General features: G+C 65.2%; 201 protein-coding genes and 10 tRNA genes (2 of these 211 only partly in view). 99 read left to right on the forward strand and 112 right to left on the reverse strand.

The window, feature by feature from the left end:
* Nucleotides 1-299 carry the beginning of a formyl-CoA transferase gene (gene frc / locus ASD15_RS13230; protein ID WP_057155456.1) on the reverse strand. The gene continues 949 nt to the left of window position 1, outside the view, so 299 of the gene's 1248 nt are visible here — the first part of the coding sequence; its start codon is at nt 297-299; the stop codon falls past the left edge of the window.
* 216 nt (nt 300-515) lie between these two features.
* Here frc and ASD15_RS13235 point away from each other — a divergent pair, with 216 nt between their 5' ends.
* Nucleotides 516-1496 (forward strand): NAD(P)H-quinone oxidoreductase, encoded by a 981-nt coding sequence (locus tag ASD15_RS13235; RefSeq protein WP_057156055.1) that lies wholly within the window; start codon nt 516-518, stop codon nt 1494-1496.
* A 175-nt stretch (nt 1497-1671) separates the two neighbouring features.
* Here the strand turns inward: ASD15_RS13235 and ASD15_RS13240 are convergent, their stop codons facing one another.
* From ASD15_RS13240 to ASD15_RS13255, 4 genes are read right to left on the reverse strand one after another with little or no spacing between them, the layout of a single operon-like run.
* Nucleotides 1672-1935 (reverse strand): formate dehydrogenase subunit delta, encoded by a 264-nt coding sequence (locus ASD15_RS13240; protein ID WP_057155457.1) that lies wholly within the window; start codon nt 1933-1935, stop codon nt 1672-1674.
* Nucleotides 1936-1948: 13 nt separating this feature from the next.
* A complete protein-coding gene (gene fdhF / locus ASD15_RS13245) occupies nt 1949-4801 on the reverse strand; it encodes a formate dehydrogenase subunit alpha (protein WP_057155458.1) in 2853 nt (950 codons plus the stop codon).
* Nucleotides 4802-4810: 9 nt separating this feature from the next.
* The gene (locus ASD15_RS13250) at nt 4811-6370 is read right to left on the reverse strand and encodes an NADH-quinone oxidoreductase subunit NuoF (protein WP_057155459.1); all 1560 of its coding nucleotides are present in this window, start codon (nt 6368-6370) and stop codon (nt 4811-4813) included.
* Entirely contained in the window at nt 6367-6834 is a 468-nt protein-coding gene (locus ASD15_RS13255; RefSeq protein WP_057155460.1) for a formate dehydrogenase subunit gamma, read from the reverse strand. Before ASD15_RS13255 ends, ASD15_RS13250 begins: the two co-directional genes overlap by 4 nt.
* A 147-nt stretch (nt 6835-6981) precedes the next feature.
* Between ASD15_RS13255 and ASD15_RS13260 the strand changes: the two genes are divergently transcribed.
* Both ASD15_RS13260 and ASD15_RS13265 read left to right on the forward strand, forming a co-directional pair.
* Entirely contained in the window at nt 6982-8046 is a 1065-nt protein-coding gene (locus ASD15_RS13260; protein WP_057155461.1) for a substrate-binding domain-containing protein, read from the forward strand.
* A gap of 207 nt (nt 8047-8253) precedes the next feature.
* Complete coding sequence (locus ASD15_RS13265; protein WP_229418176.1) at nt 8254-11136, forward strand: glycosyl hydrolase 115 family protein; 2883 nt, start codon at nt 8254-8256, stop codon at nt 11134-11136.
* 4 nt (nt 11137-11140) lie between these two features.
* On the opposite strand, the gene ASD15_RS13270 is transcribed toward ASD15_RS13265, so the two are convergent.
* Nucleotides 11141-14668, reverse strand: coding sequence for an indolepyruvate ferredoxin oxidoreductase family protein (locus ASD15_RS13270; RefSeq protein ID WP_082551880.1), 3528 nt, complete (start codon nt 14666-14668; stop codon nt 11141-11143).
* 135 nt (nt 14669-14803) lie between these two features.
* Here ASD15_RS13270 and ASD15_RS13275 point away from each other — a divergent pair, with 135 nt between their 5' ends.
* From ASD15_RS13275 to ASD15_RS13285, 3 genes are all read left to right on the forward strand, one after another.
* Entirely contained in the window at nt 14804-15271 is a 468-nt protein-coding gene (locus tag ASD15_RS13275; RefSeq protein WP_057155464.1) for an Lrp/AsnC family transcriptional regulator, read from the forward strand.
* Between the two features lie 139 nt (nt 15272-15410).
* On the forward strand, nt 15411-16577 hold the full coding sequence (locus ASD15_RS13280) for a two-component system response regulator (RefSeq protein ID WP_057155465.1): 1167 nt from the start codon (nt 15411-15413) through the stop codon (nt 16575-16577).
* Complete coding sequence (locus tag ASD15_RS13285) at nt 16574-20725, forward strand: response regulator (protein ID WP_057155466.1); 4152 nt, start codon at nt 16574-16576, stop codon at nt 20723-20725. Before ASD15_RS13280 ends, ASD15_RS13285 begins: the two co-directional genes overlap by 4 nt.
* 199 nt (nt 20726-20924) lie before the next feature.
* Here ASD15_RS13285 and ASD15_RS13290 read toward each other — a convergent pair whose 3' ends face one another.
* From ASD15_RS13290 to ASD15_RS13330, 9 genes are all read right to left on the reverse strand, one after another.
* Nucleotides 20925-22592: a response regulator gene (locus ASD15_RS13290; RefSeq protein ID WP_057155467.1), complete on the reverse strand. Its 1668-nt coding sequence runs from the start codon at nt 22590-22592 to the stop codon at nt 20925-20927.
* 84 nt (nt 22593-22676) lie between these two features.
* Complete coding sequence (locus ASD15_RS13295; protein WP_057155468.1) at nt 22677-23129, reverse strand: thioesterase family protein; 453 nt, start codon at nt 23127-23129, stop codon at nt 22677-22679.
* Between the two features lie 69 nt (nt 23130-23198).
* Nucleotides 23199-24329 (reverse strand): acyltransferase family protein, encoded by a 1131-nt coding sequence (locus tag ASD15_RS13300; protein ID WP_373888177.1) that lies wholly within the window; start codon nt 24327-24329, stop codon nt 23199-23201.
* 118 nt (nt 24330-24447) lie between these two features.
* Nucleotides 24448-26346, reverse strand: a complete 1899-nt coding sequence (gene ftsH, locus ASD15_RS13305; protein ID WP_082551822.1) for an ATP-dependent zinc metalloprotease FtsH — start codon at nt 26344-26346, stop codon at nt 24448-24450.
* 311 nt (nt 26347-26657) lie between these two features.
* Nucleotides 26658-26750, reverse strand: a tRNA-Ser gene (locus tag ASD15_RS13310).
* A gap of 10 nt (nt 26751-26760) precedes the next feature.
* Nucleotides 26761-26850 (reverse strand) — tRNA-Ser (locus ASD15_RS13315).
* Nucleotides 26851-26926: 76 nt separating this feature from the next.
* Nucleotides 26927-28129, reverse strand: coding sequence for an amino acid aminotransferase (locus ASD15_RS13320; RefSeq protein ID WP_057156057.1), 1203 nt, complete (start codon nt 28127-28129; stop codon nt 26927-26929).
* A gap of 11 nt (nt 28130-28140) precedes the next feature.
* Nucleotides 28141-29214: a 4-hydroxyphenylpyruvate dioxygenase gene (hppD, locus tag ASD15_RS13325; RefSeq protein ID WP_057156058.1), complete on the reverse strand. Its 1074-nt coding sequence runs from the start codon at nt 29212-29214 to the stop codon at nt 28141-28143.
* Between the two features lie 137 nt (nt 29215-29351).
* Nucleotides 29352-33254: a beta-galactosidase gene (locus tag ASD15_RS13330; RefSeq protein ID WP_229418177.1), complete on the reverse strand. Its 3903-nt coding sequence runs from the start codon at nt 33252-33254 to the stop codon at nt 29352-29354.
* Nucleotides 33255-33397: 143 nt separating this feature from the next.
* On the opposite strand from ASD15_RS13330, the gene ASD15_RS13335 reads away from it, so the two are divergent.
* Nucleotides 33398-34045, forward strand: a complete 648-nt coding sequence (locus ASD15_RS13335) for a hypothetical protein (protein WP_057155470.1) — start codon at nt 33398-33400, stop codon at nt 34043-34045.
* Nucleotides 34046-34096: 51 nt separating this feature from the next.
* Here ASD15_RS13335 and ASD15_RS13340 read toward each other — a convergent pair whose 3' ends face one another.
* The 8 genes from ASD15_RS13340 to cysS all read right to left on the reverse strand — a co-directional run bounded on the left by ASD15_RS13340 (nt 34097) and on the right by cysS (nt 43129).
* Complete coding sequence (locus tag ASD15_RS13340) at nt 34097-34360, reverse strand: hypothetical protein (protein ID WP_057155471.1); 264 nt, start codon at nt 34358-34360, stop codon at nt 34097-34099.
* Between the two features lie 84 nt (nt 34361-34444).
* The gene (locus tag ASD15_RS13345; RefSeq protein WP_057155472.1) at nt 34445-35146 is read right to left on the reverse strand and encodes a hypothetical protein; all 702 of its coding nucleotides are present in this window, start codon (nt 35144-35146) and stop codon (nt 34445-34447) included.
* Between the two features lie 296 nt (nt 35147-35442).
* A complete protein-coding gene (locus ASD15_RS13350; protein WP_157200935.1) occupies nt 35443-36705 on the reverse strand; it encodes a hypothetical protein in 1263 nt (420 codons plus the stop codon).
* A 394-nt stretch (nt 36706-37099) separates the two neighbouring features.
* The gene (locus ASD15_RS13360; RefSeq protein ID WP_057155474.1) at nt 37100-38347 is read right to left on the reverse strand and encodes an aspartate kinase; all 1248 of its coding nucleotides are present in this window, start codon (nt 38345-38347) and stop codon (nt 37100-37102) included.
* Nucleotides 38348-38489: 142 nt separating this feature from the next.
* Nucleotides 38490-39878, reverse strand: coding sequence for a tRNA lysidine(34) synthetase TilS (gene tilS / locus ASD15_RS13365; protein WP_057155475.1), 1389 nt, complete (start codon nt 39876-39878; stop codon nt 38490-38492).
* 159 nt (nt 39879-40037) lie between these two features.
* A complete protein-coding gene (locus ASD15_RS13370) occupies nt 40038-41012 on the reverse strand; it encodes an acetyl-CoA carboxylase carboxyltransferase subunit alpha (protein ID WP_057155476.1) in 975 nt (324 codons plus the stop codon).
* 69 nt (nt 41013-41081) lie between these two features.
* Nucleotides 41082-41741: a DNA-3-methyladenine glycosylase gene (locus ASD15_RS13375; RefSeq protein ID WP_057155477.1), complete on the reverse strand. Its 660-nt coding sequence runs from the start codon at nt 41739-41741 to the stop codon at nt 41082-41084.
* The gene (cysS, locus tag ASD15_RS13380; RefSeq protein ID WP_057155478.1) at nt 41741-43129 is read right to left on the reverse strand and encodes a cysteine--tRNA ligase; all 1389 of its coding nucleotides are present in this window, start codon (nt 43127-43129) and stop codon (nt 41741-41743) included. The genes ASD15_RS13375 and cysS overlap by 1 nt, the downstream gene beginning before the upstream one ends.
* Nucleotides 43130-43367: 238 nt before the next feature.
* Here cysS and ASD15_RS13385 point away from each other — a divergent pair, with 238 nt between their 5' ends.
* From ASD15_RS13385 to ASD15_RS13405, 5 genes are all read left to right on the forward strand, one after another.
* A complete protein-coding gene (locus tag ASD15_RS13385) occupies nt 43368-43982 on the forward strand; it encodes a peptidylprolyl isomerase (RefSeq protein WP_057155479.1) in 615 nt (204 codons plus the stop codon).
* A gap of 100 nt (nt 43983-44082) precedes the next feature.
* On the forward strand, nt 44083-44574 hold the full coding sequence (locus ASD15_RS13390; RefSeq protein WP_057155480.1) for a peptidylprolyl isomerase: 492 nt from the start codon (nt 44083-44085) through the stop codon (nt 44572-44574).
* A gap of 25 nt (nt 44575-44599) precedes the next feature.
* The gene (locus ASD15_RS13395) at nt 44600-45367 is read left to right on the forward strand and encodes a UDP-2,3-diacylglucosamine diphosphatase (RefSeq protein WP_057155481.1); all 768 of its coding nucleotides are present in this window, start codon (nt 44600-44602) and stop codon (nt 45365-45367) included.
* Between the two features lie 128 nt (nt 45368-45495).
* Entirely contained in the window at nt 45496-46233 is a 738-nt protein-coding gene (locus tag ASD15_RS13400; RefSeq protein WP_057155482.1) for an ABC transporter substrate-binding protein, read from the forward strand.
* Nucleotides 46230-47000, forward strand: coding sequence for a transporter substrate-binding domain-containing protein (locus tag ASD15_RS13405; protein ID WP_157200936.1), 771 nt, complete (start codon nt 46230-46232; stop codon nt 46998-47000). Before ASD15_RS13400 ends, ASD15_RS13405 begins: the two co-directional genes overlap by 4 nt.
* A 1-nt stretch (nt 47001) precedes the next feature.
* Here the strand turns inward: ASD15_RS13405 and gudD are convergent, their stop codons facing one another.
* Complete coding sequence (gene gudD, locus ASD15_RS13410) at nt 47002-48333, reverse strand: glucarate dehydratase (RefSeq protein ID WP_057155484.1); 1332 nt, start codon at nt 48331-48333, stop codon at nt 47002-47004.
* 84 nt (nt 48334-48417) lie between these two features.
* Here gudD and ASD15_RS13415 point away from each other — a divergent pair, with 84 nt between their 5' ends.
* A complete protein-coding gene (locus ASD15_RS13415; protein WP_082551823.1) occupies nt 48418-49467 on the forward strand; it encodes a LacI family DNA-binding transcriptional regulator in 1050 nt (349 codons plus the stop codon).
* A gap of 7 nt (nt 49468-49474) precedes the next feature.
* On the opposite strand, the gene ASD15_RS13420 is transcribed toward ASD15_RS13415, so the two are convergent.
* Nucleotides 49475-49867: a RidA family protein gene (locus ASD15_RS13420; protein ID WP_057155485.1), complete on the reverse strand. Its 393-nt coding sequence runs from the start codon at nt 49865-49867 to the stop codon at nt 49475-49477.
* A gap of 114 nt (nt 49868-49981) precedes the next feature.
* On the opposite strand from ASD15_RS13420, the gene ASD15_RS13425 reads away from it, so the two are divergent.
* The gene (locus ASD15_RS13425) at nt 49982-50899 is read left to right on the forward strand and encodes a LysR family transcriptional regulator (RefSeq protein WP_057155486.1); all 918 of its coding nucleotides are present in this window, start codon (nt 49982-49984) and stop codon (nt 50897-50899) included.
* Nucleotides 50900-50901: 2 nt separating this feature from the next.
* Here ASD15_RS13425 and ASD15_RS13430 read toward each other — a convergent pair whose 3' ends face one another.
* Both ASD15_RS13430 and ASD15_RS13435 read right to left on the reverse strand, forming a co-directional pair.
* Nucleotides 50902-51480, reverse strand: a complete 579-nt coding sequence (locus ASD15_RS13430; RefSeq protein ID WP_057155487.1) for a DinB family protein — start codon at nt 51478-51480, stop codon at nt 50902-50904.
* The gene (locus ASD15_RS13435; protein ID WP_057155488.1) at nt 51477-51818 is read right to left on the reverse strand and encodes a helix-turn-helix domain-containing protein; all 342 of its coding nucleotides are present in this window, start codon (nt 51816-51818) and stop codon (nt 51477-51479) included. Before ASD15_RS13435 ends, ASD15_RS13430 begins: the two co-directional genes overlap by 4 nt.
* A gap of 127 nt (nt 51819-51945) precedes the next feature.
* On the opposite strand from ASD15_RS13435, the gene ASD15_RS13440 reads away from it, so the two are divergent.
* Nucleotides 51946-52464, forward strand: a complete 519-nt coding sequence (locus ASD15_RS13440) for a carboxymuconolactone decarboxylase family protein (protein WP_057155489.1) — start codon at nt 51946-51948, stop codon at nt 52462-52464.
* Here ASD15_RS13440 and ASD15_RS13445 read toward each other — a convergent pair.
* Complete coding sequence (locus tag ASD15_RS13445) at nt 52452-53195, reverse strand: hypothetical protein (protein WP_057155490.1); 744 nt, start codon at nt 53193-53195, stop codon at nt 52452-52454. The two genes, ASD15_RS13440 and ASD15_RS13445, sit on opposite strands and share 13 nt — an antisense overlap.
* A gap of 93 nt (nt 53196-53288) precedes the next feature.
* Nucleotides 53289-53891 carry a DUF1439 domain-containing protein gene (locus ASD15_RS13450; protein ID WP_057155491.1) on the reverse strand — a complete coding sequence of 201 codons (603 nt, stop codon included), beginning with the start codon at nt 53889-53891 and terminating at the stop codon, nt 53289-53291.
* 74 nt (nt 53892-53965) lie between these two features.
* Here ASD15_RS13450 and ASD15_RS13455 point away from each other — a divergent pair, with 74 nt between their 5' ends.
* The 4 genes from ASD15_RS13455 (at nt 53966) to ASD15_RS13470 (ending at nt 56948) form a co-directional block, all read left to right on the forward strand.
* Entirely contained in the window at nt 53966-54688 is a 723-nt protein-coding gene (locus ASD15_RS13455; protein WP_057155492.1) for a DUF72 domain-containing protein, read from the forward strand.
* 90 nt (nt 54689-54778) lie between these two features.
* Nucleotides 54779-55150 (forward strand): GntR family transcriptional regulator, encoded by a 372-nt coding sequence (locus ASD15_RS13460; protein ID WP_057155493.1) that lies wholly within the window; start codon nt 54779-54781, stop codon nt 55148-55150.
* Nucleotides 55147-56004 carry an ABC transporter ATP-binding protein gene (locus ASD15_RS13465; protein WP_057155494.1) on the forward strand — a complete coding sequence of 286 codons (858 nt, stop codon included), beginning with the start codon at nt 55147-55149 and terminating at the stop codon, nt 56002-56004. The genes ASD15_RS13460 and ASD15_RS13465 overlap by 4 nt, the downstream gene beginning before the upstream one ends.
* Nucleotides 56001-56948 (forward strand): hypothetical protein, encoded by a 948-nt coding sequence (locus ASD15_RS13470; RefSeq protein WP_057155495.1) that lies wholly within the window; start codon nt 56001-56003, stop codon nt 56946-56948. The genes ASD15_RS13465 and ASD15_RS13470 overlap by 4 nt, the downstream gene beginning before the upstream one ends.
* A 45-nt stretch (nt 56949-56993) precedes the next feature.
* Here the strand turns inward: ASD15_RS13470 and ASD15_RS13475 are convergent, their stop codons facing one another.
* Nucleotides 56994-57743: an AraC family transcriptional regulator gene (locus ASD15_RS13475; protein WP_057155496.1), complete on the reverse strand. Its 750-nt coding sequence runs from the start codon at nt 57741-57743 to the stop codon at nt 56994-56996.
* A gap of 110 nt (nt 57744-57853) precedes the next feature.
* Between ASD15_RS13475 and ASD15_RS13480 the strand changes: the two genes are divergently transcribed.
* From ASD15_RS13480 to ASD15_RS13510, 7 genes are all read left to right on the forward strand, one after another.
* Nucleotides 57854-58783: a 4-hydroxyproline epimerase gene (locus ASD15_RS13480; protein ID WP_057155497.1), complete on the forward strand. Its 930-nt coding sequence runs from the start codon at nt 57854-57856 to the stop codon at nt 58781-58783.
* Nucleotides 58780-59907, forward strand: coding sequence for an FAD-binding oxidoreductase (locus tag ASD15_RS13485; RefSeq protein WP_057155498.1), 1128 nt, complete (start codon nt 58780-58782; stop codon nt 59905-59907). The genes ASD15_RS13480 and ASD15_RS13485 overlap by 4 nt, the downstream gene beginning before the upstream one ends.
* Nucleotides 59900-60169: a (2Fe-2S)-binding protein gene (locus ASD15_RS13490; protein ID WP_057155499.1), complete on the forward strand. Its 270-nt coding sequence runs from the start codon at nt 59900-59902 to the stop codon at nt 60167-60169. Before ASD15_RS13485 ends, ASD15_RS13490 begins: the two co-directional genes overlap by 8 nt.
* The gene (locus ASD15_RS13495; protein ID WP_057155500.1) at nt 60166-61488 is read left to right on the forward strand and encodes an FAD/NAD(P)-binding oxidoreductase; all 1323 of its coding nucleotides are present in this window, start codon (nt 60166-60168) and stop codon (nt 61486-61488) included. The genes ASD15_RS13490 and ASD15_RS13495 overlap by 4 nt, the downstream gene beginning before the upstream one ends.
* Before the next feature lie 18 nt (nt 61489-61506).
* Nucleotides 61507-62418, forward strand: coding sequence for a dihydrodipicolinate synthase family protein (locus tag ASD15_RS13500; protein ID WP_057155501.1), 912 nt, complete (start codon nt 61507-61509; stop codon nt 62416-62418).
* Between the two features lie 66 nt (nt 62419-62484).
* Complete coding sequence (locus tag ASD15_RS13505; protein WP_057155502.1) at nt 62485-62697, forward strand: hypothetical protein; 213 nt, start codon at nt 62485-62487, stop codon at nt 62695-62697.
* 20 nt (nt 62698-62717) lie between these two features.
* Nucleotides 62718-63227 (forward strand): Clp protease N-terminal domain-containing protein, encoded by a 510-nt coding sequence (locus tag ASD15_RS13510; protein WP_057155503.1) that lies wholly within the window; start codon nt 62718-62720, stop codon nt 63225-63227.
* Between the two features lie 78 nt (nt 63228-63305).
* Here the strand turns inward: ASD15_RS13510 and ASD15_RS13515 are convergent, their stop codons facing one another.
* Both ASD15_RS13515 and ASD15_RS13520 read right to left on the reverse strand, forming a co-directional pair.
* Nucleotides 63306-65237: a methyl-accepting chemotaxis protein gene (locus tag ASD15_RS13515; protein WP_057155504.1), complete on the reverse strand. Its 1932-nt coding sequence runs from the start codon at nt 65235-65237 to the stop codon at nt 63306-63308.
* A 93-nt stretch (nt 65238-65330) separates the two neighbouring features.
* A complete protein-coding gene (locus tag ASD15_RS13520; protein ID WP_057155505.1) occupies nt 65331-66242 on the reverse strand; it encodes a LysR family transcriptional regulator in 912 nt (303 codons plus the stop codon).
* 125 nt (nt 66243-66367) lie between these two features.
* Between ASD15_RS13520 and gcl the strand changes: the two genes are divergently transcribed.
* From gcl to pyk, 5 genes are all read left to right on the forward strand, one after another.
* Entirely contained in the window at nt 66368-68110 is a 1743-nt protein-coding gene (gene gcl, locus ASD15_RS13525) for a glyoxylate carboligase (protein WP_057155506.1), read from the forward strand.
* Between the two features lie 10 nt (nt 68111-68120).
* Nucleotides 68121-68900: a hydroxypyruvate isomerase gene (hyi, locus tag ASD15_RS13530; protein ID WP_057155507.1), complete on the forward strand. Its 780-nt coding sequence runs from the start codon at nt 68121-68123 to the stop codon at nt 68898-68900.
* 27 nt (nt 68901-68927) lie between these two features.
* The gene (locus ASD15_RS13535) at nt 68928-69815 is read left to right on the forward strand and encodes a 2-hydroxy-3-oxopropionate reductase (protein WP_057155508.1); all 888 of its coding nucleotides are present in this window, start codon (nt 68928-68930) and stop codon (nt 69813-69815) included.
* A 130-nt stretch (nt 69816-69945) separates the two neighbouring features.
* Nucleotides 69946-71214, forward strand: a complete 1269-nt coding sequence (locus ASD15_RS13540; RefSeq protein WP_057155509.1) for a glycerate kinase — start codon at nt 69946-69948, stop codon at nt 71212-71214.
* A gap of 84 nt (nt 71215-71298) precedes the next feature.
* A complete protein-coding gene (gene pyk, locus ASD15_RS13545; RefSeq protein ID WP_057155510.1) occupies nt 71299-72720 on the forward strand; it encodes a pyruvate kinase in 1422 nt (473 codons plus the stop codon).
* Nucleotides 72721-72983: 263 nt separating this feature from the next.
* Here the strand turns inward: pyk and guaD are convergent, their stop codons facing one another.
* On the reverse strand, nt 72984-74303 hold the full coding sequence (gene guaD / locus ASD15_RS13550; RefSeq protein ID WP_057155511.1) for a guanine deaminase: 1320 nt from the start codon (nt 74301-74303) through the stop codon (nt 72984-72986).
* Nucleotides 74304-74488: 185 nt separating this feature from the next.
* Here guaD and purF point away from each other — a divergent pair, with 185 nt between their 5' ends.
* Nucleotides 74489-75904 (forward strand): amidophosphoribosyltransferase, encoded by a 1416-nt coding sequence (gene purF / locus ASD15_RS13555; protein WP_057155512.1) that lies wholly within the window; start codon nt 74489-74491, stop codon nt 75902-75904.
* On the opposite strand, the gene uraH is transcribed toward purF, so the two are convergent.
* Nucleotides 75901-76254, reverse strand: coding sequence for a hydroxyisourate hydrolase (gene uraH / locus ASD15_RS13560; protein WP_057155513.1), 354 nt, complete (start codon nt 76252-76254; stop codon nt 75901-75903). The two genes, purF and uraH, sit on opposite strands and share 4 nt — an antisense overlap.
* 152 nt (nt 76255-76406) lie before the next feature.
* On the opposite strand from uraH, the gene ASD15_RS13565 reads away from it, so the two are divergent.
* Nucleotides 76407-77228 carry a hypothetical protein gene (locus ASD15_RS13565; protein WP_057155514.1) on the forward strand — a complete coding sequence of 274 codons (822 nt, stop codon included), beginning with the start codon at nt 76407-76409 and terminating at the stop codon, nt 77226-77228.
* A gap of 61 nt (nt 77229-77289) precedes the next feature.
* Here the strand turns inward: ASD15_RS13565 and ASD15_RS13570 are convergent, their stop codons facing one another.
* A complete protein-coding gene (locus ASD15_RS13570; RefSeq protein ID WP_057155515.1) occupies nt 77290-77568 on the reverse strand; it encodes a hypothetical protein in 279 nt (92 codons plus the stop codon).
* Nucleotides 77569-77713: 145 nt separating this feature from the next.
* On the opposite strand from ASD15_RS13570, the gene ASD15_RS13575 reads away from it, so the two are divergent.
* The 4 genes from ASD15_RS13575 to ASD15_RS33530 are packed head-to-tail and all read left to right on the forward strand — an operon-like array spanning nt 77714 to nt 79374.
* Nucleotides 77714-78319 carry a YdeI family protein gene (locus ASD15_RS13575; RefSeq protein ID WP_057155516.1) on the forward strand — a complete coding sequence of 202 codons (606 nt, stop codon included), beginning with the start codon at nt 77714-77716 and terminating at the stop codon, nt 78317-78319.
* Nucleotides 78313-78903: an N-acetyltransferase gene (locus ASD15_RS13580; RefSeq protein ID WP_057155517.1), complete on the forward strand. Its 591-nt coding sequence runs from the start codon at nt 78313-78315 to the stop codon at nt 78901-78903. Before ASD15_RS13575 ends, ASD15_RS13580 begins: the two co-directional genes overlap by 7 nt.
* A 26-nt stretch (nt 78904-78929) precedes the next feature.
* A complete protein-coding gene (locus ASD15_RS13585) occupies nt 78930-79193 on the forward strand; it encodes a hypothetical protein (protein ID WP_057155518.1) in 264 nt (87 codons plus the stop codon).
* Between the two features lie 49 nt (nt 79194-79242).
* Entirely contained in the window at nt 79243-79374 is a 132-nt protein-coding gene (locus ASD15_RS33530; protein WP_267877828.1) for a hypothetical protein, read from the forward strand.
* 61 nt (nt 79375-79435) lie between these two features.
* Here the strand turns inward: ASD15_RS33530 and ASD15_RS13590 are convergent, their stop codons facing one another.
* Nucleotides 79436-80038 carry a DUF6624 domain-containing protein gene (locus ASD15_RS13590; RefSeq protein WP_057155519.1) on the reverse strand — a complete coding sequence of 201 codons (603 nt, stop codon included), beginning with the start codon at nt 80036-80038 and terminating at the stop codon, nt 79436-79438.
* Nucleotides 80039-80184: 146 nt separating this feature from the next.
* Between ASD15_RS13590 and ASD15_RS13595 the strand changes: the two genes are divergently transcribed.
* Nucleotides 80185-80682, forward strand: coding sequence for a hypothetical protein (locus ASD15_RS13595; protein WP_057155520.1), 498 nt, complete (start codon nt 80185-80187; stop codon nt 80680-80682).
* Nucleotides 80683-80719: 37 nt separating this feature from the next.
* Here the strand turns inward: ASD15_RS13595 and hutH are convergent, their stop codons facing one another.
* Nucleotides 80720-82354 (reverse strand): histidine ammonia-lyase, encoded by a 1635-nt coding sequence (gene hutH, locus ASD15_RS13600; RefSeq protein WP_157200937.1) that lies wholly within the window; start codon nt 82352-82354, stop codon nt 80720-80722.
* A gap of 23 nt (nt 82355-82377) precedes the next feature.
* Nucleotides 82378-83661 carry a urate hydroxylase PuuD gene (locus tag ASD15_RS13605; protein ID WP_057155522.1) on the reverse strand — a complete coding sequence of 428 codons (1284 nt, stop codon included), beginning with the start codon at nt 83659-83661 and terminating at the stop codon, nt 82378-82380.
* Nucleotides 83662-83964: 303 nt separating this feature from the next.
* On the opposite strand from ASD15_RS13605, the gene ASD15_RS13610 reads away from it, so the two are divergent.
* From ASD15_RS13610 to xdhB, 5 genes are all read left to right on the forward strand, one after another.
* Nucleotides 83965-84900 carry a LysR family transcriptional regulator gene (locus ASD15_RS13610; RefSeq protein WP_057155523.1) on the forward strand — a complete coding sequence of 312 codons (936 nt, stop codon included), beginning with the start codon at nt 83965-83967 and terminating at the stop codon, nt 84898-84900.
* 135 nt (nt 84901-85035) lie between these two features.
* A complete protein-coding gene (locus ASD15_RS13615; RefSeq protein ID WP_082551825.1) occupies nt 85036-86877 on the forward strand; it encodes an allantoate amidohydrolase in 1842 nt (613 codons plus the stop codon).
* 123 nt (nt 86878-87000) lie between these two features.
* The gene (locus ASD15_RS13620) at nt 87001-88302 is read left to right on the forward strand and encodes an NCS2 family permease (RefSeq protein WP_057155524.1); all 1302 of its coding nucleotides are present in this window, start codon (nt 87001-87003) and stop codon (nt 88300-88302) included.
* Between the two features lie 11 nt (nt 88303-88313).
* On the forward strand, nt 88314-89825 hold the full coding sequence (gene xdhA / locus ASD15_RS13625; protein WP_057155525.1) for a xanthine dehydrogenase small subunit: 1512 nt from the start codon (nt 88314-88316) through the stop codon (nt 89823-89825).
* Nucleotides 89822-92176, forward strand: coding sequence for a xanthine dehydrogenase molybdopterin binding subunit (gene xdhB / locus ASD15_RS13630; protein WP_057155526.1), 2355 nt, complete (start codon nt 89822-89824; stop codon nt 92174-92176). Before xdhA ends, xdhB begins: the two co-directional genes overlap by 4 nt.
* Nucleotides 92177-92251: 75 nt before the next feature.
* On the opposite strand, the gene ASD15_RS13635 is transcribed toward xdhB, so the two are convergent.
* The 6 genes from ASD15_RS13635 to ASD15_RS13660 form a co-directional block, all read right to left on the reverse strand.
* Nucleotides 92252-92830 (reverse strand): PEP-CTERM sorting domain-containing protein, encoded by a 579-nt coding sequence (locus ASD15_RS13635; protein ID WP_057155527.1) that lies wholly within the window; start codon nt 92828-92830, stop codon nt 92252-92254.
* A gap of 123 nt (nt 92831-92953) precedes the next feature.
* Nucleotides 92954-93340: a MerR family transcriptional regulator gene (locus tag ASD15_RS13640; RefSeq protein ID WP_057155528.1), complete on the reverse strand. Its 387-nt coding sequence runs from the start codon at nt 93338-93340 to the stop codon at nt 92954-92956.
* 83 nt (nt 93341-93423) lie between these two features.
* The gene (locus tag ASD15_RS13645) at nt 93424-94101 is read right to left on the reverse strand and encodes a YceH family protein (RefSeq protein WP_057155529.1); all 678 of its coding nucleotides are present in this window, start codon (nt 94099-94101) and stop codon (nt 93424-93426) included.
* A 51-nt stretch (nt 94102-94152) separates the two neighbouring features.
* Nucleotides 94153-95382, reverse strand: coding sequence for a glycerate kinase (locus tag ASD15_RS13650; RefSeq protein ID WP_057156061.1), 1230 nt, complete (start codon nt 95380-95382; stop codon nt 94153-94155).
* 133 nt (nt 95383-95515) lie between these two features.
* On the reverse strand, nt 95516-96880 hold the full coding sequence (locus ASD15_RS13655; protein ID WP_057155530.1) for a dicarboxylate/amino acid:cation symporter: 1365 nt from the start codon (nt 96878-96880) through the stop codon (nt 95516-95518).
* A gap of 68 nt (nt 96881-96948) precedes the next feature.
* Nucleotides 96949-98013, reverse strand: a complete 1065-nt coding sequence (locus tag ASD15_RS13660; RefSeq protein WP_057155531.1) for a tartrate dehydrogenase — start codon at nt 98011-98013, stop codon at nt 96949-96951.
* Nucleotides 98014-98127: 114 nt separating this feature from the next.
* Between ASD15_RS13660 and ASD15_RS13665 the strand changes: the two genes are divergently transcribed.
* Entirely contained in the window at nt 98128-99045 is a 918-nt protein-coding gene (locus ASD15_RS13665) for a LysR family transcriptional regulator (RefSeq protein ID WP_057155532.1), read from the forward strand.
* A 10-nt stretch (nt 99046-99055) separates the two neighbouring features.
* Here the strand turns inward: ASD15_RS13665 and cysE are convergent, their stop codons facing one another.
* The 3 genes from cysE to rnr all read right to left on the reverse strand — a co-directional run bounded on the left by cysE (nt 99056) and on the right by rnr (nt 103210).
* Nucleotides 99056-99799 (reverse strand): serine O-acetyltransferase, encoded by a 744-nt coding sequence (cysE, locus tag ASD15_RS13670; RefSeq protein ID WP_057155533.1) that lies wholly within the window; start codon nt 99797-99799, stop codon nt 99056-99058.
* A 128-nt stretch (nt 99800-99927) separates the two neighbouring features.
* Nucleotides 99928-100674 (reverse strand): 23S rRNA (guanosine(2251)-2'-O)-methyltransferase RlmB, encoded by a 747-nt coding sequence (gene rlmB / locus ASD15_RS13675; RefSeq protein ID WP_057155534.1) that lies wholly within the window; start codon nt 100672-100674, stop codon nt 99928-99930.
* A gap of 55 nt (nt 100675-100729) precedes the next feature.
* Entirely contained in the window at nt 100730-103210 is a 2481-nt protein-coding gene (gene rnr / locus ASD15_RS13680; protein ID WP_057155535.1) for a ribonuclease R, read from the reverse strand.
* 325 nt (nt 103211-103535) lie between these two features.
* On the opposite strand from rnr, the gene ASD15_RS13685 reads away from it, so the two are divergent.
* The 8 genes from ASD15_RS13685 to ASD15_RS13720 all read left to right on the forward strand — a co-directional run bounded on the left by ASD15_RS13685 (nt 103536) and on the right by ASD15_RS13720 (nt 107260).
* Nucleotides 103536-103620, forward strand: a tRNA-Leu gene (locus ASD15_RS13685).
* A 125-nt stretch (nt 103621-103745) separates the two neighbouring features.
* The gene (locus ASD15_RS13690; protein ID WP_057155536.1) at nt 103746-104843 is read left to right on the forward strand and encodes an NF038122 family metalloprotease; all 1098 of its coding nucleotides are present in this window, start codon (nt 103746-103748) and stop codon (nt 104841-104843) included.
* 78 nt (nt 104844-104921) lie between these two features.
* Nucleotides 104922-105006 (forward strand) — tRNA-Leu (locus ASD15_RS13695).
* Nucleotides 105007-105148: 142 nt separating this feature from the next.
* A tRNA-Leu gene (locus ASD15_RS13700) sits at nt 105149-105233 on the forward strand.
* Between the two features lie 40 nt (nt 105234-105273).
* Nucleotides 105274-105358 (forward strand) — tRNA-Leu (locus tag ASD15_RS13705).
* A 116-nt stretch (nt 105359-105474) separates the two neighbouring features.
* Entirely contained in the window at nt 105475-107001 is a 1527-nt protein-coding gene (locus ASD15_RS13710; RefSeq protein ID WP_057155537.1) for a S41 family peptidase, read from the forward strand.
* A 72-nt stretch (nt 107002-107073) separates the two neighbouring features.
* Nucleotides 107074-107158 (forward strand) — tRNA-Leu (locus ASD15_RS13715).
* Between the two features lie 17 nt (nt 107159-107175).
* Nucleotides 107176-107260: transfer RNA gene (locus tag ASD15_RS13720), tRNA-Leu, on the forward strand.
* 38 nt (nt 107261-107298) lie between these two features.
* Here the strand turns inward: ASD15_RS13720 and ASD15_RS13725 are convergent.
* Complete coding sequence (locus ASD15_RS13725) at nt 107299-108180, reverse strand: LysR substrate-binding domain-containing protein (RefSeq protein ID WP_057155538.1); 882 nt, start codon at nt 108178-108180, stop codon at nt 107299-107301.
* A gap of 107 nt (nt 108181-108287) precedes the next feature.
* On the opposite strand from ASD15_RS13725, the gene ASD15_RS13730 reads away from it, so the two are divergent.
* Nucleotides 108288-109283 carry an NAD(P)-dependent alcohol dehydrogenase gene (locus tag ASD15_RS13730; protein ID WP_229418178.1) on the forward strand — a complete coding sequence of 332 codons (996 nt, stop codon included), beginning with the start codon at nt 108288-108290 and terminating at the stop codon, nt 109281-109283.
* An 11-nt stretch (nt 109284-109294) separates the two neighbouring features.
* Here the strand turns inward: ASD15_RS13730 and ASD15_RS13735 are convergent, their stop codons facing one another.
* Nucleotides 109295-110146: an SDR family oxidoreductase gene (locus tag ASD15_RS13735; protein ID WP_057156063.1), complete on the reverse strand. Its 852-nt coding sequence runs from the start codon at nt 110144-110146 to the stop codon at nt 109295-109297.
* Between the two features lie 105 nt (nt 110147-110251).
* Here ASD15_RS13735 and ASD15_RS13740 point away from each other — a divergent pair, with 105 nt between their 5' ends.
* The 6 genes from ASD15_RS13740 to ASD15_RS13765 all read left to right on the forward strand — a co-directional run bounded on the left by ASD15_RS13740 (nt 110252) and on the right by ASD15_RS13765 (nt 117533).
* Complete coding sequence (locus ASD15_RS13740; RefSeq protein ID WP_057155539.1) at nt 110252-110668, forward strand: helix-turn-helix domain-containing protein; 417 nt, start codon at nt 110252-110254, stop codon at nt 110666-110668.
* A 141-nt stretch (nt 110669-110809) separates the two neighbouring features.
* The gene (locus tag ASD15_RS13745) at nt 110810-112690 is read left to right on the forward strand and encodes an ATP-binding protein (protein WP_082551828.1); all 1881 of its coding nucleotides are present in this window, start codon (nt 110810-110812) and stop codon (nt 112688-112690) included.
* Nucleotides 112691-112697: 7 nt separating this feature from the next.
* A complete protein-coding gene (locus tag ASD15_RS13750; protein ID WP_057155541.1) occupies nt 112698-112892 on the forward strand; it encodes a hypothetical protein in 195 nt (64 codons plus the stop codon).
* A 71-nt stretch (nt 112893-112963) separates the two neighbouring features.
* Nucleotides 112964-113503 (forward strand): phasin family protein, encoded by a 540-nt coding sequence (locus ASD15_RS13755; RefSeq protein ID WP_057155542.1) that lies wholly within the window; start codon nt 112964-112966, stop codon nt 113501-113503.
* Between the two features lie 86 nt (nt 113504-113589).
* The gene (locus ASD15_RS13760) at nt 113590-115233 is read left to right on the forward strand and encodes a VRR-NUC domain-containing protein (RefSeq protein ID WP_057155543.1); all 1644 of its coding nucleotides are present in this window, start codon (nt 113590-113592) and stop codon (nt 115231-115233) included.
* Nucleotides 115230-117533 (forward strand): ATP-dependent DNA helicase, encoded by a 2304-nt coding sequence (locus tag ASD15_RS13765; RefSeq protein ID WP_229418179.1) that lies wholly within the window; start codon nt 115230-115232, stop codon nt 117531-117533. The genes ASD15_RS13760 and ASD15_RS13765 overlap by 4 nt, the downstream gene beginning before the upstream one ends.
* An 11-nt stretch (nt 117534-117544) precedes the next feature.
* Here the strand turns inward: ASD15_RS13765 and ASD15_RS13770 are convergent, their stop codons facing one another.
* The 7 genes from ASD15_RS13770 to ASD15_RS13800 form a co-directional block, all read right to left on the reverse strand.
* Entirely contained in the window at nt 117545-118213 is a 669-nt protein-coding gene (locus ASD15_RS13770; protein WP_057155545.1) for a hypothetical protein, read from the reverse strand.
* Nucleotides 118210-118968 (reverse strand): LytTR family DNA-binding domain-containing protein, encoded by a 759-nt coding sequence (locus ASD15_RS13775; protein ID WP_057155546.1) that lies wholly within the window; start codon nt 118966-118968, stop codon nt 118210-118212. Before ASD15_RS13775 ends, ASD15_RS13770 begins: the two co-directional genes overlap by 4 nt.
* 3 nt (nt 118969-118971) lie before the next feature.
* On the reverse strand, nt 118972-120060 hold the full coding sequence (locus tag ASD15_RS13780; protein WP_057155547.1) for a sensor histidine kinase: 1089 nt from the start codon (nt 120058-120060) through the stop codon (nt 118972-118974).
* Between the two features lie 15 nt (nt 120061-120075).
* Entirely contained in the window at nt 120076-120792 is a 717-nt protein-coding gene (locus ASD15_RS13785; RefSeq protein WP_057155548.1) for a LiaI-LiaF-like domain-containing protein, read from the reverse strand.
* Nucleotides 120782-121156, reverse strand: coding sequence for a LiaI-LiaF-like domain-containing protein (locus ASD15_RS13790; protein WP_157200939.1), 375 nt, complete (start codon nt 121154-121156; stop codon nt 120782-120784). Before ASD15_RS13790 ends, ASD15_RS13785 begins: the two co-directional genes overlap by 11 nt.
* A gap of 185 nt (nt 121157-121341) precedes the next feature.
* Nucleotides 121342-121503, reverse strand: coding sequence for a hypothetical protein (locus ASD15_RS32910; RefSeq protein ID WP_200953967.1), 162 nt, complete (start codon nt 121501-121503; stop codon nt 121342-121344).
* 284 nt (nt 121504-121787) lie between these two features.
* Complete coding sequence (locus ASD15_RS13800; protein ID WP_057155551.1) at nt 121788-122669, reverse strand: LysR substrate-binding domain-containing protein; 882 nt, start codon at nt 122667-122669, stop codon at nt 121788-121790.
* 203 nt (nt 122670-122872) lie between these two features.
* On the opposite strand from ASD15_RS13800, the gene ASD15_RS13805 reads away from it, so the two are divergent.
* The 5 genes from ASD15_RS13805 to ASD15_RS13825 all read left to right on the forward strand — a co-directional run bounded on the left by ASD15_RS13805 (nt 122873) and on the right by ASD15_RS13825 (nt 127398).
* On the forward strand, nt 122873-123919 hold the full coding sequence (locus tag ASD15_RS13805; protein WP_373888181.1) for a type II asparaginase: 1047 nt from the start codon (nt 122873-122875) through the stop codon (nt 123917-123919).
* Between the two features lie 53 nt (nt 123920-123972).
* Nucleotides 123973-124707, forward strand: coding sequence for an ABC transporter substrate-binding protein (locus ASD15_RS13810; RefSeq protein ID WP_057155553.1), 735 nt, complete (start codon nt 123973-123975; stop codon nt 124705-124707).
* Nucleotides 124708-124896: 189 nt separating this feature from the next.
* Entirely contained in the window at nt 124897-126018 is a 1122-nt protein-coding gene (locus ASD15_RS13815; RefSeq protein ID WP_157200940.1) for a hypothetical protein, read from the forward strand.
* Nucleotides 126019-126118: 100 nt separating this feature from the next.
* Complete coding sequence (locus tag ASD15_RS13820) at nt 126119-127012, forward strand: sensor histidine kinase (protein ID WP_082551829.1); 894 nt, start codon at nt 126119-126121, stop codon at nt 127010-127012.
* A gap of 143 nt (nt 127013-127155) precedes the next feature.
* Nucleotides 127156-127398 carry a hypothetical protein gene (locus ASD15_RS13825; RefSeq protein WP_157200941.1) on the forward strand — a complete coding sequence of 81 codons (243 nt, stop codon included), beginning with the start codon at nt 127156-127158 and terminating at the stop codon, nt 127396-127398.
* Between the two features lie 109 nt (nt 127399-127507).
* On the opposite strand, the gene ASD15_RS13830 is transcribed toward ASD15_RS13825, so the two are convergent.
* From ASD15_RS13830 to ASD15_RS13855, 6 genes are all read right to left on the reverse strand, one after another.
* Nucleotides 127508-127584: transfer RNA gene (locus ASD15_RS13830), tRNA-Arg, on the reverse strand.
* 80 nt (nt 127585-127664) lie between these two features.
* Nucleotides 127665-127741: transfer RNA gene (locus ASD15_RS13835), tRNA-Pro, on the reverse strand.
* 71 nt (nt 127742-127812) lie between these two features.
* Nucleotides 127813-129162: a phosphoglucosamine mutase gene (gene glmM, locus ASD15_RS13840; protein WP_057155557.1), complete on the reverse strand. Its 1350-nt coding sequence runs from the start codon at nt 129160-129162 to the stop codon at nt 127813-127815.
* Nucleotides 129163-129179: 17 nt separating this feature from the next.
* Complete coding sequence (folP, locus tag ASD15_RS13845) at nt 129180-130013, reverse strand: dihydropteroate synthase (protein WP_057155558.1); 834 nt, start codon at nt 130011-130013, stop codon at nt 129180-129182.
* A 129-nt stretch (nt 130014-130142) separates the two neighbouring features.
* A complete protein-coding gene (gene ftsH / locus ASD15_RS13850; RefSeq protein WP_057155559.1) occupies nt 130143-132026 on the reverse strand; it encodes an ATP-dependent zinc metalloprotease FtsH in 1884 nt (627 codons plus the stop codon).
* A 188-nt stretch (nt 132027-132214) separates the two neighbouring features.
* Nucleotides 132215-132883 (reverse strand): RlmE family RNA methyltransferase, encoded by a 669-nt coding sequence (locus ASD15_RS13855; RefSeq protein WP_057155560.1) that lies wholly within the window; start codon nt 132881-132883, stop codon nt 132215-132217.
* Nucleotides 132884-132926: 43 nt separating this feature from the next.
* Between ASD15_RS13855 and ASD15_RS13860 the strand changes: the two genes are divergently transcribed.
* Nucleotides 132927-133394, forward strand: a complete 468-nt coding sequence (locus ASD15_RS13860; RefSeq protein WP_057155561.1) for a YhbY family RNA-binding protein — start codon at nt 132927-132929, stop codon at nt 133392-133394.
* Nucleotides 133395-133421: 27 nt separating this feature from the next.
* Here the strand turns inward: ASD15_RS13860 and ASD15_RS13865 are convergent, their stop codons facing one another.
* The 4 genes from ASD15_RS13865 to carA form a co-directional block, all read right to left on the reverse strand.
* Nucleotides 133422-133877: a DUF4149 domain-containing protein gene (locus ASD15_RS13865; RefSeq protein ID WP_057156064.1), complete on the reverse strand. Its 456-nt coding sequence runs from the start codon at nt 133875-133877 to the stop codon at nt 133422-133424.
* Between the two features lie 11 nt (nt 133878-133888).
* Complete coding sequence (greA, locus tag ASD15_RS13870; RefSeq protein ID WP_056404685.1) at nt 133889-134365, reverse strand: transcription elongation factor GreA; 477 nt, start codon at nt 134363-134365, stop codon at nt 133889-133891.
* Between the two features lie 96 nt (nt 134366-134461).
* Nucleotides 134462-137680, reverse strand: a complete 3219-nt coding sequence (gene carB, locus ASD15_RS13875; protein ID WP_057155562.1) for a carbamoyl-phosphate synthase large subunit — start codon at nt 137678-137680, stop codon at nt 134462-134464.
* A gap of 4 nt (nt 137681-137684) precedes the next feature.
* Nucleotides 137685-138845 (reverse strand): glutamine-hydrolyzing carbamoyl-phosphate synthase small subunit, encoded by a 1161-nt coding sequence (carA, locus tag ASD15_RS13880; RefSeq protein ID WP_057155563.1) that lies wholly within the window; start codon nt 138843-138845, stop codon nt 137685-137687.
* 278 nt (nt 138846-139123) lie between these two features.
* On the opposite strand from carA, the gene ASD15_RS33535 reads away from it, so the two are divergent.
* Nucleotides 139124-140299, forward strand: a complete 1176-nt coding sequence (locus ASD15_RS33535) for a DUF4351 domain-containing protein (protein WP_082551830.1) — start codon at nt 139124-139126, stop codon at nt 140297-140299.
* 37 nt (nt 140300-140336) lie between these two features.
* On the opposite strand, the gene ASD15_RS13890 is transcribed toward ASD15_RS33535, so the two are convergent.
* The 9 genes from ASD15_RS13890 to pstS all read right to left on the reverse strand — a co-directional run bounded on the left by ASD15_RS13890 (nt 140337) and on the right by pstS (nt 148396).
* Nucleotides 140337-140741, reverse strand: a complete 405-nt coding sequence (locus ASD15_RS13890; protein ID WP_057155564.1) for a heme-binding protein — start codon at nt 140739-140741, stop codon at nt 140337-140339.
* Nucleotides 140742-140775: 34 nt separating this feature from the next.
* Nucleotides 140776-141750: a patatin-like phospholipase family protein gene (locus tag ASD15_RS13895; RefSeq protein ID WP_057155565.1), complete on the reverse strand. Its 975-nt coding sequence runs from the start codon at nt 141748-141750 to the stop codon at nt 140776-140778.
* 83 nt (nt 141751-141833) lie between these two features.
* Nucleotides 141834-143111, reverse strand: a complete 1278-nt coding sequence (gene phoR / locus ASD15_RS13900) for a phosphate regulon sensor histidine kinase PhoR (protein WP_057155566.1) — start codon at nt 143109-143111, stop codon at nt 141834-141836.
* Between the two features lie 4 nt (nt 143112-143115).
* The gene (gene phoB, locus ASD15_RS13905; RefSeq protein WP_057155567.1) at nt 143116-143805 is read right to left on the reverse strand and encodes a phosphate regulon transcriptional regulator PhoB; all 690 of its coding nucleotides are present in this window, start codon (nt 143803-143805) and stop codon (nt 143116-143118) included.
* Nucleotides 143806-143819: 14 nt separating this feature from the next.
* Nucleotides 143820-144524: a phosphate signaling complex protein PhoU gene (gene phoU / locus ASD15_RS13910; RefSeq protein ID WP_057155568.1), complete on the reverse strand. Its 705-nt coding sequence runs from the start codon at nt 144522-144524 to the stop codon at nt 143820-143822.
* Nucleotides 144525-144560: 36 nt separating this feature from the next.
* Complete coding sequence (pstB, locus tag ASD15_RS13915; RefSeq protein ID WP_057155569.1) at nt 144561-145361, reverse strand: phosphate ABC transporter ATP-binding protein PstB; 801 nt, start codon at nt 145359-145361, stop codon at nt 144561-144563.
* Nucleotides 145362-145377: 16 nt separating this feature from the next.
* A complete protein-coding gene (gene pstA / locus ASD15_RS13920; RefSeq protein WP_057155570.1) occupies nt 145378-146241 on the reverse strand; it encodes a phosphate ABC transporter permease PstA in 864 nt (287 codons plus the stop codon).
* Nucleotides 146238-147206, reverse strand: coding sequence for a phosphate ABC transporter permease subunit PstC (gene pstC / locus ASD15_RS13925; protein ID WP_229418181.1), 969 nt, complete (start codon nt 147204-147206; stop codon nt 146238-146240). The genes pstA and pstC overlap by 4 nt, the downstream gene beginning before the upstream one ends.
* A gap of 152 nt (nt 147207-147358) precedes the next feature.
* Nucleotides 147359-148396, reverse strand: coding sequence for a phosphate ABC transporter substrate-binding protein PstS (gene pstS, locus ASD15_RS13930; protein WP_373888178.1), 1038 nt, complete (start codon nt 148394-148396; stop codon nt 147359-147361).
* Nucleotides 148397-148672: 276 nt separating this feature from the next.
* Here pstS and ppk1 point away from each other — a divergent pair, with 276 nt between their 5' ends.
* Both ppk1 and sixA read left to right on the forward strand, forming a co-directional pair.
* Nucleotides 148673-150772: a polyphosphate kinase 1 gene (gene ppk1 / locus ASD15_RS13935; protein ID WP_057156066.1), complete on the forward strand. Its 2100-nt coding sequence runs from the start codon at nt 148673-148675 to the stop codon at nt 150770-150772.
* Between the two features lie 18 nt (nt 150773-150790).
* A complete protein-coding gene (gene sixA, locus ASD15_RS13940) occupies nt 150791-151258 on the forward strand; it encodes a phosphohistidine phosphatase SixA (protein WP_057155573.1) in 468 nt (155 codons plus the stop codon).
* Between the two features lie 313 nt (nt 151259-151571).
* Here the strand turns inward: sixA and ASD15_RS13945 are convergent, their stop codons facing one another.
* From ASD15_RS13945 to alr, 5 genes are all read right to left on the reverse strand, one after another.
* Nucleotides 151572-152690, reverse strand: coding sequence for a polyamine ABC transporter substrate-binding protein (locus ASD15_RS13945; RefSeq protein WP_057155574.1), 1119 nt, complete (start codon nt 152688-152690; stop codon nt 151572-151574).
* A gap of 84 nt (nt 152691-152774) precedes the next feature.
* Complete coding sequence (gene fliD / locus ASD15_RS13950) at nt 152775-154187, reverse strand: flagellar filament capping protein FliD (RefSeq protein WP_057155575.1); 1413 nt, start codon at nt 154185-154187, stop codon at nt 152775-152777.
* An 87-nt stretch (nt 154188-154274) separates the two neighbouring features.
* Complete coding sequence (locus tag ASD15_RS13955; protein WP_057155576.1) at nt 154275-154595, reverse strand: PilZ domain-containing protein; 321 nt, start codon at nt 154593-154595, stop codon at nt 154275-154277.
* Nucleotides 154596-154730: 135 nt separating this feature from the next.
* Nucleotides 154731-156110, reverse strand: coding sequence for a DNA repair protein RadA (gene radA, locus ASD15_RS13960; RefSeq protein ID WP_057155577.1), 1380 nt, complete (start codon nt 156108-156110; stop codon nt 154731-154733).
* 11 nt (nt 156111-156121) lie between these two features.
* Nucleotides 156122-157231: an alanine racemase gene (gene alr, locus ASD15_RS13965; protein ID WP_057155578.1), complete on the reverse strand. Its 1110-nt coding sequence runs from the start codon at nt 157229-157231 to the stop codon at nt 156122-156124.
* Between the two features lie 211 nt (nt 157232-157442).
* On the opposite strand from alr, the gene lplT reads away from it, so the two are divergent.
* Nucleotides 157443-158705, forward strand: a complete 1263-nt coding sequence (gene lplT, locus ASD15_RS13970; protein ID WP_057155579.1) for a lysophospholipid transporter LplT — start codon at nt 157443-157445, stop codon at nt 158703-158705.
* A gap of 9 nt (nt 158706-158714) precedes the next feature.
* Here the strand turns inward: lplT and ASD15_RS13975 are convergent, their stop codons facing one another.
* From ASD15_RS13975 to tsaB, 4 genes are read right to left on the reverse strand one after another with little or no spacing between them, the layout of a single operon-like run.
* Nucleotides 158715-159779, reverse strand: a complete 1065-nt coding sequence (locus ASD15_RS13975; RefSeq protein ID WP_162249897.1) for a DUF1853 family protein — start codon at nt 159777-159779, stop codon at nt 158715-158717.
* 37 nt (nt 159780-159816) lie between these two features.
* Complete coding sequence (locus tag ASD15_RS13980; protein WP_057155581.1) at nt 159817-160941, reverse strand: uracil-DNA glycosylase; 1125 nt, start codon at nt 160939-160941, stop codon at nt 159817-159819.
* Nucleotides 160938-161408 carry a ribosomal protein S18-alanine N-acetyltransferase gene (gene rimI, locus ASD15_RS13985; protein WP_057155582.1) on the reverse strand — a complete coding sequence of 157 codons (471 nt, stop codon included), beginning with the start codon at nt 161406-161408 and terminating at the stop codon, nt 160938-160940. Before rimI ends, ASD15_RS13980 begins: the two co-directional genes overlap by 4 nt.
* The gene (tsaB, locus tag ASD15_RS13990) at nt 161405-162130 is read right to left on the reverse strand and encodes a tRNA (adenosine(37)-N6)-threonylcarbamoyltransferase complex dimerization subunit type 1 TsaB (RefSeq protein ID WP_057155583.1); all 726 of its coding nucleotides are present in this window, start codon (nt 162128-162130) and stop codon (nt 161405-161407) included. Before tsaB ends, rimI begins: the two co-directional genes overlap by 4 nt.
* 66 nt (nt 162131-162196) lie before the next feature.
* On the opposite strand from tsaB, the gene ASD15_RS13995 reads away from it, so the two are divergent.
* Nucleotides 162197-162622 carry a thioredoxin family protein gene (locus ASD15_RS13995; protein WP_057155584.1) on the forward strand — a complete coding sequence of 142 codons (426 nt, stop codon included), beginning with the start codon at nt 162197-162199 and terminating at the stop codon, nt 162620-162622.
* Nucleotides 162623-162642: 20 nt separating this feature from the next.
* On the opposite strand, the gene ASD15_RS14000 is transcribed toward ASD15_RS13995, so the two are convergent.
* Together ASD15_RS14000 and ASD15_RS14005 are read right to left on the reverse strand one after the other, a co-directional pair.
* Nucleotides 162643-164919 (reverse strand): molybdopterin cofactor-binding domain-containing protein, encoded by a 2277-nt coding sequence (locus ASD15_RS14000; RefSeq protein WP_057155585.1) that lies wholly within the window; start codon nt 164917-164919, stop codon nt 162643-162645.
* Nucleotides 164920-164941: 22 nt separating this feature from the next.
* Entirely contained in the window at nt 164942-168061 is a 3120-nt protein-coding gene (locus ASD15_RS14005) for an EAL domain-containing protein (RefSeq protein ID WP_057155586.1), read from the reverse strand.
* A 176-nt stretch (nt 168062-168237) separates the two neighbouring features.
* Here ASD15_RS14005 and ASD15_RS14010 point away from each other — a divergent pair, with 176 nt between their 5' ends.
* Nucleotides 168238-168744, forward strand: coding sequence for a DUF1993 family protein (locus ASD15_RS14010; RefSeq protein ID WP_057155587.1), 507 nt, complete (start codon nt 168238-168240; stop codon nt 168742-168744).
* A gap of 99 nt (nt 168745-168843) precedes the next feature.
* Nucleotides 168844-169473: a hypothetical protein gene (locus tag ASD15_RS14015; protein WP_082551831.1), complete on the forward strand. Its 630-nt coding sequence runs from the start codon at nt 168844-168846 to the stop codon at nt 169471-169473.
* 26 nt (nt 169474-169499) lie between these two features.
* Here the strand turns inward: ASD15_RS14015 and ASD15_RS14020 are convergent, their stop codons facing one another.
* Together ASD15_RS14020 and ASD15_RS14025 are read right to left on the reverse strand one after the other, a co-directional pair.
* Nucleotides 169500-169721: a DUF1289 domain-containing protein gene (locus tag ASD15_RS14020; RefSeq protein ID WP_057156068.1), complete on the reverse strand. Its 222-nt coding sequence runs from the start codon at nt 169719-169721 to the stop codon at nt 169500-169502.
* A 20-nt stretch (nt 169722-169741) separates the two neighbouring features.
* The gene (locus tag ASD15_RS14025; protein WP_057155588.1) at nt 169742-170317 is read right to left on the reverse strand and encodes a DUF1415 domain-containing protein; all 576 of its coding nucleotides are present in this window, start codon (nt 170315-170317) and stop codon (nt 169742-169744) included.
* A gap of 218 nt (nt 170318-170535) precedes the next feature.
* Here ASD15_RS14025 and ASD15_RS14030 point away from each other — a divergent pair, with 218 nt between their 5' ends.
* The 4 genes from ASD15_RS14030 to ASD15_RS14045 all read left to right on the forward strand — a co-directional run bounded on the left by ASD15_RS14030 (nt 170536) and on the right by ASD15_RS14045 (nt 174824).
* On the forward strand, nt 170536-171945 hold the full coding sequence (locus tag ASD15_RS14030) for a transglycosylase SLT domain-containing protein (RefSeq protein ID WP_057155589.1): 1410 nt from the start codon (nt 170536-170538) through the stop codon (nt 171943-171945).
* Nucleotides 171946-172173: 228 nt separating this feature from the next.
* The gene (gene fabI, locus ASD15_RS14035) at nt 172174-172965 is read left to right on the forward strand and encodes an enoyl-ACP reductase FabI (RefSeq protein ID WP_057155590.1); all 792 of its coding nucleotides are present in this window, start codon (nt 172174-172176) and stop codon (nt 172963-172965) included.
* Between the two features lie 48 nt (nt 172966-173013).
* The gene (locus tag ASD15_RS14040; protein ID WP_229418183.1) at nt 173014-173559 is read left to right on the forward strand and encodes a sigma-70 family RNA polymerase sigma factor; all 546 of its coding nucleotides are present in this window, start codon (nt 173014-173016) and stop codon (nt 173557-173559) included.
* Nucleotides 173556-174824, forward strand: coding sequence for a hypothetical protein (locus ASD15_RS14045; protein ID WP_057155591.1), 1269 nt, complete (start codon nt 173556-173558; stop codon nt 174822-174824). Before ASD15_RS14040 ends, ASD15_RS14045 begins: the two co-directional genes overlap by 4 nt.
* Before the next feature lie 75 nt (nt 174825-174899).
* Here the strand turns inward: ASD15_RS14045 and ASD15_RS14050 are convergent, their stop codons facing one another.
* Nucleotides 174900-177914 (reverse strand): VIT domain-containing protein, encoded by a 3015-nt coding sequence (locus ASD15_RS14050; protein WP_057155592.1) that lies wholly within the window; start codon nt 177912-177914, stop codon nt 174900-174902.
* Nucleotides 177915-178302: 388 nt separating this feature from the next.
* Between ASD15_RS14050 and ASD15_RS14055 the strand changes: the two genes are divergently transcribed.
* The 4 genes from ASD15_RS14055 to ASD15_RS14070 all read left to right on the forward strand — a co-directional run bounded on the left by ASD15_RS14055 (nt 178303) and on the right by ASD15_RS14070 (nt 182645).
* Nucleotides 178303-179760 carry a DEAD/DEAH box helicase gene (locus ASD15_RS14055; protein WP_057155593.1) on the forward strand — a complete coding sequence of 486 codons (1458 nt, stop codon included), beginning with the start codon at nt 178303-178305 and terminating at the stop codon, nt 179758-179760.
* Nucleotides 179761-179886: 126 nt separating this feature from the next.
* The gene (locus ASD15_RS14060; protein ID WP_057155594.1) at nt 179887-180339 is read left to right on the forward strand and encodes a MarR family winged helix-turn-helix transcriptional regulator; all 453 of its coding nucleotides are present in this window, start codon (nt 179887-179889) and stop codon (nt 180337-180339) included.
* 11 nt (nt 180340-180350) lie between these two features.
* Nucleotides 180351-181691, forward strand: coding sequence for an MFS transporter (locus ASD15_RS14065; RefSeq protein ID WP_057155595.1), 1341 nt, complete (start codon nt 180351-180353; stop codon nt 181689-181691).
* 96 nt (nt 181692-181787) lie between these two features.
* Nucleotides 181788-182645 (forward strand): hypothetical protein, encoded by an 858-nt coding sequence (locus tag ASD15_RS14070; RefSeq protein WP_057155596.1) that lies wholly within the window; start codon nt 181788-181790, stop codon nt 182643-182645.
* Here the strand turns inward: ASD15_RS14070 and ASD15_RS14075 are convergent.
* Genes ASD15_RS14075 through ASD15_RS14085 form a run of 3 tightly spaced genes read right to left on the reverse strand, consistent with a single transcriptional unit; the run spans nt 182642 to nt 185650 of the window.
* On the reverse strand, nt 182642-183934 hold the full coding sequence (locus ASD15_RS14075; protein ID WP_057155597.1) for a glycerate kinase: 1293 nt from the start codon (nt 183932-183934) through the stop codon (nt 182642-182644). The genes ASD15_RS14070 and ASD15_RS14075 overlap by 4 nt on opposite strands.
* A 9-nt stretch (nt 183935-183943) precedes the next feature.
* The gene (glxR, locus tag ASD15_RS14080) at nt 183944-184840 is read right to left on the reverse strand and encodes a 2-hydroxy-3-oxopropionate reductase (protein WP_057156070.1); all 897 of its coding nucleotides are present in this window, start codon (nt 184838-184840) and stop codon (nt 183944-183946) included.
* Nucleotides 184841-184879: 39 nt separating this feature from the next.
* Nucleotides 184880-185650, reverse strand: coding sequence for an aldolase/citrate lyase family protein (locus tag ASD15_RS14085; protein ID WP_057155598.1), 771 nt, complete (start codon nt 185648-185650; stop codon nt 184880-184882).
* 146 nt (nt 185651-185796) lie between these two features.
* Between ASD15_RS14085 and ASD15_RS14090 the strand changes: the two genes are divergently transcribed.
* From ASD15_RS14090 to ASD15_RS14100, 3 genes are all read left to right on the forward strand, one after another.
* Nucleotides 185797-186759: a LysR family transcriptional regulator gene (locus tag ASD15_RS14090; protein WP_057155600.1), complete on the forward strand. Its 963-nt coding sequence runs from the start codon at nt 185797-185799 to the stop codon at nt 186757-186759.
* A gap of 161 nt (nt 186760-186920) precedes the next feature.
* A complete protein-coding gene (locus ASD15_RS14095; RefSeq protein WP_057155601.1) occupies nt 186921-188207 on the forward strand; it encodes a Glu/Leu/Phe/Val dehydrogenase in 1287 nt (428 codons plus the stop codon).
* Between the two features lie 155 nt (nt 188208-188362).
* Nucleotides 188363-189595, forward strand: coding sequence for a malic enzyme-like NAD(P)-binding protein (locus ASD15_RS14100; protein ID WP_057155603.1), 1233 nt, complete (start codon nt 188363-188365; stop codon nt 189593-189595).
* A 24-nt stretch (nt 189596-189619) separates the two neighbouring features.
* Here the strand turns inward: ASD15_RS14100 and ASD15_RS14105 are convergent, their stop codons facing one another.
* On the reverse strand, nt 189620-191440 hold the full coding sequence (locus tag ASD15_RS14105; RefSeq protein ID WP_057155605.1) for a DUF885 family protein: 1821 nt from the start codon (nt 191438-191440) through the stop codon (nt 189620-189622).
* 49 nt (nt 191441-191489) lie between these two features.
* Nucleotides 191490-192716 (reverse strand): selenoneine synthase SenA, encoded by a 1227-nt coding sequence (gene senA / locus ASD15_RS14110; protein WP_267877829.1) that lies wholly within the window; start codon nt 192714-192716, stop codon nt 191490-191492.
* Between the two features lie 78 nt (nt 192717-192794).
* Between senA and selD the strand changes: the two genes are divergently transcribed.
* The 5 genes from selD to ASD15_RS33190 all read left to right on the forward strand — a co-directional run bounded on the left by selD (nt 192795) and on the right by ASD15_RS33190 (nt 199128).
* A complete protein-coding gene (selD, locus tag ASD15_RS14115; RefSeq protein WP_057156072.1) occupies nt 192795-193838 on the forward strand; it encodes a selenide, water dikinase SelD in 1044 nt (347 codons plus the stop codon).
* Between the two features lie 419 nt (nt 193839-194257).
* Nucleotides 194258-195964, forward strand: coding sequence for a 2-isopropylmalate synthase (gene leuA / locus ASD15_RS14120; protein WP_057155607.1), 1707 nt, complete (start codon nt 194258-194260; stop codon nt 195962-195964).
* Entirely contained in the window at nt 195961-196911 is a 951-nt protein-coding gene (locus ASD15_RS14125) for an alpha/beta fold hydrolase (RefSeq protein WP_082551832.1), read from the forward strand. The genes leuA and ASD15_RS14125 overlap by 4 nt, the downstream gene beginning before the upstream one ends.
* Before the next feature lie 106 nt (nt 196912-197017).
* The gene (locus tag ASD15_RS14130) at nt 197018-197446 is read left to right on the forward strand and encodes a hypothetical protein (RefSeq protein WP_057155608.1); all 429 of its coding nucleotides are present in this window, start codon (nt 197018-197020) and stop codon (nt 197444-197446) included.
* Nucleotides 197447-197520: 74 nt separating this feature from the next.
* Complete coding sequence (locus ASD15_RS33190) at nt 197521-199128, forward strand: methyl-accepting chemotaxis protein (RefSeq protein WP_057155610.1); 1608 nt, start codon at nt 197521-197523, stop codon at nt 199126-199128.
* Nucleotides 199129-199174: 46 nt separating this feature from the next.
* Here the strand turns inward: ASD15_RS33190 and egtB are convergent, their stop codons facing one another.
* Both egtB and egtD read right to left on the reverse strand, forming a co-directional pair.
* Nucleotides 199175-200479, reverse strand: coding sequence for an ergothioneine biosynthesis protein EgtB (gene egtB, locus ASD15_RS14140; RefSeq protein ID WP_057155612.1), 1305 nt, complete (start codon nt 200477-200479; stop codon nt 199175-199177).
* Nucleotides 200480-200495: 16 nt separating this feature from the next.
* The gene (gene egtD, locus ASD15_RS14145) at nt 200496-201497 is read right to left on the reverse strand and encodes an L-histidine N(alpha)-methyltransferase (protein ID WP_057155613.1); all 1002 of its coding nucleotides are present in this window, start codon (nt 201495-201497) and stop codon (nt 200496-200498) included.
* A gap of 175 nt (nt 201498-201672) precedes the next feature.
* Here egtD and ASD15_RS14150 point away from each other — a divergent pair, with 175 nt between their 5' ends.
* The 6 genes from ASD15_RS14150 to ASD15_RS14175 all read left to right on the forward strand — a co-directional run bounded on the left by ASD15_RS14150 (nt 201673) and on the right by ASD15_RS14175 (nt 206169).
* Nucleotides 201673-202539, forward strand: a complete 867-nt coding sequence (locus tag ASD15_RS14150) for a putative selenate ABC transporter substrate-binding protein (RefSeq protein ID WP_057155615.1) — start codon at nt 201673-201675, stop codon at nt 202537-202539.
* Between the two features lies 1 nt (nt 202540).
* Nucleotides 202541-203371: a phosphonate ABC transporter ATP-binding protein gene (locus ASD15_RS14155; protein ID WP_082551833.1), complete on the forward strand. Its 831-nt coding sequence runs from the start codon at nt 202541-202543 to the stop codon at nt 203369-203371.
* 13 nt (nt 203372-203384) lie between these two features.
* Nucleotides 203385-204230, forward strand: coding sequence for an ABC transporter permease (locus ASD15_RS14160; protein WP_057155618.1), 846 nt, complete (start codon nt 203385-203387; stop codon nt 204228-204230).
* Nucleotides 204227-205021: a phosphonate ABC transporter, permease protein PhnE gene (gene phnE, locus ASD15_RS14165; protein ID WP_057155619.1), complete on the forward strand. Its 795-nt coding sequence runs from the start codon at nt 204227-204229 to the stop codon at nt 205019-205021. The genes ASD15_RS14160 and phnE overlap by 4 nt, the downstream gene beginning before the upstream one ends.
* 8 nt (nt 205022-205029) lie before the next feature.
* Nucleotides 205030-205707 carry an ABC transporter ATP-binding protein gene (locus ASD15_RS14170; RefSeq protein WP_057155621.1) on the forward strand — a complete coding sequence of 226 codons (678 nt, stop codon included), beginning with the start codon at nt 205030-205032 and terminating at the stop codon, nt 205705-205707.
* 174 nt (nt 205708-205881) lie between these two features.
* The gene (locus tag ASD15_RS14175; RefSeq protein WP_056404796.1) at nt 205882-206169 is read left to right on the forward strand and encodes a hypothetical protein; all 288 of its coding nucleotides are present in this window, start codon (nt 205882-205884) and stop codon (nt 206167-206169) included.
* Between the two features lie 115 nt (nt 206170-206284).
* Here the strand turns inward: ASD15_RS14175 and ASD15_RS14180 are convergent, their stop codons facing one another.
* From ASD15_RS14180 to ASD15_RS14230, 11 genes are all read right to left on the reverse strand, one after another.
* On the reverse strand, nt 206285-206842 hold the full coding sequence (locus tag ASD15_RS14180; protein WP_057155623.1) for a TetR/AcrR family transcriptional regulator: 558 nt from the start codon (nt 206840-206842) through the stop codon (nt 206285-206287).
* Nucleotides 206843-206870: 28 nt separating this feature from the next.
* On the reverse strand, nt 206871-207353 hold the full coding sequence (locus ASD15_RS14185) for a nuclear transport factor 2 family protein (RefSeq protein WP_057155626.1): 483 nt from the start codon (nt 207351-207353) through the stop codon (nt 206871-206873).
* Between the two features lie 69 nt (nt 207354-207422).
* Nucleotides 207423-207914 carry a molybdenum cofactor synthesis domain-containing protein gene (locus tag ASD15_RS14190; RefSeq protein WP_057155628.1) on the reverse strand — a complete coding sequence of 164 codons (492 nt, stop codon included), beginning with the start codon at nt 207912-207914 and terminating at the stop codon, nt 207423-207425.
* Between the two features lie 3 nt (nt 207915-207917).
* On the reverse strand, nt 207918-208676 hold the full coding sequence (locus tag ASD15_RS14195) for a GNAT family N-acetyltransferase (RefSeq protein ID WP_057155630.1): 759 nt from the start codon (nt 208674-208676) through the stop codon (nt 207918-207920).
* Between the two features lie 94 nt (nt 208677-208770).
* The gene (locus ASD15_RS14200) at nt 208771-209484 is read right to left on the reverse strand and encodes a hypothetical protein (protein WP_307188280.1); all 714 of its coding nucleotides are present in this window, start codon (nt 209482-209484) and stop codon (nt 208771-208773) included.
* A 44-nt stretch (nt 209485-209528) separates the two neighbouring features.
* Complete coding sequence (locus ASD15_RS14205; protein ID WP_057155631.1) at nt 209529-210650, reverse strand: HD-GYP domain-containing protein; 1122 nt, start codon at nt 210648-210650, stop codon at nt 209529-209531.
* Nucleotides 210647-213913 carry a response regulator gene (locus ASD15_RS14210; RefSeq protein WP_057155633.1) on the reverse strand — a complete coding sequence of 1089 codons (3267 nt, stop codon included), beginning with the start codon at nt 213911-213913 and terminating at the stop codon, nt 210647-210649. The genes ASD15_RS14205 and ASD15_RS14210 overlap by 4 nt, the downstream gene beginning before the upstream one ends.
* A complete protein-coding gene (locus tag ASD15_RS14215; RefSeq protein ID WP_157200942.1) occupies nt 213913-214713 on the reverse strand; it encodes an ABC transporter substrate-binding protein in 801 nt (266 codons plus the stop codon). The genes ASD15_RS14210 and ASD15_RS14215 overlap by 1 nt, the downstream gene beginning before the upstream one ends.
* Nucleotides 214714-214715: 2 nt before the next feature.
* Nucleotides 214716-216170, reverse strand: coding sequence for a Ppx/GppA phosphatase family protein (locus ASD15_RS14220; protein WP_057155634.1), 1455 nt, complete (start codon nt 216168-216170; stop codon nt 214716-214718).
* A gap of 146 nt (nt 216171-216316) precedes the next feature.
* Nucleotides 216317-217483, reverse strand: coding sequence for a GGDEF domain-containing protein (locus tag ASD15_RS14225; RefSeq protein ID WP_057155635.1), 1167 nt, complete (start codon nt 217481-217483; stop codon nt 216317-216319).
* Between the two features lie 33 nt (nt 217484-217516).
* Complete coding sequence (locus ASD15_RS14230) at nt 217517-217792, reverse strand: hypothetical protein (protein WP_057155636.1); 276 nt, start codon at nt 217790-217792, stop codon at nt 217517-217519.
* Between the two features lie 149 nt (nt 217793-217941).
* Between ASD15_RS14230 and ASD15_RS14235 the strand changes: the two genes are divergently transcribed.
* Nucleotides 217942-218766: a transferase spermidine synthase gene (locus ASD15_RS14235; protein WP_057155637.1), complete on the forward strand. Its 825-nt coding sequence runs from the start codon at nt 217942-217944 to the stop codon at nt 218764-218766.
* A 125-nt stretch (nt 218767-218891) separates the two neighbouring features.
* On the forward strand, nt 218892-221759 hold the full coding sequence (locus ASD15_RS14240; protein WP_057155638.1) for an EAL domain-containing protein: 2868 nt from the start codon (nt 218892-218894) through the stop codon (nt 221757-221759).
* A gap of 10 nt (nt 221760-221769) precedes the next feature.
* On the opposite strand, the gene ASD15_RS14245 is transcribed toward ASD15_RS14240, so the two are convergent.
* The 5 genes from ASD15_RS14245 to ASD15_RS32925 all read right to left on the reverse strand — a co-directional run bounded on the left by ASD15_RS14245 (nt 221770) and on the right by ASD15_RS32925 (nt 223885).
* The gene (locus ASD15_RS14245) at nt 221770-222057 is read right to left on the reverse strand and encodes a DUF4351 domain-containing protein (protein WP_162249898.1); all 288 of its coding nucleotides are present in this window, start codon (nt 222055-222057) and stop codon (nt 221770-221772) included.
* 72 nt (nt 222058-222129) lie between these two features.
* Nucleotides 222130-222630 carry a hypothetical protein gene (locus ASD15_RS14250; RefSeq protein ID WP_057155640.1) on the reverse strand — a complete coding sequence of 167 codons (501 nt, stop codon included), beginning with the start codon at nt 222628-222630 and terminating at the stop codon, nt 222130-222132.
* Between the two features lie 103 nt (nt 222631-222733).
* Nucleotides 222734-223198 (reverse strand): acyl-CoA thioesterase, encoded by a 465-nt coding sequence (locus ASD15_RS14255; RefSeq protein ID WP_057155641.1) that lies wholly within the window; start codon nt 223196-223198, stop codon nt 222734-222736.
* A 45-nt stretch (nt 223199-223243) separates the two neighbouring features.
* Entirely contained in the window at nt 223244-223609 is a 366-nt protein-coding gene (locus ASD15_RS14260; protein ID WP_057155642.1) for a hypothetical protein, read from the reverse strand.
* 126 nt (nt 223610-223735) lie between these two features.
* Nucleotides 223736-223885, reverse strand: coding sequence for a hypothetical protein (locus ASD15_RS32925; protein WP_200953968.1), 150 nt, complete (start codon nt 223883-223885; stop codon nt 223736-223738).
* Nucleotides 223886-224099: 214 nt separating this feature from the next.
* Here ASD15_RS32925 and ASD15_RS32330 point away from each other — a divergent pair, with 214 nt between their 5' ends.
* The 3 genes from ASD15_RS32330 to ASD15_RS14270 all read left to right on the forward strand — a co-directional run.
* On the forward strand, nt 224100-224282 hold the full coding sequence (locus ASD15_RS32330; protein ID WP_157200943.1) for a hypothetical protein: 183 nt from the start codon (nt 224100-224102) through the stop codon (nt 224280-224282).
* A 252-nt stretch (nt 224283-224534) separates the two neighbouring features.
* On the forward strand, nt 224535-225392 hold the full coding sequence (locus ASD15_RS14265) for a MaoC family dehydratase N-terminal domain-containing protein (RefSeq protein ID WP_057155643.1): 858 nt from the start codon (nt 224535-224537) through the stop codon (nt 225390-225392).
* Nucleotides 225393-225411: 19 nt separating this feature from the next.
* Nucleotides 225412-225522, forward strand: partial view of an acyl-CoA dehydrogenase family protein gene (locus ASD15_RS14270; protein WP_057155644.1) — the 5' end (the start) only. Its footprint extends 1050 nt past the window's final position; only the first 111 of its 1161 coding nucleotides appear in the window; its start codon is at nt 225412-225414; the stop codon falls past the right edge of the window.

Here is a 225522-nt window from a genome sequence, read left to right on the forward strand (position 1 = left end):
CCGGGGGCGAAGTTCTCCACCAGTACGTCGCAGTCGCGTATCAGGGTTTCCAGCACCTGCTTGCCCATGGTTTTTTTGGTGTCCAGCGTGATGGAGCGCTTGTTGTGGTTCAGCATGGTGAAGTACAGGCTGTCCACCCCGGGGATGTCGCGCAGCTGGCCACGGGTGGCGTCGCCCTCGCCTGCGCGTTCCACTTTAATCACGTCGGCGCCGAACCATGCCAGCAGCTGGGTACAGGTCGGCCCCGATTGCACATGGGTGAAGTCGAGGACGCGCACCCCGTCTAATGCTTTGCTCATAAACGTGTCTCCAGGTAGGTATAGTTTTTTGATAGATAGTATGGCATGCGGTTCGCACCGCGAGATAGTTCCATGATAGGCAGTGCCGCTTTCAACGCGCATTGACCCCGGTCAAGATTCGCAAGATGGCCATATTGCGGAAAATTGACTGCGGTCATGGGGATTTTCCGGCGCCGCGCCTACCATCGGTTTCCTCTATTTCTAGAAGGGGGAACCATGCGCGCTATCGAAATTACGCAGCCGGGAGGGCCGGAGGTGCTGCAGTTGTGCGAGCGTCCGCGCCCGTCGCTTTTGCCGGGGCAGGTGCTGATCAAGGTGCATGCGGCGGGAATCAACCGGCCGGATTTGTTGCAGCGCGTCGGGAAGTATCCGGTGCCGGAGGGCGCGTCCGATCTGCCGGGACTGGAGGTGGCGGGCGAGATCGTGGCGGGGCATGTGGGGGATAGCGGCTGGCATATCGGGGACAAGGTGTGCGCGCTGGTGCAGGGCGGCGGGTATGCGCAGTACTGCCCGGCGCAGATCGAGCTGTGCCTGCCGATTCCGGAGGGCTGGTCGATGCTGGAGGCGGCGTCGCTGCCTGAGACGTTCTTTACGGTGTGGAGCAATGTGTTCGACCGGGCCGCGCTGGCGCCCACCGAGACATTGCTGGTGCAGGGCGGAACGTCGGGGATCGGGGTGACGGCGATCCAGCTGGCCAAGGCCTTGGGACACAGGGTGTTCACCACGGCGGGGTCGGACGAGAAGTGCCGGGCTTGCACGGAGCTGGGGGCCGACCTGGCGATCAATTACCGCACCGGGGACTTCGTGGCGGCGGTAAAGGATGCGACCGGCGGCAAGGGCGTGGATGTAATCCTGGATATGGTGGGCGGGGATTATGTGCCGCGCGAGCTGAATTGCCTGGCAGATGATGGGCGGCTGGTGTTCATCGCGCTGCTGGGCGGGGCCAGGGTGGAGGTGCCACTGGGGCAGATTTTGCTGCGCAGGTTGAGTGTGACGGGATCGACGTTACGCCCACGGCCGGTGGCGTTCAAGGCGGCCATTGCGCGCAAGCTGCGCGAGAAGGTGTGGCCGTTGATCGAGGATGGCTTGATCAGGCCGGTGATATATCGGACGTATCCGTTGGAGCAGGCGGCCGAGGCGCACGCGCTGATGGAGACCAGCGCGCATATCGGGAAGGTGATGCTGCAGGTGGCGTGATTCCGGCGGGGCGGCGGGGCTGGCATGGCGGGTTACGGCGCGGGGCGCCTGACCTGCCCTACGGTCCATCGGACCAAGGGGCCAACTAGCCGATGGCGGCGCGCATCCGTAGGGCGGGTCAGGCGGCGGCAGCCGCCGTACCCCGTCATTGAGCCGCCGACGACGTGTCGGCAGGTTACGAGCCGGCGGTGGCAGCGGCGCCGCGCGCGGGCGCGGGCGTCAGCCGCACGGTATTGGCCTGGATAGAGGCCAGAACAGGCGGCGCCAGCCCCTCACCGCCATGTTCGGCCACATGCGCCAGCAGCTGGCGCCGCATCGGCGGCGCCCAGTAACGCTGCAGGTGGTTGGCGATCTCGGTGCTGGCTTCCTCCTGGTCCGGGTAGGACGCGAAGAAGGAGCCGATCTGGTTGGCCATGGTGACCAGGTGGTGAATGTTCATGGTCTCTCCTTCGTTATGCCGACTGCGCGGTGGCAGCATCCTTGTGCGCCATCTGCTCTTCGTGGAAGCGCGCGAATTCCAGCTGCCAGTCGGACTGCTGCTGCACCGGCATCACTTGCACCGCCGTCACCTTGTATTCCGGGCAGTTGGTGGCCCAGTCCGAGTTCTCGGTGGTGATCACGTTCGCGCCGGATTCCGGGAAGTGGAAGGTGGTGTACACCACGCCAGGCTGCATGCGCTCCGTTACCAGCGCGCGCAGCACGGTCTCCCCCGCCCGGCTCTGGATGCCCACCCACTGGTCGTCCTTGATGCCGCGCTCCTGCGCGTCGTGCGGGTGGATCTCCAGCCTGTCCTCGGCGTGCCAGCGCACGTTCTCGGTGCGGCGCGTCTGCGCGCCCACGTTGTACTGCGACAGGATACGGCCGGTGGTCAGGATCAGCGGGTACATGCGCGTAACCTTCTCGTCGGTCGGCACATATTGCGTGATGATGAAGCGCCCCTGGCCGCGCACGAAGCGGTCGATGTGCATGGTCGGCGTGCCTTCCGGCGCGGCGTCGTTGCACGGCCACTGGATGCTGCCCAGCTTGTCCAGCTTGGCGTAGCTCACGCCGCTGAAGGTCGGCGTCAGGCGCGCGATTTCGTCCATGATCTGCGACGGGTGCGTGTAGTTCATCGGGTAGCCCAGGCGGTTTGACAGCTGCACGGTCACTTCCCAGTCGGCATAGCCGGCCTTGGGCGCCATCACCTTGCGCACGCGCGAGATACGGCGCTCGGCGTTGGTGAAGGTGCCGTCCTTCTCCAGGAAGGAGGAACCGGGCAGCAGCACGTGGGCGTACTTGGCGGTTTCGTTCAGGAAGATATCCTGCACCACGATGCACTCCATGGCTTCCATGGCGGCGATCACGTGCTGGGTGTTGGGGTCGGACTGCACGATGTCCTCGCCTTGGCAATACAGGCCCTTGAAGCTGCCGTCCAGCGCCGCTTCGAACATGTTGGGGATGCGCAGGCCGGGTTCGGCCTGCAGTTCCACGCCCCACGCGGCTTCGAACTGCATGCGCACGGTGGTGTCGGACACGTGGCGGTAGCCCGGCAGCTCGTGCGGGAAGGAGCCAATGTCGCACGAGCCCTGCACGTTGTTCTGGCCGCGCAGCGGATTCACGCCCACGCCTTCGCGGCCCACGTTGCCGGTGGCCATGGCCAGGTTGGCGATGCCCATCACGGTGGTGGAGCCTTGCGCATGCTCGGTCACGCCCAGGCCGTAGAAGATGGCGCCGTTGCCGCCGGTGGCGAACAGGCGGGCCGCGGCGCGCACCTGTTCGGCCGGCACGCCAGTGACAGCTTCCATGGCTTCGGGCGAGTTCGATTCCTGCGCCACGAATTCGCGCCACTGGTTGAATGCGCGCAGTTCGCAGCGCTCGGCGATGAAGTCTTCGGCCAGCAGGCCTTCGGTCACGATCACGTGGGCCAGCGAGCTGACCATGGCGACGTTGGTGCCGGGGCGCAGTTGCAGGTGATGCTGGGCGCGGATGTGCGGCGACTTCACCAGGTCGATGCGGCGCGGATCGATGACGATCAGCTTGGCGCCCTGGCGCAAGCGACGCTTCATGCGCGAGGCGAACACGGGGTGTCCGTCGGTCGGGTTGGCGCCGATCACCATGATGACGTCGGACTTGGCCACGGACGCGAAGGTCTGCGTGCCGGCCGATTCGCCCAGGGTCTGCTTCAGGCCGTAGCCGGTGGGCGAGTGGCAAACGCGGGCGCAAGTGTCCACGTTGTTGTTGCCGAACGCTGCGCGCACCAGCTTTTGCACCAGGTAGCCTTCCTCGTTGGTGCAACGCGAGGAGACGATGCCGCCGATGGAGTCCTGGCCGTGCTTGGCCTGGATGCGCTTGAATTCGGAGGCCGCGTAGTCCAGCGCCTCGTCCCAGGACACTTCCTTCCAAGGATCGGTGATTTTGGAGCGTATCATCGGCTTCAGGATGCGGTCCTTGTGGGTGGCGTAGCCCCAAGCGAAGCGGCCTTTCACGCACGCGTGGCCTTCGTTGGCCTTGCCGTCCTTGGTGGGCACCATGCGCACCACTTCGCTGCCCTTCATTTCCGCGTCGAGCGAGCAACCCACGCCGCAATAGGCGCAAGTGGTGGTCACCTTGTGTTCGGCCTGGCCCATCCAGATAACGGTTTTCTCTTGCAGGGTGGCGGTCGGGCAGGCTTCCACGCAGGCGCCGCAGGACACGCACTCCGATTCCATGAACGATTCGCCCTGCCCGGCCGACACGCGCGATTCGAAGCCGCGTCCGGAAATCGTCAGCGCGAAAGTGCCCTGGGTTTCCTCGCAAGCGCGCACGCAGCGGTTGCAGACGATGCACTTGGACGAGTCGAAGGTGAAGTAGGGATTCGATTCATCCTTCTTCAGCTTCAGGTGGTTGGCGCCTTCATAGCCGTAGCGCACTTCGCGCAGGCCGGTCACGCCGGCCATGTCCTGCAGCTCGCAGTTGCCGTTGGCCGGGCAGGTCAGGCAGTCCAGCGGGTGGTCGGAGATGTAGAGCTCCATCACGCCCTTGCGCAGTTCCTGCAGCTTGGACGTCTGGGTGCGCACCACCATGCCCTCCTCCACCGGCGTGGTGCAGGAGGCCGGATAGCCGCGCCGGCCTTCGATCTCCACCAGGCACAAACGGCAGGAGCCGAACGGCTCCAGGCTGTCGGTGGCGCACAGCTTGGGAATGTTGGTGCCGCTTTCGGCGGCGGCACGCATCACCGAGGTGCCGGCGGCCACCGTCACGCGCTGGCCGTCGATGGTGAGCGTCACGAAGTCGGTGGCCAAGCTGGGCGGGGTGCCGAAGTCGCGGCTGATAATGGTCTCGATCATCTAAGTCTCCTAGGCGGCGCGCTGGTCTGCGCAGACCTGGCCGAAATCTTGCGGGAAGTGGTTCAGGGCCGACAGCACGGGGTACGGCGTCATGCCGCCCATCGCGCACAGCGAGCCATGCAGCATGGTGTCGCACAGCTCGCGCAGCAGGATCACCTGCTTGGGACGCTCGCTGCCTTCACGGATCTTGTCGATAACTTCCACGCCGCGCGTGGAGCCGATGCGGCATGGCGTGCATTTGCCGCACGATTCCACGGCACAGAATTCCATCGCGTAGCGGGCCAGCTTGGCCATATCGGCGCTGTCGTCGTGCACCACGATGCCGCCGTGGCCGAGCACCGCCCACAGCGAAGCGAACGCTTCGTAGTCCAGCGGTGTGTCCCATTGCGACTCGGGCAAATAAGCGCCCAGCGGGCCGCCCACCTGCACCGCCTTGATCGAGCGGCCGGAGGCGCTGCCGCCGCCGTAGTCGAACAGGATGTCGCGCAGCGTGACGCCGAAGGCCAGTTCGATCAGGCCGCCGTGCTTGATGTTCCCGGCCAGCTGCACCGGCAAGGTGCCGCGTGAACGGCCCATGCCGTAGTCCTGGTAGTAGGCCGCTCCCTTGTCGAGGATGAGCGGCACAGCTGCCAGCGACAGCACGTTGTTGATCACGGTGGGCAGGCCGAACAGGCCGGACAGCGCAGGCAACGGCGGCTTGGCGCGCACCACGCCGCGCTTGCCTTCGATGCTCTCCAGCAGCGCAGTCTCTTCGCCGCAGATGTAGGCGCCGGCGCCCTTGCGCACTTCCAGCTCGAAGGCGCGGCCGGAGCCCAGGACATCGGTACCGAGGTAGCCCGCCTGCACCGCGCTGTCAATCGCGTGGTTCAGGTTGGCGATGGCGTGCGGGTATTCGCTGCGCACGTAGATGTAGCCCTTGTTCGCGCCAACCGCCAGCCCGGCGATGGTCATGCCTTCGATCAGCATGAAGGGGTCGCCTTCCATCACGATACGGTCGGCGAAGGTGCCGGAGTCGCCTTCATCGGCGTTGCAGACAATGTATTTTTGCACGCCGGCTGCTTTCAGCACGGTGTTCCACTTGATCCCGGTTGGGAATGCGGCGCCGCCGCGGCCGCGCAGGCCGGAGGCGGTGACGGCGGCAACGATGGCGGCCGGCTCCATCGCCAGCGCATTGCGCAGGCCCTTGTAGCCGTCGTGCGCCTCGTAGTCGGCCAGCGACAGCGGATCGGTAATGCCGGCGCGGGCGAAGGTCAGGCGGCTTTGCCTGGCCAGGTAAGGAATCTGCTCCACCAGGCCCAGGGCCAGGGTGTGCTTGCTGTCGCCCAGGTGGAAACCGGCGTCGAACAGTGCGGGCACGTCGGCCGCGTCCACCGGACCGAAGCCGATGCGGCCGTCGGCCGTGCCCACTTCCACCAGCGGCTCCAGCCACAGCAGGCCGCGCGTGCCGTTACGCACGATGTCGATGTCGATGCCACGGCACGCCGCTTCGGCGGCGATGGCTGCCGCCACGTCGTCGGCGCCCAGCGCCAGCGCGGTGGAATCGCCGGGAATGTAGATGCGGATGCTCATGCTGCTTCCTTCACTTTGGCCAGCAACGCGTCGAAGCGCGCCGGGGTGACGCGCGCATGCAGCGCTTCGTTGATCATCATGGACGGCGCGGTGGCGCATTGGCCCAGGCAGTACACCGGCTCCAGCGCGAATTCTCCGTCCGTGGTGTGCGCGTGCAACTTGCAGCCCAGCGCGTGTTCGGCGTGCGCCAGCAGTGCGTCGCCGCCCATGCTCTGGCAGGCTTCTGCGCGGCAGATCTGCACCACCTTGCGCGCCGGCGCTTCGGTGCGGAAGTAGTGGTAGAAGGTGATCACGCCATGCACTTCGGCGCGCGACAGATTGAAGGTGGAGGCGATCTCTTCCACCTGCTCGGGCGGAATATAGCCGATGGCATCCTGGATCGCGTGCAGGACCGGCAGTAGCTGGTCCTGCGCACCACTGCTGGCGGCAAGGATGGCGCTTGCCTGGGAAATACGCTGCTGCATAATGCCTCCGTCGTTTTTATTGTGTGCCGAGTGCCGCGAATACTTAGTGCAAGTTATGTTCTATAAAACATATATTTCGCTTAATATTCACGCATAAACCTAGGCTATCACTGTAAAAACACCAACGCAATATGAAGGATTTTGCATATGTTCAAAGTTGAGATACGCCCGGACTGGGTGCTGCGCCATCCGAACGGGCAGGCCGTACCGCTGCCGGTGCTGCTGGACCTGCTGGCGGCGGTGCGCAGCACGGGCAGCATCAGCCAGGCCGCAAAGGACTGCGGCATCTCCTATCGCCACGCGTGGGGGCTGCTGAACCAATTCAACGAACAATTCGGCGCGGAGCTGGTGCACAAGTCGCGTGGATCGGGGACGGTGCTGTCGCCGCTGGCCGACAAACTGATCTGGGCCGACAAGCGCATCGCCGCCCGGTTGAGCCCCATGCTGGACAGCCTGGCCTCCGAGCTGCAGCAGGAGCTGGCCAGCCTGCTCGACGAGCGTCCGCCCGCCCTGCGCCTGACCGCATCGCACGGCTTCGCGGTAGCGGCGCTGGTAAGCCGGCTGGAGCAGCAAGGCGTGCTGGTGGACCTGCAATACCGCAGCAGCACCGAGGCCGTGGCAGCCCTGGCGCGCGGAGAGTGCGACCTGGCCGGCTTTCACCTGCCGGTGGGCGAATTCGAAGGCGCGGCGGCGGCCAAGTACCGCCCGCTGCTCGATCCGGCCCGCCAGATGCTGATCCACCTGGCCTATCGCATGCAGGGCATCTTTACCGCAAAGGGAAATCCGAAGGACATCCGCACGCTGGACGACCTGGCGCGGCAGGACGTGCGTTTTGTGAACCGCCAGCGCGGCTCGGGCACGCGGCTGCTGCTGGAACTGCTACTGGACGGCCACGGCATTGCGCCAGACCGCATCAACGGCTTCGAGAGCGCTGAATTCACGCACGCGGCGGTGGCCGCCTACGTCGCCAGCAACATGGCCGACGCCAGCTTCGGCGTGGAAACCGCCGCCCGCCGTTTCGACCTCGATTTCGTGCCGGTGGTGCGCGAGCGCTACTTTTTCGCGTGCTCCCGCGAGGCGCCGGCTGCGCCACTGGTCGCCGCCGCGCTGGCAGTCATGGAAAGCGACGAATTCAAAGCCACGCTGGCCGCCCTGCCCGGCTACGACGGCGCCATGAGCGGCCAGCGCCTGGCGCTGCAATCTTTGTTCTGAGCGGGTGCGGCTGTCTCCGGTTTCAGCGCCCTTATCACTGGCGCAGCGCAGGCCGCCAGCTTGTTAAGCAAGCGGCGGCGTTTTACAAAAAATGATTGCGCTATCTTTTTTGTGTTATAGAATGGTAAAGCCACTTCAAAACACAAAGGTTCGCGCATGAAATTGCTGTACGCCCTGGTTTCAAGCTTTGCAATCGCTTGCCTGTCCGTGTCGCCGGCGGCATTGGCGATCGGTCAGAAGAAGTTCGTGGATTCCGGCCCCGCTGCGGGTGTCGAGCTGATCGCGCGCGGAAAGATGGCTTCCATTCATCTGGATGGCGACGACTACCCCGGGGTGCTGCGTGCGGCGCGCGATCTTCAAAGCGACATCGAAAAGGTGGGTAGCCAGCGCCCTTCCTTGAGCCTGCAAAAGACACCCGGCGCAGTTAGCGGTCAGGACGTGATCCTGATCGGCACCATAGGCCACAGCCGCCTGATCGATCAACTGATCGCACAGAAGAAGCTCGACACCAGCTCAATCAAGGACCTGTGGGAAGGCTACGTGGTGCAGGCGGTGAAAGCACCAATGCCCGGCGTGGCGCGCGCCCTCGTGATCGCCGGCAGCGACAAACGCGGCACTATCTTTGGCATCTACACGCTGGCCGAGCAGTTGGGCGTGTCGCCATGGTATTGGTGGGCGGACGTGCCGGTTCCCCGCAAGGACCGCGCCGTCGTTCCATTCGGCACGCTGGTGAGCGACCGCCCCGCCGTGAAATACCGTGGCATCTTCCTGAACGATGAGGCGCCTGCGCTGACTAATTGGGCCAAGGACAAATTCGGCGGATTCAATCACCAGTTCTATGAAAAGCTGTTCGAACTGATGCTGCGAATGCGCGCCAATTACCTGTGGCCGGCCATGTGGTACTCGGCGTTCAACGACGACGACAAGGAAAACGCCCGGCTGGCCAACGAAATGGGCATCGTCATGGGCACCTCGCATCACGAGCCGATGATGCGCTCGCAGCAGGAATGGCACCGTTACGGCAAAGGACCGTGGGACTACGAGAAAAACGGCGATGCGTTGCGCAAATTCTGGGCCGAGGGTTTACGCAACAGCCATGACTACGAGCAGGTGATCACGATGGCGATGCGGGGTGACGGCGATGAGCCTATGTCCGAGCAGGCCAACGTTTCCCTGCTTCAGGGCATCGTGAACGACCAGCGCAAGCTGATTGCAGCCGAATGGAACAAGGACCCGGCCCAGGTACCGCAACTGTGGGCCCTGTACAAGGAAGTGCAGGAATATTACGACAAAGGCATGCGCGTGCCGGACGACGTGCTGCTGCTGATGTGCGACGACAACTGGGGCAACATCCGGCGCCTGCCGACGGCGGAAGAACGAAAGCGCAGCGGTGGCGCCGGCATTTACTACCATTTCGATTACGTTGGCGTACCGCGCTCCTATAAATGGCTCAACGTAACCCAGATTGCCAAGGTGTGGGAGCAAATGAACCTGGCCAGCGACTTCGGAGCTGACCGCATGTGGGTTGTGAATGTCGGCGATCTGAAGCCCATGGAAATACCGACCGAATTTTTCCTCACCTACGCCTGGGACCCGAAAGCCTGGCCGGCCGAGCGCCTGGGCGGCTATCTGAACCAGTGGGCCGCGCGCGAATTCGGCGCTGTCCACGCGGGCGACATTGCCGATATCGTCAACCAGTACACGCGCTTCAACGCGCGGCGCCGCCCGGAGCAGCTCGACCCGGCGACCTACAGCCTGGTGAACTATCGGGAGGCGGAGCGCGTGGTGAGCGCCTACAACGGCCTGGCCGAGCGTGCGCGGCGCGTCGCCGCAGCCTTGCCGGCTCAGCAGCGCGACGCGTTCTTCCAGCTGGTGGAGTACCCGGTGCGCGCTTCGGCCAACGCGCTGGACATGTATGTCAGCGCCGGCATGAACCGCCTTTATGCGAACCAAGGCAGGATTACCGCCAACGACATGGCCGCCAAGGTGCGCGCGCTGTTTGCCAACGACGCGGAACTGGCGCGCAAGTACCAGCAGGACATCAGCGGCGGGAAGTGGAAGCATATGATGTCGCAAACCCGTTTCGGCTATACCAACTGGGACCAGCCCTATCGCGACGTGATGCCGGCGGTGAGCGAATTGCGCGCTCCCGTAAATGGCGAGCTAGCGGCCCCCAACGGCATCCACCCCAGCGACCAGATGGGGATAGCCGTCGAAGGCAATGCCGTATCATGGCCAGTATTCCCCATCAAACCGCTGGTGCTGCCACAGCTGGACGTGTTCCAGAAGCAGGCAGGCCGCATCGAACTGTTCAACCGTTCAAGCGCGCCATTCTCGTTCAGCATTTCCGCCAACCAGCCATGGGTTCGCCTGAGCACAAGCGGCGGAACCGTTGAGAAAACACAGCTGGTAGAAGTCGACGTGCAATGGGACCAGGTGCCGCTGGGCGACAGCCGCGCGGAATTGACGGTGACAGGGCCGGACAAAGCCAGCGTTAAGGTGGCCGTTCCCGTCCACAACCCTGCCGCGTTGCGGCCGGAACAGGCCACCGGGCATGTGGAGGCGCACGGCGTGATCGCCATCGAAGCGGAGCATTACACGGCAGCGCCGAGCGCGCCCGGCCGGCGCTGGCTGAAGATTCCGGACTATGGCCATACCTTGTCCGGCATGACCGTGTCGCCCGCACAGGCGGGGGCACTTGAGCTGCGCGATGGCATGCAGCTGCAATATACCGTGAATATCTTCAACCCCGGCAAGCTCCAGGTTGAAGCGGTATTGGCCCCGACGCTGAAATTCTCCCCGGGAGGCGGCTTCCGCTACGGGATCTCCTTCGACGATGAAGCGCCTCAGGTGATCAATATCCACGCGGATGAATCGGAAGAACAGTGGCGCAAGATCGTGTCAGACGGTGTGGCCAGGTTCTCCAGCACGCACATGGTGAGGTCCGCTGGCAAACACACGCTGAAATTCTGGGCCCTGGACCCGGGCGTCGTGCTGCAGCGGCTGGTGGTCAATACGGGCGGCCTCAAGCCAAGCTATCTGGGGCCGCCGGAAAGTCCCTACTTCCCGGCGCGCGGCACGGCCCGTTGACCAATCAGGCTTGCCGCTTCAGCTCAGTGGCCGGGGTTTGGAACTCCACCATGCGCGCTTGCCAGGCAGCGTCCACCTGGTCCATCGCCGCCAGCTTGACGTGGCCGTAGCCGCGCACCTGTTCCGGCAGTTGCGCCAGCCTCAGCGCGGCGGCTTTATTGTGTAGCCCGAGGCAAGCGGACAGCTCGTGCACGAACGCCAGGTAGCGGTCGCGCAGCGCGCGTTCGCGGCGCCGCTCTTCGGTGTAGCCAAAGATGTCCAGCGGCGTGCCGCGCAGGCATTTCAGGCGCGCCAGGCCGCCGAAGCCTTTCATCATCCAGCCGCCGAACGCCATCTTGGCTGGCACGTCCGAACCCGGCTTCTTGCGCGCCAACAATGGCGGCGCCAGATGGAAGCCGAGCTTGTAGTCGCCTTCGAATCGCGCCGCGATCTGCTCGCGGAAGCTCGGGTCGGCGTGCAGGCGCGCCACTTCGTATTCGTCCTTGTAAGCCATCAGCTTGAACAGGTTGCGCGCCACGGCCTTGCTCAGCGTGCGCTTCGCCCCATCGCCGTCCAACGCGACCTCTTTCAGCTCGACGGCCGCCACCGCGTCGGCGTAAACACGGGCATAGGCAGCATTCTGGTACTTGCTCAGCCAGTCCGCGCGGAAGGCCACCAGTTCCGGCAGCGATTTGGGCGCGGCGAACTGGATCACCTGCTGTTGCGGCTGCGCCAGGCGGGACAGCGCGTCCTGGTCGGCTGCGGCCAGGCGGCCCAGCATAAAGGCGCGCTTGTTCATGTCGATGGCGACGCCGTTCAGCTCAATCGCCCGCATCAGCGCTTCCAGGCCGGCCGGCACCAGCCCCTTTTGCCACGCATAGCCCATCAGCAGGATATTGCCGCCGATCGGATCGCCGAGGAAGCGCGCCGCGATTTCCTGCGCGTCCAGCTGCAGCAGATTGGCGCCGCCCGCTGCCGATGCCAGCTTCTCGAGCAAGCCGTCCTTGTTGATGGAGGCGTCGCGGTCGCGGGTGAATTCCGCCGTCGGGATCTCGCGCTCGTTGGCCACCACTTGCGTGTGGCCGCGCCGCATCACGGACAGGCTGTCCGGCATCGCCGCTACCACCAGGTCGCAGGCGAACACCGCGTCCGCCTGCTGCAAGTCGATACGCACTTGATTCAAGGCCGACGGCGACGCGGCCACGCGCACATGCGACAGCACCGCGCCGCCCTTCTGCGCAAAACCCATGAAGTCCAGCGTGGACGCGCCCTTGCCTTCCAGGTGCGCGGCCATGGTGATCAGCGCTCCGACGGTGACGATGCCGGTACCGCCCACACCCGCCACCAGGATTTCGAACGGCTTGTCCAGCGCGTGCGGCGCGGGCGCCGGGTAGCGGCCCAGCGCCTGTTCCAGGTCCGCCAGCGTGAGGGCCACGCTGGCCGGTTTGCGCAGCGTGCCGCCCAGTACCGAGACGAAGCTCGGACAGAAGCCTTCTACGCACGAGTAATCCTTGTTGCAGGACGATTGCTCGATCTGGCGCTTGCGGCCCAATTCCGTTTCCAGCGGCAGGATGGACAGGCAGTTCGATTGCACGCCGCAGTCGCCGCAGCCTTCGCACACGGCCGGGTTGATCACCATGCGGCGCGCCGGGTCGGGGAATACGATTTTTTCCGGCTTGTTCTTCTTGCGGCGGCGGCGCTTTTCGGCCGCGCAGGTCTGGTCGTACACCAGCACCGTCACGCCGGCGATCTCGCGCAGCATGCGCTGCATGGCATCGAGCTCGCTGCGGTGGTGCACCGTTACGCCGGCCGGCAGCGCCACGCCGGTGTAGTTCTCCGGCTGGTCGGTCACCACCACCACCTTCTTCGCGCCCTCGCTCACCACCTGCTGCACGATCTGCGGCACGGACAGCGTGCCGTCCACCGGCTGGCCGCCGGTCATGGCCACCGCGTCGTTGTACAGGATCTTGTAGGTGATGTTGGTGCGCGCGGCGATCGCCTGGCGGATCGCCAGCGAACCAGAATGGTAGTAAGTGCCGTCGCCCAGGTTCTGGAATACGTGCTTCTCGCCCACGAAACGCGAAGAACCCACCCAGCTGATGCCCTCGCCGCCCATCTGCGCCAGGTAGTTGGTGTCGCGCTTCATCCAGGTGGCCATGAAGTGGCAGCCGATGCCGGCCATGGCGCGGCTGCCTTCCGGCACGCGGGTAGAGGTGTTGTGCGGGCAGCCGGAGCAGAAGTACGGCGTGCGCTTGATGCCGTCGGCGCTGTTGGACAGCAGCTCGGCGGCGCAGAAGTCGGGCAGCATGCGCTTCAGGTCCAGCTCGGGGAACCGGGGCGCCAGCCATTGCACGATGGCGGGCGCGATGCGCGAGGGGCGCAGTTCGCCCAGCGCGGACAGCAGCGCATCGCCATTCCGGTCGGTCTTGCCGATGACGGCGGGCCGTTCGGACTGCGGCAGGTTGTAGAACAGGTTCTTCACCTGCTGCTCGATCACGGCGCCCTTCTCTTCCACCACCAGGATTTCCTGCAGGCCGTCCGCGAACGCGGCCAGGCGGGTGCGTTCCAGCGGATAGGTCAGGCCCGGCTTGTACAGGCGCACGCCCAGTTCTTCCAGGCGGCGCAACGGCAGGCCAAGGCGCTCCAGCGCTTCCAGCAGGTCGAGGTAGGCCTTGCCGGCGCTGATGATGCCGACGGCGGCGCGCGGCGCAGGCACTACCAGGCGGTCGATGGAGTTGGCGCGGGCGAAGGCTTGCACGGCTTCCAGCTTCTCGGCCGCGCGCACTTCCAGGGCCAAGCCGGGCAAGTCCGGCCAGCGGTTGTGCAGGCCGTCCGGCGGCGCGGTGTAGTCGGTGGGCATAACGTAGCTCGGCAGCGGCGGCAGCTCCACCACGGCGCCGCCCTCCACGGTCTCCGAGATGGCCTTGAAGCCGGACCACGCGCCCGAGTAGCGCGACAAGGCCCAGCCGTACAGGCCGAACTCCAGGTACTCCTGGATGTTGGCCGGGTTAATTACCGGCATGCTCCAGGCGATCAGCGCCTGCTCGCTCTGGTGCGGCATGGAGGAGGACACGCAGCCGTGGTCGTCGCCCAGGATCACCAACACGCCGCCGCGCGGCGAGGAGCCGTACACGTGGCCGTGCTTGAGCGCGTCGCCCGCCCGGTCCACGCCCGGGCCTTTGCCGTACCACATGGCGAAAACGCCATCGACCTTGCGGGTGGGGTCGGCTTCCACCTGCTGCGAGCCGAGTACCGCCGTGGCGCCCAGTTCTTCGTTAATCGCGGGCAGGAATTCAACGTTGTGCTTTGCCAGCAGCCTGGACGCGCGCCACAGTTCCTGGTCCACCGCGCCCAGCGGCGAGCCGCGGTAGCCGCTGACGAAGCCGCCCGTGTTCAGGCCTTGCGCGTCGTCGCAGATCTTCTGCATGCACAGCAGGCGCACCAGCGCCTGGGTGCCGGTCAGGAACACGCGGCCCTGGGTGCGGGTCAGGTTGTCGGAAAGAGCGTAGTCGGGGTCCGCCAGGGCTGGCTGGATGGAGGCTGGCAAGGTCATGGAATTCATTGTCGTGTCTCGCAATTAAATACTTATAGTGCGAGAAATGATATGGCGCATCGGGCGAAATATTTCGTCTATTCCCGCTATTCCAGACGTTAGAATGGGTTTTTTCTTTCCAAATATAGCAGAAAAATGAAAAATGATTCCCTGGATGCGGCCTCCGTCAAGATTCTGGCCGAACTGCAGAAAAACGCGCGCATTTCGTCAAACGAGCTGGCCGAGAAGATCGGCATGTCGGCCAGCCCTTGCTGGCGGCGCCAGAAGGAGCTGGAGGACAACGGCTACATCATCCGCTACACGGCGCTGGTGGACCGGCGCAAGCTGGGGCTGTCGGTGGTCTGCATGGCCAACATCACGCTGGCCCGGCACGAGGAAGGCGCGGTGAAGAATTTCGAGGAAGCGATGCGCTTGCGGCCGGAGGTGGTGGAGTGCTACGAGACCACCGGCAACGCGGACTACCTGGTGAAGATCGTGGTGGCGGACATGGACGGGTACCACGACTTCCTGCACAACGTGCTGGTAAAGCTGAACGGCGTTTCGCAGGTCAACACCAGCGTGGCGCTGCGTGAAGTGAAGTACGAGACTGCCCTGCCGCTGTAATGCGCGGGCATTGCCGCAATGGCCGGCTTGCCACGCCACGCCGCGGCCGCCGGCACTCCGCAAGCGCCGGTTTACAGCTGCGCAGCGGCAATATATAGTCTGACAACAATCCCAGCCGGAACGACCAAGGAGCCCAGGTATGAACTTCGCCCCAGACTTGCCCGCCAAGCCCATCATCCTGGTGGTCGACGATACCCCGGACAACCTGCTGCTGATGGCCAACCTGCTGAAGGACCTGTACACGGTGAAGGCGGCCAACAACGGCGAGAAGGCGATCCGCATCGCGCAGACGCGGCCGCAGCCGGACCTGATCCTGCTCGATATCATGATGCCGGGCATGACCGGCCACGACGTGGCTCGCATCCTGCAAGCCGAACCGGCTACGCGCAACATCCCCATCATCTTCCTGACCGCGATGGCTTCCAGCGCGGACGAAACGGCGGGACTGGAGCTGGGCGCGGCCGACTACATCACCAAGCCGATCAGCCCACCGGTGGTGCTGGCGCGGGTACGCACCCAGCTCAAGGTGAAGGACGCGGCCGACTTCCTGCGCGATAAGAATGATTACCTGGAACAGGAAGTGCAGCGCCGCACGCGCGAGCTGGGCGCGATTCAGGACGTGACCATCCACGCCATGGCCTCGCTGGCCGAAACGCGCGACAACGAGACCGGCAACCATATCCGCCGCACGCAGCATTATGTGCGGGTGCTGGCCGAGCACTTGCGCGAGCACCCGCGCTTCCGCCACTTCCTGGACGATGCCACCATCCAGCTGCTGTTCAAGTCGGCGCCGCTGCACGACATCGGCAAGATCGGCATCCCGGACCGCATCCTGCTCAAGCCGGGCCGCTTCACGCCCGATGAGTTCGAGATCATGAAGACCCACACCACGCTGGGGCGCGACGCCATCGCGCACGCCGAACAGCAGTTGGGCATGGACGTCGGCTTCCTGGCGCTGGCCAAGGAAATCGCCTACAGCCACCAGGAGAAGTGGGATGGCAGCGGCTACCCGGAGGGCCTGTCCGGGGACGCCATCCCGATCTCGGCGCGGCTGATGGCGGTGGCCGACGTGTACGACGCGCTGATCAGCCGCCGCGTCTACAAGGAAGGCATGCCGCACGATAAGGCGGTGCAGATCATCCTGGAGGGACGCGCTTCGCACTTCGATCCCGACATCTGCGACGCCTTCCAGGCTTGCCTGCCGCTGTTCCAGCAGATCGCCGCGCGCTTCGCCGACAGCGACGCGGACATGGAAAAACAGGCGCAGGCGATAGCCCATAGCGGCGCGGCCGCTGCCGCGCCGTGAGGACGCTGATCGCCTGGCTGGAGCAGTGGCCGCTGCGCCGCAAGCTGTTGCTCGGCTTCTGTTCGCTGTTGCTGCTGTCGCTGGCCCTGGGCGTGCAGAGCCTGCGCACGCAGGAGCAGTTGGGGCACGACATGCAGCGCCTGCTGAGCGAAGGCGTGATCGGCATCGTGCAGGTAAAGGAGGCGCGGGTGCAGCTGGCCCGCATGGAACAGGCGCTGCACCAGGTGGCCGGCGCACAGGGCACGGCGGCGCGCGAGCGTGCGCTGCAGGACCTGGACGAGGCGCGCGAGCGCCTGCGCTATGCCGTCGACGAAGCCGGCAACACGCTGCTGCGCGCCGACAACCAGCAGCGCCTGGCCAGCTTCGAAGCACTGCTGGCCCGCGTGGAACGCGCCAGCGACGATGCGCTGGACCTGGTCAGGAGCAACCGGACCGCCGAAGCGCAGGCGCTGCTTGAGCTGCCGCGGCACCGGCAAGCCATGCGTGATGCCGACAAAAACCTGGCCGAGATCGCAGCGGTCAAGGATGCCGGCGTGCGCTCCACCATCTACAACATCCGCCAGTTCACCGTCACCAGCAACCTGCTCACCTATGCCTTGCTGGTGGGCGGACTGGCGCTGGCCTTCCTGTTTTCCTGGTCCATCAGCCGCTCGATCCGCCACCCCATCGACCGCGTGCGCAAGGCGGTCGATGCGCTGGCGGCCGGCCAGCTCGACAGCGTAATCCCGCACACCGGCTACCGCAACGAAACCGGCGACCTGGCGCGCGCCATCGCCAAGCTGCAGGTCGAGGCGCGGCAGCTCGAGACGCAGCGCTGGATCAAGTCGCAGGAGGCTGCCATCCAGTCCGAACTGCAGCAGGCCGCCACGCTCGACGAACTGGCCCAGCGCTTCCTGGCGCTGCTGGCGCCGCTGCTGCGCAGTGGCCAGGGGGTGCTGTACACGCTGGACGAAACCGGCCAGACGCTGCGCCTGCGCGGCGCCTATGCGGTCGACCCGCAACGGCCGCCGGCGCCGGAACTGCCGCTGGGCAGCGGCCTGCTGGGCCAGTGCGCGCAGGACCGCCAGCCGCGCCGCCTGGACGCGCTGCCGCCCGAGTATGGCCACATCCATTCGCAATTGGGCCAGGCCCAGGCGCGCCACCTGCTGGCGCTCCCGCTGCTGCACGGCGAGCGCCTGATGGGCGTGCTGGAGCTTGCCAGCTTCGAGCCGCCCGGGGCGGCGGAGGCCGAGCTGCTGCAAGGCCTGCTGCCGCAACTGGCGATGAGCATGGAGATCAAGAACCGCAACGAGGCCGTGCACGCCCTGCTGGAGCGCACCGAGCGCCAGTCGGCCGAACTGGCGCAGCAGCAGGTGGCGCTGAAGGCCACCGAGGCCTGGTATCGCGGCATTATCGAGGCCGCCCCAGACGGCATGCTGGTGGTCGACGCCACCGGCCATATCCTGCTGACCAATCCGCAGCTCGACAAGCTGTTCGGCTACGCCGCCGGCGAACTGCATGGGCTGCCGATCGAGACGCTGGTGCCGCACGCGGTGCGCGGCACCCACGTGGGCGAGCGGAATGGCTTCATCGGGCATGGCACGGCGCGCCAGATGGGCAGCGTCGGCGCCGATCTGCACGGCTTGCGCAAGGACGGCAGCGAGTTCTCGGTCGAGATAGGCTTGTCGCGGCTGCCGGCCATCGAGGACCGCGGCGTGTGCGTGTGCGCTTCGGTGCGCGACATCAGCGACCGCAAGCAAGCCGAAGCCGAGGTGGTGCGGGCCAAGGAGATCGCGGAAGACGCCACGCGCGCCAAGAGCGACTTCCTGGCCAATATGAGCCACGAGATCCGCACCCCGATGAACGCCATCATCGGCATGAGCCACCTGGCATTGCGCACGCAGCTCGACAAGAAGCAGCGCAACTACATCGAGAAGGTGCACCGCTCGGCCGAGAACCTGCTGGGCATCATCAACGACATCCTGGATTTCTCCAAGATCGAAGCGGGCAAGATGAGCATCGAGGACATCCCGTTCCGGCTGGAGGACGTACTGCAGAACTTCGCCAGCATGATCGGCCTGAAGGCCGAAGACAAGGGACTGGAGCTGCTGTTCGCCTCCGCACCGGACCTGCCCACGGCGCTGGTCGGCGACCCGCTGCGGCTGGGGCAGATCCTGGTCAACCTGGGCAACAACGCAGCCAAGTTCACCGAACGGGGCGAGATCGTGGTCGGCGCCGAGCTGGCGGCCGAGGCGGACGGGCGGGTCGAGCTGCATTTCTGGGTCAAGGACAGCGGCATCGGCATGACGCCCGAACAGTGCGAGCGGCTGTTCGAGTCCTTCAGCCAGGCCGACAGCTCGATTACGCGCAAATACGGTGGCACGGGCCTGGGCCTGGCCATCTCGCGCAAGCTGGTGGAGCTGATGGGCGGCCGCATATGGGCCGACAGCCGACCCGGCGAGGGCTCGACCTTCCACTTCCATGCCTGGTTCGGCCTGCACGCCGAAGGCTCGGCGCGGCGCATGTTCCATGCGGACGAGCTGCTTGGCCTGCGGGTGCTGGTGGTGGACGACAACGCCAGCGCGCGCGAGATCCTGTCCACCATGGCGCGCAGCTTCGGGCTTGAGGTCGACGTGGCGGACAACGGCGAGAGCGCCTTGCGCAGCATGGTCGAGGCAGAGCGCAAGGCCCTGCCCTACGACCTGGTGCTGATGGACTGGCGCATGCCGGTGATGGACGGCGTGGAGGCACTGCGGCGCATGCAGGCCGGCGCGGTCAACCACGTTCCGTCGGTGATCATGGTGACGGCGTTCGGGCGCGACGAGGCGCATGAGGAGGCGGCGCGCCAGCAGGTGGCGCTGCCGGCGGTGCTGACCAAGCCGGTCACGCCATCCACGCTGCTGGAGGCGATCGGCGAAGTGCTGGGCAAGGGCGTGGTGACCGAAACCCGCCAGGCGGAACGCGAGGACCGCAGCGCAGCCGACATGGCCAGCCTGGCCGGTGCGCGCATCCTGCTGGCCGAAGACAACGACATGAACCAGGAGCTGGCGCGCGAGCTGCTGGAAAGCGCGGGCATCGAACTGATTATCGTCGGCGACGGCCAGCAGGCGCTGGAAAGACTGGCCGCCGACCCGGCCTTCGACGGCGTGCTGATGGACTGCCAGATGCCGGTCATGGACGGCTACACGGCCAGCCGCAAGCTGCGCGGGCAACCGCAGTTTGCCGCACTGCCTATCATCGCCATGACCGCCAACGCGATGTCGGGCGACCGCGAACTGGCGCTGGACGCGGGCATGAACGACCACATCTCCAAGCCGTTGAACGTGGCCGCCATGTTCGCCACCATGGCGAAATGGATCAAGCCTGCCGCACGCGCGGTTGATACTGCGGCGGAACCGGCCGGCGGCGCTGGCGGCGGCCACGCCGGCAGCGGCAGCGTTGCGTTGCCGGCGCAGCTGCCCGGCATCGACGTGCGCGCCGGGCTGGGCACCAGCATGGGCCGCGAAGCGCTTTACCTGCGCATGCTGGGCCGCTTCCGCGACGGGCAAGGCGGCTTCCGCGCAAACTTCGACGCAGCGCGGCTGAGCGGCGACGATGCAGCGCCCTGCCGCGTGGCGCACACGTTGCGCGGCACGGCCGGCAACATCGGAGCAAAGGCGCTTGCCGCCGCCGCCACGGAGCTGGAGCTAGCTTGCAAAGCCGGCGCAGGCGCGAACGACGTTGCGCGCCTGCTGGCGGCGGTGGAGCACGAACTTGCCCCGGTGCTGGCCGGCCTGGCAGTGCTTGGCGGCAGTGCACGCGCCGCGCCGGCGCCCGGCGCTTCCGCCGACGCTTCTGCCGACGCTTTTGCCGACGCTTCGGACGCGGCACCGGACGCGGCATCGGCCACGGCGTCGGCATCGGCCACAGCACTGGACGCAACGTCGGACGCGGCGCCGGTGCAACCGCCTGCCGCGCCACTGCCGCCGCAAGTGGGCGCCATGCTGGCACAATTGCGCGCCCTGCTGGCCGACAGCGACACCGGCGCGTTGGACCTGCTGGAAGAGCTGGAACCGCTGGTGGACGGCCTGCCGCTGGGGCGCCAGCTGCGCAAGGTCAGCCAGCAGGTGGAGCGCTTCGACTTCGACGCCGCGCTGGCGCAACTGGACGGCCTGGCGCTGCCAGCCTGATTTGCGTGCTTGCCTGGACGGCGTGCCGGGCAAGGAGGCGTGCCTGGCTGCGACGCGATCCGGTCTAGGAGGCGTGCCGGCTGCCGGCGCTCCTAGCTGGGAGGCGAGCCAGGCTGGAAGGCGCGCCTAGCTCGGAGGTGTGCCGGGCTGGTAGGCATACCGGGTTGGGAGGCGTGCCGGGGCTGGGCGACCCGCCCCGCTAGGCAGGGGTGGCCGAAGGGGCGGCTGAAGGAGCGGCTGGCAGGGTCACGATCAGCGTGGTGCTCTGCTTGTCGTCGTCTACCGCGAACGCCACCTCGCCGTGCTGGGCGCGCGCCAGCAGCCGCGCCGAATAGGTACCCAGACCGGTGCCGCCCGCCTTGCCATCGGTGATGAACTTGTCGAAAAAGCGCTCCCTGATCGCTTCCGGTATCACGCCCTTGTTGACGATCTCGATGCGCAAGGGACTGTCCGCGTACAGCGTGGCGCTGACCCTGCTGCGCTCCGGCGCCGCCTCGCAGGCGTTCTTGACCAGATTGTGCAGCAGCGAATAGGTCAGCATCGCGTCGCACAGCCCCATGGGCGGATCGATGCCCACGTCGAAATCGGTATCGACCGCGATCACCAGCTGTTTGCCCGCGTAACTGGCGCGCGCCGTCTCCACCACCTTCCGCAGTACGTCGCTGATCGGCAGTGGTTCCGCCCGCAGCAGGTATTTGCCGGTCTCGATCTTGTAGAGCTCGGTCGACAGGTTGACCATATCGGTCACCTGCAGCATGGCCTGCTCGGCCAGGCGCAATTGCTCGCCTTGGCGGCGGTCCAGGTCGCCCGCGTCGATCAGCGACTGCAGGATGCCGATGGCGCCGGCCAGCGGGCCTTTCAGGTCGTGGCGCGTCATCGCCTCCACGTCGTCGCGCAGGCGCGCCATGGCCAGCATGTTGTCGTAGTCGGCCTGCAATTGCCGGCGCAGCTGGACGTACCGCATGAAATTGGCCACGCGCAGCTTGAGCTGGACCGGATCGATGGGCTTGGTGACGAAATCGACCGCGCCCAGCTCCATGCCCTGCAGCCGGGCGGCGTCGCCGGTCAGCGCGGTGACAAAGATGATGGGCACGTTCTCCGCGTTCGGATGCTGGCGCATGCGGCGCGCCACTTCAAAGCCGTCCATGTCCGGCATCATCACGTCCAGCAGCACCAGGTCGGGCGGGGCGTCAGAGCAGCACAGCGCCAGCGCCTTTTCGCCATTGTGGGCCGCCTTGATGCGGTAGCTGCCCTTGAACACATTGGCCAGCACGTGCAGGTTGTCGGCGGTGTCGTCCACCAGCAGCAAGGTCGGCGGCGGCGGGGCCAAGGGCGGCAAGTGGACCGGGCCGACCGGCACAGCGGCAGCGGCTGCCGTAGCGGCAGTAGCGGCAGCGGGGGCACTAGCGGTGCGGGCGGCCCCCTGCGGCTCGGCCGCCGTCCCGGGCGCCCCCGCAGAGAACGGGAGCGCCGGGGCCGCCGGGGCAATGCTGTGCGCCATGGCGCGCTGCACGCTGGTCGACAGCCGCCCGGCCGTGTAGGGTTTGACCAGCAAATCGCTGACGCCGCTGGCGATAGCCGCTTCGATACGGCTGCGCTCCGCCTCGGCGGTGATCATGATGAAAGGCGTGTGCGCATGGCGCGGGCTGGCGCGCATCTGCTGCAGCAGCGCGATGCCGCTCATGGCCGGCATGTTCCAGTCCGAGATCACCAGGTCGTAGCGCTTGCGCTCCAGCATGCGCCAGGCCTCGGCGCCATCGCCTGCCATGTCGACCGGCCCGTAGCCCAGCCCCGCCAGCTGCCCCGCAGTCACCTTGCGCATCGTTTCGACGTCATCCACCACCAGCACTTTCAGCACCTGAGCCATGCGCCCCCCTCGAATAGGCTTGCGCCGCGCGCTATCGGCGGCTGGGACTATTATCAGGCAATTTTTCCGCCATGACAGTTTTTCTCAACGGGAATTTGCCTGGCCGGCGTCCACCATGGCCGGCAGGTAGATGGCGCTGAACTCGGGCGGGAAGCGGCGCGCGCGGCCGGCGCTGATGTCGACGCAGATCAGTTCCCAGCGCCCACGCAGCACGGTGGCCTGGTCGCTGTCGCGGATCAGCTGGAAGCGCCGTTCCATGGTCATTTTGCCGTCGCTGGCGGTGAGCCAGGTGGCCAGGGTGAGCGGCTCGCCGAGGCGCGTCGCTAGCAGGTAGTCGTAGGAGGCGCTGCGGATGGCCATGGCGCGGTCGAGGCGGTGGTAGTCGGCCAGCGCCAGCCCGAGTGCCTCGGAATGGGACCAGCCGATCGCCTCGCACCAGCGCACGTAGACGGCATTGTTGGTGTGCTGCAGGCCGTCGATGTCTTGCGCTTGCGGCTGCAGCGGCAGGGTGTAGGCTTGCGGATAGTCCCAGGGCATGGCGTCTCAGTGTGGTCCGTGAGCCGCCATTATAGGCGGCATTGGCGGGGCCGCTCCGCCGCGCAACGCTTACGCCGGCACGGGCCGCGCGTACACATGCTGCGCCACCCGCGAGACGATGCGGCCCAGCGGCAGTTCCACCCAGCGGTGGAAGGCGGCGCCGGCGGCCAGGCTGGCGCCCCAGGCGATGGCCATGCCGGCCGCCTGCCAGTACGGCTCGGCCGGCGCGAAGCGCGTAAAGGCTGCGTTGACGAGCAGGCTGACCGGAAAATGGATCAGGAACACCGCGTACGAGGTCTTGGCCAGGTAGTTGACCAGCTGCCAGGCGCGCCCGGCGTCGGCGGCCAGCCTGGCGCGGCCGAAGGCGAACAGCGCGCAGGCCACCGCCAGCGCGACGGCGATGCGCACGCGGAACTCCAGCACCAGCGCGGCCAGCGCCGGCAGCACCAGCATCGCCAGCAGCAGCGCCACCGCGCCGCGCGTGCGCTTCGCGTCGCTGGCCCACCAGGCCAGCACGCCCAGGCCGTAGCTGCCGAAGAAGTACGGCGCCCAGTTGTCCCAGTCGCTGTCGAGGTTGAAGTACAACAGCGAGCTGCTGACGGCGGCCAGCATCACGGCCGGCATCAGCCAGGTGCGCAGGCCGTCCCCGCTCAGGCGGCCGGACAGCCACAGCAGCAGCACCATGCCGGCGTACAGCTGGAAGTCGATGGCGACGTACCAGGCGCCGGCCGACAGCGATTCGTAGCCCAGCACGCTGTGCAGCAGCAGCGCGTGCGCGCTCAGTTGGCCGAAGCTGGCGGGCGCGGAGATCGAGTCGTGCGTCATCCAGGCGCTGGCCAGCGCGTTGGCGCCGGCCGCCAGCAGCGCGGCGGCCAGGAACGGCGGGGCCAGCTTGGCGTAGCGGCGCCAGGTGGTGTGCAGCGGGGTAGCGATGCCGGGGCGGCCGGACGGCGACAGGGACTTGGCGGCCAGGAAGCCGCCCACCACCAGGAACACCTGTACGGCGATGCGGGCGTGATCGGTGAGCCAGTCCATCAGCTCGGGCATCAGCGCGCGCGCGTGGTCGGACATGGGGCCGTAGAATGCCAGGTGGTGCAGCACGATCAGCTGCGCGGCGCCGGCTTTCAACAGGTTGATCAGGCCAAACTGTGCCGGGGCCGCCATCGCCGGCCCGGCGCTTACTGCTGCATTCATTGCCATTCCTTGCTCGCGTTTATTTTCCAACAATGCTTCTACACGCAAGACAGGCTGGCGGTGATATTGCGGACCGGGCGGTATGATAGCCGAAGTGGCCACGCCGCGCCCGCACGGGTGCGCTTCAGGCGCTGGCGGCGGCCCGCCCTCCCCGCTCGCGCCGGCTTTCCAGCGCCAGCGCGGGCGGCAGGCCGGTGACGGCGAGAATCTCCTTCTCGTCCAGGGTTTCGCGCGCGAGCAAGGCGCGCACCAGCGCGTCGAGTTCCCGGCGGTGCCGGTTCAGCAGGCGCAGCGCTTCGTCGTGGCACTCGCCGATGATGCGCTGCACGTTGATGTCGATCAGGCGCGCGGTTACTTCGCTGAACGGCTTGGGGCCGGCGTAGGCGCCGCCGCCCAGGTAGGGATTCTGGCGCGGCGCCAGCTGGACCAGGCCAAGTTCGTCGCTCATGCCCCAGCGGGTCACCATGTTGCGGGCCAGCTCGGTGGCTTGTTCGATATCGTTCTCGGCGCCGGTGGTCTTGCTGCCGTAGGCGATGGCCTCGGCCACGCGTCCGCCCAGCAGGCCGGTGATGCGGGCCCGCAGGTACGCTTCGGGGTAGTTGTAGCGGTCGGTCTGCGGGCGCTGGTAGGTCACGCCCAGCGCCTGGCCGCGCGGCACGATGGTGACGCGGTGTACCGGGTCCGAGCCGGGCACCAGCAGGCCCAGGATGGCGTGGCCGCTCTCGTGGTAGGCGATGCGTTCGCGGTCCGCCGGGCTGAGCAGGATGGGCCGTTCCGGGCCCAGCACGATTTTTTCCAGCGCGTCCAGGAAGTCCTTCTGGTGCACCGCGTCCTGGTTGCGGCGGGCGGCCAGCAGCGCTGCCTCGTTGACGAGGTTCTTCAGGTCGGCGCCGGCCAGCCCGGGGGTGGCGCCGGCCAGCTCGGCCAGGCTGGTGTCCGGCGCCAGCGGCACCTTGCGCGTGTGCACCGTCAGGATGGCTTCGCGCCCGGCCTTGTCGGGCAGGTTGACCACCACGCGCCGGTCGAAGCGGCCCGGCCGCAGCAGGGCTTTGTCGAGCACGTCGGGCTGGTTGGTGGCGGCCAGCACGATGATGCCTTCGCGGCTGGAGAAGCCGTCCATTTCGGTCAGGATCTGGTTCAGTGTCTGCTCCTGCTCGCTCGAGCCGCCGATGGCGAACTGGCCGCGCGCGCGGCCGATCGAGTCGAGCTCGTCGATGAAGATGATGGCGGGGGCGTGCTCGCGCGCCTGGCGGAACAGGTCGCGCACGCGGGCCGCGCCGACGCCGACAATCATTTCCACGAACTCGGCCGCGCTCATGGAGAAGAACGGCACGCCGGCCTCGCCTGCCACGGCCTTGGCCAGCAGGGTCTTGCCGGTGCCGGGCGCGCCCACCAGCAGCACGCCCTTGGGGGCGGCGCCGCCCAGGCGGGTGTATTTGCCGGGGTCCTTGAGGAAGTCGACAATCTCGACCAGCTCGTTTTCCGCTTCGTCGATGCCGGCCACGTCGTCGAAGGTGGTGCGGGTGCCGGCCTGCTGGTCGTAGCGGCGCGCCTTGCTCTGGCCGATGCCGAACAGCCCGCCCATGCCACCGCCTTGCTGCGCGGCACGGCGGTACAGCCAGACGTAGAAGGCGATGATGAGCAAGGCGGGGCCGAAGCCGTAGAGCAGCGTGGCCAGCGGGCTGTCGCTGCGCAGCGGCATGGCGCTGATTTCGACGCGGTTGGCGATGAGGAATTGCTCGAGGCCGGGATCGACGAAGGCGGGCAGCGTGGTGGTGAAGGTCTTGGCGGCGCGGCGCGGCGCTTCCGGCTGGGCCGGGTTGGCGGAGGCGGCCGGCGGCCAGCCGACCGGCGCGGCGAAGCGGCCTTCGATGCTGACGGCCTTGCTGTAGATGGCGGTGACGTTGCCTTTGGCGACTTCCTGCTTGAAGACGGTGTAGGGGATGTTCACCGGCGAGTCGGCGCCGGGGAAGTACCATTTCATGATGAGGTAGTTGATGAACAGGACGACGGCGAACAGCATCCAGGTCTTGCTGGGGGGAGCTCGGCCTGGGGCTTTTTCGGTGGGGGGGTGTCGTCGCGGGTCATCTGCGTTAGGCAGCTGGATCGCGGATTGGTTGCAGGGGGATGCTTTTTTTTTGTTGTTGCCGTGTTTGGGCGATGGGAGACTGTGGCATCGCGCGCCCTCGGCGCGCGGGGCTGCGCGCGCAGCGCGCAGCAGATGGGCGATTCGGAGAGGGTTGCCCGCCGCCAGGCGGGCAACCCTTCGAATCCCACCGTTCCGTCCAGAACAACGAAAAAAGCCTCCCGCAGGGGAGGCTTTTTTCGTTGTTCTGGCGGAGACGGTGGGATTCGAACCCACGATACAGGTATAAGCCGTATGCATCCTTAGCAGGGATGTGCCTTCGGCCACTCGGCCACGTCTCCTAGCTGATTAAGGAGACGGTGGGATTCGAACCCACGATACAGGTATAAGCCGTATGCATCCTTAGCAGGGATGTGCCTTCGGCCACTCGGCCACGTCTCCTAGCTGATTACTCAACTATTGTCGCCCTTCGCGTTGCCGCTCCGGTCCGAACGAGCGCTATAGTAATGGCGCGCTCTTATTTGGTCAAGGGCGTCTTGATCGCCTTGACCATGGCTTGCGCAACAACCGGCACACTGGCCGCCGTCAGCGCGGCCAGGCACAGCCGCCCGGTGCCCACCAGGTACACGGCGGACTCTTCGCGCATCGCGGCCACTTGCATCGCGGTCAGGCCGGTGTAGCTGAACATGCCGGTCTGCTTGCCGAGATAGCTGAAGTCGCCGTCCGGCATGCTGGCGCACAGCGCCTGGTGCAGCGCGGTACGCATGGCGGCGACGCGGGCGCGCATGCCGTCGAGTTCGGCTTGCCAGCCGGCCCGCAGTTCGCCGTCCGTCAGGATGCGCTCGATGATGCGCGCGCCGTGGGTCGGCGGGCTGGAGTAGTTGCGGCGGATGGTGGCTTTCAGCTGGCCAAGCACATTGGCCGCCTGCCCCGCGTCGCCGCAGGCGATGCTGAGCGAGCCGCAACGCTCGCCGTACAGCGAGAAGTTCTTGGAGAACGAGGTGGCGGCGAACAGGGCGATGCCCTCCTGCGCGAAGTGGCGGATGGCGAACGCGTCTTCTTCCACGCCGCGGCCGAAGCCCTGGTAGGCCATGTCGAAGAACGGCAGCAGGCCGCGGCGCTTGACCAACTGCGCCAGCTCGCGCCACTGCTCGTCGTCCAGGTCGGCGCCGGTCGGGTTGTGGCAGCAGGCGTGCAGCAGCACCACGTCGCCGGCCGGCAGCAGCTCCAGCGCGGCCAGCATGGCGCGGAAGTCGACCTGGCTGGTGGCGGCGTCGTAGTAGGGGTACTTTTCCACCGTGAGGCCGGCGCCGGCGAAGATGCTGTGGTGGTTGTCCCACGTGGGGTCGCTGGCCCACACCCGCGCTTGCGGGAAGTAGCGGGCGATGAAGTCCGCCCCTACTTTCAGCGCGCCGGAGCCGCCCAGCGTTTGCGCGGTGGCGATGCGGTCGATGCCGTCGAAGCCTTTGCCGAAGGTGAGCTCGCGCACCGCGTGGCGGTACACGGCGCTGCCTTCCATCGGCAGGTAGGGACGCGGACCGGCCGTTTGCGCCAGCGCGGCTTCGGCCGCCAGCACCGAGCCCATGGCGGGCAGCTTGCCCGCTTCGGTCAGGTACACGCCGATGCTCAGGTTGACTTTGCCGGGCCGGGGGTCGGCGCCGAACTGTTCGTTCAGCGTCAGGATGGGGTCGCCCGGGTAGGGCTCAACGTGCTTGAACATGTCGCTTCCCATCAGGCTTTGATGACGCCGCGTTGCAGCTGGTCGCGCTCGATCGATTCGAACAGCGCCTTGAAGTTGCCTTCGCCGAAACCGTCGTCGCCCTTGCGCTGGATGAATTCGAAGAACACCGGGCCGAGCAGCGTTTGCGAGAAGATCTGCAGCAGCAGGCGGCGGCCGCCTTCACCGGTGGTGCCGTCCATCAGGATGCCGCGCATCTGCAGCTGGGCCGCGTCTTCGCCGTGGTTCGGCAGGCGCTCGGACAGCATGTCGTAGTAGGTGGCGGGCGGCGCGGTCATCAGCGGCACGCCCGCTTCGCGCAGCTTGTCCACGCTGGCCACCACGTCGTCGCTCAGCAGCGCGATGTGCTGGATGCCTTCGCCGTTGAACTGCATCAGGAATTCTTCGATCTGGCCGCCGCCGCCGGACGCTTCTTCGTTCAGCGGGATGCGGATCTTGCCGTCCGGCGCGGTCATGGCGCGCGAGGTCAGGCCGGTGTATTCGCCCTTGATGTCGAAGTAGCGGATTTCGCGGAAGTTGAACAGCTTCTCGTAGAAGCCGGCCCAGTAGCTCATGCGGCCACGGTAGACGTTGTGGGTCAGGTGGTCGATCAGTTTCAGACCGTGGCCCACCGGGTGGCGCTCCACGCCGTCGATGAATTTGAAGTCGATGTCGTAGATCGACAGGCCGTCGTCGTAGCGGTCGATCAGGTACAGCGGCGCGCCGCCGATGCCTTTGATGGCGGGCAGGCGCAGTTCCATCGGGCCGGTCGGGATCTCCATCGGCTGCGCGCCCAGTGCCAGCACGCGGGCGTAGGCCGCTTGCGCGTCCTTGACGCGGAAGGCCATGCCGCAGGCCGACGGGCCGTGCTCGGCGGCGAAGTAGGCGGCAGCGCTGTTCGGCTCGTTGTTGATGATGAAGTTGATATCGCCCTGGCGGTACAGGGTGACTTTCTTGGAGCGGTGCTCGGCCACGCGGGTGAAGCCCAGCATCTCAAACACGGGTTCCAGCTGGTTCGGCGTTGGCGAAGCGAACTCGACGAATTCGAAGCCGTCCAGGCCCATGGGATTTTCAAACAGATCAGACATTTCATGCTCCAGAAAGGTGGCGATATGCATGAAATTATATTGGCCCGCCTGTGCACTATATGCGCGAAATGCATATGAAAGTGGACAATTTGTGCACAAATTGTCCACTTGCACTGCGTTTCACGCACATTTTGGCCTTACTTGCCCGGCATGATCTCCAGCGGCACGCCGCCGCGCGCGGTGCGCAGCTTGACCAGCTTGACCGGCTCAAGCGCGTTGGCCGCCTTGCCGTCCGTGGTCACGGCCAGCGCGATGGTGTTCTGGCCGTTGGGGTTGAGGATGCCGGGCGGGATGACAAAGGTGCGCTGCGGGCCGACGTTGGCGGCGAACTGGCCCATGTTCCAGCCGTTGACGAAGATCAGCGCGCGGTTGCTGCGCTCCGAACGCGGCTTGCCGGTGTCGCCGAAGGCCAGTCCCAGCTGCACGTCGTGGCCCTTGGGCAGGTCCAGCGCGAAGCTGGTGCGCAGCCAGTAGGTGCCCGGCGCGGGCGGCGCGTCGGTGGTCCTGGCCGCCTGCCAGCCGTCCTGCTTGCCGCCCTGCCTCAGCGGCAGGTGCCAGCCCTCGCGCTCGCCGTGCAGGCCGCCGTTGTTCAGCGGGCCGCGCACCACGTCGGCGATCGCCTCGCCGCCCTGGTTGCCCTGGATGCGCCAGTCGATCGGCACCGCGAAGCGGTTGCCGCCGCGCGAGGTGAGCGAGGCCGAAATCAGGCCGCGCGCTTCACGGTGGTAGTCGTCGGCCATCAGGTTCCAGTTGTGCGAGTTGTTGCGCACCATGACGGAGATGACGTGCTCGCCCGCCTTCAGGCTGCCGAGCGCGAACTTGACGCTGTCGGTGGTTTCGGGGAAGGAGCGGCCGGTGTCCATTTCGTCCTGGCCCAGGAAGCGTCCGTCCACCCAGGCCTGGATCATGCCGGCCCCGCCGCCGCCGTAGAACAATTCGAGCTGGTTGGTCTTGGGGTCGGTGATCCTGACGCGGCCGCGGTACCACACGTCGCCGTGGTGGAAGCCGTAGTCGCTCATGCTCAGCGTGGGCTGGCCGCGCTCGGGCATGGTCCAGGTTTGCGCGGCGGAGGCGCGGCTGTCGGCCTTGATCCACTGGCTGTCGTCGAATCCGGGCTGCGCTTCGGGACTGTCCATGCGGCGCGTCCAGGGCAGTTTGGCCAGGTCCGGCAAGGCGATGCGCTCCGGGCCCTTGACGCTGCCGGTCTTGACGCTGCCGTCCGGCTGCGCGGCCAGGGTCAGCGACTCGCCGTTGAAGGTGACCGCCGACGGCGCCGCACCCCAGATTTCCAGCGCCGCGTCCGCGCTGGTGTCGCCGCTAAGCGCAAGCTGGCCGCCGTCGAACCTGGCCGAGCGCACCAGCGCCGGCGTCAGTTCCAGCAGCGCGCCGTTTGCGGTGTCCTGGCGCCACATGTTGAAGCTGGTTTTCTCGTCGGCCAGCAACAGCAGCATGGGCGCGCGGCCGCCGCCGCTGATGCGCACGCGCGCCAGGCCGTCGTGCATGTAGTTCAGCTTAAGGTCCCCTTTCGCGGCGTCGAAGGTCGATGCAACCGAGCCGGACAGGATCTCCACCTTGGGCGCGGAGGGGTAGCGCAGCACGGTCTCGCCCTCTTCCTTGTCGCGCCCGTGCAGCAGCACGATGTCGCGCTCGCCGTGGCGGAAGTGGGTCTGGATTTCCGAGTTCGAATACACCAGGTGCTGGCGTTCCATGGCGTAGGAGGCCAGCAGCAGCTTGCCGTCCTGGCCGTTGACGCGCACCGGGATCTGGTAGCTGCCGTCCTTTGTGGCCAGCGCGAAGGTGGCGCGGTCATCCGTCAGCGCGTCGGACGGATTGTGCACGGCAAACAGGATGTGGGTGCCGGACTTGGGATTGATGTTGTGGTAGACCTTGATCTTGCCGTTGCTGGGCTTGAGCTCCGGCCCTTTGTCCATCTCGGCCAGCGCCTGCTCCGCCGCCTGCACGAACATGCCCTGCTGCTTGAGCGCGTAGGCTTTTTCGCGCAGGCCGCGGTCTTCGGAGATGGCGGCGCCGTAGTCGTAGGAGGTATACACCACCGGCCCGGCCAGCCAGCCCCACGAGGTGCCGCCGAAGGTCATGTAGATGTTGTGGATGGTGATGCGGTTGATCAGGTTGGTGCCGTAGAAGACGCGCTGGTAGCCCTTGCCCTGGCGCTGCGCGGTGCAGTCGTAAGTGCCGTTCGAGCCCCAGTAGTCGAACCAGCCGCCGCCCAGTTCGGCTGCGAAACCGGGCGTCTTGGGCGACGTGAGCGCGCCGGATTTCGGGCCGGGCTTGCCGTGCATGCCCCAGTCGGGCGCTTTGTTGGGGCCGGAGGGGTCGGCGAACACGTTGCAGGTGCCGCCGGGGTAGCCGTCGAAGGCGTACATGTCGGTGGGGCCGGAGTTGGCCCACGGCGCGCTGGAGCCTTTCGGCGCCCAGTCCGGCAGGCGGCCGGCCGCGTTGTGGAAGAACGGCACCGTGATGCCGTCGGCGCGCGCCTTGGCGGCCAGGTGTTCCATGTGCCGCACGTGCTTGGGCTCGACCTTGCCCAGTTCGTTTTCCAGCTGGTAGGCGATGACGTTGCCGCCGCCGGTGGTGGCCTGGTGGCGCGCGATGATGGCGTTAATCTGCGTCATCCATTCGTCGGTGGCGGCGGTGTAGACCGGGTCGTCGGTACGGGCTTCGGCGCGGTTGCGGAACATCCAGCCGGGGTAGCCGCCGCCGGTCAGCTCGGCGTTCACGTAGGGGCCGGTACGGGCGATGATGTACATGCCCTCCTCCTCGGCGATCTGCAGCGCGCGCTCCACGTTGCGCACGCCGGAGAAGTCGTACACGCCGGGCGCGGAAGAGTGATAGCCCCAGTCGAAGTAGAAAGCGACGCCGTTGAAGCCGGTGGCCTTCATCTTCTGGATCACGTCGCGCCACAGGGAGGGGTTGGGCAGGCGGAACGGGTGCACCTCCCCGGACCAGACCACCACGCGCTTGCCGTCGACGGTCAGCGAATGTTCATCCCAGGCGATCTTTTTCGGCTGGCCTTTCGGCTTGGTGGCTTGCGCGTAGGCTTGCGGATCCTCGGCCAGCACGGTGAAATGGCGCGCCACGCCGGACACGCCGCCCACTTCCTTCTTCGGCGACCAGTTGCCGAAGTTGCTGTCGCCGTCCGCGTACCAGGCGTGCTTGCCCTGCTGGTCGAAGTAGATGCGCCAGCCGCCGCCGGGCAGCTGGACCAGCGCCGGCCCCTCGCCGCCTGCGCCCCAGCCGGCCCAGTCGCCTTTTTTCTCGACGGTCCAAGGGCCGCCCGGCGAAGCCGCCGTGGCCAGCTCGATGTAGCCGCTTTGCTGGTTCCGGGCGAAGGCCGTGTAGCCCTTGCCCGACGCCACCACAAAGGTATCGAGATAGCCTTGCAGTCCGGCCAGCGGCGTGGGTGCGGACCACTGGCTGAAGTCGGCGTTTGGTTCAAGAATGTAGGGTGCAAATTTGGCGCCGTCCTGCGATAGCGAGACCACCACCTTCAGGCTGCCGTCCTTGTCGCGCAGCCATTCCGGCGCGCGGGTGGCTGCCACGCCGGGCAGGCTGACGGCCGCTTCGCGCACGGCCTGCCAGCTTGTCAGATCCCTGGAACGCGTGACGCCGAAGCCGGCGCCCTTTTCGCCGCTGGTGTGGACCACATAGTAGTAGCCGTCGCTATGGCGGACCATGGAAGGGTCGCGCAGCAGGGGCTGTTTGGCGGTATAGGTTTCCGAGGCCAGCGTGGCGAAGGTGGCGCCATCGGTGGACGAGAACACGCTGAGCGCGTTGGGTGCACTGGCCGTGAAACTGGACATCAGGTAGACCGGCTGGTTCGCGGTCTGGTTCGGCCCCGCAGCGGGCTGGCCCTTGCCTGCCTGCCGCGCGCTGTCGGACGCCTGCGGGATGCCCAGCTCCTGGGCCAGCGCGGCGCCGGCCAGCGTGCCGCAGGCGACGGCAACGGCGGCGGCGAGCCTGCTCAGGTAGAGGGCATGCGGCTGGGCGGCACGGCGGTGGGCATTTTTCGTCTGGGCCAAGGTGTACTCCTACGCTTATTATCGGAACGTTCGCCCGCCATCCTAATGCGAGCCGCCACGCCGCGTTCGTCAAAAAGGTGATTGTTTGCAAAATTCGCGGCTTTCGAGCACGATAGCGGTATTGTTGCCACATGGAAAATAGAATGCGGATTTTCAACCGATTGCGGATGGCCGCGCTGCCCGCTGTTGCACTGGCCCTGGCCGCTTGTTCTGCGAACCCTGTGAACAACGCTTTTACGAATATGTGGGACCTGGGCGGCGGCCTGCCAACGGTCATGACCACCAAGGTCATTTTCGCCACGGTGGCATCGGACGAAGGCCCGGTTTCAGCCATGGGAAGGCAGGACCGCGCGCTGACGTATAACCAGGGAATCCGCTATGGCGCCCCGGAAGAGGCGTACCGGATGGCGCGGGTGGACATGCTCAATCATTCCACGAGTTTCATGAAATGGGCTACCACTGTTGCGGTGCCCGATACCTTCCCGACGCTGAAAATGGGCGATGTGCTTGCGATCCGGATTGCAAAGACGCGGGACGGGTTGCAGGATTTTGCGGCGACCAAGGAAGGCAATGCTGCGGTGTCGCTGGTCTGCCGGGTGGGCAGCGCGGACTATGAGCAATGCTGGAAAAAATTGCCGGTGGCCGAAGGCACGTCCCAGATGCGCGGTGCGAACGGCGTCACCCAGATCCCTTACGGCACCAGCCTCGCGCAGTTTGGCTTGGTATTCAGCCCCCGCTACGACGCGTCCGGCCAACTGCTGTCCAGCGCGCCGGCGGCCCCCTCACGATGAGACGCAGTCCATCATGCATGGCTGCTTGCCGGCCTGATCGCTCCGGCAGACTCATTGCCGGTCCGCCGCTAGTTCCAGCAATTCGCCTTTGAAGATGGGGCTCCAGCCCGGGCTGTCGATCAGCAGCGGCAGGCCGGGCCAGGTTTTCGGCAGCCTGGGCTTGGCGCCTTCGGGGATATCAAGCACCTTGAGCGCGCCCTTGCCGCAAGCGTCGTCCTGCTTCAGCACCACCCGATGCGAGTGCCACAGGTCGCCGTCGTTTTCAAGTCGCTGGCGCCTCTTGTGGGCTTGCGCGCCGAAAACCGGCAGCAGCATGGCTGCGGCGATGGTTGGCTTGACGAATTTCGTTTCTTCTTCTCCTGAGTGGGGCCGGTAAGCGGCCAAATCTGAAACGTGTGATCAAAGCCCGGCCAGCCAGTCGCGCAGCAGCGCGTCGCCTGCCCGGGCCAGGCCGGCGCCGTGGCGGCGGGTCTCCTCGCGCAGGCGCTGGAAGTCGACGCCAGCATGCTGCAGTTCGACGCTATGGCCGGCGAGCCACTCTTCCAGCGCGTCCGGATGGAATTCGGCGTGGAACTGCAGGCCGAGCGCGTGGCTGCCGGCAGTGAAGGCCTGGCATGGCGTATGCAAGGTTGCTGCCGCGGGCGGTGAGCCGGACGGCGGCACGATGTTGTCGCCGTGCCAGTGCAATACCGGCACGCCGCGCAGGTGCCGCAGCGGGCCGGCGTCCTCGGCCAGGTCCAGCGCGGACCAGCCGATTTCGGCTTCTGGCGCCCCACCGCTGCCCATCCGGCGTTCGACACGCCCGTCGAGCGCTGCCGCCATCAGCTGCGCGCCCAGGCAGATGCCCAAGGTCGGCAGTCCAAGCGCCAGGCGCTGCTTCAGGCCGCTGATTTCGCCTGCCAGCCACGGGTAGAGCGCGGCGTCGTTGACGCCAAGCGGGCCGCCAAGCACGACGATCAGCTCGGCGCCGCGCCACTCGGCCTGCGTCAGCGGGGCGGCGCCCGCGTGCCGGTAGCTCACCTGGTAGCCGGCGTCCGCCAGCGGTGCGGCGAACGTTCCCAGATCCTCAAAACGTACGTGGTAGAGCGCGATGCATTTCATACGGTAGGACTCCTATTCAAATGGCACATCAAAATACACCGAGGGCAGGATGACATGGCTACATATTATCGCCAGCAAGGCAATAAATCAAGAGTCCTAACTAAGTCGCTGCAATTGGCGCGCGCCGTCGCTGTGTACGGGGCAGTGATGATGCGAAGTGTTATCTGCTATGATTTAGCATAACGTCGGAATGACGCATTGAACCCAAGGAGTAGACCTTATGCTGATCAAAGAACCAGGTTGCTAATCCGGTGCAATGGGGCGTGCACTTTGCCCGCCCCCGCGCCTGCCCTGTGCTACCCAGCCGGCCTGCCTTGCGCCATGGTTTCGATATCGGCCTTGACGGACAGGAAGTCCTGGTCCGCCAGTGCCTGAGCGATGCCATTCCTGGCAGCGCCACTCTCCCCTCCCCGTTCCACATACTGCGTCAGCAGTTTGATTGCCTGCTGCTTGTCGGCCGGGTTGTTCCGCTTCTGGAATCTGACGGCATAGATCCGCGCTACGTCGTACGCTTTGCCATATTCGAGCGCCATCGCTGCGATGTCGTCCTTGAGCGGGCCCAGCTCGACGTCGTCCAGCGCGTCGCTGATATCGCCGGCTGCAACGGACGCCTTTCCATCCTTCTCGAAATACTGCCTGACGAGGGCGATAGCCTCCTGCTTGTCCGCGTCGTGGCGCAGTTTATCGAATTTTACGGCGTAAATGCAGGCCAGATTGTACAGGCGGTCGTCCCAGTTCCTGGGATTGGTGGACAGCGCGATTCTGCCGTACGTGCTGGCCTCTTCCCATAGCTCCGCGTACATGCAGATCAGCGAGAGCGAAGCGGCGAGGTACGATTTGACACGCTCGTTCTTGTGCTTTTCGGCGATGCCATACAAGAGCTTGGTTTCGTCCAGCACGGCGTGCGCTTCTTTGATTTTCTGGTCGCTGGCGCGCAAGGTGTCGAGGATGAGCTTTTGCGAGTGCATGCCCGTGAATAGTTGTTCGATTTCGCTCAGCTTTTCGGCAAAGGCGTCGGCGGCCTGGTCGGCTTTTTCTATCTTGGCGGTAAGCGCGCTTTCCTTGGCCTGGAATGCATTCACCTTGGCTTCCACCGCCTTGGCGTCGCGCTCGACCTTTTTGGCATTCTGGATCATCCCTTCGCTGGTTTCGCGCGCCTTTTTGTTCAGGGCTTCGATTTCTTTGAGCCACTTGCTCACTTCGGCGTATTTGGTGATGCCGAAGTAGGTGAGAATCGCGGCGACGATGGAGAAGATGATGCCTATGGTTTGGAGCAATTTCACCATCCACTCTTCTTTGTCCTTGGCGGCGTTGATGGCGGCTTGCGATGTGGCGGCGATCGCTTCCAGGGTGGCTTTTTGCGCGGAGACCAGGTTTTCGAGGTAGGTGGTTTGGACCACCACGAAGCCGGCGGGGGGCGCGGGGGTGCCTGCGGGGAGCGGGGTGATGATGCCTGTGGGGGGCGCCGGGGGGGCAGCGGCGCCGGCTTGCGCGGCGGCGGATGTTTGCGGGCAGCTTGCTACCAGAGCTAGTGCGCAGGCTATGCGGCGGAGGGGCATGGCGTCTCCCGTTGTGCAATATGCAACTATCGTATCATATTGGGGACACGGGGGTGCATGCGTCGCGCGCCCTCGGCGCGCGGCGCTGCGCGCGAAGCGCGCAGCAGATGGGCGATTCGGAGAGGGCTGGGCCGGTAGGCCCAGCCCTTCGAATCCCACCGGCTCCGTCCGGCACAAATAAAAAAGCCTCCCGCAGGGGAGGCTTTTTTATTTGTTCTGGCGGAGACGGTGGGATTCGAACCCACGATACAGGTATAAGCCGTATGCATCCTTAGCAGGGATGTGCCTTCGGCCACTCGGCCACGTCTCTTCTTCCACGTTTCCGCTTCGGATCAGACGAGCGCTATCTTACTGGCCCGCCCCTCGTTTGGTCAAGGAAACGGGCCATCTTTTTTTACTCTTTTTCCAGCTCGAAGGCCTTGTGCAGTGCGCGCACGGCAAGTTCCATGTACTTTTCGTCTATCAGTACCGAAATCTTGATCTCGGAGGTGGAGATCATCATGATGTTGATGTTCTCTTCGCTCAGGGTGCGGAACATCTGCGAGGCTACGCCGACGTGCGAACGCATGCCGACGCCGACCACGGAGATCTTCGATACCTTGGCGTCGCCTACCAGGATGCTGTAGCCGATTTCGGCTTTCTGGCCTTCCAGTACGTCGATCGCCTTCTGGTAGTCGTTGCGCGATACGGTGAAGGTGAAGTCGGTTTTACCGTCCACGGACTGATTCTGTATGATCATGTCCACTTCGATATTGGCGTCGGCCACCGGGCCGAGGATGTGGTAGGCCACGCCCGGACGGTCCGGCACGCCCAGCACGGTGATTTTGGCTTCGTCGCGGTTGAAGGCGATGCCCGAGATGACTGCTTGTTCCATGTTGGTGTCTTCCTCAAACGAAATCAGGGTGCCGGAGTTGGCTTCGGTTTCGAGATCCATCAGCGGATCGGTCAGCGACGACAATACGCGCGTCGGTACGCGGTAGTTGCCCGCGAATTCCACGGAGCGCGTCTGCAGCACTTTCGAGCCCAGCGAGGCCAGTTCCAGCATTTCTTCGAACGTGATCGCCTTCAGGCGGCGCGCTTCCGATACCACGCGCGGGTCGGTCGTGTACACGCCGTCCACATCGGTGTAGATCAGGCATTCGGCCGCCTTCAGCGCGGCGGCGATCGCCACGGCCGAGGTGTCCGAACCGCCGCGGCCCAGCGTGGCGATGTTGTCGTTGTCGTCCACGCCCTGGAAGCCGGTGATGATGACGATCTTGCCGGCGTCGAGGTCTTTGCGCACGCGCTCGTCGTCGATCGACTGAATGCGGGCTTTGGTGAAGGCGGAGTCGGTTTTAATCGCCACTTGCCAGCCAGCGTAGGAGACCGCAGCCTTGCCGATCGCTTGCAGCGCCATCGACAGCAGACCCACGGAGACCTGTTCGCCGGTGGAGGCGATCATGTCCAGTTCACGCGGGTCGGGCGGGTTTTGAATTTCCTTTGCCAGCGCGATCAGACGGTTGGTCTCGCCGGACATGGCCGACGGTACCACGACGATCTGGTGTCCTGCGTCGTGCCATTTGGCGACGCGGCGCGCGACGTTCTTGATGCGGTCGGTCGATCCCATCGACGTTCCGCCATATTTGTGAACGATTAAAGCCATAACAGTGATGTTTCCGCTCGAAGATTGAAAAAAGGGAGGGCTTGTAACTCTACATGTTGCAGTGCGAAACGACAAGCCAAAAAAGTTATGACGTCATACAGTATTGGCATATGGACATACGAAATCGCCGCAGTACCAACTTTTATTTTGATTCCCAGCGGAAGACCACACGTTCAACGGCACCCTGCCCCATTTGCTGGCAGTCCATGCCGATTCCTGCGGCAAAAAGCAATTGCGCCTGGGTTTTGACCACCGGCAGGCGGCCGCGCTCCCAGGCCGGGATGCCCAAGGTCTGGTAGTGGTATTTGAGGGCGCGCGTGGGACGGTTCTCGGCGGGCTTCAGGCGCTCGCCGCCGCGCCGGAACTCAATGGTGAGGTATTGGCCGCGCAGCCAGGCGGCGTCGATGCCCTGCTCGGCCGGCTCGATGTGCAGCACGCCGCCGTAATCGGGAAAATCGATGGACGCTTCGCCGTTCCAGCGAAAGTCCTGGCCGGGGGAGTCGTCGAACTGGTCTTCGCGGGTGCCCGCGATCTCGGGCAGCTTGGAAATCAGGTGCAGGCGGTCGCGGTGGCGGCGCACGTCCACTTCGGGGTGCACCACCAGCATTTGCGTGTCGTGGCGCGCTTCGAGCAGCTGGGCCAGCATTTCGGACAGCCAGGCGGTGGACGGCATGCTCAGGCCGCGCAGCGCGAACCAGTGGCGCAGCAGGTTGTAGGCGCGGTCGGTGCTCATGTCGCGCAGCTTGGCCACCTGCAGACAGTCGCCATCCAGCGCCGCGGCCAGGTCCTGTTCGGCCAGTTCGGTCAGCAGGCGCTGGGCGGACTGGGCGTGCTGGGCGCTGCGGGCGAAGCGCTCCTGGAAGCCGGGGAAGTACCGGGCCAGCGCGGGCATGACGGTGTGGCGCAGCGCGTTGCGGGCGTAGCGCGGGTCGTCATTGGATTCGTCCTCGATATGGGCGATGCCGTGCTGCGCCACGTAGGCTTCGAGCTGCTTGCGTGAAGCGGGCAGCAGTGGCCGCATCATCACCAGGCCGGGATTGGCAAGCAGTTCGGGCGCGGTGTTGGCGGCGTCCATGCCGGCCAGGCCGGCGGTGCCCGAGCCGCGCAGCAGCTGCAGCAGCACGGTTTCGGCCTGGTCGTCCTGGTGGTGGGCGGTGAGCAGCAGCTGCACGCCGTGTTCGGCGCACATGGCGCCCAGGGCGGCGTAGCGGGCCTTGCGGGCGGCCGCTTCGATGCCGCTCTTGCGCGCGTTTTCCAGGGTGATGCGGCGCGCTTCGAAGCCGATGCCGAGGGCGGCGCATTGCGCTTCGCAGTGCGCCAGCCAGGCGTCGGCGTTGGGGCTGAGGCCGTGGTGGACGTGGAAGGCGTACAGGGACGCGCCTGCCTGTTTCGCCCAGGCGTGGGCGAGGTGCAGCAGCGCGGAGGAGTCGAGGCCGCCGCTCAGGGCGATGGCGATGCGGCCGCCATGCTGCGCGGTGGCGAGCGCGCCGTCGAAGGTGCTGGCGAGGGTGGCGGTTTGCTGCTTTTTCATGGGGACTCCGGGGGTGCGGGCGGCTCACGGCGAGTTACGGCTCGTGGCGTCCGTAGCGCGGTTAGCGCAGCGTAACCCGCCATGGTGGAACCGCCGAAATGCAAAAAAACCGGAGCAGGCTGGCGCCGGCTCCGGTCTGGTTTCTGCCAGCGGCGCTGCTTACTCTTGCGGCGTGGTTTCTTTGAACTTGCCGTAGCTCATCAGTTTTTCGTGGCGGGCGTTGATCAGGTCCTTGGTTTTCATGCCGTGGAACTGGCGCAGCGAGTCGGCCAAGGCGCGTTTCAGCATGGTGGCCATGGCTTTCGGGTCGCGGTGGGCGCCGCCCAGCGGCTCGGAGACGATCTTGTCGATCAGGCCGATGGCTTTCAGGCGGTGCGCGGTCAGGCCCAGCGCTTCGGCGGCGTCGGCCGCGCGTTCGCTGGTTTTCCACAGGATCGAGGCGCAGCCTTCCGGCGAGATCACCGAGTAGGTGGCGTATTGCAGCATCAGCACCTGGTCGCCCACGGCAATCGCCAGCGCGCCGCCGGAGCCGCCTTCGCCGATGATGGTGGCGATCAGCGGCACTTTCAGCTCCGCCATCACGTACAGGTTATGGCCGATGGCTTCGGACTGGCCGCGCTCTTCGGCGTCGATGCCGGGGAACGCGCCCGGGGTGTCGACAAAGGTGAAGATCGGCAGGTTGAATTTCTCGGCCAGCTTCATCAGGCGCATGGCCTTGCGGTAGCCTTCCGGCTTGGGCATGCCGAAGTTGCGCATGGCGCGCTCTTTGGTGTCGCGGCCCTTCTGGTGGCCGATGACCATGCAAGCCTGGCCGTTGAAGCGCGCCAGGCCGCCGACGATGGACTGGTCGTCCGCATAGGTGCGGTCGCCGTGCAGTTCATGGAAGTCGGTGAAGATTTCATTCACATAGTCCATGGTGTATGGACGCTGCGGGTGGCGCGCGATCTGCGCCACTTGCCAGGGGGTCAGCTTGGCGTAGATGTCTTTGGTCAGCTGCTGGCTCTTCTTGGCCAGGCGGTCGATCTCCTCGGAGATGTCGACGGCCGAGTCGTCTTGCACGAAACGCAGTTCTTCAATTTTGGAATCGAGTTCCGCAATCGGTTGCTCAAAATTGAGGAAAGTTGTCTTGGTCATTGTACCTCCGTGTTATGGCCCGGATGGCGGGCGGCCCGGGGGCCAGCCTCGCGCTGGGCGAATTTTTCGCTATTCTACCGGAACCGGGTCCAGACTACGCCATAAATACCAGGTGGCGACGGTCCGATAGGGTTCCCAGTTGGCAGCCACTTCGCGCGCATCGCTGCGCGAAACGGGCTCGCCGGAGAAATAGTTTTGGCTGATGCCCTGGATCAGACCGGGGTCGTCCAGCGGCAGAACATTGGGACGGAGCAGATTAAATATCAAAAACATCTCCGCTGTCCAGCGCGTGATACCACGTATCTGCACCAGTTCGGCGATGACGGCTTCGTCATCCATCTGGTCCCACTGGTTGGCGTGGACTTTCTTGGCCTTGAAGTTGTCGGCCAGGTCCAGGATGTATTCGGTCTTGCGCTTGGACAGGCCGCAGGCGGCCAGTTCCTCGGCGCCGGCTTTCAACACGGCGGCCGGGGTGAATTTCGGGCAGGCCGCCAGCAGCTTCTGCCAGGCGGCAGCGGCTGCTTTGGGCGTGACCTGCTGTTTGACGATGGAACGGGCCAGGGTCGTGAACGGGTCGTCGTGGCCGACCAGGTGCAGGTCGCCGAACTGCGGGATGAGCTTTTTCATGATGCGGTCGCGCTTCATGAGCTCCTGCTTGGCTTCTTCCCAGTACGGCGGCACTGCTACCGCTGGGGACTGCGCCCCCATCATGTCCGTGGCCTTCACCATTATGCGCGGCGCCAGTTGGTGGTGCCGTCAGGCTTGTCTTCCAGGACAATGCCGGCGGCCAGCAAGTCGGCGCGGATCTGGTCCGACAGCGCGAAGTCGCGCGCCTTCTTGGCGGCTGCGCGGGCAGCGATCTGCTGCTCGATGGCGGCGGCGTCGTCACCGGACGCGCCCACGCCCGCTTGCAGGAAGGCCTGCGGCGCGCGCTCCAGCAGTCCCAGTACGGCGGCCAGCTCTTTCAGCTGGCGCGCCACGGCGGGCGATTTGGATTTGTTCAGTTCCGTGGCCAGGTCGAACAGCACCGACACGGCCATCGGCGTGTTGAAGTCGTCGTCCATGGCTTCGGCGAAGCGCTTGGCGTTCGCCTCGGTCCAGTCCAGTGCGGCGCCATCGCCCTGCACGCCGTCCAGCGCCGTGTACAGCCGCGTCAGCGCGCCCTTGGCGTCGTCCAGGTGGGCGTCCGAGTAGTTCAGCGGGCTGCGGTAGTGGGCGCGCAGGATGAAGAAGCGCACCACTTCGGCGTCGTACTTTTTCAGCACGTCGCGGATGGTGAAGAAGTTGCCCAGCGATTTGGACATCTTCTCGTTATCCACGCGCACGAAACCGTTGTGTATCCAGTAGTTGGCCAGGGCGTGGCCGGTGGCGCCTTCCGATTGCGCGATCTCGTTCTCGTGGTGCGGGAACTGCAGGTCCGCGCCGCCGCCGTGGATGTCGAACTGGTCGCCCAGTAGCGAGGCGCACATGGCGGAGCACTCGATGTGCCAGCCCGGACGGCCCTTGCCCCACTTGGAGTCCCACTTCACTTCTTCCGGCTCCGATTCCTTGGACGCTTTCCACAGCACGAAGTCCAGCGGGTCGCGCTTGCCGGTGTTGACGTCCACGCGCTCGCCGGCGCGCAGGTCGTCCAGCGACTTGCCGGACAGCTTGCCGTAGCCTTCGAAATTGCGCACGGCATAGTTCACGTCGCCGTCCTCGCCCTGGTAGGCCAGGTCTTTCGCTTCCAGCTTTTCAATCAGCGCCAGCATCTGCGGCACGTATTCGGTGGCGCGCGGCACCAGCGTCGGCGGCTGAATGCCCAGCGCGGCGGTGTCCTCGTCCATATACTTGGTGAAGCGCGAGGTGAGCTGGCCGATGGTTTCGCCGTTTTCAACCGCGCGCTTGATGATCTTGTCGTCGATGTCCGTGATGTTGCGCGCGTAGGTGACTTCGTAGCCCGATGCCTTGAGCCAGCGGTAGACCACGTCGAACGCCATCATCATGCGGCCGTGGCCGATGTGGCAGTAATCGTAGATCGTCATGCCGCAGACATACATGCGGACTTTGCCCGCTTCCATCGGTACGAATGTTTGCTTCTCGCGCGCCAGCGTGTTGTAAATCTTTAAATTGCTCATCGGACTCTTGCGTTTTTGTTAAGTGCAAGCCAGCCGGACAATACGAGAACCGGGCGCGGGCACTTCTGGTGCCGCACCGGGCTCTCAAGCATTTGCCGTGGAGACTGACAGACCCTCGGTATCTTGTTGTTCTAGTTTGCTAGAATGAAACGTCAACGCTTAGTATAGCATTGATAAAAACCGGACTGCCCCGATCTTGGTCTGGTTTTATCAGAACATACACAAAAAGGATGACCATATGCAAGACACCAAGACCCTGCTGGCAAAATTCTTCAGCCTGTTCGCCGGCGTGGCCCTGTCCGGCGCGGTAGCTGCCGCCCCGGCCGCGCCCAATCCCACGCCCCAGGTATCGCTGAAGACCACCGAGGGCGAGATCGTGCTCGAGCTGAACCAGGAAAAAGCGCCCAAGTCGGTGGCCAACTTCCTGTCCTACGTGAAGAGCGGCCACTACAAGGGCACCATTTTCCACCGCGTGATCGACGGCTTCATGATCCAGGCTGGCGGCTACACCGTGGACCTGAAGGGCAAGCCGACCAAGCCGCCGGTGGTGAGCGAGTCGCAAAACGGCCTGAAGAATGAAACCTACAGCGTGGCCATGGCCCGCACCGGCAACCCGAACTCGGCCACGGCGCAATTCTTCATCAACGTGGTGGACAACACCGGCCTCGACTATCCCGGCCAGGACGGCTTCGGCTACACCGTGTTCGGCAAGGTGGTCAAGGGCCACGAGGTGGTGGACAAGATCAAGGGCGTGCTGGTGGACGACAAGGGCATCTTCCAGAACATCCCCGTGACGCCCATCGTCATCAAGTCCGCCACGGTACTGAAAACGCCTGTTCCGGTGACGCAGTAAAATAGCGCTTTGGCCGCGCCTGCTGTATAGTCGCGGCCCTGTACGGAACGCATCACAATTTCCAGATCAACACCTCAAGATAACTACGTCAAGGATAATCATGACCACCATCGTCATCACCACCAACATGGGCAAGATCACCGCTGAGCTGGACGCTGAAAAGGCGCCGAAAACGGTTGAGAACTTCCTGGCCTACATGAACGCCGGCCACTACAACAACACCATCTTCCACCGCGTGATCGACGGCTTCATGATCCAGGGCGGCGGCTTCGAGCCAGGCATGAAGCAGAAGCCGGCCGACACCACCGTGGAAAACGAAGCCAAGAACGGCTTGAAAAACGAGCCGTACACCCTGGCCATGGCCCGCACCTCGGCGCCGCACTCGGCATCGGCCCAGTTCTTCATCAACGTGAAGAACAACTCCTTCCTGGACTACCCAGGCCAGGACGGCTGGGGCTACGCTGTGTTCGGTAAAGTCACCGAAGGCACCGAAGTCGTGGACGCGATGAAAAAAGTGAAAACCACCCGCAGCGGCATGTTCGCCGACGTGCCAGTGGAAGACATCGTCATCGAGAAAGTCGAAGCCGTTTAATCGGGCTCGCAGCACGCCCTATCCGATGCAGGCCGACGGCACCAAGCGCATCAGCGCCCTCTTCATTTCCGACCTGCATCTGCAGCCGGCCCAGCCCGCCATCACGGCGGCGTTCCATGCCTTCATGGAACAGCAGGCGCCGGCTGCCGCCTCGCTATACCTGCTCGGCGACCTGTTCGAGTACTGGGCCGGCGACGACGACCTCGCCGAACCGTTCCACCAAGAAATTACCTGCGCCATCCGCCGCGTCAGCGACGCCGGCGTGGCGGTATTCTGGATTGCCGGCAACCGCGACTTCCTGGCCGGCGACGGCTTTGCGGCCGCTTCCGGCGCCACCATCCTGCCCGAAACCTGGGTGGCCGACATCGGCGGCCAGCGCGTGGTGCTGCTGCACGGCGATGCGCAGTGCACCGGCGACCTGAAGTACATGGAGTTCCGCGCCCAGGTGCGCCAGCCCGCGTGGCAACAGCAATTCCTGGCCATGCCGCTGGCCCAGCGCAAGGCCATCATCGCCGGCTTGCGCGACAACAGCCGCAAGGCCCACACCGAAAAGTCCTATGAGATCATGGACGTCACGCCGCAGGCGATTGCCGACATCTTCGAGCAGACCGGCGCCAGCGTCATGATCCACGGCCATACCCACCGCCCCGCCCTGCACGAGGTAGCCGGCAAGCGCCGCTACGTGCTGCCGGACTGGGAGCCGGATTCCGTGCCGCCCCGCGGCGGCTGGATTGCCATCGCCGCAGATGGCGCCATCACCCGCCACCAACTGGATGGCGCCATCATCGCCTGACTTTTTGTAGTCGTGTTACACATCGCTACATTATCCGTGTGGAATTATTAGCAAGTCCCCGCGTATAATCGTTTCATCAATGTGAAATGTGCGGTCCGATGAATCCAGGCTTGAATCCAGGCGTATTAATGGCTACGCCTCTGCTGCTGGCCGCCGTGCTGGCCGCCGCTCCAGCCTCCGCGCAGCCCCTCACGGTCGCCTGGCGCGAGAAGGCGCCCTATTACTACCTGGAAGACGGCATGGAAAAGGGCTTCATGCTGGCCTATGCGAAGCAATTGTTCGCCACCGCCGGCGTGGAGGCGCAATTCGTGCGCGAGCCGCACAAGCGCATCTTCAGCCGCTTCGCCGACGGCACCCGCAACTACTGCTCGATCGCGTGGTACCGCTTGCCGGAACGCGAACGGGTTGCCCAATACTCCCTGCCCGTTTATACCGATCCGCCGCAGACCATCCTGGTGGCGCCGGCAGCCCTGCAGCGCGTGCGCACGCACCCCACCCTGGCTTCGATGATGGCGGACCCGGTCCTGACACTGGCCGTCATGGACGGCGTGTCCTACGGCCCGGAACTGGACGCCCGCATCAAGCAAAGCGCCAACCAGATCATGCGCCGCACCGTGCCCACCTCCAATATGGTGCAAATGCTGGCGGCTGGCCGCGCCTCCTATCTGCTGACGGACCGCAACGACTGGAACTACATGCGCACGCGCCACAAGCAGCTGGCCAGCCTGGTGCAGTATGAAGTGCCTGACCTGCCGCCGGGGCTGAAACGCCACATCCTGTGCAGCCGCGACGTGCCCGCCGCCACCATGGAAAAACTGAACCAGGCCATCCGCACCAGCGCCAAGCCCAGCGCACAAGACAAATGATGGCACCACGCGCCGCCCTTGTCCTTCTTGGCAGCACGCCGCTGGCGGCGGCCTTGGCCATGCCCGCCGCGAATGCGGCAGCCGCCCCCATCACCGTGGCGTGGTCCGAAAAGCCGCCCTATTACTACATCGAGGACGGCCTAGAAAAAGGCTTCCTGCTGGCATACGGCAAAACGCTGTTCGCCGCCGCAGGCATCGAGGCCATCTTTGTGCGCGAACCGCAGAAACGCATCTGGTCGCGCTTCCGTACCGGCATGCGCAACTACTGTTCAATCGGCTGGTACCACCTGGCCGAGCGCACGGCTATCGCGCAATACTCGCTGCCGATTTACACGGACCCAACCCAGATGGTGCTGATCGCGCCGAAGGCGGTGGCACAGGTGCAGGCGCACGCCACGCTGGCCTCCATGCTGGCCGACCCGGCGCTGACGCTGGGCCTGCTGGACGGCTCCTCGTATGGCGCTGCGCTGGACGCGCGCATCCAGCGCAGCGCGAACCGCAAGATGCTCAGCAACGTGAACAGCGTGGGCATGATGCAGATGGTGGCGGCGGACCGTGTTTCCTACATGCTGTCCGACCGCACCGACTGGAACCACATGCGCATCCGCCACCGGGCGCTGGACAGCGTGGTGCAGTATGAAGTGCCGGACGTGCCGCCCGGCCTGAAGCGCCATATCGTGTGCAGCCGGGACATTCCGGCCGCCACCATGGAAAAGCTGAACCAGGCGATCCGCGTGACGCCGAAGCCGGTTCCAGCGGAAAAGTAGATCAGCGCACGAAGCTCGGGCGCTTGTTGTCGAACTTCCAGCCCGGGAAGTAGAACTGCATCGCCACCGCGTCGTCGCGCGCGCCCAGGCCCATGCCCAGGTACACCTGGTGCGCCGCGTCGATCGCGTCCATATCGACTTCCACGCCCAGGCCGGCCCTGGCCGGCACGCTGATCTTGCCGCCCTCGATCTGCATCGGCGCCTTGGTCAGGCGCTGGCCGTCCTGCCAGATCCAGTGCGTGTCGATGGCGGTGATATTGCCCGGCGCGGCTGCGGCCACGTGGGTGAACATGGCGAGCGATATGTCGAAGTGGTTGTTCGAGTGCGAACCCCAGGTCAGGCCCCATTCCTTGCACATCTGCGCCACCCGCACCGAGCCTTCCATGGTCCAGAAGTGCGGGTCGGCCAGCGGAATGTCGACCGACTGCAGCTGGATCGAATGGCCCATCTCGCGCCAGTCGGTGGCGATCATATTGGTGGCGGTGCGCAGGCCGGTGGCACGGCGGAACTCGGCCATCACTTCACGGCCGGAATAGCCGTTCTCGGCGCCGCACGGGTCTTCCGCATAGGCCAGCACGTGGTGCTGGTCGCGGCACAGGCGGATCGCGTCCTTCAGCGACCAGGCGCCGTTCGGGTCGAGCGTGATGCGCGCTTCCGGGAAGCGCCCGGCCAGCGCCGTCACCGCTTCGATTTCCTCCTCGCCGCGCAGCACGCCGCCTTTCAGCTTGAAGTCCTTGAAGCCGTAGCGCTCATAAGCCGCTTCGGCAAGGCGCACCACCGCTTCCGGCGTCATGGCCTTTTCATGGCGCAGGCGCGACCAGGCATCCGGCGCATCTGGCTCGCTGTTGTATGGGAGGTCGGTCACGCTGCGGTCGCCGATGTAAAACAGGTAGCCCAGCACCGGCACTTCGCTGCGCTGCTGGCCGTCGCCCAGCAAGGCGCACACCGGCACGCCCAGGAATTGGCCCAGCAGGTCGAGCAACGCCGATTCCAGTGCGGTGACGGCATGGATCGCAATGCGCAGGTCGAAGGTCTGCAAGCCGCGCCCGCCAGCGTCGCGCTCGGCGAAAGCGGTACGCGCCGCGTTCAGGATGGCCTTGTAGTTGCCGATGGACTGCCCGACCACCATCGCTTGCGCGTCTTCCAGTGTCTTGCGGATCGCCTCGCCGCCCGGCACCTCGCCCACGCCGGTGTTGCCGGCACTGTCCGTCATGAGCACGATGTTGCGCGTGAAGTAAGGGCCGTGCGCGCCGCTCAGGTTGAGCAGCATGCTGTCGCGGCCGGCAACGGGGATGACGCGCATGGCGGTAATGAGCGGGGTCGAATTCTGCATCTTGCACTCCAAATGATTGAAAATGATATATAGTTCACACTATCTACATCAAATCCTACCATAACTACCCAGTCGTCGTACAACATGAAGAAGAACAAACCGGAACTTCGTTTGCTGACCACCCCCACTGCGCAGGTGCAGGTAAGCGGCGCCACGCTGGTGGACGTGGCGAGGGTGGCGGGCGTGTCGCCCATTACCGTGTCACGCGCGCTGAACCAGCCGCAGCTGGTGCGGCCCAACACGCTGGCCAAGGTGCAGGCGGCCGTGCAGGAAACCGGCTATGCGAAAAACATGTTGCCGGGCGGATTGGCGGCCAGCCGCAGCAAGCTGGTGGCGCTGGTGCTGCCGACGATTTCGAACCAGATTTTCGCGGACATGATCCAGGGCACCAGCGACGCGCTGACGCAGGCTGGCTACCAGTTGCTGCTGGGATTTTCCGGCTACGAGGAATGGCGCGAGGAGATCCTGGTGGAGACCATCATGAGCCGGCGCCCGGATGGCATCATCCTGACCGGCACGCTGCACACCGATAACACGCGGCGCCGCTTGCAGCAGTCCGGCACGCCGGTAGTGGAGACCTGGGACATGACGGCCTCGCCGATCGACATGGTAATCGGCTTTTCTCACGAGGAAGTGGGCCATGCGACGGCTACGCATCTGCTGCAACAGGGCTGCCGCCGCTTCGCCATACTGACCGCCGGCGACCCGCGGGCGGCGCGCCGCAACCAGGGCCTGCAGGCGGCACTGGCCAAGCAGGGCGTGAGCGTGGTGGCCACGCACACGGCGCCGGTGCCGGGCACCCTGCCGCTCGGACGCGAAGGCATGGCACAGCTGCTGCAAGCGCACCCCGGCCTGGACGCGGTGGTGTGCAGCTCGGATACCCTGGCGCATGGTGCGCTGATAGAAGCGGCCGCCAGGGGCGTGCAGGTGCCCGGGCAGCTGAAGGTGGTAGGCTTCGGCGACCTGAATTTTGCCAGCCACACCGTACCGCCGCTGTCCACCATCCGCGTGGACGGCGCCCGCATCGGCGCCCTCGCCGCGCAAGCCATCCTGGCGCGCATGGACGGCACCGGCTCGCCGCCCGCCAGGGCCATCAACACCGGCTTCGAACTGGTGCAGCGCGGCAGCAGTTAGCGGACGGTCAAGCCGGCAGCCTGGCGACTACCTTGATTTCAAACTGAAAACCGTACAGCCACGTTACGCCGACGGCGGTGACCGTCGGATGCGGCGCGCCGCCCCAGAATTCCTGCACCACGCGCCAGATGCGCTCGAACTTCGTTTCGGGGTCGACGATAAAGACGGTCACGTCCTGCACATCGTCGAAGGTACACCGCGCGGCGGCCAGGATGGCGTTCAGGTTCTTGAAGGCGAGCCGCACCTGCGCTTCCAGTTCCGGCTCCGGCGAACCGTCCTCGCGGCTGCCGACCTGGCCGGATACAAACAGCAAGCCATCGGCGCGCACGGCGGGCGAATAGCGGTTCTTTTCGTACAGCGCCTGGCGGCCGGGCGGGAAAACGACGTCGCGTACTGGCATGGGTAGCTCCTGAAAGTTGGTGTGGAGAGCACTTTACCTGCATGCGGATTGCGGATAAACACGCAAATCCCGCCATAACTGTTTGTATAATCCAAACAATAACGGGAGGCGGACATGGACAGGTTTGACGCGATGAAGGCCTTTGTACGGGTGGTGGAAGCCGGCAGTTTCACCAAGGCGGCGCTGACGCTGCACATGAGCCGGACCACGGTGACGCAGTTGGTGCAGCAGCTGGAGGCGCGTCTGCGCCTGAAACTGCTGAACCGCACCACCCGCAAGGTCAATGTCACCGAAGACGGCGCCGTGTACTACGAGCGCATCGTGCGCCTACTGGCCGAGCTGGAGGATGTGGAAACCAGCCTGCCCGGCGCCTCGGCGGCGCCGCACGGCGTGCTGCGGGTGGACGTGCCCAGCCCCTTCGCCACCATGATCCTGGTGCCCGCGCTGCCGCTGTTCCACGCGAAGTACCCCGACATCCAGTTCGACCTGGGCGCCAGCGACCGCAAGGTGGACCTGATCGGCGAGAACGTGGACTGCGTGCTGCGCGGCGGCGCCATTGCCGACCTGTCGCTGGCGGCGCGGCACGTGGGCGACCTGCAGCTGGGCGTCTATGCAGCGCCAGCCTACCTGGCGCGCGCCGGCACGCCGCGCCATCCGGCCGAGCTGCAGGACGACGGCCATCGCATCGTCAAGTACCGCTGGTCCGGCAGCGGCGATGGCTTCCCGTACACCATGCGGAAGGACGGCGAGCGCCTGAAGATGCAGGGCCGCCACATCCTGACCATCGACGATGGCAACGCCTACCTGGCGGCAGGCCTGGCGGGGCTGGGCGTGCTTTGGCTACCGGCGTACATGGCGCAGGCGCATGCCACGAGCGGCGCACTGGTGCCGCTGTTCGAAGACTGGCGCACCGAGCCGATGCCGATGCACATCGCTTATCCGCCCAACCGCCATGTCAGCAAGAAGCTGCGCGTGTTCATGGACTGGGTGGCCGAGCTGATGGCGCAGCACGCGCCCGTGACAAGCCGATAAACTCAGCCCCAGATCATCTTCTCGGTCCAGCCCAGCTCCTTGAAATCCTGCTCGCGCAGGTCGGCCTCGCCTGCGCTGAAGAATTCGTCCAGCTGCGGCGGCTCCACGCCGGTGCCGGACAGCATGGCGTGCACCTGGCCGCGATGATGGATCTGGTGGCCGAACAGGTGCGCCAGCAGGCGATAGCGCTTGTCGCGCTGCACTGAGCCGGTGCGCAGTATCATCACCACACGGCCCAGTTCGTCATCCTTCAACTGCTGGCAATATTCGATCAGGCGGCGGTCGGCGTCCTTCTGCGCGGCCCGCAGTTCGGCAACCGTGGCGCAGGGCTCGTCGCGCTCGAAAAAGCCCAGGTAGTTGGGATGCGGCTCCGCGCCGCGCATCTCGCGCTCCAGCGCATCGATGTAGAACCAGTCCACGGTCAGGATGTGGTTCAGCGTGGCCCTGATGGTGGGGAAAAAGCTGGTGCGGCGGGCCTCGAATTCCTCCTGGCTCAACTGCGCGCAGGCTTTCAGCAGGCGGTGGTTGGCCCAGGCATTGTTGTATGCCTCGGTCAGCAGGTGGTGCGAAAGTGTCGTCATATTTTCTCCTTGCTCAATGCGCGCTGCCATTTCTCCGACCAGTGCAGCAGCGGCCCCATGGACTCCAGCAGCCCGGCGCCCAGCACGCTCAACGCATACCCGCCCTCTTCGGCCGAATCGATGATACCGGCGTCGCGCAAATCGTGTAGCCGCTGATTCAGCACCGTCGGCGACATGTCCTCGCAGCGCGCGCGCAGCGCGCGGAAGGTCAGCGCTTCGGCACGTAATTCCCAGATGATGCGCATCACCCAGCGCCTGCCCAGCAGGTCCAGCAAAGCCATGATGGGACGGCCGCTGCGCGAGCCCCGCACCGGCATGCCCGGTTTTGGCGTAGCCATGGTTTCTCCAGGTTTATTCAGGTTCATTAAGGTTTACTCAAATACTGCTACATAAAACGTAGCACAATACGCATCCGCATGCTACATTATCCGTAGCAGCACTGTAGCACTTGTTCAGGAGACCGACATGCAAACACCGAGAATCGCCCCGCTGGATGCGCCCTATGCGCCCGGCGTGCAGCAAGCCTTTGACCGCGTCATGCCGCCGGGGATGGAACCGCTGGGATTGTTCCGCACGCTGGCGCACAGCCCACGCGTGCTGCAGCGCCTGTTCGCCGGCAATCTGCTCGATCCCGGCGCCATCACGCTGCGCGAACGCGAACTGGTCATCCTGCGCACCTGCGCGCGCTGCGGCTGCGACTACGAATGGGGCGTGCACAAGGCGCTGTTCGCGCGCGCCGCCGGGCTGAGCGCCGAAGACATTGCCGCCACGCAGGCCGCGGCCGGCGCCGGGCTGCTGCTGCGCGCCGTCGACGAACTGCACGACAGCGCCGCTATCTCGGAGGCGACGTGGCAGGAGCTGGCGTCGGCCTACCAGCCGGACCAGATCCTCGAAATCATCGCCCTATGCGGCTACTACCACACCATCTCCTTTATCGCCAACGCCTGCCGCGTGGCGCCGGAGGCTTTCGCTCAGGCAGCGTAAGCGGCGTTCAGGCGGCGGATCAGGTCGGCGTTGAGATCGCGGGTGTTGCGGTTCCAGCGCTGCATCGCGCGCTCCAGTTCTGGACGCTGGGCGGCTGCCAGCCGGGTGTCGCCGACGGAGGCGGCCCAGATGGCGTATTCGGCGCGTACCGTGAAGCTGCCATAGCGGGCCAGCGCGTCTTCGAAGGCGGTGCGTGCTTCATCCTGGCGGCCGCCGGCGCCCAACGCCTGGGCGCGCAGCAAGGCGATTTCCTCGGCGCGGAAGCCCGGGTCGGATTGGATGATGAAGTCGAGGTGGCCGATGGCTTCGCCCGCCCGGCCGCACGCCAGGTTGGCGCGCGCGGCGCCGCGGCGGATTTCCAGGTCGGCGCCGAACACGCCGTTCAGGCAGGCGCCGTAGGTGGCGGCGGCTTCCGCTGCGGCGCCCGCCTCCAACTGTGCCTGCGCCAGGCGCATCTGGTTCTGCGCGGTAGGTGTGTAGTCGAAGGCGGCGCGCGCTTCGCGCAGCTCGCGGCCCGGGTCCAGCGTACGCGCCGCCGCCGTGACAACCTTGCGCGCGCCATGCTCAAGCCGCGAGTTGGGCAGGTAGATCGCCACAAAATAGACAATGCTGCCCAGCAGCGGGAAGGAAAACAGGATGAACAGCCAGTAGGTCTGCTGCCGCGACCGCACGGCGTGCACGGCGAAGAACAGCGCGATGGCGATATGGAGTCCGGCACCGATGTACGGCATAACTACCTCTGTCAGCAAAAAGAGGAATTATCGCCGTTCGCAAGCCCGAAAATATACGCGGATTGTCACAGTGCAACACCCGCGAATGGCGCCTTAGCGCTGCGCGGTCTGTCCGGCCTGAGTCGCCGGTTCCAGCATGATGACCAGGGCGCTGGACGTGGTGCGAATGCCGGTCGGCACAAACTGCACGCCCGCGTAGCGCAGGTCTTCCGGCTTGAAGCTGTACAGCGGCACGTCGCGTATCAGCTTGTCGGCCAGGATGTTGGCGGCGCCGGCGATCTGGCGCTGCTGCGATTCAGCTATGCCGTCGATGGCGAAACGGTCCACCTGCGCGTCGCTGAGAAAGACGGCGCTGCGCGCGTTGTCCACCACCAGCCGCCCGGACAGCGCCAGGCTGCCGCGCCACGATTGCCGCATCAGCATGGGCGACACGGTCAGCTCGGCCGACAGCGCGACGCGGTCGTTCTGTCCCACCGTGCTCAGCTGCGGATTGCTCAGCTGAACATCGAACACGCCCAGCACGCGGTGGCTGACGGGGAAGCGCTGGCCCAGGTTCTTCTGCAGGCGCTCGAGCGGCACCTCGAACTGGCGCGGGCCGATCAGGCCCGCGCACGAGGCCAGCAAGCCTGCAGCGGCGGCAGCGGTGGCGATGGTAGCCACGGCAAGGATGTGGCGGCGATGGGGAGTGAAGGTCATCTTGGTTCCGGTTAAGCGGGCGACACACTGCGCCCGGGTGCCGTAGAGTGTATTTCATCCACGACGGAGGCGCCATGGCGGTAGTGCGAATCGGATGCGCGGGCTGGTCCATCCCACGGGCGGCCAGCGGCGACTTTCCCGCCGAAGGCAGCCACTTGCAGCGGTACGCCGCCGTCTTCAACGCCGCCGAAATCAATTCCTCGTTCTACCGCCCGCACCAGCCGCAGGTCTACGCACGCTGGGCCGCCAGCGTGCCGGACGATTTCCGTTTCGCCGTCAAGGCGCCCAAGCAAATGACGCATGAGCTGCGCCTGGCGGATTGCACTGAGGCCATGCAGCGCTTCGCCGGCGAAGCGGCAGGCCTGGGCGCCAAACTGGGCTGCGTGCTGGTCCAGCTGCCGCCCAGCCTGCAGTTCGACCCGGCCCTCGCCGCAACATTCTTCACGCTGGCCCGGCAACACTTCGGCTGCATGCTCGCCTGCGAAGCCCGCCATTCCAGCTGGTTCGGCGGCGCCGCCACCGCCCTGCTGAGCGATGTCGCCGTCACGCGCGTGACCGCCGATCCGCCGGCCGGCCAGCCCGGCCCGCACGTGGCCACCACCGCCACCACCTACGCCCGCCTTCACGGCAGCCCGCGCGTCTACTTTTCGTCCTACGACGGCGAATTCCTGGACCAGGCCGCCGTCAGCCTGGCCGGCCGCGCCGGCAACGGCCACGACGCCTGGTGCATCTTCGACAACACCGCATCCGGCGCCGCCACCGCCAACGCCGTCGCCCTGCTGCAACGCCTGTCCTGACTGCATGCAAAAAAAAAACCGTCGGTGCGCAAATCTAGTGTTATAGTTCACTACAACACCACTTCATCACATCACTAGGAGGACGCATGTATGTGGAATGACAACGCGCCGATTTATCGCCAGCTCAAGGAGCGGGTGCTCGGCATGATGCTGGACGGCTTGCTCAAGCCCGGCGACGCCCTGCCCTCGGTGCGGCAGATCGCCGCCGACTACCAATTGAATCCGATTACCGTATCCAAGGCCTACCAGGAACTGGTAGACGAAAGCCTGGTTGAAAAACGAAGGGGGTTAGGCATGTACGTTACCGAAGGCGCTCACGAAAAACTGCTGGCCACCGAACGCGAACGCTTTGTGCGCGAGGAATGGCCGGCCATGGTGGAGCGCATCCGCCGCCTGGGGCTGGACCTGGAGCAGCTGCTGCGCGCTTCACAGCCTGGCACGCAGCCGGGAGCGCCGGCATGAGCGCCCTGATCACCGCCCGCAACCTCACCAAGCGCTATGGCAAGAAACTGGCGCTGGACGAAGCCAGTTTCGAGATCCAGCCCGGCCGCGTGGTCGGCCTGATCGGCCCCAACGGGTCGGGCAAGACCACCACGCTCAAGGCCATCCTCGGCCTGACCCGCTTCGAGGGCGAACTGTCGGTGCTGGGCATGGACCCGAGCAAGCAGCGCGACGCGCTGATGAACGAAGTGTGCTTCATCGCCGACGTGGCCGTGCTGCCGCGCTGGCTGAAGGTGAAGGACGCGATCGATTTCGTGGAAGGGGTGCATCCGCGCTTCAACCGCGAGAAGGCCGAGCGCTACATCGCCCACACCAAGCTGGAACCGGACATGAAGGTCAAGGCCATGTCCAAGGGCATGATCGTGCAGCTGCACCTGGCGCTGGTAATGGCGATCGACGCCAAGCTGCTGGTGCTGGACGAACCCACGCTGGGGCTGGACATCCTGTACCGCAAGCAGTTCTACCACAACCTGCTGGAGGACTACTTCGACGAGAACAAGACCATCATCATCACCACCCACCAGATCGAGGAAGTGGAGAACATCCTGACCGACCTGATGTTCATCCGCGACGGCAAGATCACGCTGGCGGCGTCGATGGAGGAAATCGGCGACCGCTACACCGAAGTGATGGTGGAGCCGCAGCACATCAACGCTGCCAACGCGCTGGCGCCGATGACGCAGCGCAGCGTGTTCGGCAAGGCAGTGATGCTGTTCGACGGCGCTTCGCGCGCGCAGCTTGAAAAATTCGGCGAGATCCGCACCCCGAGCGTTGCGGACCTGTTTGTCGCCACCATGAAAGGGAGCTACGAATGAAAACGATGAAATGGCTGATCAAGCGCGAGTTCTGGGAACACAAGGGCATGGTGGTGTGGGCGCCTGCCGTGGTGGCCGGGCTGATCGCCCTGCTGACGCTGGGCGGGCTGCTGCTGGGCCGCAACATGGCCTTCGAGGGCAGCGCCAGCAAGATCAGCGTGGAACTGGGCGGCGAGGCGCGCGACACTACCATCGCCATGCTGGCGGACGTCTACATGGCCTTCTCGGTGCCCATCCTGATTATCCTGGGCTTCCTGGTGTTCTTCTACTGCCTCGGCGCGCTGCACGACGACCGCCGCGACCGCAGCCTGCTGTTCTGGAAATCGCTGCCGGTATCGGACCAGATGACGGTGCTGTCCAAGGTGGCGCTGGCACTGGTGGCGATACCGCTGGTCAGCGTGTTGATCGGCATCGCGCTGTCGCTGGTGATTACGCTGCTGCTGGGCGTGAGCATGGCGATGCACGGGGTGAACCTGATCGGCCCGGTGCTGTCCTCGCCCTCCTTCTACCTGTCGCCGCTGCGCCTCCTGGGCCTGCTGCCGGTGTACGTGCTGTGGGCCCTGCCCACCGTGGGCTGGCTGTTGCTGGTGTCGAGCTGGGCGCGCTCCAAGGTGTTCCTGTGGGCGGTGGGCGCGCCGCTGGTGACGGCGGTATTGATCGCCTGGGCCAACAAGATCTTCGGCCTGGGCATGGCGCCGGGCTGGTTCATGGAGAACATCGTCAGCCGCATGCTGCTCGGCGTGGCGCCCGGCAACTGGTTCATGCACAGCCGGATCGATCCGAACCAGCTGGTGCAGGAAGGCGCGGAGCACGTGCGCAACGCGGACCTGTTCAGTGCCTCCTGGAGCACGCTGGGCACCCCGTCGCTGTGGATAGGTGTTGCCGCCGGCGTGGCCATGATCGCCGGCGCCGTGTGGCTGCGCCGCTGGCGCGAGGAAGGCTAAAGGTACGGCTGGGATAGTGTTGCAGGGCGGGTTGGCGGGGCGCGCCTAGCGTAGCGTAACCCGCCGGTACTGAGTCGGCGTCACCCCCACGGTGGCGCGAAACTGGCGGGTGAAAGCACTGTGGTCGCCGTATCCGCACGCCATGGCAATCTCCGCCACGCTGGCAGGCCCGGCCAGCATGCGCGATGCAGCATCCACCCGGGTCTTGATGATGACCTGGCGCGGCGTGAGCTGGTAAATGCGCAGGAAATAGCGCTCCAGCTGCGCCACCGACATATTCGCCGTGCGCGCGAGCTCCGGCAGCGGCAACGGCTGGTCGTAGCGCTCCTGTATCAGCCGCGCCGCCGCAGCCACCTTGTGGTAGGCCGAATTCTTCCTGTCCTCCATGGCCAGGTCGCGCGAAATGCCGGTCAGGCCGACGATGGCGCCCGACGCGCCGCGCAATGCGGTCTTGCGGGTCAGGCACCAGCCTGGATCGCGGTTCGGATACAGGTGCAGCTCCAGCTGGTCCGCGATCTCCGCACCGCCCGCCAGCACCGCTTCGTCCTGCGCCAGGTAATTCTGGCCGAAGGGCCGCGCGAACACTTCGGCCGAGGTCCTTCCCAATAGCGCATCCTTGTGCTTCAAGCCGCAGCGCTTGACCAGCGTCTGGTTCACCACCACGTAGCGGCCCTGCACGTCCTTGACGAAAAACACCACGTCCGGCAGCGCGTCGAACAGCGGCTCGGCAAAGAACACGTCGGCGATGTTTGCGCCCAGTGCCAGGCGGGCGCCTCCCGTTTTTGCGGTATCCATGGCCGCATTCTCGCACGGCCTGCGGACGGAAAGGCGATTGTGCCGATTTCGTCATCTTTGATGCGCAGCGCCTGCAAGACGGCGGGCTGCGGAAGGCATATGATTTCAACATGAAAACCATCTCCATTATCGATTCCCACACCGGCGGCGAACCGACCCGCCTGGTCACCGCAGGCGGGCCGGAACTCGGCAGCGGGCCGTTGCATGAGCGCCTTGAACTGCTGCGCCGCGAGCACGACAACTTCCGTTCCGCCGTGGTGTGCGAACCGCGCGGTTCGGACGTGCTGGTGGGCGCGCTGCTGTGCCAGCCGCATGCGGCCGATTGTGCAGCAGGCGTCATCTTCTTCAACAACGTCGGCTATCTCGGCATGTGCGGGCACGGCACCATCGGGCTGGTGGCTTCGCTGGCTTATATGGGCCGTATCGGCGTGGGCGTGCACCGCATCGATACGCCGGTGGGCGTGGTGGAAGCGGAGCTGCACGCGGACGGCAGCGTGACCGTGGAAAACGTGGCGGCCTACCGCGCGCGGCACGCGGTGACGGTGCGGGTGCCCGGCCATGGCGGCGTGACGGGCGACGTGGCCTGGGGCGGCAACTGGTTCTTCCTGGTGGCAGAGCATGGGCAGGAGCTGCATGTATCGAATGCGGGCGCACTGACGGCGTTTACCTCCGCCGTGCGCAAGGCGCTGGCCGCGGCGGGCATCACCGGCGCGGACGGCGCGGAGATCGACCACATCGAACTGTTTGCGCCTTCGTCCAGCGCGGACAGCCGGAACTTTGTGCTCTGCCCCGGCAACGCCTACGACCGTTCCCCCTGCGGCACCGGCACCAGCGCGAAGCTGGCCTGCCTGGCGGCAGACGGCAAGCTGGCCGAAGGCGCGGTGTGGCGGCAGGAGAGCATTGTCGGCAGCGTGTTCGAGGGCACCTACCGTTACGACGGCGGCAAGCTGATACCGAGCATACGCGGCCAGGCCTGGGTGAACTCGCAGGCCACGCTGATACTCGATCCGTCCGACCCGCTGGTGTGGGGCATACGGTGAGCTTGCCGGACGTGTTGATCGTCGGCGCGGGCATTATCGGCGCGGCTTGCGCGGATGCGCTGTCGGCGCGCGGTCTGCGCGTGACGGTGGTCGAGCAGGAGGTGGTCGGTTCCGGCGCAACGGCGGCCGGCATGGGGCACTTGGTGGTGATGGACGACAATGCGGCCGAGCTGGCGCTATCGGCATGGTCGCTGGAGCTGTGGCGCGAGTTTGTGGCCGGGCAGCCGGGCCGGCACGAGTACAGCCAATGCGGCACCATCTGGGTTGCCGCCGATGATGAAGAGATGGCCGCAGCGCGCGTCAAGGCGCAAACCATGACGGCGCATGGCCTGCCGTGCCGCATGCTCGATGCGCAAAGATTGTACGAACGCGAGCCGCAGCTGCGGCCCGGCCTGGCCGGCGGCCTGCTGGTCGATGGCGACGGCCTGGTCTACCCGCCCAAGAGCGCGCGCATCCTGATGGACCGCGCCATCGCACGCGGCGCCCGGCTGCTCAGCGGCACGGTTCAGCATCTTGAAGGCGGCAATGGCGTCGTCCTGGCGGACGGCACACGCCTGCAGGGCGGACGCATCGTGCTGGCTGCGGGTTCGCGCTCATCGGCGCTGCTGGCCGACCTGCCGGTGCAGCCGAAAAAGGGCCACGTTGCCATTACCGACCGCTACCCCGGGTTTATCCGTCACCAGCTGGTGGAGCTGGGCTACATCAAGAGCGCCCATGCCGCCAGCGGCGACTCGGTGGCGTTCAATTTGCAGCCCCGCCCCACGGGCCAGATCCTGATCGGCTCCTCGCGCCAGTTCGGCACCACAGACTCCGCCGTGGACCACGCCATGATGGCCCGCATGCTGCGCCACGCCGCCGCCTTCACGCCCGCGCTGGCCGGCATGAACGTGCTGCGCTGCTGGACCGGCCTGCGCGCCGCCAGCCCGGACGGCCTGCCCATTATCGGCCCCCACCCTGCCCGCCCCGGCCTGTGGCTGGCCACCGGCCATGAAGGCCTCGGCATCACCACCTCGCTCGCCACCGCGCAGCTGCTGGCCGCGCAGATGCTGGACGAAAGCGCCGCCATCCCGGCGCTGCCCTATCTGCCGGCCCGCTTTTCGCAAATGAGGAGCGCGCATGCCTGAGCTGATCAGCCTCGCGATAGACGGCCAGACCGTCACCGTCCCTGCAGGCAGCACGGTGGTGGCCGCCATCGCCGTACACACGGCAGGTGCCGCTGTCACCCGGCGCTCCGTCAGCGGCATGCTGCGCGGCCCCTTGTGCGGCATGGGCGTGTGCCATGAATGCCGCGTGACGATAGACGGCCGTGCCCACCAGCTGGCTTGCCAGACGCCGTGCGCGCCAGGCATGCAGGTTCGCACTCCGCTCGCGGAGGACGCGGCATGACGCAGCTGTTCGACATCCTCGTCATCGGCGCCGGACCGGCCGGTCTGGCCGCGGCGCACGCGGCGGCTGCGGCGGCGCCGAACGCCCGCATCGGCGTGGTGGACGACAATCCGCTGGCCGGTGGCCAGATCTGGCGCGGCGGCGCGCATCAGCAGCAGGACGGGCGCGCCATTGCGCTGTTGAACGAACTGCAGGCCGCGCCCAACATCACCTTCATGCAGCACCACCGCGTGCTGTATGCGCCCGCCGACGGCCAGCTGCTGGTGCAGTCGCCCGATGCCGCCGCCGTGCTGCACTACCAGCGCCTGATCCTCGCCACAGGCGCGCGCGAACTGCTGCTGCCCTTCCCCGGCTGGACCCTGCCCGGCGTCACCGGCGCCGGCGGCCTGCAGGCGCTCGCCAAGGGCGGCTTTCCGGTAGCGGGCAAGCGCGTGGTCGTCGCCGGCTCGGGCCCGCTGCTGCTGGCCGTCGCCGCCACGCTGACCGAACGTGGCGCGCAGGTTGTCGCCATCGCCGAACAGGCGGCCAAGCCACAGCTGGCGCGCTTCGCCCTCGGCCTGCTCGCCACGCCATCCAAGATCGCACAGGCGCTGAAGCTGTGGCGCAGCCTGCGCGGCATCCCGTACCACCGCGACAGCTACGTGACCGCCGCCAAGGCTAGCAATAGCGCGGCCAACGGCGCAGCCGGCTCGGCTAGCGGCCAGGCAGGGCAACCGCCAGCACAGTTGCACAGCGTCGAACTGCAAAGCGGCGGCCGCACGCAGATCATCGCCTGCGACTACCTGGCCTGCGGCTACGGCCTGGTGCCCAATCCCGAACTGGCGATGGCGCTCGGCTGCGCCATCATTCCGGACACGCAAGCGGTGCGGACCGACACCTGGCAGCTGACCACCGTGCCCGGCATCTACTGCGCCGGCGAAGGCACGGGCGTGGGCGGTGTGGACAAGGCGCTGGCCGAGGGCCGCATCGCCGGCCTGGCCGCGGCCGGCAGGCAGGACTTGGCCCTCCCCTTCATCAGCACCCGCAGCCGCTGGCAGGCATTTGCGCGGCGCCTCGCGCGCGCCTTTGCCCTGCGACCCGAAATTCGCGCACTGGCGGACGACAGCACCATCGTCTGCCGCTGCGAAGACGTTTGCCATGGCGAGCTGCGCCAGCACGACAGCTGGCGCAGTGCCAAGCTACACACGCGCTGCGGCATGGGCCCTTGCCAGGGCCGCATCTGCGGCAGCGCCACCGCCACGCTGTACGGCTGGCGCCCCGATTCGGTTCGCGTTCCGATTACACCGGCACGCGTCGATAGCATCATCATCCAACCATAACCCACCCAGGAGATCAGCATGAGCGCAGCAAAATGGCAGGGCATATTCCCGGCAGTGACCACCAAGTTCCACCCCAACGAGGAACTCGACCACGCCGAAATGGAAAAGCACTTTGAGTTCCAGATCCAGAACGGCGTGCACGGCCTAGTCACCTGCGGCTCGCTGGGCGAGGCCAGCACCTTGTCCTTCGACGAGAAACTGGCTGTCACCAAGACCGCCATCAAGGTTGCCAACGGCCGCGTGCCGGTGCTGGCCAACGTGAGCGAAACCCGCACCGCCAATGCGATCCGCTTCGTCGAGCAGGCGCGCGAACTGGGCGTGGACGGCTTCATGGTGATGCCATCCGTGCTGTACGCGGCGGACGCGCGCGAAGCCAAGGACAACCTGCGCACCATCGCGGCGGCGGCCAGGCTGCCCATCATGGTGTACAACAATCCGGTCACCTACAAGGTGGACCTGACGCCGGAAGACTTCCAGGAACTGGCGGATTGCGAATACATCGTCGCCATCAAGGAATCGACCGACAATATCCGCCGCATCACCGACCTGCGCAATGCCGTGGGCACGCGCTACCAGCTGTTCATGGGCGTGGACGACCTGTCCTTCGAAGGCCTGGCGGTGGGCGCGGACGGCCTGCTGGCCGGCCTGGTGGTGGCCTTCCCGGCCGAGACCGTGGCGCTGTACAAGCTGATGAAAGCCAAGCGCTACGACGAAGCGCTGAAGCTGTACCAGTGGTTCATGCCGCTGCTGCACCTGGACGTGTCGACCAAGCTGGTGCAGAACCTGAAGCTGGTGGAAGCGCTGGCCGGCGTGGGCAACGAGAACGTGCGCCGTCCGCGCCAGCCGCTGCAAGGCGCCGAGCGCGAAAAAGTCACCGCCATCGTCAAGCAGGCGCTGGCCACCCGTCCGGACCTGAGCAAGCTGTTCTAAAACCTGCAGCAAAAAATCTCGTCAACTTTGGTTGACAACCCCACATGCGTCAACTAAAGTTGACGCATGCCTGATCTCCACACACTCACTCTTCCCGAAGAACCATCCGATGCGCTGGCCGCAGTGGTAGCCCTGCGCGCGATGGCCGATCAACTCGAGCGCAAGGCGGTCAGGCAGGCCATCGCGGATGGCTGGACATGGGCCCAGGTGGCGGAGGCGCTCGGCGTCACCAGGCAAGCCGCGCACAAGAAGCACGCGGGCAGCCTGGCGCGGGATTGATTGACTTTAGGAGGCTATCGATGTTTTCCAAGTTTAAGCAGCACCTGCAGGATATGCGCACGATCAAATCGCTGTGCGAAGGCGCGGAAGGCCACGCGCGCGTGGCGGGCCAGGAGCACCCGGGGGCGGAGCACTATGTGCTGTCTGCCCTGGAGCTCGATGATGGGTCGGCGCGGCGCGTGTTCGAGCGGCTGGGCAAGGATGCGGACGCGTACCGCAGGGCGCTGGCGGGGCAGCACGTGGACGCGCTGAAGAAGCTGGGCATCGATGCCGGCGGAGTCGGCGCACCGGCGCCGATCGCGGGCCAGCCGGCGGCGCTGTTTAATTCGCAGCCTTCCGGACAAGCGCTGATGCAGGCGCTGCCGGAACTGGCAAAGCGCTCGTCGACCGCGCTGTGCGGCGCGCACGTGCTGCTGGCGGCGGCGGGCATGCAGCACAGCCTCGCTGCGCGCGCCTTGCGCGCCATGGATGTGGAGCCGCAGGCGCTGGCGCGGGCGGCGGAAGATGAGTTGGGGACGGCGCACGCTTGATGTCCGTGACGGCTCCGGCGGCTTACGGCCGGAGCGAAGCCCCGGCCTAACCGCCTGCGGCATACCGTCCAGCGGCGCTTAGCGCAGCGCGAGTGCGGTGCTGGTGCTGGTGCTGGCGCCGCCAGCGTAGGTGGCGCCGGCTTCTTCGAGCTTGAAGATACCCACCACCTGGTCCAGCCGCGCGGCCTGCTCTTGCAGCGATTGCGCGGCGGCGGCGGCCTGTTCCACCAGCGCGGCGTTCTGCTGCGTGGCGTCGTCCATCTGGATGATGGACTGGTTGACCTGGCCGATGCCGTCGCTTTGTTCGTGGCTGGCCGAGGTGATCTCCACCATCAGCGTGGCGACGTGCTGCACCGAGGCGACGATCTCGGACATGGCGGCGCCCGCCGTGTCGGCCAGCTTGCCGCCGGCCTCCACCTTGCCGACCGAGTCGACGATCAATTCCTTGATCTCCTTGGCCGCAGCCGCCGAGCGCTGCGCCAGGTTGCGCACCTCGGACGCCACCACTGCAAAGCCGCGCCCCTGTTCGCCCGCCCGCGCCGCTTCCACGGCCGCATTCAGCGCCAGGATATTGGTCTGGAAAGCGATGCCGTCGATGACACCGATAATGTCCGACATCTTGCGCGAGCTTTCGGTGATCTCGCCCATCATGTCCACCACCTGCGTGACGACCGTGCCGCCCTTCACCGCAGCCGAGGTGGTGGCGGCCACCAGCTTGTTGGCCTCTTCCGCATTGGAGCTGTTCTGCTTGACGGTGGAAGTCAGTTCCTCCATCGCGGCCGCGGTTTCCTCCAGGTTGGACGCCTGGTGTTCGGTACGCGCAGACAGATCGAAGTTGCCGGTGGCGATCTGGCTGGACGCAGTGGCGATCAAATGGGTACTGTCGCGCACCTTGAGGATGGTGCCGTTCAGCGAAGAGACGAAGCGGTTGAACGCCGCCGCCAGCGCGCCGATTTCGTCCTCCGACTCCACCGGCATGCGGCGGCTCAAGTCGCCGTCGCCGCTGGCGATATCGCCCAGCATCTCGGCGGCGCGCATCACCGGCGCGGCAATCGCGCGGGCAATCAGATAGATGGCGAACAGGCCGATGCCGCCGCCCACCAGCGCCGCGATCAGCGACGACACGGTGGCCGAGCGCACGATATTGCCCAGCACTTCAGACTCCGGCACCTCGGCCAGCACGTACAGGTTCAGCTCGGGCACATAGGACGACGCGACGAACTGCTTGCCGTTGGCGCCGTTATAGGTGCTGTGCGCGAATTTCTCTCCGTTCAGCAGGGTTTTCTGCAGTTCCGGGGTGAAGCCCGGCACGTCCTTCAATTGGTGTTTGCCGTCGCCCAGCGCCGGATCGCGGTGCACGATCAGGGTGCCGTTGGCGCGCACCAGGTAGACGTAGCCGGACTTGCCCAGCTTGTAGGCGCGCACCGTCTGGGCCAGCGAGTTCACGCTCAGCCCCAGGCCGGCCACGGCCAGCTTGCCGGTGGCCGTCTGTACGCGGGTGTTAATGAACAGCATATAGCTATCGGCGCTGATGTCCTTGTCCAGGTCCAGCGTGTAGGCCTTGTTACCGTCGAGGAATCCGTAGAACCACTGGTCGCCCGGCTTGTCCTTGCTCAGGGTGCGGTCGTAGCCGGCATCGGTAAAGTACTTGCCGGTGCTGTGCGAAATCCAGAACACGGTGGCGGCCTGGTTCTTGGCCTTGAGCTGCTTGGCCGCCTTCTTCCACGCTTCCAGCCCTTCGTCGGGCACGCCGGCGTCTTCCCAGTCGTGCAGGAAGGTGTTGTTGGCGGTGGTGAGCGATACCGACAGGGGCTGCGTAATCTGGCGCAGGATGTCGTTGCGGATTTCGCCTATCTGCGCCGGCAACTCTTGTTCCACCACGCGTTCGCGGCTGTTGCTGCTGCTCATGACGATGCTGAGCGTGGAGGAAATGATAATGAACAACAGCAGACAGAGGCCCATGCTCAGCATGAGTTTGTTCTTGATCGACAGACGGCTCAGCAAGGCCATGCGAAACTCCCGGGAATGATGTTGGAATGCCGTCTTACGCGGCCCTATGTTTCAGTGTACCCACAACAATTACACCGACAAAACGATTTTCCACTATCTGTTGCGTGTCCAATACCCTGTTTGCGCGTAAACCGCCTTTAACTCATCTATAAAGAAACGTATCTTGGCAGGCAGGTGTCTTTGCTGTAGATAAACCGCCATGATGTCGTAGTCCGGCAGCGCGAAGTCGTCCAGCACAGTGATCAGGCTGCCCTCGGCCAGCTGCGCCTGGATTTCCCAGGTCGAGCGCCACGCCAGCCCCAGCCCCTCGCACGCCCAGCGGTGCAGTAGTTCGCCGTCGTTGCAATCCAGGTTGCCCTGCACCTTGATGGTCACCGGCTTGCCGCCCTGCTGGAAATACCAGCCGCGCTGCTGCCCGCCCTGCAGGTTGAAAGCCAGGCAATTATGGTGCGCCAGGTCGTCCAGCGTGCGCGGAATACCGTGGCGGTCGAAGTAATCCGGTGTCCCGCATACAACACGCCGGTTCTTGGCCAGCTTGACCGCCACGAAACTCGGGTCGATCACGCCGCCGATGCGGATGCCCAGGTCGTAACCCTCGCGCACCAGGTCGATCACCTGGTCGGTCAGGTTAAAGGAGATCTGCACCTCCGGGTTGGCGGCCAGGAAGGCCGGCGCGTGCGGCGCAACATGCTGGCGCCCGAACGAGGCCGGCGCGGACACAATCAGGTGGCCGGTGGCCTTGTGCCGCCCCTCCGAAATATTGCGCTCGGCCACCTCGAAGTCCGATAGCAGCTTGCGGCAGTCGTCCAGGAACACATTGCCCTGCTCGGTGAGCGTCAGATGGCGCGTGGTGCGGTGCATCAGTTTCACGCCGAGGCGCTTCTCCAGCGCGTCGATACGGCGCCCCAGCATCACCGGCGTGATGTTCTGCACCAGCGCCGCGCGCGCCAGGCTGCCCTTCTCCACCACCGCCACAAAAGCTTCGATTTGTTTGAGTTTATCCATGCGGACATTATTCCATACTCAGAGTATCGAATAAACGGATATTTTGTTGTCTTATCAAGCGAGGAGATCGCCTATAGCATACAAAACATCAACAACGGTATTTGCACATAACTTAGGAGAACACCATGGCAAAGATGACGGCAGCCGAAGCGGCGGTCCACGTACTGCAAAAAGAAGGCATTTCGGTCGCATTCGGCGTACCGGGCGCGGCCATCAACCCGCTGTACGCGGCGCTGAAGAAGAACGGCAGCATCAAGCACATCCTGGGCCGCCACGTGGAAGGCGCCTCGCACATGGCAGAAGGATACACCCGCGCCGCCGCCGGCAACATCGGCGTGTGCATCGGCACCTCCGGTCCCGCCGGCACCGACATGATCACCGGCCTGTACTCGGCCCAGGCCGACTCGATTCCTATCCTGTGCATTACCGGCCAGGCCCCGCGTGCCCGCATGCACAAGGAAGACTTCCAGGCGGTCGACATCTCGTCCATCGCCAAGCCGGTCACCAAGTGGGCCACCACCGTGCTGGAACCGGCCCAGGTGCCGCGCGCTTTCCAGCAAGCGTTCCACCTGATGCGCTCGGGCCGTCCGGGCCCGGTGCTGATCGACCTGCCGTTCGACGTGATGATGGCGCAGATCGAGTTCGATCCCGAGACCTACGAGCCGATGGCAGTGTACAAGCCGCGCGCCACCCGCGCCCAGGTTGAAAAAGCGCTGGGCATGCTGAACGATGCCGACAAGCCCTTGATCACCGCCGGCGGCGGCATCATCAACGCCAACGCCTCGGCGCTGCTGCAGGAATTCGCCGAGATCGTCAACGTGCCGGTGATCCCGACCCTGATGGGCTGGGGCACCATCCCCGACGACCACCCGCTGATGGCCGGCATGGCGGGCCTGCAAACCTCGCACCGCTACGGCAACGCCACCGTGCTGGCGTCGGACTTCATGATCGGCATCGGCAACCGCTGGGCCAACCGCCACACCGGCTCAGTGGACGTGTTCACAGCCGACCGCAGCTTCGTCCACATCGACATTGAACCGACCCAGATCGGCCGCGTCTTCGGTCCCGACCTGGGCATCGTCTCGGACGCCGGCTACGCGCTGGAACTGCTGGTCGAAGTGGCCAAGGAATGGAAGGCCGCCGGCAAGCTGAAGGACCGCACCGGCTGGGTACACCAGTGCCAGGAACGCAAGCGCACCATGCTGCGCAAGACCCACTACGACGAAGTGCCGGTCAAGCCGCTGCGCGTGTACGAAGAAATGAACAACTACTTCGGCCGCAACACCCGCTACGTGTCGGCCATCGGCCTGTCGCAGATCGCCGCCGCGCAGTTCCTGCATGTGTACCAGCCGCGCAACTGGATCAACTGCGGCCAGGCCGGTCCGCTGGGCTGGACCATCCCCGCCGCGCTGGGGGTCCGGGCCGCCGATCCGACCACCGACATCGTCGCGATCTCGGGCGACTACGACTTCCAGTTCCTGATCGAAGAGCTGGCCGTGGGCGCGCAATTCAAGCTGCCTTACATCCACGTGCTGGTCAATAACAGCTACCTGGGCCTGATCCGCCAGTCGCAGCGCGGCTTCGACATGGACTACTGCGTGCAACTGGCCTTCGAGAACGTGAACGCGCCGGAACTGAACGGCTACGGCGTGGACCACGTTGCCGTGGTCGAAGGCCTGGGCTGCAAGGCGATCCGCGTGCACAAGCCGGACGACATCATCCCTGCGTTCGAACGTGCCCGCGAACTGATGGCGCAATTCAGCGTGCCTGTCGTGGTCGAGATCATCCTGGAGCGCGTGACCAACATCGCCATGGGTACCGAGATCAACGCCATCAATGAATTCAACGACATCCTGGATGTCGCGTAAGGAGTAGACCATGCCTAAATTCGCCGCCAACCTCACCATGCTGTTCAACGAACTGCACTTCCTGGACCGCTTCGGCGCCGCCTCGCGCGCCGGGTTCAAGGGCGTGGAGTTCCTGTTTCCGTACGACTTCGAACCGGAACAGCTGTCCGAGAAACTGCACCAGTTCCAGCTGGAGATGGTGCTGCACAACCTGCCGGCCGGCCACTGGGCTGGCGGCGAACGCGGCATCGCCTGCTTGCCGGACCGGGTGAGCGAGTTCGAATACGGCGTGGAGATGGCGCTGCGCTACGCGAAAGCACTGGGCACGCAGCGCATCAACTGCCTGGTCGGCATCCTGCCGCCCAACGTGGAGCGCGCCAAGGCGCAGGAAACGCTGGTGAAGAACCTGAAGTTCGCGGCCGCCGCCCTGAAGAAGGCCGGCATCCCGCTGCTGATCGAGCCGATCAACACCTTCGACATCCCGGGCTTCTTCCTGTCGGGCACCCGCCAGGGCCTTGAACTGATTGAAGCGGTGGGTTCGGACAACCTGTTCCTGCAGTACGACATCTATCACATGCAACGCATGGAAGGCGAACTGGCCAACACCATCAAGGCCAACCAGTCCGTCATCAAGCATATCCAGCTGGCAGACAATCCAGGCCGCTTCGAGCCGGGCACGGGTGAGATCAACTACCGCTACCTGCTCAACTACCTGGACCAGATCGGCTACGACGGCTGGATCGGCTGCGAGTACAAGCCGCAAAACGGCACCGAAGAAGGCCTGGGCTGGATCCAGAAACTGGCTGCTTAAACTTAAAAACCACTAGGAGAAAATATCATGGCAAACCTCGGATTCATCGGACTGGGCATCATGGGCGCCCCAATGGCAGGCCACCTGCAAGCCGGCGGCCACAAGCTGTACCTGCATGACATCAAGAACCCGCCAGCCAACCTGATCGACGGCGGCGCCACCGTGTGCACCTCGGCCGCCGAAGTGGCCAAGCGCGCCGACATCATCTTCCTGATGGTGCCGGACACCCCGCACGTTGAAGAAGCCCTGTTCGCCGAAAACGGCGTGGCAGCCGGCCTCACGGCCGGCAAGATCGTGGTCGACATGAGCTCCATCTCGCCCATCGCCACCAAGGAATTCGCCAAGAAGATCAACAAGAAAAGCTGCGCCTACCTGGACGCGCCGGTCTCCGGCGGCGAAGTGGGCGCCAAGGCGGCCTCGCTGACCATCATGGTCGGCGGCCCTGCCGAAGCGTTCGACACCGTCAAGCCGCTGTTCGACCTGATGGGCAAGAACATCACCCTGGTCGGCGGCAACGGCGACGGCCAGACCACCAAGGTGGCCAACCAGATCATCGTGGCGCTGAACATCCAGGCCGTGGCCGAAGCGCTGCTGTTCGCCTCCAAGGCCGGTGCCGATCCTGCCAAGGTGCGCGAAGCGCTGATGGGCGGCTTCGCCTCCTCGCGCATCCTGGAAGTGCACGGCGAGCGCATGGTCAAGCGTTCGTTCAATCCGGGCTTCCGCATCCAGCTGCACCAGAAGGACCTGAACCTGGCCCTGCAAGGCGCCAAGCAGCTGGGCGTATCGCTGCCCAACACCGCCAACACCCAGGAACTGATGAACGCCTGCGCCGCCAATGGCCTGTCGGGCCTGGACCACTCCGCGCTGTGCCAGGCCATCGAGCTGATGTCCAACCATAAGATCGCGCAGGGTTGATGCCATGGCGGGTTACGGCGTTCTGCCTGACCCACCCTATGCATACCGACACGCCGTAGGGCGGGTTAGCGCGCAGCGCCTAACCCGCCAGCTCCGCCCGAAACAGAAACAACGAAGAGAGAATCCCATCATGTCCGTTCCAGACCCTCGCCAGTTCTTGCTCGACCTGTACAACACGGCCATCAGCGCCGTGCATCCGCGCACGCTGCTGGCAGAATTCCTGCCGCAGCCCCCCGTCAACGGCAGAACCCTCGTCATCGGCGCAGGCAAAGGCGCGGCGGCGATGGCGGAAGCGGTCGAGCGCAACTGGAACGGCCCCTTGTCCGGACTGGTCGTCACCCGCTACGGCCACGGCGCCAGGACCGAACAGATCGAGGTAGTCGAAGCGTCCCACCCCGTGCCCGACGAAGCCGGCCGGCAGGCCGCCGCGCGCATGCTCGACATGGTGCAAGGGCTGACCGAAGACGACCTGGTACTGTGCCTGATCTCCGGCGGCGGCTCAGCCCTGCTCGCCCTGCCCGCAGAAGGCATCACGCTGGCCGAGAAACAAGCCCTGAACAAAGCCCTGCTGCGCAGCGGCGCCGCGATCGGCGAAATGAACTGCGTGCGCAAACACCTGTCGGCCATCAAGGGCGGCCGCCTGGCCCTGGCCTGCGGCAAAGCGCGCGTGGTCACGCTGCTGATCTCCGACGTACCGGGCGACGACCCGCGCGTGATCGCCAGCGGCCCCACGCTGCAGGACGCCAGCACCAGCGCCGAAGCGCTGGCCATCCTGCGCAAGTACAAGATCGACATCCCGCAAAGCGTGCACGCCCACCTCGAATCGCCCGCCAGCGAAACGCCGAAACCGGGCGACCCGCGCTTCGAACGCAACAGCCACCACGTCATCGCCACCGCGCAGGACGCGCTGGAAGCGGCCGCCGACAAGGCGCGCGATGCCGGCATCACCCCCTATATCCTGTCCGACGGCATCGAAGGCGAAGCGCGCGACATCGGCCTGATGCACGCCGCCCTGGCGCGCCAGGTCATCGCGCGCGGCCAGCCATTCCAGCGTCCCTGCGTGATTCTGTCCGGCGGCGAAACCACCGTCACCGTGCGCGGCAACGGCCGTGGCGGGCGCAACGTCGAATTCCTGCTCAGCCTCGCGCTGGCCCTGGAAGCGGCGCCCGGCGTGCACGCCATCGCCTGCGATACCGACGGCATCGACGGTTCGGAAGACAACGCCGGCGCCCTGTACGCGCCCGGCACGCTGGCCCGTGCCGACGCCAAAGGCGTCAGCGGCAAGGCCCTGCTGGCCAACAACGACGCCTACAGCTTCTTCAGTGCGCTGGACGATTTGGTGGTGAGCGGTCCGACCCGCACCAACGTCAACGACTTCCGCGCCATCCTCATCCTGTAATGCCCCGCGCGCCGTGCTCCCAGCACGGCGCGTTTCGCTTTGCCCGTCCAAAACCCCGTCCTTCGAAAACAATAGAGACCAATCATGCGCCGTGAACGTAAAGCCAAAATAGTGGCCACCCTGGGCCCAGCCAGCTCCGAACGCAGCACCATCAAAGCGCTGTTCGAAGCAGGCGCCGACGTATTTCGCTTCAACTTCAGCCACGGCAGCCACGCCGACCACCAACTGCGCTACAACATCGTGCGCGACATCGAACAGGAACTGGGCCGCCCGATCGCCATCCTGGCCGACCTGCAAGGCCCCAAGCTGCGCATCGGCCAATTCAGCGGCGGCAAGGTGAACGTCAATGCCGGCGCCGAATTCGTGCTCGACCAGAATCCGGACCAGGGCAACGCCACGCGCGTGTGCCTGCCGCATCCCGAACTGTTCGCCGCGGTGACCGCCGGCCAATCGCTGCTGCTGGACGACGGCAAGATCCGCCTCGAAGTGCTGGCCAGCGACGCCACCTCCATCCGCACCCGCGTGGTCAACAGCGGCGTGCTGTCCGACCGAAAAGGCGTGAATGTGCCGGACGCCGTGCTGCCCATCCCCGCGCTGACCGTCAAGGACCGCCAGGACCTGGACTTCGCGCTCGACCTCGGCGTGGACTGGATCGCCCTGTCCTTCGTGCAGCGCCCGGAGGACGTGAAGGAAGCGCAAGCCATCGTCAAAGGCCGCGCCGGCGTGCTGTCCAAGCTGGAGAAGCCGGCCGCGCTGGACCGGCTGGAAGAGATCGTCGCCGCATCGGACGCCGTGATGGTTGCCCGTGGCGACCTGGGCGTGGAACTGCCGCCCGAGCGCGTGCCCGGCGTCCAGAAACGCATCGTGCGCATGTGCCGCAAGCATGGCAAACCGGTCGTGGTGGCCACGCAGATGCTTGAATCGATGATCAGCGCCCCGGTGCCGACCCGCGCCGAAGCATCCGACGTCGCCAACGCCGTGTACGAAGGCGCGGACGCGGTGATGCTCTCGGCCGAGTCGGCCAGCGGCGCCTACCCCGTGCGGGCGGTCGCCATCATGAACCGCATCATCTCCGAGGTCGAGCGCGACCCCTCCTACCAGGCACTGATCGACGCCCAGCACGAAGCGCCGCTGGCGACCAAGGGCGACGCCATCTGCGCCGCGCTGCGCGACGTGACGCAGATCATCGGCGTGGTCGCCACGGTCACCTACACTACCTCCGGCCACAGCAGCCTGCGCGCAGCACGCGAGCGGCCGGCCGCACCGATCGTCAGCATCACTCCCAACCGCGACACCGCGCGCCGGCTGGCGCTGGCCTGGGGCGTGCACAGCACCGTCAGCGCGGACGTACACAGCGTGGACGAGATGGTGGCCGCAGCGTGCCGTACCGCACTGCGCGAGGGCTTCGTCAAGACCGGCGACCAGATCGCCATCGCCGCCGGCACTCCCTTCGGCCAACCCGGCACCACCAACCTGCTGCGCCTCGCCGAAATCTGGCCGCAATAATGCCGTAAACCAAAATGGGGTCAGGGTTAATTATTTTTGCAATATTAACCCTGACCCCGATTTTACGAGATGCAACAGCATAGAAAGAGCCGGCTCGCGCCGGCTTGGGTGGTTACTCGCCACGCTGGTTGACTTGCCTACCGTCGGCGCGGGCGAAAACAAAATGGGGTCAGGGTTAATATTGCAAAAATAATTAACCCTGACCCCATTTTGATGGACTGCAACTGATTCGACAAAGCCGGCGTTTGCCGGCTTTTTTTTCTTTACTCTCCGCGCTGGTGGACTTGCTTGCCGGCCGCGTAGGTGGCGCTGATGGCGCGGTCGTCGCCCAGCAGGGCCAGCGCGAACAGCAGCTCTTCCAGGCTGTTGGTGCGCGTGCTGCGGCGTTCGAGCAGCGGCGTGGCTTTCGGGTCGAGCACGATGAAGTCGGCCTCGGCGCCGGCCACGAAATTGCCTATCGTGCCTTCCAGCTGCATGCTGCGCGCGCCGCCCAGCGTGGCCAGGTAGAACATGCGCAGCGCGGGCATGTAGGTGCCGCCCATGCGCGCTACTTTGTAGGTCTCGTTCATCGTTTGCAGCATCGAGAACGAGGTGCCGCCACCGACGTCGGTCGCCAGCGACAGGGCTACCTTGGCCTTGTCGGCCCCGGCGAAGTCGAACAGGCCGCTGCCCAGGAACAGGTTGGACGTGGCGCACATCGACACGGCGGCGCCTGTGGCGGCCATGCGCGCGCGGTCTTCGTTGTCGAGCCAGATGCAGTGCGCGTACATGGAGCGCGGACGCAGCATGCCGTACTTGTCGTACACGTCCAGGTAGCTGCGCGCTTTCGGGAACAGGGACTTCACCCACGCCACTTCGTCGGTGTTCTCGGCAACGTGGGTCTGCACGAAGGTGTCCGGGTAGGCTTGCGCCAGCTCGCCCGCCAGCTGCAACTGCGCCTCGGTGGAGGTGGGCGCGAAGCGCGGCGTGAGCGCGTACATGTTGCGGCCCTTGTTGTGCCAGCGCTTGATCAGCTCTTCGCTCTCGCGCGCGCCGCCCTCGGCGGTGTCCTGCAGGAAGTCGGGACAGTTCCGGTCCATCATCACCTTGCCGGCCGCCATGCGCAGGTTGCGCTGTTCGCTGGCGCCGAAGAACGCGTCCACCGATTCCGGATGCACGGTGCAGTAGACCATTGCGGTGGTGGTGCCGCAGCGCAGCAGCTCATCGAGGAAGAAGTCGGCCACGCCGCGCGCATGCTCGGGGTCCTTGAACTGGCGCTCGGTCGGGAAGGTGTAGGTGTCCAGCCATGGCAGCAAGCCGGGCGCCGGCGAGGCGATCATGTCGGTCTGCGGGTAGTGGATGTGGGTGTCGATGAAGCCGGGCATGATGATCTTGCCGCGATAGTCGCGCACCAGCGTGCCGTCCGGGAGCGTGTTCTTGAGCTGCTCGTAGTCGCCTGCCACTTGTACGCGGCCGTCCTGGATCACCAGCAGGCCGTCTTCATGCCAGCGGTGGGCCTGGTCGCTGAACGCCGGGTCGGCGATAAAGTGCAGGATGCTGGCGCGAAAGGCCTTTACGCTTGTCTCATTTGGTATTTTGTTCATGATTGCTTGGGTAGTTGGATGTAGGGCGGCAGGGTTAGACGAACTCTGACCACATGCCATGAGAGGCTATCACCCGGTATGCGCGGTTTCATATCGCTGCGGTTATGGGCGCTATGCATGCGGCGCCCGCCTGCCCTGCGGCGTTGCGCGCTACTGTCTCGCTTGTAATTTCGAGGAGTCCGACCATGTGTGGCATCGTCGGCGTGGTTACGCACGCCCCTGCAAATCAAACCATTTACGATGCGCTGCTGTTGCTGCAGCATCGCGGCCAGCAGGCCGCAGGCATCGCTACCGACAACGACAGCGTGTTCGCCATGCACAAGGCGAACGGCCTGGTGACGGATGTTTTCCGCACCCGCAATATGCGCTCACTGCGCGGCAACGCGGGCATCGGCCATTGCAGTTGCGCTGCCTATGGCCCCTCGTGCGACGAGGAGGCACAGCCTTTCTATGTGAACGCGCCCTTCGGCATCACGCTGGCGCAAAACGGCTGGCTTAGCAACGGCGACGCCCTGCGCGCCGAACTGTCGGTGGCCGGCCGCCGCCATATGAACACCGCCTCCGATGCAGAAGTGCTGCTGAACGTACTGGCCCATGAATTGCACGCGGCCAGCCAGGGTGCGAGCTTCTCTGCGGACGCGCTGTTCGCAGCCGTCGCAGCGCTGCAGGCGCGCGTCCAGGGTTCGTATGCGGCGGTGGCGCAGATCGCGGGCCAGGGCTTGCTGGCGTTCCGCGACCCGCTCGGCGTGCGCCCCTTGTGCCTAGGGGCGCGCGGGTCTGGCGGGAGAACCGAGTATATGCTGGCCAGCGAGTCGGTAGCCTTGGACGGCATGGGTTTCCGCTTCCTGCGCGACGTGGCGCCGGGCGAGGCGGTCTTCATCGGCGCGGCCGGCACGCTGTCGGCACGCCAGCTGGTGGCCGGCTCGCAAGCGCCCGTCCCTGCCGCGCGCCCCAGCGCATTCGAATTTGTCAGCCTGGCGCGGCCGGACTCGGTGATCGACGGCGCCTCGGTCTATGCGGCGCGCCTGAAACTGGGCGAACTGCTGGCCGAACAGGTGCGCAGCGAACTCGATGCCTCCGCCATCGACGTCGTGATGCCGGTGGATGACATCTCGCGCCCCGCGGCCATCCAGCTGGCGCTCAAGCTGGCCATCGACTATCGCGAGGGTTTTATCCAGCACCGCTATCCCGGCCGCAGCTTCGAGCTGCCGGCCGGCCCGGCCCGGCGCGCGGTGAGCCAGCGGCTGAACGCCATTGGGGCCGAATTCAAGGGCAAGCGCATGCTGCTGGTGGAAGACGCCATCGTGGATGGCGCGAGCAGCCGGGAGGTGGTGCAGCTGGCGCGCAACGCCGGAGCAAGCTACGTGGCGCTGGCGTCAACCGCGCCGCCGGTGCTGCATCCAAAAGTGTATGGCGTTGACTGGCCGGCGCGGCGCAAGCCCGCAGCCATGGGCGGCACGCGCGAAGAAATGCGCCGCACGGTGACGGCGGACGCGCTGGTGTTCCAGACGCTGCCCGCGCTGAAGGCCGCCATCGCCAGTGCGTCTCCGGCCTTGCAGCTACTGGAGACGTCCTGTTTTGACGGCGAAGTCCTTCCTTAGCTGCCGCGGTACGTCGAGTAAGCCCAGGGCGACACCACGATAGGCACATGGTAATTCTGGCCCGCGTCCGCTATGCCGAATGCGATCACCACTTCATCGATGAAGCGCGGCGTCGGCACGGCCACGCCTTGCGCTGCGAAGTAGTCACCGGCGCCGAACACCAGTTCGTATTTGCCGATCTGGACTTCATCGCCGAACAGCAAAGGCTGCTCGCAGCGGCCGTCCTGGTTGGTGGTGTCTGCCTTTAACAACACTTTCTCGCCGCCGTCCACGCGGTACAGCTTTACCTGTACGCCTGCGCCAGGCTTGCCCTGCGTGATGTCCAAAACGTGTGTACTCAGCTTGCCCATAGTGTCTCGCTTTCTTTATAGGGTTGAAACAGGAACTCCTGTATGAAAATCATATACGGCACAGTACTGGCGGATATACGCGGCAACGGATAACAACCATGACACCGGCGGACATAATCGGGCCTCCAATACAATAAAGAGGGAGACGCAATATGAACGCATTTCGAGTAGGCGCCGCCGGCGCAGTGGCCGTTCTGGCTTTCGCCACGGGCATGCAGCAGGCCAGCGCGGCCGACTGGAGCGACACCTCCATCGGCTACCGCTACGGCACCAGGTTCGCCGAGCCGTACAACACCAAGGACCTGGAAAAGCACATCCTGAACGTGACGCACGCCAGCGGCTACAAGTACGGCAGCAACTACTTCAACGTGGACTTCCTGAACTCGGACGGCGACGACGCCAATGCGCAGGAAGCCTACGTGCTGTATCGCCACACGCTGGACCTGGGCAAAGTGACGGGCAAGGAATTCAAGTATGGCCCGGTACGCGGCCTGGGCTTCACTGCCGGTTTCGACTGGAACACCAAGAACGACCACAGCTATGACTCGAAAAAGCACATGGTAGTGGCCGGTCCTACGCTGATGCTGGACGTGCCGGGCTTCCTGAACGTGAGCCTGCTGGCGGTCTGGGAAAGCAACCATCCGCTGGGCGTGTCCAGCCGCTACAGCTACGACACGCATGCATTGCTGAACGCATCGTGGGGTATCCCGCTGGGCAAGTCGGGCTGGTCGTTCGAAGGCTACACCAACTGGATCGGCCACAAGGGCAAGAACGAATTCGGCGGCCCGACCGCGCCGGAAATCAACTTCGACGCGCAGATCATGTATGACCTGAGCGGCGCCGCCGGCATGAAGCCCAACACCCTGCGCGTGGGCCTGGAATACCAGTACTGGCGCAACAAGTTCGGCACGCCGCACAAGGTGCCAGGCGCCACTGCCAAGACCCCGATGGTCCGGGCCGAGTACCACTTCTAACTGCCACCCGGCCGCTACCGCCTTTGCCGCGGTAGCGGCCAGTATCCAGGCGCACCCGTATTTAGCCGCACCCGTATTGCGCCCACAGGGACTCAAACTCCAGCCGGCTTAGTTCGACGCCGTCAAAGTCATCGCTGGCATTGATTTCGTCCAAAGACGGAACGGGAACGGTTCCCAGTACAACGCCCAGCGAGCTTGCCTCGCCCGAGGCGAAACCCACGCTGCCGTTTCTGAAGAACTCCAGCTTCCGCGTTTCATACCCGTTGCCGTCGATTTCCGAAACCAGCCGGAGCGGGTCATCCATATCCGCGTGTAGCCACTGTACGTCAATGAAGCGCATCCGTATCCCTTTCAGACATTAGCCGGCCCGCTAGCATATCAGGTGCGCCGGCGGACCGCCGGAGCTGCCGCAGCCGCAAATGCACCTTGAGAAATCGGACTCGCGTGGTTATATTGCTCTTTACCGAAAGTCACCGAGAGTTGCCATGCCCACCCTGGATCCGCGCGTCGACGCCTATATCGCCAAGTCCGCCGAGTTCGCCAAGCCCATCCTGGCGCATTTGCGCGCCGTGGTGCATGCGGCTTGCCCCGACGTGGAGGAGACCATGAAGTGGAGCTTCCCGCATTTCCAGTACAACGGAATGTTGTGCAGCATGGCGTCGTTCAAGGCGCATTGCACGTTCGGCTTCTGGAAAGGCGAGTTGCTCGTTGAGGCGGGCGATGCGAAGACCAGGGAGGCCATGGGACAATTCGGCCGCCTCGCGTCGATCGGGGACCTGCCGCCGAAGAAGGCGCTGGAGTCCTATATTAAAAAGGCGATGAAGCTGAACGATGAAGGCGTGAAAGCACCCGCGCGCGCCAAGCCTGCCGCGCCGCGCGAACTGGTGGTACCGGACGACCTGGCCGAGGCGCTGTCCCGGCAGCCGCCTGCGCTGGACCATTTCAATGCGTTCAGCACCAGCAAGAGGCGTGACTATGTGGAATGGATGGAGGAAGCCAGGACCGAGGCGACACGCCAGCGCCGCCTGGAGCAGGCGGTAGAATGGATAGCGGAGGGCAAGTCCCGCAACTGGAAATATGAGAAATGCTGACTGATATTGAGCGCGCCATGTACGGCGCCGGCGTGGCCGAGGCGCTGGCCGATGATCCTTTCTACGTGTCGGTCTGCGTTGCGGGCGGCGTGCGACAGTTGCTGGCGCGCTACGTTGAGCTGGCGCTGATCGAGGGCGAGCAGGCAGGCCGTGTCGATCTGGCCGGTGCGGAAGGCAGCGGTGCCGCCATCTGGAGCGTTCCTGGCGACGCCGCGCGCAAAGCCGATGCCTACGCCGCGCGCGAACGCGAACTGGCCGTACTGCTGGGAGCACAGGGCTATGCCAATTTCCAGGCCATCGTCACCAATATGGAGGCCAACCTGGCGCCGCACGGCTTGTCGTCCGCCTGGTATCTGTCGATCGCAGGTGTCCGGCCCGATGCGCAAAGCGGCGGGCTCGGCACGCGCTTGCTCTCCCACGGACTGGCGGCAGCCGACCGTGCCGGCGCCGTCAGCTTCCTGGAAACGTTCAACGAACGCAGCCTGCCTTTCTATCGGCGCCAGGGCTACCAGGTGGCGGCGAAGTTCTTCGAGCCGGTCACCGGTGCCGATTACTGGCTGATGACGCGCCCGCCCGGTACCTGAAAGCGAAATCGCGCTACAATCTCCGTATGCGTACTATCCGTTTCCTCCTGCTCATGCTGTTCTTCGCGCTGCAGACCGCACTGGCCGGTGCTGAGCCGGTGCAGACCTGCTGCGACGAAGCCTGTCCTCCGGCGGTGTGCGCCACGATGGGCTGCATGCCGTCGGTGCAGCCGATGCTCGGCGGCGAATTAGCGCCATTGCCGTCGCCGGCGGTAATAACGGTGTTTCCCGAACCCGCTACGATCGACCTCCCCTTGCAGATGAAAGAAGTCTGGACGCCGCCCGACTGAATACGGACCGCTCCGCAAACTTCTTTTCAACTTTCTCAAGGAACCCACCATGAAATCCATCGCAATCAAGAGCGCTGCCGCCGCAGCCCTGCTGGCCACTTCCGCTGTCGCTTTCGCTGCCAATATGGACTGCTGCGCGAGCATCGAGTGCTGCCTGAAGATGCTGGCCTGCTGCCTGTAAGCCGCTAGCCGCATAAAGAACGGGCCGGTACTGCAAAGTGCCGGCCCGTTTTGCATTTCGCTCATTCAGGCGCAGGGCAATCGGCCGGGATGAGCCGCTTGCGGCCTTCCGCCTCATACTCTTCAATGCTTTGCATGCCCAGGGTCCGCCGGCGCCGGTTCACCTGGTCGATACTGTCGACCGGCAGCATGGTGAGCGTGCAACGGTCCGGCATGGTGAACTGCGTGCCGTATTCCTGCGGCCGGCCCTGGGCTGTGGCGATACGGTCAGCCAGATAGGCCAGATCGCGCGGTGCAGCGACGCCCTTCTTGACAGCCGACTCCAGCAAATTCCTTGCTGTGCGCTGCAATGCCCGGTCTTTGTCCGCATGCTGAGCAAGCAGCCACGCTAGATGGCTGGCCTGCTCGCCTGGCGGCCAGCCGCACGCCGCCAGGATTGCTTTTAGCTCTGCCGTGTTGGCGCCATCGATGCGGTGCCAGCGCTGGTCGAGGTCTTCCTGCTGTAGCGGCGTCCGGTTCGGGTCGGCGGACAGTTGCTGATGTTCGCGGCGTACGCGCTGGTCGGCGCTCGCCATGTCGCTCAGCCGGGTCTCGAGTGCGCTGCAGTCGATTGCTGCGTAGGCGCGGGCATGGAAGAACAGCATGATGGCGAGGGCAAAGCGCATGGCAAGCGGAGGGAATTGAATGAAAGTTAATATTGCCACAAGCCGGCGTGTCAGTCTGGTCTTACATCGAGGCAGGGGGTGCGCCGATGTGGCTTGCATCTTGGCGTTTGCATAATGTGGCCTGCTTCAGTTACCAGGGTTTATGCATGAAAATCATCGATCAACGCTTTATCTCCAGCCAAAATCGCTATTCCAACCATCCTTGCCTGCTCAGCATCCTTGAGCTGGATGACGCTTCCGCGTCGCCGGCCGACGTGCGATCGACTGCGGCGAAGTTGAAACGCGTGCTGGGAAATCTGCCGCGCCTGGAGCGGCTGATCAATGTCATAGGGCCGGTGGATGCCGAGGCGGCGCCCACCGGACATTTTCAGTTGGCGCGGCTGATTCAGGCGGTCACGCTCGAGTTGCAGCGGCTCGCGGGCAGCGACGTGACGGTGGGCTTTGTCGGCGCATTGCCGCGCATGCCGGGGCGCTATCGCCTGGTGCTGCCGCACCGGATGGAGAGGATTGCTGCCGCTGCGGTCAATGCGGCGCTGGAGGTGGTGAATGCGGTGCGGGCGGGCCGGATCGTGGATCTGGCGGCGGTGCTGGCGCAGTTGCGCGCTGCGGGGGAACGGCGGGTTACAGCCAGGGCTGCGCCCTGACCTGACCCGCCCTGCGGCTGCTTGTCGCCAGCCGGACTTAGACGAACTCGCCGATCTTGCTGACCACCGCTTCGCGCACCGAACCGCTGGTGACGAAGGAGTGAGCGACCTGGATGTCGTTGTGGAACCAGCGGTCGCCGTCCAGGCAGGCCGGGATCTGCTTGCGGATCTCCTCATACGCGGCCTGCGTGCCTTCGCCCAGCTGGAAGCCCGGCAACAGGTCTTCGGTCATGGTCAGCGCCTGCGCGGCCAGCAGCATCTCTACACCAATAATGTACTGGGTGTTCTGCACCACCGTCGCGGCCTTGCGGGCGCACCAGGTCGAGTTCGAGATGTGGTCTTCACTGTTGCCCTTGGACGGAATGCTGTCCACGCTGCCCGGCATGCTCAGGGTGCGGTTTTCCATCACCAGTGAGCTCAGCGAGCATTGCACCACCGGGTAGCCGGTGTTCACGCCGCGGATGCCGCTCATCAGGTTGCGCGGCAGGCCCCACGACAAGGTCGGGTCGATCAGGCGCGCCACACGGCGCTCGCAGATGCTGCCCAGGTCCGTGATGGCCATGGCCAGCAAGTCCATCGCCTGCGCCAGGTACTGGCCGTGGAAGTTACCGCCCGAGATGATCTCGAAACCGCCGCCGTCCTTGCCGAAGATCAGCGGGTTGTCGGTGGCAGAGTTGATCTCGTTCTTGACGATGGTGTCGATGTAGTCCAGCGCGTCGAACACGGGACCGTACACCTGCGGCGTGCAGCGCAGCGAGTACACGTCCTGGATGCGGGCCGTGTACGGGATGTCGGTGCGGCGCAGCTCGTCCGGGAACTGCACGGCGCGCGCTTCGTGCGTGGTGCGGGTGGAACCCTTGAGCAGCTTGCGCACCACCTTGGCGGTCTTGATCTGGCCCGGGTGCGGGCGCGCCTGCTGGATGCGCGGGTCGAACGCGGCCATCTCGGCGCGCATCGCTTCCAGCGTCAGGCCCAGCGACAGGCAGGCGTCGGTCAGCAGGTTGCGCGCGTCGTCGGTGGCCAGTACGGCCACCGCCAGCGAGGCGGTGCAGCCGTTGATCAGCGCCGAGGCGTCCTTGGCTTTCAGGTCGAATTTCACCGGGCCGATTTCGGACTTGGCGATGGCTTCCGGCGCCGACATGCGCTTGCCGTCGTACATCACTTCGGCTTCGTCAAAGCCGGCGATGGCCGCTGCCAGGTAGGCCAGCGGGGCCAGGTCGCCGGACGCGCCGACGGAACCCTTCTGCGGCATGACCGGATGGATGCCGGCGTTGATGAAGGCCAGCAGGCGATCCACCACTTCCACGCGTGGCGCCGAATAGTTGGACGCGAACGCGTTCGCGCGCAGCAGCATGGTGGCGCGGCTCACTTCTTCCGAGAACGGCTCGCCGATGCCGCCGCTGTGGGCCATGATCAGCTGGGTCTGGAACAGTTCGATGTGCTCGACCTTGATGCGGGTGTCCTTCAGCAGCCCGACGCCGGTGTTAAAGCTGTACATCATCGGCGCTTCGTCGTGCATCCAGGTCGATTCGATGTAGTCGCGGCTTTCCTTCAGCGCCGCGCGCGAAGACGCGGCCAATTCCACTTTGGCGTGCGGCGCGCGCGCCACGGCGATCACCTGCTCCGCAGTCAGGTTGAAGCCATCAATGATGACGGTAGTTTCGGTAGTCATAGTCATTCCTTCTTGTGTGCGGGTCAGTTCGCGCCGGACTCGAACCAGGCGCCAATCAGCTGGCGTTCGGCGTCGGTCATCTGCGTCATGTTCGCCAGCGGCATGTCCTTGTTCTGCACGGCACGCTGGTAGATCTTGGCGGCGTGCTGCTTGGTCTGCTCGGGCGTGTCGAGCATCACGCCGCCCGGAGGCGAAGCGAAGCCGGCTTGCGTGGGCTGGGCCGAGTGGCACGATGCGCAGCGGGCGATCATCACTTGCTGCACGGTGTTGATGTCGTGGCCGGAGCGGGCGACGTCGGCGGCGCTCGGTGCTGCCCCCTCGGCGCCATGGCCGTGGCCATCGGCGGCAGTGGCGGCAGCCGGCTGCGCTGCGATCGCCTTGCGCGGCGCCGGAGCGATGGCGATCGCCACGGCCACCAGCAGGATCACGCCGGCAACCGGATAGCCCAGCGAGACGCGGCCGGCATGGCGCAGGTTGAAGAAGTGGCGGATCAGCACGCCGGCAGCCATGATGGCGCCCAGGATCAGCCAGCTGTAGGCGTGGCTGTAGGTCATCGCGTAGTGGTTGCTGATCATGATCAGCAGCACAGGCAGCGTGAAGTAGTTGTTGTGCACCGAACGCACCTTGGCGCGCTTGCCGTAGATCGGGTCGGGCGACTGGCCCTTCTCCATCGCTTCCACCAGCTTGCGCTGGCCGGGGATGATCACAAACAGCACGTTACCCACCATCATGGTGCCAATCATGGCGCCGATGTGAATGTAGGCAGCGCGGCCGCTCAGGGTGTGCGTCAACACATAGGCCGCAGCGACGATCAGCACGAACAGCACACTACCCAGCACGGCAGGCTTTTCGCCCAGCGGCGACTTGCACAGCAGGTCGTAGACGATCCAGCCGCCTGCCAATGTGCCCAGGCCCACGGCCACAGCTTGCATGGACGACAGGTCGGCCACGTTTTTATCGATCATCATCGCCGAGGCGTTGAAGTAGTAGACGATGAACAGCATCGCAAAGCCGCTCAGCCAGGTCGCATACGCTTCCCATTTGAACCAGTGCAGGTCGGACGGCAGTTCTGCCGGGGCCACCAGGTATTTTTGCGGGTTGTAGAAGCCGCCGCCATGCACGGCCCACAGTTCACCCGAGACGCCGGCCTTGGCCAGCGGGCTGCCCGGCTTGGGCGGCCGGATCGAGTTGTCCAGCCAGACGAAGTAAAACGAAGCGCCGATCCACGCTATGCCGGTGATCAAATGCAGCCAGCGTACCAGCAGATTGAGCCACTCCACCCCATACGATCCGAATAAAGCTTCCATGAATTTTCCAATTAGTCTGTTCATCTGCCTCTGGCGGGCACTTCAGATGAGCGAGGTTGTCACCTCCGGAACGATCGTTATCCTGCCGCCGCTACGATCGTGATGGCCTGTGGCCATCAACCTGCCCCCGGCCATGGAAAGTGTCTCCTCTCTTGCCGGGATGGTGGAACGATAGCGGTCTTGAAGGCGCCAGTCCTGTGCTTGCACATATAACTTGCATACGTTTCCCGTTATAGCTGTTACAGGCCCGGATATGCGACTCTGTTATGCATAAGTTTAAATATCCAACCTTGGGAGACCGATATGTCACGCTTGCCAGAACACCTGGACATCCACCTGATCCGCATTCTCTACCTGCTGCTGTGCGAGAAAAACGTCTCGCGCGTGGCGCTGAAACTGAACCAGCCGCAGCCCTCCATCTCCGCCTCGCTGCGCAAGCTGCGCGAACTGACGGGCGATCCGCTACTGGTGCGCGGCGGGCGCGGCATGGTGCCGACGCAGCACGGCGAGAGCCTGCTCAAGCCGGCCAAGCGCATCCTCGACGAGACCGAAAGCCTGTTCAGCCCGAAGACGGCCTTCGTGCCGCAGGAGGAGGCGCGCACCTTCCACATCGCCGCGCCGGACTACATGAACACCCAGTTCTTCACCGAGGTGATCGCCCGCGTGCGGCGCGAGTCGCCCAAGAGCCGCCTGGTGATCCACGCGCTGGGACCGGACGCCGACTACGTGCGCCTGCTGTCGGACGGCGAACTGGACCTGGTGGTGGCAAACTGGGACGAACCGCCGCACCACCTGCACATCTCCAAGCTGTTCGACGACCCCATCGTGTGCCTGATGCGCGCCAACAGCGCCTACGCGCGCCGCACGCCGAAGGACGGCATGACCATCGAGGACTATCTGACCCTGCCGCACGCGGCGCCGGCGCTGATCCTGCCCGGCTACCACGGCAACATCGACGCCTTCCTGGAGCAGCAGAACATGGAGCGCAACATCGTGGTGGAGTCGGCGCACTTCCGCATGCTGCCCTACATCGTGGCGCAGACCGACCTGGTGCTGACGGCGGGGCAGCAGTTCGCCAGCTTCTACGAGAACACGCTGGGGCTGAAGTCGTACAAGGTGCCGGTGAAGTTTCCTCCGCTGCGCTTCTACCAGCTGTGGCACGAACGCGCACACCACGCCACCGAGCACAAATGGCTGCGCGCGCAAGTCAGCACGGCCGCGCGCCTGCTGGTGAAGTAGTTTATAGCCGGTGCGCACAGTCGTTATCGGCACCGCGATATAAGTCCCGGCATCCGGGCATCTATTATCAAATCGCCACCTCCCAGATCACCCAACATGGAGCGGGCCGCCATAGAACGGCGGCCCGAATGCACGATGACGACTCTGAAGCAACTGAACACCTGCGACGTGCTGGATTTCAGCGCCACGCTGCACGGACTGTATGAACATTCGCCGTGGATACCGCAGCGCGCCGCCGCGCAGCGCCCTTTCCGCACCGTGGACGCATTGAAGCTGGCCTTGCAGAAGGTGGTGGCAGACGCCACGCGCGACGAGCAGTTGGGCCTGATCCGCGCCCACCCGGAGCTGGCAGGCAAGGCGGCGGTGGCGGGCGAGCTGACGCCCGAGTCCACCGGCGAGCAGGCCAAGGCCGGCCTGCACCTGTGCAGCGAAGAAGAGTTCGCGGCGCTGCAGGAGCTGAACGCCGCCTACAACACCAAGTTCAGCTTCCCCTTCATCATCGCGGTGAAGGGCGCCGACGGCCAGGGGCTGACGCGCCAGGCCATCATCGCCGCGTTCCGCCGCCGCCTGCGCAACCAGGTGGAAGACGAGACGCGCGAAGCGCTGCGCCAGATCAACCGCATCGCCGAGATGCGCCTGAACGCGCTGCTGCAGCATGAACCGGCCATGGGCCAGTCCATCATGGCCTGGGCCGAGCAGATCGGCGCACTGAGCGAGGACGCGCAAGGCCTGACCTGCACCTACATGACGCAGACCCACCGCAGCACGGCGGTGCAGATCGCGCAGTGGATGCGCGAAGCGGGCATGCACGCGCACATCGACGCGGTGGGCAACGTGGTGGGACGCTACCTGTCGACCGACCCGCAGGCGCGCACACTGCTCACCGGCTCGCACTACGACACGGTGCGCAACGGCGGCAAGTACGACGGCCGCCAGGGCATCCTGACCGCCATCGCCGTGGTCAAGCAGCTGCACGAACGCGGCGAGACGCTGCCCTTCCACTTCGAGGTGATCGCCTTCTCGGAGGAGGAAGGGGTGCGCTTCAAGAGCACCTTCCTGGGCAGCAGCGCCGTCATCGGCCAGTTCGACCCCGCCCTGCTGAACCTGCGCGACCGCGACGGCATCCTGCTGCGCGACGTGCTGGCCGAGGCGGGACAGGACGTCAACACCATCGCCGCCATCGCGCGCGACCCGGCCGACCTGCTGGGTTATGTGGAAGTGCATATCGAACAGGGCCCGGTGCTGCTCGACCGCGGCCTGCCGGTGGGCGTGGTGACCTCGATCGCCGGCAGCAGCCGCTTCCTGGTCGAGATGAAGGGCGTGGCCAGCCACGCCGGCACCACCCCGATGGGCATGCGCAAGGACGCCGCCGCCGCCGCCGCAGAGATCGTGCTGTACGTGGAGGACCGCTGCGGCGCGCACCAGCCGGGCGCGCTGGAATCGGCCCTGGTGGGCACCGTCGGCCAGCTGCAGGTGCCGGGCGGATCGACCAACGTGATCCCCGGCGCGTGCAGCTTTTCGCTCGACATCCGCGCCGCCAACGACGCCGCGCGCGACGCGGCGGTGGCCGACATCCTGGCGCGCATCGAGAAAGTGTGTCAACGGCGCCACATTGATGTCAAAGTTGAAGCAACCGTTTCAGCCAGTTCGGCGCCTTGCGCGCCCTGGCTCATGCAGCAGATTGCGGCCGCCACCGAACGGGCCGGCGTCCCCGCATTCCAGCTCGCGTCCGGCGCAGGCCACGACGCCATGCTGATGGCCCGCATTACCGATGTGGCCATGCTGTTCACCCGCTGCGGCAATGGCGGCATCTCCCACAACCCGCTGGAGACGATGACTGCCGACGACGCCGACGTGGCCGCCCGCATCCTGCTCGACTTCCTGCGCCATTTCAAGGCCAGGCCGAAGGCGGCAGCACGCAGCAATGCGGACTATACCGAAAAACAGATAACCAATATTCCGCAGCAAATAAGCTGACAAGGAGCGTATAGACGACGATACAAGAAAGCAGCGCAAAAACCAAAGCGCGGGACGTCATATTTTTCCACTCGCAAGAAGTGGAATTTCGGACGTATAAAAACTAAACACGAGACAAACATCATGAACTTCCTGGATAACTACTTCAAGCTCAGTGAGAACGGCAGCAACGTCCGCACCGAGGTATTGGCCGGCATTACCACCTTCCTGACGATGGCTTACATCATCTTCGTCAACCCCTCCATCCTCGGCGACGCCGGCATGCCGAAAGACGCCGTCTTTGTGGCCACCTGCGTGGCGGCGGCCATCGGTACCCTGATCATGGGCCTGTACGCCAATTTCCCGATTGGCCTGGCGCCCGGCATGGGCCTGAACGCCTACTTCGCCTACGGCGTCGTCAAGGGCATGGGCTTCCCCTGGGAAGCGGCGCTGGGCGCGGTGTTCATCTCCGGCTGCTGCTTCCTGGTGGTGAGCCTGCTGCGCGTGCGCGAGAAGATCATGAACGCCATCCCGGCCTCGCTGCGCACCGCCATCCCGGCCGGCGTGGGCTTGTTCCTGGCGTTGATCTCGCTGAAGAACTCGGGCATCGTGGTTTCCAGCCCGGCCACCTTCGTCACCATGGGCAACCTGCACGAGCCGGCGCCCATCCTGGCCATCATCGGCTTCCTGGTGATCGTGGCGCTGGACCGCCTGAAAGTAACGGGCGCCCTGCTGATCGGCATCATGACCGTGACCGTGCTGTCGTTCTTCTTTGCCGGGAACACCTTCAACGGCGTAGTCTCCATGCCGCCATCGATCGAACCGACCGTGTTCAAGCTGGACATCATCGGCGCCATCTCGCACGGCCTGCTGAACGTGGTGCTGGTGTTCTTCCTGGTCGAGCTGTTCGACGCCACCGGCACCCTGATGGGCGTGGCGCAGCGCGCTGGCCTGATGAAAGACGGCAAGCTGCCGCCGACCATGAACAAGGCCCTGCTGGCCGACTCCGGCGCCATCATCGCCGGTTCGGTAATGGGCACCTCGAGCACCACCGCCTTCATCGAAAGCGCCGCCGGCGTGCAAGCGGGCGGCCGCACCGGCCTGACCGCCGTCACCGTCGCCGTGCTGTTCCTGCTCGCGCTGTTCATCGCGCCGCTGGCCGGCGTGGTCCCGGCCTACGCCACCGCTCCCGCCCTGTTCTTCGTAGCCTGCCTGATGCTGCGCGAACTGGCCGAAATCAACTGGAGCGAAACCACGGAAAGCATTCCCGCCGTAATCACCGCGCTGGTGATGCCATTCACCTATTCGATCGCCAACGGCCTGGCGCTGGGCTTCATCAGCTACGCCGCGTTGAAACTGCTGACCGGCAAGCACAAGGAAGTCAGCGGCATGATCTGGGGTATCGCCGGCGTATTCCTGTTCAAGACCATTTATATCGCAGGTTGAAGGAGTAGTCCATGTCTCACCCGATTCGTTTTTACTACCAGGGGCGCGTGCAGGAAGTCGCGTCCAACTCAGGCACCCCGCCCACCCGCACGCTGCTTCAGCATCTGCGCGAAGACCAGCATTGCACCGGCACCAAGGAAGGCTGCGCCGAAGGCGACTGCGGCGCCTGCACCGTCGTCATCGGCTCGCTGGTGAACGGTGAACTGGAAATGCGCAACGTGAACTCGTGCATCCAGTTCCTGCCCACGCTGGACGGCAAGGCCGTGTTCTCGGTGGAAGACCTGAAGCAGAAGGACGGCGGCCTGCACCCGGTGCAGGAAGCGCTGGTCGAATGCCACGGTTCGCAATGCGGTTTCTGTACCCCGGGCTTCGCCATGTCCTTGTGGAGCCTGTACCTGAAGCAGGAAGAAGTGAAAGCTTCAGGCCAGACCGCCCCCCTGTGCCGAAAACAAATCGATGAGACCCTGTCCGGTAACCTGTGCCGCTGCACCGGTTACCGGCCGATTATCGATGCCGCGCATCGCATGGGCGAATTGCCGCCCGTGAGCTTTGACCGGGAGGCCCTGGTGGCCGCCCTGCAAGACCTGCAACGAGATACCATGTTCAGCTACACCCACGACGGCCAGTCCTTCCATGCGCCGCGCACCCTGGCCGAGCTGGCCGAACTGCGCGCCGCCAAGCCCAACGCCACCATTTTGGCGGGGTCCACCGACGTGGGCCTGTGGGTGACCAAGCAGATGCGCAACCTGGGCGACGTGATCTACGTGCGCCAGGTGAAGGAACTGCACCTGATAAGCATGGTGGACGGCATGCTGGAAATCGGCGCCGCCGTGTCGCTGGACGACGCCTACCGCTCGGTGGGCGACCTGTACAAGAACGACTCGCTGCACGAACTGTGGCAGCGCTTCGCCTCGCAGCCGATCCGCAGCACCGGCACCCTGGGCGGCAGCGTCGCCAACGGCTCGCCCATTGGCGACTCCGCACCGTGGATGATAGTTCTGGGCGCCGAAATCGTGCTGAATGGTTCGCAAGGCCGCCGCAGCATGCTGCTGCAGGACTTCTACCTGGACTACATGAAGAAGGACTGGCAGCCGGGCGAATTCGTCGAAGCGGTGCGCATTCCGCTGCCGAAGGCGGAACAGCAGTTCCGCACCTACAAGCTGGCCAAGCGCTACGACCAGGACATTTCCGCCGTCGCTTCCGCCTATTGCATCACGCTGGAAGACGGCATCGCGCGCAATGTGCATATCGCCTACGGCGGCATGGCCGCCACCTCCAGGCGCGCGCCGCTGGCCGAAGCGGCCATCGAGGGCAAGCCGTGGAATGAGGAGACGCTGAAGGCCGCCATGGCCGCGCTGGCGCAGGACTACACCCCGCTGACCGACATGCGCGCCACCGCCAGCTACCGCATGAAAACCGCGCAGAACCTGCTGCGCCGCTTCTGGCTGGAGTCGCGCCCCGACGGCGCCCTTCCCGTCACTTCGATCAACGCGTTTGCATTCAAGGAAAAGGACGCAGCATGAACAGTAAATCCGAAGCGTTCATGACCATCGGCGCGGCCCAGGGCTGGGCCGAAGTGGGCCAGAACCACCCGCACGAATCGGCCATCCTGCACGTGCTGGGCGAAGCCACCTACACCGACGACATCCCCGAAGCGCAAGGCACGCTGCACGCCGCGCTGGGCCTGTCGCCGAAAGCGCACGCGCGCATCCTGTCCATCAACCTGGAGCCGGTGAAGGCCATGCCGGGCGTGGTGGCCGTTTATACCTACAAGGACATCCCCGGCACCAATGACTGCGGCCCGATTATCCACGACGATCCGATCCTGGCAGAGGAAAAGGTCGAATACGTGGGCCAGCCCATCTTCATCGTTGTGGCGCAAACCCACGACCAGGCGCGCCACGCCGCGCGCAAGGCCGACATCCAGTACGAAGAGCTGCCAGCCATCCTGACGCCGGAAGCGGCGCGCGACGCGGAATCGTTCGTGGTGCCGCCGATGCGCCTGACGCGCGGCGACGCCAAGGCGGCCTTCGAGCGCTCCAAGCATATCCTGAAGGGCACGCTGCACGTCGGCGGCCAGGAGCAGTTCTACCTGGAAGGCCAGATCTCGTACGCGCTGCCCAAGGAAGCGGGCGGCATGCACGTCTACTGCTCCACCCAGCACCCCACCGAGATGCAGCACGTGGTGGCGCATGCGCTGCACATCGCTTCGCACGCGGTGGTGATCGAATGCCGCCGCATGGGCGGCGCCTTCGGCGGCAAGGAATCGCAGTCCGCGCTGTGGGCCGCCTGCGCGGCGGTGTGCGCCAATGCGCTGAAGCGCCCGGTCAAGCTGCGCGCCGACCGCGACGACGACATGATGGTGACCGGCAAGCGCCACTGCTTCTACTACGAGTACGAGATGGGCTATGACGACAACGGCCTGATCACCGCCGCCAAGGTGGAGATGGTGACGCGCGCCGGCTTCTCGGCCGACCTGTCGGCGCCGGTGGCCACGCGCGCGATCTGCCACTTCGACAACACCTACTACCTGAGCGACTGCGACATCCGCGCCATGGCGGGCAAGACCAACACCCAGTCGAACACCGCCTTCCGCGGCTTCGGCGGCCCGCAGGGCGCCATCGCCATCGAGTACATCGTCGACGAGATCGCGCGCAAGCTGGGCAAGGACGCGCTGGACGTCCGCAAGATCAACTTCTACGGCCGCAACGACGAGGAAGGCCGCAACTACACCCAGTACGGCCAGAAGGTGGTCGACAACGTGATCCATGAGCTGGTGGACCAGCTGGAGAACGACAGCGCCTACCGCGCCCGCCGCGAAGCCATCCGCGCGTTCAACGCCACCAGCCCGGTGCTGAAAAAAGGCCTGGCGCTGACACCGGTGAAATTCGGCATCGCCTTCAACGTCACCCACTTCAACCAGGCAGGCGCACTGGTGCACATCTACACCGACGGCTCGGTGCTGGTGAACCACGGCGGCACCGAGATGGGCCAGGGCATCAACACCAAGGTGTGCCAGGTGGTGGCGCATGAACTGGGCATTCCGCTGGCGCGCGTGCGCGCCAGCGCCACCGACACCAGCAAGGTCGCCAACACCTCGGCCACGGCCGCCTCCACCGGTGCCGACTTGAACGGCAAGGCCGCGCAGGACGCCGCCGCCACGCTGAACCGCCGCCTGCGCGAGTTCGCCGCCAAAACGTACGCCTGCGAGCCGGCCGCCGTGGTGTTCGCCAACGGCATGGTGTACGCCGGCGACGCCACGGTCAGCTTCCCGGACCTGGTGCAGAAGGCCTACCTGGCACGCGTGCAGCTGTGGTCCGACGGTTTCTACGCCACGCCGGGCCTGAGCTGGGACCGCGAGAGCATGACCGGCAACCCTTTCGGCTACTACGCCTACGGTGCGTCCGTGTCGGAAGTGGTGGTCGACACGCTGACCGGCGAATGGAAGCTGCTGAAAGTGAACGCGCTATACGACGCGGGCAATTCGCTGAACCCGGCCATCGACGTGGGCCAGGTGGAAGGCGCCTTCATCCAGGGCATGGGCTGGCTGACGACCGAGGAACTGTGGTGGAACAAGGCGGGCAAGCTGATGACGCACGCGCCGTCGACCTACAAGATCCCGGGCGTTTCCGACTGCCCTGAAGACTTCGACGTGCAGTTGTTCAAGAACCGCAATGCCTTCGACAGCATTCACCGCTCCAAGGCGGTGGGCGAGCCGCCGCTGCTGCTGCCCTTCTCGGTCTTCCTGGCCATACGCGACGCGGTGGCGTCGGTAGGCGACTACCGCATCAACCCGCCGTTGCGCGCGCCAGCCACCAGCGAAGCGATCCTGGATGCGGTGGAGGCCGTGCGCGAGCAAGCCGAAGCACAGTAGCCGGGCCTGGCGCCAAAAGAAAAAAGCCGCTGCGGAGATTATCCGCCAGCGGCTTTTTCTTATCGGCGCAGAAAATTACTGCTTGCGGCGGCGCGCTGCGGTCAATGCTGCCAGCGCGATGCCCACCAGCATCAGGCTGCCAGGTTCCGGCACGGTGCCGCCCTGGGCAGGTGCGCCCGCATCAACCGGCGTGTAGTTGAAGGTCGCGGTCACATAGGAATTGGCGCCGACAATGTTGACTTCGGAACTCAGGAACGCGTTCACACGCAGGAGTTGGTCGGACAACAGCCCAACCAGTTGCGCGTTGCTCAGGGTGAACGATTTGGTGAACTTGTTGTCGTGTGCGGTATAAGCAGTCCAGTCGTTGCCGCCGCCGTTGCCATTGCCGTTGTTGGTCTTGTAAGTGAAATCGCCGAAGGAAATGTTCTCAGCCGAGATACTCAGGAATTCACTGGCAGTGTTCGCGGAAAAGTCACCCCGCGCTGTCAGGGTCAGCGTGGCGCCGCCGGTGAAGGTCTTGGACAGGCCGGTGAAATCGAACACGAAGTCCTGGCCAGCCACGGTCTGGGTCTGCGTTTTGGTGATGATGGTCGAATGGGCGGCGAACGAGGCGGCAGACAGCAGCAGGGTTGCGAGTACTTTTGCAAATTTCATAACACTAGTTTCATAAAATAAATAGAACTTAGCATTAAGCAATAGTTATGCCAGCATCGCAACTCCTTGATTCTTAACGGGAGCGACTTTCTGAATAAAAGTATGTGTAAAGTTTTCCGACAGCTATGGTGATTGCAGGTCAGTTTCCATATTGGAATACAGTGCAATTTTCTGGTGGAGATAGGCCAGCGTTTCCTGCATCGCCCTCACTTCGGCCTCGACGGCAGCCGTGTGCCGGACCAGCATGGCTTTGCGTTCGGCCACGCTGGCCGGCAGGTCGCCCTGCTCACGCAATTGCGCGTAATGCAGCATCTCCTCGATCGACATGCCGGTGGCACGCAGCCGCAACAGAAAAGCGATCCAGTTGAGGTCATCGGCGCGGTAAAGCCGGTGGCCATTGCTGCGGCGCGGAATCGGCTTGATCAAGCCGATCCGCTCGTAATAGCGCAGCGTGTGCACGCTGAGTCCACACGCTTCAGCCGTCTGTTGTATCGTCAGTGAAGCAGTCATGGGGGCAGGTCATGCACCTCCTGCCGAAACATACGCAGTGTATGTCATGGGCGCGAAGGGGCCTGAGGCAGGTTAAAACAGGGCTATTCGAACTGCTTCCTGAACGCTGCGAACTGGGCGGCAAGGTCGCTGAAGTCCTGGCGCAGCTGGGCCACTTCGGCTTCGAGCTGGGCGACGCGGCTGCCCTGCGCCGGGGTGCTGGTGCTGCCGCCGTAACTGGCGGCGGTTTCCTCGCGCGCCAGCGCTTCTTCACCCTGCAGCAGGTGGCCGTAGCGCGGCTCCTTGGTGCCCGGCGCCAGCGGCAGCTTGGCAGCCAGCGGCGGGTATTTGTCGATCAGGAACTGCAGCGCCTGCTCGACGTCGGCCACGGATTTGAAGTCGTGCAGGCGGCCGGTGCGGGTGCGGATTTCGCCGGCCGTCTGCAGGCCGCGCAGCATCAGGACGGTCAGCACGGCCACTTTGTCCTGCTCCAGCGACCACTTGATGCGCATGCGGTGCTCGTACTTGGTGACGCGCGCGCCGGCTTGCGTGATGCCGTTGACGAACTTGCGCTGCATGAGACGCTGCAGCACGTCGGCCACGGTTTCCTCGGAGATCGACATCACCGGGTCGCGGCTGGACAGCTGGTTGCAGCCGTTGGTGATGGCGTTCAGCGACATCGGGTAGTTGTCCGGCGTGAGGGCTTCTTTTTCAGCCAGCACGGCGAGCACGCGGGTTTCAAACGGGTCCAGCAGGTTGGGGTTGTCCGCTTCGTTGGTCATGCGTTTTCCTTCTTTCGACAAGTTGCATAGTCGAATTTACCATATTCCAGGTCAGGTAATCAGGATGGCGCGGAAGTCGTTGACGTTGGTGAGCGTGGGACCGGTGACGACGGAGTCCCCCAGCGCCTGGAAAAAGCCGTGGCCGTCGTTCTCGTCCAGGCTCAGCCTGGGACGCAGGCCCAGCTCGGCCGCGCGCGCCAGCGTGTCCGGCGCGAGGATGGCGCCGGCGATTTCTTCTACGCCGTCCACGCCGTCGGTATCGCCCGCCAGCGCGTATACGCCCTCCTGCCCTTCCAGCGCCACGCCCAGCGCGAGCAGGAATTCGACGTTGCGCCCGCCCCGCCCCTTGCCCCGCAGCGTTACCGTGGTTTCGCCGCCGGAGAGCAGGATGCAGGGCTTCTCGAAGGGCTCGCCGTGCCTGGCCGTGCTGCGCGCGATTCCCCCCATGACCTTGCCGACGTCGCGCGCTTCGCCTTCCAGGCCGTCGCCGAGCAGGTGGCAGCGCACGCCGGCCTGGCGGGCAACTTGCGCCGCCGCTTGCAGCGCCATGCGCGGCGTGACGGCCAGGTGCAGTTCGGAGGCGGCCAGGCGCTGGTCCCCCGGCTTGACGGTTTCTCCTTCGCCGCTGCGCAGCAGCGCCAGCACGCTGTCCGGCGCGGCGATGCCGTAACGCGACAGGATGGCCAGCGCGTCCGCGCAGGTGGTGGGGTCCGGCGCGGTGGGGCCGGAGGCGATGTCGATCGGGTCGTCGCCTGGGACGTCGGAGATCAGCAGGGTCACCACGCGGGCCGGGGCGCAAGCCGCCGCCAGACGGCCGCCCTTGATGGCCGAGATGTGGCGGCGCACGCAGTTCATCTCGGAGATGGTGGCGCCGCTGGCCAGCAAGGCCTGGTTGACGGCCTGCTTTTCGGCCATGGTGATGCCGGGCGCGGGCAGCGGCAGCAGCGCGGAGCCGCCGCCGGAGATCAGGCAGATCACCAGGTCGTCCCGGCCCAGTCCTTGCACCAGCTCCAGCATGCGCTGGGCGGCACGGTGGCCTGCTTCGTCCGGCACCGGATGGGCCGCCTCGGCGATGTCGATGCGCTCGCACGGCACGGCATAGCCATAGCGGGTGACCACCAGGCCTTCCAGCGGGCCGGGCCAGTTGCGCTCCACCGCCTGCGCCATCGCCGCGCTGGCCTTGCCCGCGCCGATCACAATGGTGCGCCCTTGCGGCGCCGGCGGCAGGTGCGGCGGTACGCACAGCGCCGGCTGGGCGGCGGCGATTGCTGCGTCGAACATGGCGCGCAACAGCAGGCGCTCCCGCCCGCCAAAGCGGGGGCCGGGGCCGGCGGCAATGCTGCCTTCCCCGGCTGCGCCACAGGCAGCCGCCGCGTCGTGCACACGCACCTCGCCGTGCGCCGCTTCGATCAGCTTAGCCATGGCGCACCGCTCCTTCCATGGCCATGCGCACCACCGGCTGCGGCGCTTCCTCCCGCTCCGTGGCGACGGGCTCGCCGTACAGCACGTCCATGTCGGCAGTGCCGTTCAGCACCGCATCCGCCCGCACGCGGTCCAGGCCGCCGACCCAGCGCGCAATCGCCATGGTGCCGACCGCGTTGCCGATGGTGTTGGTGATGGCGCGCGCTTCGGACATGAAGCGGTCCACGCCCAGCAGCAGCACCATGCCCTCCACCGGTATCTTGCCCATGGATGCCAAGGTGGCCGCCAGCGTGATGAAGCCCGAGCCGGTCACTCCCGCGGAACCCTTGGAGGTCAGCATCAGCACGCCCAGCACCAGCAACTGGTCCATCAGCGTCAGATGGGTGTTGGTGGCTTGCGCAATGAAGATGGCGGCCATGGTGTAGTAGATGCATTGCCCGTCGGGATTGAAGGTCAGCCCGGACGGCACCACCAGCCCCACCACCGGCTTCGAGCAGCCGACCTGCTCCAGCTTGTGCATCAGTTGCGGCACCACCGATTCGGACGAGCTGGTGCCCAGCACGGTGAAGAGCTCCGCGCGCAAGTACTTCAGGAACCTCCACAGGCTGAAGCCCGAGAGCCGCGCCACCAGGCCCAGCACCACGAACACGAACAGGAAACAGCTCAGGTACATGGTGCCCATCAGCTGCGCCAGCTTGGCGATGGACGAGAAGCCGTATTTGCCAACCGTGAAGGAGATGGCGCCGAACGCCGCAATCGGCGCCACCCGCATTACCAGGCCAACGATGTAGAACATGGCGTTCGAAAAGCTCTCCAGGAAGCTCACCACCGGCTTGGCGCGGCTGCCCAGGTGCGCCAGCGCCACGCCGAACATGATGGAGAACACCAGGATCTGCAGGATCTCGTTCTTGGCGAAGGCGTCCACCACGCTGCCCGGTATCATGCCCAGCACGAAGTCCATGAAGCTGGCCGGCTTGGCGGCGGCCGCGGTGTAGGTGGCAATGCTCTTGGTGTCCAGCGTGTGCGGGTCGATATTCATGCCCACACCGGGTTCCACCAGGTTTACCGCCAGCAGGCCGAGGCCCAGCGCAAAGGTGGACATCACCTCGAAGTAGATCAGCGCGCGGCCGCCGACGCGGCCCAAGTCCTTCATGCTGTCCATTTTCGCGATCCCCAGCACCACGGTGGCGAAGATCACCGGCGCGAACACCATCTTGATCAGCTTGATGAAGGCGTCGCCGAGCGGCTTGAGCTTGGTGCCCAGCTCGGGATCGAGCACGCCGAGCACGATGCCTGCCGCCACGGCGATGAGGACTTGCACATATAGCGTCCCCAGGAACTTGCGGGTTCTTTTCATGATCAGTCTCCAGTTATGAGTGAGCGTGCGGCGGCTCTCGGGCCGCCTTGGCACGCGGGTGGCTTGCTTTATTGGCCGGCGCGGATGTAGCTGCACACGGCGCGGGTGACATCGGCCGTGCTGGCCGTGCCGCCCAGGTCCGGCGTGTGGACTTTGTCCGCCGTCACGGCTTCAATCGCCTTCATCAGGCGCCTGGCGGCGCCCTCCTCGCCCAGGTGCTCCAGCATCATGGCGGCGGTCCAGAAGGTCGCCACCGGGTTGGCGATGCCCTTGCCGGCGATATCGAAGGCGGAGCCGTGGATAGGCTCAAACATCGACGGGAAGGCGCGCTCCGGGTTCAGGTTGGCCGTGGGTCCGATGCCCAGGCTGCCCGACAGCGCGGCGGCCAGGTCGGACAGGATGTCCGCATGCAGGTTGGTGGCAACGATGACGTCCAGCGTTTTCGGCTTCAGCACCATGCGGGTGGTGACGGCATCCACCAGTTCGCGGTCCACTTTTACGTCCGGGAAGCCGGCGGCAACTTCGTAGAAGATCTCGTCCCACATCACCATGCCGAAACGCTGCGCGTTGGACTTGGTGACCAGCGTCAGGTGCTTGGCGGGACGCTTCTGCGCCAGCTCGAACGCGAAGCGGTGGATGCGCTCCACGCCGGCGCGGGTGAACACGGCGGTCTCGGTGGCCGTTTCGATCGGCAGGCCGCGGTGGGTGCGGCCGCCGTTGCCGGCGTACTCGCCTTCGGAGTTTTCGCGCACGATCACCCAGTCGATGTCCTCGCCTCCTTTCAGCGGGCTGGTCACGCCCGGCAGCACGCGCGCCGGACGCACGTTGGCGTACTGGTCGAAGCCCTGCGCGATGGGCAGGCGCAGGCCCCACAGCGACACGTGGTCCGGCACCTGCTGGCTGCCCACCGCGCCGAAGAAGATGGCGTCGAAGGCCTTCAGCTGTTCCAGGCCGCCTTCGGGAATGTAGTAGCCGTGCTCCAGGTAGTAGTCCGAACTCCACGGGAAGTGTTCGATGTCGAACTTGAAGCCGCGGTCGTGGCTGGCGAGCGCGTTCAGCACTTCCAGGCCGGCTGCGATGACTTCGGGACCGATGCCATCGGCTGGGATGGCGGCAATTTTATGGATGCGCATGGGTATCTCCTCAAGTTTTGTATGGGATGCAACAGCACCGTGAACACAGTGTAGTGCTGCGCCAAACCCATGGAATACGTGTAAAGTTACGCTACTTGTTCCCTGGAGTTAAAGATGATCGATCCATCCGAACTGGCGTTTTTTGTCCAGATCGTCAAGGAGGGCAGCCTGTCGGGCGCGGCGCGCGAGCTGGGTGTCACGCCCGCGTCGGTCAGCAAGCGGCTGACCAAACTGGAGCAGGAACTGGGCGTGCCGCTGCTGAACCGCACCACGCGGCGCCTGAGCGTCACCGACGCGGGCGAGCTGTATTACGCCAACGCGGTGCGTATCCTGGGCGAGCTGGAGGAGCTGGAGCGGCAGCTGTCGCAAGACCGCGCCGCGCCCAAGGGCCTGCTGCGGGTGAATGCGCCGCTGGGCTTCGGCCGCACCTACATCACGCCCATCGTGTCCAACTTCGTCAAGCGCTACCCCGAGGTGGAGGTGCAGCTGCAGTTGAGCGACCATCCGCTGAGCCTGGTGGACGAGTCATTCGATATCGGTATCCGCTTCGGCGAGGTGCCCGATGCGCGCGTGGTGGCGACCAGGATCGCGGCCAACCGGCGGCTGGTGTGCGCGGCGCCGTCTTACCTGAAGCAGCACGGGCTGCCCAAGGTGCCGAACGACCTGGTCAAGTTCAACTGCATCGTGCTGCGCCAGAACGACGCGGCTTACGGCACCTGGCGCTTTACCAAAGGACGGCAGACCGAGACGGTGAAGGTGCGCGGCACCTTGAGCAGCAACGACGGCGAGGTGGCGCTGAACTGGGCCCTGGACGGCCACGGCCTGCTGCTGCGGGCGGAATGGGATATTGCGAAGTACCTGCGCTCGGGGCGCTTGCAGATCGTGCTGGAGGACTACGCCACGCCGCCGGCCGACATCCACGCCATCTACCCGGAGAAGCACAAGCTGTCGTCCAAGGTGAAGGTGTTCGTGGAATTCCTGGCGGCGAGCTTCCAGGGGCCGGCGGGGAAGAAGCCTGCCTCCGCCTGGTAAGACCTGGCAGTTATTCGACCAGCTTGTTCAGCTGGGCGGAGTTGAACTTGTCGCACGCGGGCACGGATGGGCAATCCAGCCCCGCCGCCTTCATGGTGGCGGCCATGCGCTCGATCTGCAGCTCCTGCGCGGCGGCCTGGTCGATCAGCGCGCGCAGCGCCTTGATGAGCGGATCGTCGCCGTTGGCGGTGATGCCGTAGGCCGAGAACAGCTTGGCGGACGGGCTGACGCTGACGGCATCCTTGTCGATGATGTGGGCGGGGTTGCCGACCGCCGTGGCGCCCGCCGGCACGGGTTTCAGCAGCACGGCATTGGAGCCGACCTTGGCATAGTCGCCCACCGTAAACGCGCCCAGCACCTTGGCGCCGGCGCCGATGATGACGCCGCGCCCCAGCGTGGGGTGGCGCTTGCTGCCGGTGTGCAGCGAGGTGCCGCCCAGCGTGACGCCCTGGTAGATGGTGCAGTCGTCGCCCACCACGGCGGTTTCGCCGATGACCACGCCGAAGCCGTGGTCGATGAACACGCGGCGGCCGATCTCGGCACCGGGGTGGATCTCGATGCCGGTGATGATGCGGGCCAGGTAGGAGATAAAACGTCCCGGCCATTTCAGGCCGCGCGTCCAGCACCAGTGCGCCCAGCGGTGCAGCACGATGGCCTGCAAGCCCGGATAACAGGTCAGCACCTCCCAACCGTTGCGGGCGGCAGGGTCGCGTTCGATGATGCTGTTGATGTCTTGGCGCAGATTGCGGAACATGGGGATGCAGGATGGAAGCCGATACTCAATGGTAGCGTATTCGGTTCGGAGTTGCTTGGGGGGCGCGGAGCCAGGGGCGGATACCTGGGGTCAGGCCCGACGGGCCCGCCCCCGGCAGCCGGGGCTGCTTAGCCTTCTTTGACCAGGCGCTGGCGGCGCGCCTCGTACAGGCAGACGCCGGAGGCGACCGAGACGTTCAGGCTCTCGACGGTGCCGAACATGGGGATGCTGACCAGCATGTCGCAGGTCTCGCGGGTCAGGCGGCGCATGCCCTCGCCTTCCGACCCCATCACCAGCGCGGTCGGGCCGGTGAAGTCGGACTGGTACAGGTTCTTCTCGCCGTCGTCGGAGGTGCCGATCAGCCAGATGTCGCGGTCCTTCAGGTCGCGCAGCGTGCGCGCCAGGTTGGTCACGGTGATGTAGGGTACGTTCTCGGCCGCGCCGGACGCCACTTTGGCGGCGGTGGCGTTCAGGCCCACGGCGCGGTCCTTCGGCACGATGACCGCGTGCGCGCCGGCGCCGTCGGCCACGCGCAGGCAGGCGCCCAGGTTGTGCGGATCGGTAATGCCGTCCAGCACCAGCAGCAGCGGCGGGCCTTCGATGGCGTCCAGCAGCTCGTCCAGGTTGCGCGCCAGCGAAATCTGCTGCGCGAAGGCGATCACGCCCTGGTGGCGGTGGGTGCCGACGATCTTGTCGAGGCGGGTGGAATCCACGGGCATCACGCGCACGCCGAGCGACTTGGCGTTGGCCACCAGGTCGGTCATGCGACGGTCGTTGCGGCCCACGTCGACAAAGATTTCCTCTACCGAGGAAGCTTCGTGGCGCAGGCGCGAGGTGACGGCGTGGAAGCCGAAAATCATTTTGTTCTTGGACATGCTTTTCTTCTTGAGGTGCCGCCCCGCAGGGAACCGGGGGGCGGCGGGTTAATGCTTAGCGCTTCTTCTTGCTCTTGCTGGCAGGCTTGGCGGCCGGTGCTGCGGATTTGCTGCGCTTCGGCTTGGCGGCCGACTGGCCGGCGGATTTGCCCTGGCTGCCCTTCGATTTGGTGGCGGCCGGCGTCCGCGACTGCACGCTCGGGCCAGGCTTGACGTTGGTGCGGGTGTCGGGCTTGGGCGGCTGCTTGCGGTTGCGGCCGCTGCCTGGCTCGTCGCCCGAACCCGGGCGCACGCCGGCGGCATCCTGCTCGGCTTGCGCCAGGCGCAGGTCGATCTTGCGGGTTTCCAGATCTACGCGCACTACCTGCACGTTGACCTTGTCGGTCAGCTGGTAACGCTTGCCGGTGCGTTCGCCTTTCAACTCATGGCGCGCTTCGTCGAACTGGAAGTAGTCCGCGCCCAGGTCGGTAATGTGCACCAGGCCTTCGACGAACAATTCCTGCAGTTGCACGAAGATGCCGAAGGTGGTCACGCCGGTGATCATGCCGGTGAATTCTTCCCCCAGCTTGTCCTGCATGAAGTAGCACTTCAGCCAGGATTCCACGTCGCGCGAGGCTTCGTCGGCGCGGCGCTCGTTGGCCGAGCAGTGCACGCCCAGCGCATCCCACACGGTCAGGTCGCCGGCCGCTTTGGGCTGCTTGCCTTCGGCCTTGTCCTTGGCTTGCTGGCGGCGCGTGGCGTTCGACACGGCCGTGTTCAGCACGCTGGTGTCGGCCACTTTCGGGTCATACTTCTTGCCCAGCAGGATAGCCTTGATGGCGCGGTGCGTCAGCAAGTCCGGATAGCGGCGGATCGGGCTGGTGAAGTGGGCATAGGCCTCGTACGCCAGGCCGAAGTGGCCGATGTTGTCCGGGCTGTAGACCGCTTGCTGCATCGAGCGCAGCAGCATGGTTTGCAGCAGCGACGCGTCCGGACGCTCCTTGATCTTTCGCATCAGCTCGGCGTAGTCGCCGGCGGCCGGCGTGTCGCCGCCGGCCAGGCTCAGGCCGACCTGCTTCAGGAAGTCGCGCACCTGCTTGAGCTTTTCCTTGGTCGGGCCGGCGTGGATGCGGTAGGTGCCGGGATGCTTGTGGCGCAGCAGCAGGTCGGCGGCGCACACGTTGGCGGCCAGCATGCACTCTTCGATCAGCTTGTGCGCGTCGTTGCGGGTGCGCGGGATGATCTTTTCGATCTTGCCGGCGGCGTTGCAGACGATGTAGGTCTCGGTGGTCTCGAAGTCGATCGCGCCGCGCTCGTTGCGGGCTTTCACCAGCGCATGGTAAACGTCGTACAGGTTCTGCAGGTGCGGCACGATGCCGGGGCGGCGCGCCGCCTCCGGACCCTTGGTGTTGCCCAGGATGGCGGCCACTTCGTTGTACGTCATGCGCGCGGCCGAATGGATCACGGCCGGGTAGAACTGGTAAGCCTTGATCTCGCCCTTGGCGGTGATGACGGCGTCGCACACCAGCGTCAAACGGTCGACCGCCGGGTTCAGCGAGCACAGGCCGTTGGACAGCTTTTCCGGCAGCATCGGGATCACGCGGCGCGGGAAGTAGACCGAGGTACTGCGCTCGAGCGCGTCCGCGTCCAGCGCATCGTTCGGCTTCACGTAGTGGCTCACGTCGGCAATCGCGACGATCAGGCGGAAGGCGTTGCTGCGGCCGATCTTGACCGGCTCGCAATACACGGCATCGTCGAAGTCGCGCGCGTCTTCGCCGTCGATGGTCACCATCGGCACGTCGCGCAGGTCGACGCGGTCGGCCAGGTCGGCTTCGCGCACGTGGTCCGGCAGCTTGTTGGCCTGCTTTAGCGCGGCGTCGGAGAAGATGTGCGGCACGCCGAACTTGCGCACCGCGATTTCGATTTCCATGCCGGGGTCGTCCAGCGCGCCCAGCACTTCGGTGATGCGGCCTTGCGGCTGTTTGAAGCGGCCCGGCTGCTCGGTCAGCTCGACGGAGACGATCTGGTCCACCTTCGCCTTGCCCACCGGGCCTTCGACGATGATGTCCTGCGCAATGCGCTTGTCTTCCGGCGCCACCAGCCACACGCCGTTTTCCTTCAGCAGGCGGCCGATGATGTGGGTGTTGGCGCGCTGCACCACTTCGACGATGGTGCCTTCCGGACGGCCGCGGCGGTCCAGGCCGACCACTTTTGCCAGCACTTTGTCGCCATGCAGCACTTTGGCCATCTCGCGCTCGGACAGGAACAGGTCCTCGCCCGGCTCGTCCGGGATCACGAAGCCGAAACCGTCGCGGTGGCTTTGCACGCGCCCGGCCACGAAGCCGGAGTGGTCCGCCAGGGCGTAGAAGCCGTTGTGGTCCGAAACGATCTGGCCGTCGCGCTCCATGGCGTTCAGACGGCGCGTCAATACGGCGTGGGATTCGGCTTTAACATCGAGCGACAGCGCGAGAGCGCGCAGGTCGAGCGGCGCCTTGGCGCTGCGGAAGATGCCGAGGATTTCCTCACGGCTAGGAATGATGTGGGTAGATTGGTTCAAAAGTATTTCTATGGTTTTATTATTGATGGAGAAAAAATCGTGTACCGCCCTGACCAGCCACGTTGACATGGAACAGGGCGTAGTGTACCGGAGGTCGCGCCATTTGCCTAACGCGGGGCCGTTGGCCGCGTGCCTGAAAATAGTTACTCCAGGCTATTTGACTTCTCAAAAGAATCCTCTATAATTCTGGTCTTCCGCAGCGGAAACGCTGAGGAAACGGCGAGTTGATGTGCAGTATGGAACGGAAACGTTCATCTGGCGCGAAACTCTCCAAGTCGTTATAATAGCAGAAGTTGTTATGCAGTATCTGTTATGAAGCTTCAGTGCCCACGTGGCGGAATTGGTAGACGCGCATGGTTCAGGTCCATGTGCCGCAAGGTGTGGGGGTTCGAGTCCCTCCGTGGGCACCACAGAATTCCTTGTCGGACTTCCTGACACGCTGCAGCAGCAAGCGGCCGAAGCACGCACAAGTGCTTGATTCCACAGCCCCGCACGGTTCTTGCATCAGCCCACGCATTCCAACCAGGAGTGCGCCATGAAAATTCTCGCCGCAGCAACCATCTTTGCCCTTGGCAACCTGCTCGCCAACGCGCCGGCCCAGGCCGCCCCTATCTTCAATTTCCAGTTCACGCCCGGCACCACGCTGCAAGCCCAGCAAGGCTTCATCGAAGCCGGCGCGCGCTGGTCCGCACTGCTGACCGACAACATCGCCGTCAACCTGACGGTCGGCTTCGGCGCGCTGGGCGGCGGCATACTTGGCCAGGCAGCCAGCACCCAGGACTTCCACTCCTACGCCAGCTTCCGCAGCGCGCTCGAGGCCGACCGCAGTTCGGCACTGGACAACACGGCCGTCGCACACCTGCCCCGGACCAGCTTCGGCATGCTGATCAACCGCACCGCCAACAACCCGAACGGCGCAGCCAGCGCCACCCCCTACCTCGACAACAACGGCAGCGACAACAACAGCACCGTCTTCATCACCAACGCCGAAGCGAAGGCGCTGGGCATGGCGGTCGTGGAAGACACCCTGCCCGGCTGCATCGGCAATTGCGACGGCTTTATCCAGTTCAACAGCAACCTGTCCTTCGACTTCGACAGCCGCAACGGCATCGGCGCCACGCAGTACGACTTCGTCGGCATGGCCGCGCATGAAATCGGCCATACGCTGGGCTTCATCAGCGGCGTGGACGTGCTCGACTTTAACTCGCCGCCCAACAACGGCCCCTTCTACGACAACGAATTCACGTATGTGTCCGGGCTGGACATGTTCCGCTACTCGGCGCAAAGCAGCGCCAGCGGCGTGATCGACTGGACCGCCGACGCGCGCGCGAAGTACTTCTCGGTGGACGGCGGCGCCACGCTGGGCGCCGAATTTTCCACCGGCACCAACTTCGGCGACGAGCGCCAGGCCAGCCACTGGAAGGATTTGATGATGCTGGGCCTGATGGACCCGACCGCCGCGCAAGGCGAACTGCTGCTCATCACCAGGAACGACCGGATGGCGATGGACGCCATCGGCTACAACCTGGCGCCGATACCGGAGCCGTCGCAGGCGGCCATGTACGGCGCGGGCCTGCTGATGGCGCTGGCCTGGGCCGGCGGCAGGAAATATTTTCATGGAAACATCAATTGACGCTTGACCAAGACCGCCGCGGCCTTTAAGATTCGGGCCTCTGTTGCAGAACAACGCCGCAGAAAACGCAGCAACAGTGCCCACGTGGCGGAATTGGTAGACGCGCATGGTTCAGGTCCATGTGCCGCAAGGTGTGGGGGTTCGAGTCCCTCCGTGGGCACCACAGAATTCATTTTCCGGCCGCTTTTTCCGCCGCCCGCGCAGCCCGGCGAGAAATCTTGCTTTCGCTCTTGACGGCAGGGCTGCCAGCCCTTACTATGCGTGCCTCTGTTGCAGAACACCGCAGCAAAGACAAAGAAGACAGAGCCCACGTGGCGGAATTGGTAGACGCGCATGGTTCAGGTCCATGTGCCGCAAGGTGTGGGGGTTCGAGTCCCTCCGTGGGCACCACAGTTCTGTTTTCGATGTTTGGTAGTACCAGCAGTACATTGCCCACGTGGCGGAATTGGTAGACGCGCATGGTTCAGGTCCATGTGCCGCAAGGTGTGGGGGTTCGAGTCCCTCCGTGGGCACCAAGAATTCCGCAGAAAAGGCCTCCTTCGGGAGGCCTTTTCTCATTGCGCGCGGCATTTGTTGACTCCCGCACATATAACGGCATAGTATGCTTACTTATTTGACAATAAGGAAGCCCATGCTGCTGCCTCTCCTGCGCGCCCGCCGCGCACTGCTGCCCGCCCTGCTGCTGACGCTGCTTCCGGCCACTGCCGGCGCCGCCGGCAAGACCGCTGCGGACTGGCAGGCCGCCGCCAGGGCCGATATCGAGGCGGTGCACCAGCTCATCCTGACCGCGCATCCCGGCAGCATTGACGAGCTCAATCCCGGCTTCAGGGTCTGGGCCGAACAAGGCTACCGCGAAGCGCTGCAGCTAATTCCCAGGGTGAACAGCTACGATTCCATGATGGCGGCGGCGCGCTACTACGTCAGCGGTTTCCGCGACGGCCACTTGATTTACTCGGACAATGCGCGGCGCGATTATCCCATGCTGGTCAACGGCTGGCGGCTGCGCAAGCAAGGAAGCGACTACGTGGTGGATGCGCACTTGAAGGACTGGCCGGCGCCATTGCCGCCGCTGGGCGCCCAACTGCTGCGATGCGACGGCCGCGAGGTGGACGCCATTCTCGCCGAAGACGTCGCACCCTATATCGAGCGCCGCAGCAACGGCAAATTGGCCGAACACCTGGCTGGCGCGCTGACCGTTCCCGCCCTGCCCGACCTGCAACTGAAGCGCTGCCAGTTCCGTACCGCCCAGGGCGCCGTGCTGGACATGCCCATCACCTATCAGGGCATCCCCATGCAGCGCTACTTCCAGCCATGGGAGAAAGCGCCGCCAAAAAGCCCGCAGCAGCAGCGGCGCAGCAACAAATTCAGCTTCGAGGACGGCGTACTGTGGATCAGCGCGGCCAATTTCAACGCGCTGCCGTCCAAGGAGCAGATCGCCGAGTTCGACGCCATGCTGGCTGACCTGGGCACACTGCAGGGCGTGCGCCTGATGGTGTTCGACGTGCGCGGCAATGGCGGCGGCAGCAGCGTCATCGGCGACAAGATCTTCACCGCCGCCACCGGCGGACTCGACTACGACAAGCAGGATCTCGACAAGCTGCCACGCACTTACGCGCAATGGCGCGTGTCCGACCTGCTGCTGGAGACCGCCGGCAAGTTCACGCAAGGTTTCGTCACGCGCTACGGCCCGGACAGCGCGGAGGCGAAGCGGTCCGAAGCCTTCCTCAAGCAGGTGCAGCAAGCCAGGGCAAAAGGCGAGACTTGGGTGGAACAGCCCGGCGGCAACCTGCTCACGCGCGCGGAAGTCGCCCGGCGCGGCGGCAAACTGCGCCGCTATGGCGGACCCGTGGCGCTGCTCACGGACGCGTCCTGCGCCAGCGCCTGCCTCGACTTCGCCGACCTGGTGCTAAGCGTTCCCGGCGCCGTCCACCTCGGCCGCACCACCGGCGCCGATACGCTGTACATCGACGTCGGCCGCGCCAGGCTCCCGAGCGGCAATGTGTTGGTGATGCCGCAGAAAGTGTGGCGCAACCGCCTGCGCGGCAGCGACGAGGCGCTCGCGCCGGGCATCGTGCTGAAGGCCGACCTGGACGACGACGCGGCCGTGCGCGCGGAAACCCTGGCCGCGCTGAAGCGGGACCGGCGAGCCGCCCCTTGACGGCGGCTCATCCATCCCTTACTATGCGTGCCTTCTGTTGCAGAACAACGCCGCAGAGAACGCAGTAACAGTGCCCACGTGGCGGAATTGGTAGACGCGCATGGTTCAGGTCCATGTGCCGCAAGGTGTGGGGGTTCGAGTCCCTCCGTGGGCACCACAGAATTCCGCAACAGTGCCCACGTGGCGGAATTGGTAGACGCGCATGGTTCAGGTCCATGTGCCGCAAGGTGTGGGGGTTCGAGTCCCTCCGTGGGCACCACAGAATTCCGCRAAAWAGCCTCCTTCGGGAGGCTTTTTCTATTGTCCGAAGCGTTCCGCCATGAAGTCCACGAAGCTGCGCAGTTTAGGCGAGCGGTAGCGGTCCTGCAGATACACCAGGTTCATCGGCCGGCTAGGCAGCGTATAGCCGGGGAACAGCGGCACCAGCCGCCCCGCCCGCACATCCCCTTCCATCAGTATCGCCGGCTGCAGCACGATGCCCATGCCGTGCAGCGCGGCCACGCGCAAGGCCTGGCCGTTGTTGACCTGCACCCGGCCGGCCACCGGCACGCACAAGTCGCCATCCTCGCCGGTCATGCGCCAGTGCGCCAGTGCGGCCATGGAGAACGACAGGCAATCGTGTCCGCTCAATTCCTCCGGCCTGGCCGGCGTGCCCTTGCGCGCCAGGTAGCCGGGCGAGGCGCAGATCATCAGCCGGTAAGGCGCCAGCGGCTTCGCGACCAATGCGGAATCCGGCAAATGCCCGATCCGCACCGCCACCTCGCAGCCCTCCTCCACCAGGTCCAGCACGCGGTCGCTCAGCACCACGTCCACATCCACTTGCGGGTAGCGCTCGAGATAGGCGGACAGCGCTGGCATCAGCGCCTCCGCGCCGAACGTGAGCGGTGCGGTGACGCGCAGTTTGCCGGCCGGCGCCAGCTGCAGGGTCTGCGCCTGCGCGTCGGTCTCGGCCACCAGCCGCAGGATTTCCTTGCAGCGCTGATAGTAGTCCTCCCCGAAAGCGGTCAGGTACTGCCGCCGCGTGGTGCGGTTGAGCAGGCGCGTGCCGAGGCGCTGCTCCAGCATGCGCACATGGTTGCCCGCCATGGTCGCCGACATGCCGCTGGCTGCGGCCGCAGCGCTAAGGCTGCCCTTTTCTACGGCCTGCACATACACCCTCATGCTTTCCAGCAGATCCATTTAACAGCTCCAGTTGCAAATGCATCAAGTACCCGCAAGTTTATCTCAACATGGTTTTAAATGACACTGAGGTCTTTCCGACTTTGTGAAAGACGATGATGAAAGCCATGCAACTGACCGCCCCTGAACTGACCGCTTTCCGCCAGGCGGCGCTGCCCGATCCCTCGCCGGGCAAGGGCGAGGTGGTGCTGCGCCTGCGCGCCGCCACGCTGAACTACCTGGACGTGGCCATCGCCACGGGACAATTCCCGGCGCCGGGCTTCCCCCTGGTGCCGGTGGCGGACGGCGCGGGCGAGATCGCAGCGTTGGGCGAAGGCGTCGGCGGCTGGTCCGTCGGCGAGCGGGTGCTACCCCACTTCATGCCGAACTGGCAGGGCGGCGCCATCACGCCGCACAACGTTGCCGCCATGCGCGGCCTCACCCTGCCTGGATCGCTGGCCGAATACGTCGCCGTGCCGGCCAGCAGCCTGGCCGCCCTGCCCGCGCACCTGGATTTCGTGCAGGGCGCCGCGCTGCCGATCGCCGCCACCACGGCATGGAACGCGGTGCGCTCGGCACGGCTCAAGCCGGGGTCCGTGGCGGTGCTGCTGGGTACCGGGGGTGTGAGTATCTTCGCCCTGCAGTTTGCCAAGGCATGCGGCGCCACGGCGATCCTGGCGTCCTCGTCGGAAGCCAAGCTGGACCGCGCGCGCCAGGCCGGCGCCGACCTGCTGATCAACTACCGCGCAACGCCGGCCTGGGACGAAGAAGTCCTGAAACTGACCGGCGGCCGCGGCGCGGACCTGGTGCTGGAAACCGTCGGCGCCGCCACCTTCGCGCGCTCGCTGCATGCGGCAGCCATGGGCGGCACCGTATTCACGGTGGGCTTCGTGGCCGGCACCGTGGCACAGGTCGACCTGCTGCCCATCATTGTGAAGGCCTTGCGGGTGGTGGGCAACAACACCGGATCGGTGGCCGACCTTGCCGAGGCGGTACGGGCCATCGCCGCGCACCGCATCGTGCCGGTGATCGACCGCGTGTTCGACATCGGCGACACCGCCGCAGCCTACGCGGAGCTCAGTGCAGGCGGCCGCCACTTCGGCAAGCTGGCCATCGTGCACTGAGCGGGCCGCGCTTACTTCGCCAGCGCGCTGCGGACCGCTTCGGACAGCGGCGTGGTGGCTCGCCCGATCAGGCGCGACAAGGTGGCGCTGTTGTCTTCCAGCGCGCCCTTTGCCACCCCCGCGTCCGAATCGGACAGCAGCGACGCCAGCCATTCCGGCAGGCCGGCGCCCAGCAGCGCGGCCTTGTACTCCGCTTCCGGCAAGTCCTTGTACGGCACGTCCTTGCCGGCCTGGCGCGACAACTCGGCCGCCAGTTCCGGCAGCGAGAAGCTGCGGTCGCCCGCCAGTTCGTACAGCGGTTCGGGCTCGGCACTGTTCAGCACGGCCACTGCTGCGGCGGCATAGTCGCTGCGCGTGGCGGCGGAGATGCGCCCGTCCTGCGCGCTGCCCAGCAGCACGCCGTAGCCCAGCGCGCCGGCCAGGCCGGCAGTGTAGTTCTCGACATACCAGCCGTTGCGCAGGATGCTGTAACGCAGGCCCGACGCGCGCAGCAGCGCCTCGGTGTCGCGGTGCTCGCCCGCCAGCGCCAGCGGCGAACTGTCCGCATGCAGCACGCTGGTGTAGGCCAGCAAGCCCACATTGGCGCGCCTGGCTGCCTCGATCACGTTGCGGTGCTGCGCCAGGCGCTGGCCAATCTCGCTCGACGAGATCAGCAGAACCTTTTCCGCGCCGGCGAAGGCCGCGTCCAGCGAGGACGGATCGGTGTAGTCCGCCTTGCGCACCTGCACACCCAGTGCGGCCAGGTTGGCGGCCTTGGCAGGATCGCGCACGGCGGCCACGATGGCGGCAGCCGGCGTGGTTTTCAGCAGTTCGGTAACAATCAGTTGGCCCAGTTGGCCGTTGGCGCCGGTAATGACGATCATGGTGTTTCCTTTCAATTCGCGGTTGGAGTAATTCATCTTAGCGCCTATACTTACTATTTGTAAGTACGCACATTTTGGTAAGTACCCCCCCCCTGGAGAGCAACCATGCCGCAACCCAAGACCCTGCGCGCCACCCTGGCCGCCAGCAATGAAGCCCGCCGCGGCGAACTGATGGTGGCGGCCTGCCCCTCGCGTGCCGTGCTCAGCCACGTCACCAGCCGCTGGGGCGTGCTGGTGCTGGTGGTGCTGCTGGACGGCATGCACCGCTTCAGCGAACTGCGCCGTGAAGTCGGCGGCGTCAGCGAAAAGATGCTGGCGCAAACCCTGGACGCCCTGGTGGGCGACGGCTTTGTGCTGCGCTACGCCCACCCGGTGATACCGCCGCGCGTGGAGTACAGCCTGACACCCATGGGCCGCGAACTGGCGCTGCGGCTGGCGTCGCTGGTCGACTGGATAGAGGAAAACTATCCGAGAATCGCCGAGGCGCGCGCCGCGGGCGGCGGCGGCGCCAAAGCCGCATGACCGGCTGCGCGCCGCCAGGCCGCCGCAGCCGGACGGCCTGCGGCTAGCATTTCGCCAGCAGCATTTGCTTACCAATTGCATCGCCATGGCCAGGCATCCTGTACTACACTTGGTCCTTGGACCCGCATCACGGACCGGGCAATGACGTCGAAACCGCCTATCAAATTGCAAACCATACTGATCGTTACCGGCGCCAGCTTCGACCTGGCTGCGCTGGAAGGTGCGCTGGCGACGTCCGGCCTGGGCTTGCTCTCGGTCAGCCGCGCCGACAGCGCCCTTAACGCGGTGCGCGCCGGCGGCGTGGCCATGGTGCTGCTCGATGCCGCCCAGGCCGGCAGCTCCAGCTACGAACTGTGCGGTTACCTGCGGGCCGCCAGCGCCACGCCGGCCCTGCCCATCATCCTGCTGACCCCGGCCGGCGGCGGTGCGGACGAACTCGACGACGAAGAACAGCGCGCGCTGGCTGCCGGCGCCAGCGCCAGCCTGCGCCTGCCGTTCAGCACCGGCGCCGTGCTGGAGCAGATCCTGGCCCTGCTCCCGGCCCCGCGTTCGGCGGACGAACTGCACGCCAGCATTGCGCAGCTGCGCCAGCTGCGCCTGGCGGACGCGGCCAGCCACCAGCACGCGGAAGCGCTGCGCGAAGGCCAGAACCAGCTGCTGGAACTGGTGGCGCGCGGCGCGCCCCTGAGCACCACGCTGGACAAGCTGATGCTGCTGATCGAGGCGCAAGCGCCCGGCGTGCTGTGTTCCATCCTGCTGCTCGACAGGGACGGCCGCACCGTGCGGAGCGGCTCCGGCCCCAGCCTGCCGCGCGCCTACATGGAAGCCATCGACGGCCTGCCGATCGGCCCGGTGGCGGGTTCCTGCGGCACCGCCATGTACCGCAAGGAAGCGGTGATCGTCAGCGACATCCAGACCGATCCGCTGTGGGCGCCGTACGCGGCCGTCGCCGCCCAGTACGGCTTGCGCGCGTGCTGGTCCGTGCCCGTGCTGCTTGACAGCGACACCGTGCTCGGCACCTTCGCCATGTACTACCGCGAGGCGCGCAGTCCCAGCGCGGGCGATATGCGCCTGATCGGCGTGGCCACCCACCTGGCCGGCATCGCCATCGCCCGCACCCGGCATGAAGACGAGCTGCGGCGCCACCGCACGCAGCTGGAGGCCCTGGTGGCCGACCGCACCACGGAACTGCGCAAGGCCAAGGAGCGCGCCGAGCAGGTCAATGACGAACTGGCCACCGCGCTGGACAACCTGAGCATGACGCAGGACGAACTGGTGCGGCGTGAAAAACTGGCCGCGCTGGGCGCGCTGGTGGCCGGCGTGGCGCACGAGCTGAACACGCCCATCGGTAACAGCCTGATGGCGGCCGGCACCATGGCCGACCGCACCCAGGCGCTGCGCGCCGCCATTGCCGCCGGCGCCGGGCAGGCCGAGCTGGACGCCTACCTGGACCAGGCAGCGCAGGCCGACGACATCGTGGTGCGCAACCTCAAGCGCGCGGCGGCGCTGCTGCACAGCTTCCGCGCCATCGCGGTGGACCATGACAACAGCCAGCGCAGCCGTTTCAAGCTGGCGCCGCTGGTGGCCGGACTGATGCCGGCGCTGCAGGCGGCCGCCAAGCAGGTGGCGGTCCAGGTCGAGCTGGCCATCCCGCCCCACCTGGAACTGGACAGCTACCCCGGCCAGCTGAGCCAGGTACTGCAGGCGCTGTTCGAGAACAGCGTGGCGCACGGCTTTGCCGGCCGGGGCCGGGGCCATGTGCGCATCAGCGCCAGCCTGAACGCCAAGGGCGAGGTCGCGCTGGTGTACGCCGACGACGGCAACGGCATCGCGCCCGAGCACCTGGGCCGCGTGTACGACCCCTTCTTCACCACCCGGCGCGGCACCGGCGGTTCCGGACTGGGCCTGTACATCGCGCATAACATTGTCAGCAGCGTGCTGGGCGGCCGTATCAAGCTGGCCAGCGAGCCCGGCAGCGGCGCCGCCTTCACCCTGCTGCTGCCGCCTGCGGCGCCTATTTGAGATGCGCATGAGAACACTGATCGCGTCCCTGCTGCTGCTGTCCTGTACCGCCCTGAGCGCGGCGCCGGCGCCGTTCTATTGGTGGGTCAGCAAGGTGGACGGCTCGCGCGTATGCGCGCAGGGCCCGCTCGGTGCGGGCTGGGAGCGGGTCGAGCGCCCCTACAAAGATAGCCGTTGCGAAAAATTAGCATTTGCCAAATAATGGGACCATAACAATACGCCCTGATGCAGGCCGGTAAGTAGTAGTTCTATTCCAATAACCGAGGAGAACGAATGTTTACGAGTCCAGAGCAGTTCGCAGCAACCACCAAGGCGCTGTTTGAATTTCAGTTAGAAACCTTCAACACGCTGACCAGCAAAGCCGTGCAAGGCGTGGAACAGGTGGTGGCGCTGAACATGGCCACTGCCAAGACCAGCGTCGAAGAGCAGCTGGCCGCCGGCAAGGAGCTCAGCCTGGCGCGCGACCCCAAAGCCGTGATGGCCGTGGCCGCCGCCAAAGTCCAGCCCGGCATCGCCAATGCCGCCGCCTACAACGAGCAGCTGGGCGGCATCATCGCCGAGATCCGCGAGGAATTCACCCGCGCCGCCGACGCCCACATGACGGAGGCGAAAAGCACGCTCAGCGCGCTGATTTACGACGTGACCAAGAACGTGCGCCCGGGCTCCGAGAACGCGGTGCAGATCGTCAAGCAAGCCATCGACAACGCATTCGCCGGCTATGAGCAGGTGACCAACGCCACCCGCCAGGCCGTGGCCAATGTGGAAGCCCAGATCGCCAAGGCCGCCGCCACGGTGACGCCGCCGGAGAAATAAACCCTGCGGGCCGGCCGGCGCCGCCGGTTGCCCCCGGCCCGCGAACGCGCTACACTGTATGAACATACAGTCTGTAGCGCGTAGCAATGAATAGAGTTCTGGAAAACGAGTTTTATTACCTGGACAACTTCCACCGGGTATTGCAGTGGATCGGCGAGCGCTACGACGACCTGCTCAATGCCGAGGAACGCGCCTTCCTCACCCAATTCCCCGCCCTGCCCCGCGCTTCGCGCGCGCTGTTCGTGCGCATGGTCATGCGCAAGGGCCTGCTATTCCGGGCCAGCAAGCTGGTCTATGCCGAAATCGGCTGCGCCCACGAGGCCGCCCGTCCGCTCGCCGAGCTGGGCTGGGTGGACGCCGACCCGGTACTGAGCCTGGACCAGTTGTTCACCCTGCTGCAAAAGCCCGAAATCGTGCGCGTATTCCAGCTGGCCGGGCATGAAAAGAGCGCACGCAAGCCCGAGCAGCTGGCGGCGCTGCGCGAGCGGCACGACGGCGCACACCGCTTTTCGGCCTGGTGCGGCGACGCCTTCGACCATGTCTACCAGGTGCTGGCCCAGGAACTGTGCGACCGGCTGCGGCTCATCTTCTTTGGCAACTACCACCAGGACTGGTCGGAATTCGTGCTGTCGGACCTGGGCGTGTACAAATACGAGAAGGTGGAGTTTTCCCCGTCCGCGCGCGGCTTCCGCAGCCGGCGCGACATCGACGACTACCTGGCCCTGCACCAGTGCCGCGAGCGGTTTGCCGACGGCGAGGCGCCGCAGGACGTGCTGCGTGGCCTGCCGCCCGCCATCAGCGGCAACGAGTGGCTCAACAGCCGGCGCGACAAGCTGCTGTTCCAGATGGCGCAGCATCTCGAGAAACAGCAGGACTGGGACGGCGCGCACGCCATCTACGCCGCGTGCGCCTACCCCGGGGCGCGGGCGCGCGCCATCCGCGTGCTGGAAAAGAGCGAACGCTGCGGCGCTGCCCACGCGCTGCTGCTGGCAGCCATGGCGCAGCCCGAGAGCGAGCACGAACGCCAGCAGCTGCTGCGCATGCTGCCGCGCCTGAAGCGCAAGCTGGGCCATCCCAAGCCGCCCGCCGCGCAGCCCGCGCCCGTGGTGCGGCTGGACCTGTCGCTGCCGATGCCGGCCGAGGACTGGTGGGTGGAGGGCGTGGTGCGCGACCACCTGGCGCGCGCGGACGCGCCGGTCTACTATGTGGAAAACGCGCTGATCAATTCCCTGTTCGGGCTGCTGTGCTGGGATGCGATTTTCACCAGCATTCCCGGCGCCTTCTTCCACCCCTTCCACCACGGCCCGGCCGACCTGCACAGCGCGGATTTCCAGCGCCGCCGCGCGCCGCAGTTCGCCGCCTGCCTGGGACAGCTGGACGACGGCCGCTACCTGGACACCATACGCCGCAACCTGGCGGCCAAGGACGGCATCCAGTCGCCGTTCGTGTTCTGGGGCGCGCTGGACGCCGCACTGGTGGAACTGGCGCTGGCCTGCATCCCGGCCGCGCACCTGAAGAAGTGGTTCGAGCGCATCCTGCTCGACATCAAGACCAACCGCAGCGGCTTCCCGGACCTGATCCAGTTCTGGCCGGCCGAGCGGCGCTACCAGATGATCGAAGTGAAAGGCCCTGGCGACCGGCTGCAGGACAACCAGCTGCGCTGGATCAGCTACTGCGCCGAGCACCAGATGCCGATCACGGTGTGCTACCTGCAATGGGCGGACGCATGAGCGCCGCGGGTGCGACCTACACCGTTGCCGTGCGCGCGCTGTGCGAATTCACCGCCAAGACGGGCGACCTCGACCTGCGCTTCACGCCCACGCCCACGGCGCAGGAAGGCATCGCCGGCCACGCGCTGGTGGCCTCGCGGCGCGGCGACAGCTACGAGAAGGAAGTGAGCCTGTCCGGCAGCTTCGGCCCGCTGCGCGTGCGCGGCCGCGCCGATGGCTACGATGCGCAGCAAAACCAGCTGGAGGAAATCAAGACCTTCCGCGGCGACCTGGCGCGCATGCCGGACAATCACCGCCAGCTGCACTGGGCGCAGCTGAAGATGTACGGCCATCTGCTGTGCCAGGCGCGCGGGCTGGACCAGCTGCGCCTGGCGCTGGTGTATTTCGACGTTGGCAGCCAGAAGGAAACCCTGATCGCCGAGCAGGCCGACGCCGAAGGCCTGCGCCTCTTCTACGAGTCGCATTGCAGCCGCTTCCTGGCATGGGCCGAGCAGGAACTGGCGCACCGCGCGCAGCGCGACGCGGAACTGAAAGCCCTGCGCTTCCCGCATGCGGACTTCCGCCCCGGACAGCGGCAGCTGGCCGAAGCCATGTACAAGGCCAGCACCCGCGCCTGTACGCTGCTGGCGCAGGCGCCCACCGGCATCGGCAAGACCGTGGGCAGCCTGTTCCCGCTGCTCAAGGCGAGCGCGGAACACAAGCTGGACAAGGTGTTCTTCCTGGCCGCCAAAACCTCCGGCAGGCGCATGGCGCTGGACGCGGTGGAGACCATCCGCTCGTCCGCACCGCTGCTGCCGCTGCGCGCACTGGAGCTGGTGGCGCGCAATACCGCCTGCGAGCATCCCGACAAGGCCTGCCACGGCGAATCGTGCCCGCTGGCGCGGGGCTTCTACGACCGCCTGCCGGCCGCCCGCAGCGCGGCCCTTGCCGTGTGCGCCGGATCGGCCGCCGGCGCCAGCGCCGCCGCGCCGGTGCTCGACAAGGCCGCCGTGCGCGCGATCGCCCTGGCGCACCAGGTTTGCCCCTACTACCTCGGCGCCGAGCTGGCGCGCTGGGCCGACGTGGTGGTGGGCGACTACAATTACTACTTCGACATCAGCGCCATGCTGTACAGCCTGACGCTGCAGAACGACTGGAAGATCAGCGTGCTGGCGGACGAGGCGCACAACATGGTGTCGCGCGCGCGCAAGATGTATTCGGCGGAACTGGAACACGCCGGCCTGCGCATGCTGCGCAAGACGGCGCCGGAAACGCTGAAAAAGCCGCTCGACCGCGTGCACCGCCAGTGGTCCGCGCTGGAAAAAGCGCAGGACGGTGAATACCAGGTGCACGCCGGACTGCCCGAAAAAATCATGGGCGCGCTGCAAACGGCGGTCACCGCAATCGGCGAGCACTACGCCGAACATCCCGCCTACGTGGACGAGGACCTGCAGCGCTTCTACTTCGACGCCATGGGCTTTGCGCGCCTGGCCGAAAGCTACGGCCAGCATTCGCTGTTCGACGTCACCGTCAGCGGCGCCGGCGCCCGGATCAACTCCGTGCTCTGCCTGCGCAACATCGTCCCTGCGCCGTTCCTGAAGCCGCGCTTCGAGGCGGCGCATTCCACGGCGCTGTTCTCTGCCACGCTCAGCCCCTGGAACTACTACTGCGACACCTTGGGCATGCCGGACGACACGGCCTGGATCGACGTCGAGTCGCCTTTCATCGCCGAGCAGCTGTCGGTGCGCCTGGCCGGCCACATCTCCACCCGCTACCAGCACCGCGACCGCTCTCTCGCGCCGATAGCGGAGCTGATGGGCGAACAGTACCAGCGCCAGCCGGGCAACTACCTGGCCTTCTTCAGCAGTTTTGACTACATGGAAAAAGCCGCCGCGCTGTTCGCCGAACGGCATCCCGCCGTGCCGGTGTGGCTGCAAACGCGGCGCATGGACGAAGCGGGCCGCGAACAGTTCCTGGCGCGCTTCAGCGCCGATGGCAGCGGCATCGGCTTCGCGGTGCTGGGCGGCTCCTTCGGCGAAGGCATCGACCTGCCCGGCGCGCGCCTGATCGGCGCCTTCATCGCCACGCTGGGCCTGCCGCAGCTGAACCCGGTGAATGAGCAGATACGCCTGCGCATGGACGCCATCTTCGGCTCAGGCTACGACTACACCTACACCTATCCCGGCATGCAAAAGGTCGTGCAGGCGGCCGGCCGCGTGATCCGCACCGAGACCGACCGTGGCACCGTGCACCTGATCGACGACCGCTTCGCGCGGCCTGAAATACAGGCGCTGCTGCCGTCATGGTGGCGCATCGATTGACGCAACCGGCATCAGCAGCGCGCACCCCAGGCCGTCAGTTCGCGGGCCCGCTTGCGCACCGTGACCACGGCATTGCCGCCACGGTCGCTGACATAGGTCAGCTGGTAAAACCGGTCCGGCGTCACGTCGATGGCGGTCAGCTCGAACTTGTTGGCGCGCTGGGGCGCGCAGCGGGTGTTGCCGGCGAATAGCAGGCGCGCGCTTTGCAGCACCGCTCCTTGCTGCTCCAGCACCGTCACGATATCGCGCTCGCCCAGCTCCTGCTTGAGGTGCACGCGCTGGGGCGATACGCCGCAGTCGGCCGAGCGGTCCAGCCACACGTACTGGCGCCGTTCGCCGTTTGCGCTCCAGCGCTGCGTCCTGGCGTCGTAATTGTAGCCATCGGCGCGCGCCAGGCACAAGCGCCACGCCGCGCGTTGCGGCGGCTGTTCGGCCCATGCGGTCACGGTCCAGTCGCGCGCTCCCTCGCCGCGCTGAATGTCGTAGCCGGCCCTGAGCGTGCCGGCGCCGGGGCGCTGGCTGAACCAGCTTTCAAAGGACTTGATTTCGGCCTCGCTGGGCGGACGCGTTTCCGTCCCCGCCGCAGCTGCGCCGGACCATGCCAGGGCCAGGGCCAGCGCGGTCACCCCGGGCAGCGAGGCGAACAGCGGCGGGGTCGCGATATTGGTCGGTTTGCTCATTGGATCACGCTACGTACTTTCTGATAGCCGCTGCGGCTGATCGGCAGCCGGGTGCCATCCTTCAGCACCGCCACGTGGCTATCCTTGCCGGCCTGCTCGATGCGGCTCATGCACTCGATGTTGAGCAGGTAGGAGCGGTGGATGCGCAGGAATTTCCCCGCCTCCAGCTGGTTCTCGAGGTCGGACAGGCGCTGGTTCTTCAGATAGGACTTGCCCTCACTGCGGATCTGCACATAGTCGTCCTGCGCTTCGATGTAGTCGATCTTCTCGGCGGCGATCACGTGCACCCTGGCGCCGTCGCGTATCAGCACGCGGCCCAGCGGCCCCTTGCGCACCGCCGCGTCCCGCACCACGCCGGCCAGTCCGTCCTGCGCCGGCGGCGCGCTGTCCGTCCTGTCGCCCTTGCCGATGCTGGCGCGCGCATGCGTCAGCGCCTGGTCGAAGCGCTGCTGGCTGAACGGCTTGAGCAGATAGTCCAGCGCGTGGTACTCGAAGGCTTTCAGGGCAAACTGGTCGAACGCGGTAGCGAACATGAAACGGCATTTGCCGGCCGCCAGTTCAGCCACCTCGAAACCGTCCAGCTTGGGCATCTGGATGTCCAGGATCGCCAGGTCCGGCTCCAGTTCGGTGATCGCCTTCACGGCTTCGAAGCCGTTGGCGCATTCGGCCACCACGTCGACATCCGCATGCTCGGCCAGGTACTCCCGCACGACGCCGCGCGCCAGTGCTTCGTCGTCCACGATGATGATGCGCATACTCTATCCTTCCTTGGTCTCTGCCGGCATGGAAACCGTCACAGTGAATATATTCTCCTGGCGCGCCCATCGGATGCTTGCTTCATGTCCGTAGGCGCAGGCCAGCCGCTGCCGCACGTTGGCCAGGCCAATGCCGTTGCCTTCGCTGCCGCCGTGGCCGGCCGCAGCGGCCGGCGCATCCTGGTCCACCGCGTTGTCCACCCTGATGTGCAGCAGCGAACCAGCGCGGCGGGCCGAGACGTCGATCCAGCCGCCTTCGGCCAGTTGCGCAATGCCGTGCTTGATGGCGTTCTCGACTAGCGGCTGGATAATCATCGGCGGCACCAGGCAGGCGCCCGCGTCTTGCGGTATTGCCGCGCGCAGCGCCAGGCGTTCGCCGAAGCGCACCTTTTCGATGGCGAGGAAGTGCCGCACCAGCATCATTTCCTGCTCCAGCGCCACCTTCTTGTGCGCTTCCATGCTCAGGCTCTGGCGGAAAAAGCCGGCCAGCTGCAAGGTCATCTCGCGCGCGCTTTTCGGATTCTGCGACGTCAGCGCGCTGATCGAGTTCAGGCTGTTGAACAGGAAGTGCGGATCGATCTGGGTACGCAGCATGCGCAGTTCGGCTTCCTGCGCCATCAGGCGCGATTCGAGTTCACGATGCTCGGCGCCGCGTGCCCGCTCGAACTCCGTCACCAGGTAGTTGACCGCAGCCAGCAGGCCGTACAGCAGCACGCCCAGCCCGGAAATCAGGATCGCCAGCTGCGGCTTGAAAGCGATGCCGGCCCATGGGACTTCCGGCAGCAGGCAGGCTTCGTTCCAGCCGCGCACCACGGCGTTCCACAGCAGCGTGGAGACGATGGCGGCAGCGCCCAGCGCCAGCAGCACGCTGGCCGCGCCGCGCTCCGCCAGCGGGTAGGCGCGGCACAGGTAGTAGGAGGAAAAGCCGGCACTGGCGGCATACACCAGCGTCACCGGAATGGCGAAGATCATGGCGTTGACCCAGGCGGTGTCTTCCACCGCCACCGTCACGCCGCCCAGCGCCGTGCCCAGGAACAGCCACGCCAGCAGGTACAACGTGGCGCCCCGGCGGCTGGAGATCAAACCTTGCATCGCTGCGGCGGCGCTTTAGTTGCGCACTTCCACGCCGCCCATGATGGCGACGCCGCGGATGACAAGGCGCGTGCTCGCATCCCTGTTCGGCATGGCTCTTTCGGTAAAGCCGCCAAGCAGCGGCGTGCCCTGCAGGCTCACGGCCCAGTCGTCCGGCACCAGGATCTCGATACCGCCGCACAGCGCGAATACGTTCAACACCGCTTCGCCCTGCATCGACGCGTGGCGCAAGTCCAGCTGGCAGCCGCCCATGATGGAGGTCACTTCGCCGCCGCGGAAATGGCTGGTGGTGACGCGGCGCTCCATGCCGCCCAGGATGGCCGTCACGTTGATCACGCTGTCGTCATCGGCCTGGCCATCGAGCTTACCCAGCTTGTCGAACATCTGCGGCGGCTTGCGGCCCTGCTGGGCCTTGAAGATGACCACCAGGCCCAGGCCGATCAGCACCAGCGGCGCCATGGTGCGCCAGCTGATATACAGCAGGCCCGTGCTCTTGAGGATAATCGCGGCGCCAAACGCAATCAGGATGCCGCCGATGGTCTTGCCGCCGTTGTCGCTGCTTTGCGCCAGCTTCAGCGCGCCGGCCAGTATCAGCAGCACCGGCCAGAACTGCAGCGTGTAGTCGAAGTCAAGGATGCCGAGGTTTTCAAGCAGGAACACGCAGCCAATGGCAATCACCGCCACGCCGATCAGGACCTGGCCGAGGCCGTGTTGTGGACGCTTATTTTCCATCGTAGTGCTCCTTGTTCGACTCGAAATAGTGGTGCAGCACGGGCTTCAGCACCAGTGTCACGCCCCACATGATCAGCAGCAGCGGCCAACTGTTGCCAAAGCTCAGGCCCCAGAGATGTTCAAACGAGCAGTAGAACCAGGCGCCGAAAAACACATAGGACAATCCGTCCAGCACCAGCTTGACGTTGGTCGGCGGCACCAGGTTGCTGATGCCGGCCACTACCATCAGCAGCGGCCAGTAGCGCCAGGCGGTGCCCCAGTGCAGCGCGCCCGACCGGTCCAGCAGGAAGGCCACACCGATGCCGGTGAGGATAATGCCCCAGCTTAGCTGTTTGCGCCAGTGCTGCTGATTGTCCTTGCCCATTGCCGCCTCCGTGTGTATGTGTGACCTCACAATAGCGGGCAAGCGCGGCAGGCGATACCGCAATTCGGCGAACGGCATGCCGGCATCGGTGAACGGCGCCGTTTTCAGCGAATGGCGCGGCGGAATCATAAGAAAAGGGTCCGGACCTTGCGGTGCGGACCCCTTGCAGGCAATGCAGCGAACTGTCAGATGCGGTCGCCGGTACTCATTTTCTGGTCGTACATCATCAAGCCCCAGCCTAGCTGGCGGCGGATCTCCTCCGGCGTTGGAGGAGGCTGCACTTCTTGCGAACGGCGTTCGAGATACTCGCGGACCACGTACTTCGATGGATGGTTTGCCTGCGTCATGATGGCCTCCGTATGTCTAGCTGCAATTCGGTCCGGCGTTGCCGTAACCGGCTCACTACTTTGGAATTGGTGCCGGTACTCGAGGCGGCCGGCTAACCTGCGGAGGAGCTTTTGCGCTGCGCTTTTCGCTGCGCCCTGCATCAATCACGCAAGTCCATCTTATTCCTCTGGCGGGCAAGGGACCGTACGTTAACGCACACTTTGCGCAGCGATTCCTTGAGACAGGTCAAAACCCTGTAGGACTAAGCCCTGTAAGGGCTAGTGCGAAATCTTACATGGCCTTTTCACAGCTTTTTTTGCAGGAATTCGAGGAAGCAGCTGATACGTTGCGAGAGCTGTGTGTTGCGGTAATAGACCGCGTGGATTTGCTGGCGGAAGCCGGTGGAATGCGCTTCAAGCAGCTTGACCAGGCGGCCTTCGGCGATGTCGGCGCGGGTCATGAAATCGGACAGGCAGACCATGCCTTGCCCGGCCAGCGCTAGCTGGCGCAAGGTCTCGCCGCTGGATGCCGCCAGCGCCGGCGTGATCTGCAGGCTGTTGCCGGCCGCGTGGCGCAAGGGCCAGAGGTTGCCAAGCTCATACTGCGCAAAGCCAAGCAGTTCGTGCTGCGCCAAGTCTTCCGGCGAGGCGGGCGTGCCGTGCCGCGCCAGATAGGCCGGACTGGCCAGCACATGCAGCGGGCTGGAACTGAGCGCGCGCGCGTGCAGCGTCGAATCGCTGAGGGCGCCGATGCGGATGGCGATGTCGGTGCGGTGCTCGATCAGGTCGGCAATCTGGTCGTTACTGGTGAGTTCCAGGCGGATTTCCGGATACAGGGCTCGGAACTCGGCCACGTGCGGCACCACGCAATGCAGCATGAAGGGCGAGGCGGCATCGACACACAGGCGTCCGGCCGGCCTCTGGCGGCGGATGCGGATGGTTTCCTCGGCCTCTTCCATGGCGGCCAGGATGGCGCGCGCCTGGGCCAGGAACAGCTGGCCTTCCTCGGTCAGCTCCATGCGCCGCGTAGTGCGCGTGAGCAAGGTGGTGGCCAGCTTTTCCTCCAGCCGCGACAGCGCACGGCTCACGCCCGAGGTGGTCTGGCCCAGGTGCACGGAGGCGGCGCTCAAGGTGCCGCTATCGATCACCGCCACGAAAATCTTCAGATCGTCCGAGTTGATATCCATGCCGGATTATAGACCGGGCACATTACATTGTTGAATTAACCCGGCAAAGCCGGCCGTTCGCCAACAGTTGCGGGGCGCACACGAAAAACCTGAAAAACTGACAACTTGCGGGGAGATTTGTTACCATCGCCGCTCGTCAGCTTTAACAGGAGAGAAAAATGCTGCATCAAAAGACGGCCCAGTTCATGGCCGCTGTAGTTGGTATGTTCGTCATCGCCACCGCCCAGGTTCACGCCCAGGACGCGGCCAAGGCACCCAAGCTTGCCAATGTGACCATTCTGGCCACTGGCGGCACCATCGCCGGCAGCGGCGCCACGTCCACCACCACGGTCGGCTATACGGCCGCCACGGTTGGCGTGCAGCAACTAATCAAGGCTGTGCCAGAGCTGGCCAAAGTGGCCAATGTCAACGGCGAACAGGTGTTCCAGATTGCCAGCGAAAGCATGACCAACGACCATTGGCTGACCCTGGCCAAGCGCGTCAACGCGCTGCTGGCCCAGAACAGCGTGGACGGCATCGTCATCACCCATGGCACCGACACGCTGGAGGAAACCGCCTACTTCCTGAACCTGGTGGTCAAAAGCCGCAAGCCGGTGGTACTGGTAGGCGCGATGCGCCCATCGACCGCACTGTCCGCCGACGGCCCGATCAACCTGTATAACGCCGTGCTGCTGGCCGCCGACCCGTCGGCCGCCAACAAGGGCGTGCTGGTGGCCATGGGCGACCAGATCCACAGCGCGCGCGACGTGAGCAAGACCAACACCTCCACCCCGGACGCATTCAAGACCGCCGAGCTGGGCATGCTGGGCTACATCCAGGGCAGCAAGCCGTTCTTCTACCGCGCCTCGACCCGCAAGCACACCGCCGACACCGAGTTCGACATCAGCAACCTGGCCGCCCTGCCGCAAGTGGACATCGTATACGGCTACGCCAATATGAACACCGTGGCGCTGGACGCATTCGTGGCCGCAGGCGCGAAAGGCATCATCCACGCAGGCACCGGCGACGGCAGCGTGGCCGCCAAGGTCAAACCAGGCCTGGTGGCAGCGCGCAAAAGCGGCGCCATCATCGTGCGCGCCAGCCGCGTCGGCCAGGGCATCCTGGCACGCAATGGCGAAGCCAATGACGACGAACTGGACTTCGTCGTATCGGACACGCTGAGCCCGCAGAAAGCGCGTATCCTGCTGATGCTGGCGCTGACCAAGACCAATAACACCAAAGAACTGCAGCGCATGTTCTACAATTACTAAGAGCGACTGTTTTTTACGACACAAGGCCTTCCTTGCGGAAGGCCTTTTTATTGATGAAACGCTTACCCACATTTATTCTCGCTTCCCTGCTGGCCATTCCGGCCTTGGCCGAGGATATCGTGTTCGCCGTTTCCACGGGTAGCGCCATGCCCATGACGGAATTCCGCGATGGTGCGCTGGTGGGCGGCCTTCTGAAGGACTTTGGCGACGCGCTCGCGCGCGAACTGAAAGCACAGCCGCGCTATCTCACCTTTCCCCGCAAACGGGTCGAATCGGCGTTAACCGGCGGGCAAGCTGATTTAGTCTGCGACCTGCGCCCGGAATGGCTGGACAGCAAAGAATGGCGCTGGACCGACACCGTATTTACCAACAATATGACGGTGGCCAGCAGGAAAGATACACCGCCGCTGCCGCATTTGAATGCGCTGGCCGGTATTCGGGTGGGTACGCTGCTGGGATACCGTTACCAGGAAACCGAAAGCGTGCTGGCAAAGAGTTTCCTGCGCGACGAGGCGTTGACCGACGATATCAATCTGAGCAAACTGCTGACGCACCGCTATGATTATATGCTGACCAATTCCCTTTATTTCGAATACCAGCGCAAAGTGCATGCGGAACGCCAGCGATTGAATCCGGTTTCATTTAAGATTACCTCCTTCGATACATACTGTGCATTGCCGCCGCAAGGCAGGTGGCCGGCGGATAAAGTAAACCGTGCTATCCAGGCCTTGAAGGGACGCGGCGAGATCCAGGCCATCATGGCGCACTACCGACCCGTAGCCAATTAGGCGTGCACGGATCGCAGAGCGCATTTCGCGCCCCACTCAAGCCAAAAATTAGCTTAATCACACCAAAACCGGGCATGATGGCGGCCCATCCATCCTTGCGTACAACAGGCTGCAGCACGCTTGCGCGCATTCCTTGACACCGGCGGCTCGGGTGATACCATGAGGCAACACCCCTCTTGAGTCCCCGCCATGCAAATTCACACCCAAACGGATTTCCATTCCCCTGTACGGCACCGCGCCTTATATACGCCGTGGACCGATGTATTACTGCTGGGTGGCGGCTCGGTAATCGCGTTGCTGATCTTTAAAATGCTGCGCCTGAGCGCGGAAAGCGTCGCGCAGCTGGCTATTGTCATGCTGGTCGTGGCCAATTTTGTCAATCATCCGCACTTCGCGTATTCCTATCAATTATTTTATGGGTCGTGGAAGGAAGTAAAGAACGGCGCCATGCCTGCCGATTTAACGCGCCGCTGGTGCCTCGCCGGCTTTATCGCTCCAATAGCATTGGCGCTGGGATTGATGCTTGGGGCATTACTCTGGCTGAATGGGCAGCCCCTGGTATTGGGCATCGGTTTAAATCTGATGGGATTGCTGGTCGGCTGGCATTATGCCAAGCAAGGGTTTGGCATGGCCATGATGGATGCGGCCTTCAAGAAACGGTACTGGCCGGCAGCCGCCCGCAAAGCCATGTTGATGAATGCGTACGCGTGCTGGGTTGCCACCTGGACCTTAGGTAACAGCACGCAGTTTGCCCGCGAATTATGGGGCGTATTCGGCCTGGTGGTTAATGTACCCGGCGTCATCGTTATTGCCGCATGCACGGTCGCTGCCGGCACAACCGCCTGGTGCGGCCTGGCCCTTTACCGCGCAATCAAACAATGGCACGAGCAGCAGTTCAACTGGAAACAAATGCCGCTGGCAGGATTGACCGGCTATTTCGTTACGCTGTATCTGTGGATGGGCCTGATCAGCCTGGATCCGGCTTTCGTGCTGACGGTCCCATTCTTCCATTCCCTGCAATACCTGACCGTTATCGGCCGCTATAAAGTCAATGAAGCAAAATCGGGCGGCTGGACCAGGGGACAGCTAGCCGGGTTTGCGCTGACCGGCGCCGTGCTGGGCGCCATCGGCTTCTGGCTGATGCCCGCTGCGCTGGACTATGCGCGCACCGGCAAGATCCCGGAAATCGGCAGCCCCGCGCTGGCGGTGGCCTGCTTCTGGATCTTCATCAACGTGCATCACTACCTGATCGACAACGTGCTGTGGCGCCAGGGCAACCCGAAAGTCAAGCAATACCTGTTCGACGCCTGAGGCGCCATGTGGATTCCACGCCACGCTGCACCGCAGCAAAGATGTGTAAATTTTATCACTATCGTAAAATAAGCCCGTCACATACATCTTCAGGATATACATGAGCAAGACAAGCGAGCAGACCTGGCGCCGGGTGCCCCCAAGGAGCCCGGCGCCGCCTTTGCTATCGGGAACCCAGCTGCGCGGCGCCGCCAGACGCCAGGTGGAAGGGTCCAGGCTGGCACGCTCACGGCGCAACAACACGGCGCTGGGACGCCGCGCCACGGATCAGGCCAGTTCGTATCAGCAACTGCGCGACCTCTCTGCTGCACTGCAAACAATACGCGAAGAGGAGCGCGCCCACTTGGCGCGCGAACTGCACGACGACCTGGGCCAGTTGCTGGCCACCCTGCGGATCGAATTCAACCAGTTGCAACTGTTGCAAATCGCCAATCCGGTAGCGGAACGCCAACTGCGCAGCATGGACGAGCTGCTGGTGCGGGCGGTTACCTCGCTGCGCCGCATTGCCACCGATCTGCGCCCGTCGGCGCTCGAGGAAGGCGGCCTCTACTTTGCACTGAAAGCCTTACGCAACGAATGGGTACGACGGCATGGCATCTCCTGCAAGCTCGATGTCAAGGAACATGAGCTGATCCTGGAAGACTGCTACAGCACCGCCGTGTTCCGCATCGTGCAGGAGTCGCTAACCAATATCGTGCGCCACGCGAACGCCACCCGCGTCTGGATTTCCGCACGCAAGCGCGGCGGCACCTTGCGCCTGAACATAGAAGACAACGGCAGCGGCATCGCGCCAGCCGATCTGCGCAAGCCGCGTTCCTTCGGCCTGCTCGGCATGCGGGAACGGGTATGGGCATTGAATGGCAAGATTGGAATCGGCAGGCTGTCCGACAGCGGGGGGGGCCATGGCACCCATATCGCGATCGAGCTGCCGCTGCCTCCCTCAGATCAGCCCCTATTGAGCGATATCAAGGCGGCGCCAACTACCCGCACCTGAGCCCGCGGCACATGATATCGTCCTTTTTTTGGCCTGTACCATCGTGTAAAGGTTACGTCATGGAACGTCGATGCAATACCTTGATGGAGGAGACGATACAGGTCGCCCTTTCCAAACTCACGCAGCATGATCACGATATCTGCGTGAAGATATTGGTCGCGGCGCAGGTGCCCGTGGAAACCATCTCCAGGCTGATCTTCCTGCCCCACCGCCGGCGCACCCGGGACCGCCGCCAGGACAGCGCCACGGCGACCATCATCAGCCGCGCCAGGGGCATACTCAATTGTTCCAACCTGCAGGACGCGGTGGACTACCTGCGGCTCAAACGCGTTCCCGAAGATTTGATGCAGCGCGCCTTGCACCACCCCGAGCACCGGGAGGCATGAGACGTTTCCTGTTGGAATAATTTATTCTCGCACTATTTCGCTTGGAAACTTTGATAAAAATCAATTCCAGGCTATGAAACGTCTTTGTTTCGCGATAACAAGAAGGATATGGCCTGCCCAGCTGGGTTCGAACCAGCGACCCTCAGCTTAGAAGGCTGATGCTCTATCCAACTGAGCTATGGGCAGTCAGGGTATTTTTTGCCGGCAGAAAAACTCTGCGGAAATGAAAAACGGGCTGTCTTTCGACAGCCCGTCTTAAAAGTTCTTGGTCGGAGTACAAGGATTCGAACCTTGGACCCCCTGGTCCCAAACCAGGTGCGCTACCGGGCTGCGCTACACTCCGATGAACGTATTATAGGTGCTAGGCCCCTATGGCGTCAATGCAGCGACGGAAAAGTTTCGTCTGCTCAAGACTTAAGCAGCCAGCTTAGCATCCACTTTGTCGGCAATACGGCGGGCGCAATTCTGGGCGGCGGCGGCGTCGCGCGCCTCCACCATCACCCGGATCAGCGGCTCGGTACCGGAAGCGCGGATCAGCACGCGGCCGCTGTCGCCCAGCTCGCGCTCGACGGCATCCTTCTCGGCCACCATGGCGGGGTTCTTTTGCCATTCGAAGCCGGCCGGCACGCGCACATTGATCAGCGTTTGCGGGAACAGCACCAGCTCGGCGGCGCACTGCTCCAGCGACTGGCCGCTACGCTTCAGCGCCGACAGCACTTGCAGCGCGGACACGATACCGTCGCCGGTGGTGTGCTTGTCCAGCGCCAGCAGGTGGCCGGAGCCCTCGCCGCCCAGCAGCCAGCCGCGCTCCTGCATCACTTCCAGCACGTAGCGGTCGCCCACCTTGGCGCGCGCGAACGGGATATTCTTTTGCTTGAACGCCACTTCCAGCGCCATATTGGTCATCAGCGTGCCGACCGCGCCGTCCACCTTGCCGGTGGCGCAGCGGTCCATCACCATCACGTACAGCAGCTCGTCGCCGTTGTACAGGCGGCCCTTGGCGTCGCACATGATGAGGCGGTCGGCGTCGCCATCCAGCGCAATGCCGAGGTCGGCGCCGTGCTCGACCACGGCGGCGGCCATGGCGGCCGGCGCCGTGGCGCCGTAGCCGTCGTTGATGTTATAGCCGGACGGCTTGTTGCCGATGGCAATTACTTCCGCGCCCAGCTCATGGAACACGTGCGGCGCGATGTTGTAGGCGGCGCCGTGGGCGCAATCGACCACGATTTTCAGGCCGCGCAAGTCCAGCGCGTTGGGGAAGGTGCTTTTGCAGAATTCGATATAGCGGCCCTGCGCGTCGTCCAGGCGCTTGGCGCGGCCCAGCTTGTCCGGCGCCACGCATTCCATGGGCAGGTCCAGCTGCGCTTCGATGTCCAGTTCCACCGCGTCGGGCAGCTTGGCGCCCTGGTCGGAGAAGAACTTGATGCCGTTGTCCTGGTAGGGGTTGTGCGAGGCCGAAATGACCACGCCGGCTTGCAGGCGCAGCGCGCGCGTCAGGTAGGCGATGGCCGGGGTCGGCATCGGCCCGGCCAGCATCACGTCCACGCCGGCGGCGGCGAAGCCCGCTTCCAGCGCCGCTTCCAGCATATAACCGGAGATGCGCGTGTCTTTGCCGATCAGCACAGTCGAACGCGCCGAGCCGCTCATGTTCTTGACCAGCACTTTGCCGGCCGCGTAGCCCAGGCGCATGACGAAATCCGGGGTGATCGGCGACACGCCCACCAGTCCGCGTACGCCATCGGTTCCAAAATATTTACGTGCCATGTCAGTTCTCTTTATCGTTAGTTTGCAGCTTGCCATACTTTCAGCGCATCGACGGTCTCTGCCACGTCGTGCACCCTGACTATCCTTGCGCCGTGCGCCACTGCCGCCAGCGCGCCGCCCAGGCTACCGGCCATGCGCTGCTCCACCGGCTTGCCCGTCACCGCCCCTATCATGGACTTGCGCGACATGCCAGCCAGCAGCGGCACGCCCAGCTCATCCACCAGCTGGCGGCCAGCCTTGACCAAAGCATAATTATGCTCGACTGTCTTACCAAAGCCAAACCCCGGATCGATCCAGATCCGGCGCCGCTCAATGCCGGCATCGGTCAAGGCGGCGATGCGTTCACGCAGGAAATCGGCCACCTCGCGCACCACGTCGCCATATTCGGGCGCTTGCTGCATGGTAGCCGGGTCACCGCGCATGTGCATAATACACAACGCGCAGTCGCTATCGCGCACGGCTGAGATCGCGCCCGGCGCCTGGAAGGCGTTGATGTCGTTGATCATGTCCACGCCGGCCAGCACGGCTTCGCGCATGACGGCCGGCTTGTAGGTGTCGACCGAGATGGCCTTGCCGCAGTCGCGCAGCGCATACACCACCGGCATCACGCGGCGCAGTTCATCTTCCAGCGGGACCGCCGGCGCGCCCGGGCGGGTCGATTCGCCGCCGATGTCGATGATGTCCACGCCCTGCTCTATCATTTCTTCGGCGTGGGCGATGGCGAACTCCAGCGAGGCGTGCTGGCCGCCGTCGGAAAAAGAGTCGGGGGTGACATTGAGGATGCCCATCACGAGGGCGCCCGCCGGGTGCAGCGGGAGGTTGAAACGGCCGAACGGTATTGTCTGTCTCATGGAAACAAATGGTGCTGAGTGAAAAAGAAAAAGTGGGATCGTGCCGCAGTGCAGCACGAGCCGAGCCCCGTAGCAAAAAGCAAAAAGGGCGAGGATTGCTCCTCACCCTTTCTGTCTGGCGCACAGCGTTTAAGCCGGTGCGGTGGCGCTGTTCGGCGTGGCGCCGGGGCCGTCGCCGCTAGGCTGCTTGCGCAGCGTGACGCCGGCCTTCGGCGGACGCGGCTCGATGCCGGCCATGATGTCGTTGATCTGGTCGGCGTCGATGGTTTCCCATTCCAGCAGCGACTTGGTCATCACTTCCACCTTGTCGCGGTTCTCTTCCAGCAGCTTGCGGGCCAGCGCGTATTGCGTGTCCAGGATGTTGCGGATTTCCGCATCCACCTTCTGCTGCGTCGCTTCCGAGATGGTCTTGTTGGTGCCGCCCATGAAGCCTTCGTTCTGGCTGTCCTCGTACACCATGACGCCCAGCGCGTCGGACATGCCGAAGCGGGTCACCATCGAACGGGCCAGCTTGGTGGCGCGCGAGAAGTCGTTGGAGGCGCCAGTGGACATCTGGCCGACGAAGATTTCCTCGGCGATACGGCCGCCGAACAGGATGGAAATCTCTTCCAGCATCTTGTCTTTGTAGCCGGAGATGTTGTCGTGCTCAGGCAGCTGCCAGGTCAGGCCCAGGGCCCAGCCGCGCGGCATGATGGTCACTTTGTGCACCGGATCGGCCTTCGGCAGCAGCTTGGCGACAACGGCGTGGCCGCTCTCGTGGTAGGCCGTGTTGCGGCGCTCTTCCTCGCGGATCACCATGGACTTGCGTTCCGGGCCCATGAAGATCTTGTCCTTCGCGTCCTCGAAGTCCTGCATGTCGACCAGACGCTTGTTGCGGCGCGCGGCGAACAGGGCGGCTTCGTTGACCAGGTTGGCCAGGTCGGCGCCCGAGAAACCGGGAGTGCCGCGGGCCAGGATGTCGGCTTTCACGTCGGTACCGATCGGCACTTTGCGCATGTGCACGTTCAGGATTTGCTCGCGGCCGCGGATGTCCGGCAGGCCGACCGATACCTGGCGGTCGAAACGGCCAGGACGCAGCAGCGCCTTGTCCAGCACGTCGGCGCGGTTGGTGGCGGCGATGACGATCACGCCGGACGAGGCTTCGAAGCCGTCCATTTCCACCAGCAGCTGGTTCAGCGTCTGCTCGCGCTCATCGTTGCCGCCGCCCATGCCGGCGCCGCGATGGCGGCCGACAGCGTCGATCTCGTCGATGAAGATGATGCAAGGCGAATGCTTCTTGGCGTTCTCGAACATGTCGCGCACGCGGCTTGCGCCAACGCCGACGAACATTTCCACGAAATCCGAACCGGAAATCGAGAAGAACGGCACCTTGGCTTCACCCGCGATGGCGCGTGCCAGCAGCGTTTTACCGGTACCGGGAGGACCGACCATCAGCACGCCGCGCGGAATGCGGCCGCCCAGTTTCTGGAATTTGGTGGGGTCTTTCAGGAAGTCGACGATTTCGGTCACTTCCTCTTTGGCTTCGTCGCAGCCGGCCACGTCGCCGAACGTGACGGTGTTGTTGGTCTCATCCAGCATGCGCGCCTTCGACTTACCGAAGGAGAACGCGCCGCCCTTGCCGCCGCCCTGCATCTGGCGCATGAAGAAGATCCACACGCCGATCAGCAGCAGCATCGGGAACCACGACACGAACACCTGCTGCAGGAACGAAGGCTCCTCGGGCGGCTTCACGTCAAAGCGGACGTTGTTATCGCGCAGGTCGCCGATCAGGCCACGGTCCAGGTAAGTGGAGGTGGTCCGAACCTTGCTGCCGTCGTCCTTGGTGGCAGTGATGGTATTGCCTTCAATCACCACATCCTTGATGTGCCGGGCTTTGACTTCATCCAGCAAATCGGAATAAGCGATCGTCTTCGAACCAGCGGCCGTGCCATGATTCTCGAATTGCTTAAACAGCATGAATAATAGCAGGGCAACGACGACCCAAATGGCTGATTTGGAAAACATGTTATTCACGAAAACTCCTTGGATGCGGGACGCATCTTTGACCGATAGCTAGAAATCCGATTTTACTCGCAATACCGCTGCCCGTGCCATAAACCTGCCCCGTACGGTGCACAAATCCGGCGCGCACCTGCCGCGAGGAAGCGCAAATCCGCTCCTCACCGCAGGATTTGCGGCCGGCATGGCAAATATCAAGGCCTTTACACTATGGGATTGGACTTATTTTCCACAGGATTCTTCAATCCGCGCCCCAGCAGGAAGATCTCGGACGATTTGTCGCGGCTGGCCTTGGGTTTTTTCTGCGTCACGGTCTTGAATTCGGCCCGGAATTTCTCGTACACCGAGTTGAAACCCATGTCTTTAAAGCATTTGACCAGCAGCGCGCCGCCCGGTTTCAGGTGCAATTGCGAAAATTCGATGGCCAGGTCGATCAGGTCTTCCATGCGCGCCGCGTCCGCCGAGGAAATCCCCGACAGATTGGGGGCCATGTCGGACAGCACCAGGTCGCATTTGCGTCCCTGCAACAGCTCGCCGAGCTGCTCCAGCGTTTCGATTTCACGGAAATCGCCTTGTATAAAATGCACGTCAGCGATCGGCTCCATCGGCAGCATGTCGAGGCCTATCATGGTGCCGTTGATGCCGCCGCCCTCCTTGCCGGCCAGCTTGCGCCGCACGTACTGGCCCCAGCTGCCGGGGGTGCAGCCCAAGTCGACAATCACCTGCCCTGGTTTGACCAGGTGTTCATCTTCATCGATCTCCTTGAGCTTGTAAGCGGCCCGCGCGCGGTAGCCATCTTTCTGCGCCGCTTTCACGTAAGGATCGTTAATATGGTCGTGCAACCAGTTTTTGTTTAATTTCTTCTTTGCCATTCGCGTAGAATACTGCCTTTAGAGAACTACCGAAAAAAATATTATGATCAAACTCACACCCGTTGAACGCGCTGCCCTGCGCGCCGAGGCCCATGGCCTGAAACCTGTCGTCATGATAGGCGAAGCGGGCTTGACGCCTGCCGTCATCAAGGAAATCGAACTGGGCCTCGACGCCCACGGCCTGATCAAGGTGCGCGTGTTCGGCGACGACCGCGAAGCCCGCGCCGGCATGTACGACACCATCTGCGCGCAGCTGGAGGCGGCGCCGGTGCAGCACATCGGCAAACTGCTGGTCCTGTACCGCCCGAAAAAGGAAGTGGAAAAGGAACGCAGCGCCAAGACCGGCAAAGGCATGCGCATGGTCACCATCGTGAAACCTAGCGCCAGCGGCACCAAAAAGCCGTCGGTCAACAAGGTTTTGCTGAAGGGGAATGAGCGTGTGACCGAGGGTGGCACCATCAAGCGTGCCAAGGTGCGCCAGAAGAGCACCAAAAAATCGTCGCTGGCCTAACCGAAACCGGGGTATGCCCCGGTTTTTTTACGTCTGCTTCAACACCAGCCAGCCGGCCAGCAGGCTCTGGATCAGGTAAATACCGCTGGAAACACCGTGCAGCATGCCGAAACGGCCTTTCGCGGCCGACTCCATCACGCCCGACGGGCCCGCCGCGGCGCGCAGTTCCGCCATCATCGGCTGCAGGCCGAAGTGGCTGACCACGGTGCACATCACCATCAGCACGATAATCGCCAGCACCGTGCGGCGGCGCTGGCCGTCCCAGCCCGGCGTGGCGCGCCACAACAGCAGCAGCATGGCCAGGCCGCAGCCCAGCGACAGCAGCGCCATCGCATGGAACATGCTGCCGGCGATGGTGCCCGCCAGCACGCGGTCGCCCAGGGTGGCAAACAAGGTCGGCGCCACCAGGTAGCCCACCGCCCACAGGCAGCCGGCCCACAGCACCGCCACCAGCAGGCGCACCTTCGGCAAGAAACCGGCCATGGACGGCGTCATCAGATGTAACGCACTTCCAGGATTTCGTATTCGCGCGGACCGGATGGCGCCTGCACTTCCACCACGTCGCCGGCCGACTTGCCGATCAGCGCGCGGGCGATCGGCGAGGTCACCGACACCTTGCTCAGTTTCAGGTCCGCCTCATCCAGGCCGACGATCTGGTAGGTCACTTTCTGGCCCGACTCGAGGTCTTCCAGGTCCACCGTGGAGGCGAACACCACGCGGCCTTCCGCGTCCAGCTGGGTTGGATCGATGATTTGCGCTGCGCTCAGCTTGCCTTCCAGTTCCGCGATGCGGCCTTCCACAAAGGCCTGGCGCTCTTTGGCGGCATCGTACTCGGCGTTTTCCGACAGGTCGCCATGCGAACGCGCTTCGGCGATCGCGTCGATCACGATGCGGCGCTCCTTGGTCTTCAACTGGTGCAGCTCCTCCTTCAGGAGTTCTGCGCCGAATTTGGTCAATGGAACTGAAGTCATAATTGTCTCTCTAGGTTACGAAAAGCACAGAGCCCGCGCCATGCTTCGGCGCGGGCTCTGTGTCAGCGATCTGGATTGCGTATCGCTTAAAGGAGCTTAGTGTAAGGTTTTATGCAGACCTTGTAAATCGTACACACGCAACTCGTCCAAATGACGGATACCGGCCACCGCCGCTTCAGCGCCGGCAATGGTGGTGTAGGTCGTCACGCGCGCCGCCAGCGAGGAGGTACGGATGGCGCGCGAGTCCGTGATGGCGCTGCGCTTCTCTTCCACCGTGTTGATGACCAGCTTGATCTCGTGGTTCTTGATCATGTCGACCACGTGCGGACGGCCTTCGGCCACCTTGTTCACTGCCGTGACCGGCACACCGGCCGCCGCGATCACCGCCGCGGTGCCCTTGGTGGCCACCAGCGTGAAGCCCATGTCGACCAGGTCCTTCGCCACTTTCACGGCGCGCGGCTTGTCCGAGGCCTTCACCGACAGGAACACCTTGCCCGACTTCGGCAGGTTCACGCCGGCGCCCAGCTGCGATTTCACGAACGCTTCGCCGAAGGTCATGCCCACGCCCATTACTTCGCCGGTCGATTTCATCTCAGGGCCGAGGATGGTGTCCACGCCGGGGAATTTGACGAACGGGAACACGGCTTCCTTGACGCTGTAGTAAGGCGGCACCACTTCCTTGGTGATGCCCTGCGATTCCAGGCTCTGGCCGACCATGCAGCGCGCGGCGATCTTGGCCAGCTGCAAGCCGGTCGCTTTCGACACGTAGGGCACGGTGCGCGAGGCGCGCGGATTCACTTCCAGCACGAACACCACATCCTGGCCGTCTTGTTTTTGGATCGCGAATTGCACGTTCATCAGGCCGACCACATTCAGGCCCTTGGCCATCAGCGAGGTCTGGCGCTTCAGTTCGTCAATGGTTTCCTGCGACAGCGAGTAAGGTGGCAGCGAGCAGGCCGAGTCGCCCGAGTGCACGCCGGCTTGTTCGATGTGCTCCATCACGCCGCCGATAAAGGTGGTGGTACCGTCGGAGATGCAGTCGACGTCGCACTCGATGGCGTCGTTCAGGAAGCGGTCCAGCAGCACCGGCGAATCGTTCGATACTTTCACCGCTTCACGCATGTAGCGCTCCAGGTCGCGCTGCTCGTGCACGATTTCCATCGCGCGGCCGCCCAGCACGTAGGATGGACGCACCACCAGCGGGTAGCCGATTTCCTGCGCCAGGGTCAGCGCCTCGGCTTCGGTGCGCGCGGTGCGGTTAGGCGGCTGGCGCAGGCCCAGGTCCTGCAGCAGCTTCTGGAAACGCTCGCGGTCTTCGGCGGCGTCGATCATGTCCGGCGAGGTGCCGATGATGGGTACGCCGTTCGCTTCCAGGTCCAGCGCCAGTTTCAGCGGGGTCTGGCCGCCGTACTGCACGATCACGCCCACCGGTTTTTCCAGCGCCACGATTTCCAGCACGTCTTCCAGGGTCAGCGATTCGAAGTACAGGCGGTCCGAGGTGTCGTAGTCGGTCGACACGGTTTCCGGATTGCAGTTGACCATGATGGTCTCGTAGCCGTCCTCGCGCATCGCCAGCGCCGCGTGCACGCAGCAGTAGTCGAATTCGATACCCTGGCCGATACGGTTCGGGCCACCGCCCAGCACCATGATCTTCTTCTTGTCCGACGGGTTGGACTCGCACTCCTCGTCATAGGTCGAGTACATGTAGGCGGTGTCGGTCGAGAACTCGGCCGCGCAGGTGTCCACGCGCTTGTACACCGGACGGATGTTCAGCTCGTGGCGCTTGTTGCGCACGGCCGTGTCGGTGGTCTGCAGCAGGAAGCCCAGGCGGCGGTCCGAGAAGCCCTTCTGTTTCAGCTTGTACAGCACCGTCTTGTCGAGGTTGTCCAGCTTCTGCGTGTCCAGCCACAGTTCCAGGTCCACGATTTCCTTGATCTGGATCAGGAACCATGGATCGATCTTGGTCAGGTTGTGCACTTCTTCCAGCGTGAAGCCCTGGGCGAAAGCGTCGCCCACGTACCAGATGCGCTCGGGACCGGGCTCGCCCAGCTCTTCCTCGATCTTCTCGCGGTCGCGGGTTTTTTCGTTCATGCCGTCCACGCCCACTTCCAGGCCGCGCAGGGCTTTCTGGAACGATTCCTGGAAGTTGCGGCCGATGGCCATCACTTCACCGACGGATTTCATCTGGGTGGTCAGGTGGTGGTCGGCGGTCGGGAACTTCTCGAACGTGAAGCGCGGCACCTTGGTGACCACGTAGTCGATCGACGGCTCGAACGAGGCCGGGGTGGCGCCGCCGGTGATCTCGTTGCGCAGCTCGTCGAGCGTGAAGCCGACGGCCAGCTTGGCCGCCACCTTGGCGATCGGGAAACCGGTCGCCTTGGAAGCCAGCGCCGACGAACGCGACACGCGCGGGTTCATCTCGATGACGATCATGCGGCCGTCTTTCGGATTGATCGAGAACTGCACGTTGGAGCCGCCGGTGTCCACGCCGATCTCGCGCAGCACTGCCAGCGAGGCGTTGCGCATGATCTGGTATTCCTTGTCGGTCAGCGTCTGCGCAGGGGCGACGGTGATGGAGTCGCCGGTGTGCACGCCCATCGGGTCCAGGTTTTCGATCGAGCAGATGATGATGCAGTTGTCCGCCTTGTCGCGCACCACTTCCATCTCGTACTCTTTCCAGCCCAGCAGCGATTCTTCAATCAGCAGCTCGTTGGTCGGCGAGGCTTCCAGGCCGCGCTTGCAGATCGCTTCGAATTCTTCTTCGTTGTAGGCGATGCCGCCGCCGCTGCCGCCCATGGTGAACGATGGACGGATGATGGTCGGGAAGCCGACTTGCTTCTGCACCGCCCACGATTCTTCCAGCGAGTGCGCCACGCCGGAACGGGCCGAGCCCAGGCCGATCTTGGTCATCGCGTCCTTGAACTTGGAGCGGTCCTCAGCCTTGTCGATGGCTTCCGGGGTAGCGCCGATCAGCTCGACCTTGTACTTGTCCAGCACGCCGTGCCGGTGCAGGTCCAGCGCGCAGTTCAGCGCGGTCTGGCCGCCCATGGTCGGCAGGATCGCGTCCGGCTTTTCCTTGGCGATGATCTTCTCGACGACTTGCCAGGTGATCGGCTCGATGTAGGTCACATCGGCCATTTCAGGATCGGTCATGATGGTGGCCGGATTGCTGTTCACCAGGATGACCTTGTAGCCTTCCTCGCGCAGCGCCTTGCAGGCCTGGGCGCCGGAATAGTCGAACTCGCAGGCCTGGCCGATGATGATGGGGCCGGCGCCGATGATCAGAATACTTTTAATGTCTGTACGTTTTGGCATCTTATTATTTCTCCACCGCTGCCATCATGGTGATGAAGCGGTCAAACAGGTAGGCGACGTCGGTAGGACCAGGCGATGCTTCAGGGTGTCCCTGGAAGCAGAAGGCCGGGGTGTCGGTGCGGGCGAAACCCTGCAGCGAACCGTCGAACAGCGATTTGTGGGTAACGCGGCAGTTGGCCGGCAGCGTGTCCGCATCGACCGCGAAGCCGTGGTTCTGCGACGTGATCAGCACCTGCCTGCTGTCCAGGTCCTGAACCGGGTGGTTGGCGCCGTGGTGGCCGAACTTCATCTTCAGCGTCTTGGCGCCGGAGGCCAGCGCCATGATCTGGTGGCCCAGACAGATGCCGAACACCGGCAGCTTTTTGTCCATGAAGACTCTGGTGGCGGCGATCGCGTAATCGCATGGTTCAGGGTCGCCGGGACCGTTCGACAGGAACACGCCGTCCGGGTTCATGGCCAGCACCTCTTCGGCGCTGGTCTGGGCCGGCACCACGGTCACTTTGCAGCCGCGCGAAGTCAGCATGCGCAGGATGTTGCGCTTGACGCCGAAGTCGTAGGCGACCACGTGGAATTTCGGATCGTCCAGCTTGGCGTAACCTTCGCCCAGGGCCCACTCGGCCTCGGTCCACTCGTAGGTGGCCTGCACCGACACCACCTTGGCCAGGTCCATGCCGGACAGGCCGGGGAAGGAGCGCGCCAGTTCCAGCGCCTGCTCGACCGACGGTTCCTTGCCTTGCGTGCCGGTCAGGATGGCGCCGCCCTGCGCGCCTTTTTCGCGCAGGATGCGGGTCAGCTTGCGCGTGTCGATGCCGGCGATGGCGACGATGTTCTCGGCCTTCAGGTAGTCGGACAGGGATTGGGTGGAGCGGAAATTCGAGGCCAGCAGCGGCAGGTCGCGGATGATGAGGCCGGCGGCGTGGACTTTGGTGGATTCGACGTCTTCAGGATTGACGCCGGTGTTGCCGATATGGGGATACGTCAGGGTGACGATCTGGCGGCAGTAGCTGGGGTCGGTCAGGATTTCCTGGTAACCGGTCATGGAAGTGTTGAAAACAACTTCGCCTGTCGTGTGGCCGACGGCACCGATGGAAAAACCTTTGAAAATGGTTCCGTCAGCAAGAGCCAGAATGGCTGGGACGGCGGGGCCAGAAAAAAATGGCGGCAAGGGCAACTCCTGATAAAGTTACCGTAGCTGCGCCACGTCAGACGACCAACAGATTCCCTGGCTGTGCGCCCGGGTTGCAAGTCAGATTGATGATGGATGAGTGGTAGTCGCTACGGTAGATGTGAGATTGGCTAAACCTTTGAATTATAACCTAAAGAGGCCCATTCCACAATGCCGTCAGGAAGTTCTCCACCAGCTTCCCGCCGTCCGCAGGGCCAGCGGCGGCAATCCTTGCGCCAGGTCCAAACGCTGCCGCACCATCCGGCTAGACTGGGCCGATGCCCATCATCGCCCTGCCCCTGCCTCGCGAAACCTACGACGCGCCCTGGAAAGGCGCACTGGCCGCGTATTTCCAGGAGTTTATGGCGTTTTATTTCCCGGACATGGGTAACGCCATCGACTGGCTGCGCCCGCCTGTGTTCCTGGACAAGGAGCTCCCCCAGGTCACGCGCGACGCCGCGCTCGGCACGCGGCTGGCGGACCATCTGGTGCAGATCCATACCGGGGACGGCAACAAGCAATGGATGCTGATCCATATCGAAGTGCAGGCGCAGCAAGACTGCACCCTGCCAGAACGCATGTATGTCTACCAATACCGCATTTACGACCGCTTCCGGCACCCGGTAGCCTGCCTGGTCGTGCTGGCCGATCGCGCCCGCCGCTGGCGGCCGTCCAGTTTCAGTTACCGGTGGCACGGCTGCGGTGCGCGGGTGGACTTCCGTTGCGTCAAGCTGCGGGACTACGCGCGCCGGGTCGAGCAACTGCAGACCCAAGACAATGCCTTCGCCCTGCTCACCGCAGCCCACCTGCTTACCCAGCAGACCCGCGGCCAGCCGCAGCAGCGCCACGCCGCCAAATGGAAGCTCGCACGCTTGCTGTTCGCGCGTGACTGGGACCGTCAGCGTGTCATAAACTTATTTCATGTCATAGACTGGATCATGCGTCTTCCCAAGGAGCTTGAAGACCAACTGTGGCAGGACATCATCGATTTGGAAGGGAGAAAAGCCATGGATACTTACGTCCCGCGCGGCGCAAGAATTGCGATGATGCGCGAATTGAACGAAGCGCGCGAGAAAGCACAGAGAGAGGGCTGGCTGGAAGGACAGCAGAAAGGCTGGCAGGAGGGCAAGCTGAAGGGCTGGGAGGAAGGACAGGCCCAAGGCCGGCAGCAAGGGCTGTTTGATGGCCTGCTTGAGGGCCGTCAGGAGGGTCGCCTGGAGGGTCGTCAGGAGGGTCGTCAGGAGGGCCGTCAGGAGGGCCGTCAGGAAGGACTGGCCGACGGGTTACGGCTCGGCCAGGCAGCGCTGCTTGCCAGGCTGCTGGCAAAGCGCTTCGGCACACTACCGGAGGACGTCAGCGCGCGGATCCGCGCGGCCAGCCTCGATGAGCTGCAGGCATGGGCCGAGGCCGCACTGGACGCCGGTACGCTTGACGAGGTGCTGCCTCGCCACTGAGAGCGGGCCTGCGCAGGCCCTGCCTGGCCGCACTGAATTACCCCAGCGCGGCGATGCCCACTTTCGCGACTTGCGCGTCTTCATTCGATTTGACGCCGGATACGCCCACCGCGCCCACCACGTGACCGTCGACGATCACCGGCACGCCGCCTTCCAGCATGCCTTCCATCTCCGGCGCGCTCAGGAACGATACGCGGCCGTTGTTGATCATCTCTTCATACACGCGCGACTCGCGGCGCCCCAGCGCGGCCACGCGCGCCTTCCTCGGGGCGATGTGCGACGAGATCGGCGCAGCGCCGTCCAGGCGCTGGAACCACAGCGCATGGCCGCCGTCGTCCACGATGGAGATCGATACTGCCCACTTGTTGGCCACAGCCTCGGCTTCGGCGGCAGCGGCGATCTTCTTCACGTCTTCGAGGGTCAGTACTGGTTTGGTTTGCATGGGACTTCCTGATTAAGAATATTGAAATAACAACTTACTGCTCGCGCATGGCTTTCAGCTTTTGCTTCAGCTGCGCCATGATGGCATTGGTGGCGCGCTCCCCGGCCTGGATGGCCTTGTTGCGGTTGCCGAAATCGTTGCCCGCCATGCGCCCCAGCGGCGGCTGGATCACGATGTCGGCGTCCTTCAGCTCGTACTGGTTGATGCGCTGCCCCATGATGCTAAAGGTCTGCAGGATGACTTCCAGCGAGCTGATCGCCGCCTGGGAATCGGTCTGGGTCGAAATATTGACGGCAATGATGAAGTCTGCGCCCATTTCGCGCGCGAAGCGCACCGGCACCGGCGCCACCAGGCCGCCGTCCACATAGGTGCGGCTGCCGATCACCACCGGCTGGAACACGCCCGGCACCGACGAGCTGGCGCGCACCGCCATGCCGGTATTACCGCGCTGGAACAGGATCGGCTGGCCGTTTTTCAGGTCGGCCGCCACCGCGCCGAAGGGAATCTTGAGTTTTTCGATCGGGCGGTTGTGCACCGCCTTGTTGACGTAGGCTTGCAGCGCCTCGCCCTTGAGCACGCCGGATGACTTGCCAAACAGCGGCATGGCCCAGTCCGAAATGGCGGCCTCGTCCATTTCGTAGGCCATTTTCTGCAGGTTGGCGCCCGAATTTCCGGCCGCGTACAGCGCGCCCACCACGCTGCCGGCGCTGGTGCCCACCACCACGTCCGGCACGATGCCCTGTGCCTCGAGCGCCTTGATCACGCCGATATGGGCGAAACCGCGCGCGGCGCCGCCGCCCAGGGCCAGGCCGATCTTGATCTTGCGCTGAGGCGGTGCGGCCGCGGCGGCAACCGCCGGGGGCGCCAGCGGATTGACGGGCGTCACGGCCGGCGCCACCACGGTGGCGGCCGGCGAGGCAGGCACCACCGGCGGCGCGACCGGAGTGGAAGCGCATCCGGCCAGCGCGGCGGCAGCCAGGACGGAAGCGAGTAAGCGTTTCAAGGACATGTATCGGCTATCTGCACAGTTAAAGCGGGGCAGATTGTAACGCAAGCCGGCCCAGGCGCCCAAAACGCGGGCCGGATTGCGGCTTACACCTTGGGCAGGCAGACCGTGAAACTGCTGCCCTTGCCCGCCTCGGACTTGATCGACAGGCTGCCGCCGTGGCGCAGCAGCACGTGCTTGACGATGGCCAGGCCCAGCCCGGTACCCTGGGTCTCCCGCGAGCGGCTCTTGTCGACCCGGTAGAAACGCTCGGTCAGCCGCGAGATATGCTCGGGGCTGATGCCGATGCCGGTATCTTCCACCACGAACTTGACACCCTTGCCGCTGTCGCTCCAGCTCAGCCGGATGCTGCCGCCGGCCGGGGTATAGCGCACCGCGTTCGACGCCAGGTTGCCGAAGGCGCTGTGCAACTCGTCATAATTGCCCTGCACCGCCACATCCTCCATCTCCACCGAGATCTCGTGCTTGCCCGCCGACAGCGCGCGCGCATCGCGCAACACCTGTTCCAGCAGCGCGCGGGTATCGATCTTCTCCGGCCGCATCGGATGGTCCACCGATTCCAGGCGCGACAAGGTCAGCATGTCCTCGATCAGGTGCTGCATGCGATGCCCCTGCTCCGTCATCAGCTTCAGGTGCGCCATGCGGGTGGCCGTATCCAGGTCCTCGGAGGCGGCGATTTCCAGGAAACCGACAATCACCGTCAGCGGCGTGCGCAGCTCGTGCGAAGCGTTGGCGATGAAGTCGCGCCGCATCATTTCGGTGCGCTCGGTTTCCGTCACGTCGTGCGTAACCAGGATCTGGCGCCGGTTTTCGAACGGAATGATGTGCACGATCAGCTTGCGCTCGCGGAAAGTCAAGGTCAGCGGCTGGTCGTAGCGTCCCAGGATGATGTAATCCATGAATTCGGGGCTGCGGATCAGGTTGGTTACCCGCATGCCCTTGTCGCGTTCGTTGCGCAAGCCCAGGTGGGCTTCGGCGGCCGGATTGCACCATTCCAGGAACAGCACGTCGTCCATGATGACCACGCCGTCCGGCAGCAGATGCATGGCCTGGCGGAAGCGCGCCAGCCATTCGGTCAGCTCGGCCTGGTTTTTCTCGTCGTCGCGGCGCAGCCGGTACAGGCGCGAGAAAATGCCGGTCCAGGCGCCCCAGCCGTCGGGCAGCTTGGCGCTTTGCGGATCGTCCAGCCAGTCGCTCAGCTGGTACAGGTAATTCAGCTGCGCGAACACCATCACCGACATCGTGATGAAGGCCACGGTCAGCGCCGTCATGGCGCCGAACAGCCACCACAAAATGCCGACGCCCGCCAGGATCAAGCCCATGCGCAGCGCCGCCGGCACCCAGAACACCAGTTTTGGATTCATAGCGCTATTTTTCGGACAACATGTAGCCGACGCTGCGCACCGTCTTGATCAGGTGCTCGGCCTCCTTCAGCGCCTTGCGCAGGCGCAGCACGTGCACGTCCACCGTGCGCTCCTCGATCACCACGTGGTCGCCCCACACCTTGTCGAGCAGCTGGCTGCGCGAGAACACCCGTTCCGGGTGCGCCATGAAAAACTTCAGCAGCTTGTATTCGGCGTGGCCGATATCGATCTTCTGCTCGTTCATCAGCACCGTGCAGCTGACCGGGTCCAAGGTCACGCCGCCCACGTTCATCGCCGCCTGCGCGTGCTCCGGGCTCTTGCGCCGCAACAGGGCCTTGGCGCGCGCCAGCAGCTCGCGCGGCGAGAACGGCTTGGTGATGTAGTCGTCGGCGCCGCTGTTCAGGCCGGCCAGCTTGTCCTCTTCCATGCTCTTGGCGGTGAGCATGATGATGGGGATGTCCTGGAACTGGCGGTCGGAGCGGATGCGCGACAGCAGGCGCAGGCCGGTCTGGTCGGGCAGCATCCAGTCCAGCAGCAACAGCTGCGGGGTGCGCTTGGTGATGAATTCCCAGGCTTCGCCCACGGTCGAGACGGCGCACACATTCCAGCCTGCGTCGCGCAGCGAAAACGTCACCAGTTCGACGATCGCAGGCTCGTCCTCCACTATCAGTACAGTCGTTTTATCAGATGCCATGGTACCGCTTTACTTTATTCTGGGAGATCGTCCGGCAGGGGAACGGTCTTGGTATGGCGGATGTCCTTGCCTTCCACCACGTAAATCACGTACTCGGCGATGTTCTTCGCGTGGTCGCCGATGCGCTCGATTGCCTTGGCCACCCACAGGGTGTCCAGCGCGGCGGAGATTGTACGCGGATCTTCCATCATGAAGGTGATCAGATTGCGCATGATGGAACGGAACTCGTGGTCGATCACGGCATCCTGCGCGATCAGCTGCAGCGCCTGCTTGCCGTCGTTGCGGGCGAACGCGTCCAGCGCGTCGTGCAGCATGTCGCTGGTGGCGTTGGCGATGCTGCGCACCATTTCATAGTGGCTCACCGTCACGGCGCCGCGGCTGTGCAGGCTTTTCGCGGTGCGCGCGATCTTGGTCGCTTCGTCGCCGATGCGCTCCAGGTCGGTAATCACCTTGATGGTGGCCATCACGGTGCGCAGGTCGTTGGCGGTCGGCTGGCGGCGCACGATCAGGTGGCTGCAGGCGTCATCCAGCTGCACTTCCAGCTGGTTCACGGTATCGTCTTCGCGCATCACGCGCTCGGCGCGTTCCAGGTTGCCGATGCGGAAGCAGGTCATGGCGTCGAGGAATTGGGTCTCGACGATGCCGCCCATCAGCAGCACCTTGGAGCGGATCGCTTCCAGTTCCTCGTCATATTTCTTGGATGAATGTTCGCCCATCATGGTGGTTCTCTCCGTACTCTTGTTATGTGCCGAGGCTTAGCCGAAGCGGCCGGTGATGTAATCCTGCGTTTCCTTGCGGGCAGGGTTCATGAAGATCTGGTCGGTTTCGCCGAACTCCACCAGTTCGCCCAGGTACATATAGGCGGTGTAGTCGGAGCAGCGCGCCGCCTGCTGCATGTTGTGGGTGACGATGGCGATGGTGTAGTCCTGCTTCAGTTCGCTGATCAGTTCTTCCACTTTCGAAGTCGAGATCGGGTCCAGCGCCGAGGTCGGTTCGTCGAGCAGCAGCACGTCGGGCTTGACCGCCACGCCGCGCGCGATGCACAGGCGCTGCTGCTGGCCGCCGGACAGCGACAGGCCGCTCTTGCTCAGCTTGTCCTTCACCTCGCCCCACAGCGCGGCCTTCTTCAGCGCCCATTCCACGCGCTCGTCCATCTCGCCTTTCGACAGGTCTTCATACAGGCGCACGCCGAAAGCGATGTTGTCGTAGATCGACATCGGGAACGGGGTCGGCTTCTGGAACACCATGCCGACCTTGGCGCGCAGCATGTTGACGTCCTGGCCCGGCTCGAGGATGTTGCGGCCGCGGTACATGATGGAGCCTTCGGCGCGCTGGCCCGGATACAGGTCGTACATGCGGTTCAGCGTGCGCAGCAGGGTCGACTTGCCGCAGCCGGACGGGCCGATGAAGGCCGTCACCTGCTTCTCGTGCACGTCCAGGTTGACGTTGTGCAGGCTCTGCGTCTTGCCATAGAAGAAGTTCAGGCCCGAGATTTCGATGGTCTTGCGCTTGGCGGCGTTCGCTGCTTTGGTGTCGTTGCTCATTTGCGTATTCATCTGTATGTATGTTTGATTAGTTCGGGGCTTTTTGGCTGAACACGGTGCGCGACAGGATGTTCAGGCCCAGCACGCTGAAGGTCACCAGCAGGGCGCCGCCCCAAGCCAGCGAGCGCCAGTTGTCGTACGGGCTCATGGCGAACTGGTAAATCACCACCGGCAGGTTGGCCACCGGCGCGTTCATGTCGGCGCTGAAGAACTGGTTGTTGAGCGCGGTAAACAGCAGCGGCGCGGTTTCGCCGGAGATGCGCGCCACGGCCAGCAGCACGCCGGTCACCACGCCGGCCTTGACCGCGCGCAGGCGCACCGTCATGGCCACTTTCCAGCGCGGCGCGCCCAGCGCGAACGCCGCTTCCAGCAGGCTGTTGGGCACCAGCTTGAGCATATTGTCGGTGGTGCGCACCACCACCGGCACCGCGATCAGCGACAGCGCGATGGAACCGGCGTAGCCCGAGAAGTGCTTCACGTTGGCCACGTACAGCGCGTAGACGAACAGGCCGATCACGATGGATGGTGCGGACAGCATGATGTCGGTCACGAAGCGGGTCACCTGCGCCACCTTGTTCTCTTCGCCGTATTCGGCCAGGTAGATGCCGGCCAGGATGCCGATCGGGGTCGACACCACGGTGGCCACGCCCACCATCATCAGGCTGCCGACGATGGCGTTCAGCAAGCCGCCGCCTTCGCTGCCGGGCGCCGGGGTGTTGGCCGTGAACAGGGTGTAGTGCAGGGCCGAGAAGCCGTTGATCAGCAGCGTGGCCAGGATCCACAGCAGCACGATCAGGCCGACCGACATGGCCATCACGGACAGCGCGATGCCGATACGGTGCACCAGCAGGCGCTTGCGGTAGACCGGGTTCATTGGGGTAGCTTGGCTCATTTGACGCCTTCCTTGCGGGACATGCCGGCCAGCATCAGCTTGGCGGCGGACAGAACGATCAGGGTAATCACGAACAGGATCAGCGCCAGCGCATACAGCGAGGACACGTGCAGCGTGCTCTCCGCCTCGGCGAACTCATTGGCCAGCGTCGAGGCGATCGAGTTACCGGCCGCGAACAGCGACCAGGACAATTTGTTGGCGTTGCCGATGACGAAGGTCACCGCCATGGTCTCGCCCAGCGCGCGGCCCAGGCCCAGCATCACGCCGCCGACCACGCCGCTCTTGGTGTACGGCAGCACCACCTTGCGCACCACTTCCCACTTGGTGCAGCCCAGGCCGTAGGCCGATTCCTTCAGCACCGCCGGCACGATCTCGAACACGTCGCGCATCACGGAGGAAATGAAGGGGATGATCATCACGGCCAGGATCAGGCCGGCGGTCAGGATGCCGATGCCCATGGTCGGGCCGCTGAACACGGAACCGATGATGGGCAGCTGGCCCAGCGTGGCTTTCAGGAAAGGCTGCACGTAGTCGCCGAACAGCGGCGCGAACACGAACAGGCCCCACATGCCGTAGATGATGGACGGCACGCCGGCCAGCAGCTCGACGGCCGTGCCCAGCGGGCGGCGCAGCCAGACCGGGCAGATCTCGGTCAGGAACAGCGCGATGCCGAAGCTGACCGGGAAGGCGATCAGCAGCGCGATACCGGCCGTGGCCAGGGTGCCGACGATGGCGATCAGCGCGCCGTAGTTGTCATTGACCGGGTCCCATTCGACGGTGGTGATGAAGGCCGGGCCGAAGTGCTGCAGCGCCGGCATGGCGCCCAGCACCAGCGAAATGATAATCCCCACCAGTACCAGCAGTACCGACAGGGAAAAGGTCATCGTGACTTTGTGGAAGATGAAATCCTGGATGCGCTGCTTGCGCATGGTCGAGAGCATGGCGGCATTGGACACTTCTGTCATGGCGGGCTCCGACAAGGTGATCGGCGGGGATGTGATGTCTGCGCTCATAGAGTGGTCTTGTTCTGGATGTGGGCTAGCCGGGTGCGCCGCGGCGGCGGTCCGCCGCAGCGTCCCCGGCTAGCCTCCTCGGCTGTCCGAGGAGGCCGCGGGGATTAGTAGATTGCTTTACCCGAAGCGTCTTTCAGGTTGGCTTTCCACGAATCCTGCACCAGCTTCACAACCGAAGCAGGCAGCGGCACGTAGTCCAGGTCGGCGGCGGCGGCGCCACCGTTCTTGAAGGCCCAGTCGAAGAACTTGACCACTTCCTTGCCCTTGGCTGCATCAGCCTGGGTTTTGTGCATCAGGATGAAGGACACGCCGGTGATCGGCCAGGAGGTCTTGCCGGCCTGGTCGGTCAGCACCACGCCGAAGCCCGGGGTCTTGGTCCACTCGGCGTTGGCGGCGGCAGCTTTGAAGTTGTCGTCGTCAGGCTGCACGAACTGGCCGTCCTTGTTTTTCAGCTGGGTGTGCGCGATCTTGTTCTTCTTGGCGAAAGCCCACTCCACGTAGCCGATCGCGCCCTTGATACGCTGCACGTTGGCGGCCACGCCTTCGTTGCCCTTGCCGCCCACGCCCACCACCCACTTGACGGCGGTACCGGCGCCAACCTTGGTCTTGAACTCAGGGTTGGTTTTGGACAGGTAGTCGGTCCACAGGAAGGACGTGCCCGAGCCGTCGGCGCGGTGTACCACGGTGATTTCATCGTTCGGCAGTTTCATGCCTGGGTTCAGGGCGGTGATTTCAGCCGCGTTCCACTTGGTGATCTTGCCCAGGTAGATGTCGCCGATCACCTGGCCGGTCAGCTTCATCGCGCCCGGGGTGACACCGTCCAGGTTCACGATGGCAACCACGCCGCCCATGATGGCCGGGAACTGGGTCAGGCCTTCCGCGTCCAGCTCGTCGCCTTTCAGCGGGCTGTCGGTGGCGCCGAAGTCGACGGTCTTGGCTTTGATCTGCTTCACGCCGGCGCCGGAACCCACGGACTGGTAGTTCAGGCCGTTGCCGGTGGCTGCCTTGTACGATTCAGCCCACTTGGCGTAAATCGGGTAAGGGAAAGTTGCGCCTGCGCCGGTCAAGTCCGCAGCAGCGGCGGTGGAAAAGGCGACGGCAGCGGTGGCGCCGATAACCAGGGAGGTGAACAACTGTTTCATACGCATATCAATGTCCTTAGGGGTTGTGACGGTTTGAATGCTGCGCAGTCTACCGAGCCAATATGACAGCTTTATGACATGTGAAAAAATAATTAAAACACCCGCTTCAGAGGGAATAGTACCCCGGTTTTGACACCGTTCCGGTCAATTATGACAAACGTGACAGCCGCGCTGTCACCGTTTTGTCATGGAGTTGTCACAATTAACATCTACACTGGGGCGCGCCCGATTGGGCTAGAATTAACCATCTGCAAAGATAAAGTGATAGACAACATCATGAAGCCTGACCTGCGTTCGGAAACAAACAAGCACGGTATTTTCCTCGACCGCGAACTGTCCCAGCTGGCATTCAACCGCCGCGTCATGGCGCAAGCCGCCGACCCTGCCGTACCGTTGCTGGAACGCCTGCGCTATTTATGCATCGTCAGCAGCAATCTGGACGAATTCTTTGAAGTACGCGTGGCCAGCCTGCTGGCGGCCGCCGCCACCGACGGCAGCAACAGCGCGCTGCACCCTGCCCTGGCCGCCAACCTGCGCCGCATCTGCGACGAGTGCCACGAGCTGGTCAAACTGCAATACGAACTGTTAAATACCGAAGTGCTGCCGCAGCTGCAGGAAGCGGGCATCCACCTGCTGCGCCACACCCAGCGCAACGAGGCGCAACGCGCCTGGGTCAAGCAGTATTTCGAGCGCGAAGTGCGCCCGCTGCTAACGCCAATCGGCCTGGACCCGGCCCACCCCTTCCCGCAAGTGGTCAACAAGAGTCTCAACTTCATCGTTTCGCTGACCGGCAAGGACGCCTTCGGCCGCGGCACCGCCATCGCCATCGTCAAGGCGCCGCGCGTGCTGCCGCGCGTGATCCGCCTGCCCGACGAGCTGTCGGACGCGGGCGGGGTGTCGTTCTGCCTGCTCTCCTCCATCATCCATGCGCATATTTCCGACCTGTTCGCCGGCCGCGAAGTGATCGCCTATTCGCAGTTCCGCGTCACGCGCGACTCCGACTTGTGGGTCGACGAGGAAGAGGTGAAGAACCTGCGCCAGGCGCTCAAGGGCGAGCTGCAGGGCCGCCAGTTCGGCACCTCGGTGCGGCTGGAGGTGGCAAAGAACTGCCCGCCCGAGCTGTCGCAGTTCCTGCTGGACCAGTTCGCGCTGGACAACAGCCGCCTGTATGAAGTCGACGGTCCGGTCAACCTGGTGCGCCTGACCGAGATCATCAACAACGTGGCCCACCCCGAGCTGCGCTTTCCGCCCTTTTTCCCCGGTGTGGCCAACAAGACCACCAATACCGACATCTTCGGCGCGCTGCGCCAGCAGGACATCCTGCTGCACCACCCCTACCAGTCATTCCAGACCGTGATCGACTTCATCCGCGCCGCCGCGCTGGACCCGGCCGTGGTGGCGCTCAAGCAGACCATCTACCGCACCGGCATGAACTCGGACCTGATGGAGTCGCTCATCATGGCAGCCCGCGCCGGCAAGGAAGTGACCGTGATCGTGGAACTGATGGCGCGCTTCGACGAAGAAGCCAACATCAACTGGGCCGACAAGTTGGAGCAGGCTGGCGCGCAGGTGGTGTACGGCGTGGTGGGCTTGAAGACGCACGCCAAGGTGGCGCTGGTGATACGCCGCGAGGAAGGCGGCCTGCGCTACTACTCGCATCTGGGCACCGGCAACTACCACCCCACCACCACCAAGCTGTACACCGACTTCGGCCTGCTCACCAGCAACCCGGAGCTGGGGCGCGACGTCAACGAAGTGTTCATGCACCTGACCAGCCTGACCAAGCCGCAGAAGCTGAACCACCTGTGGCTGGCGCCGTTCGCGCTGCAGAACGAGGTGATCAAGGCCATCCGCAACGAGGCCAAGATCGCGCGCGCCGGGCGGCCCGGCCGGATTATCGCTAAAATGAATGCGCTGGTGGACGAATCGGTAATCCGCGCGCTGTACGCCGCGTCCAAGGATGGCGTCAAGATCGACCTGATCGTGCGCGGCGCCTGCACGCTGAAGCCGGGCGTGCCTGGCCTGTCCGAAAACATCCGGGTGCGCTCCATCATCGGCCGCTTCCTGGAACACAGCCGCATCTACTATTTCCGCAACGACCTGACGCACGACGTCTACCTGGGCAGCGCGGACTGGATGAGCCGCAACCTGTTCCGCCGCATCGAAGTTGCCTTCCCCGTGCTGGACCGCGCGCTGAAGCGGCGCGTCATCGCCGAAGGCCTGAACCCTTACCTGAAGGACAACAGCAATGCCTGGGAACTGGAGCCGACCGGCCATTACCAGCGCCGCCGTCCGCGCGGCAAGCAAACCCTGTTCAGCGGACAGCAATACCTGATGCATACCCTGGGCACGCCCAGCGGCGAGGTCAACGACTAACGCGAAAAGAGGGATACCATGGACCTGATCTTGTGGCGCCACGCCGAAGCCGAAGAAGCGGCTCCCGGCCAGTCCGACCTGGAGCGGGCCCTGACAACCAAGGGCCAGAAGCAGGCGCGGCGCATGGGCCAGTGGCTGGACTCCCAGCTGCCGGACAATTGCCGCGTGCTGTCCAGCCCCGCGCTGCGCACTTTGCAGACGGCGGAAGCGCTGGGCCGCAAATTCAAGATCCACAACGACCTGGCGCCGGGCGCGGACGCGGCCGACGTGCTGAAAGCGGCCAACTGGCCGGGCGCCCGGGAAACCGTGCTGGTGGTGGGCCACCAGCCCACCCTGGGCCAGGCGGCGGCGCTGCTGATGACGGGGGAGGACCAGGACTGGGATATCCGCAAAGCCAGCGCCTGGTGGTTCGTGCAGCGCGATCCGGGCGACCCGGACAGTCTTTACCTGAAGGCGGTGATGGCTTCGGACCTGGTGGTGAAATAGCGTTGCAACTGTGGCTTGAAAAGCAAAACGCTTCTGCTAAAGTTTAGTTGTATCAACTCTAGGGAGCTGCCGTCCCAAAGACGGTTGAAAACTTATGTTTACCCTCCTCACCATGGGCATTTTTGGCGGCATGATCGCACTGGTCGTGTTCGAGCTGATCCAGGAGTCCAGTGGGAGCCATCACAAACTATCCGATCGCTATCACGAATAGCCTGCCGCTGCGCGGAACCGGGCGCCTTAAGCTAGCACTTAAGGCGCCTTTGTCGCGTTTACAGCTTGCTGCTCTTCCTGCTTATCCCTGCTTATCTCGCTGCTACATGCCGGTTTTGAACTTGGTGTAGATGCGGGTGATGGAACGGCGCACGTCGGCCGGCACTGCTTCCGGGGCGATCATGCGCTGCATGTCGGCCGCCGGCAGGAAGACCGTCTTGTTGTCGGCGATATCCTTGCGCACAAACTTGATGCCTGCCTTGTTCGGGTTGGCGTAGAACACCTTGTTGGTCAGGCTGGCATGCACTTCCGGACGCAGGATGTAGTTGATGAACAGGTGCGCATTGTTCGGGTGCGGCGCGTCGGCCGGAATGGCCATGGTGTCGAACACCAGCGCGGCCGAGGTCTTCGGCACCAGCACCTGGATCTGGTTGCCGTTCTTAGCGTCGATGGCGCGCTGGCGGGCGATGTTGATGTCGCCGGACCAGCCGAAGGCCACGCAAATGGCGCCGTTGGCCATGTCGTTGATATAACCCGACGAGCTGAACAGCGTGACGTAAGGACGGATGGCCGTCAGCACCTTGCCCGCCTCGGCGTAGTCGGCCGCCTTGGCCGAGTACGCCGGCTTGCCGATGTATTGCAGCGCCGCCGGCAGCACCTCGGACGGCGAGTCGAGGAAGGACACGCCGCAAGACTTCAGCTTGGCCGCGTATTTCGGGTTGAAGATCAGCTCCCAGGCATTGTCCGGCATCGGCTCGCCGCCCAGCGCGGCTTTCACCTTGCCGACGTTGATGCCCACCGTGGCGTAGCCCCACAGCCAGTCCACCAGGTATTCATTGTTGGGGTCGATCTTGGCCAGCTTGGCCTGGATTTGCGGGTCCAGGTTGGCCAGGTTGGCCAGCTTGGACTTGTCCAGCTTGCGCAGCTGCTTGGCGTCGATCTGCAGCTTGGCCCACGGTGCGGTCGGCACCACGATGTCGTAGCCGGATTTGCCGGCGGCCAGCTTGGAGTTCAGGATCTCGTTGTTATCAAAAACATCATAGCGGACCTTGATGCCGGTCTCTTTCTCGAAGTTCTTGATGGTGTCGTCGGCGATATAGTCCGACCAGTTGTAGATGTTCAGGACTTTCTCTTCCTGCTGCGCCTGCACCAGCCCCGCCGTGGACATCATGGCAGCCGTCGCCGCCAACATCATCAACTTCCCCCAACGCTTCCCCGCCATATGCCTGCCTCCAAAGAAAAGAAGAATACTCAGAACGCGAGATGATCAGGCATTGCGGCGCCGAATGCAAGCGCGCCGGGCCCGTTAGGCCAGGAAGTCGAACAGCGAGCGCGCGCCGGTGTAGCCGGGCAAGGCTTCGCTGGCGGCGGCCTGCTCCTGCTGCGTGTAGAACGCCACCAGCACATTGGCCTGGGTAGTCAGCGCCTTGGCCAGGTCGGCCTTTTTCGCGGTGAGGGTGCCGATGTCCTTGCTGACCTGCTGCGCCTCGCGCTGGATGCTGCTGTTCTTGCCGGTCAGGACATCGATCTTGGCGTCGAACTGGTCGGCCAGGCCCTTGCCCTGGTTGGTGAACAAGCCGGCCACGCCGGCCGAATCGGCCGCAATGGCGCTTTTCAGCTTCTTGTCGTCCAGCACCAGCTTGCCGCTGCTGTCGACCGTCACGCCGGCCGCCGCCAGCGCGGTCCTGGACACCCCGCCGCCGCCCTGCACCAGCGAATTGAGCTCGCGGCTGACCTGGCCCAGCGCCAGGTCGGACTTCAGCTCGCCCTTCTGCAAGGCGCTCAGTTTGTTGTTCAGGTCGTTGTAGGCGTTGACGAAGCTGGTGACGTTCTGCGCGATCTGGGCGCTGTCCTGGCTGACGGTCACGTCGGTCTTGCCGCTGCCGGTCAGGGTGACGCTGACGCCTTCGATGGCGTCCTTCAGCGTATTGCCGGCGCTTTTCACTTCCTTGCCGTTCACGGTGGCCAGCGCGTCCTGCGCCGCTTGCGCCTGGGTCAGGCCCTGCGCCGTGGGGCTGTTGTTGGCGGCCGGATTGTAGGACACCAGGCTCTTCACGGCCGCGTCGCCGGACACGCTGATGCGCATGCTGGCCGCTTCGCCGTTTTCGCCCTTGATCTGCAGCGCGTAGCCGGTGCCGCTCTTGACCACGCTGGCGTCGATGCCGGCGTCCTTGAAGGCGGCGGCAATGCCGTCCAGCGTATTGTTCTTGCTGTCGATGGTGATGGTCTTGGCGGCGGTCTTGCCGGGCGTGAATTTGTCCGCGCCCTCGACACCGAATTCAACCTTGATGGTGGCCGGCGAGCCGGTGCCGATCCTGGAACCGGCGCTGGCCAGCTTGTCGCTATTGAGGATCTGGCCCTGCGCCAGCTGTTTCACCTCCACCGCATACGTGCCGGGTTTGGCGGTGCCGCCCGCGCTCACGTTCAGCACGCCCTTGCCGGACGACGTGGCCGAGGTGCTCAGGCCGCTGCCGGCCAGGCGCTCGGCGATCGACTGGAAGCCGGTCAGCGCGCTTTGCAGCTGGCCCAGGCCGGACAGCTTGGTCTGGTCGCGCAGCAGGCTGGTATTCAGCCTGGCCACGGAACCGGCCTGGCCCGCCAGCGTGCGCTCGACCTTGGCCAGTACCGACGCCGACGGCGTCGAGCTGTTCGCGCCATACGCCGCCGTGCCGGTCAGATTGCCGTAGTTTCCGATGCTGCCGATGCCTGAGTTTGCCATTTTGTGTCATCCGATCAAAGTGGAAGACATGATAAGGTCTTCACCCGTCCATCAATGCGGCAAACAGCGCGGTATAAGCCGCCCGTATCAGCGCATGAACTTGCCGATCGCGGCCACGGCGGCCGCATCGGGATTGATGAATTGTAGGCCGACTTTCACGTCGTCGCCGCTAAAGATGCAATATGTTACTTTTGAACGGCAGCTAATGATGACCGGTTTGCCATCCACAAACATCTCGAATGAAACCTGCCCGATCTGGCCGGACGGCACCATGTGGCCCATGGTGACCGACATGCCGGTCGGGCCCAGGTCGATGGTACGGGCCGGCGCCGGCTTGGCGCCCTCCATTACCACCACCGCTTTTGCGCGTAAAATTTTACGGGTTGTCTGCCTTTGATCTACTAGCACGCTGTTGCTTCCTGAATTTCGACTTGCCTGTTGACTGCCTGATCAGAGCGCGTTTCTGGTAGCGCTCTCCAAGCCTTCATTCTACTGCGCATTCACTTTTGATGCAGGCGGAAATTGCCGTACGAATAAACTTGCTTACTGCAATTCACGCAGCTTGGTGAACGCGTCGTCGATGCGCTCCACCGCCACGATGGTCATGCCCTCGATGGCCTGCTTGGGCGCGTTCGCCTTGGGGATCATGGCGATCGAGAAACCCAGCTTGGCCGCCTCGCGCAAGCGTTCCTGGCCGCGCGGCGCGGGCCGGATCTCGCCCGCCAGGCCCACCTCGCCGAACACCACGAAGCCGCGCGGCAGCGCCTTGCTGCGCATCGACGAGTTAATCGCCAGCAGCACCGCCAGGTCGGCCGCCGGCTCGGTGATCTTCACGCCGCCGACCGCGTTGATGAACACGTCCTGGTCGAACGCGGCAATGCCGGCGTGGCGGTGCAGCACCGCCAGCAGCATGGCCAGCCGGTTCTGCTCCAGGCCCACCGACAGCCGGCGCGCGTTCGGCAGGTGGCTGGCATCGACCAGCGCCTGGATTTCCACCAGCAGCGGGCGGGTTCCCTCCTGCGTCACCATCACACAGGAACCGGGCACCTGGTTGTCATGCTGCGACAGGAACAGCGCGGACGGATTGGACACGCCTTTCAAGCCCTTGTCCGTCATGGCGAACACGCCCAGCTCGTTGACCGCGCCGAAGCGGTTCTTGATGGCGCGCACCAGCCGATAACTGGAATGGTTGTCGCCCTCGAAGTACAGCACCGTATCGACAATGTGCTCGAGCACGCGCGGCCCGGCCAGCGCGCCCTCCTTCGTCACGTGCCCCACCAGGATGATGGTGATGCCGCTCTGCTTGGCCATGCGGGTCAGCTGGGCTGCGCACTCGCGTACTTGCGCCACCGAGCCGGGCGCCGAGCTGAGCGCGTCCGAATACATGGTCTGGATCGAGTCGATCACCGCCACCTGCGGCTTCAGCTCGGCCAGCGTGCCGAGCACCTTTTCCAGCTGGATCTCGGCCTGCAATTTGAGGTCGCGCGCGTCGATCGCCAGGCGCTTGGCGCGCAGTGCGATCTGGGCGCCGGATTCCTCGCCGCTGACATACAGCACGCTTTTCGCGTGCGACATGTGCGCCAGCGCCTGTAGCAGCAGGGTCGACTTGCCGATGCCGGGATCGCCGCCGATCAGCACCACGCCGCCGGCCACCAGGCCGCCGCCCAGTACCCGGTCGAACTCCTCGATGCCGGTCGGGAAGCGCGGCACGTCCAGCGCCTCGATGTCCTGCAGCGACAGCACCGGCGCGGTCTGCGCCAGCGACAGGTGCTGCGGATTGGAGTAGCGGTTGTTGCCGGCGCCGGACTCCAGCACGGTTTCCACCATGGTGTTCCACTGCTGGCAGGCGCCGCACTGGCCGGTCCATTTGCTGCTGGTTCCGCCGCATTCGGTGCAGGTGTAATTGGTTTTTGCCTTGGCCATGCCGGTGCTCCTTACGCTTCCACCACGCGCACGCGCGGCGCCAGCGCGCACATCAGCTCATAGCCGATGGTGCCGGCGGCGGTGGCCACCTCGTCGATCGGCATGCCCCGTCCCCACAGCACCACCTTGCTGCCCACGCGCGCCTGCGGCAGGCCGCTCAGGTCCACGGTCAGCATGTCCATCGATACGCGGCCGACCACGCGGGTGCGCACGCCGTCCACCAGCACCGGCGTGCCCTGCGGCGCGTGGCGCGGGTAGCCATCGGCGTAGCCGCAAGCGACCACGCCGATGCGCATCGGGCCGTCGGCCTGGAAGCGGCTGCCGTAGCCGACGCAGTCGCCGGCCAGGATGTCCTGCACCGAAATCAGTTCGCTGCTCAGCGTCATGGCCGGCAGCAGGCCGAATTCCTCGGCGCTCTTGCCGCCCGGCGAGCCGCCGTACAGCATGATGCCGGGCCGTATCCAGTCGCTCACCAGTTCGGCGCCCAGGGTCCGCGCCGCGCCGGGCATGTGGAAGATGCCAGCCGAGTTGGCCAGGCTGAGCGGCCCCGGCAAGCCGGCCGCGCCGGCGTTGAAGCGGCGCACCTGCTCGCCGATCGGCAGGCGCGGATGCGCGGTCTCGTCGGCATTGGCGAAGTGGGTCATCAGCGTGATTTCGCCCACGTGCGGCAGCGCGCGCAGGCGCGCATGGGCGGCGGCGAACCGCTCCGGCTTGAAGCCGAGACGGTTCATGCCGGTGTTCATTTTCAGGTGCAGATTCAGCGGCTTGGCCGCTGCGGGCAGGCGGGCCGACTCGATCAGCGCCAACTGCTCCTCGCCATGCACGGCGCCGTTGATGCCATGCGCGGCCATCATGGCCACGTCGGCCGCGTCGAAAGGGCCTTCCAGCAGCAGGATGGGCTTGGTCCAGCCCAGTTCGCGCAAGCGCAGCGCGTTGTCCGGCTCGATCAGCGCCAGGCCGTCGGCGTCCGCCAGGCCGCGCATGGCGCGCTCCAGTCCATGGCCGTAGCCGTTCGCCTTCAGCACGCCCCACACCCTGGCGCCCGGCGCGCAGGCTCTGGCCCGCGCCAGGTTGTGTTGCATGGACTCTATATGGATGGTTGCGACGATCGGCCTTGGCATAGTGAAATCGGGACGGTTGAGCGAAGCCGTATTCTACCCGGATGCGCCGCCGGATGCGCCCCGGGCAGCAGCCCGGACAACGCCTGATTTCCTTGCGGAAACATCGAAACGGCGGGCTTGGCCGCAGCTTCCGTACATGTAGTCGATTTCTTGGGAATACCAGTTATTCATGGTATAAAGCAAGCCGAGATTAGTTTCCAGGCCTTCCAGTATGAATCGTGGTTTTTATACCATCATGGCAGCGCAGTTCTTTTCGTCACTGGCAGACAATGCACTGCTGTTTGTGGCCATCGATCTGCTGATTTCCATGAAGTCCCCGGCGTGGCTGACGCCGCTGCTGAAATTGTCGTTCGTGCTGTTCTACGTGCTGCTGGCCGCTTTCGTCGGTGCTTTCTCGGACGCCCTGCCCAAAGGCCGGGTCATGTTCATCGCCAACATGATCAAGATCCTGGGCTGCGCCATGATCTTCTTCCATGTTCACCCGCTGCTGGCCTATGCCGTGGTCGGCTTCGGCGCGGCGGTGTACTCGCCCGCCAAGTACGGCATCCTGACCGAACTGCTGCCGGCCGAGAAGCTGGTGGCCGCCAACGGCTGGATCGAAGGCCTGACCGTGACCTCCATCATTCTCGGCACCGTCATGGGCGGCGCGCTGGTGACCGGCCGCCTGTCGAGCATGCTGCTCAATATCGACCTCCCGCTGATCGAGACCGGCATCGACACCACCACCGAGGCGGCGCTGTGCGTACTGGGCCTGACCTATGTGCTGGCGGCCATCTTCAACCTGCGCATCCCGGACACCGGCTGTATCTATCCGCACCAGGAACGCAATCCGATCAAGCTGATCGTCGATTTCTCGAACTGCTTCACGCTGCTGTGGAAGGACAAGCTGGGCCAGATTTCGCTGGCGGTGACCACGCTGTTCTGGGGCGCCGGCGCCACCTTGCAGCTGATCGTGCTGGAGTGGGCGCAGCGCTCGCTGGGCATGCGCTACGACCAGGCCACCAGCATGGTGGGCATGGTTGCCATCGGCATCGCCTTCGGCGCCATCATGTCGGCCCGCTTCATTACGCTGCGCAAGTCGCTGTCGGTGATCCCGCTGGGCATCCTGATGGGGGTCATCGTGATGGGCATGACACTGGTGTACTCGACCTGGATCGCCTACCCGCTGCTGGTGGTGATCGGCGCCATCGGCGGCTTCTTCGTGGTGCCGATGAACGCGCTGCTGCAGCACCGGGGCCACGTGCTGATGAGTGCGGGCCACTCGATCGCGGTGCAGAACTTCAATGAAAACCTGTCCATCCTGACCATGCTGGCCATGTACTCGCTGATGATACGCCTGCACCTGGGACTGAACACCATCATCGTGCTGTTCGGCCTGTTCATTGCCGGCATCATGCTGTGCATTATGTGGCTGCACAATGCCAACCAGCGCCAGCACGATTCGCTCGCACTGATCGGCGAAGCGAAGCACTAGCGTAGCACTTTACGGGGGCAGCAGCCCCTGTTCACGGCGCGCGGCGGCCCGCGCGCGCCAGTCGTCCGGCGCGACAAAACCCCGCTCGCGCTCGACCAGCCAGCCATCCCGCTCCACCACCGACGCCACCATCACCGGCGACATCTCCTGTTCGAAACGGGCCAGCACGGCCTGCACCACTTGCGCAGCGTCCAGCGGCGCCGCGCTGTCGACCGCCGCGATGGAATTGATGCGCGCCGGTCCGGCGGCGGCTGGCGATCCCGGCGGGCGGTCCGGCACCGCATCCGGCCCGGAACCCGGCACGGGTGCACCGGCGCCAGCCGCGCGCACCTTCAGCGGCGCCAGCCATTGAAGGCGCGGCATCACCACGTACTGTTGCCGCGGCTGCGCGGCGCCGTTGCGGCCGGCCGCGAATTCACGCAGCGTGCTCCAGTAGCCCAGGCAGTGGCCGGGCGAGATGCCGGCCAGCGCGTGCGGCGAACCTTGCGGATAGAACAGCCAGCCCTTCACCAGCGCCTGCGCCAGATCCACCGGCTGCGGCAGCAGCGGCTGCGCGGCGGGGTGGTAGGCCAGTTCGAGCTGCTTGGCGAAAGTCTTGCGCATCTTGACGCCCAGCGTGTCCGCCAGGTTGGGGCCGACCAGGTGGTTGAAGCTGGCCGCTCCCGCCGTGTCGTCCAGCAGGTAGAACTTGGTGGCGAATTCCCAGTGCAGCAGCTGGCTGCCATGGCGCAGCAGGAAATCGAACTCGCCCACCGTGTCGTTGCGGTTGGCGCGCACCTGCAGGCCATGCGCCACCAGGGTGCCTTGCTGCTCGAAATAGAACGCCATCAGTTTCTCGGCGTACAGGCCAAGGCGCGAATAGAAACGGCCGCCCAGGGCGGCGTCCAGCGGCGCGGGGTCGCGCTCCAGCGCGGCCAGCCATTCGGCGGCCGCCGGCGGCACGGGGCCGAGGGTGGCGATGCGGTTTTGCCAGTGCGGCGAGGCCGGGTCGAGCAGGTCCGGCGCGTCCAGCAGCCAGGCCAGCGCGCGCACATGGGGGCGGGTCAGATGGCCCCAGGTGCGCTCGAAGCGCATCTGGTACGTTTCCGTACCGCTTGTTTCCTGCGCTGCGTCAGGCCCGGCCGGCATGGGCCGCTTTCGCCAGGCACAGGTCGGACCATGCCCTGGCCTTGTCCGCCGGCTTGCGCAGCAGGTCGGCCGGGTGGTAGGTGGCAATGGTGGGAATGCCGTCGTAGCGCAGCACCTTGCCGCGCGCGGCGGCGCCCAGCAAGCCTTTGCCGGCCGTGTGGCCCAGCGTGAGGATCATGCGGCTGCCGGCCAGCTCCAGCTCGCGCTGCAGGTAGGGCCGGCACGCCGCCAGCTGCTCGGGCGTAGGCAGGCTGTCGCTGCCGTCCGGCGCGGCCGGCGGGCGGCATTTCACCAGCGTGGTGACGTAGGCGTCTTCGTCCGGCGTGAGCGCAATGGCTTTCAGCATATTGTCCAGCAACTGGCCCGCTGCGCCGGCGATGGCGCGCACTTCCTGCTCGTCCGCAGCGGCGGGCGCGGTGCCCAGCACCAGCCACTGCGCGTGCGGGTCGCCGCGTCCGGGCACGGCGGCCTGGCGGCTGTGGCACAAGTCGCAGCGGGTGCAGGTGCTGACGGCAGCCTGCAGCGCGGTCCAGTCCATGTCGGCGATCTGCTGGCCGGCCTGCTGCGCGCGGGCCGAGCCGGGCGCCGGGGTCGCGGCCGGCATCGGCACGTCGTCGAACCAGGCAGTCGATTCCGGCTCCTCCGCGCCTGCGGCGGGCGGACGCGCCGGCGCCGCCTGCACTGGCTTGGCGGGCGATTTGGTAACCACCGGTGGCGGCGTGGCCGGCACGGGGGCATCGTCGAACCAGGCCGTGTCGTCGCTCGCGGCGGCGCCTGGGGCGGGGCGTGCGGCGGCTGGCTGCGCGGCGGGCCGCTGAGCGGCAGGCGGCAGCGCGGCGGCTGGCTGCGCCGGGGCTGGCTGCGCGGCGGGCGGCTGCACGGTGCGAAGCCCGGGCGCCTGCGCGGGCGCCTCATGCCGGGCTGCGGCAGGCTCGTGCGCGGCGTACGCCGACATGACCGCAGCGGCCAGGTCAACCGGTTCAGCGGTTTCAGCGGCCCCGGCAACATCGTTGCCGGCATGGGGCTCGGCAGCGCCCGGCGCGGCATTGCGCAAGCGCCATTGCACGCCCACGCCGATCTCCTGCAGGAACACTTCATTGCGGTTCATAACATATAACGCATGACGATCGCGTCCTCGCGTTGCTGGCCGCCCGCCGGGTAGTAGCCCTTGCGGCGGCCGATCTGTTCAAATCCGTAGCGCTGGTACAGTTCCAGCGCCCGCACGTTCGACGGCCGCACTTCCAGCAGCATCGATTCCATCCCCAGCCCGCGCGCGCAGGCCACGGACTGGTTCAGCAGGAAGCGGCCCAGCCCTTGCCCTTGCCACTCTTGCGCCACCGCCACGTTCAGCAGATGCGCCTCATCGACCATCTGCATCACCAGGAAATAGCCCATCAGCTGCATGGACTGGTTGCGCAGCACCCAGGCGTGGTAGCCGCTGGCCAGCGAATCGGCGAAATTGCCCCGGGTCCAGGGGTAGGGATAAACGCTTTCCTCCAGCGCCACCACTTCGTCGATATCGCCGTCCTGCATCGGTTCATAATTGAGCCGCGCCAGATCCCACACTGGCTTCATGCGGCGGCCTTCGCAGCGTTGATCTCGCGCCGTTCGGCGCTGGTATAGGCGATCTTGTTGCGCAGGTAGAACGGCTGGGCGTCGGCCGCCTTCACACCCTGCCCGGCCGCGAACGCAATGCGGCCCAGCTGCGCGATCTGCGCCGCGTGCGGCATCACGTCCGCATGCGCGCCGGCTGCGAACGGCTGGTCCGCCAGCGCTGCCGCGTAGGCCGCGAAGCCATTGCCGCACGCCGTCACCGCACCCTGCGGCGCCACCGCTTCGGGCGCCGACAGCACCGGCGGCAGCACGGACAGCGGCAGCGCCGCCGGCGCCGCCGGCGATGCGCCGCCGAAGCGGTACTGGGCCCAATACACTTCACTCATGCGCGCGTCCAGCACGGCCAGCACATCGGCGCCGCCGTGCTGCTGGTGGCAGGCCAGTGCCATGGCGTCCAGCGTCACCACCGGCACCAGCGGCAGCCCGGCGCCGTAACCGAGGCCCTGGGCGATGCCGCAAGCGGTGCGCACACCGGTGAAGGAACCCGGGCCGGAGCCGTAGGCGATGGCGTCGCACTCGCGCAACGCAACGCCGGCTTCGGCCAGCAGTTCCTGGATCATCGGCAGGATGGCCTGCGAATGGGTGCGCACGCCGGACGAGGATCGGGTGTAAAGCTTCTCGCCGCGCAGCAGCGCGCAGGAAGCCATTTCAGATGATGTTTCAATTGCAAGTATGGTAGACATGCCGTATTTTAACCCGCCGGGGCCGGCCTGCGCGGGCCGGCGACATCTCGCGGTACAATAGCGCGCATGCATAGCACTACCCTACATACCGATAATCGCGCCGACGTCTCGGCAGCGCTGGCGCAGGACCGCTGGATCGTTGCCTGCCTGTGCGCCGCCTGGTGCGGCACCTGCGCCGGCTACCGCGCCACCTTCGACGAACTGGCCGCGCGCCATCCGGACAAATACTTCCTGTGGGTCGATATCGAAGACCATGCCGACGTGGTGGGCGACCTGGACGTGGAGAACTTCCCCACCCTGCTGATCCAGCGCCACGAGCATGTGGCCTTTTTCGGCACCATGCTGCCGGACCCGAACGTGGCGCACCGGCTGATCGTGGCGCAAGCCGGCATGGACGACGCCGAACTGGCGCGCTACGCGCAAAGCAGCGAGGAGCGCCGCCACTGGCAGCGCGACTGCAACTTGCGCGTGCTGCTCCCGGCGGCCGCCTGAATCGGCGCTGAGGCCAGCGCCTACGCCAGCCTGAGCGGCAGGCTGCGCAAGCGCTGCCCGGTCAGCGCGAACACGGCGTTGGCCACCGCCGGCGCCACCGGCGGCACCGCGGGTTCTCCCATGCCTTCGGGCGGCTCGGCGCTCAGCATGATGATGGTCTCCACTTTCGGCGCCTGGTCCATGCGCAGCACCGGGTACTGGTGGAAGTTGGTCTGCTCCACCTTGCCGTCCTTGATGGTGATCTCGCCGCCCAACGCCGCCGACAGGCCGAACACCACCGACGACTCCACCTGCTGCGAAATGATGCCAGGGTTGACGGCGATGCCGCAGTCCACCGCGCACACCACGCGGTGCACGACGATCTGCCTGTCCAGCACCGACACTTCCGCCACCTGCGCCACGATGGTGCCGAAGGACTGGTGCAAGGCCACGCCATGCGCGCGACCCGCCGGCGGCTGGCCAGCCTTGTCCACCGCCGCGTTCAGCACCGCCAGGTGGCGCGGATGGCGGTTTAGCAAGCCGCGCCGGAATCCCACCCCGCTCATGCCAGCCGCATGCGCCAGCTCGTCGATGAAGCTCTCCTTGAAGAAGGCATTGTGCGCATGCCCCACCGAGCGGAAATAGCCGACCGGTACCGCGCTGTCGGCAATGATGTGGCGGATGCGCTGGTGCGGAATCTCGTACTGCATGTCGAACGCGCCCTCGGCGGTGGTCATGTCTGGCCCCAGGCCCGGCAGGCCCAGGCTGCGCTTGAGGTACTGGTGCCCGATCGAGGCGCTGACGGACTTGTTGTCCCAGGCCGAGATATTGCCGGCCGCGTCCAGGCTGGCGGCAAAGCGCGCCAGCGCGGCCGGGCGGTACACGTCGTGCGTGATGTCGTCCTCGCGCGACCAGATCAGCTGCACCGGCGCGCCGTTGCACTCCTTGGCCACCGCCACCGCCTGCGCGATGAAGTCCGCTTCCAGGCGCCGCCCGAAGCCGCCGCCCAGCATGGTCACCTCCAGCGTCACGTCGGCCGCTTTCACGCCCGCCACCTTGGCTGCGGTGTCGATCGCCAGCGTCGGCACCTGGGTCGATACCCACAGGCGCACCTTGCCGTCCCTGACCTGGGCGGTGCAGTTGAGCGGCTCCATGGCGGCGTGCGCCAGGAACGGCGCGCGGTACTCGGCCTTCACCGTCTTGAGCGTGCCTGTCGCCTCGGCCATGCCGTCCACCTCGTCCATGTCGCCCGCCGTGTAATACGCGTGGCCGTCCTCGTCGTCCAGCTGCTGCGCGAAGCGCTGGTACAGGTCGGCGCTCGACAGCTTGCCGTTCACGCCCTCCAGCCAGACCACCGGCAGCGCCGCGGCGGCCTGCCTGGCCTGCCAGTAGCGCGCAGCCACCACCGCCACGCCGGCCCCGGCGCCGGTCTTTTCGGCCAGCGCCGGCGAGAAGTCCACCACCCGCGACACGCCCGGCATCCTCAGGGCCGCCGCCGTGTCCACGCTGGCCACGGTGCCGCCTATCACCGGCGACATCTTCACCGCCGCGTACAGCATGCCCTCGGGCCGCACGTCCAGTCCGAAGACGGCGCTGCCGTCGCTCTTGGACGCCGAATCGCGGCGCAGCACGGCCGTGCCGATCAAGCGGAACTGGCCCACGGTCTTCAGCCGCACTTCGCCCGGCGTCATGCCCGCCGCGGCGGCCACCAGGCTGCCGTAGCTGGCGCGCTTGCCGTTCGGGTGCCCGACATAGCCCGCTTCGGTGAAGCACTCGAGCGGGCGCACCTTCCACTGGCGCGCGGCCGCTTCGATCAGCAAGGCGCGCGCCGTGGCGCCGGCCTCGCGCATCGGCAGCCATAAGTCCTTCACGCTGGACGAATGGCCGGTCAGGTTGATGCCCAGCTCGCGCCCCACCTTGGCCACCAGCCACGAGGCCGCGCGCTTGCCACGGCTGTCATCGTCGGGATGGAACGGCAGGTTGTCCACCAGGGCGGCCACGTTGCCGTAGATCTTGTCGTTGGGCGCCTGCACCAGCTGCACCCAGCCGATCGGCACGTCCAGCTCCTCGGCCAGCAGCATCGGCAGCGCGGTGTGTACGCCCTGCCCCATTTCGCTGCGCGCCATCGCCACCGTCACGCTGTTGTCCGGCGCAATGGCGACCCAGCCGTTAAGCGCCACCGCGCCACTCGCGCCTGCCAGCGGCAGCGGCACCTTGCCGCGCACGCGCTGGCGCGCCGGCAGCGCCCCCCAGCCGAGCACCATGGCGCCCGCCACCGCGGTGGCGCTCAGCAGAAAACGGCGGCGCGACAACTTCATACAGTCCTTTCGAATGGGCGCATCAGGACTTCCAGCGCTGCAGCAGGTCGTCCGGCAGCACCGGGCGGCTGTAGAAATAGCCCTGCGCCAGGTTGCAGCCGTGGCGCAGCAGGAAGGCGGCCTGCTCGTCGGTCTCCACGCCTTCGGCGATGACGGACAAATTCATGCTCTTGCCGAGCTGGATGATGGCGATGGCGATCGCCTCGTCGTTGACATCGGTCGAAATGTCCTTGATGAAGGAGCGGTCGATTTTCAAGGTCTGCACCGGCATCTGCTTCAAGTAGGCCAGCGAGGAATAGCCGGTGCCGAAGTCGTCGATCGCCAGGCCCACGCCGATCGAGTGCAGGTCGTTGATAAAGACCAGCGCGTCGCCGGTGTTCATGATGACAGACTCGGTCACCTCCAGCTGCAGGCGGTGCGGCTCCAGCCCGGTCTCGCGCAGGATGTCCCCCACCATCGAAGCGATGCTGCCGCGCTCGAACTGCTTGGCCGACAGGTTGACCGCCATCTTCGGCACCCACAGCCCGGCCTCCTGCCAGCGCACCATCTGCAGGCAGGCCTGGTACAGCACCCACTTGCCCAGCTGGTTGATGTAGCCGATATCCTCGGCCAGGGAAATGAAGCGGTTCGGCGGCACCAGGCCCAGTTCCGGGTGGTTCCAGCGCACCAGCGCCTCCACGCCCACCAGGCGACCGGTGTCGATTTCCACCTGCGGCTGGTAATTCAGGAACATCTCTTCTTTTTCCAGCGAGCGGCGCAGGAAGGTCTCCAGGCGCAGGCGCTCCACGCCCTCGCCCGACATGGACGGCGCGTAGAAGCGGTAGCCGTTGCGGCCGCGCGCCTTGGCCTGGTACATGGCCACGTCGGCGTTGCGGATCAGCATATTCAGGTCGGTGGCGTCGGCCGGGTACAGGCTGATGCCCACGCTGCAGGTGACGAACAGTTCGTGGCCGGCCACCATGAAGGGCTGCTCGAACATGCCGACCAGTTTTTCGGCCACCAGGCTGGCGCCGTACTGGCAGTCCACATTCTCCAGCAGCACGATGAATTCGTCGCCGCCCAGGCGCGCCAGCGTGTCGCCGTCGCGCAGCTTGTCCTGCAGCGCCTCGGCCACCTGCTTGAGCAGCTCGTCGCCGATGTGGTGCCCCAGCGTGTCGTTGACGTTCTTGAAGCGGTCCAGGTCGATGAACAGCAGCGCCAGCTGCTCCTGCTCGCGCGCGGCGCGCTGCAGCGCGTGGTGCAGGCGGTCGTGGAACAGCAACCGGTTCGGCAAGGCGGTCAGCGGATCGTGGTGCGCCAGGTGGTCCAGCTTTTCCTGCGACTGCTTGACCAGCGTGATATCGCTGAACACGCACACATAGTGGGTGGTCAGGCCGTGGGTGTCGCGCACCGCGCTCACCGTCAGCCATTCCAGGTACAGCTCGCCCGTTTTGCGCAGGCTCCACAGCTCGCCGCGCCAGAAGCCGGTGGTTTCCAGCTCCTGCCACATGGCGTGGTAGAAGGTGTCCTCGTGGCGGCCGGAACGCGTCAGCGCGCGGTCCTGGCCCAGCGCTTCAGCCTCGCTGTAGCCGGTGATCTGCGTGAAGGCCGGATTCACGGCCACGATGATGCCCTGCGCATCGATCACCATCACGCCGTCGGCGATGTGCTCGAGCACCGTGGCCGACAGGCGCAGCTTTTCCTCCGCTTCCTTGCGCGCGGTGACGTCGGCGTAGACCCAGATGCTGCCCTCGTTGGCGCGGCTCTGGTCGATGGCGCAGCCGCTCACCATGCACCAGAACAGCGTGCCGTCCTTGCGCCGGTAGTGGCGCTCTTCGCTGAAGTACTCGCCGGCCGACAGCGTGGGGTACTGGCGCGCGCCGGCCGACTCGAACTCGAACGCGGTGGGGAACACGATGGAGGTGGAGGCGCCGGCCATGGCGCCGGGCTCGTAGCCGAACAGTTCCTCGCAGCGCCGGTTGACCGAGACGATCTGGCGGTTGCGCACGAACATCACGCCGAACATCACGTTGTCCAGGATGGCGCTCTGCTCGGCCAGCAGCGCCTCGATGCGCATTTCATTGTGCTTGCGCTGGCTGATGTCGGAAATGATGCCGTCCACCCAGGGCGCGCTGTCGCCCCGCTCGGCCACCTGCGGCTGGCCGTTCTCGGCCACCCAGCGCTCGGTGCCGCTGGCGTCGGTGATGCGGTACTCGACCGAATACGGGCGGCCGTCGCGGATGGCCTGGGTCACCACGCGGCGCTGCATGCGGCGGTCCTCCGGGCAGATCAGGTTGGCCCAGGAATGGCTCGTGCTGCGCATGAACTGCGCGGCCGAGTAGCCGGAAATATCCTCGATGGCGTCGCTGACGAAGTCGATCGGGCCGTCCGGGCGAAAGCGGAACACCGCGCCCGGCACCTGGGTCACGATGGTGCGGAAGCGCTCTTCGCGCTGGCCGATGTCCTCGAACAGGTGCTTGATCGCCACCCGCATCTGCTCCAGCTGGCCGGACAGGCGCCCCAGCTCGTCGCTGCCGGTCAGTTCCAGCCGGGTTTCAAAGTCGCCGTGCGACAGGCGGTCGGAAAAGCGCATCAGCTTGCGCAGCGGCTTGAGCAGGCGCTTGTTCAGGAACAGCACGATCAGCAGCAGCGACACGGTCAGCTGCGCGGCCAGCACGAACACATAGGACAGCTGCTTCTCGCGCAGCTCCTGCTGGCTGCGCGCGTCGTCCATCTCCACCACGATGCGGCCGATCTTCTCGCCGCGCACCAGGATTTCGCGTTCGGCGCGGTACACGTTGCCGGTCTGCCGGCGCGGCGACTGCACGTGCATGAACTGGGTTTCGGCCTGGCCGGTCACCTGCACCTGCAGCACCGAGCGGTCGCGCATCACCGACTCGACCAGCGAATGGGCCGATTCGGCATTCATATTCCATAGCGACTCCTGCATGCCCAGCGCCAGGATGTCGGCATTGCGCTGCAGCGATTCGTTCAGGGCCATCTTGGCCGACTGCTGCTCGTGCACGCCGATCAGCAGATAGCTGCCGATGATGGCAGGTATCACAAGGCCGCCAAAAACCACCAGCAGCAGCGCGCCGTAGATGGAAAGGCCGTACAGCGCGCTCAGACGGGAACGCATCCTTCTGTATAAAGAACTAATCATTCACCACGGGACTTGGGGCCAGCGCGTGTCGGCGCATTCAGGAATTTTTCAATTGCAACAATTATGCACGCAAACAAGCGTGTGCGTCACCAGATTACACGGTGGCGCAGCTATCGGCGCCAGCAAGAATGCGACAAGCTTGCTATCATCGCCACTCTTTCAACGAGGAGCCCGCAATGACTTTTAATACCTACACCGCATCCATCCCAGTGTTCAAGCAGATCCTGAACAGTCTGCTGGCCATCCTCGACAAGGCCGAAGCCCATGTGACCGACAAAAAACTGGACGCCAACGCCCTGTTGCAATTCCGCCTGTTCCCGGACATGCTGCCGTTCTCGCGCCAGATCCAGATCGCCACCGACTTCGCCAAGGGCGCCGGCGCGCGCCTGGCCGGCCAGGAAGTGCCGCCGTATGAGGACACCGAAAAAACCTTCGCCGAGCTGAAAGCGCGCATCGCCAAGACCATCGCCTTCCTGGAAGGCCTGGACGCGGCCGATTTCGGCGGCGCCGAAGACCGCGCCATCACCACCGGCAGCGGTGAAAAGACCAAGCACTTCACCGGCACCACCTACCTGCTGCACTACGCGTTGCCGCACTTCTTCTTCCACGCCACCACCGCCTACGACATCCTGCGCCACAATGGCCTGGAAATCGGCAAGAAGGACTTCATCGGCAGCTACTGATCGCCGCCGCGCCGCGCGCCGAACGGTGCGCGCGGCCTGTCTTGCCGCATGATATGGTTGCCGATATTATAATTATCCGACAACCATTGCGCGAGCATCATGACAACCCACCTCCTCATCAACGAGCCCGGCGCGCCGCAAGGCGCCGGCGCCCGCACCAGTTTCGGCGGCCTGCCCAGCGTGCCGGCCGGTTTTGCCTGGCCGGTCTGCAAGGAATGCGCTGGCCACATGCAATTCCTCGGCCAGCTGCGCACCAACCACCCTGGCTCGCGGCGCGACCAACTGCTGCTGCTCTTCAAGTGCGATAACGATCCCGGCTGCTGCGATGAATGGGAAGCAGACAGCGGCGGCAACGCCGTCGTGGCGGTCCCGTCCGACGCCAGCCTGAGCCTGGCAGCCCCGCCTGCTGGCGGCGAAACCGTGCGCGCCACCCACCACGGCGCGCGGCTGGACACGCTGGACGGCGACTACGATGCGGCGCGCGATGCCTGGGATACCGGCGGCCGGCGCGGGCGCGACATCCTGGGCCAGCTGGGAGGCCAGCCCAGCTGGATCCAGGGCGAAGAGGTACCGCTGTGCAACGATTGTGGCAAGGAAATGGAATTCGTCGCGCAACTCGAGGAAGGCCCGGACCACCAGACCAGCATGAATTTCTGCGGCGGCGGCTGCGCCTACGTGTTCGCCTGCGGCTGCTCGCCGGCATCGGCCAAGATGGTGATACAGGCCTGAGGCAGGACCGGGACGGCGCCCGGTCCTCAGGTATTGCGGCGCGGGTAGCCCTGCGCCGTGATGCGCTGCCACACCGCTTCTTTTTCCGTCGCCGACATCGAGACCCAGTGCGCCACCTCTATATAAGTGCGTCCGCAGCCGCGGCAGATGTCGTCGAAGGTGGTGGAACAGACGGCCACGCAGGGCGTGTCCGGGCGCTGGGCCGGCGGCACGGACGGCGTTGCCGCCTCGTGCACCGCCGCCGCCATGCGCTTCAGTTCCAGCTCCGTCATCCCTTCACCTGTTGCTTCGGATCGAGATCCAGCGCGTCCCAGCCTTCATGGCCCAGCTGCTGCATGGTTTCGATATTCTTCTCGAAAATGTCTTCCGCTTCCGGGAAGGCTTGCACCGCGCGGTCCACGCTGTCCTCGCGCAGCAGGTGCAAGGTCGGATACGGCGAGCGGTTGGTGTAGTTGTCGATATCGTTCTTGTCCGAGTCGGCGAACTGGTAGTCCGGGTGGAAGCTGGCCACCTGCAGGATGCCGTTCAGGTCCATTTCCTCCAGCGCCGCGTCGACCACGTCCAGGAAGTCGTTATAGTCCTCGAAGTCGTTCAGCACCTGCGGGTGCATGATCAGCGTGGTGTCCACCTTTTCCGGGCTCGCCTCGGCCAGCAATTCCAGTTCCGCCATCAGCACGTCCATCAGCTCTTCGGGAGTGGCGGCGTCCGTGACCACGTAGCGGATCTGGTTCTTGATGTGCACCGCCTTGGCGAAGGGGCACAGGTTGAGGCCGATAACGGCCTTCTCCAGCCATTTCTGGGTCAGGGCGATAACGGCGTCGTGGTCGGCGATGGGCTTGCTCATAAGGTCTTTCCTTGTAAATGCTTGCGGCGAGGGCGCATTGTACGCACTCCGGCAAAATGCCGTCTACTTCCGTCAACTTCGATATATATGCAGACATCATTACATCAAAGAAACTGTCATCCGGACGACATATTTCTTGACTCAGCAGCGCCAACCTACGTACACTGCCCCATTATTCACGGTTCGTTTGTGTTTCTCGACGACAACAACGGAATACTATGCAAGCACGAATCAACACATCCTTGCTGGCCGCGCTGATTGCCCTGGCGCCCACGGTCAGCCAGGCAGTCGACGGCGCCTCCGCAGCGGCGGCGGCCGCGGCCGCAAACCTGCCGCCGCCATTGCCCCTGATCCCGCTGTCCACGCCTGCCACGGCCAAGCTGCCGACCACCGAACTGCTCCCCGCCTCCAAAGTCATCGCCAAGCCTGCGGTCAGCGAAGATGCCTTCAAGGAAACCGACGTCTGGGGCCGCATCCGCACCGGTTACGCCATTCCCGATCTTAACAACGAGCTGGTGCAGAAGCACGTCAACTGGTACAGCGCCCGCCCGGACCACATGGCCCGCACCACCCAGCGCGCCTCGCGCTACCTGTTCCACGTGGTCACCGAGCTGGAAAAACGCGGCATGCCGACCGAACTGGCGCTGCTGCCCTTCATCGAATCGGCGTTCAACCCGCAAGCCCTGTCCAGCGCCAACGCGGCCGGCATGTGGCAGTTCGTGCCGGGCACCGGGCGCGACTACAACCTGAAGCAGGACGCCTTCAAGGACGAACGGCGCGGCATCCTGGCCTCGACCGACGCCGCCCTCAGCTATCTGCAGCGCCTGTACGACATGTTCGGCGACTGGCAGCTGGCCCTGGCCGCCTACAACTGGGGCGAAGGCAATGTGCAGAAAGCCATCAAGCGCAACCAGGCGGCCGGCAAGCCGACCGATTTCGAGAGCCTGGCCGAGCATATGCCGGCGGAAACCCGCAATTACGTGCCCAAGCTGCAGGCGGTGAAGAACATCGTGGCCAATCCGGCCCAGTTCAGCCTGCACCTGCCGGTGATCGACAACCAGCCCTATTTTACCGCCATCGACAAGACCAGCGACATCGACCTGGCCGTTGCCGCCCAGCTGGCGGAAATGTCGGTGGACGAGTTCAAGGCGCTGAACCCGCAGTTCAACCGCCCCGTCATCACCGGCGGCGAACAGACCCAGATTTTGCTGCCCAAGGCCAACGCCGAAAAGTTCAACCTGAACCTGGCTCAGTGGGGCCGTGCACTGTCCAGCTGGACCACGCACAAGATCACCAGCGCGCGCGAGCGCATTGAAACGCTGGCGTCGAAGTTCCAGACCACGCCGGAAGTGATACGCCAGGCCAACAACATCCCAAGCAAAACCGTGCTCAAGGCCGGCTCCACCATCCTGGTGCCGAAAACCTCGTCCTCGCTGCACGTCGATATCGCACCGGAAATCGCCGACAACGCCATCGTCGCCTTCGAGGCCGACCGTGGCGGCAACAAGGCGCGCACCAGCAACTACAAGCAAGCCAAGGGCGGCACCGCCAAGGACGCTCCGGTGTCGCTGGTCAAGGCGCGCGTCCCGCGCGACGCCGCCGGCAAGAAGAAAACCAAGCAAAATTAAGCGGTAATGGCGGGTCCCTGCGGCCCGCAACACCGCAGGGCGGGTAAGCGCCTGGCGCATGCGCCGCCCGCCGCCGCCCACGAAAAGTTGCAGTGGCGGCAGCTACGTCCTACAATCTTGGTCTTACGGTATCGGGTCTCCCACCCATCACTAGAATAAACAACCCATACTGTCGCTAACGCCGCCCCGGGCGCGCGTGCCATCGCAGCAGTAGCAATTGGAGTGAATATGGCGTTCTTGCAAGGCAAAAAAATCCTCATCACCGGCCTGCTGTCCAACCGGTCCATCGCTTACGGCATCGCCAAGGCATGCCAGCGCGAAGGCGCGGAACTGGCGTTCACCTATGTCGGCGAGCGCTTCAAAGACCGCATCACCGAGTTCGCCGCCGAATTCGGCAGCAAACTGGTGTTCGATTGCGACGTCGGCAGCGATGAGCAGATCGAAGCCCTGTTTGCCGACCTGGGCAAAGAGTGGAGCCAGCTCGACGGCCTGGTGCATGCCATTGGTTTCGCCCCCCGCGAAGCGATCGCCGGCGAATTCCTGGACGGCCTGACGCGCGAAAACTTCCGCATCGCCCACGACATCTCGGCCTACAGCTTCCCCGCCATGACCAAGGCCGCGCTGCCGCTGTTGAAACCGGGTTCGTCGGTGCTGACGCTGTCCTACCTGGGCGCCGTGCGCGCAATTCCTTACTACAACACCATGGGCCTGGCCAAGGCGTCGCTGGAAGCGTCGGTACGCTACCTGGCGGAAAACCTGGGCCAGATGGGCATCCGCGCCAACGGTATTTCGGCCGGTCCGATCAAGACCCTGGCCGCGTCCGGCATCAAGGACTTCGGCAAACTGCTGGGCTTTGCCGCCTCGCACGCGCCGCTGCGCCGCAATGTGACCATTGACGAGGTGGGCAACACCGCCGCCTTCATGCTGTCCGACCTGGCCTCCGGCATCACCGGCGAAATCACCTACGTGGACGGCGGCTTCTCGCACGTCATGGGCCTGAACGCCAGCGACTACCAATAAGTTGCACACCCGCCCAGGCCAATCCCGGGCGGGCCTTCCATCGGCAGCATGAGCGATCTTTCCGACGAACACCTGATGCTGCGCTACTGCGAAGGCGACCTGTCCGCCTTCCAGGAGCTGTATGGCCGCCATAGCCGCGGCCTGTACCGATTTCTCAGCTGGCGCTCGCCGCGCCGCGACTGGGTCGACGAGATCGCCCAGGACAGCTGGTTCAGCCTGCACCAGGCGCGCGCCAGCTACACGCCGCAAGCCACTTTCCGCACCTTTCTGTACCAGATCGCGCGCAACCGCCTGGTCGACCTGTTGCGCCAGCCGCACACCGCAGGCGAGGACGAAGCGCCCTGCCCGGCCGCCGATGCCGCCACCGCGCCCGACGCGGCCATGGAGTCGCGCCAGCAAAACACGGCCTTGCACGCGGCCATCCATGCGCTGCCCGCCGAACAGAAGGAAGCGCTTATACTGCAACAATTCAGCGGCATGTCGCTGGAAGAAATCGCCCAGCTCGTGGCGGCGCCGGTGGAGACCGTGAAGAGCCGCCTGCGCTACGCGATGAAGAAATTGCGCGAGCAGTATGCGCAGGAGGAACAGGCATGAGCGGCAAAGACCACGACCAACTCGACGACGCCGCGTTCGCAGCCTTCCTGCAAGGCGACGATCCGCTGGCGCGCGACCTGGCCGCGCTGGACCAGCCCGCCCCTGCGCCCGCGCTCGACGCCGCCATCCAGGCCCGCATTGCCGCCGCGCTGGCCGCCGAGAAACTGGCCGCGCTGCCGGCCGCGAACGATCCGGTTGCCGCCCCGGCCACCGCCCCTGCGCTGGTGCCTGCGTCGGTGCCTGCGTTGGCGGCGGCCGCACCCGCGCATGCCCCGGCGCCAGCGCATGCGCAAGCCCCCCTGCCCGGGCCGGCGCCAACGCCTTCAGGCCCGCGCTGGCAATCGCGCTGGCAATTGCCCCTGGCGCTGGCCGCCGGCGTGGCCGCAATCTCGGTCGCACTGCCGCTGTGGCAGGCACACGACCCGGTAACCGAAGCGTCGGTCGCAGCAGCGCCCGCCCCGGCAACCGCGCCGTCCGCACAGCCGGCACCGCCAGCCTCTGCAGCAGCCGAGGCGCCGGCCGCCGCCGCTGCCTCGCCTGTGGCTGACGCTGTGTCCGCGCGCGTCCCGGCGCCGCAGGCCAAGCAAGCAAACGCCAAAGCGCAGGCCGGCGACGGAGCAGCATTGCCTGCCACGCCGCCTGCCAAACCGGCCGTCAATGCAGTCGAAAGAAAATCCGGGTTGGAAGATGCGGTGATCGCAGAGGATGTCGCCAACGCGCCGCCGCAGAAGAGCGGGCTGGGCCGCTATTCGCGCAGCGCCCCCGCGTCCACTGCGCAGACAACGCAAATGCCCGTGGCGGCGGCAAGCGGCGCGGTGGTCACCAGCGTGATCGCCAACGCCTCCAACGTGCGCCCATCGGCGGAACATGGCCAGCCGCTCACCTCCATGGAGAAGTCCGCCACGGCAAGCATAGACTACCGCACCGCGCCGCGGATACCGGCTGCGGCACCGGCGCCACCAGCACCGCCGCCGCCGCCAGCACCAGCGCCGGCCCCGGCAACAATGGCATTCGCGCCGATGGCACCCGTCGTCGCGCCTGCGCCGGCCCCGCGGGCCGCGCCGGAGCAGGTTTCCATCAGCGGATCGCGCATCCTGGCGCCGCACGAGATGCAGCCCAAGGCATGGCTGGAGAAGATTGAAGACCTGCTGAAGGCAAACGAGCGCGAGGAAGCTATCGCAGAATGGCAGAAATTCCGCGCTGCTTACCCAGCCTATCCGGTGCCGGACAAGCTGTCTGAAAGTTTCCCGCCGCCGGTCAAGTAAGCGCCGGGAGGTTCGACCGGCCAGGCGCAAGCGATGCACCGGCCGGCGCAATGGCCGGCGCAATCTGACCGCCGGTTACCCGCCGGGCACCTCGAACTCCCCCATCAGCACCGAATTGCCGCGCCCCGTGAGGCGCACGGTGATCATCTCCTCCTTGGCGTCCGGCGTACCGAAGCCGGTGGTCAGGCGCAGCTGCACGGTGGTCGCCCCGGCCACCAGCTGCTGCCTGTGGCCGAAGAAGTTGGCCTGCACCTGATACTTGCCCGGCCTGGCCTTGCGCAGCGAGAATTCTTCCGGTCCGTAGCCGCCGGTGAAGTCGCGCGAAATGCGGCCGCCTTGCGCGGTCATGGTGTGCGCGTAGTAGCAGCGCTCGCCGTTCGGGTCCGTCACCCACAGGTCCATGTCGCTATTGTCCGCATCCCAGGACAGCACGGCGCGCAGGTCCAGCGGCAGGTTTTTCAGCAGGCGCGAATCGACCCTGCTGGTGTCCACTGAACCCTTGGGCGCCCGGGCGATAATCGCGTTCATCTCTGCCAGCGCAATCAGTTCCACATCGGCGAAGCGTCCATCCCATGGCCGCAGCACCACTTCATACAGCTGGTCCACCGCCTGCTGATGCTTGCCAACGGCGGCATAAGCCAGGCCCAGGTCGCGGTAGGACTGCGGCTCCTCGCCCGCCAGCAGCAGCACCTGCTCGAACACCGGCAGCGCCAATTGCGGCGCGCCCGCCTGCAGCAAGCGGTAGCCGAGGATGCGCAGCACGTGGCGGTTCTCCAGCTCCAGCTCGGCCAGGTTGGACAGCACCCGCAGGCCCAGCTCACGCTGGCCGCGCTCGAACAGCATATCGGCCACGTCCAGGTAGAAGGCGCTGCTGCCGCTCCACGATGGACGCTCGTCAAGGTACACCGCATACAGCTGCTCCTTGCTGGCGGCCTTCATGCGCGCGATGTAGGGCGCATTGGACGACCACTTCTTCATCGTAATGGCGCCGGCCGCGGCCGGTGCATCTGCCGCCTGCGCCGCGACGGCGCTACTCATGGGGGCCGGGGCCGGCGGAGGCGGCGGCGGAGCGGCGGGCGCCAAGCGCCGCAGGTCCCGCTCCGCTGGCGCAACGTTGGAGGCATTGGCGACGATGGATTTCCGCAGTGCCATCGACTCCGCTGCCGGCGCAGGCGCGGCGATGGGCGCCGGAATTGCGCGCGCGTCTTCGGCGACAACACCATCCTGCAAGCCTGCGATGCGGCTGCCTTGCACCTTTACACCCACCGAACCGGGGCGCACCTCATGCGGCGCGGGCTGGGGCACGAACTTGACCGGCGGCGCTTTGGGAAACTCGGCATTCCACCACGCCACCTTCTGCTCAAAGCGGCGCACCACGTTGTCGAGCTGCTTGCCGCGCCGCTGCGCCAGCATGGAGCCGAAACGCGCCCTGGCCTTCTCAAAATCGGCCACAAGCTCTGGTGGCGGCGTTACGTCGTAACGCACATAGTCCTCTATCATCTCCAGCACCAGCAGCGAGGTTTCGCGCGTCGGCAAGCCGAACTGCGCGCCCAGGCGGCGGATGGCGCCGCGATGCAGCTCGAAGTCGGCCTCCAGGTCGCGCAGCTTGTAGCCTGCCCACATCAGCGCCGCCTGCGGATGCACCGGTGCGCTGTGCGCGACCGCCAGCCTGATGCCGGTCTCCTTTCCTTGCTGCACCAGCGTGAACGCCAGCTGCGCCGACGGCTGCGTGAGCTTGCCCGCCACCCGCAGCATGCCTTGCCGCGCGCCGGACAGGTCGGCCAGCAGCTCTTTGGCGCCGTCCGCGCGCAGGTCGCGCAGCTGCGGACCGTCGGTGAGCAGCATCTCGGCCGCCGCGCCGGGGCGGTCCGCCTGCACCTGCACCAGTTGCCCGCCGCTGCGTTCCGCCAGCGCAGCCAGCCGGCCGGCGTCGGCGCTGGCCGCGGAATTGAGCGCATACAGGCGCTGCCCCGCAGCCAGGGCCGGGAATTTCGTGCCGCCGTAGTTCAGCAGGCCATCGCTCACCAGCAGGTATTCGCCCACGCCGGCCTGCGGCTGCCAGTCCGCCAGCGCACTGCCGCCGTCATACACCGTGGATTGCAGCGCCTTGCGCAAGGTGCTCCAGTCGCCGCGCTCGACCGTGTAAAGGACAGCCGCCTCGGGACGGTCGCGCAGGCGGACCAGCCGCACTTCCGCCTGGCCCAGGGCCTTGAAGTAGCGGTCCAGCTCAGCCAGTTCCGCATCATGCTTGCGGTTGGCGCCGGAACCGGAACTGTCCCACAGCAGGCCCACCACCTTGGGCAGCTTGCGCGCAGCGCGCAGCGCCGTCACCGGGATCTCGGCCACAAAATAACGCTCGCCCGCGAACTCCTGTACATAGGCCTGCGGCTGTGCGCTGGCCGGGATGCGCAACACCAGCGCGCCCGGCGCGGTAAAATCCTGCTTCGCCACGCGCGCATGGTAGCCGCTGCGCATGCCGGCAAATTGCAGCTCGCCGAAGGCGCCGCTGCTGTGCGGCGCGGCGCTCGCGCCGCTCACCTGCAGGTTCAGATCGAATTCCCCCACGCGCTCGCCGTAGGCCAGCGGCAGGCGGTAGAGCCAGGCTCCGCCCGCTGCGTCGCGCGCCAGCGTTTCGGCGTATTTCAGCTCCACCGTGCGCGTGCCTTGCGCCGGAATCGGGTAAACGCGCAAGCGGAAGTTGTTCCCTTCGGTGCGCTCCAGCAGCCCGGGATCGATGCCGCGCCGCTCCACCGCTTCCAATATCTCGCGGCCCCGGCTCTTTTCCACCGGCACCGCAGGCCGCAGCTTGCCGCCGATATCGAGCGCAAAGGCGCTGATCTGCTGGCCCTCCTGCAAGGGGAAATGCAGTGTGCCTTCCAACACGCGGCTGTTCGGATTGAAAAACACCATACGCACCGTGGTTTCCGCCATGCCGCCGCTGACGGCACTGGCGATGCTCAGGCTTTGCAGCCGCACCGGCCGCTCGCCGCCCAGCGTTTCCATCAGCGGCGGATCCATCCGCGGCGTGACCGCAAGGGCGGCGCAGGCCAGCTGCAGCAGCGCCAGCAAGGCATAAAGTCGCTTCATCATATTGTTCTCCTGGTCCCGGACCGGCCGGTATCAGGAGTGAAACGAAGCGGGCGGCGAAAAGGGGTTAAATCCGGACAAAAATTGTGTCCGTGCCAATAAAAGTCCAGATAGGCGTGCAGGAACGGCGGAAATGCGTTATAGTACTGGCTTGTGCGCTGCAACACGCAGTCGGCACTTCGAATAACAGCAGCTACGCAAGCCTTAGCGCATCGTTCCTGATGACGCTTATAAAGCCCCCCGCCTTGTGTGTCGACTAAGACACCGTCCCGGCGCAAAGCTTTTGTGCCGAAATTTCTAATCTAGTTTGTTAGAGTCATTTCGTTTGGTTGGCGTTGCTATTTTGCGTTCTGCGTTTTTGCATGAACGCTGATTTTTACGAAAGATAAGAATGACTTTTGAAGCACTTGGTATCAACACGTCCGTACTCAAAGCCCTGACCGATGCCGGCTACACCAAGCCGACCCCGGTACAGGAGCAAGCTGTGCCTGCCGCTATCGCAGGCAAGGATCTGTTGGTATCCTCCCAGACCGGTTCCGGCAAGACCGCAGCTTTTATGCTGCCGTCGCTGACCCGTCTGGCAGCACTGCCGCCGGCTGCCGCCGGCAAGACCCCCAATCAAGAAATGCAAGCCGCCAAAGCGCGCGGCGAGCGTCCACGTTTCAAAGCTGCACAGCCAAAAATGCTGGTGTTGACCCCGACCCGCGAACTGGCCCTGCAAGTGACCACCAATACCGACAAGTACGCAGTGAACCTGCGCGGCATCAAGGCCGTGTCCATCCTGGGCGGTATGCCTTACCCTAAACAGATGCAACTGCTGTCGCGCAATCCGGAAATCCTGGTGGCGACCCCGGGCCGCCTGATCGACCATATGGAATCGGGCAAAATCGATTTCTCCCAGCTGCAGATCTTGGTGCTGGACGAAGCCGACCGCATGCTGGACATGGGTTTCATCGACGACATCGAGAAAATCGTTGCCGCCACCCCTGACAGCCGCCAGACCATGCTGTTCTCGGCCACCCTGGACGGCGTAGTGGGCAACATGGCCCGCCGCATCACCAAGGATCCGATGGTCATCCAGATCATCAGCGCCGCCAACAAGCACGAGAACATCTCGCAGCGCGTGCACTTCGTGGACGACCTGTCGCACAAGAACCGCCTGCTGGACCACCTGCTGCGCGACGAGACGCTGGACCAGGCAGTGGTGTTCACCGCCACCAAGCGTGACGCCGACACCATCGCCGACCGTCTGAACATCGCCGGTTTCTCGGCAGCCGCACTGCACGGCGACATGCACCAGGGCGCGCGCAACCGCACCCTGGACAGCATGCGCCGCGGCCAGGTGAAGGTGCTGGTGGCAACCGACGTCGCAGCACGCGGCATCGACGTTCCGACCATCACCCACGTGTTCAACTACGACCTGCCGAAGTTTGCTGAAGACTACGTGCACCGCATTGGCCGCACCGGCCGTGCCGGCCGCAACGGCCTGGCGATCTCGCTGGTGAACCACGCCGAAGGCATGAACGTGAAGCGCATCGAGCGCTTCACCAAGCAGCTGATCCCGGTCACCACCATCGAAGGTTTCGAGCCTAAGCGCACCGCGCCTCCGCGTTCGGCTGCCCGTCCAGGCGGCTGGAAACCAGGCGACAACCGTGGCGGCAAGCCAGGCCAGCGCAGCTTCAGCAAGCCGGGCGCACCGCGCAAGGAAGGCGGCGGCTACCCGCGTGAAGGCGGTTCGGGCGGCTACCCGCGCGAAGGCGCCAGCACCGGCGGCGGCTTCAACCGCGACGGCGGCGGCTACAAGGGCGCCCGTACCGACGGCGCACGCCGCAGCTACGGCGACCGTTAATCCGCGCGCTCAGCCCTAGAGAGAAAAGCCGCCGAAAATATCGGTGGCTTTTTTTTCGCCTTGACCATATACTTGCCGACTCAAGCAATTATCAATCATTAGTCAAATAAAGTTCAAGGACTCATCATGGAAAACATCACCGGCGACGCCGCTCTCGACTTCTGCCTGCGCCTGGCGCGCGCGCAAGCGGCCATGGTGCGCCGCCTGGACGCGGCGCTGGGCGGCCACTTCGGCCTGAGCTTCAGCGACTTCATGCTGCTCAACCACCTGGCCAGGGCGCCCGGCGGCCGCCTGCGCCGCGTGGATCTGGCCGAGCGCCAGGGCCTGACCGCCTCCGGCGTCACGCGCACCCTGCTGCCACTGGAAAAGAACGGCATGGTGGCGCGCCAGCCGGACCCGCGCGACGCCCGCGTCGGCTATGCCGTCATCACCCCCGCCGGCCATGAAATGCTGGACAACGCGATGGTGACGGCGCGCGAAGTCAGCGCTGAACTGCTACGCAACTCCGACCCGGCGCAGCTGGACGCACTGGCGGCGGTGCTGGGCAGCGTGGCCGGCATGAACCTGACCAACAGCTGAGCGGCCGGGCCATGACCAAAGCACGCTCCCCACGCCCGCCCATCCTGGGCGACAAGAACTTTCGCTGGCTGCTCGGCGGCGGCGTCATCTCCGGCTTCGGCGACCAGTTCACCATGATCGCCCTGCCCTGGCTGGTGCTGACCATGTCCGGCGACCCGCTTGCGCTGGGCGCGGCGATTGCCATCATGAGCGTGCCGCGCGCGGTGTTCATGCTGGTCGGCGGCGCGCTGGTGGACCGCTACTCGCCCAAGCGCGTGCTGATGCTGACCAAGTACGCCAATGCCGCGCTGCTCGGCGTGCTGGCCTGGCTGGTGCTGTTCGCGCCCGCGCTGCTGTCGCTGCCGCTGCTGTATGCGTTGGCGCTCGGACTGGGGCTGGCACAGGCATTCTCCATCCCCTCGGGCACCTCCATCATGCCGCAGGTGGTGCCGTCCGAGCACCTGCAGGCCGCCAACGGCGCGATGATGGGCATGCGCCAGCTCACCATGCTGACCGGCCCCGTGCTCGCCGCCTTGCTGATCGCCCTGGCAGGCGACGGCGGCGCCGCCGCGCCAGGCCACGCCGCGCATGGCCATGGCGGCGCCGCGGCCGGCGCGCCGCTGCACGCGCCGGCCGGTGCGATCGGCATCGGCCTGGCCTTTGCGTTCGACTGCTTCACGTTCCTGTTCACCGCCTGGACCCTGGCCCGGGTGCGCCTGCGCCCGGCCGCCACGCCGCCGGCCGGCCCGCCGCAATCGATATTCAGCTCGGTGGCCGAAGGATTGCTGACCGTCTGGCGCGACATGGCGCTGCGCACCTGCTTCATTTACTGGTCACTGGTGGCGGTGTTCGTCGGCGGCGCCATGCAAGTCGCGCTGCCGCTGCTGGCCAGCCAGAACCTGCACGGCGCCGCCTCGCTGGGCATGCTGAGTGGGGCGCACGGCACCGGCATGCTGCTCGGGATGGCGCTTTCCAGCACAGGCGTGAAACTGCGTTTCGGCGGATTCGGCGCCACCCTGCTCGCCATCGACGCCATCGTGGCGCTGCTGCTCGCGCCGCTGGGCGCCATTACCGCCACCTGGCAAGGCGCGGCCCTGCTGCTGTTGGCGGGCACCCTGGCGGGCTTCATGCAGATTGCCGTCTTCACGTGGATACAAGGCAGCGTGCCGCCCCGCATGCTGGGCCGCGCGATGAGCATTTTCATGTTCATCTTCATGGGCCTGGCGCCGCTCTCGGCCGCCGCCATCGGTGCACTGCTGAAGGTGATCACACTGGCGCAGCTGTTTGCAGGCGGCAGCGCGCTGCTGCTGGCCATCAGCGCACTGGCGTGGCTGCTCACGCCCATGGCCCGCATCGGCTTGCCGTCCCGATAGGGCGGGCCGACAAGCCGTCTCGCTTTCGCCACGCTTCCTCCCCGGGGCCCGTCTTTTCGTACACAATGGGTGCATCAATCCCGGGGAGAACAGCGCATGCCGAAGCAGATAATCAACCATACTATTCTCGCCACACTGGCCCTGCTGGGCGCAAGCGCCGCGCAAGCGCTCGACTGGAGCGACACCGCGCTGAGCTACCGCTACGGCACCCACTTCGCCGAGCCGTTCAACCCGGTGGACATCAAGAAGAACATCGTCAACCTGAGCCACGTCAACGGCTACGCCTACGGCAAGAACTTCATCAGCGCAGACCTGCTGCTGTCCGACAAGACCGATCCGAAAAGCGTGGGCTCAGATGACGGCGCGCGCGAACTATACGTGCTGTACCGCCACACGCTGGACCTGGGCAAAGTCACCGGCAAGCACTTCAAGGCCGGTCCCGTGCGTGGCCTCGGCCTCACCGCCGGCTTCGACTTCAACACCAAGCACGACGCGGGCTACAACTCCCGCAAGCGCATGCTGGTTGCCGGCCCCACGCTCAACCTGGACGTGCCGGGCTTCCTCGACGTCAGCCTGCTGGCTCTGTGGGAAAGCAACGCGCCCTACAGCGGCTTCTCGAAAACCAGCACGCCGCGCTACGACTACGACGTGCATCCGATGCTGAACCTGGTGTGGGGCATCCCCTTCAATGCCGGCATCCCGCTGTCTTTTGAAGGTTTCGCCAACTTCATCGGCCACAAGGGCATCAACGAATTCGGCGCCGCCACCAAGCCGGAAACCAACATCGACATGCAGATCATGTACGACATGAGCGCAGCCGTGGGCGCCGCCAAGAACACCTTCAAGGTCGGCATCGAGTACCAGTTCTGGAAGAACAAGTTCGGCAACAGCGACAAGAACAATCCGGGCGCCACCGCGCGCACCCCGATGGTACGCGCGGAATACCACTTCTAGTCACTGCTGCTCATCGCCGTTCGAGCCTGCGGTTCGACGTAGATGGCGCGGAAGTCGTTTACGTTGGTCAGCGTCGGCCCGCACACCACGGACGCGCCTATCGCCTGGAAGAAGCCGTGGCCGTCGTTGTTGGCCAGGCTCAAACGGGGGTTGATGCGCTGGCCCCATGCCTTCTCCAGCATGTCCGGCCCGATGATGGCGCCGGCGATTTCTTCCTGTCCGTCCACGCCGTCCGTATCGCAGGCGATGGCGTAGATGCCGGGGTGGCCGTTCAGCGATACCCCCAGCGACAGCAGGAACTCCACGTTGCGCCCGCCCCTGCCGCCGCCGCGTATCGTCACCGTGGTTTCGCCGCCGGACAACAGCACGCACGGCGCTTCGAACGGCTGCCCGCGCATGGCCACCTGGCGCGCCATGCCGGCCATGACAATGCCTACCTCGCGCGCCTCCCCTTCAATGCTGTCGCCCAGGATGTAAGGCACGATACCGGCCTTGCGCGCCACTTCGGCGGCCGCCTCCAGCGCGATCTGCGGCGCGGTGATAAGGCGGATCTCGCTGCGCGCCAGGCGCGGATCGCCCGGCTTGATGCTTTCGCTGGCGCCCGACTCCAGAAGCTTCGTGACCGCCTCCGGCACCGAGATGCCGTAGCGCTGCAGGATGGCCAGCGCGTCGGCACAGGTGGTGGCGTCGCCGCAGGTGGGGCCGGACGCGATGTCGGCCGGGTTATCGCCCGGCACGTCCGAAATCAGCAGCGTGACCACCCGCGCCGGGTGGCATGCCGCCGCCAGCCGTCCGCCCTTGATGGCGGACAAGTGGCGCCGCACGCAGTTCATCTCGCCTATGGTGGCGCCGCTCTGCAGCAAGGCGCGGTTGATCTCCTGCTTGACGGCCAGGTCCAGTCCCGCATGCGGCAGCGGCAGCAGCGCCGAGCCGCCGCCAGAGATCAGGCAGATCACCAGGTCGTCTACCGTCAACCCCTGCACCAAGGCGAGGATGCGGCGCGCCGCCTCCAGCCCTTTTGCATCCGGCACCGGATGCGCCGCTTCGGCGATCTCGATGCGCTGGCAAGGTACGGCATAGCCGTAGCGCGTCACCACCAGGCCGCTCAACTGGCCCGGCCAATGCTGCTCCAGCACGCGCGCCATCTCGGCCGACGCCTTGCCGGCGCCGATCACCACGGTGCGTCCGCGCGGCGGTTCCGGCAAAAACCGGGGCAGGCACAGTCCGGGCTGCGCCGTCGCCACGGCGGCGTCGAACATGCTGCGCAATAAAGTGGCTTGGAATGTCATGGACGTATCCTATTCAGGCAGCTGGTCGCCGATCTGGTAGTTTGCCATGAGTTCCAGCGCGCGCACCAGCGCCGAATGGTCCCAGGCCTTGCCCCCGTGCGAGACGCAGGAATTGAACAGCTCCTGCGCCGTCGCCGTGTTGGGCAGGCTCACGCCGATGGCGCGCGCGCTGCTCAGCGCCAGGTTCAGATCCTTCTGGTGCAACTCGATGCGGAAGCCGGGATTGAAGGTGCGCTTGATCATGCGCTCGCCGTGCACTTCCAGGATGCGCGACGCGGCAAACCCGCCCATCAGCGCCTGGCGCACCTTGGCGGCATCGGCCCCCATGCGCGAAGCAAACAGCAGCGCCTCGCCTACCGCTTCGATGTTCAGCGCCACGATGATCTGGTTGGCCACCTTGGTGGTCTGGCCGTCGCCATTGCCGCCCACCAGCGTGATATTTTTTCCCATCAGTTCAAACAGCGGCTTGACAGCGTTGAAGGCTTCCTCGCTGCCGCCCACCATGATGGTCAGCGTGGCGGCCTTGGCACCCACTTCGCCGCCGGATACCGGCGCATCCAGGTACTGGCAGCCCAGCGCATTGATGCGGGCCGCGAACTGCTTGGTTTCAATCGGCGAAATGGAGCTCATGTCCACCACCGTCTTGCCGGCGCTCAGGCCCTGCGCCACGCCGCCTTCGCCGAACAGCACCTCGGCCACCTGCGGCGTATCCGGCACCATCAGGATGATCACCTCGGCCTTCTGCGCCACTTCCTTGCTGCTGGCGCAGCCCACCGCGCCCAGTTCCACCAGTTCGGGCGGCAGCGCCTTGCGCTGCAGGACGAACAGTTCGTGGCCGCCTTTCAGCAGATTCGCCGCCATCGGCGCGCCCATGATGCCCAGACCAATAAAGCCTACCTTACTCACGCCCTTACTCATATCCCTGCTCCTCTTGATGGGCCGCGCTCAGGCGGCGTTCTTGAATTTTCCCGCCAGCGCCTCCGCGCCGCGCGCCAGCAGGCCGATGTCGCTGCCTACCGCAGTGTAAGTGCAACCGGCCGCGATGTAACGCCGCGCCAGCGCCTCGTCCCCCATCAGCACTCCGGCGGCCTTGCCGGTGGCGACAATGCGGCGCACCGCGCCTTCAATCGCGGCCACCACGTCCGGGTGCTTCAGGTTGGCCAGGTGGCCCATGGAGGCGGCCAGGTCGCCCGGGCCGATGAAGATGCCGTCCACGCCTTCCACTGCCGCGATTTCCTCGATATTGGCGATCGCCTCCGGTGTTTCCACCTGCAGCAGCACGCAGATATCGTCGCCGCTGGTGGCCCAGTAGTCCGCCACGCGGCCATAGTCGGAGGCGCGCGCCGCCGTTGAGAAACCGCGCACGCCGAGCGGCGGATAGCGCGTGGCGGCCACCGCCTGGCGCGCCTCTTCCGCGTTCTGCACGAAGGGTATCAGCAGCGTTTGCGCACCCACGTCCAACAGGCGCTTGATCACCACGGTGTCGTTCCAGGGCGGACGCACGATGGGCTGGGCCGTTCCCTGCGCAATCGCCTGCAGCTGCGAGTGCACCATCGGCAGCTCATTGGGCGAGTGCTCCATGTCCAGCAGCAGCCAGTCGAAGCCCGCATTGGCCAGCACCTCCACCGTGACGTTGCTCGACAGCCCAGACCACAGGCCGATTTGCAGGGTGCCGCTGTTCAGCGCCCGCTTGAAATGGTTGATCCGTTTGCTCATGCCACTGCTCCCTGGAAAGGTTGGTGATATTTGTACAAACACTAAGTTGTCAGTCGTCATATGACTTGACTTAGTATATGCTGCAATGCAGTAGCAGCGCAAGAAATGAAATACAATCGCACTCTCTCGTTTGCGCTGGATCAAGCATGGAAACCAAATGGCTGGAAGACTTCATCTCGCTGGCCGAGACCAATAACTTCAGCCGCTCCGCCTCGCAGCGGCACGTGACGCAGCCGGCCTTCTCGCGCCGCATCCAGTCGCTGGAAAACTGGCTCGGCACCGACCTGGTGGACCGCACCTCCTACCCCACCCGCTTGACGCCGGCCGGCCTGGTGTTCTACGAGCAGGCGCTGGAAATGCTGGGCCAGATCAACGGCGTGCGCGAGCTGCTGCGCAACAAGCGCGCCGCCGCCATGAACAGCATCGACCTGGCGGTGCCGCACACGCTGTCGCTGACCTTCATCCCGAAATGGATCACGCAGCTCGAGACCGACTTCGCGCCGATCAACAGCCGTTTGATGGCGCTCAACGTGCACGACGCCGTGCTGCAGCTGGTGGAAGGCGGCTGCGACCTGCTGCTGTGCTACCACCATCCGCGCCAGCCGGTGCAGCTCGATCCGGGCCGCTACGACATGCTGGTGCTGGGCCGCGAAGCCATGCGCGCCTACGCCCGCTGCGACAAGACCCGCACGCCCGAGTTCACGCTGCCCGGCACCAGGCAGGAGCCGCTGCCCTTCCTCTCCTACACCAACAACGCCTACCTGGGCCGCATGGTGGAACTGATCCTGGCGGACACCAAGACCGCGCTGCATCTCGAGAACCACTACGAAACCGATATGGCGGAAGGCTTGAAAATGATGGCGCTGGAAGGACGCGGCATCGCCTTCCTGCCTGAATCGGCCGTCACGCGCGAGCTAAAACAGAAGCTGCTGGCGCCCGCCGACGGCGGGGTGCAGGACTGGCAGATCGAAATGGAAATCCGCCTGTACCGGGAGCGCCCTTCGCCTTCCCGGCCCGGCAAATTCATCGTTTCGCGGCTGTGGGACTATCTGGAAAGCCTGCAGAAAACGTCCGACAAAAAGCGCCGCGTGCCGGCCTCAGAACGTTAATTTTTACTCAACGATTGTAACGTTATGCTTTTTTTGCATAATCGGATGCGCATACAGCATTAGCCGCCTTGCAGGGCTCCAGCCTATGATTCGCCTCGCTAACGCAACGCCACAAGCACCGCGTCGAACGAAGAATCCATCGAATAAAACAGGAGCCAAGCATGACCACCCAACACGCACTGCCGTCCTACCTCAATCCAGAAGATCTCGGTCCTTGGGGCCAGTACCTGAAGCAGATCGACCGTGTTACCCCGCACCTGGGCAACCTGTCGCGCTGGGTGGAAACGCTGAAGCGCCCCAAGCGCATCCTGACCGTTGACGTGCCGATCGAGCGCGACGACGGCTCGATCGCCCACTACGAAGGCTACCGCGTGCAGCACAACATGTCGCGCGGCCCGGGCAAGGGCGGCGTGCGCTTCCACCAGGACGTGACCCTGTCCGAAGTGATGGCCCTGTCGGCATGGATGACCGTGAAAAACGCGGCCGTGAACGTGCCGTACGGCGGCGCCAAGGGCGGCATCCGCGTGGACCCTAAAACCCTGTCGCGTGGCGAACTGCAGCGCCTGACCCGCCGCTACACCAGCGAAATCAGCCTGATCATCGGCCCAAACAAGGACATCCCGGCGCCGGACGTCAACACCAACGAACAGGTCATGGCATGGATGATGGACTCCTACGCCATGATCGAAGGCAACCTGTCGACCGGCGTCGTGACCGGCAAGCCAATCTCGCTGGGCGGCTCGCTGGGCCGCCGCGAGGCGACCGGCCGCGGCGTGTTCGTGGTTGGCCAGGCGGCAGCGGCCAAGCGCGGCGTGGCGATCCAGGGCGCGCGAGTGGCGATCCAGGGCTTCGGCAATGTCGGCGGCGTAGCGGCAACCATGTTCGCCGATGCCGGCGCGAAAGTCATCGCCGTGCAGGACCACACCGGCACCGTGGTGCACTCGAACGGCCTGGACGTGGCACAATTGCACAAGCATGTAGCGGAAACGGGCGGCGTAAAAGGCTTCCCCGGCATCGAGCAGTTCATGGACCGCGATGCATTCTGGGGCATTGAATCGGACATCCTGATTCCCGCCGCCCTGGAACAGCAGATCACCGCCGCCAACGCGCCGCTGATCCGCACCAAAATCATCCTCGAAGGCGCCAACGGCCCAACCACGCCGGAAGCTGACGACATCCTGTCCGACAAGGACATCCTGATCGTGCCGGACGTGCTGGCCAATGCCGGCGGCGTGACGGTGTCATACTTTGAGTGGGTGCAGGACTTCTCCAGCTTCTTCTGGAGCGAGGACGAAATCAATGCACGCCTGACGCGCATCATGCAGGACGCGTTCAACGCAGTATGGGATGTATCGCAGGACAAGAAGGTAACGCTGCGCACCGCGACCTTCATCCTGGCGTGCACCCGCGTGCTGCAAGCGCGTGAAGTGCGCGGCCTGTATCCTTAATCAACACGCTGACTAAGTGAAATCCACAGGCTGGAAGCGCACCGCGCGCGCGGATAGTGTTGGTAATATCAGATATTAGCCGCATTCAGTCATCATCACGCCTGCCCTGGCTTATGCTCGGGCAGGCGTTTTTCGCATATTAAAGGATTCGTTTCATGAGCACTTTCGAACAGAAGGCACTGGATTATCACAAGGCCGGCGGCCCGGGCAAAATCGCCATCGCCGTCACCAAGAGCGTCGCCAGCCAGGACGACCTGTCGCTGGCCTATTCGCCCGGCGTGGCCGTGCCCTGCGTTGAAATCCAGCGCGACCCCGCATTGGCCTACGAGTACACCGCCAAGGGCAACCTGGTGGCCGTAATCACCAACGGCACCGCCGTGCTGGGCCTGGGCAATATCGGCGCGCTGGCCGGCAAGCCCGTGATGGAAGGCAAAGTGGTGCTGTTCAAGAAGTTCGCCGGCATCGACTCCTTCGACATCGAAATCGACGAAACCGATCCGGACAAGCTGGTCGACATCATCGCCGCGCTGCACCCGACTTTCGGCGGCATCAACCTGGAAGACATCAAGGCGCCGGAGTGTTTCTACATCGAGCGCAAGCTGCGCGAGCGCCTGTCGATCCCGGTGTTCCACGACGACCAGCACGGCACCGCCATCGTGGTCGGCTCGGGCCTGCTGAACGCGGTTGAAATGACCGGCCGCGACATCGCCGAAATCAAGATCGTCTGCTCGGGCGCCGGCGCCGCCGCCATCGCCTGCCTGGACCTGATCCTGTCGCTGGGCGCGCGCCGCGAGAACATCTTCGTCTGCGACAGCAAGGGCGTGCTGACCACCGCGCGCGAACTGGACGGCGAAAAGAAAGCCTGGGCGCGCGATACGCCTGCCACCAAGCTGTCGCAGGTAATCGAAGGCGCGGACGTATTCCTGGGCCTGTCCGGCCCCGGCCTGCTGTCGCAGGCGGACGTGAAATCGATGGCCAAACAGCCGATCATTTTCGCGCTGGCCAATCCGGAGCCGGAACTGCGCCCCGAGCTGGTGCGCGAAGTGGCGCCGGACGCCATCATCGCCACCGGCCGCTCGGACTACCCGAACCAGATCAACAACGCGCTATGCTTCCCTTACCTGTTCCGCGCCGCGCTGGACTCGGGCGCTACCACCATCAACCAGGAAATGAAGATCGCCTGCGTGGTGGCGCTGGCCGGCATGGCCCGCAGCGACGAGCGTTTCGGCAAGGACTACGTGGTGCCGGGCCTGCTGGACCCGCGCCTGCTGGTCGGCGTGACGCCGAAGATCGCCCAGGCCGCCTTCCGCAGCGGCGTGGCGCGCAAGGAACTGGACGCGGAAACCTACGCCGCGCACCTGGCCAAGCTGGGCGCATCGCTGATTTAACAGCATGGCGGCTTACGCCGAACCTCAGCTGCGCTTGCGCATAGCCACCCAGTCGCTGACAACGTGCTCCAGCACCTTCAGCGGCAGGGCGCCGTGCGTGAGCACCTGGTCGTGGAAGGCCTTCAGGTCGAATTTGTCGCCCAGCTCCTGCTGCGCGTGTTCGCGCAAGGACAGCATGGTCAGCATGCCCACCTTGTAGGCCAGCGCCTGCCCCGGCGACACAAAGTAGCGCTCCACTTCCGCCGTCACGTCGTCCTCCGGCATGCCGGTATTCTCCAGCATGTAGGCAATCGCCTGCTCGCGCGTCCAGCGCTTGTAGTGGATGCCCGTGTCCACCACCAGACGGGTGGCGCGCATCATGTCGTCGCGCAGGCGGCCCAGTTTGTCGAGCTGCGTTTTCTCCCATCCCAGCTCGCTGGCCAGCCGCTCGGCATACAGCGCCCAGCCTTCCTGGTAGGCGCTGAACGGAATCACCTTGCGGAAGAACGGCACGTCCTCGAGTTCCATCGCCACAGCGATCTGCAGATGATGGCCCGGCAGTCCTTCGTGATGCGCCAGCGTGCGCATGGCGAACTTCGGCGTCTCGCTCACCGTGCGCATGTTTACGAAGAACACGCTGGGCCGCGAGCCGTCGAACGCCCCGGGCTGGTAATAGGCGCCGGGGGCGGTCGCCTGCAGCGCGGCCGGCACCGGCTCCACCCTCAAGGCCAGGCGTGGCTTCATGCTGAACGCCGTGCCCAAGCCTTTGCTGGCCTCGCCGATAATGGCGCGGTACTGTGCCAGCATGGCCGCGCGCCCCGCCTCCGTGTCCGGATACTTCTGCTCCGGCTGTGCCGACAAGCGCATCATGCGTTCGCCCAGGCTGCCCCCGGCCAGTCCCTGCTGCTTCAGGATGGCGTCCATTTCCGCGCCCACGCGCGCCACTTCGGCCAGGCCCAGGCTGTGCACCTGCTGTGGCGTGAAGTCGGTGGTGGTGTGCATGCGTACCGCCCAGGCATAGTAGTCGTCGCCGTGCGGCAGGCTCCAGGCGCCGTCGTTGGTCAATGCCGTGCCGCGCAGCGCCTCGAAATACGCAATCAGGCCGCGGTAAGCCGGATAGACCTGGCCCTGCAGGGCAGCCTCGGTATCCGCCAGCAGCCTGGCGCGCGTGGCCTCGTCCAGCGTCCCGGCCGGCAGCGCCGCCAGTTTGTCGCGCATGTCCAGGTACAGCCGGTGCTGCGGCGGCGGGGTGGCGACGAAAGCCTGCATCTGCCGCAGCACCTTCTCTACGGTGAAACGCGGCGGCACGATGCCTTTGCTTTCGCTGAGCTTCATCCGTTCCAGCACTTGCCCGAACTTGGCCGGAAAGCGACGCAGGCGCGCAATGTAATTCTCAGCGTCGCCGACACTGCCGATGCGGTGCACCTGGACCATGAAATCGGGCAGCGTGGCCTGGACCCCGTCGAGCTGGTTAACCGGGAAAACGTGCGACAGGTAAGGCTCGCCCTCCACCTGCATGGATATGAAATACTGCAGCGTGTCATAGGACAGCTTGCCGTCCCGGTCCAGGTCCTCGCGGTCGTAGCTCTCCAGCACCGCCAGATTGTCCTTCATCTCCGCCATCACCTTGCGCGCATGGGCAGGCGACGCGTCGTCCAGCCGGCTGCTGAAAAAATCCAGCCAGCGCGGCAGCACGCCGAAGGAGGACAGCATTTCCGGGCTGTCCATGGCAAAGGTGGCGAACACCCGCGTGTAGAACCAGTCCAGCCGCAGCGGCTTGAAATGCGACGTGTGCGTCACCAGCAGCACGACCGCCAGCACGATGGCTGTCAGCGCCGTCAGCAGCCAGGTCAACGCACGTTTCATCTTTTCTCCGCAATTGCAAAATCAGGTTCTGATTTTAACAATATTTCGCCTACCAGGAGCAGGTGCGCAGGCCCGCGAAGATATCGTCCCTGCCCGGCAGGTGGAAGTTGCGGAAGCGCGCCGATCCCAGCCGCGACGGCGTGGCGAACGAGGCGCCGCGCAGCACCTGGTGGGTGGCAAAATGCGGCGCCGAATATTCGCGCCACGGCCCCGCTGCGAAGCCGGGATAGGGCTCGAACGGCGTGGCCGTCCATTCCCACAGCGAGCCCCAGCGGAATGCCGGGTGCCCCGACAGCGCGGCGTATTCCCATTCCGCTTCGGTGGGCAGGCGCCGCTCGGCCCAGGCGCAGTAGGCCTGCGCCTCGAACAGGCTGATATGGCGCACCGGCTCCGGGCCGGCCAGCGTGGCGAGGTGGCCAAAGCGCATGGTGCGCCAGAAGATGTCTTGCGCCCTGCCGCGCATGCCGTCGCCGGCATCGCGCTGCCAGTAACGCGGCGCCGAGCGTTCCTGGCGCATCAGCCATGCATTGCCGGCCGCGCTCCAGAACTGGCGCCGCTCGTAGCCGCCGTCGGCCACGAAGTCGGCATACTGCGCGTTGCTGACCAGCGCCGAATCGATGCGGAATGGCGGCACGTAGCAGGCATGCGGCTGCAGTTCATTGTCGAACACGAAGCCCCCCCCGCCCTGGCTGCCCATCTGCAGCGTGCCGCCCGGGAAGCCGATTTCGGACTGCTGCGGCCAGCTCGGCTCGTCGCGCGCCAACTCGGGCGGCACCGGCACGCCCAGCGTCTGCAGAGACGACAGCATGGCTTCGCCCTGCATGTCCTCGTGGGCCAGTGCCAGCCGGTAAGGATACAGCTCGGTGTCGCTGCCGCCGCAGCGCGACAGCTGGTCCAGCACCCGGTCCAGCACTTCGTGGCAATAGGTTTTCAGTGCGCCGGGGCTGGGCAGGTCCAGGTTCCAGCGCGCGGCGTGCGGCACGGTGTTGGCGTCGAACCAGTCATCGCCCTTGCTCAGCAAGGCGTTGGGTTCAGCGTCCGCCGGGTGGCTGGAAGTGGCTTCGCGCAGCACGAACCACTCGGCGAACCAGGCTGCGCGGCCCAGCTCCCACAGCGGCGGATTGAGGCTGCGCAGCTGCGGCACGCGGATGGCGGCATCCAGCCCGGCGGCCGCGGCGCACTCGAACAGCGCCAGCGTGTGGGCCCGGGCGTGCTGCAAGGCCTCCGCCAGTTGCTCGGGCCGGGCGTGGCGAAATGATGCATGAAGTGAGCGCATGGCCGATTGTAACCGAACCTGAAACGTTCATGCCCGCCCTGCGGGATGCGGCGCGCTTGTGATATCGTGACGGGCATTATGCAAACACCTATCAAACTCACCTCCTTTTCCCACGGCGGCGGCTGCGGCTGCAAAATCGCCCCTGGCGTGCTGTCGGAAATCCTGAAAAACACCCACGGCTTCCCGGTTCCGAAGGAACTGATGGTGGGCATCGAAACCTCGGACGACGCGGCGGTCTACAAGCTCAATGACGAGCAGGCGCTGATCGCCACCACCGACTTTTTCATGCCCATCGTGGACGATCCGTTCGACTTCGGCCGCATCGCCGCCACCAACGCCATCTCGGACGTGTACGCCATGGGCGGCACGCCCATCATGGCGCTGGCCCTGGTCGGCATGCCGGTCAACAAACTGCCGATCGAAACCATAGGCCAGATCATCAAGGGCGGCGAATCGATCTGCGCCGAGGCGGGCATTCCCATCGCCGGTGGCCACACCATCGATTCGGTGGAGCCGATCTATGGCCTGGTGGTGCTGGGCCTGGTGCATCCGTCCAAGGTCAAGCGCAATTCCGGCGCGCTGCCGGGCGACGTGCTGGTGCTGGGCAAGCCGCTGGGCGTGGGCGTGCTGTCGGCCGCGCTGAAGAAGGACAAGCTGGGTGCGGACGGCTACGCCGCCATGATCGCCAACACCACCAAGCTGAACAAACCGGGCCAGGCGCTGTCCGCCATGCCGGGGGTGCACGCCATGACCGACGTCACCGGCTTCGGCCTGCTGGGCCACCTGCTGGAGCTGGCGCGCGGCGCCGGCCTGGAAGCACAGCTGGACATGGCCCGCATTCCGCTGCTGCCGGGCGTGGCGCAGCTGGCCGCGGACGGCTACTTCACCGGCGCCTCGGGCCGCAACTGGGATGCCTACGGCAAGGACGTGGCGCTGTCGGCCGGCATCACCCCGGCACAGCAGGCCCTGCTGACCGACCCGCAGACGTCCGGCGGGCTGCTGGTGGCCTGCGATCCGGCCAGCGTGGACGAGGTGCTGGCCCTGTTTGCGCGCGAGGGCTTCGACGCCGCCGCCGTGGTGGGCAGGACTGCCGCAGGCGCGGCGCGCGTGACTGTGTCGTAAGCTTCGCTGCAAGGCAGCAAATTCGCTTGACAGAGTTGAACTTGCTGCCTTACATTAAAGCCCATGTTCCCGCATCCGCACCTATCCGCTTTCCTGCTGCCGGCTCCTAGCGCCCTATCGCTAGCGCCGCGCCTACTAGCACGCGCTTAAAAACGCGTCACAGTTGTACCCCTGCGCCGGCCACAAGCTGCGCAAGTCTCCCCAAAATCAGGAAAGTTTGCACCGATGTCCACCACGGCTATCCACACGCACCGTAGCACCGCACGCACCGTCCGAGGTTTCGCGCTGCTACTGCTATCGCTACCGACCGGTTGCCTGGCCTAGCGTCTCCGTGGCCCGCCAGGCAGCCAACGCCACATCGCATGCGCCCATGACCGGCATGGGGCTTTCCAAAATTCAGAAGACTCAGGAGTACCACCATGATGTTGCAAAACCCAGCAGCGAAATACCGCGCCTTCCCGGCTGTCCAATTGACCGACCGCACCTGGCCGAACGCCATCATCAGCAAGCCGCCGATCTGGATGAGCACCGATCTGCGCGACGGCAACCAGGCGCTGATCGAGCCGATGAGCCCCGAGAAGAAGCTGCGCTTCTTTGAAATGCTGATCAAGATCGGCATCAAGGAAATCGAAGTGGGCTTCCCTTCGGCCTCGCAGACCGACTTCGACTTCGTGCGCAAGCTGATCGACGAAGACCGCATTCCGGACGACGTCACCATCATCGTGCTGACGCAGTCGCGCGAAGAGCTGATCCGCCGCACCGTGGAAGCGGCGGCCGGCGCCAAGCGCGCCATTGTCCACCTGTACAACTCGGTGGCGCCGGTGTTCCGCAAAGTGGTGTTCGGCATGTCGCGCGAAGAAATCACCAACATTGCCACCACCGGCACCACGCTGGTGAAGCAACTGATCGCCCAGCACCCGCAAACCGACTGGGGATTCGAATACACGCCGGAATCGTTCTCCACCACCGAGCTCGATTTCTCCAAGCATATCTGCGACGCCGTCAGCGCCATCTGGAAGCCGACCCCGCAGAAGAAGATGATCATCAACATGCCGTCGACCGTGGAGTGCAGCACGCCCAACGTGTATGCCGACCAGATCGAATGGATGTCGCGCAAGCTGGAACGCCGCGATTCGCTGATCCTGTCGGTGCACCCGCATAACGACCGCGGCACCGCGATTGCCGCCGCCGAACTGGCCGTCATGGCCGGCGCCGACCGCGTGGAAGGCTGCCTGTTCGGCAACGGCGAGCGCACCGGCAACGTGGACCTGGTGACGCTGGCGTTGAACCTGTACACCCAGGGCGTGCACCCGGGCCTGGACTTCTCCGACATTGACAGCGTGCGCAAGCTGGTCGAGGAATGCAACCAGCTGCCGGTGCACCCGCGCCATCCTTACGTGGGCGACCTGGTGTTCACCGCCTTCTCCGGTTCGCACCAGGACGCGATCAAGAAAGGCTTCGCCAAGCAGCAGCCGGACCAGCCTTGGGAAATCCCCTACCTGCCGATCGACCCGCAAGACCTGGGCCGCAGCTACGACGCGGTGATCCGCGTGAACAGCCAGTCCGGCAAGGGCGGCATGGCCTACCTGCTCGAGCAGGACTTCGGCCTGGTGCTGCCGCGCCGCCTGCAGATCGAGTTCAGCCGCGCGGTGCAGGCGGTGGCCGACCAGACCGGCCTGGAAATCACCTCCGAAGGCATCCACCAGATCTTCAGCCAGGAATATCTGGAGCAGACCGCGCCGTACGCCTACAGCTCGCACAAGATGCAGGAAGACACCACCAGCGACGAGCCGGTGCAGATCGACATCGCCCTCAGCCACCGTGGCGCCAGCATGGCGCTGCAAGGCGGCGGCAATGGCCCGATCGACGCCTTCGTCGACGCGCTCGGCCTGGACATCAAGCTGATGGACTACCACGAGCACTCGATCGGCTCCGGCGCCAACGCCAAGGCGGCCTGCTATGTTGAGCTGCGCCTGGAAAACGGCCCGACCCTGTTTGGCGCCGGCATCGACAGCAACATCGTCACTGCGTCCTTCAAGGCCGTGCTGAGCGCCGTCAACCGCCAGATCCGGCAGAAGGAAGCGGCTGCAGCCCCCGCGGCCGCCGGCGCGGACGCCACTGCATGATGCGCTGGCCCACGTTCTCCGGGGCGGCTGCCGCCCTCCTGCTAGCCGCCGCCAGCACCCACGCCGCCCCGCCTGCGGGGCAGGATGCTTACGCCAGCGGGCAGGTCAAGGTGGACGTGGGCGACCGCAAGCTGAATATGTATTGCATGGGCAAGGGCTCGCCCACCGTGCTGTTCGAGGCCGACGGCGGCCGCGCGGGCTGGGACTGGTCCTCCGTGCAGCCGGAAGTGGCCAAGCGCACCCGCGCCTGCGTGTACGACCGCGCCGGCATGGGCTTCAGCGACCCGGCTACCCGCGCCGCCACGGCCGGCAACGCCACCAAGGACCTGCACTTCTTGCTGAAGAATGCGCGCATGGATGGGCCTTACGTGCTGGTGGGCGCCGGCTTCGGCGCCATGATTGCGCAGCAGTTCGCCGCGCGCGGACGCGGCAACGTCACCGGCCTGGTGCTGGTGGAGCCGCCGTCCGACGAGGAACTGGCGGCAGCCGCTCCTGCCGCCAATGCCAATGACGGCGCCGCGCTCCCGCAAGCCGCATCGCTGGCGGCGGCACGCGAGGCAGCCCTGGCTTGCCTGGACGCCGCCAACAGCGGCAAGATCGGCGCCGCCCCTGCTTGCGCCTACGCGCCAGGCGGCGAAACCGGCCCCAAACTGGCTGCCGCGCAAACGGCACAAGTGGCCAAACCCGCCTACTGGCGCTCGCGCGCCTCCGAAATCGACAACCTGGCCGCCAGCGCCAGCCAGCTGCGCGCCGCGCGCAAGAGCTACGGCGACATGCCGCTGGCGGTGCTCGCGCGCGCCGAATCCCTCGCCAGCCGGCAATTGGCGGCCTTGTCCACGCGCGGCAGCAGCACCATCGTGCAGGACGCAGGCCAGTCCATTCTGTACACCCGGCCGGAAGCGGTGGTCGGCGCAGTGATGGCTGTCTTGGACAAACAACAACTTTAGTCCCCCGCATGCCCACGGCCTCATTCACTTGAATGACGCGCGCCCCTTCCCGCAAGCCTAGACTGCCTAGATTGCCTGGCTGTCATCGCGAAGGAAGGACCTCATCATGAAAACGCTTATCCTGGCGGGCCTGCTCGCCTCTGGGTCACTGCTGGCGGGCGCGCAGACCGCCGACACCGTGACCATTCCCGGCCCCGTGCGCCAGATCGAAGCACCGGTGCCCGGGCAGATCATTCCCATGCAGCGCGACGAATTCCAGCAGTTCGCCGGCGCCTACAACCTGGCCAATGGCCAGACCCTCTATCTGCGGCGGGTGGACAAGCGCTACTTCGCCAGGGTGGACGACTGGACCGAACACCAGATCGTGGCCATCGGCTCGAACGACTTTGTGGCGCTGGACCGCCAGCTCAAGATGCGCATCGAACTGCAACCCTACGGCAAGGTAAATGGCGAGCTGCTGATTGCAATGCCAGCCGGGCCGATGGCGCACTCCGATGCTCAGCAGCCACGCTTGCTGCATCTGGCCTTGCGCTAGCGCTGTCCAGCACAGAACACCTTTCCCGAAAGTTGCTATACTGTTTTTGCACTGCAACATTTCGGGAGGGAAGCATGAAACTGGCGAATCTGAAGATAGGCGCCCGGCTTGGGTTGGGCTTCGGCGTGGTTCTGCTGCTGATGGCGGCACTGATCGGCGTGGGCTTGCAGCGGCTGTGGCAGATAGGCGACCTGAGCACCACCATGGTGGACCAGGACTGGCGCAAGGCCGATGCCGCCGCCACCATCGCGGCCACCACGCGCGCCAACTCGGCGCTGGTACTGGAGCTGTTCATCGCCTCCGATGCCACAGCCCAGGCGCGCATCCACGCCGGTATCGACGCCAACAAAAAGACTATTTCGGACGCCCTGGCGCTGCTGGAGCAGCTGGTTGTGCTGCCGGAGGGCAAAGCGCTGCTGGCGACGATCCGCGCGCAACGGGTGCAGTATGTGCAATCCTTCAGCAGGGTCGACAAGCTGATCGCCGCCGGCCAGCGCGATGAGGCGGCACAGCTGATGCGCAGCGAAACGCTGCCGGTGCTGGCTGCGCTGCAAGGCAGCGTCAAGCAACTGAACGATCTGCAGCGCGGCATCGTCACCGAACACGGCGCGCTGGTGAAGGCGAACATCGGCACGGCGGAGCGCATGATGGCCGGCTTGGGCGTGCTGGCGTTGCTGCTGGGCGTGGCTTTCGCTTGGCGCGTGACGCACTCCATCACCACGCCGATCGGCCACGCGCTGCGCGTGGCGCGCGCCGTGGCGGCGGGCGACCTGACCAGCCAGATCGAGGCCGACACGCGCTGCGAGGCGGGCCAGCTGCTGGAGGCGCTGAAAGACATGAATGGCAGCCTGGCGCACATCGTCGGCCAGGTGCGCAGCGGCACCGGCGCCATCGCCACCGCGTCGAGCGAGATCGCCAGCGGCAATATGGACCTGTCCGCGCGCACCGAGGCGCAGGCCAGCGCGCTGGAGCAAACCGCTTCGTCCATGATCGAAATGACCGCCACCGTGCGCAACAACAGCGACAACGCGCGCCAGGCCAACCAGCTGGCGCAAAGCGCGTCGGCAGTGGCGCAGCGCGGCGGCAAAGTGGTGTCGCAAGTGGTGGAAACCATGGGTTCGATCAACGCCTCCTCGCGCAGGATTGCCGAAATTGTGGGGGTGATCGACGGCATCGCCTTCCAGACCAATATCCTCGCGCTGAACGCGGCCGTGGAAGCGGCGCGCGCCGGGGAACAGGGGCGCGGCTTTGCCGTGGTGGCGTCCGAAGTACGTACCCTTGCGCAGCGGTCCGCCAGCGCAGCCAGGGAAATCAAGGAACTGATCGCCGATTCGGTGGGCAAGGTGGACGCCGGCGCCGCGCTGGTGGAACAGGCCGGCAGCACCATGGATGAAGTGGTAGCCAGCGTGCGGCGCGTGAGCGACATCGTGGGCGAGATCACGCTGGCCAACCGCGAGCAGACCGACGGCATCGAACAGATCAACGTCGCCATCAGCCAGATGGATCAGACCACGCAGCAGAACGCGGCGCTGGTCGAGCAGGCAGCGGCGGCAGCGGCGGCGATGCACGACCAGACCGGCGCGCTGCAGGACGTGGTCAGCCAGTTCCGGCTGGCCGCAGGGCCGGGGCACGCAAACATCAAGCCGCCCACCCGCGCGCTGCTGGAGCGCCGCGCCGCCTGATGGCGTGGGGGGCGAACCTCCGGCCCCGGCCCTACCCGACCTGCCGCTAGCGCCGCGCCAGGCGTATGCCCGTGAATTGCCAGCGCGCGCCGGCAGGGAAGAAATTGCGGTAGCTGGCGCGTGCATGCCCCGCCGGCGTGGCACACGACGAGCCGCGCAGCACGTACTGGTTCAGCATGAACTTGCCGTTGTATTCGCCCAGCGCGCCCGGCGCCGTCTCGTAGCCGGGATAGGGGGCATAGCTGCTGCTGGTCCATTGCCAGCAATGGCCGAACATCTGCAACAGGCCGGCGTCGCCGTCCTCCCGCGCCGCAGCCGGGTGCAGCTGGCCGGTTTCCGGCGCCAGCTGCTGCGCCGCGAGCTCCCACTCGCCCTCGGTGGGCAGGCGCGCGCCGCGCCAGTGCGCGTAGGCGTCCGCCTCGAACAGCGACAAATGCGTGGCCGGGCCTTGCGGGTCCAGCGGCTGCAAGCCGAACAGCGTGAACTCGGACCATTGCCCGCTAGTCTCGTCCCGCAGCCAGTACATCGGCTTGCGCAAGCCTTGCGTGCAAACCCAGTCCCAGCCCTCGGCCAGCCAGAGCGACGGCGTTTCATATCCGCCCGCTTCGATGAAGGCCAGGTACTCACCGTTCGTGACCAGGCGCGAGGCCAGCGCAAACGGCGCCACATATTGGCGGTGGCGCGGCAGCTCGTTGTCGAAGCAGAAGCCATCGCCGCCATGGCCGATCTCGGCCAGGCCGCCATCGAACGCGATCCAGTCCGGCGCGCCGCCGGCGCCGGACGCGGCTGCGGCGGAACTGCCGGGTCGCCCCGCGACGGCCAATGCGCCGGCCGGCGCCTCGGCGCGCTGAACGTAGGCGGGATGCAGGGGGTTCTGCGCCAGCAGGTGCTTCACATCCGTCAGCATCAATTCCTGGTGCTGCTGCTCGTGCTCCAGGCCGAGCGTGACCAGCATTTCCAGCTGTTCCCGCTGCGGCGCGGCCAGCTCGCCTGCGAACAGGCGCGCCATGCGCACGTCCACGTTGGCGCGGTAGGCTTTCACTTCCGCCAGCGCGGGCCGCGTCAGCAAGCCGCGCTGCGGGCGCGGATGCTTCTCGCCGATGCCGTTGTAATACGAGTTGAACAGTACCCGGAACGCCGGATGGAAAGGCGCGAACTGCGTCTCCAGGCGCTCCAGGATGAAAGTCTCGAAGAACCACGTGGTGTGCGCCAGGTGCCACTTGATGGGGCTCGCGTCCGGCATCGACTGGGCACCGCAGTCTTCGTCCGACAGCGGTTCGGCCAGCGCCAGCGAACGCTCGCGCACCGTGTTGTAGCGCGCTATCCAGTGCGCAGGGTCGGTCATGTGCATGGTCTGGGTGCCCCGGTCAGTCGCCTATCGCCCTGGCATGCAGCACCGCGAACCATTCCGCGTCGTCGGTCCAGGTGCGCGTGGCGGCGAAACCGGCCTCCTGCAGCAGGTCGATAAAACTGCGCCGGGTGTACTTGTAGCTGTCTTCCGTATGAATCCGCTCCCCGCGCGCGAAATGGCGCTCGTAGCCTCCCCAGCTCACGGTCAGCCCCTCGCGCGCTTCCAGGTGCATCTCCACCCGGCTTTCTTCGGCGTTGAAGAACGCCCTGTGCTGCCACTGGGTGACGTCGAAGTCGGCGCCGATCAGATGGTTCAGGTGGCGCAGCATGTTCAGGTTGAACGAGGCCGTCACGCCGATCGCGTCGTCGTAGGCCGCGTCCAAGACGGCGCCGTCCTTGATCAGGTCCACGCCGATCAGCAAGCCGCCGTCCCCCTGTTCGTTGGCGCGCATGCGGCGCAGGAAGGCAATCGCCTCATGCGGCGCGAAGTTGCCTATCGATGAACCTGGATAAAAGAACACGCGCCGCTCGGGCCGCACGCTGGCCGGCAAATGGAAGCTGCGCGAAAAATCCAGCCCCAGCGGCGTCATTTCGATGTGCGGGAAGCGCTGCTGCAGCCGGCTGACCGCTTCCAGCAGAAAGTCGCGCGAGATATCGACCGGCACGTATTGCGCCGGGTGCAGCAGCGGGAACAGGCTGGCGGCCTTGGCGCAGTTGCCCGCGCCCAGGTCGATCAGCGTGGACCCGCGCCCCACTGCCTGCGCAATCTCGGCGCCATGGCGCTCAAAGATGGACGCTTCGGTGCGCGTGGGATAGTATTCGGGCAGCTCGCAAATCGCTTCGAACAGCTTGGAACCCAGGCTGTCGTACAAATATTTGGGCGAGGTGTAGGCCCGCTCGGCCAGCAAACCGGTGCTGATCTCGGCGATGGCGGCCGGGCTGCCATGCGGAATGCTGGCTGGCCGGTTGGAAACATCAGGCGAAATCACGCGGATCGCCGCAGTACGGGACATAGGCATAGTGTGCTCAGTCAAGTTGGTCGGCCATCACCGGGCCTGCTGCCGATGACAGTTTTGCTATCATAGCTGAATATCACGTTTCGGGCTGACGCTGCCACAGCCGTGCATTGCTCGGTTAGTTACTTAACCATGCCGCTTAACCAACATCCTTAACAATAAACAGGTATCCCTCCTCATGAAACTCTCACCACTGAACCTCGTCAAATCGCTGATGGCTGCCGGACTGCTGTTTGCCGCCGCGCAAGCCCCTGCGCAGCAAGTACTGCGCGTGTCCGCCATCCCGGACGAAGCACCGACCGAACTGCAGCGCAAGTTCAAGCCGCTGGGCGAGTATCTGGAGAAGAAGCTGAACGTGAAGGTCGAGTTCACCCCGGTGACCGACTACGCGGCATCGGTGGAAGGCCTGATCAACCACAAGCTGGACATGGTGTGGTTCGGCGGCTTCACCTTCGTGCAAGCCAAGGACCGCAGCAAGGGCCAGGTCGTGCCGCTGGTGCAGCGCGCCGAGGACGAGAAATTCCGCTCGGTGTTCGTCACCACCAACAAGGCCATCACCAAGCTGGATGACCTCAAAGGCAAAACCCTGAGCTTCGGTTCCGAGTCCTCCACCTCCGGCCACCTGATGCCGCGTTCCTTCCTGCTGGGCGCCAAGATCAACCCGGACACCGACCTGAAACGGGTCGCCTACTCCGGCGCGCACGACGCCACCGTCGCCGCGGTTGCCGGCGGCAAGGTCGACGCGGGCGCCTTGAACATCTCCGTGTGGGAAAAGCTGGTGGCCGAGAAGAAGGTCGACCCGAGCGCCGTGCGCGTTTTCTACACCACCCCGGGCTACTACGACTACAACTGGACCGTGCGCGCCGACATGCCGGCCGAGATGAAGAAAAAAATCACCGAAGCCTTCCTGGCGCTGGATCCGTCCAAGCCTGAAGACAAAGCGATCCTGGACCTGCAGCGCGCCTCCAAGTTCATTCCGACCAAGGCTGAAAACTACACCGCCATCGAAGCGGCTGCAGTCAACGCGGGCCTGCTGAAGAAGTAATATGGCATCTCCCTTGTACCTGCTCGAGCGTCTGACGGTGCGCCATCACGGCGGCGCCGGCACGCCGGCGCTGCACGCTATCGACCTGGCCATCGCGCCGGGCGAACAGCTTGCGCTGATCGGCCCCTCGGGCGCCGGCAAGACCACGCTGCTGGCCACGCTGGCGTGCAACCACCAGCCGCAGTCGGGCGACGGCGGCCGCTACACGGCCTTCGGCGTCGACCCGTGGGCATTGGACAACGGAGCCCGCCACCGCCTGCGCGCGCGCCTGTTCCTGGCGCCGCAAACGCCGCCGCTGCCGCCGCGCCAGCGCGTGGTAACGGCGGTGCTGGCCGCGCGCCTGCCGCACTGGAGCCTGTGGCGCGCACTGCGCTCGCTGGTGAAACCGGTCGATCCGGAAGCGGCCTACCGCGCGCTGGCCCGCTTCAACCTGGGCGACAAGCTGTATAGCCGCGTGGACCGCCTGTCCGGCGGCGAACGCCAGCGCTGCGGCCTGGCGCGCCTGATGCTGTCGGACGCGCAGGCGCTGCTGGTGGACGAACCGCTGTCCGCGCTGGACCCGGCGCTGTCGCAGCTGACGCTGGCCACCCTGCAGCAGGAAGCCCGCGAACGCGGCGCCGCGCTGGTGTGCAGCCTGCACCAGGTGGACCTGGCGCTGGCCAATTTCACGCGCATCGTGGCGCTGAAAAAAGGCCGCATCGCCTTCGACCTGCCGCGCGAGCAGGTCACCGAAGCGATGATCGCCGAGCTGTACCTGGGCGAACAGCCGCCGGCCAACGCGCCTTCGCTGGATAGCACGCCCGAAAAGCTGGCCATCGGCGCCTGCCTGTAAAGTCCTGGCCCGTATGCGCAACATTCCCGCTGTACCCTATTCCGAGCGCCACCCCGACCCCGCCTGGCGCGGCCGGGTGACGCTCACCGTGCTCGCCCTGATCGTGCTGTGGCCGATGATCGTGGCCAGCGAGTTCAAGCCCGCGCTGCTGTTCGACTGGCAAAGCCTGGCGGCCACCGGGCGCTTCCTGGCCGGCTTCGTGCCGCCCGCGCACGACCCGGAATTCCTGGCCATGCTGCTGCGCGAAACCTGGCTCACCGTCGCCATCGCCACCGCCGGGCTCACGCTCGCGCTGATCGGCGCCATCCCCGCCACCCTGCTGGTGACCGAGCGCCTGTCGATTTCCCGCCTGGGCAGCGGCCGCATGGCCCTGCCTTCGCGCCTGCTGCGCCAGGCCGTGCGCTGGCTGCTGATTTTGCTGCGCAGCGTGCCCGAGCTGGTGTGGGCGCTGCTGTTCGTGCGCATCGTCGGCCTGGGCCCGACGGCGGGCGTGCTGGCCATCGCCCTCACCTACTGCGGCATGCTGGGCAAGGTCTACGCCGAAATCCTCGAGTCCTCCGAAGCCCACGCGGCCGACACGCTGCTGGCCAACGGCAGCGGCAGGCTGGCGGCGCTGCTGTACGGCGCGCTGCCGGAAGCGGCGTCGGAACTGGTCTCCTACACCGTGTACCGCTGGGAATGCGCCATCCGCGGCTCGGTGGTGATGGGCTTTGTCGGCGCCGGCGGACTGGGCCAGCGCATGGACGAGTCGATGAAGATGCTCTCGGGCGGCGAAGTGTCGTCCATGCTGCTGGTGTTCGTGCTGCTGGTGGCGGCCGCCGACCTGGTCTCGAAATACCTGCGGAGGCGCCTCGGATGACGGATGCCTCCATGCCCAGCGCGCCGCCGCGCTCCTGGTCCGGCTGGCTGATGGCGCTGGCCCTGGCCGTGCTGGTGCTGGCCAGCTTCGCCACCTTGCCGCTCAAATGGTCGGCCCTGTTCAGCGCGGACGCGGTGCGCAGCAGCGGTGAATTCCTGGCCGGCTTCGCGCCGCCGGAACTGGCCATACCCTTCCTGGTCAAGACCGCCAACGCCACGCTGGAAACGCTGGCCATGTCGGCCCTCGGCACCTTGCTGGCGGTGGCCGGCGGGCTGCTGCTCGCCCTGCCCGGCGCGGGCCGCTTCGGCCGCCCGGCGCGCGCCGCCGTGCGCGTGATGCTCAACGTGCTGCGCTCGGTGCCGGAACTGGTGTGGGCCTCCATCCTGATGATTGCCGCCGGCCTGGGGCCGTTCGCCGGCACCCTGGCACTGGCCGCGCACACCGCCGGCGTGCTGGGCCGGCTGTTCGCCGACGCGCTGGAGAACGCCGCGCCGCTGCCCGAGCATAGCCTGCGCACCAACGGCGCCTCGCCGATGGCCGCCTTCTTCTACGCCACCTTGCCGCAAACGCTGCCGCAGATGCTGTCCTACACCCTGTACCGGTGGGAGAACAATATCCGCGCCGCCGCCATCCTGGGCGTGGTCGGCGCCGGCGGGCTGGGGCAAATGCTGAAATACCATTTGTCGCTGTTCCAGATGCAGGCGGCTGCCACCGTCATCATCGCCATGCTGCTGCTGGTGGCGCTGGTGGATGCGGCCAGCTTCGCTACCCGGCGCGCCCTCACCCGATAAGGAAGTCCATGCTCGCCCTGCGCAACCTGTCCAAAACCTATGCCGGCCGCCCCGTGCTGGCCAATCTGAACTGGAACTTCCGCGCGGGCGAGTTTGTCGCCATCATGGGCGAATCGGGGGTGGGCAAGTCCACCTTGCTGAACCTGATCGCCGGGCTGGACCAGCCGGATGCGGCGGCCGAGGCGCCCATCGTGCTCGACGGCGTGGCCATGTCCGCGCTGGATGACGACGCCGCCACCCGGCTGCGGCGCCAGAAAATGGGCTTCATCTTCCAGGCCTTCCACGTGCTGCCGCACCTGACGCTGCTGCAGAATGTGGCCCTGCCGCTGCTGCTGAACGGCCAGCCGCAACAGCGCGCGCTGGACATGCTGGAAGCGGTCGGGCTGCAGGGGCGCGGCGCCGACTATCCGCATCAGCTGTCCGGCGGGCAGCTGCAGCGCGTGGCCATCGCGCGCGCCTTGGTGCACCGGCCCGGCCTGGTGCTGGCCGACGAACCCACCGGCAACCTCGACCCCGACACCGCGCACAGCATCCTTTTGCTGCTACGCAAAGAAATCAAGGCCAGCGGCGCCTGCACCATCATGGTGACCCATTCGCACGCCGCCGCCGAGCTGGCCGACCGCACTCTTGTGTTGACGAGCTCGGGACTACAAGAAACAACATCCGTCAACCGGTTTGCGCAATAAACAAGAATTTTTTTTGTCCTAGACCTACCAATAATCTACCGTTGCAGTATCATACATACAACTTGCTTGGTTATTAATAGTTGAGTTGATCCGCCATGTTTACGCCGTTTGGGCGGTAAAACACAAGCCAGGAGACGCCAATCTATCCACGTTTTTCTAACTAAGGAGGAAAAAATGAGCGTGCGGCAAAAAAAACTCGAACTGATCGAAGCAATGAATCGAGCAAGGGCGTTGGAACCCTCCAGCTTTGTGCCCAACAAGCTGCTCGATACGCTGATTGAGAAGATGCACCTCAAAAATGATGCGGAACTGTGCCGTGTGCTGGAAGTGCAGCCGCCCATTATCAGCAAGATCCGCCATCGAAAGCTGGCGGTGGGAGCAACCATTTTGCTTCGTATGCACGAGAAATCGGAATTAAGCATCCGCGAGCTGAAAGATTTATCGACTGCCTCGATGCACTGACTAAGCTCCCAGTCGTGCTATGCCAGGCGCCGGCATCGCGGTCACCGGCGCCAACCAACAGCCCAAGCCCCGCTGTTACCCTCCTGTTTGTCCATCCCCATTTTCTTGCTTTGTTTCAATTGCTCAACCGCATGCGCAGGCGTTGTGTCGTGGTAACGAACATGTCCGGCCGATCGAACGCGCGCGCCAGCACCAGTGCGCCCTGGATGCCGCCCACCACTTCCTCGGCCAGCGCCGCCGCCTCGGTGCCGCTCCTGCCGGTGCGCACCAGCGCGCTGGCCAACGCATCGATCCAGGCGGCGAAGTAATCGCGTACCTTGATGGCGAAGCGGTCGCGCTCGTTGCCCAGCGCGAACACACCCACCAGACAGACCTTGCGGCCGGACTGGAAATAGCGCTCGACCTGGTCGAACATGTGGACGATGCCGCCGGCCGGGTCGGCGCTCTCATGCAATGGCTCGAACACGTGCAGGCGAAACCAGGCGTCGATCTCGCCCAGCACGGCGTCCGCCATTTCCTCTTTGCCGCCGGGGAAGAAGTTGTAGATACTGCCCTTTCCCAGCCGCGTACCTTCGGTAATCCGGGCCAGGCTGGCCCCTTCAAAGCCGTAGGCGCGGAACACTTCGGCCAGCAGCGGCACCACGTCGGCCCGCTCTGCGATCATTCTTGCCATTGCATACTTTCCAAACTAAAAAAACCGCTTAAAAACCCAGCTCGGTCAGGCCGGGGTGCTCCGCCGGGCGCGGGCCGCTGGCATCCCAGAACAGCTTGCGCTCGGACTCCTTGATCGGCGTTTCGTTGATACTGGCGTGACGGTGGTGCATCAGGCCATGCTCGTCGAACTCCCAGTTTTCATTGCCGTAGGCGCGGAACCACTGGCCGGAGTCGTCATGGTATTCGTAGGCGAAGCGGACTGCAATGCGGGCGCCGTCATGGGCCCACAATTCTTTCACCAGCCGGTAGTCCAGTTCGCGCGTCCATTTGCGCTTGAGCAGGCCGACGATGGCGGAGCGGCCCTGGACGAATTCGCCCCGGTTGCGCCACCAGCTGTCTTCCGTATAGGCCAGCGCGACTTTTTCGGCGTCGCGGGTGTTCCAGCCATTTTCAGCCAGGCGGACTTTTTCCATGGCGCTTTCGCGGGTGAAAGGCGGCAGCGGCGGACGGGTGGGGATGGGATTGGACATGGGATATACCTTTCAATTGTTCCGACCGGTACGAAATGTACCAATCGGTACAATCACTATAGTCCGTGCTCAGGCCGTCTGCAAGCGGTTTTTTCGCGGCGCGATCGCAAGCTGCGCGCTGATGATGCGGTCCCACGCCAGCGCGCAGGCGCCCACCACGCCCGGCAGGCAGAAAATCAGGGTGCCATTGGCGTAGCCCGCCAGCGCGCGCGACTGCACGATGGTGCTGCCGACGGCGCTGTAGGCCAGATGCTGCAGCAGGTCGCCGAACCCGCGTATTTCCTGCTCCAGCAGGCCGGCGGCCGCTTCCGGCACGGCATTGCGCCGCACGAAGCCGCTGCCGCCGGAGCTCAGCACCACCTGGATCTCGGGGTCGGCGATACAGTCGCTCAGCATGCGCCGCACTGCGCCCACGTCGTCGCCCACGCACACGCGCCGCACCACGCTGTGGCCGGCCGCTTCGGCGCGCGCCGCCAGCAGTTCCCCCGCCCCGTCCCGCGCGGCGCCGTGCGGGCTGCTCACGCTGAGCACCGCGCAGCGCAGGCTGATTGCGTCAGGCACCGCTCAGCCTTCCACGCCGTAGTGGCGGGCGTAGCGGCTGTCCAGGTTGGCCAGCGGCATCAGCAGGAACAGGTCGGCGCTTTCGAAATCAGGATCCCAGGCCGGCTCGCCGCAAATCCACGCGCCCGAACGCATATAGCCCTTGAGCAGCGGCGGCACTTGCGGGCTTTGCGCGGCTTCGAGTTTGCTGTACGGGAAAGGCAGGTGGGGGGTGACGCGGTACTCGGCCGGCGCCATGTGCCGGGCGGCCAGCGAGTTGTACACGGCCACCGCATTGTGGCCGCCGTCCGCCAGGCTGATGCTGGCACAGCCGGCCAGGAAGTCGCAGCGTTCGCGGCGCATGTATTCCGCCAGGCCGGACCACAGCAGCATGATCACGCTGCCGCCACGGTAATCCGGGTGGATGCAGGCGCGGCCCGCTTCCACGATGCGGTTGCGTACGTTGTTCAGGCGGCTAAGGTCGAATTCATTCTCGGAGTAGACGCGCCCCAGCTTGTGGGCGCGCGCGGCGCTCAGCAGGCGGTAGGTGCCAACCACGCTCAGGGTATTGGTGTCGCGCACGATCAGGTGATCGCAGTGTGCGTCGAACTCGTCGCTGTCCAACCCGTCTTCGCTGGCCAGCGCGGTCAGGCCCATCGTTTCGATGAAGACCTTGTAGCGCAGACGCTGCACTTCGCGCAGTTCCTCGGGGGTGCTGGCCATGCTGAGCGACAGCTTGGCGGAGGAAGTGCGGATTTCCGTCTGTAAGATAGGCTGTTGCATGCTTCGTCCTTGTGAGTTGAGACGAAGCAAGCGTAGCCCGGGAATACTTCAGGACCGTGACAAAGTCATGTCACTTTGGTTACATGCAACGGCATCAGGCCTTTTTCGGACGGCCGGTCTTCAGTTGCGGCAGCGAGCCCAGCACGCCTTTCAGGGTGGCCATGTCGATCTTGCTGATCAGGGCAACGCCAACGCGCAGCAGTTCGCTTTTCTTGATCTCGAAACCGGCTTTCAGGGCGGCCTTCTTCACCTGGCCCAGCACGGCGTATTCAGCCTCCGGCATGGTGAAGCTGTCGCGCACCAGTTTGTCCTTGCGGGCTTTTTCCTTGACGGCTGCGGCAGGCTTGGCGGCGGCCTTGGCGCTCGCCTTGGGAGCGGCCTTGGCGGCGGCTTTCGGCGCAGCTTTCACGGCCGCTTTCGGCGCGGCTTTCGCGGCCGCTTTCGGCACGGCCTTGGCGGCGGCCCGGGGCGCGGCGGATTTGGACGCGGCGGCCTTCGGTGCAGAGGCTTTGGTCGCGGCAGCTTTCGTCGCGGAGGTCTTGGCAGCCGCAGCCTTCGCTGCTGCGGCCTTCGGCGCAGCGGCCGCTGTCACGGCTTTCGGCGCAGCGGCCTTGGCGGCTACAGCTTTGGTAGTTGCAGTCTTGGGAGCGGCGGCTTTCACTGCGGTAGTCTTTGATGCCGCAGCTTTCGCGGCGGCTGCGCGCGGGGCGGCCGGTTTGGCGCTATTGGCCTTCGGCGCGGAGGCCTGTTCGACGGGGGTGGCGGCTGGGGTGGCGGCTGGGTTTTCGGCGGAAACGGTTTTGTTCATTTTAGCTCCAGAATTTTCAACAATATAAACAATATATACTATTTCTAAGGAAGCTGCTCACCCACAACATCTTCCGCGTCCCGGAACTTGGTGGCGATTTCCGCAAAAACGCCCTCGATCTCGATGAAGGCATCCAGGATATCGGGGTCGAAATGGCTGCCGCGCCCGTCCTTCATCACCGCCACCGCCTCCGCGTGGCTGAACGGCGGCTTGTAAATGCGCCTGGAAATGAGCGCATCGTAGACGTCCGCCACCGCCATCAGCCGCGCCGACAGCGGAATCGCCTCACCCGCCAGTTTTTCCGGATAGCCGGAACCGTCCCACTTCTCCTGGTGCGAATGGGCGATCTCGCGGGCATAGGTGAGGAAGCCGTTGCTGCCGCCGATGTACTGCTCAACCTGGCGTATCGTGTCCCGCCCGCGCACCGCATGCAGCTTCATGATCTCGAACTCGTCCTTATCCAGCTTGCCCGGCTTGAGCAGGATGCTGTCCGGTATGCCCACCTTGCCGATGTCGTGCAGCGGTGCTGACTTGTACAGCAGCGTGATATTCTCGTCCGTCAGTTCGGCCGAAAAACGCGGGTGCTTTTGCAGCTTGCGCGCCAGCGCGGCGACGTAGTTTTGCGTGCGGCGGATATGGTTGCCGGTCTCGTTGTCGCGCGTTTCAGCCATGGTGGCCATGGCCATGATGGTGGCGTCCTGCATCAGCGACAGCTGGCCGGTGCGTTCCTGCACCAGGTTTTCCAGGTTGCTGTTCTCGGCCTTCAGCGTCTGGCTGGCGGCGCGCAGCTTCAAGTGGGTGGCCACGCGCGCGAACAGGATGGGCGGGCTGATAGGCTTGGTCAGGTAGTCGACCGCACCGAGGCGCAGGCCGAGCGCCTCGTCCTCCGGCTGGCTCTTGGCCGTCAGGAACAGCACCGGGATGTCGGCGCTGGCCGGGTCCTGCTTGAGGCGGCGGCAGGTCTCGTAGCCGTCCATGCCGGGCATCATCACGTCCAGCAGCACCAGGTCGACCGTAGACGTCTCCACGATCTGCAGCGCGGTGGCGCCGTCCTTGGCAACCTTGGTGTTGTACTTGTCCTTCAGCAGCATGGACAGCAGCGTGATGTTGTCCGGCGTGTCGTCGACGATCAGGATGGTTTGGCGGGCGGTCTGTTTGGGATTCATGCAGTGTCCAGTTGTTGTATGGCTGCCACCAAAAGCTGGTTGGCGGCGGCAAAGTCATAGTGTGCCATGTGTCCGGCCAGGCGGTCCATCGTGGCCGATGACAGCAGCGTGGCCAGGGCCGGCCGCGCGCTGTCGAAATAGTCGGTGCTGTCGCCGCTGAATTCGGCGAGCAGGGTTTGCAGCTTGCGCAAGGCGTGCACGGCGCCGGCTGCGTCCCCGGATGGCGGCGCCGGTGCGGCGGATAGGAAATGGCTGTCCAGCGCATGCATGACGCCGGCCAGCGCCCGCTCCACGGTGGCCAGCAGGCCGGCTATCGCGGCCGCCGGGATGGGCCCCGCAGGCGCCTGCGCAGGTGCACCTGCCGACGCCGGACCTGCGGGATCGGCAGGCCGTGACGGGGCGGCCGCTGGCGCCAAGGCGATTTCAAGGTCGCGCGCGGCACGCTCCAAGGAAGTGGCCCCAAGGTTGCCCGCCACGCCGCGCAGGCTGTGGGCGATGGCGGCCGCCTCCACGGCGTCGCGGCGCGCCAGCGCGGCGCGCAGGCTCTCGGCGGTGCCGCGCTGGTTCTGGCGGAAGCTGTCCAACAGTTGCAGGTACAGTGCGGAATTGCCTGCCACCAGATGCAGGCCGCGCCGCGTGTCGATGCCGTCCAGCGATGGCACCTCCCACACTTCCGCGCGCGCCGCGCCGCCGATGGCGCAGACGGCGCCGGCGGCCTGATAGCGCTGGGCTGCGCCAGGCGCCAGGGTGGGCGCGGGTGACGGCACCTGGGTGGGCGCCAGGCGGGCGATGCCCAGCCAGCGGGCCAGCACGGCATGCAGGCGGTCCGGCTCGATCGGCTTGGTAACGTAGTCCTGCATGCCCTCGGACAGGCAACGCTGGCGTATGTCCGGCAGCGCGTGCGCCGTCATGGCCACCACCGGCACCGCGTCGAAAGCCTTGTCCTGGCGCAGGCGCTGCGTGGCCGCATGGCCGTCCAGCAGCGGCATTTCAAGATCCATCAGCACCATGGCATAGGCCTCAGGACCGCCCTCGCGCAGCATCTCCAGCGCCTGCTCGCCATTGTTCGCCATGTCCACGCAGATGCCCAGCGTAGCCATGAGTTCTGCGCCAATCTGCTGATTCACCGCGTTATCCTCCACCAGCAGCACGCGCGCGGCGTAGCGCTGGCCCGGCACCGTTTCGCTCTCGGTCTGCTCCGACTGTCGCCGTGGGCCGATGCGGCGCGGCAGGTCCGAGCGCCGCTCGGCACCGCGCTGCTTGAAACCCGGCGCCAGCAGCGTTACCAGTGTATCGACCAGCGCCGACTGTCCGATGGGCTTGAACAGGAAACCGATCACACCGGCCTCCTCGGCCTTGGGCTGCACCTCTTCGCGTCCGAAGGCCGTCACCAGCACCATGCCGGGCCGGGCCTGCAGCGCAGCGTCCTGCTGCACGCGGCGCGACAGCTCGATGCCGTCCATGTCCGGCATCTGCCAGTCGCTCAGCACCAGCCGGTAAGGGTCGCCGGCGCTGTCGGCTGCCGCGATGGCGGCCAGCGCCTCGGCGCCGGTACGGGCCGTGTCGGTCCGCAACGGCAGCGCGCGCAGCGCCTCGGCCAGGATTTCCAGCGCCACCGGGCTGTCGTCCACCAGCAGCAGGCGCACGCCGTTCAGCGCAGCCGGCACCACCATGGCGCGCCCGGCTTGCCCGGTCAGCGGAAATTCCAGGTCGAAGCGGAACACCGACCCCTGGTCGGGCGCGCTTTCCACCGTGATCTCGCCGCCCATCAGTCCCACCAGCTGCTGCGAAATCGACAGCCCCAGGCCGGTGCCGCCATATTCGCGCGTGGTGGAACCGTTGGCCTGGCTGAAGGCCTGGAACAGCTTGCCCATCTGCTCCTGGGTCATGCCGATACCGGTATCGCGCACCGAGAAGCGCAGCCGCGCAGTATGTTCGGAGTATCGCCTGTCTACTGCAGCGCCGGACGCCACCGTGTCGAGCCGCGCGCAAGTCATCTCCAGCTCGCCGGCCGGCGTGAACTTGACCGCGTTGTTGACCAGGTTGATCAGCACCTGCTCCAGGCGCAACGGATCTCCCACCAGGTGGCGCGGGATGGAGGGCGGCACGTGGAACAGGTATTCCAGCTGCTTGTCCGCCGCGCTCTGGCTAGTGACGCTGGCCACATTGGCCAGCACGTCGTCCAGGAAGAACGGCACCCGCTCCACTTCCAGCCGGCCGGCCTCGATCTTCGAAAAGTCCAGGATGTCGTTGATGATGGCCAGCAGCGACAAGGCGGCGCGGTGGATCTTGTTGACGTAGTCGTGCTGCTTGGGTGTGAGCCCGGTGCGCAGCGCCAGGTAAGCCATGCCGATGATGGCGCTCATCGGGGTACGGATCTCGTGGCTCATATTGGCCAGGAATTCGGACTTGGCCACATTGGCCGCCTCGGCCAGCCGATTCGCCTTGACCAGCTGTTGCTGGCTGTCGCTGGCCAGCTGCGCGGTGCGCGTCAGCTCCGCCGTGCGCTCGGCGATCTTGAGTTCCAGGTGGGCATTGAGCTCGCGCAGCTCGTGCTCGGCCTGGCCCAGCCGGGTCAGCGTATCGCGAAAACTGTGCACGGCCTTGGATAACCGCCCTATCTGGTCAACCCGCCCGATGCCGGAAAGCCTGATATCGACGTCGCCCTCGGTCAGCTTGTCCAGCGCCTTCTGGATATCGGTAAAGGGCTGGCTCACCTTGCGCCCCACCAGCAGGATGGAAATGACGATGGCCAGCGCCAGCAGCAGGTTGGCCAGCATGGTATGCGTGATCTGGCGCCGCAGCTGCAGATCCACCTGCTGGCGCGAAAACGCCAGTTCCAGCGTACCGACCGGGAAGCTGCGCTTGCCGTCCTGGTACTCCACGGCGCGGCGCACGGTGATGGCGTCGGCCGCAGGCTCGCCGCCTGCCCCGCCCGCCCGCCCTGCACGGAAACTGGCCAGCTGCTCGCCGGTGGGCGCCAGCACGCTCAGCTCCAGCACTTCCGGCGTGGCCTGCATGGCGTCGACTACGCTGGCCACGGCGGCACTGTTGATGTCGAACAGCGGCCGCGCCAAGGTCTGGGCCAGCACGCTGGCCAGGTGATCGGCGCGCTCGCGCAGCTGCTGCTCCGCTTCGGCGCGCAGCGTGTGCGTTGCGTAGGTGGTGTAGACCGCCGTGGTCAGCGCCACGGCAAGCAAGATGCCCGCCGCCAGCCGCAGCAGGATGTCTTCGCGCCAGGCCTTGAGCAGGCGCTGGCGCATCAGTCGCCTCCGCCTTCCTGCGCTGCGCGCTCCAGCTTTTTATAGGCCGGGCTGTTGCGCGCCTGCTCCATGGCGCTCCAGATGCGCTGGGCCAATTCCGGCCGGCGCTCGGCCATGCCGTGCGACAGCACCAGGAAATACGGCTTTTCGATCAGCGGCAGCGGCAGCACTTCCAGCTGCGCCGCCATGGGGCTGCGCATCACGGCGGCGGCGTCGCTGCCGCCCATGGCGGCGGCGCCCAGCCGGCCGGCGATCAGCTTGCGCGCCAGTTCGTCGGCGCGCTGGCTGCCCTCGTCCAGTTCCACCTTCAGCCCACGCAGCACCTCCCCCACCGAGTAGCCGAGCTGGAAGCCGACCGGGCCATCCAGCTTGCGCAGCGCTTTGCCGTCCCATTCAACGACGCTTCCCTTGCGGCGCAGCAGCACGTAGCGGTCCACGTGCATGCGCTTGGCGTTGTCGGCGCCGGCGCCACCGGGAAACACGCCCAGTACGCGCCGCTCCGGCACGTAGCTGACGGCGAAGGCGCCGTCATAAGCGTTCGCCTGCAGTTGCGCCAGGCAGCGCTTCCACGGCACGCTTTGAAAGTCGAAACGAATGTTGAGGCGCTGCTCCACCATGCGCAGCAGCGCGAAATTGAGGCCGCCCTGCTGCTCCGTGCGCCATGGCGTGACATTGGCGCGCTCGAAGCACAGCGTGACCGTCTCGACCGGCGCAGGGCCGGCTGGCGCCGCCGCCGGCACGCCCTGCAGCGCGCCACCCAGCGCCGCCAGCGAAAGCCAGGCCCGGTAGCCGCGCGCCATGGTCAGGCGTTGGCCCGTATGCTGAAGTCCACGCCCACTTCGTCCCACAGCTCCTGCTCCTTCTCCATCCAGTAGGACACCGTGGGGTGGTCGGCCACCCACTCGCGCCGCATTTCCAGTTCAATCCGGTTCTTCATGCGCAGCTTGAGCTCCGTGAAATCGATCTCTATGCGCGAGTGCATGAACAGGATGGCCAGCCGCAGCGCCACTACCGCCTTGGCGAAATCGCTGTCGGTCAGCGCGTCGCCCACCTTGCGCAGGTTGCCCTTCTGGGCCACGATCAGGCGGCCCATGGTCTTTTGCTCGCGCGTGGTGAAACCCGGCAGGTCGGCGTTTTCCACCATGTAGCAGGCGTGCTTGTGATAGCCGGTCTGCGACACCGCCATACCCACCTCGTGCAGCAGCGCGCTCCAGGCCAGCAGGCGCGTGTAGTTGTCGGTGAGCGGCTTCATTTGCGCGTACAGCACGGCGGCGTATTCGGCCACCCGGTTGGCGCGCGCCTCGTCGACCTGGAATTTCTGCAGGAAGGCGCGCACCGACTGGTCGCGGCGGTCGCGCTTGGTGGAACGCAGCTGCAAGTCCCACATCACGCCCACCCGCAGGCCCGCCTCGATCGGCGTCAGCACGGCGATGCCCAGTTCGTGCACCAGCGCGATCAGCACCGCCAGCCCGCCGATGATGGTGCTGGCGCGGTCCGGCCGCAGGCCCGGCATGTCGATCTTGCTCACGTGGCCGGCGGCGATGAAGCGTTTCTTCAGCGCTTCCAGGCTGACCGCCGTCACGCCGCTGCCCAGCTTGTTCTTCTCGATGATCTCGGCAATGGCGCGGATGGTGCCGGACGAGCCGTAGCACCTTTTCCAGTATTCGGGATGGTACGGCGGCGCGGCGTCCTCGAAATGGCTGCGCGCCGACAGGATGGCGGCCTCGAACGAGGGGCCGTCGACCCGCCCGCCGACAAAGAAGGACAGGCTTTGCTTGACGCTGCCGATGGAAAACGATTCCACCCGCTCGATGTCGCTGCCGCGCCCCAGTATCAGCTCGGTGGAGCCGCCGCCGATGTCGATCACCAGGCGGCGCTCGCCGGGCATGTTGAGCGCGTTGGACACCCCCATATAGATCAGCCGGCCCTCTTCCTCGCCGGAGATGATTTCAATCGGGTGGCCGATGGCCTGTTCGGCGGCGGGCAGGAAAGCGGCCGAGTTGCGCGCCAGCCGCATGGTGGACGTGGCCACCACGCGCACCGCCTCCAGCTCGTAGCCTGCCAGCACCTGGCGGAAATTCTTCAGGCAGCCCAGGGCAGACTGCATGGCAGCCTCGGTCAGGTTGCCGGAAGCGTCCAGGCCGGCCGCCAGCCGGATCGGTTCGCGCGCCGATTTGACGACGCGGATTTCGTCGCCGTCATGCTTGCCGATGGCAAGCCGAAAACTATTGGAACCCAGGTCTACCGCTGCGTACATGCTACTTGCTCCAGGTGTGGGTCCGTGTATTGATTCCAGCATCGATTTATACTGTTTATATGAAAATGCTACCACAGTACGGATCGATTGTGACGCGATGATGACAGTCTGTGCGGTGCGCGCGGCTAAGCGGCGACACCCGGCCGCTACACTTCCTCCGCGATGGTCACGTCGGGCGCTTCCACCACGCGGTTGGCCCCGCCCAGCATGGCTTGCTGCAGGGCGCCGTCGGCGCGCTTGAACAGGGTCACGGTGCTGTCGTCGGCGCGGATGGTGGTCACGCCCATGCTGGCGCTCAGGCTGATCATGGCCTTGTCGGCGCGCACCGGCTGGCCGGCGATGGCGGCGCGGATGCGCTCGGCCACCATGGCGGCGTCCTGCTGCGAGGTGCGCGGCAGCTGGATGGCGAACTCGGCGCCCCCCAGGCGGCCCATCAGGTCGCTGTCCCGCAGCTGCTTTTTGCAGATCTCGACCATGGCTTTCAGCACCACGTCGCCCACGGAATGGCCGTAGCTGTCGTTGACGCGCTTGAACTGGTCCAGGTTCAGGATCACCAGCGCGGTCGGCAGGCCGGGGCGGCGCGCCAGCGCCATCCACGGCGCCAGCGCCTGGTAGAAGCCGCGCCGGTTCGGCACGTCCGTCAGCGGATCGATCACTTCCAGGCGCGCCAGTTCCGACTGCAGTTTCTCGCGCGACAGCAGCAGGTAGCCGAAGGCATTGGTCAGCATCATCAGGTACAGCGCGCCGAAGCCCACGCCTTGCAGCACCAGCGGCCCCACCCAGGACCAGCCCTCGGGCCAGGTGGCGGCCAGCACGCCGCGCCCGGCCACCAGCACGCTCAGGCCCGCCATGGTCACCACCAGGTAGCGCCGCAGCATGCTGCCGCCGCGCCAGGCCACGGCCAGCGCTGCCACGCCGGACAGGAAGAAGCCGCTGACGATCAGGAAGCCGGCGGCCGCGCGCGCGCCCGGTTCCACCTCCAGGAAATGGCAGCCCAGGTAGACGAAGGACGCGCCGGCCAGCGCCGGCAGCAGCACACGCCGCCAGCCGGTCCGCCCGGCCGCCTCCCACAGCGCGCCGGCGTCGAGCGCCATGCCGGCAAACAGCAGCAGATTGGCCAGCGGGCCGGTCAGCATGTCCGGCAGCACGCCGCGGAAGTACAGCAGGAACCAGGCCGCCGCCTGCAGTTGCTTGGCGACCGCCCAGGTGGACAGGCTGAGGGACTTCTTGCTTTCGTATTCGAAAAAGAACAGCGCGGCGCACAGGCTCAGATTGCCCAGCGCCAGCGCCAGTACCAGGGTTTTTATATCCATGTCGGGGACTGCGGGCCGCGCCTGCGGCCCTGTTTAAACTTCGTGCTCGACGTTGGTGCTGCCGTCGCCGATCTTGCTGGCCCAGGCCTTGGAAAAGAATTCCTTCTCGTCCTCGGTGGGGGCGTCGTGCCAGAACACGATCAGGGTGCCCTTGTGGTCATGGATTTGCGTGAACTTCTCGATGAAGCTGGACTTGCCGGCGATATCGGCCAGCGCCGCCACGTAGCCATAAACGCGGCCCAGACGCTCGATGCGGTCCGGTTCGGTGAAGCTGTTTGTGGCGGTAATGGTCGGGTGATCTAAAAACATGGTGTGCTCTCTCCACGGTGGCCGCTGCCTATGTCGGCAATGTACCTATAAATAGTGTGCGTGTAAATGAATATGCGCGGCCGCATGCTCTCCGCTACAATCCCACGAGCTTATCAGAACTTTACCGTTGACAACAAGGTCAGCAAGCCATGCCCGCCACTCTGCACCACACCGCCGCAACAGCGCCGGCCGTCCCGCCGGCTCCCGGACCGGCCGCGCCGCGCGTGAGCACGCGCGGCGGCCTGCGCACGCTGGAATTCCAGCCCGGCATGGTGCAAAGCGAGATGAACCTGGCCGACCCCGACCAGCTGGTGCTCAGCTACGCGCGCGCCATGATGTGCTTCGTGCTGTTCCAGCCGCGCCCGGCGCACATCGTCATGGTCGGCCTGGGCGGCGGTTCGCTGGCCAAATTCTGCTACCGCTACCTGCCGCACAGCCGCATCACCGTGCTGGAACTGCGGGCCGACGTGATCGCGCTGCGCGAGCAGTTTGCCATCCCGCCGGACGACGAGCGCTTCCGTGTTATCCACGCCGACGCCAGCCGCTACATGGCCAGCCTGCGCGCCGCCGCCGACGTGCTGCTGGTGGACGGTTTCGACGAGGACGGCCTGCCGCCCGCGCTGGGCAGCGCCGGCTTCTACGCCGACTGCCGGCGCGCGCTGCGCCCGGGCGGCGTCCTGGTGGCCAATGTGTTCAGCTACGACCCGCAGTACGCCGCCGTGCTGCGCCGCCTGCGCGCCTGCTTCCAGCAGCGGGTGGGCAGCTTCCACGGCATTGCCGGCAACAACCGCCTGCTGTTCGCCATCAAGCCGGGCGCCGCGAGCGGCGCCGCTGCGGCCCCCACCCGGGCCCAGCGCGCCCTGCTGCGCGCGGCACACCGGCGCGGTCCCGCCTGGGGCCTGGCGCACCGCCTGCTGGCGCACTGGATCGTGTTCCGGCTGCGCTGGCTGAAGGCCGGCCACTCCTCAAAATAATTGTCAAACTGAAATAATTGTTGTTATTTGGAATTATTTTGATGCAAAATTATGCCGAGCGGCAAGTTTTGTGACACACTAATGGCGGCCCCATCCCCGCCATATTTTTACTGTACAGGAAAGCAATGACACGTCGCCGCAAATCCACCCTGACCGTCGCGGCGGCGTGCACCCTCGGCGTGGGGCTGGTGATCACCGGCATCCTGTTCGGCGCGGTGGGGGCGCTCGAATACGGCAAGATGCAGCTCGATTTCGAACAGCGCGCCAACCTGCGTACCGCTGCCATCCAGCGCGGCCTGAACGAGGCGGTGCAGGTGCTGAAGGTGACCAACCAGCTGTTCGTGGCGGCGGCCCCGGTCAGCCGCCAGCAATTCCACGACTTCACCGCGCCGCTGCTGCAACAGTACCCCTTCATCCAGGCTTTCAACTACCACCGCATCATCACGCTGGCCGAGCGCCCGGCATACGAGGCGGAGATGCGGCGCGCCTTCCCCGGCTTTACCATCACCGAGCATGACAACGGCGTGCTGCGTCCGGCCGGCCAGCGTCCCAGTTACGACGTGGTGCATTTCCTGGAACCGCTGGAAGGCAACCAGCGCGCTTTCGGCATCGACTCCGGCTACAACCCGCAAATGCCGCTGGCCATCGACCAGATCCTCACCACCGGCCAGCCGCACTCCACCGGACTGCTCCAGCTGGCCCAGTCCAAGGGCGACGAACCGGGCCTGGTGATGATGATGCCGGTGTACCGGACCGGCGCGCCGCTAGGCACCGCACTTGAACGCAAGGCAGCCTGGCAGGGCGACACCGCCACCGTGATCCGCGCCCCCTCGCTGGTGGGCAAGATCCTGCAATCGGCCGGCCTGCTGCAAGACGGCAACCTGGCGCTGCGCGTCTATGTCGGCGACCCGGAGCGGGCGGCCAACCTGGTGTTCAGCCATGGCGAGCTGCCGCAACCGCACGGCGCCAGCCATCCGCTGGCGCGCTGGTTCGCCTTCCACCAGCATGCGCTGTACCGCCAGACCTACACCGTGCTGGGCCAGCCGTGGGAAGTGCGCGTGACCGCCCTGCCCCAGCCCTTCATCGACAGCCACCTCGGCTCCCTGTGCACGCTGCTGGGCGGGGTGCTGTTCAGCGCGCTGATGGCGGCGCTGGTGCAAAGCCTGGTGCTGCGCTCGCGCCGCGTGCAGATGCTGGTGGACGCCCGCACCGCCGAGCTGCGCCAGTCCAACGAGCGCCTGGCCGACGACGTGGCCATGCGCAAGCACACCGAGCGCGCCCTGCTCGACAGCGAACAGCGCTTCCGGCGCCTGCTGGCGCTGTCCTCGGACTGGTACTGGGAACAGGATGCCTTCTACCGATTCACCAGCATCACCGACGGCTTCTTTGAAAAAGGACACATCGACCCGGGCCGCTTCATCGGCCGCACCCGCTGGGACAGCACGCCGGAGATGCTGACCGCGCGCTGGGGCCGCGACCACATCGCCCGGCTGGAGGCGCGCCTGCCCTTCTCCAACCTGGAATACGCCATCACCGGCGACGACGGCATCGTGCGCTGGTTTAACACCAGCGGCGAGCCGGTGTACGATGCGCGCGGCGAGTTCAAGGGCTATCGCGGCACCGGCAGCGAAATCACCGAGCGCAAACTGTCCGAGCAGCGCATCCACCATATCGCCCACCACGACGTGCTGACCGGCTTGCCGAACCGCGTGCTGCTGCAGGACCGCCTGAGCCAGGCCATCGCCTACGCCAACCGCAGCGGCCATCCGATGTGGGTGCTGCTGATCGACCTGGACCGTTTCAAATTCGTCAACGACAGCCTGGGCCACAAGGCCGGCGACCTGCTGCTGAAAACCGTGGCCGAGCGATTGCAGGCGGCCGTGCGCGGCAGCGACACCGTGGCGCGCCTGTCGGGCGACGAGTTCGTTGCCATCCTGGGCGAGTCGAACGAGGCGACGCTGTCGCCGGACATCGTGCAGCGCGTGATGAACGCCGTGGCGCAGCCGGTGGTCCTGGAAGGCAAGGAGTTCTTTGTCACCTGCAGCATCGGCGTGGCCTCGTATGACGGCGGCGGCAACGCCCAGCACCTGATCGAGCATGCCGACATTGCCATGTACGCGGCCAAGAAACTGGGCCGCAACAGCTTCCAGTTCTACGAACCGGCCATGAACGACGAGGCGCAGGAACGCCTGCGCATCGAAAACGCGCTGCGCAGCGCGCTCGAGCGCGGCGAGTTCGCGCTGCACTACCAGCCGCAGGTGGACCTGGACAGCGGCCGCATCATCGGCGCCGAAGCGCTGCTGCGCTGGCAGCATCCGGAACTGGGACTGGTGTCGCCGGCGCGCTTCATCGGCCTGGCCGAAGAAACCGGCCTGATCGTGCCGATCGGCGCCTGGGTGCTGCGCACCGCGTGCGCGCAAGCCAGGGAATGGCTGGAGCACAGCCACGGCCACGCGCCGATGAAGATGGCGGTCAACCTGTCGGCGCGCCAGTTCAGCCAGCCGGACCTGGTGCAGATGATAGCGGGCGTGCTGGCCGACACCGGGCTGCCGCCGGCCTGCCTGGAACTGGAACTGACCGAAAGCCTGTTCATGAATGATGTGGCGCAGGCGGTGAGCCTGCTGCACCAGCTGAAGGCGCTGGGCGTGACGCTGTCGATCGACGATTTCGGCACCGGCTATTCCAGCCTGTCCTACCTGCGCGACTTCCCGATCGACGTGCTGAAGATAGACCGCTCCTTCGTCAACGACATCATCACCGATCCGGACGACGCGGCCATCGTGGTGTCGGTAATCGCGCTGGCCCACAACCTGCAGCTGCGCGTGGTGGCTGAAGGCGTGGAAAGCCGCGCGCAGCTGGACTTCCTGCAGCGGCATGGCTGCGACACCATGCAAGGCTACTACTTCAGCCGCCCCGTGGCGCCGGAGCTGTTCGAGCAGATGGCGCGCCAGGGCCGCCATCTCGATTCGGTCAGCGCAACCCTGGCCGCCTGAGCTTCAATCCTCATTGCTCGCGGCGCGCGAATTCAAATATTTGCTGCAGCGATTGCGCCTCCTGCAGCGCATCGCTCCAGGCTGCCAATTGCGCTTCACTGGCCTTGCCCAGCTTGCTCCGCGCGGTTTGCGGCAACGGCCCGAAGCGTCGCGTGAGCAGCCGTTCCAGCAGCGCCGCAGCACCTTCCCGGCGGCCGCGTTCCAGGCCTTGCTCGAGCCCCTTCCTCAGCCCCTTGTCGATGAACATTTGCTCCAATGGCGTAACCCACTCCATAGGGTGCTTCATGTCGAGTTCCATGTTGTGCTCGTTTCCCAACCGGAGAACACCCCGCCAATAGCGCTCATGCTGTAACGGCGGCAAGTTCATCATTCAGTTAATCACTTTGAACAGCACAATTATCCGCCGTTTGCTCCAGCCATGTTCGTACAGTAGCTTGGTCAGCTGCCACCTGGCCGCGTAGAGGCGGTCAGGGTCGTGACCGGCCTGCTGCGTGCGCAGGTGAGCCAGCGTGACCAAGGCAAACGGATTATGGGAAGCCATCAAGGCATCGGCCTGCGCAGCGAAATCGAGCAGCTTGGCTGTGGCGAAGGAGATGCCCATCACCGTCCCCAGCAACTGGTTGTGGAACGCGTGCGACGCCAGCGAGGTGTCGCGTTGCGCCTGCACTTCAATGTGGATCAGGACCCACTGTACGCTGCCGTTGCGCAGACACACTTCGACCAGCTTGTCGGCCACCATGCCATCCGGCGCGCCGCCAAAGCCGATTCCGGCCAGCTCCTTGTCCAGGAAGCGCGGCCGCGCCGACCAGTCGACTTGGGCGCCAAGCTCAGAGAAAAAGAAGGCCATGAAGGCCCGGAAAGCATGCGTCAAGGCGGCTTTCCATGGCACATCATAGCGGGCTGGCGATCCATGCTCTGCCCTGTCGTATTGACCAAATGCAAAGCCTGGCCGGATTGCAGGACCGCCAGCTTGCCTACTTGCGCTTGGCCGTCACCTGCTGGCGCGCCGCCTTGCGCAGCTTGGCCTGTTCGAAGCGGGCTTTCTGCTCCTCCGTCTCGGGTACCAGCGGCGGCACGGCGACCGGTTTGCGGTCCTTGTCCACCGCCACCATGGTGAAGTAGCAGCTGTTCGCGTGGCGCACCAGGCGCTGCTGGATATTCTCCGTCACTACCCGGATACCCACTTCCATCGATGTGGTGCCGGTGTAGTTGATCGAGGCCAGGAAGGTCACCAGTTCGCCCACGTGGATCGGCTGCAGGAACATCACCTGGTCCACCGACAAGGTCACCACATAGCTGGCCGAATAGCGGCTGGCGCAGGCATAAGCCACGCTGTCGAGGTATTTCAGAATGGTACCGCCATGCACGTTGCCGGAAAAGTTGGCCATGTCGGGCGTCATCAGAACAGTCATCGTCAGCTCGTGGGCCGACCAGTGCATTGCGCTATCCATTGCAAAAACCTTCAGAGTGGGGAGTATGGAATCTTAGATGCCTTGGGCTTCGATGTCGGCCAGCGATTCGCGGCCCTTGTCGGTGATGTCGTAGCCGCCTTCGCGCGCCACGATGTGGCCTTTCTTGCCGAGGAAGGTGGCAACATCGTTGTCCAGCTTGACGTCGCCGCCGGCCGCGACCGCGCGCAGGCCGAGCACGCAGCGCCGCAGGAACAGTGCCTGCTGGCCTTTATCGGTCAGGGTGATGTGGCCGTTGCGGGCGATGCTGAACATCTTCAGCCCGGAGAGGCGCTTGGTGTTGCGGCCGATGCATGCACTGATGCGCTCGCCCAGCTTGAGGCCGCGTGCGACCTCTTTCAGAGCGTCGTATTCATCGGCGGAGAGTTTTTCGTTTTTCATTGCCTAAATTCCAAAAGAGACTTGCGGCCCTCATGGTACGCGCCCTGTAGCGTCAGGGCAAGGCAATGCGGCCGCGAGCATGCACCCGGCGGCCCTTTTCAGCAGCGTATGCGGCAGCCGGCAATCTTATTTCAGCGCCTGGATGGTAAACCAGGCCAGCGCCGCGCCGGCGACGGCGGTGAACAGCAGCAGCGCCTGCACCCGCTTGGTGCTCAGGGCGTTCAGCGCAGCATGGCGGCGGCCAAGATAGATTTTATTGTGTAAGGAATTGCCCATGATGGCCTCCGAGATCAACAATCCAAATGACGATGATTCATTATATGAATAGAATTCTGACGGCATTGTGACGGCCAGCACAAACACATAAATATGTAGCTAGTGAGCAACGGCGTTTCACGCCGATTAACATTGTCCGCGCAGCTACGGCGCGCCGCCGGCACCGCCTCCCTGCTAGGCTTTTTCCGACATCGACCAGCAAGCGGAGGACAGCATGGCAACCCAACCCCAGCACGACACCAAGGATGCGGAACAGCGCGACGGCCACATGACGGAAGAAGCCGACATCGGCAGCGGCGGCAAGACCCCTGCCGAACGGGAGACCGACGAGGAGATGAAAAAGATCAAGCCCCATCCGCCTTCATCGGCGGCTGCGGCGGCTCCGGCTCCTCGATAGGCGGCGTTTCCGGCAAGGGCGTGTTGTCCGGCGGCGGATCCTTTTCCGGCTCGGGCGGCGGAATATCCGGCTCGGGCGTGCTGTGCGCCCTTATGAAGGCACTGACGATACGGTTCATGGCGTTCTCCTGTCTCTGCCCGGACGGAGGGTCCGCCTCAAGCTGAAGCGAAGCCCCCCTTCCGAAATGGCGAATTGTGGGGTGGCCCGGCGCGGCCTACACTGGCTCATCGCTTCAATCTTGACGAGCCCACCATGAAATCCGACACCGACGACATTACCTTGCTGCAGCAGTGGACCGGCAAGACGGAAACCCTGCACGACGTGGTGCGGCCCGAGGCGGTAGCCGCGCTGGCTGCCACACTAGACTATCCGAGCCCGCCGCAGCACGGCGCACCCTTGCCGCCTTTGTGGCACTGGATCAATTTCTGGACCACCGCGCCGCAGTCCGGCCTGGGCCCGGACGGCCATGCGCGCCGCGGCGGCTTCCTGCCGCCGGTGCCGCAACCGCGCCGCATGTGGGCCGGCGGCCGCCTCACTTTCCCCGCCGGCGTGCCGGTGGGCGCGGCCATCCGCCGCACGTCCACCATCCTGGATATCGCGCAGAAGAGCGGCGCCGGCGGCCTGCTCACCTTCGTCACGGTGCGCCACGAGATCCACCACGACGGCCAGTTGGCCATCACGGAAGAACACGACATCGTCTACCGCGACATGCCCGCTCCCGGCAGCGCCGGTCCGGCCCCCAAAATGCCGCCTGGCGAAGCGCAGTGGACGCGCACGATCTCGCCCGACCCGGTGCTGCTGTTCCGCTATTCCGCGCTCACCTTCAACGGCCACCGCATCCATTACGACCGCAGCTACGTCACGGAAGTGGAAGGCTATCCCGGCCTGATCGTACACGGCCCGCTGATCGCCACGCTGCTCATGGAACTGCTGCGCGCCGAACTGCCGCAGGCGAACGTGGCCGAATTCAGCTTCCGCGCCGTCTCGCCGCTGTTCGACACTGCGTCCTTTACCGTGAACGCCCGCCAGAACGCCGACGGCACGGTCACGCTGTGGGCCGCCAACAGCAAGGGCGAACTGGCCATGCAGGCCGAAGCCAAATTGAACTGAACAAACAGGGGACAACGCCATGCATACGCCAACCCAGGACCACCAGGACATCCGCGACGCGGTGCGCGCACTGTGCGCCGAGTTCCCGTCCTCCTACTTCCGCGACATCGACGAACAGCGCGGCTATCCG

The sequence above is a fragment of the Massilia sp. Root351 genome (assembly GCF_001425045.1).
Taxonomy (GTDB): Bacteria; Pseudomonadota; Gammaproteobacteria; order Burkholderiales; family Burkholderiaceae_D; genus Rugamonas.

What these genes read in the sequence shown, in the direction of transcription:
- ASD15_RS13235 (WP_057156055.1), top strand. Translation starts at nt 516, where the DNA reads ATGCGCGCTATCGAAATTACGCAGCCGGGAGGGCCGGAGGTGCTGCAG.
- ASD15_RS13240 (WP_057155457.1), bottom strand. Translation starts at nt 1,935, where the DNA reads ATGAACATTCACCACCTGGTCACCATGGCCAACCAGATCGGCTCCTTC.
- fdhF (WP_057155458.1), bottom strand. Translation starts at nt 4,801, where the DNA reads ATGATCGAGACCATTATCAGCCGCGACTTCGGCACCCCGCCCAGCTTG.
- ASD15_RS13250 (WP_057155459.1), bottom strand. Translation starts at nt 6,370, where the DNA reads ATGAGCATCCGCATCTACATTCCCGGCGATTCCACCGCGCTGGCGCTG.
- ASD15_RS13255 (WP_057155460.1), bottom strand. Translation starts at nt 6,834, where the DNA reads ATGCAGCAGCGTATTTCCCAGGCAAGCGCCATCCTTGCCGCCAGCAGT.
- ASD15_RS13260 (WP_057155461.1), top strand. Translation starts at nt 6,982, where the DNA reads ATGTTCAAAGTTGAGATACGCCCGGACTGGGTGCTGCGCCATCCGAAC.
- ASD15_RS13270 (WP_082551880.1), bottom strand. Translation starts at nt 14,668, where the DNA reads ATGACCTTGCCAGCCTCCATCCAGCCAGCCCTGGCGGACCCCGACTAC.
- ASD15_RS13275 (WP_057155464.1), top strand. Translation starts at nt 14,804, where the DNA reads ATGAAAAATGATTCCCTGGATGCGGCCTCCGTCAAGATTCTGGCCGAA.
- ASD15_RS13280 (WP_057155465.1), top strand. Translation starts at nt 15,411, where the DNA reads ATGAACTTCGCCCCAGACTTGCCCGCCAAGCCCATCATCCTGGTGGTC.
- ASD15_RS13290 (WP_057155467.1), bottom strand. Translation starts at nt 22,592, where the DNA reads ATGGCTCAGGTGCTGAAAGTGCTGGTGGTGGATGACGTCGAAACGATG.
- ASD15_RS13295 (WP_057155468.1), bottom strand. Translation starts at nt 23,129, where the DNA reads ATGCCCTGGGACTATCCGCAAGCCTACACCCTGCCGCTGCAGCCGCAA.
- ASD15_RS13300 (WP_373888177.1), bottom strand. Translation starts at nt 24,329, where the DNA reads ATGGCAATGAATGCAGCAGTAAGCGCCGGGCCGGCGATGGCGGCCCCG.
- ftsH (WP_082551822.1), bottom strand. Translation starts at nt 26,346, where the DNA reads ATGCTGTTCGCCGTCGTCCTGTTCATCAACTACCTCATCATGAAATGG.
- ASD15_RS13320 (WP_057156057.1), bottom strand. Translation starts at nt 28,129, where the DNA reads ATGTTCAAGCACGTTGAGCCCTACCCGGGCGACCCCATCCTGACGCTG.
- hppD (WP_057156058.1), bottom strand. Translation starts at nt 29,214, where the DNA reads ATGTCTGATCTGTTTGAAAATCCCATGGGCCTGGACGGCTTCGAATTC.
- ASD15_RS13335 (WP_057155470.1), top strand. Translation starts at nt 33,398, where the DNA reads ATGCGGATTTTCAACCGATTGCGGATGGCCGCGCTGCCCGCTGTTGCA.
- ASD15_RS13340 (WP_057155471.1), bottom strand. Translation starts at nt 34,360, where the DNA reads ATGCTGCTGCCGGTTTTCGGCGCGCAAGCCCACAAGAGGCGCCAGCGA.
- ASD15_RS13345 (WP_057155472.1), bottom strand. Translation starts at nt 35,146, where the DNA reads ATGAAATGCATCGCGCTCTACCACGTACGTTTTGAGGATCTGGGAACG.
- ASD15_RS13350 (WP_157200935.1), bottom strand. Translation starts at nt 36,705, where the DNA reads ATGCCCCTCCGCCGCATAGCCTGCGCACTAGCTCTGGTAGCAAGCTGC.
- ASD15_RS13360 (WP_057155474.1), bottom strand. Translation starts at nt 38,347, where the DNA reads ATGGCTTTAATCGTTCACAAATATGGCGGAACGTCGATGGGATCGACC.
- tilS (WP_057155475.1), bottom strand. Translation starts at nt 39,878, where the DNA reads ATGAAAAAGCAGCAAACCGCCACCCTCGCCAGCACCTTCGACGGCGCG.
- ASD15_RS13370 (WP_057155476.1), bottom strand. Translation starts at nt 41,012, where the DNA reads ATGACCAAGACAACTTTCCTCAATTTTGAGCAACCGATTGCGGAACTC.
- ASD15_RS13375 (WP_057155477.1), bottom strand. Translation starts at nt 41,741, where the DNA reads ATGGTGAAGGCCACGGACATGATGGGGGCGCAGTCCCCAGCGGTAGCA.
- cysS (WP_057155478.1), bottom strand. Translation starts at nt 43,129, where the DNA reads ATGAGCAATTTAAAGATTTACAACACGCTGGCGCGCGAGAAGCAAACA.
- ASD15_RS13385 (WP_057155479.1), top strand. Translation starts at nt 43,368, where the DNA reads ATGCAAGACACCAAGACCCTGCTGGCAAAATTCTTCAGCCTGTTCGCC.
- ASD15_RS13390 (WP_057155480.1), top strand. Translation starts at nt 44,083, where the DNA reads ATGACCACCATCGTCATCACCACCAACATGGGCAAGATCACCGCTGAG.
- ASD15_RS13395 (WP_057155481.1), top strand. Translation starts at nt 44,600, where the DNA reads ATGCAGGCCGACGGCACCAAGCGCATCAGCGCCCTCTTCATTTCCGAC.
- ASD15_RS13400 (WP_057155482.1), top strand. Translation starts at nt 45,496, where the DNA reads ATGGCTACGCCTCTGCTGCTGGCCGCCGTGCTGGCCGCCGCTCCAGCC.
- ASD15_RS13405 (WP_157200936.1), top strand. Translation starts at nt 46,230, where the DNA reads ATGATGGCACCACGCGCCGCCCTTGTCCTTCTTGGCAGCACGCCGCTG.
- gudD (WP_057155484.1), bottom strand. Translation starts at nt 48,333, where the DNA reads ATGCAGAATTCGACCCCGCTCATTACCGCCATGCGCGTCATCCCCGTT.
- ASD15_RS13415 (WP_082551823.1), top strand. Translation starts at nt 48,418, where the DNA reads ATGAAGAAGAACAAACCGGAACTTCGTTTGCTGACCACCCCCACTGCG.
- ASD15_RS13420 (WP_057155485.1), bottom strand. Translation starts at nt 49,867, where the DNA reads ATGCCAGTACGCGACGTCGTTTTCCCGCCCGGCCGCCAGGCGCTGTAC.
- ASD15_RS13425 (WP_057155486.1), top strand. Translation starts at nt 49,982, where the DNA reads ATGGACAGGTTTGACGCGATGAAGGCCTTTGTACGGGTGGTGGAAGCC.
- ASD15_RS13430 (WP_057155487.1), bottom strand. Translation starts at nt 51,480, where the DNA reads ATGACGACACTTTCGCACCACCTGCTGACCGAGGCATACAACAATGCC.
- ASD15_RS13435 (WP_057155488.1), bottom strand. Translation starts at nt 51,818, where the DNA reads ATGGCTACGCCAAAACCGGGCATGCCGGTGCGGGGCTCGCGCAGCGGC.
- ASD15_RS13440 (WP_057155489.1), top strand. Translation starts at nt 51,946, where the DNA reads ATGCAAACACCGAGAATCGCCCCGCTGGATGCGCCCTATGCGCCCGGC.
- ASD15_RS13445 (WP_057155490.1), bottom strand. Translation starts at nt 53,195, where the DNA reads ATGCCGTACATCGGTGCCGGACTCCATATCGCCATCGCGCTGTTCTTC.
- ASD15_RS13450 (WP_057155491.1), bottom strand. Translation starts at nt 53,891, where the DNA reads ATGACCTTCACTCCCCATCGCCGCCACATCCTTGCCGTGGCTACCATC.
- ASD15_RS13455 (WP_057155492.1), top strand. Translation starts at nt 53,966, where the DNA reads ATGGCGGTAGTGCGAATCGGATGCGCGGGCTGGTCCATCCCACGGGCG.
- ASD15_RS13460 (WP_057155493.1), top strand. Translation starts at nt 54,779, where the DNA reads ATGTGGAATGACAACGCGCCGATTTATCGCCAGCTCAAGGAGCGGGTG.
- ASD15_RS13465 (WP_057155494.1), top strand. Translation starts at nt 55,147, where the DNA reads ATGAGCGCCCTGATCACCGCCCGCAACCTCACCAAGCGCTATGGCAAG.
- ASD15_RS13470 (WP_057155495.1), top strand. Translation starts at nt 56,001, where the DNA reads ATGAAAACGATGAAATGGCTGATCAAGCGCGAGTTCTGGGAACACAAG.
- ASD15_RS13475 (WP_057155496.1), bottom strand. Translation starts at nt 57,743, where the DNA reads ATGGATACCGCAAAAACGGGAGGCGCCCGCCTGGCACTGGGCGCAAAC.
- ASD15_RS13480 (WP_057155497.1), top strand. Translation starts at nt 57,854, where the DNA reads ATGAAAACCATCTCCATTATCGATTCCCACACCGGCGGCGAACCGACC.
- ASD15_RS13490 (WP_057155499.1), top strand. Translation starts at nt 59,900, where the DNA reads ATGCCTGAGCTGATCAGCCTCGCGATAGACGGCCAGACCGTCACCGTC.
- ASD15_RS13495 (WP_057155500.1), top strand. Translation starts at nt 60,166, where the DNA reads ATGACGCAGCTGTTCGACATCCTCGTCATCGGCGCCGGACCGGCCGGT.
- ASD15_RS13500 (WP_057155501.1), top strand. Translation starts at nt 61,507, where the DNA reads ATGAGCGCAGCAAAATGGCAGGGCATATTCCCGGCAGTGACCACCAAG.
- ASD15_RS13505 (WP_057155502.1), top strand. Translation starts at nt 62,485, where the DNA reads ATGCCTGATCTCCACACACTCACTCTTCCCGAAGAACCATCCGATGCG.
- ASD15_RS13510 (WP_057155503.1), top strand. Translation starts at nt 62,718, where the DNA reads ATGTTTTCCAAGTTTAAGCAGCACCTGCAGGATATGCGCACGATCAAA.
- ASD15_RS13515 (WP_057155504.1), bottom strand. Translation starts at nt 65,237, where the DNA reads ATGGCCTTGCTGAGCCGTCTGTCGATCAAGAACAAACTCATGCTGAGC.
- ASD15_RS13520 (WP_057155505.1), bottom strand. Translation starts at nt 66,242, where the DNA reads ATGGATAAACTCAAACAAATCGAAGCTTTTGTGGCGGTGGTGGAGAAG.
- gcl (WP_057155506.1), top strand. Translation starts at nt 66,368, where the DNA reads ATGGCAAAGATGACGGCAGCCGAAGCGGCGGTCCACGTACTGCAAAAA.
- hyi (WP_057155507.1), top strand. Translation starts at nt 68,121, where the DNA reads ATGCCTAAATTCGCCGCCAACCTCACCATGCTGTTCAACGAACTGCAC.
- ASD15_RS13535 (WP_057155508.1), top strand. Translation starts at nt 68,928, where the DNA reads ATGGCAAACCTCGGATTCATCGGACTGGGCATCATGGGCGCCCCAATG.
- ASD15_RS13540 (WP_057155509.1), top strand. Translation starts at nt 69,946, where the DNA reads ATGTCCGTTCCAGACCCTCGCCAGTTCTTGCTCGACCTGTACAACACG.
- pyk (WP_057155510.1), top strand. Translation starts at nt 71,299, where the DNA reads ATGCGCCGTGAACGTAAAGCCAAAATAGTGGCCACCCTGGGCCCAGCC.
- guaD (WP_057155511.1), bottom strand. Translation starts at nt 74,303, where the DNA reads ATGAACAAAATACCAAATGAGACAAGCGTAAAGGCCTTTCGCGCCAGC.
- purF (WP_057155512.1), top strand. Translation starts at nt 74,489, where the DNA reads ATGTGTGGCATCGTCGGCGTGGTTACGCACGCCCCTGCAAATCAAACC.
- uraH (WP_057155513.1), bottom strand. Translation starts at nt 76,254, where the DNA reads ATGGGCAAGCTGAGTACACACGTTTTGGACATCACGCAGGGCAAGCCT.
- ASD15_RS13565 (WP_057155514.1), top strand. Translation starts at nt 76,407, where the DNA reads ATGAACGCATTTCGAGTAGGCGCCGCCGGCGCAGTGGCCGTTCTGGCT.
- ASD15_RS13570 (WP_057155515.1), bottom strand. Translation starts at nt 77,568, where the DNA reads ATGCGCTTCATTGACGTACAGTGGCTACACGCGGATATGGATGACCCG.
- ASD15_RS13575 (WP_057155516.1), top strand. Translation starts at nt 77,714, where the DNA reads ATGCCCACCCTGGATCCGCGCGTCGACGCCTATATCGCCAAGTCCGCC.
- ASD15_RS13580 (WP_057155517.1), top strand. Translation starts at nt 78,313, where the DNA reads ATGCTGACTGATATTGAGCGCGCCATGTACGGCGCCGGCGTGGCCGAG.
- ASD15_RS13585 (WP_057155518.1), top strand. Translation starts at nt 78,930, where the DNA reads ATGCGTACTATCCGTTTCCTCCTGCTCATGCTGTTCTTCGCGCTGCAG.
- ASD15_RS33530 (WP_267877828.1), top strand. Translation starts at nt 79,243, where the DNA reads ATGAAATCCATCGCAATCAAGAGCGCTGCCGCCGCAGCCCTGCTGGCC.
- ASD15_RS13590 (WP_057155519.1), bottom strand. Translation starts at nt 80,038, where the DNA reads ATGCGCTTTGCCCTCGCCATCATGCTGTTCTTCCATGCCCGCGCCTAC.
- ASD15_RS13595 (WP_057155520.1), top strand. Translation starts at nt 80,185, where the DNA reads ATGAAAATCATCGATCAACGCTTTATCTCCAGCCAAAATCGCTATTCC.
- hutH (WP_157200937.1), bottom strand. Translation starts at nt 82,354, where the DNA reads ATGACTACCGAAACTACCGTCATCATTGATGGCTTCAACCTGACTGCG.
- ASD15_RS13605 (WP_057155522.1), bottom strand. Translation starts at nt 83,661, where the DNA reads ATGGAAGCTTTATTCGGATCGTATGGGGTGGAGTGGCTCAATCTGCTG.
- ASD15_RS13610 (WP_057155523.1), top strand. Translation starts at nt 83,965, where the DNA reads ATGTCACGCTTGCCAGAACACCTGGACATCCACCTGATCCGCATTCTC.
- ASD15_RS13615 (WP_082551825.1), top strand. Translation starts at nt 85,036, where the DNA reads ATGACGACTCTGAAGCAACTGAACACCTGCGACGTGCTGGATTTCAGC.
- ASD15_RS13620 (WP_057155524.1), top strand. Translation starts at nt 87,001, where the DNA reads ATGAACTTCCTGGATAACTACTTCAAGCTCAGTGAGAACGGCAGCAAC.
- xdhA (WP_057155525.1), top strand. Translation starts at nt 88,314, where the DNA reads ATGTCTCACCCGATTCGTTTTTACTACCAGGGGCGCGTGCAGGAAGTC.
- xdhB (WP_057155526.1), top strand. Translation starts at nt 89,822, where the DNA reads ATGAACAGTAAATCCGAAGCGTTCATGACCATCGGCGCGGCCCAGGGC.
- ASD15_RS13635 (WP_057155527.1), bottom strand. Translation starts at nt 92,830, where the DNA reads ATGAAATTTGCAAAAGTACTCGCAACCCTGCTGCTGTCTGCCGCCTCG.
- ASD15_RS13640 (WP_057155528.1), bottom strand. Translation starts at nt 93,340, where the DNA reads ATGACTGCTTCACTGACGATACAACAGACGGCTGAAGCGTGTGGACTC.
- ASD15_RS13645 (WP_057155529.1), bottom strand. Translation starts at nt 94,101, where the DNA reads ATGACCAACGAAGCGGACAACCCCAACCTGCTGGACCCGTTTGAAACC.
- ASD15_RS13650 (WP_057156061.1), bottom strand. Translation starts at nt 95,382, where the DNA reads ATGTTCGACGCAGCAATCGCCGCCGCCCAGCCGGCGCTGTGCGTACCG.
- ASD15_RS13655 (WP_057155530.1), bottom strand. Translation starts at nt 96,880, where the DNA reads ATGAAAAGAACCCGCAAGTTCCTGGGGACGCTATATGTGCAAGTCCTC.
- ASD15_RS13660 (WP_057155531.1), bottom strand. Translation starts at nt 98,013, where the DNA reads ATGCGCATCCATAAAATTGCCGCCATCCCAGCCGATGGCATCGGTCCC.
- ASD15_RS13665 (WP_057155532.1), top strand. Translation starts at nt 98,128, where the DNA reads ATGATCGATCCATCCGAACTGGCGTTTTTTGTCCAGATCGTCAAGGAG.
- cysE (WP_057155533.1), bottom strand. Translation starts at nt 99,799, where the DNA reads ATGTTCCGCAATCTGCGCCAAGACATCAACAGCATCATCGAACGCGAC.
- rlmB (WP_057155534.1), bottom strand. Translation starts at nt 100,674, where the DNA reads ATGTCCAAGAACAAAATGATTTTCGGCTTCCACGCCGTCACCTCGCGC.
- ASD15_RS13690 (WP_057155536.1), top strand. Translation starts at nt 103,746, where the DNA reads ATGAAAATTCTCGCCGCAGCAACCATCTTTGCCCTTGGCAACCTGCTC.
- ASD15_RS13710 (WP_057155537.1), top strand. Translation starts at nt 105,475, where the DNA reads ATGCTGCTGCCTCTCCTGCGCGCCCGCCGCGCACTGCTGCCCGCCCTG.
- ASD15_RS13725 (WP_057155538.1), bottom strand. Translation starts at nt 108,180, where the DNA reads ATGGATCTGCTGGAAAGCATGAGGGTGTATGTGCAGGCCGTAGAAAAG.
- ASD15_RS13730 (WP_229418178.1), top strand. Translation starts at nt 108,288, where the DNA reads ATGCAACTGACCGCCCCTGAACTGACCGCTTTCCGCCAGGCGGCGCTG.
- ASD15_RS13735 (WP_057156063.1), bottom strand. Translation starts at nt 110,146, where the DNA reads ATGATCGTCATTACCGGCGCCAACGGCCAACTGGGCCAACTGATTGTT.
- ASD15_RS13740 (WP_057155539.1), top strand. Translation starts at nt 110,252, where the DNA reads ATGCCGCAACCCAAGACCCTGCGCGCCACCCTGGCCGCCAGCAATGAA.
- ASD15_RS13745 (WP_082551828.1), top strand. Translation starts at nt 110,810, where the DNA reads ATGACGTCGAAACCGCCTATCAAATTGCAAACCATACTGATCGTTACC.
- ASD15_RS13750 (WP_057155541.1), top strand. Translation starts at nt 112,698, where the DNA reads ATGAGAACACTGATCGCGTCCCTGCTGCTGCTGTCCTGTACCGCCCTG.
- ASD15_RS13755 (WP_057155542.1), top strand. Translation starts at nt 112,964, where the DNA reads ATGTTTACGAGTCCAGAGCAGTTCGCAGCAACCACCAAGGCGCTGTTT.
- ASD15_RS13760 (WP_057155543.1), top strand. Translation starts at nt 113,590, where the DNA reads ATGAATAGAGTTCTGGAAAACGAGTTTTATTACCTGGACAACTTCCAC.
- ASD15_RS13765 (WP_229418179.1), top strand. Translation starts at nt 115,230, where the DNA reads ATGAGCGCCGCGGGTGCGACCTACACCGTTGCCGTGCGCGCGCTGTGC.
- ASD15_RS13770 (WP_057155545.1), bottom strand. Translation starts at nt 118,213, where the DNA reads ATGAGCAAACCGACCAATATCGCGACCCCGCCGCTGTTCGCCTCGCTG.
- ASD15_RS13775 (WP_057155546.1), bottom strand. Translation starts at nt 118,968, where the DNA reads ATGCGCATCATCATCGTGGACGACGAAGCACTGGCGCGCGGCGTCGTG.
- ASD15_RS13780 (WP_057155547.1), bottom strand. Translation starts at nt 120,060, where the DNA reads ATGCAAGGTTTGATCTCCAGCCGCCGGGGCGCCACGTTGTACCTGCTG.
- ASD15_RS13785 (WP_057155548.1), bottom strand. Translation starts at nt 120,792, where the DNA reads ATGGAAAATAAGCGTCCACAACACGGCCTCGGCCAGGTCCTGATCGGC.
- ASD15_RS13790 (WP_157200939.1), bottom strand. Translation starts at nt 121,156, where the DNA reads ATGGGCAAGGACAATCAGCAGCACTGGCGCAAACAGCTAAGCTGGGGC.
- ASD15_RS32910 (WP_200953967.1), bottom strand. Translation starts at nt 121,503, where the DNA reads ATGACGCAGGCAAACCATCCATCGAAGTACGTGGTCCGCGAGTATCTC.
- ASD15_RS13800 (WP_057155551.1), bottom strand. Translation starts at nt 122,669, where the DNA reads ATGGATATCAACTCGGACGATCTGAAGATTTTCGTGGCGGTGATCGAT.
- ASD15_RS13805 (WP_373888181.1), top strand. Translation starts at nt 122,873, where the DNA reads ATGTTCGTCATCGCCACCGCCCAGGTTCACGCCCAGGACGCGGCCAAG.
- ASD15_RS13810 (WP_057155553.1), top strand. Translation starts at nt 123,973, where the DNA reads ATGAAACGCTTACCCACATTTATTCTCGCTTCCCTGCTGGCCATTCCG.
- ASD15_RS13815 (WP_157200940.1), top strand. Translation starts at nt 124,897, where the DNA reads ATGCAAATTCACACCCAAACGGATTTCCATTCCCCTGTACGGCACCGC.
- ASD15_RS13820 (WP_082551829.1), top strand. Translation starts at nt 126,119, where the DNA reads ATGAGCAAGACAAGCGAGCAGACCTGGCGCCGGGTGCCCCCAAGGAGC.
- glmM (WP_057155557.1), bottom strand. Translation starts at nt 129,162, where the DNA reads ATGGCACGTAAATATTTTGGAACCGATGGCGTACGCGGACTGGTGGGC.
- folP (WP_057155558.1), bottom strand. Translation starts at nt 130,013, where the DNA reads ATGAGACAGACAATACCGTTCGGCCGTTTCAACCTCCCGCTGCACCCG.
- ASD15_RS13855 (WP_057155560.1), bottom strand. Translation starts at nt 132,883, where the DNA reads ATGGCAAAGAAGAAATTAAACAAAAACTGGTTGCACGACCATATTAAC.
- ASD15_RS13860 (WP_057155561.1), top strand. Translation starts at nt 132,927, where the DNA reads ATGATCAAACTCACACCCGTTGAACGCGCTGCCCTGCGCGCCGAGGCC.
- ASD15_RS13865 (WP_057156064.1), bottom strand. Translation starts at nt 133,877, where the DNA reads ATGGCCGGTTTCTTGCCGAAGGTGCGCCTGCTGGTGGCGGTGCTGTGG.
- greA (WP_056404685.1), bottom strand. Translation starts at nt 134,365, where the DNA reads ATGACTTCAGTTCCATTGACCAAATTCGGCGCAGAACTCCTGAAGGAG.
- carB (WP_057155562.1), bottom strand. Translation starts at nt 137,680, where the DNA reads ATGCCAAAACGTACAGACATTAAAAGTATTCTGATCATCGGCGCCGGC.
- ASD15_RS33535 (WP_082551830.1), top strand. Translation starts at nt 139,124, where the DNA reads ATGCCCATCATCGCCCTGCCCCTGCCTCGCGAAACCTACGACGCGCCC.
- ASD15_RS13890 (WP_057155564.1), bottom strand. Translation starts at nt 140,741, where the DNA reads ATGCAAACCAAACCAGTACTGACCCTCGAAGACGTGAAGAAGATCGCC.
- ASD15_RS13895 (WP_057155565.1), bottom strand. Translation starts at nt 141,750, where the DNA reads ATGTCCTTGAAACGCTTACTCGCTTCCGTCCTGGCTGCCGCCGCGCTG.
- phoR (WP_057155566.1), bottom strand. Translation starts at nt 143,111, where the DNA reads ATGAATCCAAAACTGGTGTTCTGGGTGCCGGCGGCGCTGCGCATGGGC.
- phoB (WP_057155567.1), bottom strand. Translation starts at nt 143,805, where the DNA reads ATGGCATCTGATAAAACGACTGTACTGATAGTGGAGGACGAGCCTGCG.
- phoU (WP_057155568.1), bottom strand. Translation starts at nt 144,524, where the DNA reads ATGATGGGCGAACATTCATCCAAGAAATATGACGAGGAACTGGAAGCG.
- pstB (WP_057155569.1), bottom strand. Translation starts at nt 145,361, where the DNA reads ATGAATACGCAAATGAGCAACGACACCAAAGCAGCGAACGCCGCCAAG.
- pstA (WP_057155570.1), bottom strand. Translation starts at nt 146,241, where the DNA reads ATGAGCCAAGCTACCCCAATGAACCCGGTCTACCGCAAGCGCCTGCTG.
- pstC (WP_229418181.1), bottom strand. Translation starts at nt 147,206, where the DNA reads ATGACAGAAGTGTCCAATGCCGCCATGCTCTCGACCATGCGCAAGCAG.
- pstS (WP_373888178.1), bottom strand. Translation starts at nt 148,396, where the DNA reads ATGAAACAGTTGTTCACCTCCCTGGTTATCGGCGCCACCGCTGCCGTC.
- ppk1 (WP_057156066.1), top strand. Translation starts at nt 148,673, where the DNA reads ATGAAGCCTGACCTGCGTTCGGAAACAAACAAGCACGGTATTTTCCTC.
- sixA (WP_057155573.1), top strand. Translation starts at nt 150,791, where the DNA reads ATGGACCTGATCTTGTGGCGCCACGCCGAAGCCGAAGAAGCGGCTCCC.
- ASD15_RS13945 (WP_057155574.1), bottom strand. Translation starts at nt 152,690, where the DNA reads ATGGCGGGGAAGCGTTGGGGGAAGTTGATGATGTTGGCGGCGACGGCT.
- fliD (WP_057155575.1), bottom strand. Translation starts at nt 154,187, where the DNA reads ATGGCAAACTCAGGCATCGGCAGCATCGGAAACTACGGCAATCTGACC.
- radA (WP_057155577.1), bottom strand. Translation starts at nt 156,110, where the DNA reads ATGGCCAAGGCAAAAACCAATTACACCTGCACCGAATGCGGCGGAACC.
- alr (WP_057155578.1), bottom strand. Translation starts at nt 157,231, where the DNA reads ATGCCAAGGCCGATCGTCGCAACCATCCATATAGAGTCCATGCAACAC.
- lplT (WP_057155579.1), top strand. Translation starts at nt 157,443, where the DNA reads ATGAATCGTGGTTTTTATACCATCATGGCAGCGCAGTTCTTTTCGTCA.
- ASD15_RS13975 (WP_162249897.1), bottom strand. Translation starts at nt 159,779, where the DNA reads ATGCGCTTCGAGCGCACCTGGGGCCATCTGACCCGCCCCCATGTGCGC.
- ASD15_RS13980 (WP_057155581.1), bottom strand. Translation starts at nt 160,941, where the DNA reads ATGAACCGCAATGAAGTGTTCCTGCAGGAGATCGGCGTGGGCGTGCAA.
- rimI (WP_057155582.1), bottom strand. Translation starts at nt 161,408, where the DNA reads ATGAAGCCAGTGTGGGATCTGGCGCGGCTCAATTATGAACCGATGCAG.
- tsaB (WP_057155583.1), bottom strand. Translation starts at nt 162,130, where the DNA reads ATGTCTACCATACTTGCAATTGAAACATCATCTGAAATGGCTTCCTGC.
- ASD15_RS13995 (WP_057155584.1), top strand. Translation starts at nt 162,197, where the DNA reads ATGCATAGCACTACCCTACATACCGATAATCGCGCCGACGTCTCGGCA.
- ASD15_RS14000 (WP_057155585.1), bottom strand. Translation starts at nt 164,919, where the DNA reads ATGAAGTTGTCGCGCCGCCGTTTTCTGCTGAGCGCCACCGCGGTGGCG.
- ASD15_RS14005 (WP_057155586.1), bottom strand. Translation starts at nt 168,061, where the DNA reads ATGATTAGTTCTTTATACAGAAGGATGCGTTCCCGTCTGAGCGCGCTG.
- ASD15_RS14010 (WP_057155587.1), top strand. Translation starts at nt 168,238, where the DNA reads ATGACTTTTAATACCTACACCGCATCCATCCCAGTGTTCAAGCAGATC.
- ASD15_RS14015 (WP_082551831.1), top strand. Translation starts at nt 168,844, where the DNA reads ATGACAACCCACCTCCTCATCAACGAGCCCGGCGCGCCGCAAGGCGCC.
- ASD15_RS14020 (WP_057156068.1), bottom strand. Translation starts at nt 169,721, where the DNA reads ATGGCGGCGGCGGTGCACGAGGCGGCAACGCCGTCCGTGCCGCCGGCC.
- ASD15_RS14025 (WP_057155588.1), bottom strand. Translation starts at nt 170,317, where the DNA reads ATGAGCAAGCCCATCGCCGACCACGACGCCGTTATCGCCCTGACCCAG.
- ASD15_RS14030 (WP_057155589.1), top strand. Translation starts at nt 170,536, where the DNA reads ATGCAAGCACGAATCAACACATCCTTGCTGGCCGCGCTGATTGCCCTG.
- fabI (WP_057155590.1), top strand. Translation starts at nt 172,174, where the DNA reads ATGGCGTTCTTGCAAGGCAAAAAAATCCTCATCACCGGCCTGCTGTCC.
- ASD15_RS14040 (WP_229418183.1), top strand. Translation starts at nt 173,014, where the DNA reads ATGAGCGATCTTTCCGACGAACACCTGATGCTGCGCTACTGCGAAGGC.
- ASD15_RS14045 (WP_057155591.1), top strand. Translation starts at nt 173,556, where the DNA reads ATGAGCGGCAAAGACCACGACCAACTCGACGACGCCGCGTTCGCAGCC.
- ASD15_RS14050 (WP_057155592.1), bottom strand. Translation starts at nt 177,914, where the DNA reads ATGATGAAGCGACTTTATGCCTTGCTGGCGCTGCTGCAGCTGGCCTGC.
- ASD15_RS14055 (WP_057155593.1), top strand. Translation starts at nt 178,303, where the DNA reads ATGACTTTTGAAGCACTTGGTATCAACACGTCCGTACTCAAAGCCCTG.
- ASD15_RS14060 (WP_057155594.1), top strand. Translation starts at nt 179,887, where the DNA reads ATGGAAAACATCACCGGCGACGCCGCTCTCGACTTCTGCCTGCGCCTG.
- ASD15_RS14065 (WP_057155595.1), top strand. Translation starts at nt 180,351, where the DNA reads ATGACCAAAGCACGCTCCCCACGCCCGCCCATCCTGGGCGACAAGAAC.
- ASD15_RS14070 (WP_057155596.1), top strand. Translation starts at nt 181,788, where the DNA reads ATGCCGAAGCAGATAATCAACCATACTATTCTCGCCACACTGGCCCTG.
- ASD15_RS14075 (WP_057155597.1), bottom strand. Translation starts at nt 183,934, where the DNA reads ATGACATTCCAAGCCACTTTATTGCGCAGCATGTTCGACGCCGCCGTG.
- ASD15_RS14085 (WP_057155598.1), bottom strand. Translation starts at nt 185,650, where the DNA reads ATGAGCAAACGGATCAACCATTTCAAGCGGGCGCTGAACAGCGGCACC.
- ASD15_RS14090 (WP_057155600.1), top strand. Translation starts at nt 185,797, where the DNA reads ATGGAAACCAAATGGCTGGAAGACTTCATCTCGCTGGCCGAGACCAAT.
- ASD15_RS14095 (WP_057155601.1), top strand. Translation starts at nt 186,921, where the DNA reads ATGACCACCCAACACGCACTGCCGTCCTACCTCAATCCAGAAGATCTC.
- ASD15_RS14100 (WP_057155603.1), top strand. Translation starts at nt 188,363, where the DNA reads ATGAGCACTTTCGAACAGAAGGCACTGGATTATCACAAGGCCGGCGGC.
- ASD15_RS14105 (WP_057155605.1), bottom strand. Translation starts at nt 191,440, where the DNA reads ATGAAACGTGCGTTGACCTGGCTGCTGACGGCGCTGACAGCCATCGTG.
- senA (WP_267877829.1), bottom strand. Translation starts at nt 192,716, where the DNA reads ATGCGCTCACTTCATGCATCATTTCGCCACGCCCGGCCCGAGCAACTG.
- selD (WP_057156072.1), top strand. Translation starts at nt 192,795, where the DNA reads ATGCAAACACCTATCAAACTCACCTCCTTTTCCCACGGCGGCGGCTGC.
- leuA (WP_057155607.1), top strand. Translation starts at nt 194,258, where the DNA reads ATGATGTTGCAAAACCCAGCAGCGAAATACCGCGCCTTCCCGGCTGTC.
- ASD15_RS14125 (WP_082551832.1), top strand. Translation starts at nt 195,961, where the DNA reads ATGATGCGCTGGCCCACGTTCTCCGGGGCGGCTGCCGCCCTCCTGCTA.
- ASD15_RS14130 (WP_057155608.1), top strand. Translation starts at nt 197,018, where the DNA reads ATGAAAACGCTTATCCTGGCGGGCCTGCTCGCCTCTGGGTCACTGCTG.
- ASD15_RS33190 (WP_057155610.1), top strand. Translation starts at nt 197,521, where the DNA reads ATGAAACTGGCGAATCTGAAGATAGGCGCCCGGCTTGGGTTGGGCTTC.
- egtB (WP_057155612.1), bottom strand. Translation starts at nt 200,479, where the DNA reads ATGCACATGACCGACCCTGCGCACTGGATAGCGCGCTACAACACGGTG.
- egtD (WP_057155613.1), bottom strand. Translation starts at nt 201,497, where the DNA reads ATGCCTATGTCCCGTACTGCGGCGATCCGCGTGATTTCGCCTGATGTT.
- ASD15_RS14150 (WP_057155615.1), top strand. Translation starts at nt 201,673, where the DNA reads ATGAAACTCTCACCACTGAACCTCGTCAAATCGCTGATGGCTGCCGGA.
- ASD15_RS14155 (WP_082551833.1), top strand. Translation starts at nt 202,541, where the DNA reads ATGGCATCTCCCTTGTACCTGCTCGAGCGTCTGACGGTGCGCCATCAC.
- ASD15_RS14160 (WP_057155618.1), top strand. Translation starts at nt 203,385, where the DNA reads ATGCGCAACATTCCCGCTGTACCCTATTCCGAGCGCCACCCCGACCCC.
- phnE (WP_057155619.1), top strand. Translation starts at nt 204,227, where the DNA reads ATGACGGATGCCTCCATGCCCAGCGCGCCGCCGCGCTCCTGGTCCGGC.
- ASD15_RS14170 (WP_057155621.1), top strand. Translation starts at nt 205,030, where the DNA reads ATGCTCGCCCTGCGCAACCTGTCCAAAACCTATGCCGGCCGCCCCGTG.
- ASD15_RS14175 (WP_056404796.1), top strand. Translation starts at nt 205,882, where the DNA reads ATGAGCGTGCGGCAAAAAAAACTCGAACTGATCGAAGCAATGAATCGA.
- ASD15_RS14180 (WP_057155623.1), bottom strand. Translation starts at nt 206,842, where the DNA reads ATGGCAAGAATGATCGCAGAGCGGGCCGACGTGGTGCCGCTGCTGGCC.
- ASD15_RS14185 (WP_057155626.1), bottom strand. Translation starts at nt 207,353, where the DNA reads ATGTCCAATCCCATCCCCACCCGTCCGCCGCTGCCGCCTTTCACCCGC.
- ASD15_RS14195 (WP_057155630.1), bottom strand. Translation starts at nt 208,676, where the DNA reads ATGCAACAGCCTATCTTACAGACGGAAATCCGCACTTCCTCCGCCAAG.
- ASD15_RS14200 (WP_307188280.1), bottom strand. Translation starts at nt 209,484, where the DNA reads ATGAACAAAACCGTTTCCGCCGAAAACCCAGCCGCCACCCCAGCCGCC.
- ASD15_RS14205 (WP_057155631.1), bottom strand. Translation starts at nt 210,650, where the DNA reads ATGAATCCCAAACAGACCGCCCGCCAAACCATCCTGATCGTCGACGAC.
- ASD15_RS14210 (WP_057155633.1), bottom strand. Translation starts at nt 213,913, where the DNA reads ATGCGCCAGCGCCTGCTCAAGGCCTGGCGCGAAGACATCCTGCTGCGG.
- ASD15_RS14215 (WP_157200942.1), bottom strand. Translation starts at nt 214,713, where the DNA reads ATGGCGCGCGGCTACCGGGCCTGGCTTTCGCTGGCGGCGCTGGGTGGC.
- ASD15_RS14220 (WP_057155634.1), bottom strand. Translation starts at nt 216,170, where the DNA reads ATGTACGCAGCGGTAGACCTGGGTTCCAATAGTTTTCGGCTTGCCATC.
- ASD15_RS14225 (WP_057155635.1), bottom strand. Translation starts at nt 217,483, where the DNA reads ATGGATATAAAAACCCTGGTACTGGCGCTGGCGCTGGGCAATCTGAGC.
- ASD15_RS14230 (WP_057155636.1), bottom strand. Translation starts at nt 217,792, where the DNA reads ATGTTTTTAGATCACCCGACCATTACCGCCACAAACAGCTTCACCGAA.
- ASD15_RS14235 (WP_057155637.1), top strand. Translation starts at nt 217,942, where the DNA reads ATGCCCGCCACTCTGCACCACACCGCCGCAACAGCGCCGGCCGTCCCG.
- ASD15_RS14240 (WP_057155638.1), top strand. Translation starts at nt 218,892, where the DNA reads ATGACACGTCGCCGCAAATCCACCCTGACCGTCGCGGCGGCGTGCACC.
- ASD15_RS14245 (WP_162249898.1), bottom strand. Translation starts at nt 222,057, where the DNA reads ATGGAACTCGACATGAAGCACCCTATGGAGTGGGTTACGCCATTGGAG.
- ASD15_RS14255 (WP_057155641.1), bottom strand. Translation starts at nt 223,198, where the DNA reads ATGCACTGGTCGGCCCACGAGCTGACGATGACTGTTCTGATGACGCCC.
- ASD15_RS14260 (WP_057155642.1), bottom strand. Translation starts at nt 223,609, where the DNA reads ATGAAAAACGAAAAACTCTCCGCCGATGAATACGACGCTCTGAAAGAG.
- ASD15_RS32925 (WP_200953968.1), bottom strand. Translation starts at nt 223,885, where the DNA reads ATGGGCAATTCCTTACACAATAAAATCTATCTTGGCCGCCGCCATGCT.
- ASD15_RS32330 (WP_157200943.1), top strand. Translation starts at nt 224,100, where the DNA reads ATGGCAACCCAACCCCAGCACGACACCAAGGATGCGGAACAGCGCGAC.
- ASD15_RS14265 (WP_057155643.1), top strand. Translation starts at nt 224,535, where the DNA reads ATGAAATCCGACACCGACGACATTACCTTGCTGCAGCAGTGGACCGGC.